Consider the following 230,686-nt stretch of genomic DNA (forward strand, 5'->3'; position numbering starts at 1 on the left):
AGCAGGGCATCCAATGCTGCCTGTACTTCTTTTTCCAGCATGCCCCCGTGGGTGCAATGCTTTACCAGTGATGTATCAAACGGAATCTGCTTTTCGGCAAGGGCGTTTTTATAACCACGCAGACGTTCCTGAGTAATGGTCATATATTCTGCCGCGCCCAGGTGGGCAATGCGGCGGTAACCATTCTCCAGCAAGTGCCGGGTAGCGGCATGGGCGCCGGCAGCGTTATCGGTAGTAACCTTATGGGTTTCTATATCGGGTACAATGCGGTCGAAAAATACAATGGGTAACCCCTGGGCATGCAGCTTCTGCAGATGCTCAAAGTTTTTGGTTTCGGCTGAAACGGATATCAGCAGCCCGTCAATGGAGCGGGAGGCCATATGGCTTACGTCCAGCACTTCCCTTTCAAAAGATTCATGACTCTGGGATATGGTTACGTTGTAGCCCTGATCGTAGGCAATGGATTCAATGCCATTGATAATCTGTGAGAAAAAGCTGTTGGCAATTTCACAAACCACCACGCCTATAGACCGGCTTCTTTTTTCTTTCAGGCTGAGGGCGATGGGGTTAGGCCGGTAGTTAATGCTGGCGGCATATTCTTTTACCAGCTTTTTAGTGTCTTCGCTGATTTCATAGCTGTCGCGCAGGGCCCTTGATACCGTGGAGGTTGATAACCCCAATGCTTTGGCTATATCTTTAATAGTTACCGCTTCAAATTTCATATAGAACAAACAGGAAACAGGTTTAGTGAGTGTCCTGACACGGCTTAAAGATAAGGGAATTTGTTATTGGGGCGTATTAGGTTGATTATCAGTAATTAACATATCATGGGTGTTTCGGGAACGTTTACGGTAACGTTTGCACAAAAAAATTGATTTGTAGCCGGTTATGTTAGGGAATATATGCCTACACTTGCCCTTCCTAAAGCGCTTGTCATGGATTATATGAATTGTGCAGAACTGGGACAAACAACAAATACGTGTTCAAGGTTTACTGGTTTTAGAATAAAGTGGTTGTTATTGGAAAGCATGGCTATACAGGTTCGCCCTGTGTAGCCTTTTATTTATGTAAAACGGTTGTAATGAAAATAGTTCGTTTTGGAATTGGTTTTTTACTGGCGGGCGCACTGGGCCATACAGCGTCGTTTGCCCAGCCCTTACCCGCAGTAAAACAGGTGTCGTTTAAAAGAGACACCATTAATATTAAGGCCTACGGCGCAGTAGCCGATGGGGTTACCCTTAATACCGTTGCTATTAACAAAGCCATTGAGGCCTGTAGTAAAAAAGGTGGTGGGGTAGTAGTGGTACCCAACGGTTTTTGGTTAACCGGCCCCGTGGTATTAAAAAGCAATGTAAACCTGCACCTGAAAACAAATGCTATTCTGCAGTTTACCCAGGATTTTAACCAGTACCCGCTGGTAAAAAGTAACTGGGAAGGGCTGGATCAGATGCGTAATCAGTCGCCCCTTTCTGCCGATGGCCAGCAAAACATTGCCGTTACCGGAACTGGTATTATAGATGGCGGTGGCGATGCCTGGCGTATGGTAAAGAGAGATAAGCTTACCGAAACCCAGTGGAAAAGGCTGGTAGCTTCCGGTGGCATAGTGGGTGAAGATGGTAAAAACTGGTACCCTACTGAAAAGAACCTGAAAGGTTCTAAAATGAAGAACCCCGGAGAAATTAAGGAAGGCAAAACGGCGGAGTTTTACGAGTCTATCAAAGACTATCTGCGCCCCAACCTGCTGGTATTTATTGGTTGCAAAAAGGTGTTGCTGGAAGGCGTAACCTTTCAGAATTCACCCGCCTGGAACCTGCACCCACTGTTGTGTGAAGACCTTACGGTACGCAATGTATATGTAAAGAACCCCTGGTATGCCCAGAATGGGGATGGTATAGACCTGGAAAGCTGCAAAAACGTAATTATTGAAAACAGTACGTTTGATGTGGGCGATGATGGTATTTGTATTAAATCGGGCCGTGACGAGGCAGGTCGCAAGCGTGGCGTGCCTACCGAAAATGTAATTGTACGCAATTGCGTGGTATACCATGCACATGGCGGCTTTGTAATAGGCAGCGAAATGAGTGGTGGTGCACGTAATATATATGTATCTGACTGCTCCTTCATTGGTACCGATATTGGCCTGCGTTTTAAAACTACCCGTGGCCGTGGTGGTGTGGTAGAAAAAATCTATTGCAACAACATTAATATGAAGGATATACCTGGTGAGGCTATCCTGTTTGATATGTATTATGCAGCGCAGGATCCTGTGCCACTGGCGGGCGAAAAAAGAGACGCTCCTAAGGTGCAATTGCTGCCGGTAACGGAGGCTACCCCGGTGTTCAGAGATTTCCATATCAGCAATGTAGTATGCGATGGCGCATCTAAAGCCATCTTTATAAGGGGGCTGCCCGAAATGAATATTAGCGATATTTACCTTTCGGATGTTACTGTAAAAGCAGAGAAGGGAATTGATATACAGGAGGCGAAGAATATACAGCTGAACAACATTCAGTTGAAAGCTGCTAAAACCAGTCCGCTCATTTACATCAGTAACGGCAACAAAGTAAACTTTACGCGTATTGGCTATGAAAAAGCCGATGTGTTGATGGAAGTAAGCGGTGCTAATTCCGGAAATATTACGGTAAACGGCACGGATGTGAACAAAGCGGCGAAAAAGCTGCTGGCAGGCGCGGAAGTGAGCGAAAAGGCCGTACAAATGCCTTAGTGAGGTTAATTTAACATACCGGATTGCTAAATAGAGGGAGAAGGCATAAGGAAACAATACAGAAATTTGGAAATTGTAAACTAATTATGAAAAAGAACATTCTGAACATTGCTTTTGCCATAGCTGCGCTGCCCCTTACACAGGTAAACGGGCAACTGCTTTCTGAAAAAATGGCGGCTACCACCATGAGCCGCTGGAAAGACTCGCTGGTAATGACTCCCGGCCGTATGGTAAAGTGGAGCTACGACCAGGGGGTTATTCTGGAGGGTATTGATGCCATCTGGCAGCGTACTGCCGACCGTAAGTACTTCGATTATATTAAAAGAAGTATGGACCATTATGTAGAGGGGGATGGCACCATCCGTACCTACAAGCAGGAAGACTTTAATATTGACAATATAAAAAATGGCCGCTCGCTGCTGACTTTATATAAGGTAACCGGCCAGCAGAAATACCTGAAAGCGTGCACTACCTTATGGCAGCAGCTGCAAAACCAGCCACGTACCAACGAAGGTGGTTTCTGGCATAAGAAAATTTACCCTTATCAGATGTGGCTGGATGGCCTGTACATGGGCGAGCCGTTTTATGCGGAGTATGCTGATCTGATTAAAGATGAAAAGGCATTTGATGATATTGCCAACCAGTTTATTTACATGGAAAACCACGCCCGCGATGCTAAAACGGGTTTGCTGTACCACGGCTGGGATGAATCTAAAGAGCAAAAATGGGCCAACAAAACCACCGGTTTATCCCCTAACTTCTGGGGCAGGGCTATGGGCTGGTATGCCATGGCGCTGGTAGATGTGCTGGATTATTTTCCGGCCAACCATCCTAAGCGTGCAGCTTTACTGGCGATACTGAACAGAACGCTTACTGCTATTCAGAAGTATCAGGAACCTTCTTCCGGCCTCTGGTATCAGGTGTTGGATAAAGCGGATGGGAAAGGCAACTACCATGAGTCTTCTGCGGCCTGTATGTTTGTATATGCAGCTGCCAAAGCGGTACGTAAAGAATATGCACCTGCTTCTTTTTTCCGTATTGCACAGAAAGGATATGCAGGTATTCAGAAAGAATTTATTGAGCCGAACGATAGTGGGTGGGTAAACCTGAAAAGTACGGTTGCGGTAGCAGGTCTGGGGGGTAACCCTTACCGCGATGGCAGTTATGAATATTACCTGCGCGAGAAAGTAATTACTAACGACGCCAAAGGTATAGGTGCGTTTTTACTGGCTTCCAGCGAAATGGATATTGCTGCAATGCCTAAGATTGGCAAGGGTAAAACGGTAACACTGGATTCTTATTTCAATAATGAGTTTTATACAGAACCGGCTACCGGTGCGCAGGCTTCTTTCCATTACAAATGGGAGGAGCGCGATAACAACGGCTTTCATTTCTGGAACAACTCTTTCACTTACCTGGGCGCCAAAACCAATACTTTATACGAAGCGCCTACCAGCAGCAATCTGAAAAAGTCTTCTGTGTATATTATAGTAGATGCAGATACAGAAAAAGAAACCAAAGCACCTAACTATGTAAAACCGGAGCATGTAGATGCTATTGCTGAGTGGGTTAAAGCAGGTGGCGTGCTGATACTGCTGGGTAACGATGTGGGTAATGCAGAGCTGAAGCAGTTTACCACCCTGTCTGACAAATTTGGCATTCACTTTAATGAAGACAGCCGTAATAAGGTAACCGGTTCTCAGTTTGAAATGGGCGCGCTGAAAATTGGTGCGGATAACCCGGTTTTCAAAACTGCCCGTAAGGTATACCTGAAAGAGATTGCTACCCTTACTTTAAGTGGTGATGCGAAAGCCAACCTGACGGAAGGAAAGGATGTGCTGATTGCTACTGCTAAGTATGGTAAAGGAACTGTGTTTGCAGTGGGCGACCCCTGGTTTTACAATGAGTATGTAGACGGACGTAAGCTGCCTGCAGACTTTGAAAACTTTAAAGCTGCTAACGATCTGGCCAAATGGGCGCTGGAACAAAGCAAGAAGAAATAACCCTATTCATAAACTAATTATTAAGACTAGCAATATGATATTATCAAAAGCAACTATTCCGGCCATTAAACCACAAGCCGGTGTAGCTATGCCCCCGGCAGGAGTATTTGAATTACCCGAAAAAGTATTACAGTTTGGAACGGGTGTATTACTGCGCGGATTGCCTGATTACTTTATTGATAAGGCAAACAGGCAGGGCCTGTTTAACGGCAGGGTGGTAATTGTAAAATCTACCAGTCAGGGTGGCGATGCCAATGCTTTTGAACAACAGGATAATTTATACACGCATTGCATAAAAGGTTTTGCCAATGGAAAGCTGGTAGAAGAAACTGTGATAAACAGTGCGGTAAGCCGTGTTTTGAGCGCACAGGACCAGTGGGATGCGGTACTGGCCTGCGCTGCTGATAAAGAAATGCAGGTAATTATTTCCAACACTACCGAAGTAGGTATTACGCTGGTAAAGGAAAGTGTGAAAGAGGGCGTACCTTCTTCCTTCCCTGGTAAACTGCTGGCATTTTTATATAAGCGCTATGCAGCATTTGGTGGCAGCGCGGAGAGTGGTATGGTAATTATACCTACAGAACTTATCAGCGATAACGGTACCAAACTGCGTGGCATTATAGAGGAACTGGCCGCGTTTAACCAACTGGAGCCTGCTTTTCTGAACTGGCTGTCTACTGCCAACGAGTTCTGCAATTCGCTGGTAGACCGTATTGTGCCAGGCAAGCTGCCCGCAGCAGAGCAGGCAGCTACTGAAGCTGCACTGGGTTACAGCGATCAGTTACTGATTATGTCTGAATGTTACAGCCTGTGGGCTATTGAAGCTAAAAGCGCCCGCAGCAAAGAAGTATTAAGCTTTGCCAAAGCCGACGAAGGTGTGGTACTGGCAGATGATATATTGGCGTTTAAAGAACTGAAACTGCGTTTACTGAACGGTACGCATACTTTCAGCTGTGGCCTGGCTGTACTGGCTGGTTTTACAACGGTAAAAGCGGCTATGCAGGATGAGCTGTTTGAAAAATATGTAAGTACTTTAATGCAGCAGGAAATTGCAGGTGCTATTACCAGCAAGGTAATTACACCGGAAGCAGCTGCCCGTTTTGCCGGCCAGGTAATTGATCGTTTTAAAAACCCGCATATTGAGCATCTGTGGCTGAGCATTACCGTGCAGTATACTTCTAAAATGGCTATGCGCAACGTACCTATTCTGAACTGGTATTATGAGAAGAACCAGTCAGTACCGGCACACATGGCACTGGGCTTTGCTGCTTATCTGTTGTTTATGAAATCGCAGAAGACAGCAGAGGGTAAATACGCTGGTAATACCAACGGTAAAGAATACATTATTAATGATGATAAAGCAGCGATACTGCACGATAAATGGCAGCAATTCAGCGGCCTTTCACTGGTACAGCAGGTGCTGGGCGATACGGCTTTATGGGGTAGCGATTTAAGCATTTTGCCAGGCTTTGCTGATGCAGTTGCGCATTATCTGGATGTACTGGGCAGCCAGCCGGTTAAAGACATTGTAGCCAATATTGAGGCAAAACAAGTGATAGGATAGTTATACATACAAACACATAACCCGAAATGAAAAAGATAGTTTTAAAAGTTCACCCTTCAGACAATGTGATAGTAGCGCTGACCGATTTGCATAAAGGGCAGCAGGTGGAACTGGATGGAGAAAAATATATACTGGCAGATGATGTAGCTGCGAAACATAAATTTTTTACCAACGATATGAGCACCGGTGATGAGGTAATCATGTACGGTGTGCTGGTTGGTAAAGCACAACATGCTATTGAAAAAGGCAGAAGAATGACCACTGATAACGTGAAGCATGCTTCTGATCCTTTTACTTACCGGCCTTTCCACTACGAGTGGCATGCGCCGGATGTATCTAAATTCCAGGGCAGAACGTTTAATGGTTACCACCGTGCCGATGGCCGTGTGGGTACTGCCAACTACTGGCTGTTTATCCCTACCGTGTTCTGCGAAAACAGAAATCTGGATGTAATTAAAGAAGCGTTGCATAACGAGCTGGGCTACGCGGTAACCCAGAAGTACAAAAGCTATGCACACGAGCTGGTAGAAGCGTATAAGAAAGGAGAAGATATTAATAACATATCTCTGGCACCTCAGTCTGCTACAGAAGCACGTAAAAAGCGTGTATTTGAGAATGTAGATGGTATTAAGTTTCTGAACCACCAGGGTGGTTGCGGTGGTATACGCCAGGATGCGGCGGTACTGAGCAAGCTGTTAGCTGCTTATGCTGACCATCCAAACGTTGCGGGTGTAACCGTATTAAGCCTGGGTTGCCAGAACCTGCAGGTGCAGGATTTTCAGAACGACCTGAAAGAGCGTAATCCTAACTTCAGTAAACCGCTGTATATATTCGAACAGCAACAATCGCAGAGCGAAGAGCAGCTGATTGCAGATGCGATACGCAAGACCTTTGAAGGCCTGGTGGAAATTAACAAAATTACCCGCCAGCCTGCTGCGTTAGATAAACTTACACTGGGTGTTAAATGCGGCGGTAGCGATGGCTTCAGCGGTATTTCTGCCAACCCTGCGGTAGGTTATACTTCTGACCTGCTGGTGGCTTTAGGCGGTAAGGTATTACTGGCGGAGTTTCCGGAACTGTGTGGTGCAGAACAGCAACTGATTGACCGCACGCGTGATGAAGCAGCTGCCAGGAAGTTTATTCACCTGATGACGGCTTATAACGATGCGGCACATAAAGTAGGTTCTGGTTTTCATATGAACCCTTCTCCGGGTAACATTAAAGACGGTTTGATTACGGATGCTATCAAAAGCACCGGTGCAGCCCGTAAAGGTGGCACCTCTGTGGTAGAAGATGTATTGGACTATACTGAGCCTGCTGTTAAGCCGGGTTTAAACCTGGTATGTACGCCAGGTAATGATGTAGAAGCTACTACGGGTAAAGCAGCATCCGGCGCTACGCTGATACTGTTTACTACCGGCCTGGGTACCCCAACCGGTAACCCTGTTTGCCCTACCATTAAAGTATCTACCAACACTGCGCTGCTGAAGCGTATGGGTGATGTAATTGATATTAATACCGGCCCGGTTATCGACGGTGAAAAGACTATTGAAGAAATGGGAGAGGAGATTCTGGAATACTGTATCCGTGCAGCCAGCGGCGAAGAAATTCCGAAGGCCGTTCAACTGAACCAGGACGATTTTATTCCATGGAAAAGAGGTGTTTCTTTATAAATAATCACCCGTCTCCATTTTGAATTTTTCATTTTGACTTTTGAATTGAACTAACATGAAGCAGTTTTTAGACGAGAATTTTCTGTTGGAAAACAAGACAGCTGAGAAGTTGTATCATGATTTTGCCAAACAGATGCCTATTATAGATTACCACTGTCATTTACCACAATCGCAGATTGCCTCTAACCACCAGTTTGAGAATCTGACGCAGATATGGCTGTATGGCGACCACTACAAATGGCGTGCTATGCGCACCAATGGTGTGGATGAAAGCTATTGCACCGGTAATAAGCCTGACTACGAAAAGTTTGAGCAGTGGGCTAAAACAGTGCCTTACACCCTGCGTAACCCTTTGTACCACTGGACGCACCTGGAGTTACAGCGCTACTTTGATGTGCATGATATACTGAATGCAGATTCGGCTAAAAAAATATATGATACCTGTTCTGAAAAGCTGCGGACGCCTGAATACAGCGTGCGTGGTTTGCTGAAAAAGATGAACGTGGTAATGGTATGTACTACGGATGATCCGGCTGATGATTTAAAAGATCACCAGTTTCTGGCAACAGAAAACTTTGGTACGCCTGTACTGCCTGCTTTTCGCCCGGATGCAGCTATGAACGTAGACAATGCGGAGAACTTTAAAAAGTATGTAGGCCGTATTGAAAAAGCTGCCAACGTAACCGTAACTGATTTCAACAGCTATCTGGATGCGCTGAAAAGCCGTCACGACTTCTTTGCTGCCAACGGTTGTGGTGTAAGTGACCACGGCCTGGAGGAGATTTATGCGGAAGACTATACCGAAGCTGAGATTAAACAAATATTTACCCAGGTAATGGCGGGTAACACCCTTACACTGGAAGAGCGCCGCAAGTTTAAGAGCGCCATGCTGGTATACTTTGCAGAGTGGGATTGGGAAAAAGGCTGGGTACAACAGTACCACCTGGGTGCGCTGCGTAACAATAACCTGCGCAGAATGCGTGAACTGGGGCCTGATACCGGCTGGGATTCTATTGGTGATTTTCAGCAGGGCCGTGCGCTGGCTAAGTTTCTGGGCAAACTGGATGATGGCAACAAACTGGCTAAAACTATTCTGTACAACCTGAACCCGGCTGATAACGAGCTGTTTGCTACCATGATTGGTAACTTTAACGATGGTTCTATTGCGGGTAAAGTTCAGTTTGGATCGGGCTGGTGGTTTCTGGATCAGAAAGATGGCATGACGCGTCAGCTGAATGCCCTGAGCAATATGGGACTGGTGAGCCGCTTTATTGGTATGTTAACCGATTCGCGCAGCTTCCTGTCGTTCCCACGCCACGAGTACTTCCGCAGATTACTGTGTAACCTGTTTGGCAAGGAAGTGGAAAATGGTGAACTGCCAAATGATATTAACTGGATTGGCCAGGTGGTACAGGATATCTGTTACAACAACGCCAAACAGTATTTTAACTGGAAGCAGTTGCCTTAACATGCGTTTAGACATGAATTCATAAATAACCCTTTATTAAAAATGGTAGAAACAAAACTGTCTTTTGAAGAGCTGCTACATGAGAAATTTGTGACGGCCGACGCAATTCCGGAGAAGTTTGCTTTGCCTGGTGAAATTAACCAGCGCGAGTACCTGAGCAACGGGGAAATGAAGCAATGGAATGGCACGGTACATCCGGTGTATTCACCTATTTGTGTAAATACGCCTGAGGGCTTACAGCGTAAGCTGATTGGCTCTTACCCCATTTGTACCGAAGCCGAAGCGGCAGAAGCGCTGGATGCAGCCGTTAAAGCTTACGACAACGGCCGTGGCGAATGGCCCACTATGAACGTGGCACAGCGTATTGCCTGTGTGGCGAAGTTTACCGCTAAAATGCTGGAGCAAAAGGATATAGTGGTAAAGCTGATTATGTGGGAAATTGGTAAGTCTTACGCGGATTCTGTAAAGGAATTTGACAGAACCGTTGAGTATATCAATGCTACTATTGATGCGCTGAAAGGTATTGACCGTGAGGCTTCCCGTTTTGAGGGCGAGCAGGGCATTGTGGCGCAGGTACGCCGTTCACCACTGGGTGTGGTGCTGTGTATGGGACCGTTCAACTATCCGTTGAACGAAACCTTTACCACGTTGATCCCCGCTATCATCATGGGTAATACCCTGTTATTTAAGCCTCCAAAACACGGTACTTTATTACACTATCCTTTGTTACAGGCATTTCAGGAATGTTTTCCCAAAGGCGTGGTAAATACCATCTACGGTCGTGGTAACACTATTGTACCAGGTTTAATGCAGAGCGGTAAAATTGATGTACTTACGCTTATCGGTAGCAGCCGGGTAGCCAACGAGCTTAAAAAGCTGCACCCTAAAGTAAACCGCCTGCGTGCAATACTGGGGCTGGATGCCAAGAACGCTGCCATCATTACGCCTAAAGCCGATCTGAAACAGGCGGTGCAGGAAACGGTGCTGGGTTCATTGTCGTTCAACGGTCAGCGTTGTACTGCATTAAAAATCATTTTCGTTCACCGCTCTATTGCCCACGCCTTCAGCAAACAGCTGAGCGAGGAAGTGAACAAACTGAAAATTGGTATGCCATGGGAGCCGGGTGTAGCCTTAACTCCGTTACCGGAGCCGGGTAAGCCTGCGTATCTGAAAGATATTATTGACGATGCGGTGGCGCATGGTGCCAAAGTGGTAAATGAAAATGGTGGTGTTACGGTGGAGTCGCTGGTATTTCCGGCAGTATTGTATCCGGTAAACGATCAGATGAAAGTATACCGCGAAGAGCAGTTTGGTCCGGTAATTCCTGTGGTGCCTTACGACGATCTGGAAACGCCTATTCAGTATCTGATTGACTCTACACACGGTCAGCAGGTGAGCATTTTCAGTTATGATAAAAATGAAGTAGCTTCCCTCATTGATCCGCTGATGAACCAGGTAAGCCGTGTGAATATCAACTGTCAGTGTCAGCGTGGACCGGATGTGTTTCCGTTCACCGGCCGTAAAGACAGTGCGGAAGGTACTTTATCAGTAGTAGATGCGCTGCGTTCGTTCTCTATACGTTCGCTGGTAGCTACCAAACTGAATGATGCCAATACGCAGTTATTCAATGATATTGTGAGTGAGAACCTTTGTAATTCTCTGAGCAGAAAATACATATTTTAAAGTCAATGAAGAAAGGCCGGTGCTTTTAGTCATTGGCCTTTCTTCAAATATTCAACAATGAGCAACACACTATTCGATCTTACAGGAAAAACGGCACTGGTAACCGGTGGTAACAAAGGCATAGGAAAAGGAATGGCAATAGGCCTGGCAGAAGCAGGTGCGGATATTATTGTAGTATCCGGGTCGATAGCGCTGGAAGGTAGTGATGTGGAAAAAGAAGTAACTGCGCTGGGGCGCAAATTCAAAGCATATCAGGCAAATCTGGGCGACCGTGAAAAGCTGTATGCGTTTATTGAAAAGTTACTGGCAGAGAATACGAATATTGATATACTGGTAAACAATGCAGGCACTATTATGCGTAAGCCTGCAGCTGAACATCCTGATGAGTGGTGGGATAGCGTGTTGTCGCTTAACCTGGATGCACCCTTTATTCTGGCCAGAGAAATTGGCAAACACATGCTGCAACGCGGCAGTGGTAAAATTATTTTCACCTGTTCGTTACTCAGTTTCCAGGGCGGTATAAACGTACCTGGTTATGCAGCCAGCAAAGGCGCGTTAAGCAGCCTGGTTAAAGCACTGGCCAATGAGTGGGCAGGTAAAGGCATTAATGTAAATGGTATTGCACCGGGTTATATTGCTACCGACAATACAGAAGCTTTACGTAACGATCCTGTACGCTCAAAATCTATCCTGGACAGAATTCCGGCAGCACGCTGGGGTGAGGCAGAAGATTTTAAAGGGCCTGCTGTATTCCTGGCATCAGATGCCGGCGCATACGTACAAGGCACCATACTTACCGTTGACGGCGGTTGGATGGGGAGATAAGGAAGTAAAAAATCAAAAGTCAAAAATCAAAAAAGAGAGATTGGGTTTTGACTTTTGATTTTTCACTTTTCACTTTTGAATTTAGATTTTTGACTTTTGAATTAATAAAGATGGAAGTAAGATTTCAGCAGAGTCCTAAAGAAACCAGCCAGATGAACACACAGGAGCTGCGTACCAATTTTCTTGTGGAAAATCTGATGCAGGATGATAAACTGAACCTGGTGTATTCGCATTATGACCGCGTAATTATTGGCGGAGCCAAACCGGTAAACCAGGTGCTGAAACTGGAAACACATGCTGAGCTGAAAGCAGACTATTTTTTAGAGCGCAGAGAGCTGGGTATTATTAACGTAGGTGGCGCAGGCAAAGTTGTTGCTGATGGCGTAACTTATGAGTTGAACAAGCTGGATTGCCTGTACCTGGGTAAAGGAACCAAAGCAGTATCTTTTGCTACTACAAACGCAAACGATGCCGCTATATTTTACCTGTTATCTGCTCCGGCACATGCTAACTATCCTACAGTTAAATATACCAAAGAGCAGGCGCAGGGCGGCGATATGGGCAGCCAGGCAACCGCTAATAAAAGAACCATTTACCGTTACATTCATGCCGATGGCATTCAGAGCTGTCAGCTGGTAATGGGGCTTACTATACTGGAAGATGGCAGTGTATGGAACACTATGCCATCGCACACGCATACCCGCCGTATGGAGGCTTACTATTATTTTGATGTAAAGCCAGACCAGCGTGTGTTCCATTTTATGGGCCAGCCTACTGAAACACGTCACCTGCTGGTAGCCAATAACGAAGCTATTATTTCCCCGCCATGGTCTATCCATTCCGGTTGCGGAACGGCTGCCTATGGTTTTATCTGGGGAATGGCTGGCGAAAACTATACTTATAGCGATATGGACCCGGCTCCGCTGGCAGATATGCGTTAAGCCCTTATAACCCTTTGGACCAATTGAACATGAAAAAAGTATTTTGTTTTGGCGAGCTGTTATTACGCATGTCCCCCGCATTGGGGCAGCAATGGTTACAAACCAACAGCATGCCTGTATTTATAGGCGGTGCAGAACTGAATGTGGCGCAGGCGCTTGCCGCTTGGCAGGTGCCGGTGCAGTATGGTACTGCACTGCCGCAGAACTACCTGGCACAGGAAGTATGCGATCTGATGACGGAGAAAAAGGTAGATATGAGCCGGGTACATTTTTCCGGTGAGCGTATTGGAACCTATTATCTGCCACAGGGTGCAGACCTGAAAAACGCAGGTGTTATTTATGACCGTGCTTACTCCTCTTTCTGGTCGCTGAAGCCCGGTATGATTAACTGGGACGAAACACTGAAAGATGCGGGTTGGTTTCATTTCAGCGCTATCAGCCCTGCATTGAATACCGATGTGGTGGCAGTATGTAAGGAAGCGCTGGAAGCAGCTACCCGTTTGGGTCTTACTATTTCAGTTGATCTTAACTACCGCGCCAAACTGTGGCAGTATGGTAAAAAGCCGGTGGAGATAATGCCGGAGCTTACAAAGTATTGCCATGTAATTATGGGCAATATATGGGCTGCCGCCAACCTGCTGGGTATGCCATTGAACGACAAGCTGATTGCCGCAGACAATAAAACCGAATACTTACAGCATGCGGTAGAAACATCGGAAGCCATAGCCAAAGCATTTCCGGTAAGCCATACCGTAGCCAATACTTTCCGTTTTGATAAAGAGGGTGGTGGTATTTACTACTATGCGGCCCTGCAATCCGGCGGGCAGCAATATGTATCACCTGAGTTTACAGCCGATAAAATTGTAGACAAGGTGGGCAGCGGCGACTGTTTTATGGGTGGTTTAATCTACAGCATTTACAACCAGCACCAGCCGCAGGATATTATTAACTACGCAGCAGCAGCAGCTTTTGGTAAACTACATGAGGTGGGTGATGCTACCCGCCAGCGTGTTGCTGATGTACAATCTACTATTCAACGTTATGAGCAAAAAAGATAGTTCGTTACAGGCCGTATTAAAACAGCGTATACTGCCTTTGTATTTTGAAGCAGACCAAACCGTGTCTGTGGAACTGATGAAGGCTTTGTATGCTGCCAATATCCGTGCTATTGAATATACCAACCGCGGTGCTGCTGCACTGGACAACTTCAAGGCTATGAAGCAACTGCGTGATGCGGAGTTGCCTGGTTTGGAAATTGGTATTGGTACCATTAAGAACGCTGCAGATGCCCGTGCTTTTGCAGAAGCGGGTGTTGACTTTCTCATCAGCCCAGGATTAGTGCCGGAAGTGCATGCCGTGGCGGAAGAATTTGGATTACTGTATGTACCAGGTTGTATGACCCCCACTGAAATTATACAGGCTGAGAACGCGGGAATTCCTTTTGTAAAACTGTTTCCTGGTAACGTACTGGGTACCGGTTTTGTAGAGGCCATCCGCACCTTGTTTCCTAAAATGTATTTTATGCCTACAGGTGGGGTGGAGCTGGAAGAAGCCAACCTGCGCGGCTGGTTTGCAGCGGGTGTAAATGCAGTAGGACTGGGCAGCAAGCTGATTAACAAGAAAGTACTGGCGCAGCCTGATTATGCTAAAGCTATAACAGAGCTTACTGCTAAAACATATACGTTTATTCAATCCATTTAAGAAAACCGCAAAACGATTCGCATGTCTTCTTCAACTAAAATAGGCAGCTACCGGTGGACGATCTGTGCACTGTTATTTGTTGCCACTACTGTAAACTATCTGGACAGGCAGGTGCTGAGCCTTTTACAGCCACACCTGGAAGAACTGTACGGATGGACCAACAGTGATTACGCCAACATTACGGCAGCTTTTCAGCTGTTTTATGCCATTGCCATGTTGTTTGCAGGCAAGTTTATTGATAAAATAGGCACTAAATGGGGCTATGCAGTGGCTATTATTGTATGGTCGCTGGGTGCGCTGGTACATGCTTATTCCGTAGATATCGGCACTGGTATAGGAGGTATATTAAAAGTGTTTGGTATTACGGTGTGGAGTGCTTCTGTACTGGGCTTTATGGCTTCGCGTATGGTACTGGCTTTAGGCGAGGCGGGTAACTTTCCGGCAGCTATAAAAGCTACGGCAGAATACTTTCCGCAGAAAGAACGTTCACTGGCTACCGGTATCTTTAACTCTGGCGCTAACATAGGAGCCATTATTGCACCTATTGCTATTCCCCGTATTGAAGCCCTGTGGGGTTGGGAAGCGGCGTTTGTAATAGTGGGGCTTTTCGGCTTTGTATGGCTGGCTTTCTGGTTGGTATTTTATGAGAAGCCTGAAAAGCAAAAAAGACTTTCTAAAGCAGAGCTGGAGTACATTACAGAAGGTGTGCCTGCTGTGCATGCTGCCCCTTCGGAAGATGTGCCTGTTGAGCAGAAGATTAAGTGGAGCACTTTGCTGGGCTTCCGCCAAACCTGGGCGTTTGTGGTGGGTAAAGCCCTTACAGATGGTGTTTGGTGGTTTTTCCTGTTCTGGCTGCCTGCTTACCTGAAATCGAATTACCAATTGGTAGGCGACGCTATTTCACTGCCGCTGGCTATACTGTACAGCTTATCTATGATAGGCAGTATTAGTGGTGGCTGGTTACCGGTATTCTTTATTAACAGAGGCTTACCGGCGTTTGATGGGCGCAGACGCGCTATGTTGCTGATTGCACTGGTGCCGTTGATTGTACTGGCTGCACAGCCGCTGGGTTACATCAGTTATTGGGTACCTGTATTGCTGATAGGTATTGGTACCGCAGCACACCAGGCATGGAGTGCCAACATTTTTACTACCGTATCGGATATGTTTCCTAAAAAAGCCATTGGTTCTATTGTAGGCATTGGTGGCATGGCTGGTGGTTTAGGGGGTGTGATCATTTCCAAAGCAGGCGGTGCTTTGTTTGACCACTACAAAGCACAGGGACATATTGAAACCGGTTACACCATCATGTTTGCCTTTTGTGCTACCGCTTACATTCTGGCATGGGTGTTAATGAAGTTGCTGGTACCTAAACACAAAATGGTGGAAATTTAAGTACATAGCTAAATAATGATAAAGCAAATGCCGCCTCTTGCGAAAGAGGCGGCATTTTTGTAATATCATTTACTGGTAAACGTTTATCCTGCGCAAACATGAGCATACAAAAACAATTTATATACCCGCTGGTGCTGTGTGGCATGTTTGCCGGTACAACGGGCTGCACGCGCGTAAAAAAGCGCAAAGAATGGCCTGTAAACCGCGATGCAGGCATTGCCAGCGTTACCCTTATACGGCATAATTTTATGGATAGTGTGGCGGCGGGGGACGAACTTACACCGGAGCAGATAAAGCGTTCTACCATTATTGACAGTATGTACCGTAAGGAAGATGTGGCGTTTAGGGGAGATACGGTGTATAAAGCTTTTGGTGACTGTAGTATTGCACTGCTTGATTATAACGACAAGAAGAATTGCACCTACAAATTTCTGCTGGTATATAAAGGCCCCAGGAGAAATACAGATTATACCATTGTGCAAACCGATTGCGATGAGGATTTGTCGGCAGATTTCAGCCGTACAGGCTTTCAGTTGCTGTCAGACTCCAGCTTTTCTACCCGGGAAGATTTTTATAAAAAGCTGCCTGAAGATAGTGTACAGGTTACTGCTACTATACGCACGTTTGTTATTAACAAAGAAGGTTTGATTGAGCCGGTAAAAACAGAAACCGAGAAAAAGCCCGTGGAGAAGCGGGAAGAATAGGGACAGAAATGCGGTTATTAAAACCGCACTTTTACCCGCGTTTTCTTTTTCTTATCGCCAATCCATACGGGGCCATTCTGGAGCGCAGAAATAGCTTTGCCGTTAAGCGAATTATCGGAGGAGTGGATGATATTGAAATCACGTGGTTTGCCTGCTTCATCAATTACAAACTCCAGTTCAATAGTACCGGTAATTTTTTGGTTGCTTCCGGTAGTATCCATTTCCTGATGAATTTTGCGGTAAGCATATTCCTGGAAGGATTGCCAGCCACCGGAAGGGTATACGCTATCTGCGGAGGCTTCTGCTGGCACGGGTGCCTTTTTGCGGGAACGCAATTCTGTAACTACCATGTCTGAGAGAGATTCCTCTTCTGTATCCAGCAGAATGGTATTGTTTTTACTGATGCTAACTGCGGCCTGTCTGGTTTCAAATCCGATAGAAGTAATTTCTACTTTAGCCATTGTATCCAGTGTACGGAGCGCGAATCTGCCTTTATCATCTGTTATAGAAACAGCATTGCCGTTCATTACCTTAACGGAGGCACCTGTAACGGGGTTGCCGGAGTCATCTGTAATAGTACCGCGTAGCAGATTGGCAGCTACTGTTCTTGCGCCTGCTTTATAAGTTTCGTTTAAAGCCAGGGCAGTTGCTTTATCTGCCTGTGTTTTATTGATTCCGTAGCCTGTTACTACTACCTGATCTGTTGCCTGTATGCTATCTGTGCGGAAAGCGGCTGCATTTTTTCTCCTTTTGGTTCCGGACACGCTTACACCTGCTGCCCGGCCCGATAAAGCAGATACTACATTGGCAGTTGCAGCTTCTTTTTTTGCCAGTGCAGCTGAAAGGTCAGGTGCAGCTTTTGCTTCCATGCGTGAGGGGGGCGGTTCGGAAGTTACCTGTGCCAGTGTGGCTTCCGGTGCTGGTTTTGCCGGAGGCGCCACAGGTGCAGGCACCGGTACTGGCTTTTGGCTGTTTGCCTGTTTTGTTGGTGGTACTGTATGCGTTGCAGCAATGGAGCCTTTTGCCGGAGCAGCCGGTTTAAGGCTGTCTGCCTGCGGTGCTATCTGTGTGGCCGGATCGGGGGCGGCAGGTGCAGGTGTTGTTTGCTTCTGCGCCAGATCGTGCTGTGGCACTGTGGTGCCATCGGGCGATTGCAGCAGCTTCCAGGTAAGTGAACCGGCACCGGCAATAATAATTACCATAGCGGCCACCTTCCACCACTGCCAGCGCACATTTATATTGCGTACGGGAGTAACCACAGCGTTGGTAGCGTCCTGCGGTTGCTGCAAAGAAGCGGCAATCTGGTTCAGATGCTGTGCTGCCTGTGGCAGGGGAGCTTCGGAATAACCTTCCAGCGCATCTGCCAGAAACGGATCCAACAGGGCAGCCTTCTCTATCTCGTGCATTTCGCCGGGAGACAGCTTGCCTGACAGGTACCTTTGTATATCTGCCAGGGTATAGTTTATATGTAAGTTTACATTACCCATTGCTTTCCATGCAGTTTTTGAGGTTTCTACGGCCGTTCTGAATCAGGCTGCGCACTTTATTCCAGTCGTTACCGGTAATACCGGTTATTTCATTGTAACATTTGTTTTGCAGGTAAAATAATTGCACCGCCTGCCGTTGGGCATCGGGCAGTGTTTCCATGCACAATTCCAGCTTCTTAAAATCCTGTTCTTTATCCAGCACACTATCCAGATGCGAAAAATCTTCCGATTGCATAACGTTTATGTCCAGCGAAACAGTAACGGCTTTCTTTTCTTTGCGTAAGTGCATGAGGCAGTGGTTTTTAGTAACCACATATAACCAGCTTTTAAAATTATCTACCTCGTGTTTTGGCAGCTTTACCAGTAATTCCTGGTAAATATTCATTACAGCATCTTTGCTGGCTTCTGCGTCTTTAAGGTATTTAAAGCAGGTACCGTAAACCAGATCGGTATAGCGGAGGTAAAGTGTAGCCAGCACCTGCTGGTCGCCATTGCGGCGAAAAGCGGCGAGTAAATTCTCATCGCTTCGGGGCGCTGTATTCTCTACGTGCATTACGGAACTCATGTGTTCTGCCAAATTAAAAAAATATCGCGTACCAGCAAGGAACAGACGTAAATCAGGCGGTTTTTTTTAACAGGTTTTTTATGTAATCCTGCTTTTTAAAGCATCTGGTTACAAATATTGCTTATGAAACAGTCCATTCAGCTACAAATACCCGAGCCCTGCCATGAAAACTGGCAACAGATGACACCGGTAGAACAGGGGCGTTTTTGTAATGCCTGCGCCAAAACTGTAATTGATTTCAGTATTATGACCGATCAGCAGATTCTGGATTATTTGTCTGCCACCTCTGCGGGTATTTGCGGACGTTTTCAGGAATCGCAGTTACACCGAACCATACAACCTATGCCTGTGCCACCCAAAAGCAAGTGGTGGATGGCCCTGCTGATGCCGTTATTATTAGGTATACAGCGTTTAAAAGCACAACAAAATGAATCACTTCAGGGCAAAGTGGCTTATCCCAGGCCGGAAGTATTGGTAAAAAAAGGAGAAGTGGCAGTGCCGCCGCAGCGTGCATTAACCGCTATGCATATTACCGGTACAGTAACAGATACAGCAGGAAAGCCAATACCCTATGCTATTATTCATCTGGAATCGCCTTCAGAATCTGTAACGGCAGATATGGAAGGGAAATTTTCGCTGCGTGCTGAAACGAATCAAACGAGCGCGGTACTTACCGTTAGCTGTTTGGGGTATACCAGCATCCGTAAGGAAATACCTGTGCAGCTACAGGCTGTATGGAATTATGTATTGGTGCAGGAAGCAGCCGAATTAAAACCTGTGGTAGTTACTGCTTCCGGAATTAAAGGAAAGCTTACAACAACGCGAGGTGCAGTAGCTATTGTAAAGAATACTGTTTTAGGAGATATACTTATTAATTGTATTAAGGATACCGCAGATTATCTGGGAAGAAAGATGATGGGCAAGCCAGATCGTTTTTCTGTTACTCCCAACCCTGTTCGCAGAAGCCAGCAGTTTATACTACAGAGTAAAGAGGCAGATAACTATACTGTTCAGATAGTATCCAACTCCGGAGCCGTGGTATATGTGCAATATTTTAAATCAGCCAGAGATGCAAGGCAATTTATTACGGTACAAAGCTCCTGGATGCCTGGTATGTACTATGTGCGTATACAGGATGAAAAGACAAAGAAACAATACAGTCAGAAAATAATTATTCTATAGTTTTTATGTAATCATCTGCACTTACTGCATCCTGTATAAAATAAGTTGTTATGAAGCACGTATCGTTATTTCTGATGTGGATAATAACAGCAATGGCTGCTTTTTCACAGGCTGTTGTAGTAAGGGGTAAAGTAAAAGATGAGAGCGGAAAGCCTGTGCAGGGTGCCAGTGTAAATGCGGATAACAGAGCAGTAGTTACTGATAGCCTGGGTAGGTTTAGTATACAGATTGCTTCTGAAGATGCTAAGCTGGTGGTAACCATGATAGGTTTTGAGGAGCAGGAAGTAAAAGCTACCGGAAAAAAGGAACTGAATATAGTATTGCATCAGGATAAAGGAGCATTGAATGAAGTTGTGGTAATAGGCTATGCAACAGCACGCAAAAAGGATGTATCTTCTATGCTGCAGGGCAGGGTAGCCGGCCTGGCTGTTACCAATAGTACTTATTACAAACAATCAAGTCCTTCGCCGGGAGCGCCAGGTGCAATATGGGGGGAGCGCTCCCGGCTTTCTACAGATGGCGAAGGGTATAATCATATTGCTGAAAATCGTTTTCAGAAAGTAACAGACCATCCCTTGTCTACTTTTTCTATTGATGTGGATGCGGCCTCTTACAGCAATGTGCGGCGTATAATAACAGACGGCAACAGGCCTCCTGCCGGTGCTGTACGCATTGAGGAAATGATTAATTATTTTTCCTATCCCTACAAAAAGCCACAGGGCAAAGATCCGGTGCATATTCAAGCAGAATTAAGTGCATGCCCATGGAATACGCAACACCAGCTGGCGTTGGTTGCTTTAAAGGCTACGGAAATACCTACAGATCGCCTGCCTGCTGCCAATCTGGTGTTTCTGATTGATGTGAGTGGTAGTATGCTGGCTGATAACAAACTGCCGTTGGTAAAATCATCCTTACACCTGTTGACAGAAAATCTGCGTCCGCAGGATAAAGTGGCTATTGTAACCTATGCGGGCAGTGCGGGCTTGTCGCTACCCGCTACCAGTGGCGCTGAAAAGCTGACTATAAGAAAGGCAATTGATCGCCTGGAGGCAGGTGGTTCTACAGCGGGAGGGGCAGGTATTCAGCTGGCTTATAAAGTAGCACAGAAACAACTGATTAAAGGAGGCAATAACCGTGTAATACTTTGTACCGATGGTGATTTTAACGTAGGGGTAAGTAGTGAGGATGGCCTGGTAAGGTTAGTGGAAGAGAAGCGCGAAAGCGGCGTTTTCTTAACCGTGCTGGGCTTTGGAGAGGGGAATTATCAGGATGCTAAAATGCAGCAGCTGGCAGATAAGGGCAATGGCAACCATGCTTATATTGATGGTATTATGGAAGCCAGAAAGGTATTGGTAAATGAGTTTGGTGGTACCTTATTTACCGTGGCCAAAGATGTAAAACTACAGATTGAGTTTAACCCTGACCGCGTAAAAGGGTACCGGTTAATTGGCTATGAAAACCGCTTACTGGCCAAAGAAGATTTTAACAACGACCAGAAAGACGCCGGAGAAATGGGCAGCGGCCATACGGTAACTGCTTTATATGAAATTATACCAGCGGGTGTGGAAGCGCCCGAACTGGACAGTGTAGATAAATTGCGTTACCAGAAAGTGCCGGAACGAAAAGCAACTGCTAAAGCGGGTGGTGCGGAAGAAGTGTTTTATGTAAAGCTGCGCTATAAAAAGCCGGATGAAAAGGAAAGCAGATTGATGGAGCAGGGAGTAAAAGAAACAGCCGCTTCTTTTGAGAATGCCTCTGAGAGCTTACGTTTTGCCGCGGCTGTGGCAGCGTTTGGTATGAAATTGCGTGATTCGGAATTTCAGGGCAAATTATCTTATAACGATATAATACGTATTGCACAAAAGGCTACGGGCGAGGATAAAGAAAAGTACCGCGCTGAATTTGTACAGCTGGTAAAAGCAGCTTCCGGAATAGGTGATAAGCAGCCAATAGCAGTAGTGGAAGATGGTGAATAATTAAGGCTTGTACGCCGGATGAAATTGTTGCAGGGTGCTCCGCAGGAAATCACGGTCCAGATGGGTATAAATCTCTGTAGTAGTAATACTCTCATGGCCCAGCATTTCCTGCACCGCCCGCAAATCGGCCCCGCCTTCTACCAGATGGGTGGCAAAGGAATGGCGGAAGGTGTGAGGGGAAATGTTTTTGGTAATGCCTGCTTTTAACGCCATGTCTTTAATAATGTAAAAGATCATTACGCGTGAGAGGCTTTTGCCAAAGCGGTTCAGGAAAAGAATATCCTCGCTGCCTTTTTGGGCCTGCTGATGTGTGCGTACCGTGTCTTTATAAATGTTAATATACTTAACGGCATCCCGGCCTATTGGCACCAGGCGTTCTTTATCGCCTTTACCAATTACACGTACAAAGCCTATATCCAGATACAGACAGCTGATTTTCAGATTTACAGTTTCGCTTACCCGCAGTCCGCAGCTGTACATAATTTCCAGAATAGCTTTGTTGCGGGTACCATCCGGAGTGCTTAGATCTATCGCGCCTATAATTTTTTCAATTTCTTCAAAGCTCAGTATATCAGGCAGGGCGCGTTTCAACTTAGGGGCTTCCAGCAGAGCGGTGGGGTCTGTTGTGGTTATATTCTCCAGCAAGCAGTATTTATAAAAGCTGCGGATACCAGACAGTATGCGTGCCTGCGAGTTGGGCGTCATGCCCAGTTCGCTAATCCATTTTACAAACTGTTGCAGGTCTTTCAGCGTAATTTCCGCCGGTGGTTTGGCCAGTTGTGCAGTTTCCAGAAAAGCGGTGAGCTTCTCTATATCATGCATATAGGCTTCTACAGAGTTATCGCTGAGCGAGCGTTCCAGCTGAAGATATGCTTTGAATCCTTTTTTATATGCCTGCCACATGTGTACTTTCCCCGTTATGGCCGGAAATATATTTCTTTTTACGGGATAGCCGGGAGGATGCGGGGCAAATCAGAAGAAAATGTCTTCGATCAGGAAATATTCGTCTGGTTTATCTGTATGCAGATTAATGGCCAGTACATCAAACTGTAGCAATACCCAGGCATGGTTCCGGGCCTGATAAGCCAGGGCTGCCTGCTTCAGGCAATTCATTTTTTGCCGGTTAATGCTTTCTTCCGGCATGCCAAAGAGGGTAGAAGTGCGGGTTTTTATTTCCACTATATGCAGGCGGTTGTTGCGGGTGGCTATAATGTCTACTTCGCAGCGTTTATGCCGCCAGTTGCGTTCCAGTATGGTATAGCCTTTTTGTTCCAACCAACCAGCTGCCAGTGTTTCGCCTTTGCTGCCGGTGATATTATTATCATACATTGTAGTATCTTTCGCGGGTTAAACCCAGAGTATTCAATATGTTACAAGATAGAATTTTTGAGCTGAAAGGCAAAGTTCAGCATTATGCCTGGGGCGGATTTGAATTTATACCCAATTGGTTACAGGTACCTAACAACCCGCCTTTACCCTGCGCAGAATATTGGATGGGTGCTCACCCATCTGCTCCTTCCTTATTAAAAAATGGTGGTGAAATTATTGATCTGAATTATCTGATTCAGCAATTACCGGATGTGGCTGTAGGAAAGGAAACCTGGCAACGGTTTGGCGAATTGCCTTATCTGTTTAAAATTCTGGATGTAAAAGAAATGCTTTCTATACAGGTACACCCTTCTAAAGCAGAGGCCGAAAAAGGCTTTGCTGCCGAAGAAGCGGCGGGTATTCCTATAAACGCTCCTAACCGTAACTACAAGGATAAAAACCATAAGCCGGAGGTAATGGTGGCGTTGAGCGAATTCTGGCTGTTGCATGGTTTTTTACAGCCAGATGTATTAAAAAGGGTGTTGCACAGCGTTCCGGCTTTTGAACCGCTGGCGGCGCTGTTTGAAAAAGAAGGCTACAGAGCGCTTTATCAACATGTAATGGAATTACCGCAACAGCAGGTAAATATTATGCTGTTACCACTGGTGCTGGCTGAGCGTCAGAAATACAAAGCTGGTCAGCTTACCAAAAGCCAGCCGGGATGGTGGGTAGCCAAACTGTACGAGGGGCAGGAGTTTGTAGGCGATATTGACAGAGGCGTGTTTTCCATTTACTTTTTCAATATTGTTCAGGTGCAGCCCGGAGGCGCCGTTTTCCAGGGCGCTGGTGTACCGCATGCTTACCTGGAAGGGCAGAATGTGGAGTTAATGGCCAACAGCGATAACGTGCTGCGTGGCGGTTTAACCCCCAAGCATGTGGATGTGCCTGAGTTGCTGAAACATACGGTATTTGAAGGCATTACCCCGGTGGTTATGCAGGGTGAGGATACCGGAAAAGGGGAGCGGCTATACCACTGTCCTGTTCCTGATTTTGGCATCAGTAAGCTGCAGCTGGCAGCGGGGCAAACCCTGCGGCATATCAGCAGCTCGCTGGAAATAATTGTGGTAATGGCAGGTACGCTGCGTGTATCGGGCAGGGGCATGGTTACCGTTGGCAAAGGAGGTACTGTAGCCATACTGGCAGCCGAAGCGTATGAGCTACAGGCAGTTGAGCCGGTGCTGGCTTATCGTGCTTTTGTACCCCGGTAATTGTAATTTGCTGTAATTTTGCTGTTTATTAATGCTTGTAGTGCAATGAAAGTCACAAAATCTGTTATAGTTGCGTTTGTGTTGCTGGTAATAGTGGCCGCGCTGTATCGTATAGTACCTAACCGCCCTATGGGCTTTGCCCCGCAATATGCCATGGCATTGTTTGGTGGTGTTATGTTCCGGAACGATAAAAAATGGGCATTTGCCTTACCGGTATTTTCTCTGTTTCTGAGCGATCTGTTGTACCAGTTATTATACAACGCAGGCATATCTGCTACCCCCGGTTTTTATGAAGGGCAGTGGCAGAATTATATTCTGTTTGGTTTACTGGCAGCGGTAGGGTTTCTGGTAAAGCGTGTGCGTGTAGTTAGCATTGCACTGGCTTCTGTAGCAGCGCCTACGGTGTTTTTTCTGATATCTAACTTTCTGGTATGGGCTGGTACGCAGGGTACCCGTGGTTTAAACCGCCCCAGAACCTTTGATGGGTTGATGCAGTCTTACGCAGATGGATTGCCGTTTTACCCCAACAGTGTATATGCAACGCTGTTTTTTTCGCTGGTATTATTCGGTGGTTATTTTTTGCTGAAGCAGAACCCGCAGCAGCAGATGCTTGCTGTTAAAAAGGCCTCTGTTTAATTTGTTTCATTTTTAGTAAAGCTTTTAGCTATGGGTATATGGCGCCAGCTGGCTGAATATTTATATATTAAGAAGAAGGATACGGACAGACCAGCCAACTTTAATACACGTTTGATGCATGGAATGAACAGGATTTCCCTCCTGATTTTTCTGATGTGTCTGCTGATTATTTTTTTTAAATATGTGCTGTTACCGTTAATACGGAAATAGAATACAATAGATTATTTAAAAAAAGGTCCGTTATAAACGGGCCTTTTTTTATGCCCTGAAACAGGACACATCAGGACAGTTGATTCATTCGTCTACGATATCTTTGGTAGTATCAGGTTCTGCCCGCCTATATCGGAACCTGAGCCATAAACGATTGCCATTTTATAACGACAAGCTAATTGCAGTGCTATATGAAAAGAATACAAACTGTTATAACCAGGTGCATTTCTTTCCGCACGTATTTCCATGAAATGAATGTTTTACGCAAACAACAGCGCTATGTGTTGCAGGAATTGATTTTTTATCCGTAAAGTATTCTGAACCAGTACACGTATTGTAATCCGTTACTGCAACCTCCGTTGCGGTACAGGATAACGCATGCCTGTATGTATATCGCCGTCAACCATCTCAACCTATATACTGGATATAACTATGAACAGAACGATTGCCAGCATATTGCTGATTACTGCTGCAGTTTGCATAACAGCAGGATGCCGTAAGAAAGAATGGGATGAGCATTATGGCCGCCCCGACTCTCTGGAACCTCCCGTTTATCAACAATTACAGAGCATGGGCAGATTTAAGAGTCTGCTTGCCTTAATTGACAAAGCGGGGTATAAAGAAACCCTTTCCAACGGTGGTTACTGGACGCTTTTTGCCCCCAATGACGAGGCAGTGGCTGCCTACTTACAACAGATGAATAAAAGCAGTGCAGAAGATGTGGCGGAAGATACCGCACGTATGCTGGTGCAGTACCTGCTGGTATATAATTCTTACACCAAAGACCGGCTGGATGATTACCAGGCAACAGCCAGCGGTAATGCCGGCTGGATACCCAATACCGCTTTCCGGCGCAGAACGGCCTTCTATTCCGGTTTTTATCAGGATACCAATGCCAACGGGCAAGCTATTGTGGCTATCTCTAACAACCGCAACACTACTGCAGCTGCCCAACAGGGCAGTTACAACCCAACAGATTATAACAACAAGTATATCAGTTACTTTACCAGTGATTATTTCTCTGCTCATCAGTTAAGTGCAACCGATTACAATTATTTCTTCCCCCAGTCTCAATACACCGGTTTTAATGTAGCCCAGGCAAAAGTGCTTAGCAGCAACGTGGTTGCTGAGAATGGCGTAATACATGAAATTGACAAAATGGTTACGCCTTCGCTCAGTATTGATGAGTATCTCAAAACACGGCCAGAGTACAGCAGCTTCCGGGCTATATTAAACCGGTTAAAACTCAACAACACCGTACAGTTTGTGTACAGCCTGGATGCCAGCAAACGCTATGCGATATTAAAGGGCAGCAGCGATCCGGTGTATGTAAAAGTGTATTCTTATCTGCTGGCTTACTCGCCCAATAACGAGAACCATCTGATGGCAGAGGTAAATGATGGGCAGAAGGATTGCTGGACCATGTTTGTGCCAAAGAATGAAGCGGTTGACAAGTATGTGAAAGAAGTGTTGTGCCAATATTATAAATCGCTGGATGAAGTACCCATACAAATAATTACAGACTTTTTAAATGCGCATATGTTTTCCACGGCGGTATGGCCTACTCAGTTTGCCAGCACCCGCAATGGTGCAGGCGAAGAAGCGCGTTTTGATGCCAATAGTGATGTTACCGATAAAAAGTTGCTGAGTAATGGTATGCTGTATGGCACCACAAAAGTGCAGGATGCCAATGTATTCCGTACCGTTTACGGAAAAATGTATCTGAACCCTGCTTATCAGATGATGACACGCCTGCTGGATTATTCAGGCCAGAAGGTGAAGCTTACACAGCCCAATACACCAGTTACCTTGTTATTGATTTCTGATACTGCTTTTCATGCGGCGGGTTATTACTATAACGCCGTAAGCGATCAGTGGAGCTATAAGTCAGGTTCTTCTACTACTACCAATGGGGTGTACGATAAACTTATCCGCATTGTAAGCTCCTGTGTATTTACCAATCCTTACCGTTTGGCGCTGGAAAATCCGGCTGGTAACGGTATTGTAAAATCCGGCGATGCAGGCATTGAGGGTGAGTATCTGAAGTATGATAACAACAACATCATCAGCGCCGGGTTGCAGGATGCTGGTAAGGTAGCGCATATAGACAGTACCAGAACTGCTGTAAATGGCAGGGTATATTACCTGAGCAATATTCCTTTATTCAGTGAAAATAATATCGGTTTTCATATTAAAGCATTGGGTACTGCCAGTGGCTCGGAGTTTAATTATTTCTGGCAGTATCTGCAAAGTTCAACGGCGTTTACAGCTGCTACCAATCAGATCATCGGGTTAACCGGTGGCTTTTATACAGTGTTTATTCCCAATAATGCCGCTATTGTAAAAGCAGTAAATCAGGGGTTATTACCTGGTACCGGTGCGGCAGGTAGTAAAACGCCCACATTCAACCCTTCCTCTGCTGCTGATAAGCAACTGGTGCAGAATTTTATTCAGTATCATATTCTGGATAACCGTACGGTGGTGCCGGATGGTGAAACTTCTGATAAATTCAACAGTGTACTCAAAAACGCCGAGGGCAGTGCGTTACAATTTAACGTTTATAATACCGCTAATGGTATGCAGGTAGTGGATAATAAAGGTGTTGCTGCAAACGTGATTTTAAATAAAAGCAACAACCTTTCTAACCGTTGCGTAATTCATTTGCTGGATAATTACCTCAACTACAAAGCCAACTAAACCAACTGCGCAACTATGAATATTCGTTTACATATTATTATCTGCTGCTGCCTGCTTATGGCGGGGCTGTGCACAGTTGCCGTGGCACAGAATGCGCAGCAGGGCATTACCGTAACCGGAAAGGTTACAGATAAAAGCAACCACGGCCTGCATGGCGTATCTGTTACAGAGGTGGATGCAGAAAAGCGTATTGTGCGGGGCGTAAGCACCGATGTGGAAGGCAACTTTGCCATTCGTATATCCAATGTTAAAAATAAACTTGCCTTTTCTATTATCGGTTATCAGGATGTGGAAGGCATGGCCATTAACAACCGCCGCGTATTTAATGTTACCCTGCAGGATGGTTCTAAAAGTATGGATGAGGTAATTGTGGTAGGGCAGAAGAAAATTGATAATGGTATGCTGCCTGTTGCAGACCGGAACCTGACGGTAGCTGCTGCCAAAATTAACGCAAAAGAAATGGAAGAGATGCAGGCGGCTTCTATAGACCAGGCACTGCAGGGCCGTATTGCGGGTGTGGATATTGCGGCCAACTCCGGCGATCCGGGGGCCGGCATGCAAATACGTATTCGGGGTACCTCTTCTATCAACTCTTCTAACGATCCGCTGATTGTGGTAGATGGTATGCCATACGAAACGCAGATACCTACTGATTTTAACTTTGGTACTGCTGACGATCAGGGCTATGCTGCACTGCTGAACATTGCACCTTCGGATATTAAAGACATTACTATTCTTAAAGATGCGGCTGCTACCGCCGTATGGGGTTCGCGGGCGGCCAACGGTGTACTGGTAATTAATACCAAAAGAGGTATGAAAGGTAAGCCGGTACTCAGTTATACTTTTAAAGGCTCGCTTTCTGCCCGTCCGCAGGCTATTCCTATGCTCAACGGCTACCAGTATGCTACACTGGTGCAGGAGGCGTATATGAACCGCAACGGTGTGCCTATGAACCCGCAGGATGTGAATGAGTTTAAGTACGATCCTAATGATCCTTACTGGTATAAAAACTACAGCAATAACACAGACTGGATTAAAGGCATAACAAGGCTGGGTACTATACATGATCATAATATATCTATGACCGGTGGTGGTGAAAGGGCTAAGTATTATGCCTCACTGGGTTACTTTTCGCAAATGGGGGTTACCAAAGGCACGGATATGAACCGTATCAGCACCCGTATTAACCTGGATTACAACGTGAGCGACCGTATCCGTTTCCGTACAGACCTTTCTTTTGCGCATACCAATAACAGCCGCAACTTTGTAAACACCAGAGATGGGCAGGATAACATAAGGGCGGTAGCTTATACCAAAATGCCTAACATGAGCATTTATGAGTATGATGAATACGGCAACCTTACCCCCAATTACTTTTCGCCTGTAAGTAATATTCAGGGTCAATACCCCACTACGTACAATCCGGTAGCCATGGCTAATGCAGCCGAAAACCGCATTGTTACCCAAAGGGTAATACCTAAGTTTAATGTGCAGTATACCATTAAGCCCGGTGTATGGCTGGCTACTATGGATGTGCAGTTTGATATCAGCAGCACCAAGAATAAAAAGTTCCTTCCCCAGATAGCTACCGGCCGCCCGTGGACAGAAACCCTGGTAAACCAGGCATATGATGGCGATAACGATGGCTTTAACGTACAAACCAAAACCTCACTGGTATACACCCCCAAATTTAAAAACGACGATCATTCGCTGGTGAGTCTGGTAAACGTAATGACGTACGACAACAAGAGCGTTACCTATCAGGCACAAACCTCTAATACGCCTTCTTCCGGCCTGCAGGATCCTGCTGTGCCCTCCCGTACCGGCGGCGCTGGTTCGGGGCTTAGCGCCGGTTCCAGCCAAACCCGTACCGCTGCTGCATTAATTAATGCACAGTATGGATATAAAGACAGGTATATGATTAATATGGGCCTTCGGGGCGATGCCAACTCGCGCCTGGCTTCAGAAAACAGATATGGATTATTCCCTTCTATGAGTGCCCGCTGGCGTGTTTCGGGCGAGCCATTTATGCAACGCTTTTCTAAAAAGCTGGATGAATTAAGCCTGAGGGCCAGTTTTGGCCAGAGTGGTAATGCACCTAAGAACGACTATTCTTTCTATAACACCTACAGCAATTTCGGGTGGACGTATCTGGATGAGTCTGGCATTTACTCAGACAATATGCGTTTAAAACAACTGAAATGGGAAACGGTTACGGGTATTAACCTGGGCGTAAACCTGGGCATGTTTAAAAACAGGGTAGTATTAGATCTGGAGTTTTACCGCAACAGAACCCGCAACCTCTTTTTCAGAGATTTGCAAACGGCAGGTATTAACGGATACAAGAGTGTGGATATGAACGTGGGTACCATGGACAACCAGGGTTGGGAGGTGCAGCTGAATACTGTGCCGTATAAAAATAAGAAGTGGATGGTGGAGTTCAATTTCAATATAGCACGTAACGAAAACATGATACGTGAAATATCAGAATACTATCCTATTGAAAAAGGGGTGATTACTGTTAACGGCCAGTATAAAACCTATATGCAGGTGAATAATCCGTTTGGTTCTTTCTACGGGTTCCGGTATAAGGGGGTATATAAAGATCTGGAAGCTACCATTGCACGTAACGATAAGGGCGGCGCTATTACTACGCCTGGTGGGCAGCCGGTATATATGCGTTTTAACTACCCGGCTACGGATTATACTTTTCAGCCTGGCGATGCTATGTATGAGGATATTAACCGCGATGGTACTATTGATTACCGGGATATTGTGTATCTGGGCAACAGTAACCCCATGTTTACCGGAGGTTTTGGTGTAAATGTATCGTATGGCGATTTCCGCCTTTCTACTTATTTCAACTACCGGTTTAAATACAACATCATCAATGCTACTGAAATGAACAGTACGGCCATGTATGTGTACGATAATCAGAGTACCGCCGTATTACGCCGCTGGCGTAAAGAGGGAGATATTACAGATGTACCGCGTGCTTTGCTGGCTACAGGTTATAACTGGCTGGGTAGCGACCGGTATGTAGAGAATGGTTCTTTTCTGCGTTTCAGAACGGTAACCTTACGGTATACCTTACCTAAAAAGATAACGGACAAAATGCATATCAGAAACCTGAGTGGTTATATGACGGTAGAAAACCTGCTTACGTGGACTAAATACACCGGTCAGGACCCGGAAGTGAGTTTACGGGGTAGTGATCCTTTCAGGGTAGCTACGGATAATTCTATGACGCCTCCGGTAAAAACTATAACGCTGGGCCTTACTGCTTCTTTTTAAGAACACTAATGAAAGATATTATGGTATTGCAGAATAAAAGATATTATGTTTTAACCCTGCTGGTGGTGCTGCTGCTTTCGGCCACCTCCTGCAAAAAGTGGTTTGATCTGAAGCCCTCTAACGGTATTATAGATGAAGACTACTGGAAAACCAAAGAAGATGTACACGCAGCAACTATCGGGTGTTATGCCTCGCTGCTGGGCGATCCGGCCAATAAGGATAAGCAACTGGCTGAGATATTGTTTCTGTGGGGCGAACTGAGGGCAGATATGCTTGCCAGTGCGGTAAACACCCGGTCTGAAGAGTTTGAGGTAATGAACATGAACACTTCACCCTCTAACATTATTACAGACTGGCGGCCTGTATACCGCTCTATTAACTACTGTAATATTCTGCTTAAAAAAGGGCCTGCGGTAATGGAGCTGGATAAAACGTTTACGCAGGATATGCTCAATAGCTATCTGGCAGAGGCGAAGGCTTTACGTGCACTGCTGTACTTTTATCTGGTAAGAAGTTTTGGCGAGGTGCCGTTGAAGCTGGAACCTACTACCAGCGATGATGAGCTGGTGGCGCTGGCTAAAAGTACACAGCAACAGGTACTGCAGCAGATAGTAGCAGACCTGCAGGATGCAGAAGCAAAGGCAGCCCTTACGTATGGTTCACAGGCATCTGATAAAGGACGTATAACCCGTTATACCATCAATGCCATACAGGCCGATGTGTATTTATGGATGGAGCGGTACACCGATGCTATTGCCGCCTGTAATAAAATTATCACATCCCGTAAGTTTGGTTTAATAGCCGGCAATGCTGCGTGGTTTAACACGCTTTATTACACCGGCAATTCCAATGAAAGCCTGTTTGAATTTCAGTTCAGCAGACAGAAAATGAACAGCTTTCACGCCATGTTTGCCACTACCAAAAGGTTTGTAGCTGCTACCGTGGTAATGGATCAGGTATATACAACCGACAATAGTTCTGCTTTAACACGCGATGTAAGGGCAGATGGCGCTGCAGTACGTGCTGCGGATAATACCATATGGAAGTATGTAGGCAAGAATGCAGAAGACTTACGCTCTTCAGACGAATCTTATGCGCATTGGTTTGTGTACCGTTATGCAGATGTGTTACTGATGAAGGCAGAGGCACTGGCGCAACTGCACACAACGGAAGCGGCTACAGAAGCGCTGGACCTGATATATACTGTACGCCAGCGGGCCAATGCATTAACCGCAACAGATAACGCACCTTCCACAACCGACTTTGATGGTGTTGCACGCTTTGTGCTGGAAGAGCAGGCACGGGAGCAGATGTATGAAGGTAAGCGCTGGTATAATCTGTTACGTTTTGCTAAACGCGATAACTACGCCCATCTGGATGTACTGCTCGATCTGGTGGCCACCACAGTGCCGCTGAATATGATGAACTCTGCCAGGGCTAAAATAAGAGATTACAACAGCCATTATTTCCCCATTTTCCAATACGAATTGCAAACCAATAAAAACCTGGTACAGAACCCATTTTATAAATAACAATAAATATTGCTTGTTATGAAAAAACATATTACCTGCGCGGCAACAGCCTTTGCCTTACTGGTGACTGTAGCTTTTCAGAGCTGTAAAAAAACAGAACTGGTAGAAACCACTACTACCGATGTAAACATATTGTCTTACCTGCAGCAGAACAGCGATCAGTTTTCCAGCCTGGTAGCAATTATTAATAAGGTGGGCTATAACGATTTTTTAAATGCTTACGGCACTTATACCTTATTTGCCCCTACCAATACGGCCATTGCCAATTACGTAAAGCAGATTGGAAAGGGCTCTATTGAGCAGCTGAGTACAGAGGAGTTAAAAGACCTGCTGAAACTGCACCTGCTGGAAGAAACGGTGAATACCAGCAATTTTACAGATGGTAAGCTGCCGGCTGCCACTATGTTTGGTCAGTTTTTAATTACCGGTGTTACCACCAGAGAGGGCAGTTCTTCCTACATTGTAAACAGGCAGGGTGTAATTATCCAGCCCAACATTGTGGCAGGCAATGGTATTATTCAGGTAATTGATGCCGTGTTAACCCCTGCCAGATATTCTCTGGCAAAACTGCTGGAACAGGATGCCAGTTACAGTGTATTTGTGCAGGCTTTACACGAAACGGGTTATTACGATACGCTGGATGCCGCTGTTACAGGCGATGCAGGTAAGTGGTTTACGCTGATTGCAGAAACCAACCAGGCTTTAAGCGATTCCGGCTTTGGTTCCTATGCCGCTTTAAAGGCACGTTATTGCAATACCGGCCATCCTGAAAATGCAGATGACAGCCTGCATTTATATGTAGCATATCATATTCTGCCCGATCTTAAATACCTGGCAGATATTGTAATGGCCGGCTCGCACGCCACACTGGCCCCGCTGGAAGTAATTACCAATAAGGTGATTAACCAGCAGGTAGTAATTAACGATGATGAGTTTAATGGTGTACATGAACCCGGTGTGTTGCTGGAGCAGGCTACCAGCGATGTATCTGCCACCAATGGCGTGTTACACAGCGCTAAGGGCCACCTGCCAATAAAACGCCGCAGCCCCTTTCCGGTATACTGGGATGTATGTCAGTTTCCTGAACTTACGCGTCTGGCAGCTATTTACCGCAAAACCAACTATGTATTTGAATATGGCAGCGGTAATACCATTGCTGATATTAAGTGGGAAAAAGGCAACCTTACCTACCAGAGCGGCAAATCCGGCTTCCTGGGCGATTATCTGCAGGTGCCTTTAGGGGTTAGCAGTAGCGGATCGTGGGTGGAGTTTACCACGCCTTTACTGGTAAAAGGTAAATACAAGCTGTGGTTCTGCTACCGCCAGGAAGCTTCCGGTGGCGATAAAAACATCTCAGCACAAGTGAGTTTTGATTCTATACCGCTTACCAGTGCGCTGGTGCAGTTTCATCAGAAAAACGCTACGGTAGATGCCGCTAAAGATGCAGAACAGGAAGCCCTGGGCTGGAAATGTTATATGGTACCCGCGGCAGGTTTTTCTGTAGGCAGAATGGTGGGCATTGTGGATGTAAAAGTTACCGGGCGCCACAAAGTGCGTGTATCAGTAGCAGCGGGCAGCAACAGCACCAACGATATAGATATGATGCATTTTATTCCGTTGGGTACCAATCAGGTGTATCCGCGCTTTAAAACCGACGGCACTGTTGTGTTCAACCCATAGCCAGCAATAAACATTTCTTACAAACCAGGTATACACATGCAATACAAAAAATATACGCTTCTGGCGCTGCTGTTAATAACGGTATGGGCCTGCAAAAAATGGGACGACCATACAGCAGTGCCGGAGCAGGCTTTGAATGAAGATTTAATGGAGCAGATCAGCAGCCGGCCAGAGTTGAGTCTTTTTAAAGACTATCTTATTAAAACCGGTCTGGATAAGGAACTTACTGCTTCAAAAAACTATACCATATGGGCACCGGTAAACGATGCGCTTAAAAGTATAGACGCAGCAGTGGTAAATAACACAGATAGCCTGCGTGCGGTATTACGTAATCATATAGCGGGGCAGCTTTACTTTACCCGCATGGCGGCAGATACCATAAGAACCTATATGCTCAATGGTAAACGCATATTCTTTTACCAGCAGCATTTTGATGCGGCAGGTATAAAAACGGCGGACGTGTATGTAAAGAATGGTGTATTGCATACCATTGATAAGGTAATAATGCCACTGCCCAGTGTATGGGGATTTATTGATGCTACCCGCAATACGTTTGAGCAGAACACTTATATATCCCGCTTAATTTATCAGAAGCAGGATACTGCCATTGCAGAGGTAGACAGTATTAACCCCGTAACCGGCGAGGTAGTGTATAAGCCGGGCACCGGCATGGTTACCGTAAATGCCTATCTGGATAGAGTGTATCATCTGGAAAATGAAGACAGTTTATATACCTTCTTTATTTTAAACAATACGGCTTATGAGGGCGAAATGGCACGTATGGCTCCTTACTTTAAAAGCACAGAAGCCCTTATTACCAGCCACAACAGCTCGTGGAATGTGGTAAAAGATCTGGCTATAAAAGGCTTGTATACCAAAGATCAGTTGCCCGATACCTTAATTTCCAGGTTTGGTGTAAGAGTGCCTGTAAACAAGGCTGCTATTACAGCTGAACATAAGGTAAGCAATGGTATTGTATACGAAATAAACACAGTGGTGCCACCGCTGAAAGATAAAATACCTGCCTGTATAGTACAGGGCGAAACACCTTATGCTTTTAAGGGAGATGTTATCAGTAAAACGTTTTACCGTTTGCGCAACAACCCGGAAACCGGAAAGCCTTTTAATGATATGTATATTCAAAACCCGGGCACATCTTTTTATGTAATGTATCTGTCCAATGAGGTATTTACCACTAAGTACAAGGTGTACTGGGTTTCGCTGAACGATTATACGGCACGTACGGATAATGATAACAGTTCTTATGGTACCACCAACCCGTTTATGCAAAGGCTGGCAATGGATTCCAGTAATAATGCTGCTACCTTCAGTTATGTATCGGTGGCACCCAATACGTATACAGAAACTTATCTGGGTGAGTATACCAAAGACAGCTATGACTTTCCGGTAGCCCTGTTAAGTGGGAGTAGCGCCAACACGCTTACGCCGGCTTCTGTGCGTATGTTTCTTACTTCGGCTACCACCAGCCCTAATTACCTGAGTCTGGATTATATCAGATTCGTTCCTGTATTAGAATAAAGAGAATTAAACTATTTGTTATGCGAATGAACCGGCCTGCACTTTTGGCTTTTTTACTGCTGCCTGCTTTATACAGCCAGGCACAGCAGGAAAAAGTAGTAAAGGGGCGAATTACAGATGCCACTACCGGTGCGGCCCTGCGTGGGGTACGCATCAGTTATAAAGAATCGGCGGCAGCTATTACTGACAGTACAGGAGCTTTCTCTATAAAAGTGCCTTCTTACAATGTATCTATCCACGTGGAAAGTGAAGGCTTTCAGGATAAGGATATAGCGCTTAAAGGAAGAAGTGCAGTAAGTGCAGCTCTTTACGAATCGGACTATACTTCTTTTTATAGCGATATTACTATTCCTTTTAACCGTGCTGCACGGTCAGAGGTGGCAGATGCCTCTACCGGTGTAAATGCCACAGATGCATTGAGTGTAAGTACGGAAACGCCAGATTCCTGGCTACAGGGTAAGGTGGCAGGCTTGCAGGCCATACGCCGGTCTGGCACCCCGGGCATGGGGGCCAATCTGTATCTGCGTGGCTTTAGCTCTTTGTATGCTACCAACCAGCCGCTTATTGTAGTTGATGGGGTAATATTTGATATTGCCAATTATGGCGAATCGCTTATTGGTGGTTATTATAATAATCCGCTGGCTAATATAGATCCGCGGGATATAGACAATATAACTGTGTTAAAAGATGGCAGTTCTGTATATGGTACCAAAGGTGCTAACGGGGTTATATTAATTACTACTGCCCGCGCCCGGCAGGAAGCTACGCGTATTGATGTATCGCTTTCCGGCGGGGTTAACCAGGCACCGGCTTCCCTGCCGGTAATGAACGCGGCAGACTACCGTATTTATCTTTCAGAAATGCTGCAGTCTAAAGGGCTAATACCTGCGCAAATGCAGGCATTGCCTTATATGAATGATGATACTGCTGCGGCAACCTATCATGCCTACCATTACCAGACCGATTGGCAAAAACAGGTAATGCATAGCAGCAGCGTGCAGAATGGATATCTTAAAATTACCGGTGGCGATAATATTGCCCGCTATGGTTTATCTCTCGGCTTTTTAAAAAACAATGGCATTATCAGGAATACAGACCTGAGAAGGTATAATATGCGCTTTAACGCAGACTTTAACCTCAGCAAGCGGCTTACCGCTACCGCTAATCTTGGTTTTACTTACTACGAGCAAAACCTGAAAAACATGGGAGTAGATGTACAAACCAATCCATTGTATACAGCGCTTACCAAAGCGCCGTTTTTACCGGTGCATGAGGTGGCTGCCAACGGCGTGGAATCTCCCAACCTGGCAGATGCAGATATTTTTCAGGTAAGTAATCCCGTGGCTTTAATCCAGAACATGCAGGCAGAGAACAAAAGCTATCGCTTCAGCGGCAGCGTTCAGTTCAAATATCTGCTTACCAGTAAACTGTCGCTGGCTTCTACCATAGGTATTACTATTGATAAAAGCAGGGAATCGTTTTTTGTGCCGCAAAAAGGTGTGATAAATGAAGATTTGCCCAATGCCGCAGTTAAAAACCGGTCTGGCGCGCAGGTGGTAAGAATGTTTGCTTTGTTTAACGATACACGTCTGGAATATGCCAATGTATTCAGCCGCAGGCATAAACTGGCCGTGCGTTTAGGGGCCAGGTATCTTACCAGCAATGCGGAGCAGGATTATGGTTTGGGTTACAATGCTGCTACAGACAAGCTTACCAACGTAAGCTATGGTGTAAACGCTTTACGTAAAATAGGAGGCAGTATGGGTGAAGCGAAGTGGGTGAATACGTACCTGGCGGCAGACTATAACTTTTCCGGCAAGTACTTTTTATCTGTAAACGTGGCGGGCGATGCGTCTTCCCGTTTTGGTGCCAACACCAGCTATCCGGTTATGCCTTCTGTGGCAGCAGGCTGGATGCTTTCTTCTGAAAACTTTATGGCCGGAGCCGGTTGGCTGGATGTATTAAAACTGCGGGCATCTGCCGGTAAATCGGGCAATGATGATATTGGCAATTTTACGGCCCGCAAATATTATGTAGCGCAAAACCTGCTGGGGGTATCCGGCCTGGTAAGAGGCAATATTGGTAATCCCGATCTGCAATGGGAATCGGTAACCCGCCTTAATGCCGGATTGGATGTTGCGGTGTGGAATGAAAGGCTGAATGTAAGTATAGACGCTTTTAGCAGCCAAACGGATAACATGATTGTATATGAGCCTGCACCTGCTGCCAGTGGTATGATGTATGCTGTAACCAACAGCGGTGGCATGAAAACCAAAGGGTGGGAGGTGGCTGTAAATACCCGGTTAATTAACCGTAAGGCGTTTAAGTGGGATATGGGTTTTACTGTAGCACACTACAAAAGCCAGGTAACCCAACTGCCTGTGGCGGCACTGGAAACCAGTTTTGCAGCGGGTACTTATATTACCCGTGTGGGTGATGCGCCTAACTTGTTTTATGGCTATAAAACGGCCGGTGTGTATCAGTCAGATGCACAGGCGGCGGCAGAAGGTGTATTGAATAATATGCCCGATGGAAGCAATAAGGCTTTTGGTGGCGGAGATGTACGTTTTGTAAATACTACCGGTGCCGATAAAGTAATTAATAGCAACGACAGGCAGGTAATTGGTAACCCCAATCCCGATTATACAGGTGGCATTACTTCCCGTGTAACCTATAAGCAATGGTCGCTCGATGCCTTATTTACTTTTAGTAAGGGTAATGATATTTATAACTATACACGCCGTCAGCTGGAGTCTATGTCGGGCTACGCCAATCAGCTTTCTTCCGTAGCCAACAGATGGCGCAATAATGGCCAGCAGGCTTCTATGCCCGGGGCCGCCTGGGGCGATCCTATGCAGAACAGCCGGTTCAGCGATCGCTGGATAGAAGATGGTTCTTATTTCCGGTTACGTACGCTGGCCGTGGCTTACAATGTGCCGCTGGCGCCGGGGTTTGTAAAGAACATGACGGTATATGCTTCCGGCACCAATCTGTTTACGCTTACCAGATATCTGGGGTACGATCCGGAGTTTAATGCTACTTCCAGTATTTACGGCCAGGGTACCGATGTAACCCTTACGCCACTGTATCGCAGTATTCAGCTGGGTATAAGAATGGGCCTATAACAATTTAAAAAGAGAATTATGCGTGTATTACAATATCTGTTTGCCCTGTTGTTACTGCCGCTGCTGCTGGGCGGTTGTAAAAAACTGGTTGAAACAGAACCTGAGAATGTGCTGGATGAAAGTGAAATGTATAAAGATGTGTTTGATGCTGATGCGGCTGTAATGGGCCTGTATGGTAAGTTTATGCACCTGGCAGAGCAGTATGTGGTACTGAACGAGCTAAGGGCCGATCTGATGAGTACCACCGTAAACGCCAGCCAGTACCTGAACCAGCTGAATGAGCATGGTACCATTGCCGCTGAAAACCCCTATACCAGCCCCCGTGCTTTTTATGAGGTGATATTAAACTGCAATGATATTCTTTACAACCTGGATATTATGCGGCGCGGTAAAAAGCTGAAAGAAGATCAGTACAGCGCGCGTTATTCTGATGTGGCGGCATTGCGTGCCTGGGTATACCTGCAGGTAGGCATTCATTTTGGAAGGGTGCCTTATATTACCAGCCCGCTTTCTACGGTAGCAGAAGTAGCTGCGATAGAAAAGATGCCCCGTATTGAGTTTCCGGTGTTGCTGGATTCGTTGATAGCTTCGGTAGACCGTTTGCCTACGCTGAATGATTACATTGCAGGCACCAGCCTTATTACTACGGTAGATGGCTATGCAACGGATAAATTTTTTATCAACAAACAGGTGTTGAAAGGGCAACTATACCTGTGGCGTGGTAAGGGCTCTGACTATACCACAGCTGCCACTGCTTTTAAAACCGTACTGGAAATTGGTGGCACGGCCGAATACGATCAGTATCGCATACGGTATGCGGATATAGTAGATCATAACGATTTATCAGTAGGATATGTGCGTTACCGCGAGTGGGATGAAACGCAGCTGATTAACAACAATACACAGGGCTGGCGCTCTATCTTTTCCCGTGGTCAGGATAAGATGTTTGGGTGGGAGTGGATCTGGTTTTTACCCTTTACCAAAGACTTTGCGCCCACCAATCCTTTCATCAACCTCTTTTCTAACAGAGGCGGCAGCTATCTGGTAAAACCCTCACAAACTGCTATAGATAACTGGAACAGTCAGGTGCAGAAGAATGAATTGCCTTATGATGCAAGAGGAAAGGTATTCACCTGGCAAAACCTGAACGGGCAGCCGGTAATTATGAAGTATCTGTACAACTATCTGGATGAAACTTCGTTTACACCGGTAAACCTGTTACAGAAAGAGGGCAAGTGGTTTCTGTACCGCGCTGCCTCACTGCATCTGGATTTTGCAGAAGCGGCCAACCGCGATAATAAACACCGGGTGGCTTATGCCTTACTGAATCAGGGGGTTAACCTCACCTTTGGGCAATCAGGAGAGGGCGCACCTTATAATTTTGATGGCCGCACTTTAAGCAATCCAACCTACCGTGCAGACTGGTATAGAAATGCAGGCATCCGTGGTCGTGCTATGCTTAAGTCTGCAGAGGTAACCGGCGATAGTACCCTTGCTATAGAAAACAGTATTGTAAATGAAGCTGCGCTGGAACTGGCATACGAAGGCCGCCGCTGGTCAGATCTGGTACGTATAGCCCTGAGAAGAAATGATGCCGCTTTTCTGGCAGATAAAGTATATGCAAAACTGTTAAAGGATAACAACCCGCAGGCAGGTGCGGTTAGGGCTAAGTTATTGAATAAAGAAAACTGGTATCTGCCTTTTATATGGAAATGAGCCGCCTGTCAGCTTCTCTGTATTACATACAAAGTTTGGTGTAAAGCAGTATTGCGCATCTGATCATCCCGGATTCAATCGGGATGATCAGATGCGTTGCTGAAGATCCAGCCTTTAACGCTATTTAGAACGCATAAATTTTACGATACTTTCTGCTGCATTGGCAGAGGCATTACCACCGGCAGATAATAAGGTGTGCAGTTGTGCATAATCCTGGTCAAGCTGTCGCTGTCGTCCGCTGTTTTGCAGCAGTTGTGTAAGTTCTGCTACCAGGTGCTGTGGCGTAAGATCGTTCTGAATCAGTTCTTTCACCACCAGCTTATCCATAATCAGGTTTACCAGCGAAATGTATTTTACTTTAATCAGTCGTTTAGCTATCTGGTAACTGATATTACTGCCTTTATAGCAAACTATTTCCGGTACTTTAAACAGCGCTGTTTCTAACGTAGCAGTACCACTGGTTACAAGGGCAGCTGCCGATTGTTTTAACAATGCATAGGTTTGGTTACGCACGGCAGATACGTTTTCGTACGGGCTCAGCAGGCTGGTGTAAAAGCTGTCTTCCTGCCCCGGCGCCATGGCTACTACAAAACGGTATTGCGGAAACTGCCGGGTTACTTCCAGCATAATGGGCAGCTTTTTCAGTATTTCCTGTTTGCGGCTGCCAGGTAGCAGTGCAATAACAGGCAGGTTTGTATCGGGTAAAGCTGCCTGCACAGTAGTATCAGCTTTAAACCGGTCAATTACATTTACCAGCGGGTGGCCAACATATTCCACCTGCCAGTTCCATTTATCCTCAAAATAAGCTTTTTCAAAGGGCAGAATCACCAGCATTTTATCAATGCACAGTTTCATCTTCTTTACCCGGTTTTCTTTCCAGGCCCATACCTGCGGGGCTATATAGTATATAACGCGTATGCCGTGTTGTTTAGCCCATTCCGCAATGCGCAGGTTAAATCCGGGATAATCCACCAGTATTAAAGTATCCGGCTTATGCTGCAGAATATCCTGCTTACAAAAAGCAAGATTGCCCAGTATGGTGCGGAGGTTCATAATCACTTCCACAAAACCCATAAAGGCCAGATCGCGGTAATGCTTTACCAGCTGCACGCCTGCTGTCTGCATCATATCGCCACCCCATCCGCGGAATTGCGCTTCCGGCTGTAGCTGCAATATTTCTTTCACCAGGTTGCTGCCATGCAAATCGCCACTGGCTTCGCCAGCAATAATGTAATACTTCATTTCAGTGTACAGAACCCTTTATACAAAGGTTTTATCTAATGCTTTGTGCCGTGGTAAAAGCCACAGCACCGGATACGTTACAGAAAAAACTTCAATATCAATGCGCCAACTGCATACACACAGGTAGATGTAAAGATGCCTTTGGCGGTTAAATCTCTGCGTGTGTTTATGTAAATAGTAAACAATACTGCATTGGCAATAAGTGATACACTTACAATACCGGAGATTAATGTTTTTTGCCTGCCCAACACATAAAAAAAGTCAGAAAGGGAGATAGGGTAAAATTTAGTAAAGTAATATAGCAGCATGCCAATGAGCGGTGCTATAAAACCCAACGTAATGCCCATGCCGAGGTGGTCTCTTCTTAGCATTTATTTGGTTATTAAGGATTGTTCCAGTTTATCTTTCAGTTTATAATACGTAAGGTCAAATTGTACAGGAACAACACTCACATAGTTATTTTTCAATGCCCATACATCAGTGTCTTTACCCTTGTCAAAATTCACAAACTCACCGGTAAGCCAATAGTAAGTTTTATTATGCGGATCTTTCCTTTCAGCAAATTCCTCTTCGTATTTGGCATACGCCTGTCTGCATACTTTTAAGCCTTTCAGCAGTTCTTTAGGCGCAAGCGGAATATTTACGTTCAGGCAAAGATGTTTATCTATTTTTTTACCAAGCACCTGTTGTACCAGCAGCCTTGCATAGTGCTGTGCACCTGTAAAATCTGCTTCCACGCTGTAATCCAATAAGCTGAAGCCAATGCTGGGTATGCTTTCAATAGCGGCTTCCAGCGCGGCAGACATGGTACCGGAATAAATAACGTTAATACTATGGTTGGCGCCGTGGTTAACACCACTAAGGCATATATCCGGCTTACGGTGCAGTATTTTATCTACTGCCAGTTTAACGCAATCTACCGGCGTGCCGCTGCAGGCCCATGCTTCCACACCCTCAAACACGCTTACCTGCTGCAAACGCAACGGGTAGCCAATGGTTATGGCATGTCCCATACCGCTCTGAGGTTTATCCGGCGCTACTACTACTATCTTGCCTAACCCTTTTACCGATTCCACCAGCGCTTTAATACCGGGGGCAGTAATACCATCGTCGTTCGTAATTAGTATAACGGGTTCTTCTTTGGTTTTAGTACCTGCTGCTTTCTTCGCTTTTGCCATAATATATTGCAATATACACACTTTTCCGGCCCCGGGGGTACCTGTGGCACTGGTAACAGGAGCTTAATAACACTACTATAACTGTATTTGCAACGTTTCAGGGTATTCATGCAGGTATTGGGAAAGGCTTACCTCTTTTCTGAAAATTTATCCCAAATAATTTTGCTAAGGCTAAATTAGTTAGTATTTTGCTCAAAAAATTATTAGCCATGAGCTACGCTGGAAAAAATCTGCGGTATTTACGCAAGCTAAGGGGCTGGACTCAAGAGGAATTTGCCAACAAACTGAATATAAAACGTTCACTGGTAGGCGCTTACGAAGAGGAGAGGGCAGAACCCCGCCTGGAAGTGCTGGAAGTGATCTGCGGTTTGTTTAAACTAAGCCTGGACGAACTGTTGCTGGAAGACCTGACTGCTTCGGGCGGAAAAGGCAACGGTGGTGGCAGCTATCTGGATAAACGCAGGCAGATGAAGATGTCTGTAGAAGTACAGCAGATTCATTTTGTACCGGTAAAAGCCGCGGCAGGTTACCTGGCAGGCTATGCTGATCCGGAGTTTGTAGATGAACTGAACACTTTTACCCTGCCCATGCTGGCACCCGGCCAATACCGTGCTTTTGAAATTATCGGAGATAGTATGTTACCCACCCCCAGCGGCAGCGTAATTGTAGGGGAGAAAGTTACAGAAATGGAAGATGTAAAAAGCAGCAACACCTATATCGTTATTTCCAAAGGCGAAGGCATTGTGTACAAGCGTATCATGCGCAACACCAAAGCAAAGAACAAGCTTACACTGGTTAGCGACAATCCTATATACGAGCCTTATAACGTAAATACAGAAGATGTGCTGGAAGTATGGAAGGCGCAGATGATTATTACCAAAGCCAACACCCAGCAGTTGTGGGATGTAAATCAGCTGGCAGGTCTGGTAAACAATCTGCAGGAGCAGGTAAGCAATCTGAAGAAGAAAATCAGCTAGTACATATCCAGTGCAGCCTTAAAGGTGTGGCAGTGTGCAGTAACGATGGTTCTTACATCGGGCGAGTATCCGCCACCCATAGCTACCGCTACAGGAATGCTGTGTTGTTTCAATAGCTGAAACACGTAATAATCTCTTTCCCGGCATCCTTCCGGCGTAACCTTTAGTTTGCCGAACTTGTCGGTATCCAGTATATCCACGCCTGAAAGAAAGAAGGCAAAATCGGGCTGTACCTGTTGTAGCAATCGGGGCAGGTGCTGGTGCAGCAATGCCAGATAAGCATTGGTATCGGTACCATCTGTTAAAGGCACATCCAGACTGGACTGTTCTTTATGAAACGGATAGTTGTGCGCCCCGTGCATGCTAAAAGTAAACACCCGTTCATCGTGGTTAAAGATGCTGGCGGTACCATTGCCCTGGTGTACGTCCAGATCAATAATCAATATGCGCGAAGCCATCTTTTTGTGCAGCAGGTAATTGGCAGCAATAGCCATATCGTTCAGCAAACAAAATCCTTCGCCACGGTTGGCAAAGGCATGGTGCGTACCGCCTGCCACATTTAATGCCACGCCCTGTTCCAGTGCGTGGTAACAGCAATCAATAGTACCCTGTGCAATTACCAGTTCGCGGTGGGTTAACGATGGCGATTGCGGAAAACCTATTTTACGCTGTTCCGAAGCTGTAAGGGTTTGCTGTACCAGCTTTTCCAGATAAGCCGCTTCATGCGTCCACAACACTACCTCTGCCGGGCATTCCACCGGTGCAAACAAATTCGCTTCTGTAATATATCCCTCATGTAATAATTGCCCGGGTATCAGCTCGTACTTGCGCATAGGAAAGCGATGCCCTTCCGGCAACGGCTGAATATAACAGGGGTCAAAAGCTATTTTAATCATGCCTGGCAAATAAGGTTACTGTATAGGAATTACAGATTGGTTTACTATAGCAAACACACTATCCTGCCGCGTAGGCTGTATACCTGCCAAACCGGTAAAGCGGCTGAAGGCGGGTAGTATAGCGTAGGTTTCGCCAAAGTAATAGCAGGGAAACTGTAAAGACTGTTTGCCCAGGCCATTTAAGCGGATGCCCGGATGAATATGGCCCGAGAACGTATACACCCCTTCACTGGTAGCAGAACAGCCTGCGGGGTCGTGCGTAAAGCAAAAACCACCGGTACTGTATTCTTCTGCATGGGTTACAATACCTGCCTGTGTATACCATTGCGCGGGCAGTATATCATGGTTGCCCTTTACCAGCGTAAAGTTCACCTGTGCAAGGCTTTCGCGCCAGCGTATAAACAACTCCATTTCTTTGTTCTCTTTGCTGTGAAACAGATCGCCTACAATAATCAGTTGCTGCGGGCGGTGGTGTTGTATCAGGTGAAACAGACGTTGCAGATCGTGCTGAAAAACAGATTGGGGTACGGCTATACCCGCTTTGCGGAAATGCCCGGTTTTGCCCAGGTGCAGATCCGATACAATAATGGCCTGCCCCTGCTCCCAGTAAATGCACCTTTCGGGTGATAGCCAGAAGGTGTTGTTGTGAATATGATGTGGTACCGGTAAAAACATTCCGCGGCAAAGATAGGTACTCTGCTTATTTTTCTTTTTCCAGTTGTTGCTGCATGCGCCTTACGCGGTCTTCCAGCTGTTCAGACGACATATCTTCCCGCAAACTGTCTACCTTAATAGGAAAGCAGAACGGCGTTAAACGCACCGGTACGGTAATAACAATATTGCTTTGCTGAATACGGTGCAGCGCTGCCCGTAAACGTGCTTCTTCCATCTGCTGGTCCAGCACTTCCTGGTGTGCCTGGCGCAGCAGAATATTGTACGGGTCGTATTCGCTGAATACTTTATATAACAGGGAGGCAGAAGATTGCAGGTGTCGTGCTTTTTTCTGTTCGCCAGGATAGCCCTGAAAAATCAGGCCCCCAATTACCGCCACATCTCTGAATTTGCGTTTGGCCATTTCGCCGGCATTGGCGCTCCGTTGTATATCGTGTATCAGGTTATCGGTGGTAAACAGTTCCGGCGCATTGCTGTCGTCCAGTGGTATGGGCTGGTCGCTCAGCAGTTCAAATCCATAGTCGTTCATGGCTATAGAAAAAGTAATAGGCAGTATGCGGCTGATGCGGTAGGCCAGCAGGGCGGCCATAGCTTCATGTACCAGCCGCCCTTCAAAGGGATATACAAACAAATGATAACCGTCTTTCGTTTCAATATGCTCAATCAGCAACTCGTTCGATTTGGGTACGTGCGATAGCTTCTCCTGCAAACGAAACAACGGGTGCAGTACTGTTAGCTCCGGCTCTTTGGCTTTACGGCTGTGCGCCAGGTTAAAGGTTTCGCGCAGTACCAACCCCAGGTTGGCAGAAAGGGGCAGGCGGCCACCATTCCATGCAGGCACAATGCTTTTAGAGGCGGTAGATTTTTTTACTATCACCGTCATGTCTTTAATGCCTACCAGCTGCAGGTTGCGGCCGGCAAGGGTAAAGCTATCTCCCGGTTCCAGGCGGCTGATAAAGTATTCTTCAATTACGCCTATATAACCGCCGCTCATAAACTTCACTTTCAGCATAGCATCGCTTACAATGGTGCCAATGTGCATGCGGTGCCGCATAGCCACCCTGCGGTTTTTAATACGGTACAGGCCGTTTTCTATCTCTACCTTTTTATAGTCGTCGTATTGCTGCAGCGCGTTACCGCCGTGTACAATATGTGCCAGCACCTGTTCCCACTCACTATCGTTAATCTCTGCATAGCAATAAGTGTTTTTTATTTCGGCATATGCCTGCGCGGCAGTAAAGCCTTCGCCTATGGCAAGGGTACACAGGTATTGCACCAGCACATCAAAGCACAATATCATGGGCTCGCGGCTTTCTACCATTTCTTCTTTAATAGCACGTTTTAAAGCGGCAGCTTCTACCAGTTCCAGCGAGTGGGTGGGTAAAAAGTAAATATGACTTACCTCACCGGGGCGGTGGCCGCTACGGCCGGCACGCTGCAGAAAGCGGGCCACACCTTTGGGCGATCCTACCTGTATTACCGTATCCACAGGCCGGAAGTCAACACCCAGGTCCAGGCTGGCCGTACACACCACTGCTTTCAGTGTTTCTGCATGTAGTGCATCTTCTACCCATATACGTAACTGGTGTTCAATACTGCCATGGTGCAGGGCTATAGCGCCTGCCAGCTGCGGTGCAATGGTTAACAGGGTTTGGTACCACCGCTCACTCATGCCTCTGGTGTTAATAAAAATGAGCGTGGTTTTACTCTGCTCTATAATCGGAATTACTTTTTCTGCCAGCTTAATACCCAGGTGGCCTGCCCACGGGTATTTTTCAATTTCATCGGGCAGTATAGATTCTATATGTATCGGCTTATCCAGCCTGGCGCGTACAATAATACCTGCCACACCCAGCGGCCGCATCAGTACTTCCTTTGCCTGTTCCAGATTGCCAATGGTAGCACTGATGCCCCAGAGGGAGAGGGGAGTGCTGTTCAGCGCTTTTTTACAGTGTACAACGCGGGATAAAGCCAACTCTACCTGCACACCTCTTTTACTGCCCAGCAGTTCATGCCACTCATCTACCGCAATTACACGCAGGCTTTTAAATACATCCGGGTAACCCTTTTGTGCCAGCAGCAGGTGCATGCTTTCCGGGGTAATAATCAGTACCTCGGGCATATTTCTTTTCTGCTTCTGGCGTTCGCTCATTTCCGTATCGCCATTGCGTACACCTACCTGCCAGGGTATCTGTAATTCGTGTAAAGCCTCTTCCATTGCCCGGCCAATATCTTTGGCCAGTGCGCGCAAGGGCGATATCCATAGCAGCTGCAACCCGTTTTTACGGGGCTTCTGATAATCGGCAGGATGTTGGTTAATGTATTGAATAACCGCACCCAGAAATACCGAAAAGGTTTTACCAAAACCGGTAGGGGCATTCACCAGTCCGCTTTCGCCTTGTGCAATATGCTGCCAGGTTTCTTCCTGAAAAGCAAAGGCTGTAAACCCTTTACGGGTAAGCCATTCGGTAATAACGGTATGTCCGGGGGGTATCAACGGTTATATAGTATAATTATGTTTATAAAGTTAGTTATTCGTTACGCAGCAGGCATTGTTTACTACACATATTCACACATTATTTTCCATACAGCTCCAGCATCTTCTTCAAATCTTCCAGCGTGTTTATATCATCCGGTGTTTTATCGGTACGCCAGCGGCTGATGCGTGGAAAACGCAGGGCCACGCCGCTTTTGTGTCTGTTGCTGGCAGCAATACCTTCAAAAGCTATTTCAAAAACCAGCTGCGGTTTTACGGTGCGTACCGGGCCGAATTTTTCTATGGAGTTGTTTTTTACAAAGGCATCTACCTGTGCAAACTCTTTATCGGTAAGGCCAGAGTAAGCTTTGGTAAAACTTACCAGTTTATCGCCATCTTTTACCGCAAACGTATAATCGGTATACAGGTTGCTGCGGCGGCCATGGCCTTTCTGCGCATAAATCATTACCGCATCTATGGTTAACGGATCTATTTTCCACTTCCACCAGTCGCCCACTTTACGGCCCACCTGGTAGGCAGATGATTTTCGTTTCAGCATCAGCCCCTCTGCTACCCGTTGCCGGGCTTCTTCCCGTATTGCTGTCAGTTGCGGCCAGCTGTTAAAAGCTATTACGGCAGATAGTTGCAGTACCGGGTGGTTAATACCCTGCACCAGTTGCTCCAGGTGTTTACGCCTGGTTTCCAGCGGTTGTTCGCGGCAGTCTTCATACTGGTATTCCAGCAGGTCGTACGCAAAAAAAGCAATAGGTGTTTCTTCCAGATTTTTCTTTGTAACATTCTTGCGGCCTATGCGTGTTTGCAGTAAAGCAAAGGGCAGTGGCATGTTTTGGGCAGCGGGAATAATTTCTCCATCCAGCACTACCCCATCAGGCAGCAGCGCCTGTAATACCTGGTATTCCGGAAACTTCTCTGTCATCAACTCCTCGCCCCGGCTCCATACAAACAGTTCGTTGTTGCGTTTAATAATCTGGCCCCGTATGCCATCCCATTTCCATTCTGCCTGCCATTCTTCCGGTGCGCCCAGTTGTTCCGGCGTTTTATCCAGCTGATGTGCCAGGTAAAAAGGATACGGTTTGGAATAATCTATCTGCGTATTATGTTCGCTTAACAACTGTTCAAAACTGGTAGTGGCGGGGTTCCAGTTACCACTGATGCGGTGGGCAATAACAGAAGCAGAAAGGTTTATTTTTTTAGCCAGTGCATTCACCATTGTTTTTTGCGATACACCAATGCGAAAGCCACCCGTAAGCAGTTTGTTAAATACGAATATTTCTTCGCGCTGCATCTGCCGCCAGCAACTGGTAATAAACTGCCGCTTAATGGTATCCGTCTGTTTTTCCAGCAATATCAGCTGTTCCAGATAACCGGCCAGTGTATGGCCTTCCTGGTTTTCCATAACGGGTGGGGGCAGTAATAAGGCAATGGTTTCGGCCAGGTCGCCTACGGTGTGGTAACTCTCTTCAAACAACCAGGCCGGCAGGCCGGTAATATCTATACACCATTGCGATAACCAGGAAGAGCTGATAATGCGTTTGGGCCGGCGGCCGCTGAACAGCGCTATTACCCATACCTTATCCCGGTCATCGGCCGTTACAAAATAGTTAGCCAGTGCATCCAGTTTTTCATTGGTGCCGGTAGAAGTGCCTAACGTATGTACCAGTGCTGCAAATGCTTTCATATATTATTCCTCCGCAGTGTTAACAGCTTTGCCGGATTCCGCATTTTCCTCCTCGCCGCCGTATTCTGTTTTTACTTCCGCACTCCATATCCCTTTTTCGTTCAGATAGCGGCTTAGCGCACTCTGAAACCCGTGTGTTACATATACGCGTTCTGCACCGGTAGCCTGTATGGTGCCAAGCAGGCCGTTCCAGTCAGCATGGTCGCTCAGTACAAAACCGGCATCTGCATTATGCCTTCTTACATTACCCCTTACCTGCATCCATCCGCTGCATACTGCTACATTGTAGGGGCTAAAGCGTCGTATCCATGGGCTGCCTTCTGCGCTGGAAGGCGCTATTACTATGCTGCCTTTCAGTTCTGCTTTGGTGGTTTCCGGTGTAACGCGGTGTACCTGTGGCAGGGCTATACCGGCAGAAAGAATGGCCTGGTGCATGTTCCATACCGCACCATGCACATATACCGGCTTTTCCAGCGGTGCTACTGCCGTAAGTATGCGCTGTGCCTTACCCAGGCTGTAACCTATAATAACACTGGTGTTAAACTGCTCTGCATTATGGGTAACCCACTGCCGTATGTCTTCATATATACCGGCCTGCTTTTTCCAGTTGTAAATGGGCAGGCCAAAGGTAGATTCGGTAATAAACGTATGGCATGGCACTACTTCAAAGGCACCGCTGATGCCATCATCTTCTGTTTTATAATCGCCGCTTACCACCCATACTTCGCCACCATGCTCCAGGCGTATCTGCGATGAGCCTATGATATGCCCGGCCGGATGCAGGGAAACTTTTACCCCATTTATGTATATGGGCTCATTCCAGCCTATGCTTTCATAATAGTTATCGCCCAGCCTTGCCTGTAACAGGGGTTTGGTGTAGTGGTGGCACAGGTAGTATTTATGGCCCCAGCGGGCATGATCGCTGTGTGCATGTGTAATCACTGCTTTGTTAACCGGCCGCCAGGGATCTATATAAAAATCTCCGGCAGCGCAATACAGTCCTTTATCGGTAAATGAAAGCAACATAGGCTAAGTAAAAAGCAAAATGCCAGCCAGAAACATCCGGCTGGCATTTTGCCATATTGTACATCAGCACGTTAATTCACACTTTTTACCGCACCATCCTGCATTTTTACAAAGTACAGTTTTTTGTTTTCCAGATAATCCGGAACAAATGAGGTGCTGGTAAGGCGTACCGCATCAAAGGAATAATCATTCGCTATTTTGTAGCTGGAATCAGACAGGTTGTTTAAAAAGTTGGGTTTGTTGTTCAGCATCAGTTTGGAAAAGTGAAACAGACTTTCAAAACCTTTAAACACCATATCGGTAGGTTTGCCCTGGTATTTATCCTTGTATTGTTTAACAATTGATTTGCCAAACGCATCTGTACGGGAATAATTGTAAGGGGTAGAATACACCACTTCAATATTCTTAACAGAAGAAGGATTAATCATATCCCAGGTAGGCATGCCCACTGCTACTGAGCGGTAACTGGTAGCGCTGCTATTAAGCGTACGCGCCAGCAAAGTGCCAAAGCTTTCATTTACGCTGCCGCAGATAACAATGTTCTGGCGGGTGCTGTCCATATAACTGGTCAATTGGTCTGCCGTAAAGTTGTCTGGCAGTTCCACCACTTTATACTTCAGCTTACTGGCCGCCGCCGCATCCATACCGGCAAAGTAGCCTTGTATTTTAGATTCCAATGCGCCCTTGCGGGTTACATACAGCATTTTGCCAATTACATAGTTTTGCTGCACATATTTATAAATGCCTTCCACATGTGTTTTTAACGTGGAGTTTACCATAATATAAAACGGGTTAGCAGTAACACCGGCATCATTAGGGTAGGTGGCAGATATAACAGGAATGTTTTTATTGAAAGAAAATTCAGAAATCACCTTCTGCTCTGCTGCGTTGTTTACCGAAGCAATAATGAGCGAAAAGTTGAGATAATCCAGTTCTTTAACAATGGAAACAATATTGGTACCTGCTTTTTTAGTATCATATACCCATACTTCCAACGGCGCTTTTTCCTTGTTCAGCGAGTCTACAGCCAGCATTACACCATTGTAAAACTCCAGCCCTGGTAACAGATACTTAGGCATTACACCTGTGCCCAGTTTATATGTGTAACCATTAAACGCAGAGTCTATATACAACGGTGCAAGTACCGCCACGCGCAGTCTTACAGGCTTCGGAATGTTATCCTGGGCATGTAAACTGCCTATCCAGCAGCAAAGCACAGCCAGGATAACCCGGGATTTGGTTATTAGGGTCATACACGATTTTATTTGCAATAACGCAACCGGCAAAATTAGTGCCTATTCCCACTCAATAGTAGCAGGGGGCTTAGAGCTGATATCGTATACCACGCGGTTAATGCCCTTTACATTATTGATAATTTCGTTGGATATTTTAGCCAGTAACTCGTAAGGCAGGTGACTCCAGTCGGCAGTCATACCATCTACCGAGCTAACAGCGCGCAGGCAGATTACGTTTTCGTATGTACGTTCGTCGCCCATTACCCCTACCGATTGTACAGGCAGGAAAATAGCGCCGGCCTGCCATACTTTATCGTACCAGCCAGATGATTTCAGGTTGTTGATATAAATAGCATCCGCTTCCTGTAGTATAGCTACTTTTTCAGGCGTAATATCGCCCAGTATACGAATAGCTAAACCAGGGCCCGGAAAGGGGTGGCGGCCCAGCAGGGCATCGTCCAAACCTAAAGCCTTACCTACGCGGCGAACCTCATCTTTAAACAAAGTATTCAGCGGTTCTACCACCTTCAGCTTCATAAAATCGGGTAAACCGCCTACGTTGTGGTGCGATTTAATGGTGGCAGACGGGCCTTTTACAGATACAGATTCAATTACATCGGGGTAAATAGTACCCTGTCCCAGCCACTTCACGTTTTGTACTTCATGCGCCGCATCATCAAACACCTCAATAAATACGCGGCCAATAGCTTTACGCTTCAGTTCCGGATCTTTTAAACCAGCCAGCTGGCTCAGAAAACGGTCGCCGGCTTTAATACCGCGAACGTTCAGGCCCATATGCTTGTATGAGTCCAGCACCTGCTCAAATTCATCTTTGCGCAGTAAGCCGTTATCTACAAATATGCAATGCAGGTTTTTGCCAATAGCCTGGTGCAGTAATACTGCGGCTACAGAAGAATCCACACCGCCGGAAAGGCCCAGTACCACCTGGTCATCGCCCAGTTTGGCGCGCAGGTCGGCAATGGTAGTGTCTATAAACGCATCAGGCGTCCAGTCCTGCTTACAGCCGCAAACAGTGGTAAGGAAGTTTTGTAACAGTTGTTTACCGTCTATGCTGTGTGTAACCTCGGGGTGAAACTGAATACAATAGGTTTGAGAATCTTTAATATGGTAGGCTGCCACCTTTACCGAATCGGTGCTGGCAATAATTTCAAAGTTTTCCGGTACGCTGGAAATGGTATCGCCATGCGACATCCAAACCTGCGATTGCAGGGGTACGTTGTGGAAAAGCGCGTTGTTGCTTTCTATAAAATGCAGATTGGCTCTTCCGTACTCTCTTATTTTAGAGGGAACCACTTCGCCACCGGAATGCTGGGCAATGTACTGGGCGCCGTAGCAAACTCCTAACAGCGGAAATTTGCCATGGAACAGACTCAGATCAATCTGAGGGGCATCTTCCTGCCTTACAGAATAAGGGCTTCCGGAAAAAATAACGCCTTTTACACTGGCATCAAACTGAGGAAGATGATTAAACGGATGGATTTCACAATAAACATTAAGCTCTCTGACTCTCCGGGCAATTAACTGTGTATATTGAGACCCGAAGTCAAGAATGATGATCTTTTCTTGCATGTGCAAAAGTAGTATTTATCTGCAATGCACCCAAAAGGTGGGTGCGGTCAAAACCCTTACCAAAAAACAAATATTGTCCGATTTGTGTAGTAAAATGACTTTTTTCATTATTTTGATATAGAATAAGCTTACAAACGTTTAGGGATGGAAAACACATACAGAATTCTTCTGGCAGAAGATGAGCCAAAGCTGAGTCAGGTAATTCAGGACGAACTAGCGCGGCAGGGATACCAGGCGGATGTGGCGTATGACGGATTGATTGCCGAAAAGTTGTTTAAACAGCATAACTACGCGTTAGTGTTGCTGGACATTAATCTGCCATACAAAAACGGTCTGGCCCTGTGCAAGGAGTTCAGAGAGCACAATAAAAATGTGCCTATTATTATGCTTACCGCTTTGGGCGAGCTTTCCGATAAAATTGATGCGTTTAACCTGGGCGCAGACGATTACATGGTAAAGCCTTTTCATTTTGATGAGCTGTTTGCACGCATCAGGGTGTTTCTGAAGCGCTCCGATACGGCAGGCGATGGCGGTGAAAAAATAGTGGTGGCCGACATGGAAATAGACATGGAGAACAAAATGGTTACCCGCGGCGGAAAAAGCATCAGCCTTACTGCCAAAGAGTTTGCCCTGCTGGTACTGCTGTCGCGTAACAAAGGCAAGGTAATTTCCAAGCATGATATTCTGGAAAAGGTATGGGAGTTGAGTTTTGATACCGGCACCAATACCATTGAGGTATATATCAGCTTCCTGCGTAACAAAATTGATAAACCCTTTGATGTTAAACTGATACACACCAAACCCGGGTTTGGTTATTATGTGAGAGAGACTGCCCTGTCATGAACCTGAAAGTAAAATTTGCCCTTCTATTCAGTTTATTAGTATCCATTATCCTCTTTTCTTCAGTACTGGTTATTTATTTTTTGTATTCTGATACCAGGAGGGAAGACTTCAATAAACGTCTGTGGGCCGAAGCCCTGCAGAATTACCGCGTGTTTTACCATGTAGATACGCTGGATAAACAGCTATTGCGCGAAATTGACCGGAACTCGCCGGCCAATCTGGTTGATTTACAAACTATTATTCTGGATGTTTCCTTCCATCAATTGTTTTGTTACCCCGATACCATGCACCACCAGTTGGATAAACAGCTGTTGCAGAAAATCCGCTGGTCGGGCGGGGATGGCTTTTACTTTAAAAAAGGCAAACGGGAATATGTAGGCGTGTATGTGGGGGAGAACAGCCGCAGCTGTTATGTAATTACTTCTGCTATAGACCGTTACGGGCTGCGTAAAATGGAGCGTTTGCGCCTGATTATCGGATTTGTAATATTCGGGGGTATACTGCTTACTGCCCTGGGTGCCTTTATTTTTGTGAGGCAGGTAATGAAACCGCTGGACAGAGTAAAAGCCCAGATGCAGCGTATTACTGCCAACAACCTGAAAGAGCGGGTACAGGTAGGGAAGGGCTATGCCGAGCTGGAGCAGATTGCAGAAAACTTTAATGCCATGCTCGACCGCCTGGAAAAAGGGTTTGAACTGCAAAAAAGCTTTGTACATCATGCCTCGCACGAGCTGCGAACCCCACTGGCCAGTATGCTGGCCCAGACCGAAGCGGCCCTGAACCGGCAGCTGAGCCCGGAAGAGGCCCGGCAGGTACTCGTTTCGCTGAAAGAAGATCAGCACGCGCTGATTGAACTGGCTAATTCTTTACTGCTGTTGTCGCAATACGATAGCATTAACTATTCTTCCAGCTGGCAATGGGTAAGGCTGGATGAAGTACTGTACGATAGCATTGCACTTACCAATCAGGTAATGCCCGACTGTAATATTTCTGTTGATTTTGCCACTATTCCGGAAACGGATATGGACCTGGCCATACGCGGCAATGAGGCGCTGCTGCGTTCAGCCCTGCGCAACCTGATTAAAAATGCTTACCTGTATTCCGCAGATAAATGCCTTACTGTAATTATAGAAGGCGGCCGGGAAGAAGTATGTATTTATGTGGATAATGGGGGGGAAGTGCTTACGTTGCCTGAACAGGAACGCCTGTTTATACCTTTTTTCCGCGGTGGCAACGCCATGCGTGCCAAAGGCTTTGGACTGGGATTATTAATTGTAAAACGTATTGTGCAACTACACAGAGGCTCCATTGAGTACAGTGTATACGAGGGTAAAAACCGTTTTACGCTCCGCTTTCCCAAAGAAGTTACAGAAGAGTAGCAAGGTTCCGATGACCAGAAGGGTTGTTCCGGTGGCCGGAAGAGCTCTTCCGATGACCGGATGAGTTGTTCCGATGACCGGATGAGTTGTTCCGATGGCCGGAAGAGTTGTTCGGATGACCGGAAGAGTTGCTCCGATGACCGGATGAGCTGTTCCGATGACCGGATGAGTTGTTCGGATGGCCGGAAGAGTTGTTCGGATGGCCGGAAGAGTTGTTCCGATGACCGGAAGAGTTGTTCGGATGACCGGAAGAGTTGTTCCGATAGCCGGAAGTGTTGTTCGGATAGCCGGAAGAGTTGTTCCGATAGCCGGAAGTGTTGTTCGGATAGCCGGAAGAGTTGTTCCGATGGCCGGAAGTGTTGTTCCCATGACCGGAAAGTTGCTCCAAATGATCGGAAGAGTTGCTCCAATGATCGGAAAAGTTGCTCCAATGAGCAGAAGTGTTGCGCCGATAACCGGAAGAGGTGCTCTATTAATCCGGGGAGTTGTTGCCTTGAGCAGAGCAACGCAAGGTATTATGGGGTATATAAGATGAAACTCCGGGGCGCTCTTTAATATAGAAGCTGCATAAGTAGAAATACGCTGTATTCCGCGAAACAAAAAAACCAACTGGTTTGTAACCAGTTGGTTGAAATGCCTTATTCTGAATAAGATAAATTAATCTGATCCGGACTATGCTGCGATTGCTTTGAAAGCCGCTTTCTTAGAAAGCTTGCTTTTCAGGTTTGCTGCCTTGTTCTTATGAATAACACCGCGTTTAGCCAGTTTGTCAATCATAGAAACTACAGAAGGCAGCTGCTCGTCATAAGCTTTTTCTTCTTTCAGAGCTTTCAAACCGCGAATAGCATTACGGGTTGTTTTGCCATAGTAACGGTTTCTGTCCCTGCGTTTAGCCGCCTGGCGCACATCTTTCTTTGTAGCTTTATGGTTTGCCATTTGTGATTTCTTTTAAAGGAGGGCAAAAGTAAGAATAAAAATTCAAAATGCAAAAGTAAAAAGGAAAAAAAAGATAAAGGCAATGTAAACCCGCTCTTTAAAAAAGCATTTCCGGACAATAAGTGTACAAAACACGCATAAATGGGAATAGCACGAAACTAACAGATTTTAGCTTAGATTAAACCTATTTTGACTTTTGAATTTTAACTTTTGAATTTTGAACTGTCTATAACTCAGAACACCGATATTTGCATCCAATTCTTTCAAAAAAGACAATATTTACAAAAACATCCGCTTGGCATGAAGGACTTTTCATATATAACAAGCTCGCATCCAGCCTATATTGAGCGTTTATACCAGGATTACGTAGAGAACCCAACGAATGTGGATCCTGATCTCAAAAAATTCTTCGAAGGTTTTGATTTCGCGGTGGCGAATGTGAACGGCAATGGCAAACCGGCAGTAAACGGTAGTGCAGCAGTAGATAGTACGCAGTTAAGCAAAGAATTCAGTGTTTATCAGTTAATTCAGGCCTATCGCAAAAAAGCGCACCTGGTAGCAAAAACGAACCCTATCCGTCCGCGGAAAGATCGTCGCGCCAACCTGGAGCTTTCTTATTTTGGTTTAGGAGAGGCTGATTTAAAAGCCACTTTTGAAGCCGGTAAGTTTATTGGTTTAGGAAAGGCTACACTTCAGAGTATTGTTGACAAACTTACCAAAGTATACGCCAGCTCAGTAGGGGTGGAATACAGCGCCCTGAACGATATTGAGCGTATTGAATGGCTGGCACAGGCGGTAGAAGAAAGAATGCTGAAACCTGTGGCTATTGACCAGAAGAAGCACATTCTGGAAAAGCTGAGCGAGGGTGTTATTTTTGAAAAATTCCTGCATACGAAATATATAGGTCAGAAACGCTTTTCACTGGAAGGTGGCGAAAACCTGATTCCTGCGCTGGATGCCATTATTAACAAGGCAGCAGCCAACGATGTAAAAGAAGTGGTAATAGGTATGGCACACCGTGGCCGCCTGAACGTACTGGCTAATACATTAGGAAAAACGTACGAGCAGATTTTTACGGAATTTGAAGGTGTTATACCTGCTGACAAAACCATGGGCAGCGGTGACGTAAAATATCACCTGGGCTTTAACGGCGACCATACCACACCTGACGGACGCAGCATTAACCTGCAATTGTGTCCTAACCCTTCTCACCTGGAAGTGGTAGACCCTGTGGTTATTGGTTTTGCACGTTCTAAAGCCAATGTGTTATACAATGCAGACTACGATAAAATTCTGCCTATATTAATACATGGCGATGCGGCACTGGCCGGCCAGGGTATTATTTATGAAGTAGCGCAAATGAGCGAACTGCCAGGCTACTATGTAGGCGGTACTATTCACATTGCCATCAACAACCAGATTGGTTTTACTACCGATTTTGATGATGCGCGGAGCTCTGACTACTGTACTTCTGTAGCAGCTATTACCCAATCTCCTGTATTACACGTAAATGGTGATGATGCAGAAGCGGTGGTAAAAGCAGTGGAAATTGCTACCGATTACCGTCAGCGTTTTAACTCAGACGTTTATATTGATATTCTTTGCTACAGAAGGCATGGCCACAACGAGGGTGATGAGCCTAAGTTTACCCAGCCCAGCCTGTACGCATTAATTGATAAGCATCCTAACCCACGCGAAGTATACGTGCAGTTTCTGTTACAAAACGGGGAGCCTGATGCACAGGAACTGGCGAAGGACATGGAGAAGAAGTTCTGGGCCGACTTACAGGAGCGCCTGGACGAAGTAAGACAAAAGCCGCTTCCTTATACGTATCAGCAGCCTGAACTGTGGTGGAGAGAACTGCGCAGAGCTACTGATGCAGACTTTGACCAAAGCCCTGATACTGCAATATCTGAAGCAGACGCTAAAAGGCTGTTTGAGGGGCTGATGAAATGGCCTGAAGGCTTTAACCCGCTGAAAAAAGTGGAGAAGCTGTTACAGGATAAAGTAAAGGTGTTTGAGGCCGAGCAGAAAATTGACTGGGCTACTGCTGAACTGCTGGCTTACTCCAGCATACTGGCAGAGAACAAAGATGTACGTATGAGTGGGGAAGACGTTAAGCGTGGTACCTTCTCACACAGACATGCAGTAATGTTTGATGCAGAAACCAACGATCAGTACAACCGTCTGAATCATTTTCAGGAGCAGCAGGGTAAATTCCGCATCTTCAACTCGCTGCTGAGTGAGTATGGGGTGTTAGGTTTTGAATATGGTTATGCTATGGCTAACCCCAATGCCCTGGTGGTATGGGAAGCGCAGTATGGCGACTTTGTAAACGGTGCGCAAATGGTAATTGACCAGTATATTGCCAGCGCCGAACAAAAATGGGGTACCATGAGCGGTGTGGTATTGTTATTGCCACACGGTTATGAAGGTGGCGGACCAGACCACTCCAGCGCCCGTCTGGAGCGTTTTCTGCAAATGAGTGCAGAACTGAACATGGTGGTAACCAATATTACCACGGCAGCTAACTTCTTCCACGCGTTAAGACGTCAGCTGGCATGGCAGTTCCGTAAGCCATTAATCAACATGTCGCCCAAAGCAAACCTGCGCCATGCGGGTAGCTACAGCCATATCAGCGAGTTTACGCAGGGTGGTTTTAAAGAGGTGATTGATGATGTTACTGTGGGTAAAGTAGAAGAGGTGAAGAAAGTGCTGCTGTGCTCCGGTAAAATTTACTTTGAACTGGCAGAAAGAAAGCAGAAAGACAACAGACAGGACGTAGCGGTAATTCGTCTGGAGCAAATATATCCGCTGCCTGTAAAACAACTGGAAGCTCTGTATCAGAAATATGGCAAGGCTGTATGGTTCTGGGTACAGGAAGAGCCGCTGAACATGGGTGCAGCCTCCTTCCTGCAAATGAACCTGAAATCTGTTAACTACGGTATCATCAGCCGTAACGCCAGTGCCAGCACTGCTACCGGTTTTGCCAAAGTGCATGCGGTAGAGCAGGCAGATATCATAGAAACAGCATTCAGTATTTAATTAACTTACCGGCAGAAGAATATACTAACATAATAGAATGTTATGATCGAAATTAAAGTACCAACAGTAGGAGAATCCATTAGTGAGGTAACGCTGTTGAAGTGGACTAAAAAGGACGGGGAATATGTGGAGCGTGATGAAGTGATTGCGGAACTGGAAAGCGAAAAAGCAACTTTTGAAGTAAACGCAGAACAGGCGGGTGTTTTAAAAACCGTTGCCAAAGAAGGCGATACTATTGAAATTGGCGGTGTACTGGCCAATATTGATGAAACTGCTGCCAAACCTGCCGGTGATGGCGCAGCAAAAGCCGCTGAACAACCAGCCGCTGCTCCTGCTGAGGCACCAGCACCCGCTGCTGCTGCCGCTGAAGCCAAAGCTGTTGGTAAAGGTATTATTGAAATGAAAGTGCCTACCGTTGGTGAATCTATCAGCGAGGTTACTATATTAAAATGGGTGAAGAAAGCCGGCGATCTGGTATCACGCGATGAAGTGATAGCAGAGCTGGAAAGCGAAAAAGCTACTTTTGAACTGAATGCAGAAGAAGCTGGTCAGCTGGAACCCGTTGGAAACGAAGGTGACGTAATTAAGATTGGCGATGTAATTGCCAAAATTAATACCGATGTGGCTGTGCCTGCTGGTGGCGCCAAAGCTGCAGAAGCAAAACCTGCTGCTGCACCCGCTGCCCAGCCTGCAAAAACAACTGCTGCTGCACCTGCCAGTGATGTAAAAGCTACTCCGGTAGCCTCTGCTATCATTGCTGATAAAAAAGTAAATCCTGCGGATATTACCCCATCTGGTTTTGGTGGTAAAATTGTGAAGCAGGATGTGCTGGAAGCGCTGAACAACCCTGGTAAAAAGGCATTTGCCGGTCAGGAACTGGGTTCACGCAATACCCGCGTTGAAAAAATGAGTAACCTGCGTAAAACCATTAGCCGCAGACTGGTGGAAAGCAAAAATACCACTGCCATGTTAACCACTTTTAATGAGGTGGACATGACCAGGATAATGGAGGTACGTAAAATTTATAAAGACAAGTTTAAAGAGCAGCATGGTGTAAACCTGGGCTTTATGAGCTTCTTCTCCAAAGCCTGTGCTATTGCCCTGAGTGAGTGGCCTGCTGTAAACGCCTACATCGATGGCGACCAGCTGGTATACCACGATTATGCAGATATCAGCATTGCTGTAAGTACCCCAAGAGGTTTAACCGTACCGGTTATACGCAACGTGGAAAGCCTGAGCATGGCTGGTATTGAGAAAAAAGTAATTGAACTGGCTGGCAAAGCACGCGACAATAAACTGACTATGGATGAGCTGCAGGGCGGCACCTTTACCATCACCAACGGTGGTGTATTTGGTAGCCTGCTGAGCACGCCTATCATTAACCTGCCTCAGAGCGCTATTCTGGGTATGCACAAAATTCAGGAAAGACCTATGGCTATTAATGGCCAGGTGGTAATTCGCCCGATGATGTACATTGCCTTAAGCTACGACCACCGTATTATCGACGGTCGCGAAAGCGTTAGCTTCCTGGTGAGAGTGAAGGAGTTACTGGAAAATCCGGAACTGCTGCTGATAGGGAAAGATCCGGTGAAGAGTCTGCTGGAACTGTAATCCGGCTAAAAATAATCAGCGTTCCCCCTTTAAATGCGGGGGGAGCGCCAACACGAAAAGTTGATATGTTTGTCATATCAACTTTTTTATTCCCCCTAATTGATACTTATGAAACGTTTGGTGCCTTGCTTTTTGGTAATGATTACACTCACCATGTACTCCTGTCAGAAAGAACTGGGACCGCTAACAGATGATACGGAAATTGTACCGCCTGTTACTCCCCCCGACGACACCGTTAAACCGGTTACCGGCAACGATCTGCTGATGAAGGTGCAGCGGGATTTTGCCTATTCTTCCGGCGACAAAGAATCAAGAGTTACCCAGTTTTCGTGGAATGCTGCCAAAAAGCTGGTAAGGTATTCTGAAACAGGAACAGACGCCAACGAAAATCCTATAAGTGTAAATTACCGCTTTGACAGAGATGCCAGCGGCAGAGTAATAAAAGCGGTTCAATCGGGCTTTCCACGCAACGCTAATCTGGATTCTATAATATATACTGCCGTATACCAGGAAGGTACCGAAAAGCTGAAATATGTAACTGACATACAATATTCTCAGGCCATTCGTTTAAGAGACAGTATTGTGTATACCTACGACGCCAAAGGCCAGATAAGCCAGAAAGAAAGCTGGTTTGCGGTTGGGTTAAATGGTGTACTGGCTAAAAATACCCGCCAGGTATTTAGTTACGATGGTAACGGCAACATAAGCAGACTGGTGCAGGCTGCTTACAACGCTACCGACAATATTTATGTGCAGTCTGGCACCTACACTTATACTTACGGTACTTTTAAAACGCCTGTACAACTGGGTACAGAAGCGTTTATTGTAAACAATCTTACTGACTGGATTTCGCCTTACTATACTTCCGGCTCTGTACAACGTACCGAAACCGGCACTTTTACTTACGACTACAAAACAGGTGCTTACACTACCAGCAATAAGCCGGTAGAAGTAGCTATTACACAATCTGGCGGTGTTAACGGCAACGGTACCCTTACCTGCACGTATAACTAATACAGAATGAGGGTATATTTGCCTGGTGCAATACGCCCATCGTTATATACAATATGCAGTTACTGCATTGGCAGGCTTTAACGGCTCACTGCCTTTACAGCATTACCTGAAACAATTTTTTGCGGCTGATAAAAAGTACGGTTCCAAAGACCGGCGTTTTATCAGCCATCTTTGTTATTGCTACTTCCGTACCGGCCATGCTTTGCAGCAGCTGCCGGCAGAAGAGCGTATAAAAGTATCGCTGTACTTATGCAGTGAGCAGCTGGAAGGCTGGAATGACTTGTTTACCCAGGCCTGGCAGCAGGCGCATACGCCGCAGCTTACCCAACGTATACAGTTTGTAGTACAGCAGGGAATACCATTTGAGGCTGCTGCCGTTTTTCCGTGGTTACAGCAGTGCAGCAGCGATATAGATACCACAGCGTTTGCCCATAGCCATTTGTTACAGCCCCATGTGTTTTTGCGTGTACGCCCGGGTATGCAAAAACGTGTGCTGCAAAAGCTGCAACAGCAGCAGGTAGTGTTTACGCAGCCACAGCCTGATTGTATTGCATTGCCACCTGCCAGCAAGGCCGATCAGTTTTTACAGCTGAACAGCGAAGCAGTGGTGCAGGATTTAAGCTCGCAACGTGTGGGTGATGTATTACTACAGGCAGATAATAAGCGTATCAGAACTGTTTGGGATTGCTGTGCCGCCAGCGGGGGAAAGTCTATACTGGTAAAAGATCTGCTTTCAGATATTCAGCTAACGGTATCAGATGTAAGGGCCTCTATCATCCACAATTTAAAACAACGTTTTGCGGAAGCGGGCATCCGCAGTTATCAATCGTTTGTTGCCGACTTAACCGATAAGGAAGCGCTGAAACGCGGGCCGGTGCCGGGAAAGGGTTTTGACCTGATTGTATGTGATGCGCCCTGCAGCGGATCTGGTACCTGGGGCAGAACGCCGGAACAACTGGCCTTTTTTACAACGGCGGAAATTGACCGCTATGCCACCCTGCAACGGAAAATAGTAACTACCGCAGTAAACGCGCTGGCACCCGGTGGCTTTCTGTTATACATTACCTGTTCGGTATTTGCAGCTGAGAACGAACAGCAGACAGCGTACATACAAAACCAGCTGCAACTGAAACCGGTAGCCGCTACCTTGCTAAAGGGCTACCACGAAAAGGCGGATACGATGTATGCCGCCCTGTTTACAAAAGCATAGCCTGGTTACCACATGGTTCTGGGCATCAGCTTCATGGTGCCCTGTTTTACCTTGTTAATAGAAAACAGCAGGTGTTTGTTCAGTATCATTACTACTACCACAGCCAGTAAGGCCCAGCCCACTGCAGTATAAATTTCCATATAAGAAAGCAGGGTGCTTTGCCGGCTTACGGCTGCATGCAGTTGCTGATAGGTCAGCTGCGTAGCAGCATCGGCAGAATAGCCTTTGGCAGTAAAAGACGCGGTAAGGCTGGCCAGCCTGCTTTGTGCTTCGGTACTTTCCGGTGTTACAAACTGCTGCAATTTGCTGTAGTGTGTACGCTGTAAAAACACTTTGGCATTCTGTACCACACAAAACCCTACGCTGGTGCCCCAGAAACGGCCCGAAACGGCCGCGAAACCGGCAGCCAGGGATAGCGGCTGTGCCACCGTAGAAGTGGTTAAAAATACCAGTGGAATAAACACCATACCCACACCTGCGCCCTGTAAAAAATAAGGAACGGCAATTTGCTGTAAAGCGGCATCCGGTACAAACAAAAACGTAAACCAGAAATGATATACCGCCAGCAGTACAAAACCACTGAGAATAATGTAGTGGCTGGCAACCGCCTGGTGTAATAACAGCCCTGCCAGTATTAACCCTGCTATAAGCCCGGCTACGTTAATGTATTGCACGTGGGCTATATATATGGGCTCCCACCGCCATATATCGCTCATGGTGGCATAACACAAATTCAGCGTGGCGCGGCAGGTATAAAAAAACACAAACAGCAGCATACCTGCTATCACCTGCTTGTTGCGGAATACATTCATGTTAAACGCGGGCCTTTTAATTCTGAGTTGCCTTAGTACAAACAAACCCATAAACACCACCGCAATAATGGCGCACACAGCAATTTTGCCCGATTGAAACCAGTATAGTTTTTCGCCATATACCAGTACGTACGACCCGCATAAAATGCCAGGCAATACCAGCAGATAACTAACCCAGTCAACCTGGTACAAAGGCAGCTTTTTAGTAAATCTTTTGGTGTTAAACACCAGCAGTATCAAACCCATACCCAGCACCTGAAACAAAGCACCACCGTAGGCCATATGCTGCCAGTCTGAGTTATCCATCAGCCATACCATTATATGAATGGTAAAGGTGGATGAGCACAGCAGTATGCCATAGAAAATGCTGTAGGCAATAATCATGGCGCTGTTGGTTTTAAAGCGCGACATCAGCAGCATACGCAGCGAAACGCCGGGCAATGCCATACAAAGCCCTTCTGCAATACGCAGCATAATAAACTGGTAATAATTGGTGGTATAGGCAGACAGGATAAGTACCAGCGCACTGATGGCGTTAATACAGAGAAAATAATTGCGGGTAGAGAAGTAGCGGAAAAAGCGCGCTTCAATTAAAACAGTGGCCAGCAGGGTACCATAGGTAAGGCTGATGATAAACTGCATATCTTCCGGTTCTATATCCAGATAGCTGGCGGTATAGGTGGTGTTGGAATTGTACAGCCCCAGCAGCATCATAGAAGGCAGCATGCAGTAAATAAGCACGCCTTTTATTAACCAGCCCGGAGCCCACGCTTTAAATATGTTATTGGCTTGTTCCATACTATTCATTCTTTGCCGTAACCACCACATTCATTCCGGCTCGTAAAAACTGCGTAATACTATCCTTATCTGTTAACTCAATACGTACGGGTATACGCTGCTCTATTTTAACAAAGTTGCCGGTAGCATTGTCTGGCGGCAGCAGCGAAAACCTGGCGCCGCTGGCGGGGGAGAGGGACTGAATTCTGCCATGTATAACCACATTGCCCGTGGCATCCGCTTTCATACTTACGGCCTGGCCAACAGCCAGTTTGTGTACCTGCGTTTCTTTAAAATTGGCGGTAATCCATTTTTCGCGGCTTACTACCGATACCAGTGTCTGCCCTTCTTTTACCAGCTGGCCGGGCTGTATGGTTTTTCTGCCGGTATAGCCATCGTACGGTGCAGTAATAATGGTGTAGGATACAAACAGCGCCGCATTGTCTACCGCTGCCTGTCTGGCTTTAACCGAGGTAGAGGCGGGTATTACGCGGGAGGCTGCTTCTTCTGTACCCAAACTGGCTGCCTCTAAACCGCTTACCAGTTCGTTATAACGTGCCTGTGCTGCCTGGTAGCCAGCCTTTACCTGCTCGTACTGCTGTTGGGTAACCGCTTCTTCCTGTAACAGGTTTTCATATCTTTTATAGTCCTGCGTGTGCTTCCACAATTCTGCACGCGCAGCTTCTATCTGTGCTTTTTTAATACTGGTATTGGTACTTATAGCCAGTGCCCCCTTGTGTAATACCTGCACAGTTTGTGCAGCCGCTTCCAGATCGGCCTGGGCCAGTTGCAGCCGCGTTGTAAATTCCCGGTTATCTATCACTACCAGCGTATCGCCTTTGTGTACCAATTGGTTTTCTTCGTAACGTACTTCCTGTATATAGCCGGTAACACGGCTCATTACCGGTGTTACGTACTGATCTACCTGGGCATCGTTGGTTTCTTGGTGGTTGTGGTAAAACACAAAAAAATAAACACCGGCTGCTATGCCGCCCAGCACAAGCAGAGTGGAAATTACGGTTAGCAGGTGATGCAATAAACTGTTATTCTTTTTCATATATTTTTACGGTTGTTCCGGTGAGTTTGTTGGTTGCGGCGCAGCAGGTGTAAGCATTCCGGTAACATACAGCAGCTGGAAGTACTTCATCTGCGCATTTATTTTTTCGGTAATGTTGGCAAAACGTGCCGAAAGCAGGGCATTGTCTGCATCTGTTATATCCGTAATCAGTGCCAGCTGGTTCAGGTATTTGGTTTTTACAATACGGTAATTTTCGGTGGCTTGTGTAATGGCAGCTTCGGTTACCGGTATTCTTTCTTTTATTTCCTGTAGCTGCACATATTCCTTATGTACCTGGTTGGTAATTTCATCCTGTATCAGGGCGGTTTCCAGCGCTTTATCAGCCACTTTTTTACTGGCCAGCGCCATGCGCTTTTTGTTCTTATACAAATCTGAAATACTAAAACTGGCATCTATACCAATCATGCCCAACCTGTATAAATAGGGTGAGGGTGGAAACAGGCGGTAGTTGGGGTAGTTATATGCCCAGGAGCCAAACAAAGCTACGGTGGGGTAGTAGCCTCCCTGTATCTGTTTACGTTGCAGCTGCGCCAGCTTTTCTTCTTTTCTGGCTATCTGCATTTCATCTTTCTGATAAGCCAGCGTAAGGCAGGCCTCATAACTTTGTTGCAGCAGCGGCATATTGCTTAGCTGTGCGGTATCCAGTGTAAGCTGCGTACGTTCATGAACGTTCAGCAGGGTTTTCAACTCCTGCATCGCTATCTCTATGTTTTTCCGGTTAGAGATCAGCGATAGCTGCATGTTGGATAGTTGAAGTTCTGCCCGCAGTATTTCGTTTCTGGTAACCGCACCATTCCTTTTCAGTGCCTGTACCTCTTTCAGCCTTTGTTCATACTCGGCAATTCTTTCGATAATTACTGCCTGTAACGATTGCAGGTGGTAAATGCCCAGATAGGTAGCAATTGTTTTTATATGAATATCGTTACCCACGGCAGCGCTTTTGAGGCGCGATACCGCTGCCTGTTCCATAGCTATATCTATACCGGTTTTTATACGCTTACCGGCATACAGTGGCATTTTCAGGTTGCCGCTCAGCTCATACATATCAGGAATAGCCTTAATGGTTTCTGTATTAGATAAACTGCCATGGTATTCCAGCAGGTTGGTAATGCGTGCGTAAGATGCGTGCAGGTCCACATCGGGCAGTTGCCTGTTTTTCTCAATACCTGTATTGTCATCAGCCATTTGCTGCTGCAGGTGGGCGCGCTGTATGTTTTTGTTACCGGCGCGTGCCATTGCTACCGAACGGCTTATGGTCAGCAGCAGTGTATCGGGGTGCTGTGTTGTTTCCTGCCCGTTGCCAGTCACCCAAAGCAATAGCAGGCCCATAAAGGGCAGTAGCCTTTTAAACGGCTTATATTTCGTTTCCATAAATCATTTGTTATGGCAGCATTCGCTGGCGGGGAAAGCGGGAGGACCAGGGGTATGTAACAGGTTTTATACGTCTTTCCGCTGCAAAGTTCCTTAACTTCGTAGAGGCGCAATTATCTTTGGAAGTCAAAAAATTATTCATTTCTGCCATGCGGTCCAGTAACTATCACGATCAGCACCTGACAGCAGTAGACTTGTTTGCAGAGAATATTTACTGTAATCACGATTATATGGGTAAGGCGGGCAGTGGCGAAAACCATGTGCCCCGGCATAACCATATAAAAGGGCAGTTTTTATATACCGAAGGGGGCATTGTGCATGTTACTACCGACGAGAAGAATTACTTTTTGCCTGCCCGCCATTATATGTGGATTCCTGCGGGCATTATGCACAGTATAAAGGCGAATGCAGAGCATGTAATGATGCGCAACCTGTATTACCCGGTAGCAGCAGAGGAACCGGAATTTTACAGCCATATAGGCATTTACCCCGCCAACGATCTGTTGCTGGAGATGTTGTTTTTTACCGGCCGGTGGAACGGGCAGGTAACCCCGCAGCAGGCCACGGCTTTTGGCTTTATGCAATCGCTGAAGAACATACTGCCCGAAGTAAGCAGTTACAGTTTACCGCTTTCTTTGCCTTACCCTAAAACAGACCGTTTACTGGAAATTGTGCGTTACCTGTATGCACATATGGAGGAGAATATATTGTTTCCTGATGTGGCCAGGCATTTTGGGTTTAGTGAGCGTACCCTTGCGCGGGTGTTTATGCAGGAACTGAATATGTCGTTTGTGCAGTTTTTTACTTTGCAGCGTATGATGAAGGCTTTGCAGCTGCTGTTAGAAGAAAGGCACACTGTTAATGAAACCGCCTATATGGTGGGTTATAACAGTGTGCCTACATTCAGTAATACCTTTTATAAAATAGTGGGCACCAGGCCCTCTGACTATGTAAAAATGAAAGGTGTATTACAGCATAAAGGGTGATTGCATGCCCCCTTGTATAATACCGCCGCCAATTACCTCATCACCATCATAAAACACAGCGCTCTGCCCCGGGGCAATGCTTTTTACATTCTCATAAAAGCGTACACGTACGCCGTTTTCTGAGGCATATAAGTTGCTTAAAGCACCTTTGTCTTTATAACGTATTTTGGTAAAGGCTTCCATACCATCTGTAATGCCATCGTATTTAATCCAGTTAATACGGGCTACGTTCATTTCGCTTTGTTCCAGATCTGCCTCATCGCCCAGTACCACGGTGTTAGATTCGGGGTTAATAGCGGTTACATACACCGGCCTGCCCATGGCAATTTCCAGCCCTTTACGCTGGCCAATGGTATAGAAGGGATAGCCTTTGTGCTGCCCTAAACGCTTTCCGTTTTTATCAACAAACCAGCCGCCGGTTACCTTTTCTTCCAGCCCGTCTACCCGGCGCCTTAAAAAGCCGCGGTAGTCGTTATCCGGTACAAAGCATATTTCGTAGCTCTCGCTTTTTTTAGCCAGTTCGGGGTAACCATAATCTTCCGCCATCTGGCGTATGGCTGTTTTGCGATACTTACCCAGCGGCATAATGGTGCGGCTCAGTAATTCCTGGTCCAGACCCCACAGTACATAGCTCTGGTCTTTTGTTTCATCCAGCCCTTTGCTGATAACGTAGCGGCCGTTTTCGTGCTGGTATACATTGGCATAATGCCCGGTAGCAATAAAATCGCAGTCCAGTGCGTTCGCCCGCTTCAGCAATGCCTTCCACTTGATATGTGTGTTACACATAACACAGGGGTTAGGGGTGCGCCCGGCCAGATATTCCTCCACAAAGTTCTCCACTACAAAATCGCCAAACTCGTCTCTGATATCTAAGATGAAATGGGGAAATCCATGATGTACGGCTGCCTGTCGTGCATCGTTAAAACTATCTACGTTGCAGCAGCCTGTTTCCTTATGGCCACCGCCGCTGGTGGCATAATCCCATGTCTTCATGGTAATGCCCACCACTTCATAACCCTCATGATGTAGCATGAGAGCCGTAACGGTACTATCTATACCGCCACTCATAGCAACTAAAACCTTTCCTTTACGGCTCATGAATAAAAATTTCGTGCAAAGATAACCAATTAGCACTGTGTTAGCCTGAATTGCGCCTTAAATGACAGTTTGGCGACAGGCGGAAACAAGGCAGGACAAAATGTGACAGGAGTAACCGCCCCGGACGGGAGCGAACTGTTTTACAATCAGGGCAATAAGATTATAGTAAGGCCGGAAGCGGTCTTTTAAAGAGAATGTTAAATGCTGATAAAGTGTTACGCTGATTGGTAAAATCAGGCAACCTGCCCGGCTATTTCATCCATGGTAATGCCCATATGACTTTCGTTATACACGCATTGGCCATCTTTGATGATTAATACCTGGGGAGATTCGTGGTGTACCTGAAAAACGTCCGCAATTTTGTTGGATATATCGCGGTGGGCGATCAGGTCAAGGAAATAAAAATCTGCATTGTCAGGTACCTTAGCCCTTTCCAGCCTTCCCAGTGCCATACTGCTGATACTGCAGCGTGTACTGTGCTTAAAAATTACCTGGGGTACCTGATGCGATTTTTCTTTAATGCTGTCTAATTGGTCCGTAGCCGTTATTTTAATCCAGTTCATGTAACAAAGTTACATAAAAGCACTATGAACGGAAATAACGAGGGTTGTGACTAGGGCAGCCCATACCTCTGCGTGAACCTGAGCAGGAGCTCATTAAAGCAGCGATAGAGCTAATTAATACTACAGCCAGAAGTACTTTTTTCATTTTATTCAACAATTGAGTAAACAATACGTTTGTGTATTACCTTCATTTCAAAGATACAGGTTTATTGCTTTTTGTAGCCTGATATTCAAAATATTTGCATCAAATAATCATCTTCAAAGTGCGCGTTCATTTTATATCCATTGGTGGCAGCGTAATGCACCAGCTAGCTATTGCATTGAAAAGGAAGGGGTACCACGTTACCGGTACAGACGACGAGATATTTGAACCGGCAAAATCTAACCTGGAACGGGAGGGACTACTCCCCCTGGAATACGGGTGGGATGAAGCCTTCATTACCCCCGATCTGGATGCCGTTATTCTGGGTATGCATGCCAAAGCAGACAATCCTGAGTTGATAAAAGCACAGCAACTGGGCTTAAAAATCTACTCCTTTCCGGAATACATTTACCAGGAGAGCCAGCATAAAAAACGGGTGATAGTAGGTGGCAGCCATGGCAAAACCACTACCACCAGTATGATTATGCATGTGTTGCAGCAACTGCACCAGCCGTTTGATTACCTGGTAGGCGCTAAGCTGGATGGCTTTGCACAAAGTGTGAATATTACCGATGCCCCTGTTATTGTTTGTGAGGGCGATGAGTACCCTGCCAGTGCGCTGGAAAAAAGGCCCAAGTTTCATTTCCTGTTTCCGCATGTAGCTATTCTTACCGGTATAGCATGGGATCATATTAATGTGTTTCCCACGTTTGATATTTATCTGGAGCAATTCCGCATATTCATTGATAAAATTGAAGCAGGTGGATTGCTGATATATAACGAAACCGATACGGTATTAAAAGAGCTGGTAACCAGCCATAACCGTACGGATATACGCTACCAGCCTTATCGTGTGCCAACGCATACTATCAGCAATGGCAAAACCCATATTGAACTGGAAAATGCAGCAGGCGATCTGCTGGTGTTTGGCGACCATAATCTGCTGAACATGCATGCTGCCTGGTATGCGTGTAAAGAACTGGGTATAAGCGCGGCAGACTTTGTAAAAGCAATAGCTGATTTTAAAGGTGCTGCCAAAAGACTGGAGCTGATGGCAGGTGGTACAGATGTAAATGTGTACCGCGATTTTGCACATGCGCCCAGCAAAGTAAAAGCTACTATGGAAGCAGTAAAGCAGCAATACCCCAACCGCTCACTGATAGCGGTGCTGGAACTGCATACTTACAGCAGCCTGAACGAGCAGTTTATGACGGAATATACCGGTGCTATGGATAAGGCAGATTATGCCGCGGTTTTTTATTCCAAGCATGCACTGGAACTGAAACGTATGCCCGATTTGCCTGCGGAAAAAGTAATAGCTGGTTTTGCCAAACCAGGGCTGCAGGTGTTTACACAGAAAGAAGATTTGTGGCAGTGGCTGCAACAACAGCAGTACCACAATGCTAACCTGCTGCTGATGAGCAGTGGTAACTATGATGGGCTGGATATGGCTGCCTTTGCAACGCAGGTAGCAGGTAAATAGTTGAAAGCAAGTTTTATGGAACAGATAAAAGGAAAGATTGCCCTGGTAACAGGTGCTGGCAAAGGAATAGGAAAAGCAGTAGCACTGGCGTTAGCAGCCGAAGGTGTACACCTGGCGCTGATAGCACGTACAGAAAGTGATTTAAAAGCAGTGGCAGCAGAAGTGGCTAAGGCGGGTGTGAAAGTGGAGTATGCAACTGCAGATGTGGCGGATATAACTTCTGTTAACAAAGCAGTGGCTGCACTTACGGCAGCACTGGGGCCTATAGATATTCTTATTAACAATGCGGGCGTAGGTAAGTTTGCAAAGTTTATGGAACTGGCTCCGGAAGAGTGGGAGTATGTGGTTAAAGTAAACCTGTTTGGTGCTTACTATATGGTGCGTGCCGTATTGCCTGCTATGCTGGAAAGGCAAACAGGTGATATTGTAAACATATCCTCTACCGCAGGCCGCAATGGTGCAGCGGTAACCAGTGCTTACAGTGCCTCTAAATTCGGGTTAATAGGAATGTCTGAATCGTTAATGCAGGAAGTGCGTAAATCTAACATACGCGTTACCACTTTAACGCCCAGCACTATTGCTACAGATATGGCTATTGACTTAAAGCTTACTGATGGCAACCCGGAAAAAGTAATGCAGGCCGAAGACTTTGCTGAGCTGATTGTAAGCCAGTTAAAGCTGAACCGCCGTGTGTTTGTAAAAGAAGCCGGCTTATGGTCTACTAACCCGTAACACACCATTGTATGCAGTATCGCAGTTTAGGTAAATCTTCTCTGGAGGTAAGTGAAGTAAGCTTTGGATGTATGTCGCTGGAAAAGGATTCCGCACAGAACAAAGCATTGATACAGCAGGCTATTGACCAGGGCGTAAACCTGTTTGATACGGCCGACCTGTATGAGAAAGGAGAGAATGAAGCCAGAATAGGCGGGCTGTTGAAACCCTGGCGCAGTAAGGTTATTATTGCCACCAAGGTGGGTAACCAATGGAAAGAGGATGGAAGCGGCTGGAACTGGAACCCTTCCAAAGCCCATATTCTCCGCTCTGCAGAGGATAGCCTGCGGCGGTTACAGACCGGTTATATCGATTTGTATCAGTTGCATGGCGGTACACCGGAAGATAATATAGACGAAACCATAGAAGCCTTTGAACTGCTGCAGCAGCAGGGGAAAATAAGGTATTACGGCATCTCTTCTATCCGGCCCAATGTAATAAGGGAATATGTACAACGCTCGCGTATTGTGAGTGTAATGATGCAATACAGTTTACTGGACAGGCGGCCTGAAGAGGCCTGCCTGCCTCTGTTACAGGAAAATAAAATAGGCGTACTTGCCCGCGGTAGCCTTGCCAAAGGCTTACTGGCTGGTAAACCCGCCGATGCCTGGCTGGACTATACAGCGCAGCAGGTACAGCAGGCTGCACAGGCAGTGGAACAGGCTTCGCAGCACCGTACTGCTGCACAAACCGCTGTGCAATACACGCTTGCGCATGCAGCAGTAAGCAGCGCCGTGGTGGGTATACGCACCCAACAGCAGTTACAGCATGTGTTGGCACCAGCCGAAGCAGGTGTTTTAACCGCTGCTGAATTAAGTACGCTGCAACAGGCCATTCCGCCAAATTATTACCAGCAACACCGTTGATAAGATTTTTGGTCTATTTTGCGCGCTCAATAACATTCGCGTTTTTTATGAATCTGCAGCTTACCCGTCCTTTGGCATTTATTGATCTCGAAACTACCGGTGTAAACATTGGTACCGACAGAATAGTTGAAATAGCGATCGTGAAAATTATGCCCGACGGCACTAAAACTGTTAAACGCAGGCTGTTGAACCCGCAATTGCCTATTCCTGCAAGTTCCAGCGATGTGCATGGCATTACTGATGATATGGTAAAAGATGCGCCTACGTTTAAAGATGTGGCGAATGAGGTAAAGCAGTTTCTGGAAAATTGCGACTTGGGTGGCTATAACAGCAACCGTTTTGATATACCTATGCTGGTGGAGGAGTTTCTGCGCATTGGGCTGGAATTTACCACCGATGGCCGTAAAATGGTAGATGTGCAGCGCGTGTTTCATATGATGGAGCAGCGTACACTGAGTGCTGCCTACAAATTCTATTGCAATAAAAACCTGGAAGGCGCCCACAGTGCAGAAGCAGATGCAGATGCTACCTGGGAAGTACTGGATGCACAGGTGGCCCGCTATGCGGCTATTGGCAATACGGTAGACAGTATTGTTAAATTTACCGGGGAAGATGATATAGTAGATTTTGCCCGTCGCCTGGTAAAAGTGAACGGGGTAGAGGTGTTTAACTTTGGTAAACACAAAGGACGCCCTGTTGCAGACGTGTTAAAGGCTGAGCCTCAGTACTATGACTGGATGATGAAGGGTGATTTTGCTATGAATACCAAGCAAAAATTAACCGAAATTTTAAACCGTACGCTGTTAAAAAAAGCCTGACGGTTTTGGGATGAAGCGGTAAAAGCCTAGTTTTACAATAATAGCAATCCCCATAGAAATTGGAAAAGCTCGTAATAATACCGACCTACAACGAAAAGGATAATATTGTAGCTATCCTGGAAGCCGTATTCCATCTGAAACAACAGTACCATGTACTGGTAATTGACGATGGCTCGCCTGATGGAACTGCCAATATTGTGAGAGAACTGTTTGCCAGTTACCCTGGCCAGCTGTTTCTGGAAGAGAGAAAAGGAAAACTGGGCTTAGGCACTGCCTATATTCACGGTTTCCGTTGGGCCATTAACAAGGGCTATAAATTCATTTTTGAAATGGATGCCGACTTTTCGCACAACCCCAACGATCTGGAAAGGCTGTATGAGGCCTGTAAGTATCAGGGCGGCGATGTGGCTGTAGGCAGCCGTTACGTGCCAGGGGGAAAGATTGAAAACTGGCCGCTGGATCGTCACCTGTATTCCCGTGGCGGTTCTATTTACACAAGATTAATTACCTGGATGCCGGTGAAAGATCCTACCGCCGGTTTCATGTGTTATAAAAAAGAAGTACTGGAAACTATCAACTTTGATGAAATACGCTTTGTTGGATACGCTTTTCAGATTGAAATGAAATTTGCCGCCTGGAAGCTGGGCTTTGCCATTAAAGAAGTGCCTATTGTGTTTAAAGACCGTAAAATAGGTGTGAGCAAAATGAGCAAAGGCATTATTAAAGAAGGCGTGCTGGGTGTACTGAAAATTCAATGGCAGAGTATGTTTAAAAACTACCGCCGCAGAGTAAACAGCACTACTGCCCCGGCTACCCCTGTTACCGTAAGGCGCAGAAAAGAAGAAATGGTAAGCCGCTGATAGTTAATCAGCGGCATATTCTCCCTCAAGTTTGTTCCATTCCATATTCTTAACGCTGTCGAATAAATACCATGCGCCCGCAGCGGCTATTACAGCCAGTATATACAGCACAGGAGCAAAGTTATACAGCATAAAATGTGCTGCTACCGGCACCAGATAAATCAGTGATAACATAATAGATCTTATGCAGCCACCCGATTTTTGTTTTGCTGTTTGCAATTGCGAAAAAGGTAGCTGTTTAGCCCCGAAGTAAGCCATTAAGCCTACTACCAGCAGTTGATTAGCAATACCCAGTAACAGGTTGGGTATAACGCCATGCCCAACCAGCAATAGCATTGTTACAGCAGTAGCTGTTATCATAGGCAGACAAAACTTACATAATACTGCTTTAATACCACCACTTATTAACGAGCCGGGATTGTTAATAGGGCTTACATAGTAAATCCATGAAGCTTTGTATTTATCTGAATAAGCAATCTGAAAGGCGGCAGTAATCACCATTAAGCTGCACATATAAATAAGCCCCAGTATCATTATCCTGGCCTTCATATTACCCTGCTGCAGGTTTTCAAGCGTAAGCCCTTTGGAGTTTACAAACATTACTGCTACCAAAACCAGCAGATTACCCATACTGGGATATACTTTTAGTTTAAAATCCCGGCTGCGGGAAGTCATTTTCCAGGTTAATAAAAAGCTGGAGCGTTCAGCAGCGCTTCCGGTAAACAATTTAGCCAGCATGCGGCTGTAGCCATCTTTGGTAGAAGCTGCTTTTGACGGCTTACCTGTAGTGGTTATGGCAGGGGCGGAATCGGTAGAAGAGCCACTTATCATAGACAGCTTCTGGTTAAAGGAAGGTGCCAGATATTTTACTACTACATACATGCTGAAAAGCGGAAACGCGAAACAAAGAAACAAGCCTGCTATTTCCTGCAGGTTGCCTGAAAACGTGAATAATACCTTCCAGCCTGCTGCAAACCAGTAAGAGGGAATGAGTAGTGACAATGAGTAATCGGAAAAACTGATTAACATGCCCGACAGTCTATCTGATATTTTGGGAAATAACTGATAGCCGCCAAAGATAATTACCGAAAAAACAATTTGAAAGTTGGCGATGATACTCTGGAACTTCTGTGGCGTGGTTATTTTCAGTATCAGAATGTATACAGCATTAATGATGAATATAGCCAGTAACGTTGCCAGAAATGCCATTAGTATAAACAGCACTGCACCATACAGATTATACATAATGCCAACGGTAATAATACCAGGCAACGTCATAGGTAATACTAACTTACATACATGCACAAAAATGTGCGCAAGCCTTGCTACCACAATAGTTTTATCGTTTACCGGCTTAGGCATTATGATATAATTGTCACGCACGTCAATCAACACCGAGGTAAAATCTGATATCAGCGACGAAGCCAGCATAAACGTATACATCAGAAAGTATACAACCATTTGCGCAATGGTATCTGATACTGTAAAGGCAAACAAAAGAAATACGCCAAGCAGTGCACTGAAGAACATGGTTGCCAGGGTTGCCCATTTTACTGGTTTGTTATTCTGCTTTTTTTTCTGGCGTATGGCATTAGGTCTTCTATCGTCCATTACCAGCTTGGTGCTTACTATTACCTCCAGCAAAAACACATCCACCCCCATTTTCCGGTACAGGGGCGCAGCCAGCATTACCAGGCGAAGCAGTAATTTATTAATAATGTTCATAATTATTCTTAATCAAACGCACGCATAAGCTCGTCCGCAGTATTGGTAAAAGAGTTTTTAGCAGTAAGGTTGGCAAATATCTGCTCCAGGCTGGTATCGCCCTGTTGTTGCTGTAATGCTTCAAAAGAGCCGTCCGCTATTACAGTACCGTTATCAATTAAAATAATACGGTCGCTCACCTTTTCTACCACATCCATCATATGGCTGCAATAGAAAATGGTTTTACCATCTTTAGCCAGTTTGCTTATCAGCTCCTTTATTATGATAACACTGTTGGCATCCAGGCCGCTTAATGGCTCATCCAGTATAATAATATCGGGGTTGTGCAGTATGCCTGAAGCCAGTAATACTTTCTGGCGCATGCCTTTGCTAAAGCTATCCATGCGCTGGTGCATGTTGTTTTGTAAACCAAACGCGGCCAGCATTTTTTCAATGCGATCGTTACCGGTTTTTGCGCCCAGGCCGTAGAGGCTGCCGCAGAACTGCAAAAACTCCACAGGCGTAAGTACATCATACAGTTCAGCCAGTTCCGGTACATAACCAATCATGCTTTTAATTTGCAATGAATTGGTTTTCAGGTCCAGCCCCTTTACGGTTACTTCGCCCTCATAGTCGCTGATGAGGCCACATAAAATTTTAACGGTAGTACTTTTTCCGGCGCCATTGGGGCCAATATAGCCCAACACCTGGCCTGGATATACATCCAGCGAAATACCTTTCAGTACTTCTTTATCGCCATAGCTTTTTCGGAGATTTCGGATTGAGATAACGGGTTCCATTCCTGTAAGATAGAGAAAATTGGTAATGTATGAAAATGCGGGGAATGGTGTAGGTTTGCGCCATGAAGGCTGCATTGATTCGATTGCACCTGGCCATATTCTTATGGGGCTTTACAGGTGTGCTGGGCCGGCTTATTTCTTTAAACGAAGGGTGGCTGGTGTGGTGGAGGTTATTGATTACCGTGGTATCGCTATGGATATATTTCTGGTGGCGGGGCGAGATTAAGCGGGTAGATGTACGCGGCTTTTTAAAAATAGGTGCCATAGGTACCATACTGGCACTGCACTGGTTATGTTTTTACGGCAGCATTAAGTACTCCAATGTTTCTATTGCCTTAACCTGCCTTTCTACTTCGGGTTTGTTATCTGCTATTATAGAACCCCTGTTTTTCCGCAAACGTATTAATCCCGGAGAACTGGCGCTGGGCTTGTTTGCACTGGCGGGTATTGGTATTATCTATTTCAGTAACCTGCATTTTTCTGCGGGTATTTATATTGGCTTACTGGCCGCAGTGCTTACCGTAACGGTTTCGGTGCTGAATAAAAAAGTAGTAACAGGCTACGAACCAGCCGCTATTACCCTATACCAGCTAACAGGCGGCTTTATAGGCTTAAGCGTGTTAATGCCGGTATACCACCTGCTGTTTCCTACAGATGCTGTTGTGCCTGTAAAATGGGATTGGCTATGGCTGCTGGTGTTGAGTTGGGTTTGTACCATTTTTACCTTTTTCCTGTACATAGCCGCCCTTAAAAAAGTAAGCGCTTTTACCATGAACCTTACCCTTACGCTGGAGCCGGTGTATGGGGTGCTACTGGCGTTTATGTTGTTTCAGGAGAATAAAACGCTGAGCATGAACTTTTATATCGGGTTTTTACTGATACTGCTGGCGGTGATATTGCAAATGTTGCGGATTATACGCTTAGCGAAAAAGAACCGTGCAATGCAGGCGCAGGCATAAGTTACTGCTCCACACGAAAAGCCATCACCTTGTTTTTCCAGAAAGTAGGTACATATAGCATTCTGGTTTTAGGGTTATAACCAATATCGGCCGTGTTGGTTTTGGTGCTGCGGTAATCTTCCAGCTGTTTTACGGTACCGTCTTTTTTAACGCTGTATATAACGCCTGCCCAGCTGGTAATTATAAACTGGTTCTCTGAAATCTGTACAAGGCCATCAGTGCTTTTTTCCATACCGGTGGCTATAACGGTTATTTTTTTGTCTTCATTTACCTCAAGCAGGCGCCCGGCAGAAAGTACATATAAAACACCGTCTGCTGCCAGCAGGCCGTTGGCATTGTTCACATCATCCAGGTACAGGCTGGCCTGTTTTCTGCGGATAACGTGTACTTTGTTCCGGCGGGAATCTGATACGTACACATTTCCCTGTTTATCAATGGTAATATCATTCAGAAAAACAGCACTGTCAATGGGAATGCGGTAGGCTATCGCGGCTTTTTTCATATCAATAACGGCTACTTCGGTAGCGTCTGCCACGTATAACAGATTACCATAGCGGCCCATGCCTTTGGGAGCGTTGAGGCCGGTTACCCAGGCAGAATCCAGTATTTTGCCATCGGGCGATAGTTTGGCTATACTGCCTTTACCGTCTTTATTCGCGTTAGGGTTGTTACCTATCTGCGATACATACAATATGTTTTCACCATGGTGGTATAATACCGATTCCGGCACATGCAATACCGTATCAGTAACCCATTGCTGCGTAAGACGGGTTTGCGCATTGCTAACAAGAGAGAACACTAATAACGGTAGGGCAATCAGACACTTCATGCTTCTGTTTTTAATAACAATGGCTATAAACATACTAAATGTTTATTATGTAAGACCGTTCTGCCGCTTTTTGTGAACTGTTTGCAGGAATGAGCGCTTTTTATTTGCGGTAGCTGTTAATTTTAAGTCCAAATTCCGATATATACATGAAAATCTTCTTACGAGTAGCGGGTGTGTTGCTTTGCGCCTGTCTGGTACAGGGGGCTTTAGCGCAGAAAAAGCCGCTTGACCACACTGTTTATGATGGCTGGCAAAGCATTGCCGAAAAGCAAATCAGCAATAATGGTAAATACGTGGTATACACGGTAGTGCCGCAGGAAGGCGATGGCAACCTGGTGGTACAGCTGGCCGATGGCGGGAAACTGCTGGAACTGCCGCGTGGCTACGCTGCAAAGTTTACAGATGACAACAGCTTTCTGATCTGTAAAATAAAGCCGTTGTTTAAAGACACCCGCGATGCACGTATTAAAAAGAAGAAGCCGGAAGAAATGCCCAAAGACAGCCTGGCTGTGTATAACCTGGAAAACAAAGCCCTGGTTAAAATAGCTGCTGTAAAATCGTTTAAAATACCCGAAGAGGGAAATGGCTGGGTGGCATACCTGCTGGAAAAAGCACCTGCCGCACCTAAGGATAAACCTGTTGCAGATTCCGCCACACGCATTGCGCAACTGGTAAGGGCCGCCGACAGTCTGGCGCGTGTTGCAGATAGCTTACGCAATAAGCTTACTGAAATTAAAACACTGGGCTTTGCGGCCATACAACCCAAAGCGCCTGCTGGTAAACCAGAAGCCAAAAAAGATGATGGCCCGGTAGAAGAGGGTACGGTACTGGTACTACGTAACCTGCTGAGTGGTGACGAAAGGAAATATGAACTGGTAAACGATTACCTGTTTAGTAAAAAAGGAGAAGCGCTGGTAATACGCACCACCCGTAAAAACGGTGATAGCAACAGCAAAGCGTTGGTGTTATGGCATCAGTTGCTGAATAACACTACGGATACGGTAATGAAGGGCCTGAACGATGCGCGGGCTTTTGTACTGGATGATAACGGTACACGCCTGGCTTTTGTGGCAGAGCGCGATAGCAGCACCAAAGCCGTACAGAAGTACTACCGTTTGTGGTATTATATGCCGGGATATGACAGTGCAAAACTGCTGGCAGACCGCACTACCAAAGGCATATTGCCCAACTGGAGCATCAGTGAAAATGCAGACCTCAGCTTCAGCAAATCCGGCAACAGATTGTTCCTGGGTACTGCACCCGTATTGCCACCTAAAGACACTACACTGCCCGAGTTTGAGCGTGCAGCAGTAGATGTATGGAATTATAAAGATGACGCCCTGCAAACGGTACAGCTGTATAACCTGAATAAAGATTTGAAAAGAAGCTATCTGGCCATGTGGGATGATGCCGGTAAGCAGGTGATTCAGCTGGCGGATACCGCTTACAGAATGGTGCAACTGACAGGTGAAGGAGATGGTGTGGCGTTTTATGCGGTAAACGATTTTGGCAAGCGTGTAGCTGCCCAGTGGCAGGGATATACCTTTAATGATATTTATGCTATTGATGCGGTAACCGGTGCTAAAAAGCTGGTGGTTAAAGATTTTAAAGGCAATGTATATGCTTCGTATACCGGTAAGTATCTGTTACTGTACAATGAAATAAAACGTACGTACAGTATTTACAATAAGGAGAAAGGGACCGTAATACCGGTAGCGGCTGATATTAAAATGCCTTTGTACGATGAGGACAATGACGTGCCGGATGACCCCAACAACTACGGTATTGTACGCTGGACAGAACATGATAAATATGTATTGATCTACGACCGTTATGATGTATGGAAAGTAGACCCTGAAGCAAAAGAAAAGTCGGTGGCTATTACCAACGGCCGCAAAAACAAATTGCAGTACCGTTATGTAAATACCAATGAGGATGAAAAATTTCTGAAACCTGGTCAGCAGATGTTATTCCGTTTGTTTGATGAGAATACCAAGTATAGCGGCCTGGCGGCTTTCTCTTTACAGGATACGGTAGCACCTGCTACATTGTGGCTGCAGCCCGTTTCGTTTGGTGCAGGCTTTTTTGCTAACATACAGAAAGCGAAAAATGCAGATGTGCTGTTGTATACCAAAGAAACCTTTAATAACTCACCTAACCTGTATACCCGCAGCGTGTACTTTGATAATGAAAAACAATTATCTAATACCAACCTGCAACAGGCTGACTACCTGTGGGGCAGCGCTTCGTTATACAAGTGGAAAGCTTATACAGGTAAGTTAACAGAGGGCGTATTGTATAAGCCGGAAAACTTTGATGCTAAAAAGAAATACCCGATGATTGTGTATTTCTACGAGCGCAACAACAACACGCTGTATAACTATGCGGCTCCGGCTCCTACACCTTCCCGTTTAAATATATCCTTTTTTGTCAGCCGCGGTTACGTGGTATTTGTACCCGATATCTGGTATACCAACGGCCATCCGGGCAAAGGTGCTTTCGACTATATTGTAAGCGGCACCCGGGCACTGATAAAAGAAGGCTTTATTGACAGTACCAAAATTGGTTTACAGGGACAAAGCTGGGGTGGATATCAAACCGTACACCTGATTGCGCAAACCAACCTGTATGCTGCTGCATGGGCGGGTGCGCCGGTGGTAAACATGTTTAGTGCTTATGGCGGTATCCGCTGGGAAAGTGGTTTAAACCGCCAGTTTCAGTACGAGCATACGCAAAGCCGTATTGGTGCTACCATTTGGGAAAAGCCCAACCTGTATACCGAGAACTCTCCGTTATTCCATTTTCCTAAAGTGAAAACGCCACTGGTGGTAATGGCTAACGATGCAGATGGCGCGGTGCCCTGGTACCAGGGCATTGAATGTTTTACGGCTTTACGCAGGCTGAACAAACCCGTTTGGATGCTCAACTACAATGGTGAAGCACACAACCTGGTAGAAAGAAGAAACCGTAAGGATATTCAGATAAGAGAGCAACAGTTTTTTGACTGGTTGCTGAAAGGGGAGAAGCCCGCACCGTGGATTACAGATGGCGTGCCAGCTATAATGAAAGGCCGCACCTGGGGCTTGTAAACACATAAGCTGTTATATATAGCAAAGCGCCTGTTACGCAACGTAGCAGGCGCTTTGTTGTTGTATGTGTATGGGCCTGTTAAGCTGAAATATAACGTACCAGGCTGCGTTTGGCTATGGGAAGCAGCGTTTCTTCCAAAGGGTATTCCAACGGTACATCTATAGCATATACAGCGGGGTTGGGCAGGGCTGTTCTGTTACGTATCAGCTCTGTTTTAATACTCTCGTACGTATTGGCCATATTACGCCGCCAGGTGGCTATAAATTCTGTTTTAATACTGCGGTACTTTTCATCGTGCCGCTCAAAAATGCTCAGCCGGTATTGGTATACCAGTGTTTCTTTCGTAGTGTTTTTAGAAAGAAACATATAGCCCTCATTTAAATCCAGTGGTATTAAACCTATGGGGGTAATGGTCATTTTGTCTTCTACAAACTCATATATCTCCGTACCGCTGCTGATGGTGTTTTGCAGCTTGCCTGCAGCATACTGAATAATCTCATCCAACTCCTGCATCAGTTCGTCATCTTCAATCATTTGCTCGTACAGCAACTGCAGCTGTTCTATCTGAATGCCGGTTAACCGTTTGGGAAACTGCTCCTGTAAAAAGCGTTTGTTTTTGCGGAAGGCGAGCAGGTTATTATGATGAAAAATAATGTCTGCAAGCTGCGGGTACAGCATATTCTGGTTAAAGTACTTGTTAATTTCCTGTAAATAGGCCAGTAGCGTGTACTTTTTCAACTCAAAATCAATGTACCCGTCAGCAAACCATGTATCAGATAAGTATTGCATGCTGGTTCAGTTTTACTTATCTGAATTTACGAAAAAAAGCCCGTAACAATCAATCCATTGTATTGGGGAAGTGCTCTTTTTCCAGCAGCTTTTTATCCAGTGTAAACAGCAGAGAGGTTTGAATAAAGTTTTTGCCGCTGCCGTCATCTGCCTTGCGGTAATCGAATTGCCTTATCCAGCCAGCCTGTGCTGTTACTACCTTAGAAAACTGATAGCCTGCACCCAGAAAAAGGCGGTTGCGCATAAAGTACGGGGCCAGGTTGGTAAAGAACAATTCATCAAAAGCGGTAAGGTATACCGTCTTAGGCTTTATTGAGGAATGATTCAGCGGCAGAATGGGGTTAAGGCGGTACCGGAAACGGTTGGCAAACTCGCCATTAAGCCAGCGCTGCTCAATACGGTAACGGTGCTCCAGCTTTACACGGCTGATGTTGTTGCTTATTACCAGCTGTTGCCACACACGCCACTCTTTAACAGCCATAGGTGTTTTAAAGTTGCCGGGAAAGCTATAGGTTTTATAATCGCCGGTGCCCAGCATTACCGTAGCCTTATCGCCCAGTTTATATTGAATGCCGCCTTTAAACTCGTGATAAAAAAAGTCGGTAGTTAGTTTTTGAGAACGCGTTTGTGCCTCCAGCCAGAGGGTAAACTTCTTGCTGAGGGTAAGAGACAGGTTGGCGATATCCCAGGAGCCCAGTTCGTTGTTCTGAGCCTGTACAGAAACAGATAATAAAGGGAAAGCCATCATAAATATGATGGCTTTAATGCAGTTTGGTTTCAATGTAATGTCATTTTATAGTAAGGGCCTGTTAGGGTCCCAGTTTTCAAATTCTTTAGCCACCTCCGTAAGGAAGGATGCGCCAATGCTACCATCAATAATACGGTGGTCGTAACTCATGCTCAGGTACATCATGTGGCGTATGCCAATGGTATCACCTTCTTTGGTTTCAATAACCACCGGACGTTTTTTAATAGCGCCCACTGCCAATATAGCTACCTGTGGCTGGTTGATGATAGGGGTACCCATCAGGCTGCCAAAAGTGCCAACGTTGGTAAGGGTAAAAGTGCCACCCTGGGTATCATCAGGTTTCAGGCGGTTGTTACGGGCATTATCGGCCATGGTATTTACTGCTTTACTCAAGCCTACCAGGTTCAGATAATCGGCATTTTTAATTACCGGAACAATCAGGTTGCCCGATGGCAGGGCAGTAGCCATACCTATATTGATGTCTTTTTTCAGAATAATTCTATCACCATCCAGCGAGCTGTTGATGATAGGGAAGCGTTTAATAACACGCACCAGACAATCTACAAACAGCGGAGTAAAGGTGATTTTTGTGTTCTCCCGCTTTTCAAAATCCTTTTTTACCCTGTCGCGCCACAGTACCATATTGGTAACATCGGCCTCAGCAAAGCTGGTTACGTGCGGGCTGGTGTGCTTGCTGTCTACCATGTGTTTGGCAATCAGCTTGCGCATGCGGTCCATTTCAATAATTTCTACGTTGCCACCTGGGTTGGTAACCGCCGCGGGCGCTGGTTCTGCTTTTACCGCAGGGGCGCTGGTGGCTTGCACAGGTTGTGCCTGTGGTTGGGCAGCAGGTTGCGCTTGTTGCGGTACAGCAGGCTGATTTTCAGTTGTTACTGGCGCTTCCGGCGCTTTTTCCTCAACGGCAGGAGCAGTTGGTGGTGCGTAAGCTTCCGCAGCAGGTTGTGCAGTTACTTCCGCAGCTTCTTCTTCAGCAGCCGGGGTAGCTGCCACAGGTGCTTCTGTTGCTTCCGCAGCAGGTGCGCCGCCTGCCTTACGCTGAGCTACGTATTGTAAAATATCTTTTTTGGTTACGCGGCCATCATTGCCGGTACCGGGTATTTTTTCCAGTTCAGCCAGGCTAACTCCTTCACTGTTAACAATATTTAATACAAGGGGCGAGTAAAAGCGGGCGCCTCCGGCAGCAGGTGCTTCAGCAGCAGGTTCTTTTACCGGTGATGGTACAAAAGGAACTTCCTCTTCCGCTACTGCTTCTGGTTCGGCAGGTGCGGTAACTGCTGCTGCAACAGGCTGTTGTGCAGGCGCGGCAGGCGCTTCTGCAGCAGAGGCAGCTGTTTCAATACGGGCTATTACGGTACCAATAGGTACAACGTCGTTTTCGTTATACAGTAATTCTGTAATAACGCCTGCAGCAGTAGAAGGCACCTCACTGTCAACCTTATCGGTAGCAATTTCCAGTACGGTTTCTTCCAGCTGAACAGTGTCGCCGGCTTTTTTATGCCACCTTAAAACAGTAGCTTCCATTATACTTTCACCCAATTTGGGCATCACCAGGTCTACTAACGCCATGCAATTATTTTTTATGATTTTCAGTAAGGGGCAATCGTTTCCGGCGTCAAATGTATAATATATGTTTCAAAAAGCCTGTAAGCATAAAAACTCAACTTCCGGTAGCCGTATTTACAGCAAATGATAAGCCTTAACATAAGGTTGGCGGTAATTTTTACCTGGCAGGCGGCAAAAAAGATATATTTGTCTGCAACCTTTCAACTTAACTCTTAACCTTAGTACGCTGTTTATGAAAAAATCCCTTACCATTACCGCTGCAAAAGCTGTATTTGCTGCCTTATTATTGCTTGTATTCACTCATTCTCATGCACAGGATTATTCGCGTATACGACTGGCCCTGAATGGCGGCTGGGGGTATCGTTTGGGTAAAACCAATCCCAATGTAAGTGAGAGTTACAAAGATCTGCTCAACGGCATGCGTTCCGGCGCCCAGTTTGGAGGCGATTTTCTGTTCTATTTATCAGAAAATCTGGGCATAGGCTTCAAATACAATCGTTTTACCACTTCTTCCCAAAAGCAGATGGATACCCTGCTTACGGCAAAAATTAATACGGGTACCGACTTTTACGGCGCTATGTTTGGCGGGCGTATTTATAATAAAAAATACACGGGGGCATTGATTATTAACCTGGCGCTGGGTTACCTGCGTTATACTGAAAATGGTGTAATACCGGAAGGGCCTTACAGAGCTACCGGAGGTACTTTGGGGGCCGCGTGGGATTTTGGATACGATTTTCAGATTACACCTATACTTGCTATAGGCGCGCAGCTTACCGGTTTTTCCGGCGCTTTGCGTAGTATGAAGGTAGAAACCAATTATGGCACAGAAACCCGCACATTACCTGATGGACAGTCGGAAAGTATGGTACGGGTGGGCGCTACCGCCGGAATAAGACTTACTTTGTAGTATGAGCCACCGAAACCACACCTATCAGCTTACCACTACCTGGACGGGAAACAAAGGACAGGGCACCAGTAATTATAAAGCTTACGACCGCAGCCATACCATACAGGCAGCAGGAAAAGTAGCCATACCCGGCTCTTCCGATCCTGCTTTTATGGGCGATGTTACGCGGTACAACCCGGAAGAAATGCTGGTGGCCTCGCTTTCGGCCTGCCATATGTTATGGTACCTGCATTTGTGTGCAGAAGCAGGCGTGGTGGTTACGGCTTACAGCGATGCCGCTACCGGCAATATGGAGGAAACAACTAATGGCGGCGGGCGCTTTACCCAGGTAACGCTGCACCCGGTGGTTACCGTGGCAGAAGAGGCAATGGTTAACAAAGCCAATGCCCTGCATACAAGGGCTAACGAATTATGTTTTATAGCCAATTCCTGCAATTTTCCGGTGCATCATGCACCGGAGTGTAAGGTGGCAGATAACTAAGATAAACTTGTAACAATATGAAAAAGACAATGGTGGGGATGGTTGCAATGGTGATTGCTTTCACCTCCTGTCAGAAAGACAAAGACGTTCAGGGAATAAGTAATTCCTATACCTCCTCTTCTACAGCTGTCTACAGCGCACCGGTAATGTATACCTCTGCCGGTACCGTTACACAAACCGATTCTATTGCAGCTGTAGTAAAGGCGTACGATCCTGATTTGTTTGTGTATAAAGCCTCGGGCGGGGCAGTAGACCCGGCTGTGCAGATAAGTTTTGAAACGGATAACAGAGGTGCTATTACATTATTTAATAAACCGCATAGTGCTGTTATTACCCGTACTGCTCATGGCCGGGTTACGTTTACTTATATGGATACTATTAAAATTCCCGTATCATCCGGAACAACGCCGCAGCCGCTGGTATTTATTTCGGCCGAAAGCTTTTTTGATAGCCTGTGGATGAATTACACTTCTATGCCCGGAACCATAGGGTTAAAAGACACGGCCTGTGCTTTTGATGTTCATTTTAAAGAAGAAGGAGGGAAGTTATATCTGCCCTTTGTAAACGCTTTTAACCTTGCCGTTAAAAAAGATGCAACGGGTACTGTAATAAGTTCTGATGCAGCATTTTTAAAAAGATATATCGCTACTTTTGACAATACAGCTATTAAACCCTTGCAACCTGGCCATACGGTAATTATTCAAACCGGTACGGTGCAGATGATGCCGCGGTAGTAGCAACTGTTTAACCCATAAACTCTTTAAAAACAAATAATGAAACAAGGTTTGATTGCGATGGCGGTATTTGCCATGTTTACAGCTTGCAGAAAGGAAGACAATAACCCGCCGGTAAAGGGAGCAGACGTATATGTGCTGGACTCAAAAGTAATGTTACAGACTGTTTATATGTATGAGGGCAGCCGTTTTATAACCAATCAGGATTCTATTAAAACTGCCGCGGTGATTAAAAGCAGTACTTTTCCTGATCCTTTTGTATATGGTTCAAATCCTGTAGATTCAGTTGCCAACTATACGGCAATCGGCATAAGCGGTGATACTGCGTATGTATACTTTAAAAATACGGTAACACGGGCAGAGTTAAGAAACGCTGCGAAAGTTGAACAAAGAGCTAATGGAGATCTTTTACTTACCTATGTTGACAGTAGCTATGTAGGTTATACCTCACCGGAAGATTTTAAACGTTCCGACTCTATCAATAAACAATGGTATAGTGTACAATTTGATTATGCACCTACCAATGTAAAAACAGCTTCTTTTTATGTTTATAATGTAGCTTATCTGAATAAGATACTTATACTAAAGGAGAATGGTGAGTTATATCTGCCATACACGACCATTATGTACAGGGTTCGTCCGGAAGGCTCTACAGAGTATCGGTCGTCGTATACTACCAAAGGAGCGCGACTTCCTTTCAATGATGCTGCGGCCAAAAAGCTTCCGGAAAACCATATGATGATAGTTCAAACGGGTAAAATAAAACTGATTAAGCAATAGATTTTTGGTGATTTAACAAAGTGAAACGCCTGCCTGTATTGAAGCAGGCGCTTGCTTTTTATAGATATAGCCTATACTGTGTAAACTGCTTTTTCAGGTGCAGTCCCGGCCAGCGTGGTATGAAAATTGCCCGCTACATGCAAATGCTATATCTATGAAAGTAAAAAGCTTTATGTTATTGCTTTTGGTTGCTGCCACTGTGCTAACCAGCTGTTCTAAAGAAGGCAATGAAGCACCTGGAGGTACTTATACTTACAAGCTAACGGGGCCGGCCGCGCCTGTTGTTGAGGTGCAGTACACGCCTACGCTAACTGACCCCAATATGACTGAAGTGCCCGATGATATTGAGTATGAAGAAGTGGTAACACCACCATGGGAAAAAACGGTAACTGTTCATCAAAACGTTTCGGGTGTGGGTTTTTCCGCCAGCGTTAGAGAAGGGGTGCCAGGCGCAAAGTATAAAATGTCAATCAACGATAAGGACGGTAACATTCTGGAAGCAGGTGATATTACGCTTGATGCTTATGGAGATGGTACGCTGCTATTGAATTATTACCGGTAACGTTTCGCAATGGGTTAACATTCCACCTTAAGGGGAATTTAAATATTAAAAAAGAGGTTCGCAATCGCGAACCTCTTTTTTAATAACCTGACCCTTTTAGGGCTACCTCCGGAAATTTATAAGGGATGCGTTTCTTCAATTACCTTCCGCAGCATATTCAAAGCATTTACCGCAGTCATTTCAATATTTCTGGCGCGGTCGTAACGGAACTGGAATTTTTTTGTTTCCAGGCGTTTTCTGCTTCCTACGGCAACCCATACTGTGCCAACAGGCTTTTCAGGTGTGCCGCCGTCGGGGCCCATAATTCCGGATACCGCTATACCATAGTCGGTTTCCATTTCACCTAAAATGCCGGCCAGCATCTGAATTACCGTTTCTTCACTCACAGCGCCGGCAGTGGTAAAGGTATCGGACAGTACATGTAATACAGTTTCCTTTATTTTATTGGAATAGCTTACCACACTGCCGGTAAACCACGAGGAGGCGCCGGGCATAGCGGTGATGAGGTGTGAGATATACCCCCCTGTACAGCTTTCTGCGGTGGCCAGGGTTTGTTTGCGTGCTTTCAGCAGTTTACCTACCAGGGCCTGCATGGTAATATCTTCATTAACCACCATTACATCTGTTACATAGGTTTGCAGCAAGGCAAACTGTTCGTTTAAGGTGGTAATAACAGAGGTGTCGTTCTGTACACCGCGGGCGGTAAGGCGCAGGCGCACCATACCATAGTGTGGCAGGTAGGCCAGTTTTATAAAGGCAGGCAAGGCGGTTTCAAAGGCTTCTATGCGATCTGCCAGGTCAGACTCTCCAATGCCCGCTGTAAGCAGATAACGGTGTTCTACAATACCGGGGTTAAAGCGTTGTTGTAATAAAGGCAGTACGTGCTTTTGCATCAGCCCCTGCATTTCGTGCGGGACACCGGGCATGGAAAAAAACAGGCGATTGTTTTTTTCAAATAACATACCCGGAGCAGTACCCCGCTCGTTCAGTAATACAGTACATACATCGGGTACTTCTGCCTGTTTGCGGTTACGGTCTGTTAATGGTCTTTTCAGTACCTGTGAGAAAAGTTGTTCCAGATGTGCCAGTGTAGGGGCATGCTGTACCAGTTTGCCGCCAAAGTATTCACACAATAAAGGCTTGGTTATATCATCGGCTGTGGGGCCCAGGCCACCGGTAATAAGTACTATATTGGCGCGTTCACTTTCCTGGTTCAGGGCCTCCCATATATCTTCCCAGGTATCGCCTACAGCTACGCGGTGGTGTACGTTAAAACCTGCCAGGTTTAGCTGTTGCGCCATCCAGGCGCTGTTGGTATCCACTACCTGCCCAATCAGTAACTCATCTCCAATAGTTATAATAGATACTTTTGCCTGTGTGGCTGCGGTATTATTTTCCATGCGAATGGCTAATTTTAATGCAAGGTAAGAAGTAGCGGGGCAGTGTAAAACCGGAAACAGAAAAACTGATGAAGAAGCTGATTATTTTAATAGGGGTGTTGCTGCCGTTTTTGCGGTATGCGGCAGCGCAGGACGTGGCGGCAAAATTACAGAAAGCGGTGCAACAGCTACAGGGCGATACGCAGATGCAGCATGCCCTGCTGGGTTTTTATGTAGTAAATACCAAAACCGGAGAGGTGGTTTGTAATTACAACGGTGGTATAGGCATGGCACCAGCCAGCTCGCAAAAAGTGGTTACGGCAGCAGCTGCTTTTGATTTGCTGGGTACGGGCTTCCGGTACGCTACTTTGCTGGCAGGTACCGGTGCTGTGCAGGAAGGGGTGTACAATGGCGATATATACCTGGTGGGCCAGGGCGACCCTACTTTTGGCAGCAGCCGTTTTGCCATTACCGGCCGTAAAGAGGTATTACAGAAAATTACCAGCGCCTTACAACGCATGGGCATTACTGCTGTAAACGGAAATATATACCTGGATAATACCGGGTTTAGTTACCAGCCCCTGCCGGGCGGCTGGATATGGGATGATATAGGCAACTACTACGGTGCAGGCAGCTGGGCGTTGAACTGGAATGAGAATGTATACAACCTGCACCTGAAACCCGGTAAAAAAGAAGGCGATAAGGTTACCATCAGCGGCACTACACCTGAGCTGGAAATAGCTGTGGTAAACAGTTTGGTTAAAACCGGCAGACCTGGCAGTGGAGATAACGGATATATATACCTGCCCCCTTATTCTGTAATGGGCTTTGCCGAAGGCACGGTGCCGCCCGGGGGAAATTTTACTATTTCCGGTGCTTTACCTAACCCGGCTTACCAACTGGGGGGCGAGCTGCAGAAGGCGCTGGAGCAGGAGAATATAACCGTAAGCGGAAGCGTGCAAACGTTAAGCGAGCTGGATAAGGATAAAAGGAAAGGCGCATTTACAACCGTATTCGACACCCTGTATTCCCCCACACTGGATAGCATGGTGTACTGGTTTTTACAAAAGAGTATTAACCTGTACGGAGAAGCTTTGCTGAAAACCTTGCCTTTTCAACAGGGGCAAACAGGCTCTACAGATAACGGCGTAAAGCTGGTAAAGGCTTTCTGGAAAGAGCGGGGTATAGATGCCGCTGCTTTAAAAATTACGGATGGCAGCGGGCTTTCGCCACAAAACCGGGTTGCCCCGCAGGCATTGGTGAGTGTATTACAATATGCCGCACAAAAGCCGTGGTTTAACAGCTTTTATGCGGCATTGCCATTGTATAATAATATGAAGATGAAAAGTGGAACCATTGGAGGCTGCAAAGCGTTTGCCGGGTACCACACCGCTAAAAACGGCACGCCCTATACATTTTCTATTATCATTAATAATTATGATGGCAGTACCAGTGCGGTAGTGCAGAAAATGTATCGCCTGCTGGATGAGCTGAAATAGTCATCAGGCTTTCTCCTCAAAATAAGGGGCCAGCCTTTGATACATCTCTTCCGGCATCTTTGTTTTTTTCCAGGTTTTCATTTCCAGAAAGTACAGGTGTACTTTACCGGCGGTAAGCATTTTACCCTGTTCGTTATATACCTCCTGGTAAAAATCAATCTTATGATCTTTTGGTAATTCCCGTATCTGGGTTTTAATGGTAATAAGATCGTCGTAAGTAGCCGGGCGCAGGTATTTAATGTTCAGTTCAATTACCGGCATCATTACGCCCGATGCCTCCATATCTTTATAAGTATACCCCAGCTGCCGTATACATTCCACGCGGCCCACCTCAAAATATTGCGCATAGTTTCCGTAATACACCACATTCATCTGGTCGGTTTCTGCATACCGTACACGCACCTGCGTAGTTGATTCGTACATATCTGAAAGTTGAAATCGAAATTACCTAGCCTCTCATCATTCCATCTACACTTACTTTACCAGGGCCGCAAAACAGCAGTACAAAAAAGGCTGAGCAATATAAAACTGCCATTTCTGCTTTGGCAAACTGGCCTGCATGGGCAACAAAAATGGCAATAAGCATAGTAATAAGTAAGGGAATAGCAGCAAAACGGGTAAAAAGGCCCAGTACAATAAACAAGCTACAGAATACCTCTGCAAAAATGGCCAGCACTAAAGAAGCGCGGCTACCCATGCCCATAAAATTGTAAAACTTGCTTTCATAAGCCGAAAAATGCATCAGTTTATCCATGCCGTGGTTCAGCAGCATCAGGCCGCCAAAAGCCAAACGAAGTAATAACATGGAAAAATTGAACATTCCGTCGCTGTACTGGATTGATAATAGTCGCTTCATCAGATTGGTTTGTCAAAAGTGTTTAAATGGTTTTTCACATTCGGGATACAAAAATAAGAGGTCTGGGTTGTTTATCCACAATCCCGGCCCCTGGCAATGTTCCTTGCTATCTTTAAACGGTTTTTGCGTTAAATTATGACGCGTTGTAAAATATTTGCTAAAAATACCCGTTCCACCAAAGTATGAATAAAAAGCTTACGACATATTTCCTTGCCTCTGTTTTTTTATCATGCATGGGGCAAGTGAAAGCGCAGGCTACCAAAGCCAACAATGATCCTGATGCCGATTTTAAACTGGCAAAGGAACTATATCAGAAAGAGCAGTTCAGTCTTGCCTTTCCGTTGTTTAAAAACCTGGGCAATGGCCGCAACGCCACTTACAGCGCTATTCCTGTAAGCATGCAGTCAGAAGCAAAGTATTATACAACGGTGTGCGGATTGCGTATGAACGATGCTTCGGCCGAGAAAGAAGCCATTGATTTTATTGCGTTGGAACATCATAAGCCGCGCATTGAAATGATGTGTTATCACCTGGGCGAGTTCTACTTCAGAAAGCAGGATTATACCAATGCCATTGCTTATTATGAAAAGGCAGGTGTAGCCAACTTAAGCAACCGCGAAATAGCGGATGTAAAGTTTCACCAGGCGTACGCTTACTTTACCATGAAGCGCTTTTCTGATGCCAAACCACTGTTTAACGCCATACGCCAGATACCTTCCGACCCTAATTATATTGATGCTACTTATTACTATGGTTTTATTGCGTTTTACGAAAAGGATTATAAAGAGGCCCTTGCTTCTTTTAAAATAGTAGAGAACAAACCGGCTTACCAGAAAATAGTGCCTTATTATGTTACCGAAATTTATTACTTCAGTGGTAATAAAGATGAGGCGGTAGCCTACGGCGAAGCAGCACTGGAGCGCGGCGGGCAGTATTACGATATGCAGTTGCGCAAGCTGGTAGGGCATGGGCTGTTTGAAAAAAGAGAATATGCCAAAGCATTGCCATATCTGGAAACCTATGTAACCAATACAGAAAAGGTACGCCGCGAAGATTTGTACGAGCTTTCTTACTGCTATTACGAAGCACAACAGTGGAACAAAGCCATCAATGGTTTTAAAGAGCTGGGTGGTAAAGGCGATTCGCTGGCGCAGAACAGTATGTACCTGCTGGCAGATGCTTACCTGAAAACCAACCAGAAAGCAGGCGCCAGAAGTGCGTTTTTGTTTTGCGCGCTCAACAGCAGCAATGCCACGCAAAAGGAAATATCTAAATTCCATTACGGAAAACTCTCTTACGAACTGGGTTATACCGATGTAGCGCTGAACGAACTGCGCGATTTTATTGTAACCTATCCCAAATCATCTTACAGCAACGAGGCTAAAGAATTACTGATAAGTGTACTGGCCAATACCAATAACTATAAAGAGGCATTGGCTTTAACAGAAAGTGTAGGCACGGGCAGTGCAACGGTGCAGAAAGTGTATCCACGCATATTATACGGCCGCGCAGTAGAGCTGGTGAACGATCAGCAACTGGTACAGGCAGATGCACTGCTGAACAAATTGATGGTGGCACCAGGTAACAGTGCGCAATTGCCTTTTGCTTATTTCTGGAAAGGAGAGATTGCTTACCGTACCAATAAAATTGATTCTGCAGTTACGTATCTGCAAAATTACCTGAGCCGCTCGCAGACCTATGGTGAGGTAACAGCTACCAACGCACATTATACACTGGGTTACGCTTACCTGCGGCAGGATAGGTACGACCAGGCACTGCAAAGCTTTGAGCAGGTGGCAACTACCGTATCGCCGGCTTCTTCTGCCATACAGCAGGATGCGTATGTAAGAGGGGCTGACTGCTACTTTATGACGAAGCGTTATGCAAAGGCACAGCAGATGTACGAGAATGTATTAAACTACAACCTGCCGGCGGCAGATTATGCGTTATATCAGAAAGGTATTATTGCAGGCGCCAACAACAAAACTTCAGAAAAAGTAAGCCTGCTGCAATCGCTGGAAAAACGCTATCCGGCTTCTTCACTTATTCCGGATGCGAATATGGAAATAGCCAATACCTATATGTCGGGCGAAGACTTCCGCAGTGCAGTAGCGCCGCTGAACAAGGTATTGAACGATAAAAAAGCAGCATCTTTAAAACCACAGGCGTATCTGAAACTGGGCGTATCGTACTTTAACCTGGATAATGATACAGAAGCACTGGGCTATTTTAAAAAGCTGGTATCAGAATATCCCAATGCAGCAGAAAGCGATGCAGCGGTGGAGTATGTACGTAACATCTTTATCAGCCAGCAAAAGGCGGGCGACTTTGTAGCATTCATGCGCCAGAACGGCAAAAACGTAAGCTATACAGAGGAAGATTCTTTAACCTACGCCGCAGCTATTATTCCCTATAATAATAACCAGCGCGATCAGGCATTGCCTGCGCTGGAATCGTACATCAGCCATTTTGCGGATGGGCGCAATGTGCTGGATGCGCATTATCTGGTAGCGCTGATTTATAACGACCGTAAAGATTATAATAAGGCATTACCACACTACGAGGCCGTAGCGGCTAAAGCGCCTAACAAATACGCAGAACTGAGCGTGTTACAGGTGGCCCGCATTTACTACTTTGAGCTGAAGGAGTACCAGAAAGCTACCCAATACTTTACCCAACTGCGTTCTATAGCTGTACAGAGTGAAAACAAACTGGAAGCTATGCGCGGATTGCTGCGTTGCCAGTTTAAACTGCAACAGTGGACAGAAGCAGTGCCGAATGCGCAGGAACTGTTACAGCAGAAGGGACTGGCTACGGATGACAAAATGATGGCGAATATGATTGTAGCTAAAAGCTACCAGTTTAACAACCAGCAGGACGAAGCGCTGGCTGCTTACAAAGCCGTGATTGCACTGGGCAAATCGGAATACGCCGCAGAAGCCCGCTACCATGTAGCGGAAATAACCCTGGCAAAGGGTAGCCTGAAAGATGCGGAAAAACTGGCTTTTGAGGTAATTAATAAAGCAGGTTCTTACGATTACTGGATTACTAAATCATACATTCTGCTGGGTGAAATTTACTTCCGGCAAAAAGACTACTTCAATGCCGAAGCTACGCTGAAGAGTGTAGTGGAAAATGCTTCTGCAGATGATCTGAAAAAAGAAGCACAGCAAAAGCTGGATGTAGTAGTGGAAGAAAAGAACAGAAACAGCAAAGTGGAACCTCAACAGTAAACTGAACAACAATGAAACGTACTATTTTATTTATAATACTGGCGTGTAGCATAGCGGGCGTGCAGGCGCAGCGAAATAAGCGCAGCACCAAAAGCAAAACCACCCAAAAGCAGGCTGCCAGAAAGCAGACAGCTAAACCTTCTACCCAATCTGCCGCAGCTGCCAAAAAAGAAGCAGCGGCTAAGCGGGAGGAGGGGGATACGCTTTCTACCAAAACGGTAGTAATTACCTCTTCTTTTAAACCGGCTTTGCGCAATGCGGCCAAAGTTAATTTCAGCGCCGCCTCTCCGCTGCCCGATTCTGTGTTGCCAAGGCTGCAATACAAAGTGCCTTCGCAAAACCTGTTTTTCAGTTATGAACCGGCTGCTTTAAAGCCTATGGCTTTATCTATTGATTCTACCATGCCATGGGAGAACAACCATTATATTAAAGCGGGGTTTGGTAATTATACCACGCCTTACCTGCAGGCGGGCTTTGCGTTTGGCGATGGTAAAAAGTCGGTGGTAAATGCGCATCTGCGCCATACCTCTTCTAAAGGCAGTTTGCCTTTTCAGCAGTTTTCTAAAACAGGGGCAGATGTAATTGGTATTTTCAGCCCTAACGACAATATTGAGTGGGATGGCAAGGTGTATTTTGACAATAATGTACAGTACCAATATGGCTTTCCGGAGGCAGATGAAACCAAATTCAGTAAAGACAGCCTGCGCCAACGCTTTACTACCATTGGCCTGAAAGCCGGTTTACGCAATAAGCGCGATAATGGTTTTGGCGTAAGCTATCACCCCACACTGGCCTTTAGCCAACTGACAGATAACAAAAAAGGCAGCGAAACCAACTTTATTGTAAACGCTCCTTTTTCTAAAACCCTGGTAGATAAATTCTGGTTTAATGTAGGTGTAACCGCAGACATTACCCGTTATAAGAGCGATAGCCTGGCCGATGGTGCTATTAATAATAACCTTTTTTATGTATCGCCTGCACTGCAATACAAAAACGAGCATTTTAAAATAAATGGCGGTTTTACCCCTTCATGGGATAACGGCCAGTTTTACATGCTGCCCGATATTACGGCTGAGCTGAAAGTAAAAGATGAGCGTTTTCTGCTGCAACTGGGCTGGACGGGTTCTTATAACAAAACCACCTACCAGTCTTTAAGCGCCTTTAACCCCTGGTTACAGCAACCCAAGTTTTTAACCAATGCCCGCATTTACGAGCAGTATGCCGGATTTAAAGGTTCTGCCGGCAGCCATTTTACGTACAATGCCCGTGCTTCTTTCATCAAATTTAAAAACCAGCCGCTGTTTGTTAACGATACGCTGAGCGGCCGTTCTTTTGAAATAGTGAATGAAAGTGATATGACCGGTATTCGCCTGCATGGCGAGCTGGGGTACACTGTGCAGGAGAAGTTTTCGCTGCTGGCTGGCGCAACCTTTACCAAATACAGCAACCTTACCGATAATGACCGGGCTTACGGACTGTTACCTTTTGAAATAAATGGAAGTTTGCGCTGGGAAATATTGAAAGATGTGATGTTAAAGAGTGATATTTACTTTTGGGATGGCGCACGCTACCGCAATAAGCAATTACAAAGCGGCAAGCTGGATGCAGCGGTGGATTTGAATACAGGAATTGAGTTTGGCGTAATGCCCCGCCTGAATGTTTGGGTACAGTTTAATAATTTATTGAATAACAAATACCGGCGTTGGAACCAGTACGAAGTATTGGGATTCAATGTTCTGGGAGGAGTTGTATATTCGTTCGGCAAAAGTTCCAGGTAAAGATGTATAATAGCTTATATAAGTATTTGATTTTCAATAAAAAAATGGTTATTCCGGGTATCGGCTCCTTTACTGTGGAGCATATTCCGGGGCGGCTGGATTTTTTAAATAAACAATTACACTCGCCCATGTCTGTAATCAGGTTCAGCATGGATAAAAATGCGATACCTGAAAAATCTGTTTACGAATTTCTGGCTGAAGACCTTGCGGTATCTGAAATTGATGCTATTAAGCAGTTTAACGACCTTAGTTTTTACCTGAAAGATGAACTGAGCAAGGGGCGTGACGGTGTTTTACCGGGTATTGGCAAGCTGAAAAAGGAGTTTGGCGAGTCTTATTCTTTTACCCCTGAACAGTCTGTAAAGCAATATTTTCCTGATACGGTTGCAGAAAGAGTGGTACGTAAAGACGCTACACATGATGTAAAAGTGGGCGAAAACGTACGTTCCAGCAGCGAAATGAAAAAACGCCTGCAGAAGGATGAAGAGCCGGCGAGGGAAGAAGTAGCTGCTGCCAGCGATAGTGCTGCCGAACCGCATCACGATAAATGGTGGTTATATGCCACTATACTGGCTATTGTGGCCTTAATAGCGCTGATATACTACTTTAAAGTACACTAGTACTTATAACTGATAATAAAAAAGCATGAGCTGGTAAACCCACTCATGCTTTTTTTATGCGCATACCCCTGCATTGGGCAAGCCGTGTTGTTCTTTTATATTTCCAGCGCGCCGCTTTTGCCAAACAGGCGCAATGCCAGCTCTTTGCCCGTATTTTCTGCTTTGGAAAAGATAAGCCGGTTATTACGTACCATGGGTTTGCCATTGCCACTGCGTACCTGTACAATAGCTTCGTAACGCGTGCCTTTTTTGGTAAACCTGATAACAGCAGTGGGAATACCCGATAAGGGCTCCTCTTCAAAGCGGATATTACAGCCTTTCAATTCTTTAATTACTGCTTTGGTAACGGCATCTTCATCGCCGCTAAAGCTTATAGACAGGGCAGGCGTAATACCACTAAAGGGTATCAGCTGCGGAAAGGTTTCGTACAGGGCGTTGCTGTACAATGCGGTATTGGCTTTGTCCTGCTTATTACCGGCTTTAATCAGCCCTTCGTATAACCGGCCCATAAACAGCTTTTCATTGGCTGTGTCCAGCATTATACTTCGTTCCAGTGTATGAAAGTCGTTAAGTGCCTCGTCTTTTTTGCCCTGCTCGTATTTAAACTTAGCTGCAAACAGCGAGAAGTAGCGTTGTATGTTTTCCCGCTTATCGGTAGCCAGATAATTCTCGTATTTTTTGAGGAAGAAAGAGGGGCTGAAATCTTTCATCAGAAACCAGGCCTCATCAAAAGTGGTAGTAGCTTCTGAACAAAACAGATCGTACACCACCCGGTTACGCTCGGGGTTAAAAGCCAGTTCGTTTACCGTTACATATTCTGTCATCAGCTTTTCGGAGGTATAAGAAGCAAGCTGATACAACGCTTTGGGGGAGTACCACCAGCCTTTATTCAGAAACTTAAGCTGGTTAATTTTACGGTCAATCAACTGTACCTTCAACAGGTTGGTGGTAAAGTTGTACTGGCTTTGCGTAAGTGTGGTGCCTATATGTATTTCCCGGAAATTGGCGGCTTTGTTAAGCGCGTGTTCGGCACTATCCAGCTGCCCATCGTACATATAACTGCGGGCCAGCGCCAGGTTATACCAGCCAAAGCCAGGTGTAGAGCCATTTTGCTGTATAATGTCCTGCGCAGTTTTTATAGCTTCCTGTGTTTTGCCGCCGTATACACTCAGGATAGGCAGAAAGTAGAAAGGCTCGTGCAGCATGTGGCTGAACGATTTAAACTGGTCGCGTTTATAATATTCTATTGCACGGCTAAAGTTGCCTATTTCGGCCTGCATGCTGCCGTAGTTGTTCCACGATACGGCGCCGCGGGCGGCAAGTACATTATAATAGTATTCGCTGCTATCATAGTTTTTGTTGTAACAATGCAGCATAGCCATGTAGTAGAAAATGGTAAGCTTATCACTTTCTGCCTGTGAAGGGCCAAACCATAAATCGTTCTGCGCCTTGTGCTGGCCAATAAACCCCAATCCTTTATAGCAGTACTCAAACGCCATTTTTTCATTTTCTGCCACGCTGTTTTTCAAAAACGGAAAGTTGGCAGAGGTAAGAAAACGGTTGCGGTGGTAAGTCCATGCCCGGTGGTAATAGGTACCAAAGTAATCTTTCTTAAAACGGTACCTGTCAATTTTATCCAGCAGGGCTATTACCTGATCCGGCATTTCCAGGTTGTCGTAGCATTCTTTCAGGGCGTTGTAAATAAAAAACATATCCTGATAGCGCGGCACGTTCTGGGCAAAGTATTCAATAGATGAATACATATTACGCATTACGTTGCCGTAGTCTTTCTCCATCAGTGCCAGTGCCTTTTGCAGGGCTGGTATGGCGTTTTTATAACCCAGATAATCAGAGCTGCGGTCGCATTTATAAATGCCTTCATACATCCAGCCTACATAGTAGGTGCTATCCAGCCTTATAAACTCGCGGCTGCGGGGCAGGGCATCTTTATCGGTGGGTTTTACGCCCATACGCTTGGCATCAATTTCATACCGCGCGGCTGCATTGCCCTGTGCCTGTGCAAAGTGAAATGTAAAAAGAAAAAGGCCTGTACACAGCACAGACAACAGCGCAGACTTTAACCTGCTTACTGTTGCTGCTTTGTGGCAGCCTGTATGGTTTATATGTATCGGTGTATCTGCTTTCACTTACAATAGCTTTAATTAATCGCTTAGCCTGCTGTTGCTTTTCCTGCCTGTATAATACTGCTATGGTGGTGCTTAATGGCTCAGCTTTAGTTTACTTAAGCGTTCCATTTCTTTATTAAGAATAGAGGCCAGTGCTTTTTGTTTGGCTTCTTTGTTACGGTAAATCAGCCTGTGGTCCAGCACAGCAGGGGTAATCAGTTGCAGATCATCTTCTGTAACAAAAGTTCTGCCCTGTACCAGTGCAAATGCTTTTAAACATTTCAGGAAGGTAATACCGCTACGGGTACTGGCGCCCAGTACAATATCCGGGTGTTTACGCGTTTCAGATACAATGTTTCTTACTGCAATAGTCAGCTCATCATGCAGGTGTACCTGCTGCGCCTGCTGTTGCAGAAGCAATATATCTTCCATGTTTAACACCTGCTGCGTATGCTCCAGGTTGTTTTGTATGCCCAGGTAATCTTTATAAATATCCAGTTCGGTAGCTTCATCTACATAACCGAAATATATTTTCAGGTAAAAGCGGTCTAACTGTGCTGCGGGAAGGGGATAAGTGCCCTCCATTTCCACCGGGTTTTGGGTGGCAATGGTAAAAAACAGCTGCTCCAGCGGGTACGTGGTTTCGCCTATGGTAATCTGGTTTTCGGCCATACACTCCAGCAGGGCAGATTGTACTTTAGGGGAGGCGCGGTTAATTTCATCAGCCAGCAGTACGTTACAAAACAGTGGCCCTTTTTTAAACACAAACTCCTTATGCACATCATCAAATATATGCGAGCCTATCAGGTCCATAGGTAACAGGTCGGGCGTAAACTGTATACGCTTAAAATTCACCTCGCTGTTGTGCTGTTTACCGGCAATGCTATGCGCCAGCGTTTTGGCCATTACCGTTTTACCGGTGCCGGGGTTATCTTCCATTAATATATGGCCCTTGGCCAGCAGTGCGGTTAATATCAGTTCAATCTGAGGTCTTTTACCACGTATTACCTTTTCAATATTGCCAATCAGTAACTGAATATTCTGTAATGCCTGTTCTATAGCTATAGATTGTTCCATTGCTTCTGTTATTTAGGTTGCGTGAAATAATGAATTGTGTTATAAATGTTGAGGAAAGCTGCGGTTCGTTTACGCAGTGGCACCTGCTTTTTAACGGATTGAATAAAGGGAGTATAAAACTGTGCTACCACAGCTTCTTCGCTGGCGGTAAGCGGTTGTTTGCTGTATTTCAGTTTCTGATACACATTACTGAATGTGTAAAAAGCTGTGCCAAAACGCGCATCGGTATCGCGTGCATAATCGCCCGGCCCTTTCTGATGGCGGCTGTAGCCCAGCTGATTCAGATAGTACAGGGCTGCGCGGTACTTATGGTAAGCCGACTGTGGCGTGGCTTTATTGCCTTTGGCACGGGCATGTATTACCTGCCATATCAGCCATGGCATAGCAAATACCAGCACAATAAGAATAGCGGCCACTATTAACACCGTAGCCAGCACTTTCAGCCAGTTTACCGGCTGAATATTTTCAAACATATTCTTGTGCGGCTGCTGCGTAGCTTCTTCTTCAATAATCTTTATTTCATCAGCCGGGGCTGGTTTGGGTACACGCTTTAATACATCGGCCATGCTTTCCTGCGGGTTGGCAGTCATATCTTTCAGCGCTTCTGCAAAAGAAGCAGCTGTAATGTGCATGCCCTTACGCAGTACACTAAAGGGTACTGCACCTGAGTCGGCAGAAACCTGAGCCACCGCACCGTCTATAGACAACGTGTCCGGACGGGTGCTTTCATAATTCTGATCGTGAAACAGCAGTTTTTCCACGCTCATCGTAAGCTTTTTGGTGGTAGTGTCTACAGAAGTAATATGCCCGTCTGCCACCAGATAAGCCTGCTGCATATTCAGCGGTGGGGTACCATCCGGCTGTTCCGATTCATGCGCTTCCAGGTCGGGTATGGTGGTGTCAAAATCTATCCAGCCATAACCGGGAAAAAATATCTGTACCCATGCGTGTGCCTGATCTTCATAAAACCAGTACCAGCCAGGGTTTTTACTGCTGCGGTCTACTGTAAGAAAGCCCGCCGCTATGCGCGAAGGAATGCCCATGGCACGCAGCATAAACAAGCTGGCGCCGGCATAGTAAGCACAATAGCCCTTGCGGTTTTCAAACAAAAAGTAGTTGAGTTTATTGGCGCTGGGCATACCTGGTACGCCGGGGTTATTGGTGTATTTAAACAGCGGTTGGTCAAACTCATCCTTACTTAAAAAGTAATCGCGTATGGCCAGCATTTTATCCAGTGGGGTAGGGGCATCTTTGGTAATTTCCTGCGCCAGGGTTTTAATGCGGTCATACTCCGGGTCTTTAGGCATAAAAGTGTAGTACTGCTTAAAGCTTTCCGGTATGCCGGTAAAATCGGTTACCTGGCGTAAGGTTTTAAAACGCTGCTCCTGAAACTGCTCCAGCATCTGGTTGCCTGCCGGGTTGTAAATAAAGTAAGCACTGTTTAAATCGCTCACCCACATTTTGGCACGGTAGGCGCTTTTATACTGGTCTTTATACGAAGCTTCTACCGGCAAAGGCTGGCAGAAGAAAGCGGTAGAAGGGGCCACGTATTCAGATGGCCCTAATAAGGTTTTATAAATATCTGCCGTTACCACTTTCCGCGCTTTGGTAGCATGCGCGTTTTTGATAACGGTAGAATCGGTTTTGGCAAAGTAGATAGGTATTTTAGACGGATCTGGTTTAAACAGATCGTTATCGGGCATTTTGGTGTCTGTTTCAAAAGTCTGGGTAAGCGTATCAAACCTGGTATAGTAGTAGGCGGTAAAGTACAGCGGGTTAGGCGTTTTACCATCTTCAAAATAATTATCCAGTTTGGCTACAAATACCAGGCGTTTGCCTTTGTTCAGCGAACCGGTAAGCTGTGTCTGATCTTTATTACCTACAGAGCCATCGCGGTTTTCTTTGGTCATGCTCTCCTGGTTGCTGCGGTTCTGATCGTACTTGCCCTGCCCCTGGCCCCATTCTTTTTCTACTGCCTGAAAGTTTTTATTAAATGTTTGTAACAGTAAAAAGAACAGCGCTGCCAGTACCAGCCCAAAGCCAGCCAGCCGTTTAAACACAAACCAGCCGAAATGCCTTTCAGAAGGGTTCATGTTACGGATAAGCTCTGCTGTATAAATAATATATACCGCATAAGCCAATGTGGGCAGAAAAGAACTGATAATGGCCGATGCAGTAATAGTATGCGTTTTGCTTGCGGTTACAATTTGCACAGCCAGTAAAAACACCGCCCAGAAAACCGTAAAGTAGCGCGAGCGGGAAAAGCCGAAGCCACATATCCAGCCTGCACTGAACAAAATGGCAAATATGAGAAACTGCACGGAGGCAAAGAAGGCATCAAACTCGCCTACCGATACATTGCCTATAGAGCGGTAAGCATAGTAATACACCACAAACAGCAGTGCTGCTGTGGTAATAAAACGGAAGCGGTAGCTATACAGAATAATAGCACCGGCAATGCCGCCTGCAAAGTACAGGGCCTGCTTTTGCCAGTCGTTCTGCAATATCTGATACGATAAATTGAGATGCCACAACAGGTAAGCCACCAGTGCTACTGTAGGTACAGCCAGCAGCAACAGCTGGGCCAGCACTTTTTTGGCATTATGTACATTTCCTATTTTCATGGGTTATCTTACAACAGGTTTTGCGTATTGTTCCAGTAATTGTTTAATCTTCTTCTCGTTGGCCGTAACCCTGCTGCGTAACCTGGATAAACGCCAGCTTGTTTTATACACCTCGTAAGAATGCTTTTCTTCTGACACAAACAGCCATTTTACCCAATGGCCTATATGGCGGCCGCGTATGCTTTTGCTTAACTGTACAAATATGAAAGTAATGTCGTTGCCATATTGTTCCATCAGCTTTGCCACCTCTTCATAATCGTTCAGAGAAGATATCAGTACTACCGCGGCTTCTTTGGGTTTAATATAAGCCTGCAGCGGTTTATCGTGCTGCCACTGGCTGGCGCTGATGGTATACTGTACCGTTTGCTGCTGATCGGGCAGGGAGGGTACAGCCATCTGCTGGTCTGAAAGGTATTCTACTTCAAAGCCCTGTTTAACCAGTTGCAGATACGTGTTCCAGATAACCGTTTTATAATGGTCCTGAAACGGGTATTGCACTACTTCATTGCCGGTAATATCAAAGCCGGTATGAAAAGAAGCATACATGCTCAGGTGCGAGGCATAGGGATCTAACACTTCCGGCGTACGCACCACCAGTTCGCGGTTACGGGCATATATCTTCCATACAATACGCCTTACATCATCATGCGCTTCAAAGCTTTTATAATGCAGGTGTTCACCCTCTACCTTTTTCAGTTCTTCAATGCGTTTATTGGTTTCCTCTGTTTTGCGGGGGCCGGTTTTCAGTTCCTTCTCCGGTGTTACAGCGGGTTTGGTAAAAAAGCGGCTGTTGCAGGGCAGGGTAACGGTAAAAGAAAAGAACTGCAGAAAATCTTCAAAGTACAGCAGCACTTTTTGTACCGCATATTCTTTTATCTGCGGCAGTGGCCATTCGTATACGCCATCCACAGCACTCAGGGCTTTCTTTTGCCCTTTTTGTGTGGTTAACGAAAATTTATCGGAATAATGCACGTTATCGTAAATCAGCCGCAGCTTTACAAAGCCCAGCAACGGTTTAAATACCGGTGATATGTGCAGATGCACCAGCTGCTGAGGACGGCCGCTTTTAACGTTACCGGTTACCGTACCCAGGCGGCAGGTAACTTTGTTGCGGCGCTTTTTAACCGTAAACAACAGAAAGGATATAACTACTGTTAAAAAGCCAATGCCTGTTAACGCAGCCAAACCTGCAAAAGCTACTACCAGCAGCAGCGAAAAAATATCGGAAAAAGAAGTGTCCGGCATACGCTGTTGTTGCAACAGCCATAGGAAAGCCAGCCAGCTGCTGATAACAAATACCAGGAAATACCCGGTTACGGGTACATACATGGCGGCTTGTTTTACAGCACGGATTGTATTTTGTAAACGCCTGTTCATGATTGATTGACAAGTTAAGGCAAAGAAGTATTTCTTGTTTTATTTTTAACTCAAACTTTACGTTAATGCGTAACAAACTCGTTTCTTTGTTGCCTCATGAGCCAGACGATTTTGTATACACAATGCCCCGGATGCAGCCACAGTAATATTCAACCTGTACTGGAGGCGAAAGACTATACGGTAAGCCACGAAACCTTTGCTATATGGGAGTGCGGCAACTGCACCCTTCGTTTTACACAAAACGTGCCTGAGGCAGCGGCAATAGGCAGATATTACCAGTCTGATGCCTATGTATCGCATTCTGATACCAAAAAGGGGGTGGTTAACCGTCTGTATCATATAGTAAGAAACATTACGCTTAAAGGAAAACTGAAAATGATTACCGGTGTTACCGGTAAAAAAACGGGCAGTTTACTGGATGTAGGTGCCGGAACAGGGGCGTTTGCGGCGGTTATGCAACAGAACGGCTGGCAGGTAACCGGCCTGGAACCCGATGAAACAGCCCGTAAAAATGCGGCCCGGAACCATGGGTTGAACCTGCAAACGCTGGAAGCTTTATACCATTTACCTGCGGCTGGTTACGATGTAATTACCATGTGGCATGTGCTGGAGCATGTGCACGAACTGCATGGGTACCTTAACCGCTTTCAAACCATTTTACGCCCCGGCGGTACGCTGGTGGTAGCGGTGCCCAATTATACCAGTGCCGATGCGCAGCGGTATGGCGCCAGCTGGGCAGCTTATGATGTACCGCGGCATCTGTATCATTTTTCTCCCGCTTCTATGCGTACCCTGGTGGCGCAGCACGGATTTAAGGTAGTGGAATGCAAGCCTATGTGGTTTGATAGCTTTTATGTAAGCATGCTGAGTGAGCAATACCTGAACGGCAAAGGCAACCTGGTAAAGGCTTTTATAAACGGATGGCGTTCAAATACAAAAGCTGCTTCTTCTCCCGAAAAAAGCAGCTCTGTAATCTATATCATCAAACAAAAGTAGCGCCCGCTTATAACAGGCGCTATTCCTGTTAATTCAGCTTTATCTCAAACAGGGCAGGCCATTGCTTGCCGGTTACGTAAAAGGTATTGGTGGCTGCATTAAAGGCTATACCATTCAATACATCCTGCTCCGGATCGGGAATAGAAGCTGCATCGTAGGTTTTTCCGCTCTTCTGAAAAATGTCCTGCAAATCTACACGGCCTTCCACCTTACCGGTTTCAGGGTTTATTTTCAGTATGTAGTTGCTCAGGTATTTATTGGCGTATACAAAGCCGTTTACCATTTCCAGCTCGTTCAGGTTCATTACCGGGCCAAAATTATCGCTTACACCTACTGTTTTAAGTATTTTAAAATCGGCCGGGTTTACAAAGTATAAATTATTGCTGCCGGTGCTTATGATAAGGTTGGTACCATCATGCGTAATACCCCAGCCATCGTAAGGCCAGTTAAACTCCTGCACTTTTTTCAGGGTTGCAGCATCATATACGTGTACCAGGTGGTTTTGCCAGGTAAGCTGGTAAATTTTGCCGTTTAATATGGTAATACCCTCGCCAAATTCATTTTGGGCAATCATTTCCTGCTGTTCGGGCTTGCCGGTTTCAATATTCAGGCGGGCCACTTTACTAAAGCCTTCGCGGCCGGTACCCTCGTACAGGGTGTTGTTGTGCCAGATAAGTCCCTGAGTATAAGAAGAAGTATCGTGCGGGTACACTTTCACCACCGTGTAAGCCAGTGCGGCAGGGGGTGGGTTGTTGCTGGCGTCTGCTCCGTTATCTGCATTATTATTATTGTCTGAATTACCACCGCAGGAAAACAGCAAAGCGCTCAGGCCTATGAAGGCGTATTTTTTCATCATAATTATTTGAGTGTAACCGGTTAAAGGTAAAAATCAAAACTAAAAAAATAGGTTAATTCGGCGGGAATATCATTTCGGGAGGGAATACACGCGGGCCGGGCGGTGTAAAACGCCTGCTGGTCTGCTTTTGACTAACCGATACTACTACGCTGTACGGCAGTTTTTAACTTGTTATTTTGCCGCAGCTTGTTATTTTTGGTCACCTTATTTCTCCAATATGAAAAGATTTGTAGTCTTATTTTCAGCAGCCATAGCTGTTTGTGGAACTTCCCATGCACAGTTAGGTAAATTTTTAAAGAAAGATACCAGCTCAACCAGCAAGTCTTCCGGTTTAGGAAGCCTGATTAAATCAGTAGCAGGTGGCAGCAAAGACACCATGAGCACCAACACGGTAGCCGCCGGTTTAAAAGAAGCCCTGAGCAAAGGCGTACAGAACGGTACCGCTAAACTGTCTGCTATGGACGGCTTTTTTAAAGATGCCGCTATTAAAATATTGTTACCTCCCGAAGCGCAGAAAGTAGAAAAAACACTGCGTAATGTAGGTATGGGCAGCCTGGTAGACAGTGCTATCCTTTCTATGAACCGCGCCGCGGAAGATGCCGCCAAAGGTGCTGCTCCTATTTTTGTGAACGCGATTAAAGATATGAGCATTCAGGATGCATGGGGTTTGCTGAAAGGGGGTGATACTTCTGCTACCAGTTACCTGCGTGTTAAAACCACATCGCCTTTAACTACTGCGTTTAAGCCGGTTATTGAAACTTCGCTGGCTAAGGTAAACGCTACCAAGCACTGGACTTCCTTAATTACAGCATATAACAAAATACCACTGGTAAGCAAGATCAATCCTGACTTAAGCGCTTTTGTAACCGAGAAGGCTTTAGGAGGTATCTTTTATCAGGTGGGTCAGGAAGAAAAATCTATCCGCCAGGATCCTTTGGCCAGAACTACCGACCTGTTAAAGAGTGTATTTGGCAGTAAATAATAGCTAAGGCAGTTTGTGCCTGCTTACCTTTGCCTATCATGAGCACAAAGCCGGAAAATGCATTGGAAAGCAGGCACATTATTTTAATGGCTGCCTGTACAGGATTAATTGTAGCGAACATTTATTATTGCCAGCCTTTAGTGGTGTTAATCAGTAAAGAGTTTGGCGTGTCCGAAGCAAGGGCAGGGGTTATTACTTTTCTTACCCAACTGGGGTATGCACTGGGACTTTTGTTTCTGGTGCCATTGGGCGATAAACTGGAGCGTAGAAAGCAGATTTTGTTTACCACACTGGGCGCTGTGTTATCGCTGATTGCAGCTGCCAAAGCTCCTTCACTATTATTGCTGCAAATTGCCAGCCTTTGTATTGGTTTTACCTCCGTAGTTCCACAACTGATATTACCGTTAGCAGCACATTTAGCGGCTCCTGAAAAAAGGGGCAAAGTGGTAGGCTCTATTATGAGTGGCCTGCTGGTGGGTATATTGTTATCCCGCACGCTGAGTGGCTGGATAGGTGCATGGATGGGCTGGCGCGGCATGTTCTGGATAGCTGCGGGTATTACTGCCAGCCTGTTACTGCTGATGCGGGTATCTTTTCCTAAAAGCAAACCGCATTTTATTGGTAGCTACGGTATACTAATGAAATCATTACTTACGCTTATTAAAGAGCAGCCACTGCTGCGTGAAGCTTCTGCCATTAACGCGCTGGCTTTTGCTGCCTTTGGTATGTTCTGGACTACCATGGTACTACACCTGTCTTTACCGCCTTTCCTTTACCATAGCGATACCATTGGTATGTTTGGGCTGGCCGCAGCAGCGGGTGCCTTACTGGCACCATTAATAGGCGGCTCGGCAGATAAACGCAACCCGCGTGTACCGGTAGGTTACGGTATTATACTGGTAATGCTTTCCTACGTAGCGTTTATGGTTTTTTCTGTATCAGTTATCGCATTAATTATTGGTATTGTGGTGCTGGATCTGGGGCTGCAATGTATTCACGTATCTAACCAGAGCCGTGTATATGCGCTGATGCCGGAGGCACGCAACCGCCTGAATACCGTATATATGACCATGAGTTTTATAGGCACTTCTATGGGCTCAGCCATTGGCCTGGGTATGTGGGCAGTGGGCGGCTGGACGGCGGTTTGTACAGCAGGCTGTATATTTATGCTGGCTGCGTTTCTTATTTATATTTTAACCTGGAAAAAGGGTACTAAACCTGTTTAACTAAACTCAATGCTTTATATGAAAAATAGATGGCTACTACTTACTGCCCCCATAGCGGGCCTGTTGCTGACACAAGGTGTACAGGCACAGCAGCCCTTGCAGGAAACGGATGCTGCTAAAGTAAAAGTAAGTGCTGCCCGCCTGCAGCGGATTGATAAAACCCTGCAACAGTATGTGGACAGCAGCTGGCTGAAAGGCGCAGTGGCGCTGATTGCCAAAGATGGTGCTATTGTATATAACAAAGCCTTTGGTACGGCTGCACCGGGTACCACTATGCAAAAGGATGCTATATTCCGCATTGCCTCCCAAACCAAAGCCATTACCAGCGTTGCGGTAATGATGCTGTTTGAAGAAGGTAAGTTGCTGCTGGATGATCCTGTTTCCAGATACATTCCCTCTTTTGCCAAACCGCAGGTGCTGGATCAGTTTAACGAGAAAGACAGCTCTTATACTACTATGCCTGCTAAAAGAGAAGTAACCATCCGCGATTTGCTTACACATACCTCTGGTATTGGTTATGCAGGCATTGGTGCTAAAAAAATGAAGGCTATTTATGCCAAAGCGCATATCCCTTCCGGTATTGGCAGCGATACTTTTCATTTGCACTACGCTATCCCCCGCCTGGGCTCATTGCCACTGGAACATAACCCCGGCGAAAAGTTTACCTATGGCTTAAATACAGATGTATTGGGCTACCTGGTAGAAGTGGTATCAGGTATACCGCTGGATCGCTTTTTTGCTACCCGCATATTTGAACCGCTGGGTATGAAGGATACGTATTTTTATCTGCCTGCTGCCAAACACACGCGCCTGGTAACCTTATATACAACAGATAAAGTAACCAGGCAGCTGGTGCCTTTTAAAGAATCTCCGGAAATGCCTGTATCAGCAGAATATGCTAAAAGAAACGGCAGCTACTTTTCCGGTGGCGCGGGGCTGGTATCTACAGTAAAGGACTATGCTATTTTTTTACAGGCATTGCTGAACGGCGGTACTTACAATGGTAAACGTATTCTGGCACCCCGCACCGTGGAGTTAATGACTATGAACCAGGTGGGCGATGTAATGGTAGGGGTAAATAAGTTTGGGCTGGGCTTTGAAATTACTACCGACAGGGGAGCTGCCAAAATAGGGGCCTCTACAGGTACTTTTGCCTGGGGCGGTTATTTTGGTACCATCTATTGGGCCGATCCTCAGAAGAAACTGGTGGGCTTGCTGTTTATAAACCAGATGCCACTTACACATGGCGAAATTCAGGATAAGTTTAAAGCGCTGGTATATCAGAGTCTGGATTAATACACCGCTGAAACATATATAAAGTAAAAATGCCGGTTGCAATAGCACCGGCATTTTACTTTATTGCGAACATTCAGTCTAGATGTCAATCGCTTCGCCATAAGCTACTGCAACGGCTTCTTTCACTGCTTCACTCATAGTTGGGTGAGGGTGAATAGCGTTCAGAATTTCATGGCCGGTTGTTTCCAGTTTACGTGCTACAGATACTTCTGCAATCATTTCAGTAACGTTGTTACCAATCATGTGTGCACCCAGGAACTCACCGTATTTAGCGTCGAAGATTACTTTTACAAAGCCATCAGTAGCACCGGCGGCAGTTGCTTTACCAGATGCGATGAAGGGGAATTTACCCACTTTAACTTCGTAACCAGCTTCTTTAGCTGCTTTCTCGGTATAACCAACGCTGGCAATTTCAGGAGTACAATAGGTACAGCCAGGAATGTTGTTATAATCGATAGGCTCAGGCTGGTGGCCATATTTCTTCTCAATAAAACCAATGGCTTCAGCAGCATTGATACCTTCTTTGGTAGCAACGTGTGCCAGCGCCTGGCCAGGAGCACAGTCACCAATAGCATAAATGCCTGGTACAGTGGTCTGGTAGTTTTTATCAACAGTTACTCTGCCTTTTTCAGTTTTAACGCCCAGCGTTTCCAGGCCAATGCCTTCAATGTTAGCGGCAATGCCTACTGCGCTTAACACCACGTCTGCTTCCAGGGTTACAGTGCTGCCGTCTTGTTTTTTAACAGTAGCCTTCACCTGTTTGCCAGAAGTGTCTACTTTTTCAACAGAAGAGTTGGTCATTACTTCAATGCCCAGTTTCTTGTATTGTTTTTCCAGTTCTTTAGAAATGTCTTCATCTTCAACCGGAACAATGCGTGGCAGAAACTCTACGATGGTTACTTTAGTACCCAGGCTGTTGTAGATGTAAGCAAACTCAACGCCTATAGCGCCGCTACCTACTACAATCATGCTTTTAGGTTGCTCAGGCAGTACCATTGCTTCGCGGTAGCCAATTACTTTTTTACCGTCAATAGGCAGGTTTGGCAGCTCGCGTGCACGTGCACCGGTTGCTATGATAATATATTTACCTTCTACTACGCTGGTTTTGCCATCAGCAGCAGTAACTTCTACCTGACCTTTTGCTTTCAGTTTACCGAAGCCCATGATTACATCAATCTTGTTCTTCTTCATCAGAAACTGAACGCCTTTATTCATTTTATCGGCAACGCCACGGCTACGCTTGATTACAGCTCCAAAATCGGCCTGTACACCTGTTGCATTAATACCATAAGCAGTGCTGTGCTTCATATACTCATACACCTGCGTACTTTTCAGCAACGCTTTTGTAGGAATACAACCCCAGTTCAGGCATATACCACCTAACACTTCTTTTTCAATGATTGCTACTTTAAATCCAAGCTGTGAGGCACGGATAGCGGCGGGATAACCTCCGGGACCACTGCCCAAAACAATTACATCGTATGCCATGGCACTAAATGATTTTATTGATAAGATGTGCGAAATTACGCGGAAGCCGTCAAATTAAAAAAATACTTACCCTGCTAACAGCTGTTGTTCACATAGGTGTGGATATTGAATATTATCCAAATTTAAGGGGGGTACAACGGGCATAGCTGATTTTGTGCTACCTTAGACCGCCGTAACAGTTTGCTGATCATACTGTTAACAATGTGTATATTATGGATAATGTTTTACAGCAATACAAGAACCTGGTAGCTATCCGGTTTCAATTGTACAACAGCCTTTTTACATCCCTGCCTTTTCACCGTATCGAGAAAACGGGGGTATTGTTATCGTTGTTCCTGATTCATTGCGAAGAAGGGTACCGGAAGCAGTTAAGTCCTGATGAAATTATTACCTCTTTTATGGAGCAGTATACGCCCTATAAAAAAGAGCAGGAAATGATGGATCTGCTGTTCCGTTTTATCCAGTACGCTGAAAGACAGGTAGTATTGTTTGATGCGCTGGAAGACGCTGCATTCTGTAATACACACGATATGAATGGGCCGGGTAGCTTAAAGCACCTTCAGTCTGAAGTAATTCAGAAAGGTAAGCAGGAAGCACTTGCGGAGAAAATGAAACGCTTTTCCATTCGCCTGGTGTTAACCGCGCACCCCACTCAGTTTTATCCGGGTGAAGTGCTGGGTATTATCAGCGATCTGGCAAAAGCCCTGGCCAATGCTGACAGTGCTTCGGTAAACGAATACCTGCAACAGCTGGGTAAAACGCCTTTCCTGAAAAGAGAAAAACCAAAGCCATACGATGAGGCGGTAAGCCTGCTGTGGTATCTGGAAAATATATTCTATCCTGCCTCCGGTAAAATACTGAGTGAGATTAAAGCACAGTTTCCTGATGCGGTAAGCGATGAAAACCCGCTGATTCACCTGGGCTTCTGGCCGGGTGGCGACCGTGATGGTAACCCGTTTGTAACGGCAGACACTACGGTAAAAGTAGCAGAATCGTTACGCCGCAGTATTATGAAGTGCTATTATCTGGAGCTGCGTAAGCTGCGCCGCCGCCTTACCTTTAAAGGTATCAGCGATGCACTGCTGGCTTTGGAAAACAGATTGTACGATAACCTGTTTGTAAAAGAGTATCCGTGTGATGTATGTGGCGGTGAAATACTGCGCGTATTGTATCAGATTAAAGAAACCCTGATTACACAGCACAACGGTTTATTCCTGTACAAGCTGGAAAGCCTGATAAGCAAAGTGCAGGTATTTGGTTTGCACTTTGCCTCACTGGACGTGCGCCAGGACAGCAGCATACACACCAAAGCCATTGAAGATATTCTGGCGCATACCAAACTACTGCCTGCCAACTATCCGCAAATGAGTGAAGACGAGAAGATTACTGCGCTGATGAACGTGCAGGAACTTACCGACATCAGTGTACTGGATGATGAGCTTACCCGCGACAGCCTGGAAACAATACGTGCCGTAAAAGGTATTCAGAAAGTGAATGGAGAAGCAGGTTGCCACCGTTACATTATCAGCCACACTACCAGTGCGCTGAACATGATGGAGGTATACGGTTTGTTTATGCTGGGCGGCTGGAAAAAGAACGAGTTATCTATAGATATTGTGCCGCTGTTTGAAACGGTAGAAGATTTACAGAATGCAGGTGCTGCTATGAAAAAGCTGTATGGTATTAAAGCCTACCGCGAACATCTGCAGGCCAGAGGTAATACACAAACCATTATGCTCGGCTTTTCAGACGGTACCAAAGATGGTGGCTACCTGATGGCTAACTGGGGCATTTACAAAGCGAAGGAAGAACTTACCCGCATTTCACGTGAATACGATGTGGATGTGGTGTTCTTTGATGGCAGGGGAGGCCCGCCGGCACGTGGTGGTGGTAAAACCCATAAGTTCTATGCCTCTATGGGACAGAATATTGCCAACAACGAAATTCAACTGACTATACAGGGCCAAACCATCAGTTCTAACTTTGGTACTATTGACTCTGCACAGTTTAACATAGAGCAGCTGATTAACGCAGGTATTTCCAACGAATTGTTTGCACAGCGTAAAACCACGCTGGAACCATCGGAAGATGCCCTGCTGAATAAGTTGGCTGAAGATAGCTTTGAAGCCTATGTGGCGCTTAAAAATCACCCTTGCTTCCTGGAGTATCTGGGCCATGCCAGTCCGCTGCGCTTCTATTCTCAAACCAACATCGGCAGCCGCCCTGCTAAAAGAGGTAACAGCAATCAGCTTAGCTTAAACGATCTGCGTGCTATTCCTTATGTAGGTTCATGGAGCCAGTTAAAGCAGAATGTTACCGGTTACTTTGGTGTAGGTACTGCTTTACAGAAAATAGAGAAAGAAGGCAGATGGGAAGATGTACAGAACCTGTACAACAAAAGCCTGCTGTTTAAAACGTTGATGGATAACTGTGAGATGTCGATGAAGAAAAGCTTCTTCCCGCTTACAGCCTTCTTATCTAAGCATCCTAAGTACGGCGAAATATGGAACCTTATTTATGGGGAGTATGAGCTGACAAAAAAATATGTACTTCGTTTATCCGGCGAATCTGATCTGATGAGCAACTACCCGGTAGATCAGTTGTCTATTCAGATGCGTGAGCGCATAGTACTGCCTTTGCTGACCATTCAGCAATATGGTATTACCAAAGTAAGAGAGTTGGATGAGCAGTTGATTGAATCGCCTGTAAAAGGTGCTTACGAGAAAATGGTAATGCGTTGCTCGTTTGGTATTATCAACGCAGGCAGAAATTCTGTGTAAGTTTTTTATAAGTATCAATAGCAAAAAGCCCGGCATTTGCCGGGCTTTTTAGTTTTGTTATGTTGATAACTGTTGGGTTAAAAATGATAGGTAGCGGCGAGTAAAAGCGTGCTGCTACTTTTGGTGAGTGTACCGTCTGATTTTTCAAATGCGTTGTTTTTAGCAGCATCTAAACGGAATTCGGGTATAATAGTAAGGTTGTCAATTTTAAAGTTGGCAGAAATGGTAGGTACCCATACATGGTTAATGCCGTGAGTAAGCGCAAAGAGATTGTCTTTGTCTTTTACATACTCAAGCCTTGCCGTTGCACCAAACCAGCTGTTGAAATCGTAGTTTGCATAACCTGCTGCACCCCACCAGGTACCGCTGGTGTAAGGATCTGCTATAGCGGGTCTTGTTTTTACATTTTGCAGGGTGCCGTTAAGCGCTAAGCTGAACTGAGAAGTGAAGGCGCCGGTTAATACCACATCTCCTTGTATTACCTTTCTCAGATCGTTTTGTTTGCCGCCTACAAAGTTCAGGTAAGCTTTGTACTTACCGTTAACGCTTCCGGTAGCAAATTGTCCCAGAAATGTTTTAGGGGCACTGTTAGCACTTCTGAGGTCAGTAGGGTTGGCTACACCTAACATTAACGAACTGGTGCCTCCCAGGCTGATGTCTGCTTTAACACCGGTATGAGAGAATGGTCCGAAAGAGAACATATAACTCATGCTGTAGTTTCTGTTCAGGTATGGGTCCAGTACCTCATAACCTACGTGTGTTGCCCAGCTACCTAAGGTAAGTTTTACAGCACTGCTGGGGGAATAAGTAACATATAATTGTTTAATGGCCAGTCGGGTATTGGCATCATTATAAGCAAACTCTTCGGCCCTGTTACCAAAGCCCAGATCGGCAACTACACCGGCTTTTCCTTTGGTGTATTCAGCCTTAAGGGACGCCATACCCAGCTCAAAAGAGTTATGCGATTTGGTAAAGCTAGTAATGCTGTTGTATTTGGGGTCGCCTCCTACAGGTGGCTTACTAAAGTTATATCTGTAATAAGCATCTGCATTACCTGATAATGTAAAGGTGCCTGCTTTAGTAGAATCCTGGGCATAAGTGCATACGGCAGTGCATGCAACAACGCCTGTTGCCAATAATTTTTGTAACATTGTGAGGATTTTTAAGTGTTAAAGAAAGGGTGTTGCATTACGGATTGCGTAGGCTTGTTCCAGAAGCGTTTCGCAGTCGTTCACGTAAAGGCAATGCCTTTTCTGCTTTCAACTATGTTAGTGTGTGTGTCTAAATGCTAAATTCCGTGTGTTATAGATGGCAGCCAACTCGGCAGTTGTTTCTCGAAGTCGTCAGTTAGTTCTTTTGGTTCGTCTGGCAGTAACAACAATCTAAGCTAATCTCATGTTTCTTCAGGCAAAAATCTACTTCTAAAACCAGAGGATGAACGGGATACGGTTGGTAGCCCGCTCACCCTTTTATGAATAAAATCCAGTGAAAAATAAGAACAGTATTAAGATTAAGATGCAACAAGTGCTATGTTCTTACCTGCATATTCTTCGTTGTGCTGTGTAGCATCTAAGCCTTCCGCTTCTTCTTCTTTACTTACACGCAACGGTAATATGAGGCCGATAAATTTAAAGATGGCAAAAGATACCACGAAGCTGAATGCAACTACAATCAACATCGCTTTCAACTGAATGAAGAAGAAAGCAGAGTTACCATAGAGCAAGCCATCAGGACCAGCAGGGTTCACTGTTTTGGTAGCGAACAAGCCAGTCATTAACATACCTACCATACCACCAATACCGTGGCAGGGGAATACGTCTAAGGCATCGTCCAGTGTTGATTTTTGTTTGTAGTATACAGCTACGTTGGAAACGATAGCAGCAAACGCGCCAATGAAAATGCTCTGTGGAATGGCTACGAAACCGGCAGCAGGGGTAATAGCTACCAGACCTACTACAGCTCCGATACAAAAACCTAAGGCAGAAGGTTTTTTACCACGAACCACATCAAAGAACATCCAGGATAAACCTGCAGCGCCTGCAGCAGTATTAGTAGTAGCAAAAGCTGAAACAGCCAGCGGACCAGCGCTTAATGCGCTACCGGCGTTAAAGCCAAACCAGCCAAACCACAGTAAACCGGTACCAATTAATACGTACGGTACGTTAGCTGGTGGAATTTCTCTGTGCTCAATGTGCGTGTGTCTGCGTTTTAATACCAGCGCACCAGCCAGTGCAGCACAACCGGCAGAAATGTGTACCACAGTACCACCGGCAAAGTCAAATACACCCATTTTAGCCAGGAAGCCGTTAGGATGCCAGCTCCAGTGTGCCAGAGGTGCGTAAACCAGCAAGCTGAACAATACTACAAACAGTACATAGGCAGTAAAACGGATACGTTCTGCAACCGCACCTACTACCAGACCGGGCGTAATAATCGCAAACATCAGCTGGAATACAGAAAACAGTAATAATGGAATAGTCAGCGGAGCACCACCCTGTAAGGCAGGAGCGCCGGAAACTACGTTTTTGAAAAACAGGAAAGTGGAAGGATTGCCAATGAAACCGCCGATAGAATCGCCGAAACAAAGGCTAAAGCCTACTACTACCCAAAGTACGCTAACGATACCCGCAGCTACCAGGCTTTTCATCATAGTGGAAATAACGTTCTTTCTGTCTACCATGCCACCGTAGAAAAATGCAAGACCCGGTGTCATCAGAAATACCAGCGCACTGGAAACTAGTATCCAGGTAATGTCTGCTGCGCTGTAAGTAGACGGATCGGTAGTGGGGGCGTCTGACTTGACAAAAATTGCGGCAATTGCAATCAACGACAAGAGTACGAAGGGTGCCACCTGCTTAATAGTGACTTTACTCATAATTGTTCTGGTTTAAATTAAAAATTAATAGATATGATCTAATTTAAATAAATGTACGACTAAATAGAGAATGTGCAAATTTTTGTACAAATATTATTTTATTTAATTTAAAGTGCTATGTAGCTATTACACAATCACTTGTAAGCTTTTACTACCTGTAAACTCCATAGTTTCTGAATTTTCAATTTTTTTAAAAAACGGGTATCTCCCTGGATTTTTTTAAATGTAAAATTTAATTAATGCATTTGTTGCTGTGAGGTAAGCTTTCATTAGCAGGGGAGGGATAAAAGCTCTGGTGTTTTGTTATAATTAAAAAGTAGCATGTGTGTTATTTTGAGTCGCATGCCGTGAATTTTAAGAAGAATGATTGGTCTAAATCATATTTTAAATGCTATATCCCTATTAAAATAATAAGTGGCTGCATCGAAAAATTATTTTTTGAAGCGACCAGGTAGTTTGCTGCTGTTGCCGGAACGTACATGTTTATGATTGCTGTAGATCTGGTGCTTAATGAGGTGTACAAGTGCATGTTTGTGGATAAACCTGGTGTTAACGGATTGTACATGCATATGATTGGTGGCCTATGTGGGGTTAATGAGGGCGCCTGCATATGGTTGCGGGTTTCCCTGGTGCTAACAGGTTGTATATTCATGTGGTTACGGGCTTACCTGGTGTCAACAGGTTAGGCATGCACATGGTTATGTACCCGCCTGGTGCCAACGAGTTGTGTATGCATATGGTTGCGGGTTCCCCTGGTGCTAAGAGGTTGTACATTCACGTGGTTGCGGGCTCGCCTGGTGCCAACGGCTTGTGTATGCATATGGTTGCCGACTCGCCTGGTGCCAAAAGATTTCACATGCACCTGGCTACGGGTGCTTCGGGTGCTGGTAGGTTATGTATTCATGTGGTTGTTGTCTTACCCGTTATAAGTGAGGTGTATATACAGGAGGTTGCGTAGTTAGCTGATGCCGGAGGTTACATATCAACGTGGTCGCGCTCTCACCTGGTATAAATAGGTTAGCTATGCATACAATGTTGGCTTTCCAAGCCCAATGGATTATCAAAGCGTACAACAGTGGCACTTACGGTAGCTAATGGGTAGTGGCAGGGCGCTTAACGGGTAGCATGAAAAGCCCACATAAAAAAAGCCATCACCTGAAAAGGTGGTGGCTTGTTGTTCAGCTATAAATCGGGAATAAAAACTAGATAACTGCCTGTAAAAGCGACTCGTCTTTTGTTTCAAGCAGCGAGCTGCCCATTAAAAACTCGTCTACTTTTCTGGCGCACTCACGGCCTTCGCTGATGGCCCATACCACCAGTGACTGGCCACGGCGCATATCGCCACAGGCAAACACTTTTGAAATATTGCTCTGGAAAGCTTTTTCACCGGCTTTTACATTACCACGGTCGTCAGTTTCCACACCCAGTTCCTTTACCATGCCTTCATGCTGTGCATGTAAAAAGCCCATGGCCAGGTAAGCTCTTTCGCAAGGGATTACTCTTTCGCTGCCAGCTATTTCAGTAAACTGGGCAGGGCGACCATCTTCTGTGATCTTCCATTCCAGGTCTACTATTTTTAAACCGGTCAGTTCGCCTTTATCGTTGCCCAGGAATTCTTTGGTAGCAATAGCCCAGTGGCGCTCACAACCTTCATCGTGCGAGGTGGAGGTTTTTAAAATCATGGGGTAGGTAGGCCATGGCATAAAAGGGGTACGGCTGGCGGCAGGCTTAGGCATTAATTCAAACTGAGTAATGCTTTTGGCGCCGTGGCGGTTGCTGGTACCTACGCAGTCGCTGCCGGTATCGCCACCACCAATTACCACTACATTTTTGCCGGTAGATTTTATTTCTTCCACAGCAATAGGTTCGTTGGCTACACGCTGGTTCTGTTGTTTCAAAAACTCCATAGCAAAGTGTACACCTTTCAGCTGACGGCCGGGAATAGGCAGGTCGCGCGGAATGGTACTGCCACCTGCCAGTACAATAGCGTGGTATTCTCTTACCAGATCGTTCACGCTAACATTCACACCTACGTTGGCATTGCAGCGGAATACTACACCTTCTTCTTCCATCAGCGCCACACGGCGGTCAATTACATTTTTTTCCAGTTTAAAGTCCGGAATACCGTAGCGCAGTAAACCACCGGGTCTGTTATCTCTTTCAAACACAGTAACGCTGTGGCCGGCATAGTTTAACTGTGCAGCAGCAGCAAGGCCTGCGGGACCGCTACCTACCACGGCAATTTTTTTACCGGTACGCACATTAGGCTTACGTGGTTTTACCAGGCCGTTTTCAAAAGCAATTTCAATAATGTGCTTTTCTATTTCTTCAATAGCTACCGGTGGCTGGTTAATGCCCAGTACACAGGCACTTTCGCACGGTGCAGGGCAAATGCGGCCGGTAAACTCAGGAAAGTTATTGGTGCTGCTGAGTATTTCGTAAGCCTCTTTCCAGCTTTTGCGGTATACGGCATCGTTAAACTCTGGAATAACGTTGCCCAAAGGGCAACCGCTGTGGCAGAAAGGCACACCGCAGTTCATACAACGGGCGCTTTGCTGATTCAGCTTTTCCGGAGAAAAACGTTCTATAAATTCATTATAGTTTTTGATACGCTCCTTAGGGGCAGTTTTGCCTGGAAGCTCTCTTGTAAATTCTAAGAATCCTGTAGGTTTACCCATCTCTAAACAGTTTTAAGAGATACCTGAAGGTGTTTGGCTGCATGCCTTCAGGTACCGCACATTTTTTACTTTTTAGTTTGCACTTTAGACTTGTCCACTGCCATTTTCTGGAGGGCTGCCTTGTAATCTCTCGGGAATACTTTTACAAAATGCTGTAACTGATTTTCGTAATCAGACAACACAAATTGTGCTACCGTACTACCGGTGTGTGCATAGTGCTGGCTGATAATTTCTTTCAGTTGCGCTGCATCTTCATGGCTAAGTGGGTCTAAGTCTACCATTTCCATGTTACAGCGTGAGGCAAAGGTGCCTGTTACATCGTAGATGTAAGCAATACCGCCGCTCATACCTGCTGCAAAGTTTCTGCCGGTAGGGCCCAGTATTACGGCTACACCACCGGTCATGTACTCACAACCATGGTCGCCTACGCCTTCTGTAACCACACGGGCACCGGAGTTACGTACGCAAAAGCGTTCGCCTGCCTTACCGCGGATATACGCCTCACCACTGGTAGCGCCATAGAAGGCTACGTTACCAATAATGATGTTGTCTTCCGGTGTATACTTCGCCTGTTTGGCCGGGTATACCACCAGTTTGGCACCGCTCAGGCCCTTGCCAAAGTAATCGTTGGCATCGCCTTCCAGCTCCAGGGTAACCCCTTTGGTATTGAAGGCGCCAAAGCTTTGGCCGGCTGTACCGGTAAAGTTGAAATGGATGGTATTATCGGGTAAACCTTCTGCTTTGTACAGCTTGGTTATTTCGTTAGATAAAATGGTACCTGCTGTTCTGTCAATGTTGCGGATGTTGAAGGAGGCGTTAACAGGCTGCTTCTTCTCCAGCGCCGGTTTGGCGGCTTCCAGCAGTTTCCAGTCAAGCACATCGCTCAGGCCATGATCCTGCTGTTCCTGGTTGTACAGGCCGGTATGGGCCGAAGCTGGCTCTCTGTACAGTACAGGAGAGAGGTTGATTTTGCTGGTTTTCCAATGCGTAATGTTCTCGCGCATTTCCAGACTTTCTACCTGGCCTACCATTTCGTTCACGGTTTTAAAGCCCAGGTCTGCCATAATCTCACGCAGTTCCTGTACCATAAAACGGAAGAAGTTGATTACATGCTCCGGATCGCCGGTAAAGCGGCTGCGCAGTTCAGGGTCCTGAGTAGCCACACCCACCGGGCAGGTATTCAGGTGACACTTACGCATCATGATGCAACCTTCTACTATCAGCGCGGCAGTAGCTACACCCCACTCTTCTGCACCTAACAGGGCAGCAATGGCAATGTCACGACCGGTTTTCATCTGACCATCGGCCTGAACTACTACGCGGCTGCGGAGTTTATTTCTTACCAGTGTCTGATGGGTTTCGGCAAGGCCTAATTCCCATGGTAAACCGGCGTGCTTGATTGAGCTGATAGGGCTGGCGCCTGTACCACCGTCATGGCCGGCAATCAGAATTACATCTGCTTTTGCTTTAGCCACACCAGCAGCAATAGTGCCTACACCTGCTTTACTAACCAGCTTTACGTTAATACGTGCAGCACGGTTGGCATTTTTAAGATCGAAGATCAGTTGTGCCAGATCTTCAATAGAATAAATATCGTGGTGCGGTGGCGGAGATATCAAACCCACGCCAGGTGTGCTGTGGCGGGTTTTACCAATCCACTCATCCACTTTATGGCCGGGCAGCTGACCACCTTCACCAGGCTTGGCACCCTGCGCCATTTTAATCTGCAGTTCGTCTGCCTCGGTAAGGTATAAGCTGGTTACACCAAAACGGGCGCTCGCTACCTGCTTAATGGAACTGCGCATACTGTCGCCATTGGCCAGCGGCTGGTAACGCACTTCATCTTCACCACCTTCGCCGGTATTGCTTTTACCGCCCAGGCGGTTCATGGCAATGGCCAGTGTGGTGTGTGCTTCCCAGGAGATAGAGCCAAAGCTCATAGCACCGGTAGCAAAGCGTTTGTATATGTTTTCTGCCGGTTCTACTTCCTCAATAGAAATAGAAGGGCGGGTACGTTTAAACTGGAACAGGCTGCGCAGGGTAGCTGCTTTCTCGCTCTGGTCGTTTACCAGTTTGGTATACTTCTTAAACGTGTTGTAATCGTTTGATCTGGTAGCGTGCTGCAGCAGGTGAATGGTTTGCGGGTTAAACAGGTGAAACTCACCTTTACGCTTCCACTGGTAAATACCCCCTACAGGCAGGCGGTCAACAGGTATGTCTTTTCTGCTGAATGCCAGTTCATGCTTGGCCAGCGATTCTCTGGCTATTTCATCCAGGCCCAGGCCTTCAATGCGTGAGGTAGCGCCGGTAAAGCATTTGTCAACTACTTCTCTGTTTAAGCCAATGATTTCGAAAATCTGTGCACCCTGATATGATTGCAGGGTAGAGATGCCCATTTTAGAAAACACTTTCAGCAGGCCATCACACACGGCTTTGATATAGTTCTTTTTCAGTGCTTCTATATCCAGTGTAGTATTCAGTTTGCCAGCCAGGTGCATATCACGTATGCTACTCAGTGCCAGGTAAGGGTTAATGGCAGTAGCGCCAAAACCTAACAAGCAGGCAAAGTGGTGTACTTCCCATACATCACCGGCTTCTACCACAATACCTACCTGGCTGCGGAGGCCTTTGCGGATAAGGTGGTGGTGTACAGAAGAAACAGCCAGCAGGGTAGGTATGGCAGCGTGGTCGCTGTCAATAGCCCGGTCGCTGAGTATAATTACTTCAAAACCATCGTTTACCGCATCTGCTGCATAGCGGCACAGGCGTTCTATACCTGCTTTCAGCGATCCTGGTTTGCCATCGGCCCTGAAATAAGTCTGCAGGGTTTTGGCCTGATAAATACCGGTATCGATACTTCTCAGTTTTTCCAGTTCGTGGTTATTGAGTACGGGATGTTTAAGTGCTACCGAGTGGCAGGTAAGCGGATCTTCTACCAGCAGGTTGCCGTTGTTGCCCACAAAGGTAGCCAGCGACATAACCATGCGCTCCCGGATAGGATCGATAGGAGGGTTGGTTACCTGGGCAAACAGCTGCTTAAAGTAATGGCTCAGGTGCTGTGGCTGATCGCTCAGTACTGCCAGCGGGGCATCGGTGCCCATAGAACCGATAGGCTCTTTGCCATCCACCGCCATAGGGGCGATAATGGTATCCAGGTCTTCGGTAGAATAACCAAAGGCTTTCTGGTATTTGAATATCTGCTCCGTTTGCAGGTGGGTGAACATTACGCGTGGCTCAGGAAGTTCTTCCAGGCGTATTTTGTATTTGTTCAGCCATTCTGCATAAGGCTTGCTGGTGCAGATGTTTTGTTTGATTTCGTCGTCGCTGATAATGCGGCCCTGCTCCATGTCCACCACAAACATTTTACCGGGCTGCAGGCGGCCTTTTTCAATAATGATAGAAGGATCTACCGGCAGGGCACCTGTTTCAGAAGCCATGATTACGCGGTCATCACTGGTAACGCAGTAACGGCTGGGGCGCAAACCGTTTCTGTCCAGCGTGGCGCCAATCATTTTACCATCGGTAAAAGAAATAGAAGCCGGACCATCCCACGGTTCCATCATAGCAGCGTGAAACTCGTAGAAGGCCTTTTTCACCGGGTCCATGTCTTCGTTGCCATCCCATGCTTCGGGTATCAGCATCATCATTACATGCGGTAAAGGGCGGCCGGTAAGCATCAGCAGCTCAATCATGTTATCCAGGCAGGCGCTATCGCTCTGGCCTTCGGTAACAATAGGCAGTACCATATCCAGCTCTTCTTTGGTAAAGTAAGGGCTGGTAAAGCTGTTTTCGCTGGTTTTAAGCCAGTTAAGGTTGCCCTGCAGCGTGTTAATTTCACCGTTGTGGGCAATGTAGCGGAATGGCTGCGCCAGTTTCCAGCTGGGGAAGGTGTTAGTGGCAAAGCGGCTGTGAACCAGACCGAATGCAGATACCACCCGTTTATTGTTTAAATCGTTAAAATAGTGCCTTACCTGGCCGCTGGTAAGCTGGCCTTTGTATACCACTGTTTTATACGATAAAGAGGCTACATAAAAGCCAATTGCGTCTTTTTTAACCGTGTTGTTAATGGTATGGCTGGCGTAGTTACGCAGTACAAACAACTTACGCTCAAATTCATCAGGATTGGTTACGTGGTCCGGACAGGCAATAAACACGTGTTCCATTTCCGGTTCTACCGAAAGGGCAGTAGCGCCAATATCGGAAGTGTTTACCGGTACCTTACGGTAAGTCAGCACCTCTAAGCCCAGCTTCTCAGCCGAACGGTTGAAAATATCGCGGCATTCTTCGCGTAAACGTATCTCTTTGGGAAAGAAAACCACACCCACGCCGTATTTGCCATACGCAGGCAGGTGTACACCCAGTTTAATACATTCATCAAAGAAGAATTCGTGCGGCATCTGAATCATAATGCCGGCACCATCACCTGTATTGTTCTCACAACCACAGGCACCACGGTGCTCCATGTTCTCAAGCACAGTTAAGGCATCAGAGATAATCTGGTGAGATTTGTTCCCTTTAATATTGGCCACAAAACCAATACCACAAGCGTCATGCTCAAAGGATGGGTCATACAACCCCTCATGTCTGTTTTGTACAGGCATATTACAATCGAATATTAAGGTGGAATAAAACAGCCGGCAATCGCTGAGCCTTAAAGTTAAGAAAAAGATTGAATAAACAATAGAAGATTTTTATTTATTCAGTGGAACAGTTGAATTTATTTCAAGGATGCTGCCTCTTATCTGAATAAAATACAAACGTGCGTTAGGATAACTGCAATTCTGTAAAAAAATAGCTGGAAGGGATAGATAGGTCTGGTACTTGTGTTTGGAAAAGTGCAAAAAGCGTACTTCCCGTGCCCGTCATGCTGGCATAAACGGCTCCCGCCTCATATAGTCTATTTTTTATATGGGCTATTTCGGGGTACAACTGCATTACCGGCGCTTCAAAATCGTTGGTAAGGGCATTGCGCCAGGTGTTTACCGGCTGCTGAATAATATCCAGGGCACTTACCGGTGGTTGCTGCGGGGTAATGAGGGAAAAGGCCTGCCCGGTGTTTACATGAATGCCGGGGTTAATAATCACCAGCGTATAGCCTTTTAAATCTACCGTTACCGGCTGCATTACTTCTCCGCGGCCGGTGGCAAAGCAGGGCTTGTTAATGATAAAAAAGGGGCAGTCGCTACCCAGTTGTAACGCGTAGGCAATCAGCTGCTGCTCTGTTAAGTTCAGGTGAAATAGCTGGTCCAGTGCTTTCAGGGCAAAAGCGCCATCTGCGCTGCCGCCGCCTAAACCGGCACCCATAGGTATGGTTTTGTGCAGGTGCATACGAACGCTGCCTATGGCGGGATAATCTTTTAACAGTAGGTGATACGCTTTTACGCAAAGATTGCTGTCCACACTACCCGCTACCGGTAATCCGGATGCTGTAAAATGAATAGCAGGGGAGGTGGTGTTTTTTTCGCCAGGTTGGGGCAGCGTTTCCAGGGCGTCACGCAGGTGTACGGGATAAAAAACGGTTTCCAGATCATGAAAACCGTCATTCCGTTTACGGATAATATTTAAACCGAGGTTGATTTTGCAGTTAGGAAAATGGACCAAGGCTATTTTCTTTTATTGATTTCGTCTCTGATGGCAATGGCACGGATATAATCCTCCTGCTCCAATACCTCTTGTAACAGCGTTTGCAGCTCTTCCAGCGATAGGGCGCTCAGGTTCTCGCGCGGGCCGGTAGTCTGGGCAGTTACCTCAGCCGGTTCTTCAATGGATACTTCGGTTTTCTTCTTCTTACCGTTGTCTTCCATCAGAATACCAGCACTTTCCAGTATATGGTCGTAGGTATAAATAGGGCAGCCAAAACGAACTGCCAGCGCCAGTGCATCACTGGTGCGGCTGTCAATTTCAACCGTGTCGTGTTCGCTTACGCAAATGAGTTTGGAGTAAAAAATACCCTCCTGCAGGTCATTTATCACAATCTCAATCAGCTCCACATTAAACGCATTCATGAAATTTTTCATCAGGTCGTGCGTCAGCGGGCGGCTGGGCTGCATATGTTCCAGCGCTACCGCAATAGCCTGTGCTTCAAAACCGCCTATTACAATAGGTAGTCTCCGTAATCCGTTTACTTCACCCAGCACAACGGCATACGAATGAGTTTGGGTAATGCTGTGCGACAGGGCTACTATTTCCAGTTCTATTTTCTTCATGGCCTTTATCCGGCAATAATTTATATATACGTTATTCAGGCAAATGTAAAGATTTAAGGGTTCAGAACCTCTTAACACTTCTTTCAATTTTCCAATCACTATCCTGTTTCACAATAATCAAACCTTAAACCATTTTTAGCATGATTACCAAACCTTTACTGCGGTTTATAGCTGTAATCAGCCTGTTTTTACCGGCTGCACCGTTAAAAATAAAAAAGAAGGGTATGAGGAAGTGGCAATTCCCGTTGAATTTAAACTAAACGGCTGGTATATTGGCAATCTGTTATCTGAAGGCATAATCCGGGTTAAACTGCCGGAACAAACCATGCCCGAAAAGCGCACCGCCATGGTAAAAATGCAGTAAGCCTGCTTACTCATTCAGCCACTGTTTAAACAGGCCGGCTTTTTCCCGGCTTACAAAAATGTCATCATCGGCACATTTGCGCAGGCGCAGTTTCAGCTTACCGTTAAAGTGCGTGATAATTTTGTCTATGCTGTCTGAACAGGCTATGTATTGCCTGTTCAAACGGAAAAAGCGGGAGGGGGATAATGTTTTTTCCAGATCGTCCAGCGTATCGTCAATAGCATATTCGCTGCCATCAATAGTATGTGCATAAGCCTGTTTGCCCTGCGCCCTGAAAAACAATACATCCTCTGTATAAATACTTTCAAAGCCCTCGTGGGTTTTTACCAGCAGCCTTTTTTTCCAGTTGCCTGTACCCGTTACCGGAATTTGTTGCAGCAGCCTGTCTATTTTCCGGTGCAACAGGTCTGCTTCGCCGGCACCGGTGGTAGTATAATGCGTGTGGTATTTGGCAAAGGCGCTTTCCAGTTCGCCACGGTCTATAGGTTTTAACAGGTAATCAATACTGTTTACCTTAAAAGCCCGCAAAGCATATTCATCATACGCCGTAGTAAATATTACCGGTGCGGTAAGGGTGGTTTGTTTAAATATATCAAAGCTTATACCGTCACTCAGCTGAATATCCATCAGCACCAGGTCGGGTGCTTCGTGGCTGTTTAACCAGGCCACGGTATCTGCCACGCTTTCCAGTATTGCGGTTATCCGGCAATCGGGCATAAGGCTTAGTACCAGTTGCTGCATCTGCCGTGCAGCGGCGGTTTCATCTTCCACTATCAGTAGTTTCATAAATAAGTAATGGAATTTTTACAATAAACTGTTGCGGGGTTTCCTGTACCAGCACCGGCTGCCCCGTAATATGCCGGTAGCGTTGCTGCATGTTAGCTAAGCCAATGCCGTTGCTGCTGTCAATAGCTCTTTTTACCTGTAATGTATTGGCTACACACAGGTATTGGTCCTCTGCATAAATACGTATATGCAATGGCCGTGCAGTAGATATTTCGTTGTGCTTAATAGCGTTTTCAGCCAGCATCAACAGGCTATGGGTAACTATCTGTGCCTTCCGGTTATGGTCCGGTAACTCCACCGTATAAAAAAGTTTATTAATAAACCGTTGCTCACATACCTGCAGAAAAGAAAGAGTTACCTGTAGTTCCGATTCCAGATCTACCGTGTTTTTATCGGCATACAGTAACGAGTAGCGGAATACCCGTGCCAGCTGATGCACAAACTCCACGGCTTTATTACTGTCTTCCTGTATCAGCGAGGTAAGCGTATTAAATGCATTGAAAAGAAAATGTGGGTTTACCTGGTTTTTCAGGGTTTCGTACCGGCTGGCCAGCACCGCCTGCTGTAACGAGGCGGTTTCGGCAATACCCTTTTTCCACTGGGCTATAAAGTAGTTAACGCATACAATCAGCGTCATAATAACCGTAATGAGTACAGACATGGTAATATCACTTGTAAGGTACTTGGGGTTTATGCGTACGTTAAACAACCAGCTTACCAGCTGGCCGTACAGCAGCATCAGCAGGGCCCCGTATATAGCAGCACAAAGCAGAAAAAGAATAAAGCTGCGGGTGGCATGGTTACGCCAGTCGAAAAACTTTTGCAGCAGGGTGTTCAGCAACCAGGTAAAGCTAAACCACCCCAGCGTGGCTATACCCAGCGAAAAGCCAATGCCTGTTTTCCAGTTACCGGTACCTGCCAGGTAAGCCCTGCCGTTAGCCATCAGGTTAACGGCAAGTACAATAACATATGCAATCAGCAGCTGTTTCAGGTATTGCCTGGAAAACGGGGAAAGGCTCATAACTGCTAATGTAAATGATTATTTATTAAGAAAAGGGGCCGCCCAGGCCGAATGTCGAATCAGCACCAGGTACTGATAATGCATGCCGGCAGGGTTGTTCAGCTTTAGCCAGGCACCTGGAGGTAAGGGCATTTGTGTATCCATAAATCCGGGAAACTGTTGCATGGCAGGGCCTGCTTGCTGCATATCAAAAATAGTAATGCTGTGGGGGCGGGTAATAGCTTTCAGCATATCGCAACCTTTAATTTTCATCAGCATACCATCCTGCGACAGTACATCCGTTTTCAGGTACTGGTGCGTGCCGGATTGGTTGGGTATGGTTGGCAATTTATCCTGTGGCAGCACACCTGGGGGAAAAGGCATTGCATTCATAGTAGCGTCTATCATAATATCGCTATCCATATACAACAGGTTAAGAGATACCATCTGATCTTTTACCGGCAGTGCGGAATTTTTCAGGCGGCCTGCAAAAGCATACCGGTCGTTCACCTGATCCTGAATGGTATGGTAAAAGCCCAGAAAGCCGTACATAGGGGCGTGTTGCAGCTGCTGGTAATAAGCCGTATAGTTATTTACAAACTGCTGCTCGCGGCTACCGTTGGTAAAATACACCAGCAGGTTATTTACCAACCGGGTAAAATCGGTAAAGTTGTTTTGCAAAGCGGTTTGGTAAGGGGCTGCATGGGTAAGCAATTGTGTTTCCAACGCCTGTAACTGCGTGCTGCACGTGGCTTTTACAATGCTATCGGCGTGCAGACTGTTATAAACACTATCTACCAGCGGCAGTTGCTGCCATTGTTTATCGGCCAGTAAACGATCAAAATAGGCAATGTTCAAAGGCAGTTGTTGTATTTTATCAATACCCCATATGGTAATCTGCTGCTTACGTGGCAGGCTGCGGTTCCAGGTATACAGTTGCTGTAGTTTATGGTAGTAGTCTGTGTTACCCCATTGCGCTCCGGTTTTTACCCAGTAGTTAAACACAGTATCCAGGTGCTGCATTTTACCCGTTTGCAGATACTGGTTAAAATGCCAGGCCTGTGCAGCATCTACTTCGGCTATGTAGTGGCGTACACCGGCTTTCTGATGCAGGTGCTGAAACAACGCCAGATCCAGATCGTGTGCTTTCTGGTAGCCGTGTATTTCGCCGGTAAGAAATAGTTGTTTGTGGTAAAAGCTATCGGGAAAAGAAAAGGGATGGGCTGCGTTCAACGCTACTTCGTGCTTATGTTGTTGCAGATATTGCTGAAGCGCCAGTGAATCCTGTGCGTAGGAAAAGGATAGAGAAAAAGCAAGGGCGATAATCAGGTAGAAGGCTTTCATGTGTTGCTGTTTTGATACAGCGAAATTGAAACATCTTCTACCTGATTACAAGGGTGGCAGCTTCAACCGTAGAAAAACGGGAGTGAACCGTAGGTTAGGCAGTAATATGGTTGGCCCACTTTTCCAGCATCACCACCATGGCCCTTAAATCAATAGGCTTACTCAGGTAATCGTTCATGCCGGCCTGCAGGCACTCTTCCCGGTCGCCGGTAAGGGTGTTGGCAGTAAGGGCTATAATTACCGGTTGCCTGCCCAGGCTGCGTATTACATGCGTGGCTTCAATGCCGCCCATCTCGGGCATCTGCACATCCATCAGTATCAGATCAAATACCTGTTTGCTTATTATATCAATTACTTCCAGTCCGTTGTTGGCTACCTCGGGTGCATAACCCAGGTTCTGCAGTGCGGCAGTAATTACATGCTGGTTCATCAGGTTGTCTTCCGCTACCAATATGCGTAACGGGTGCCGCTCTGCAAAGCCCGCCGGTAACAGTTCTTCCGGCTCCTGCAATTGCAGATCGCGCATTTCTATATGAAAAGCTTTTAACAAATGGTTGTCCAGCACATGCCCTTTTACCGGCTTGGCCAGCACAGAGCTGAACAGCGAAAGGTGGTTTTTAGCAGGTTCGTTACCTACACCACTCATTAGTATTACCGGCGTACCGGGGTACTGTTGTTTTATCTGCCGGGCCAGGTGTATAGCATCTTCGGGCGGGGTAAGAATATCGGTAAGCACCAGTTCAATATCCCGGTGGTTCTTCATCTGCTGCAAAGCCTCTTTACCCGAGGCGGCGGTAACACAGCGCAGCTTGCGGTTTTCCAGCAGGCTTATCATCAGCAAACGGCTGGCAGTGTTATCTTCCGCTACCAGTATTTTTTTACCCGATATATCGGCCATTACCGTATCCAGCGGGTTCGGTTTTGCTTTGTGTATAGCATGGGTTTGAATGGTAAAAGTGAAGGAAGAACCTTTACCAGCAGTGCTGGCAACCTGTATATGGCCGCCCATTAACCGCACCAGTTTTTCAGAGATGGCCAGGCCCAGTCCCGTGCCGCCATATTTGCGCGTAGTAGAACTATCCAGCTGCGAAAATGCTTTAAACAGCAGGCTCTGTTTGTCTTCTGCAATACCAATACCCGTATCGGTAACCGTAAAGCGCAGGGTGATATTGCCATCCGGCGCTGTTTCCTGCACCAGCACGTCTACCGAAATTTCGCCCGATGGGGTAAACTTCAATGCATTGCTTACCAGGTTGGTAAGTACCTGCCTTAAGCGCAGGCCATCGCCCGCTATCTGGTGGGGCACATCTGCATGTATCTGGTATACCAGTTCCAGCTTTTTCTGTGCCGCGCGCGAGCTGAATATATCCAGCACGTCTTCAATGCACGATTGCAAATCAAACTCTTCCTGTTCCAGCTCCAGCTTGCCCGATTCTATTTTAGAAAAATCAAGAATATCGTTCAGTAAACTCAGCAGACTTTCTCCACAATTAATAATAGTATTGGTATAATCGCGCTGCTGCTGGTTCAGTGGTGTACCGGCCAACAGGGCCGACATGCCCAGCACACCATTCATTGGCGTACGTATTTCGTGGCTCATAGTGGCCAGAAAAATACTTTTGGCCTGGTTAGCCTGGTTGGCCTGTTCCGCTTCGCGGCGGGCCTGGTCGGCATTCAGGTATGCCTGCTGCAATTCCCGGTTGCTTTGGGTAAGTTTTTTGTTGGCCCTGCTCAGGTTTTCTTCGTTCTTTTTTCTTTCCTCCGATAAACGTGCTTCTTCCTGTAAATGCTGCATGGCCAGTATCTGCTGCAGTTGTATCTCTGTGTACTTACGCATCTGGTAAGCCCACAGGCCACAGATAAAAAAGATAACAGCAGCCAATAGTATATGAATGGCAAAAGTAGACAGTTCAAAGTATTCCATCTGGCTGAAGTACACTTCCTGGTAGCCGTTGTTCTGCAAATAGCTGAACACGGCATGGTGCACCAATACTATCAGCATAATAGGTATCTGCAGCCTCCATTTCTGGTAGGTGATAAGTAAGGCGCTGCCTATAAATGCAAAAAAGTGCATTTCAAAAAGCCCGTGCATCTGGTATATGAACTGAGCCATAAATATGCCCAGCACACTACTTAATACATACTGGTATAGATTAGACTGGGGCAGCAGCAGTTTGGCAGAGTAGTAGGCAGTAAGGCATAGGCTGCCTACGCCAATAGCTATCAGCCACGTATCATAGTAAAAGGCCAGTAGCAAGCCTATTACAAAAAAGCCAGGTAAGAAATAGTTCATTAACCTGTCTGACCGTTCTTTTACATTTCTATGTAAGGCCATGGTATGAGCATGTTGTGGATTGGTATGAAGGGAATTTACTTGTGTTCCTGTCATTTTTTACAAGAGTTCGGGAGTTGACATCCATAGGCCTTTGTTGCCTCCGGCGCTACCGGTACAATGGTATTATGCAGCAGGGCATTCAGGGCTATTTCAGCGTAATTTGTTTGTATATCAGTACAATAGCGGCTTTTATTATAGTTGCCACGAAAATGCAGTTGCCGGTACCCGTTCAGTATAACCGCCTGGGGGGTAGCGTATACACCGCAGGCAGTGGCAAGAGAAGTGTCGGTTAATACCGGCACATTTACATGAAAGCGTTGCTGTATCTCTTCCTGCGTATACTTTTTGCTGGTCATTAACACAATGGCAAAGCTGGCCTGTTTACCATATTTATTGACCAGCGAAGCAAAATGGGGGATATTAAAACGGGAGCAGGGGCAGTCGGGATTGAAGAAATGCAGCAATACCGGTTTGTTGCCATTCATCGCAATAGCCGCAGGCAATACCACCGGCGTTCCGGTGGCTACAGGTTTATAACCGGCAGGTACAGGAGTAGGCAGGGCATATACCCATTCATTACGCCAGAACAGCGCTATCACTCCGCAGAGTAAAACAAGTAACCAGGCAATTACCAATTTTTTTCTCATGCCCCATGTCCGTTTTGAAAAAATAGAGGGTATGTTCTCTAGCCTGAATTTATAGTTTTTTCGGGTTCCTTGTCTGTTTTTGTATAAAAAACAGTTTTAGCATTGTTTATGAGTGCATTACGAGGTAAGGGCGTGGTAAAGCTTTTGTGCCAGCTGCATTTCGTTGAATGGTTTTGCCAGTACATCAGTAAATCCCGCCTGTTTCAGCGCAGTAATTTCCGCTTCGTCATACGTATGGGCCGAGGATAAAATTACCGGTACAAATGCCAGCCTGCTGTTGCGTATGGCGCTTACCAATGCATTGCCATCCATACCTGCCATTTCCATATCCGTAAGTACTATATCTGCATTTTCCTGTAGCAACAACTCAAAAGCTTCCTTACCATTGGTAGCCAGTAATACTTCTGCATTCCAGTTACGCGTCATTATGCTTACCAGTTTCAGGTTCAGCTCATTGTCATCTGCCACCAGTATTTTTTTGCCACTGAAGATGGAGGTGTCTGCAACAGGGGCTGCATGGCCGCTTTGCGCAGGTAGTACCGCGTTGGAATAAGGAATAGTAAACTGCATGGTAGTGCCCTTACCCGGCACGCTTTCTACCGCAATACTGCCATTTTGCAACTGCACCAGCTTGTGGCATATATACAGGCCCAGGCCCGAGCCCTTTTGGGCATCGCCTTCATTTACCTGGTAATACGGGGTAAACAGCTGTGCCTGCTGTGCTTTGGACATGCCGGCACCTGTATCTGTAACAGCAACTGTTAACACAGGTTTATCTGCCTGCTGCTCCAGCGTGGCCTGTAGGGTTACACTTCCTTTTTCTGTGTACTTAATAGCATTGGAAAGCAGGTTTATTACCAGCTGGTTAAGCCGGAACAAATCGCCGGTAATCAGCTGCGTGTTTTTGCCGGTGAAATGATATTGCAGATGCAGTTGTTTCTGTTGTGCGCTGAAACGCATAGACTCTACAGCCTGCCCTAAGGTGCGGTAGGGGTTAAAGCGTATAGACTGTAACTGAAAACGGCCGCTTTCCAGGCGCGACATATCCAGTACATGGTTTACAGTACCCAATAGCATGTCAGAAGAAAACTGAACCGAATCCAGCATTTCTGTTTGCCCTGCTGTAAGCCCGCTTTTGCGAAACGCCTGTAAAAAGCCGATGATAGCATTCAATGGGTTTCTTATTTCGTGGCTCATAGTAGCCAGTAAATCTGTTTTCTGCTGGGCCAGGTTGGTAGCCAGTTCGTATTCACGGGCCAGCTGCTGTTCGGCACGGCCTATCTTTCTAACATACGTAATAATCAGCACCGCAAACACCAGCAATAACAGCAGGTTAAACATACCCGTGCGGTTGAGCAGTTGCTGGGTGCGCTGGTATTCCTGCAGGGCAGTGGTTTTAATATTTTCAGACAACGCGTAGGAGCAGGCCTGCAAACTGGTGGTTAGCTGTTTCAGTTGCTCCATCATATGCTGGTTAATAATAATCATGTTGGCCTGGTCGGTGCTCAGCTGTTGCTGTTTGTTGCGCAGGGTATGCAGCAATTGCTGATAAAAAGCATCTGCCGTTTGTACTTTTACTACCGTGTGGTGCACGGTATCCCGGTAGGTTTTCTCCACTGTGTTATTAATTACCGTAGCGGCATTGCTGCGTATGGTATCCTGTTTACCGGAGAAGGCATCTTTCAGCTTTCTGAAAAAGCCTTTTTTACGGGTTTCCACTACAGGCGCGGGTTTTACCGTATCGGCATGTTGCTGTTGTGCAGCGGCTCTTTGCCGGGCCAGCCGGTCTATAGCATTAAACAGCGTGGTTTGGGCATTACGGGACGTAAAATTACCGGCCAGTATAATTACCGAATCAAAGCTTTTCTTCAGCTCAAATATCTGATCAGATAACATTACTTTTTGCTGATACAACTGACGCGTTGCAGCTGGCTGTATGGTTGATGCCGGTAGCGTACTATCGCCCGCCAGCAGGTTCAGCGAATCCATTTTTACAAAAGCCTGCTGTAGTTTGTTTTTATAACCCGCCAGCTTTTGCGGACTGTAAGAGAGTATAGCCAGCTGAAAATCATTTTCTGCCTGATTCAGCAACAGCAATGCTTCGCCCGCCTGTTCGCCGGGGTAACGGCTGTTTTGTACTACGGTAAGTAAATGTTGACTGCGCTGATTAATCTGATAGCGGAAGTAGAGGGCTACAAGGGTAAGGGCGGCAACAAAACACATCAGGCTTATCATAAGCCTTTGCATCAGCTTTTTCTTATGCAGCAGCGGCATACAGTATTTTTTAAGGGTACGGCCGCAAAGGTGCAACAAATGCACACAATAACAATGGTAAAATTATTCTACATTTTCTATCCCTTCTTACAGTGTGTATTACTCCCATTTCCGCTGCATGTTTTCGTACGATTCTTTGGATACGGTAGCGTCCTTTTTAGTACGCGAAATGCCTTTCTTTTTACGGGCATTGATATTATTTACCAGGGAATTGGTTACCCCCAGTTTATTTTTACCGGCGCTGCCGGCTCTTGCTTTCTTAGTCATTACTGTAACATTTAATCGTTGGAATTATCTTTTCGTGCCAGCTCGCCCTCGTCCAGGTCGTCCTCTTCACCGGCTATATCCATATCCGGGTCTTGCTCCATATCATTTTCGGCCTGTTCCAGCGCTTGTTTTGTTGCGTTTTTATCTGCATCGGGCTGTACGGCCTGTTGTGTTGCCTTATTGCCTGCATTGGTTGGCCCGGCCTGCTTTGGAGATGGTGTACTCATAGTATCTGTTTAATAATAACGGCTAAAAAGACTATGCCATAAAAAAAGTCCCGCTTCCATACCGGAGCGGGACTTTTTAACAGATACCTGTTATTACTATCCTTTTAACTGCTTAATAGCAGCAGTCAATTTAGGTACTACTTCAAACGCATCGCCTACAATACCGTAGTCTGCTGCTTTAAAGAAAGGTGCTTCCGGGTCTTTGTTAATCACTACCATTACCTTACTGCGGTTAACGCCCGCCAGGTGCTGAATAGCGCCGGAAATACCAATAGCTATGTACAGGTTAGGCGCTACCTGAAAACCGGTTTGCCCAACGTGTTCGTGGTGCGGGCGCCAGTGGCTGTCTGCCACAGGGCGGCTACAAGCCAGCGCCGCATGTAATACATGCGCCAGATCTTCTACTATACCCCAGTTTTCCGGGCCTTTTAAACCACGGCCGGCACTTACTACTATATCTGCTTCTGTTAACGGCACTTCACCGCTTACTTTGTTTACAGCAGTTACTTTAACGCGCGCAGCAACAGGGGTAACGTCCAGTGCTTTAACCTCAGCAGTACCGCCCACCGCTTCTACTTTAAAGCTGTTAGGATTAACTGAAATTACTTTTATGGCAGAGGTAACCGATACATTGGCAAATGCTTTACCGCTGAATACGGCTTTCTTTACCACAAAGCCACTGGCAGTATCGGGTAAAGCTACCGCACCTGCTACCAGGCCTGCCTTCAGCGCAGCAGATACACGTGGTGCAACCGCTTTGCCGGTTTGGTTATGGCTGAATATTACCACAGTAGCGCCGGTAGTACCAACCGCAGCAGTAATAGCTTTGGCATACACCTGCGCATCCAGTGTGTTAAAGGTTTCGTTGGCTACCTGGTATACCGTGCTGATGCCGTACTGGCCCAGGGCCGCAACATCTTCCGTAACAGTACCCAGTAATAAACCCGCAGCAGGTACACCCAGTTGTTTGGCTACCGCAGCGCCGTAGGTTAACGCTTCCAGAGAAGCTTTTTTAACGTGACCATCCGCATGGTCTATCAGTATTAAAACAGACATGGTTTTCGCTTTTGAATGTTAACTTTTGACTTTACTCAGCTTAGATCACTTTAGCCTCTTCATGTAACAGGCGTACCAGTTCATCTACATTATCTGCAGCAACCAGTTTAACACCCGCTTTGGCTGGTGGCAGTTCGTAGCTTACCACCTGGGTTAAGTTGTCGGCACCCACCGGCTCCACTACTTTCAGCGGTTTGGTTCTTGCCGCCATAATACCGCGCATGTTAGGAATACGTTGTTCAGCCACACCCTTCTGGCAGCTTACCACTACCGGCAGCGCCACTTCCGCTACTTCTTCACCGCCTTCAATTTCGCGGGTAACAACAGCAGTAGTACCGTTCAGTTCAAATTTGGTAGCCAGCGCCACATAAGGCACATCCAGCAGTTCTGCTACCATACCGCCTATAGAAGCTCCGTTAAAATCAATGGTTTCCTTACCAGCCAGTATCAGGTCGTACCCGCCCTGTTTAGCTATTTCTGCAATCTGCGATGCAATAAAAAAGCTGTCGCCACCTTCTGCGTTAACACGTATAGCTTCATCGCCACCCAGTGCCAGTGCCTTGCGTATTACCGGCTCGGTATCAGCGCCACCCACCGTTACCAGATGAATAACCGTAGCGGCATCTTTTTCTTTCAGCTCAATGGCTCTTACCAGTGAATACCATTCATCATATGGATTAATGATCCACTGCACACCTGCCTCATCAAACTTCGTGTTGCCATCTTTAAAAGCAATCTTAGACGTAGTGTCAGGTGTTTTACTTACACAGACTAATATCTTCATGTTGAAAGGAATTTTTTAGCTTTCTCGGGTAAAGATAAGGACCAGGGAGGAAACACCATTTACGAACAAGGATAATACTGCGGGTAGCGTAACAGATAGTTTGGGAAAAAGATAGTGTTAAAACTTATTGCTGGTGTAATTTGCAGCCTTTACAGGCAGCTATGAACAGAATAGAAAGGATACTTCAGTTACTGCAAACCGCGCCCAAAGACAATTTTCTGAGGCATGCGCTGGCTTTGGAGTACGGAAAACTAGGGGAGGAGGCAAAGGCCAGACAGTTGTTTGAAGACATACTTACAGAATTTCCCGATTATATAGGCAGTTATTATCACTTAGGCAAGCTTTTGGAGCGTACGGGCGAAAATGAACTGGCGCTGGAGTGGTACGCAAAAGGTATGGCTGCTGCCCGCCAGGTGGGCGACAGGCACGCTTATGGCGAATTGCAGGGCGCGCATGATGAATTAGCCTATTAATTGTTTGAAAACTATAGCATGAAACGAAGCCTTGCTGTTGCATGTATGTTACTTTGCGGCGCCCGTATGGCGGGCGCCCAGGATACAACAGCTGCAAAAAAACACTGGTTGGGTAAACTGCACCCCGATTCCATTATTAATGGCAAGCTAAGCATTATTCCGGTGCCTGTGTTAAGCAGCAGCCCGGAAACAGGGCTGCGGGCAGGCGTGGTGCTGCAATACTTTTTTAACACCGGTAACAAGGCCGATACGCTGCGCAAAACGCGTGATTCCTATTCTTACCTGGAAGCTTTATACAGCACCCGTAACCAAACAGTGTTTGAGAACTACACACAGATGTATACCCCCGGCGAAGCCTTTTTTATAAAGCACCGTATGGGGTATGCTAATTATAATGAACGGGTATGGGGCTTTGGTAACAAAACAGTTGGCGCCAATGAGTTTGAAAAGGTTACCTATACCCGCCTGTACTTACAAAGCAGCGTGGCCCGGCAACTGAAAAACCAGCTGTTTGCCGGTATTAACCTCAACATCAGTAAAACTTACGATGTATCTACCGTAGTAAAAGATACCAACCTGCTGGCAGGGCAGCCCGGCCAAACCGGCAGCCTGGTGGTAGGGGTAGGGCCCACACTTATCTGGGATAAAAGAGACCACCCTATGAATGCCAGCCGTGGCTGGTATGGCGAGCTGGCGGCTACCTGGTATACCGGCACCCTGGGCAGCGATTACCGGTACACGGAATTTCTGGGCGATGTGCGGAAGTATTATACCCTGCGCGACAGCAGTGTACTTGCCTTTCAGGGCTATGGCCTGCTAACCAGCGGCACGGTACCCTGGCGGGAAAAGGCCCGTATGGGCAACGGTACCATTATGCGGGGCTACTTCAGCGGCCGCTTTCGCGATAATCAATATCTGGCCGCACAGGCAGAATACCGTAAACCGGTACACCGCTGGGTAACCCTGGCAGCTTTTGCGGCTGTAGGGCAGGTGCAGCATACTATAGGTGCATTTACACCAAAGGATACCAAACTGGCCGGGGGGCTGGGACTGCGTGTACTGGCCAATAAAGCCAAACGTATTTACCTGCGGTTTGATTATGCGGTATCTACCGATAAAACAAGTGGATTTTACTTTAAAGTAGGGGAAGCTTTCTAAAAAACGAGACCCCTGTGAAAACAGGGGTCGTACCAATGGGGGGTTCAAATACCCTCTGGTTCGCAAAAAGTATCTTTATCACACAATACATCTATAAGAACGCTCTTACAGGGCATACTGTTGTGTCAACGGCAAGTCGAAAATGTTGGGATTGGTTGAAATAAGAGTGTGGTGGAGTAGTGAATACAAAGATACAACACTGGTTTGCTAAGAGAGTGCAAAAACTGGTTATAGCTTTATTAAAAAAAACGGCTGAATAGTTAAAAACTCCTGTAAAATATGGGCAGTTATCGGCTTTTGCCATGGTAGCAGAAAGGGCTGAAGAAACAGCCGGAATGTAAACTTTTGGTTCTCAATATAAAAGCCTTCACCACTACCGTATCAGCACCGAAGTACCTTTTTCAGAAAAGGTTTGTCCCGTTTTTTTCTCTGTGTAAGTAAGCATCCAGGCATAGGCGCCGGGTGGCTGTGCCTCCCCTTTAAACTTACCATCCCACTTGCCGAAGGTGCTGGTGGTTTGGTACACCATCTGCCCGTAGCGGTTATACACTTTAAAATCAAGCTTAGACATCATAAACGCATTCAGCGGATACAGAAAGTCGTTTCTGCCATCGCCATTGGGGGTAAAGCCGGTAGGCACTGCTATAAAACAGCTGTTGAGCACAAAAAGCCGGTAAGTAGCCGTATCAAAGCAGTTCATATTGCTTTGTACAATCAGCTGCACATGGTACAGTTGCTGCCGCGTATTGGGTACCAGATAGTTTTGCCGGGGTGGGGTGTACAGGCTGCTGGTATTGCCGTTACCAAATACCCACTGCTGCCCTACGATATTACCTATGCTTTCATTTACAAACTCTGCCGCTACACCAGGGCACAGGGTATCTGATACCGGGTGGAAAGCGGCTTCCAGCACATTGCTCAGCACCACCTGTTTTTCCATTGTATCTGTACAAACGCCATTAGACACTACCAGTGTAATAGACTTGGTGCCAAAGCGGCTGTATATTTTTACAGGGTTTTGTTGTTTGCTGGAATCTGTTTTGCCGTCGTAATACCAGGCCCAGCTGTTTACCCCATGCGCCCCATCATGAAACAAGGCTACTGTATCCAGCTCACAATGCAGAAACAGTTGATAGGTAAAATCGGCCGACACGGTGTCTTTGGTGCTGAATGGCGTGCTGTTGCCCACAGGTGTAGGCTGCCAGCAGCTGGTAAGCAGGGTATTGCCATCGCTTCCCGTACGGGCGCTTACGGTGTAGTTGCCTTCTGTTAATACCGGGCGGTTAAAAAACAAATCAATAGTATCTGTAAACTGTCCGGTGCCATTGCAGGTAAATTCAGCCCGGGTAATGGAAATGGCTTCCGGCCCGTTTATTACAAAATCGCTGCCATTAGTGGCTACAGAGTTGCATTGTACAGGCTGGCTCAGTACCACCCGTATTTTTTCGGTACGGCAGGTAATGGGCAGCACCTTGCGCAGTGTGGCCGGATATTGCTGTTCCAGTGTAAAGGATATACTATTGTTGCCGGCCAGAATGTACTGGCCACATTCGGTGGCTACAGAATTGCCATCGCTGCCGGTTACAATAGATACGGTATAAGTGCCCCCGGTTAAAATACGTTTGTCCAGGTAAAGCGTAACGGTATTATCGGCATTGTTAAAGCTGCAGTTAGCCCTTGCGCCGGTTACGGTTACAGCCGAAGGGCCGGTAACGGTAAAATCACTGCCATCGGGGGCAATGGTGGCACAGTCTATAGGCAGGGTAAACACCATCTGTATGCTGTCAGGTGCGCAGGGCAGGGGCTTCAGGCTGTCAATATATACCAGCGCAGGCGGGTCTACCGTAAAATCAATATGCTCCCCTTCCGGAATATCGCGGTCGCAGTAATCCAGCAGAGTATTGGCATCGGTACCTTTTTTAATAGTAACACGGTAATTACCGGGTGGTAGCTGCTGGTTAAGGCCCAGCACCAGCGAATCCATATCAAAACCCTGATTGCAGTTAACACCCGCAGCAGATACAATATTAATACCCGGCACGTTCAATGTAAAATCGCTGCCATTGGTAGCCAGGCTGGCGCATTTTACCTCTTTATTCAGTTTTATCCGTATGGTTTTGGTAGGGCAATAGTAGTTGCCTGCCTGCAGGTGAGGCAGGTTAGGATCGGTAATGCTGGCGGTGCCGCCGCTGAAGCTGATGGTATAACCACTCTGGTTGGTAACCGTAAAATGGCTGATCATCAGCAGGTAATGATGCCCCTCAAGCAGGGTGGGCATAGCGCTGAAGGTAGGTTTGTTATCTGCCGGTATAGAGCCGCATTCTATATGGCTTACACCCGAGGCAGAGGCGCCGGTATTGCCATAAGTACCCGCCCAGTTGCCGGTAACCACCAGTGCGGCGTTGGTATACACTTCATCTGGCGAGGTGGCATTGGTAATATCAAACAGCTGCCAGTCGTAATCATCCATGGAAGATCCTGGCTGAATCAGAAAACCAACGGTTCCGGTGCTGTAGCAGGTAAACTTGTACCAGAAAGCATTTACATCTGTATAACCAGCGCCACAGCCCGGTACCGGCATGGTTCTGCCCGCGCAGGAAGGCACGGTGGTCATCTGAAACGTATTAAAGCCACAAAGGGGAAAGGCAGTGGCGGGAGTTTGCCCGGTAACGCACTGCCCGGCTGCGCCGGAGGCGGTAAACAAAAGAAGCAGCCATAAAACCAGTAGCCGGTGACTCAATAAGCGCATAATTGGTGTGTAATCTGGTTTATAGATTCCTGAAAGCCGGGAAACGTTGCTAAAAGTATAAATTTAATCCTAATATGGCTTGTGGCCCATGTTTTTTACATTCCCCACATCCCTTACTTTTGCCAATACTGAAACCATCATTGAATGAGTGAAGAAAAAAGTCTTAATTTTTTAGAAGAGATCGTAGAAGAGGATCTGAAATCCGGTAAGTATGCATCTATTCTTACGCGTTTTCCGCCGGAGCCTAACGGTTACCTGCACATAGGACACGCTAAAAGCATCTGCCTCAACTTTGGCCTGGCCCAGAAATACGGCGGTGCTACCAACCTGCGTTTTGATGATACCAACCCGGTTACAGAAGATACCGAGTATGTGGAAAGTATAAAGGCTGACATTCAGTGGCTGGGTTTTCAATGGGCGAAGGAATTGTATGCAAGCGACTACTTTGAGCAGTTGTACGGTTTTGCCGTGGAACTGATAAAAAAGGGGCTGGCGTATGTTGATGATAGTACCAGCGAGCAGATTGCCGCACAAAAAGGAACGCCTACCCAGCCGGGTACGAAAAGCCCTTACCGCAGCCGCAGCGTAGAAGAAAACCTGCAGCTGTTTGCAGATATGCGCGCCGGTAAATACAAGGATGGTGAAAAGGTACTGCGTGTAAAAGTAGACATGAGCAGTCCTAATATGCACATGCGCGATCCTATTATTTACCGCATTAAGCATGCACACCACCACCGTACCGGTGATGCGTGGTGCATTTATCCGATGTACGATTTTGCACACGGACAAAGCGATAGCATTGAACAAATTACCCATAGCATTTGTACACTGGAGTTTATTCCGCACCGTCCGCTGTATGACTGGCTGATTCAGCAACTGGAAATTTTCCCCAGCCATCAGTACGAGTTTGCGCGTTTAAACCTCACCTATGCTATTACCAGCAAGCGCAAGCTGCTGCAGCTGGTAACGGAAAAGTTTGTGGATGGATGGGACGACCCACGTATGCCCACCATCAGCGGTATGCGCAGAAGAGGCTATACGCCCGAAGGCATCCGCGAGTTTTGCGAAAGAATAGGCGTGGCCAAACGTGATAACCTGATTGATGTGGGCCTGCTGGAATTCTGTGTGCGTGAGCACCTGAACAAAGAGGCACAGCGCCGTATGGTGGTGTTTGACCCGCTGAAAGTGGTTATTACCAACTACGAGGGTGTGGAAACGCTGAAGAGTGAAGACAATCCCGAAGATCCTAACACTACCTACCGCGATATTCCGTTCAGCAAAGAGCTGTATATAGAGCGGGAAGACTTTATGGAAGTTGCTCCGAAGAAATACTTCCGCCTGGCACCCGGCCAGATGGTGCGTTTAAAAAGCGCTTATATTATTAAGTGTGAGGAGGTGGTGAAAGATGAGGCGGGTAATATTACCGAGGTAAGATGTACTTATATTCCTGAAAGCAAAAGCGGCGCAGATACCTCTGGCATTAACGTAAAAGGTACCCTGCACTGGGTAAGCATTGCACATGCCATACATGCAGAAGTACGTTTGTACGACCGCCTGTTTAAGGTAGAGAACGTTGCTAATGAGGAAGGAGACTTTAAAGACTACGTTAACCCGGACTCTTTACAGATTGTGCAGAATGCGTATGCAGAGCCTGCACTGGCCAATGCTAAATTCAGCGATCGTTACCAGTTTTTAAGAAAGGGTTACTTCTGTATGGATAAAGATACCAGCGAAGAAAAGATGGTATTTAACCGTGCAGTAACCCTGAAAGATGCCTGGGCGAAAGAAGTAAAGAAAGGATAACTACTGTTATAAATGACCGTTTTCAAAGGCCCACTTAATAAGGTGGGCCACATTTTTTAGCCCCGTTTTCAGCAGTACATTCTTCCGGTGGCTTTCCACTGTGTTAATGCTGATGTTTAAATTATCTGCAATTTCTTTGGTATTCATGCCTTCTGCCAGCAGCTTAATAATACCTTTTTCCCGTGGGGTAAGCATTACATCGGGTTCCCGGTTACGCGTTACCATGTTCTGAAAAATACTGTCGCTTACCTGGGGCGAAAAATAAGTACTGCCCTCTGCAATACAACGAATGGCCAGCTTCAGCTCCTCATCATCCGCGCTTTTCAGAAGATACCCTTCCACACCGGCTTCAATCAGCTTTTCCAGGTACACACGCTTGGCGTGCATAGATATAATAAGAATTTTAATAGCAGGATACTGCTTTTTAACCAGTGCAGATACCTCTACACCGTCCATCTCCTTCATACCAATATCCATCAGCAGCAGATGGGGCTGTTGCTGTTCCAGTACTTTAAACAAAGCACTTCCGCTGTTGGCAAAGCCCGTTACGGTGTAGTTATTGGCTTTAAGCAAAGCGGTTAAACCTTCAATAAACAATTGATGGTCATCTACAATAAAAATCGAAAACCCTTCCATGGCGGCAATATAACAGTTTATACAAATGGAATACGGAAAAAGAACGAGGCGCCATTACCTGGTGAGCTTTCAATATCCATTTGTGCATGAATCTTGTGTGCGCGTGCTTCAATATTGGTAAGCCCAATGCCTTTGGCACGCAGGCCCGCATCAAAGCCCACGCCGTTATCTTCCACCGTAAGCAGCAGAATTTCTTCTTCTGCATAACACTGTATATAAATTTCAGTGGCTTTGGCATGCTTAACGGCATTGGTAAGCAACTCCCGTATAATATAATACACCTCTTCTGCTTTGTGTTTGGCCAGGTGGCTGGCCCCCTGCATACTTACAATTACCTGTGTGTTGCCTGCTGTTTCTACCGTTTCTTTCAAATCCTGAATGGCCTCTACCAGGCCGTATTTGTGTAAAATACCTACGCTCATGTTGTGAGAAATACCGCGCACATCTTTTAACGCATCCTGCAACAGCATATCAATCTTTTGCGAGTGCGCGTTAACAGAAGCGTCTTTCCCATACAGGCTTTGCAGCATAAACTTCAGCGAGGCCAGGGTACCGCCCAGGCGGTCGTGCAGCTCCATAGAAATACGCTGGCGTTCGGCTTCCTGCCCTTCCAGCATGGCAATATTGGCTTTTAGCGCCTGCTCGCGTACCAACTGTTCGTTCTCTTTCTGTTTAATCTCTGCCAGCTGGTTGGCAATTAATCTTTTCTTGCGGCTGTCGCGCACCATAAAAAAGCCCAGGAAAGCAATCAGTATGGCTATAAAAATAAGCAGATATATCAGCAGCCTGCTTTTCTGGTTCAGTTCAGACAGGTTTTGGGTCCGCTCTTTCTCCACTTTTAAAGCCTGCTCCTTTTTCTCCGTTTCGTACTTTTCCCTTACATCCGCAATGGCTTTTTGGGTGTTAAGCGAAAACAGACTGTCTTTAATGGTATCGTACGCATCAAAATGCTCATACGCTTTCTGATACTGATGCAGGGCTGCGTAACAGGCACCCAGGTGCTGGTGTATCCATTCCAGGTGCTCCAGCGGCGCACCTTCTTCAGTTACATCCAGACTTTGGGTAAAGTAGTTAATGGCCTGCTGGTAGTTTTTCTGTTTATAAGCTATCATACCCAGGTTAAAGCTGGCTTCGCGTATGTTATGCTGACTCCCCAATTCTTCAAAAGAAGCCAGTGCGGTGGCGTACCAGTTATGCGCCTCATTAAACTGCTCCAGCTGCCAGTATATATTACCCAGGTTGTTGGTAACCTGGGCAATATATAAAGTGTTTTTAGCCTGGCGGGCCAGTGCCAGCGATTTCTTTAAGTAAATAATAGCCGAATCAGACTGATTAAGCAACCTGAATACATTACCCATACCATTATAGGTACTGATAAGTGCCTGCTCGTTGTTCAATGTACTTTTTAACCTGTATGCCTGCCGGTAATACTGCAGCGCATCCTTATACCGGTCTGTGGTTTTATAAATAGCTGCCAGTAATTCGTACGCACGGGATAATTCCAAAGGTTTATCCCCGCTCTTTTCCCACAACTGGGCGCTGCGGTAAAAAAAGTCTGCTGCTTCTGACAGGCCGGTGTTTTTAAAATGCGCCAGACCTATATGGTACAATGCTTCCGGCACAGCAGCCTGCAATTTGTGCTTCACTGCATAGTCGTAAAACAATTTTTCATATTTCAGTAAAGTATCTGCCGGGCAATCGGGCAGCTGTGCCAGTCTGGTAAACAAATACAGTTTACCCGTATCGGGCACAGGGCTTTGTAAAAACCGCTGAATGCTATCGGTATATAAATCAGTTTGTGCATGGCAGGGTTTTACTGCAAGCAGTAGCAAGGGGCACAGAATTAAAACAAGTAGCTGCTTCATTGGCGGCAAAGTATAAGCTTAATCAGTCTGAATAATTAGTAACCGGTAGGCATAATGTTAGAGTCCATTACCACCTTACCCAGTTTCCTGTCTCCCAGGCCACCTTTTTTTGCTTTGCCTTCGCTTACAAAAATGGTAATACCAGCGGTTTCTGCACCATGTTCCGGCTCAAAAGAAAATTTAATCATAGACAATTGCTCCGTAGTGCTTGTACCTTCAATAATGGTAAGCTGGCAATAAATCATACCGTTGTCGCCACTCGCATCTGTAGTATATAAAAGGGTGCCTGGTACTACCACGCGCTCAGCGGGGTCTATCGGCAGCAGTATGGCAACGCTTACCAGCGAAGAAGAACCTTCTGTATAGGCAGCAGGCTGGTAAGTATCACCACCGGATAGTTGGGGATAGCCAACAGGTAAATCAACGTAAGTAATCTCTGCTGGTTCCTGAAGGTTTAAAGTGTACGTGCTCATTGTCGTTTTTACAATTTAGAAGTGAATAAAATGAAATGACGTTGTTGGTTGATTATCTCCCCCTTGTTCTATTGCCGCATGTAGATAACATGCTGAAACAGCAATAATGAGGATACGGAGGATGCCTGATCTAACGGTTTTCCGGTAGCTATAAAATGCCGGTTAACCGTGTTGCAGGTTTTTGGAATAAGTTTCAATTTTATCACGCAATCAGCAATGAGCAAAGGGGGTGTTCCGATACTGCTGATGCAATAACCAGAACTAGCTAAAGGTAATATGCCTGTAGGGTATAACAAAATATTTGCGGCAGTATTTGGCTTGTGTATAAATCCAATATAACTATGGTAGCAACCTTACGAAGAAGCAGGCCTGTTACACTGGACATACAGTTGCTTGCCATACAGCCTCATAACAATCTGGTAATTCAGCGGAAGGGGAAACTGCTGAACCCACACTTACCCATTTGGAACAATAAGAATGTTTGTACTACTCCGGTGGCAGTGGCTTTTGATATCGGTAACGACCGGAAGCCACAGCTGGAAGTGCAACTGGCTGTTGGCGGCAACGTAGGGCAGGGGGTGCTCGAAATATTTGCTGCCAATAGTATCTTATTGTTCCGGGGTTTGTTTAACCGCTCGCAAACCGTAATGGCTACGGCGGTTTATACACCCGAAGTACTATCGCAACTGCAGGATGATATGTTGTACCTGCAGCTTACTATGGATGATGGTACCCAGGTGCCTTTAGGTACCATACCTGTTGAAATGTATTGGATGAATATAGCTGAACTGCCGGATGCCGTTCACAGAAATGGTATTCCGGTAGAACTGCTGCAGGCCTTGTGCAGCGCTGTTACGCTGGCCAGCTATTTTCCGTCCGAAGCTGCTTATATGTATCCGGTACAGGCTATTGTACAAAGCCTGTTTAATAATCAGGGGCCGCGGTTAGATGTATATAGTGGTGCCGCCCGTTTTGTAACAGTAAATAATTTTAATAATATAACACTGCATTACCAGGCATGGCGTGCTGCACAGGCAGTTGGTGGCGCAGTAGCCAGTAGTTTTGATATAGCAGCGGTATTACAATACCTGTTATGCAGTTATGGATACCGTACTTATTACTGCCTGCTGGCGCGTACGGGGTACCTGTCGCTTACCAACCTGCTGGGCAGAGGTTTAAGCAACAACCCGTTGTATGCCGCAACAGATATGCCTGTTGTAAGCCCCGCCGCCACCGGCAGAACAGCATGGAGCAATCATAGTTTTGTATACATACCCGCCTATGGTGTAGTGGCAGATGCGGCAGTAGGCCCGCACATGGGATATGAAATGATGGGTGATTACCTTACGCAGCTGCTGGATCAGGCGTATTATAAACAGGCCGCATTGCCGGAGCCGGGTGAGCATACGGTAGAACAGTATACAGGCGTAACCAGTACAGATACCATCAGCAGTGTACACACGCTGCCTCATTTTACGCATACCGCAGCTTTTATTCAGGAAAACGATTTTTCTTTTAAAAGCTTTTGCGTACTGGCCACAAAGGCAATAGCCGGTAAATGGCCGGAGCCGGAAACCATTCCTTACCTGCGGGGTGCCTGGAATACCTTTTATACAGAACTGGTACCGGGTGCGGAGGAAGTGATGCAGCTATGGATGCTGCGGCGTGATGATGCGTTGATTACTGTAAAACTATATGTGGTAAGCGGAAATAATGAACTGGCGTATAACCGCTTTGTGGCCCAGGCAGCCCTGTCGCAAACAGAAAAGCCTGCCATGAAAGCAGATACACCGGGTATGGGGCATTTTTCTGCACACAGTGCTGTTGAAGGTGAAAACAGATATATATGGGTATACCATAATGCCGTACTGGAATTAACCAGTTCAGACACAGACCTTGACCTTAACCTGATTGCATCCTGGTATTTTGCCTGGGCCAGTAATAACCTGGCAGAAGAAGTAACGTATTGTTTGCCATCAACTGATGTTACCTGTAACGGGAACGGGGATTTTCCCGGAAAGGAGTTCGTTGTAACCTTAGATACCTCCGAAAGCACCTTGTTGCATTTTACACAAACAGGTAAAGGCGTGCGGCTCACGGGCCGCGACGCCCGACGCCTGGAGTTTGAAATAACAGCAGGTTTTCAGGCATCTCTGCAGTTACTTATTATAAATAAAGACACTTTGCTGGTAAATACCGCGCACCTGAAGCCTTCGGGCTTGTAGGGCAACTGCCGCTTTTTGTGCATATTGCAATATGAATCAGGTTGCAGCACGTTTTCAGCAGTATTGGAAAAAACATTTTAACCACCTTCCGGCAGGTAACACACATGTAATACTGGCGGTAAGTGGGGGTATAGACAGTGTGGTGCTGGCCCACCTGCTGCATACAACGGGTATCACTTTTTCGCTGGCACATGGCAACTTTGGCCTGCGTGGCGAAGAGAGTGAGCGGGATGAAGCCTTTGTGCGTAACATGGGTGTGCAGTATGGGGTAGAGGTGCATGTGCAACGTTTTGCTACTGCACAATGGACACAGCAGCAGAAAGTAAGTATACAGGAAGCTGCAAGAATATTACGTTACACATGGTTTGAACAAATATGGAGCAGGTTACCGCACGCCCCCCGTGCGGTGGCCACCGCCCACCACGCCAACGACAGCATGGAAACCCTGCTGATGAATTTTTTCAGAGGCACCGGCATCAGTGGCTTACACGGCATTCAACCGGTACAGGGGCATATCATTCGTCCTTTACTATTTGCTACCCGCCAGGAGATTAGCAGTTATGCAGTACAACACCAGCTGCAATGGGTAGAAGACTCTTCCAACGCCTCCGATAAATATACCCGTAACTATTTTCGCCTGCAACTGATTCCGGGCCTGCAACAGGTTTTTCCGGAAGTAGAAGAAAATTTATTACAGAACATAGAACGCTTTACAGAAGTGGAAATGCTGTACCGCCAGGCCGTAAGCCAGCAGCTGGAAAAACTGGTGGAACAAAAAGGGGCCGAGCAGCATATACCCATTTACAAACTGTTGAAGGCAACACCCCTGCATACCCTGTTATGGGAAATGATACGCCCGTTTCAGTTTACTGCTGCCCAAACCGAAGAAGTAAAAAAACTACTTACCACGGGCGGGCAGGGCAGCTATATTACTTCTGCCACACACCGCATTATTAAAAACAGAAACTGGCTGATTATTGCACCTGTTAAGGTAGAAGAGGCTGAGCATATTATAATAGAAGATTTTGCAGGCAACAGCCTGTTTTCGCAGGGGAGCATTCAGATGCAGTTATCTGAGCAGCCGATGGCTGAAAAAGAAATGCAGCAGCCACCACAGGTAGGTTTGTTTGATGCAGATGCTATTCAGTTTCCTTTATTACTGCGCCCCTGGAAAACGGGCGATTACTTTTACCCGCTGGGTATGCAGAAAAAGAAAAAGATCAATCGTTTTCTGATTGATCTGAAACTGTCTGCCACCGATAAAGAAAAGACATGGGTGCTGGTAATGAACGAGAAAATCATATGGGTGGTGGGCCGCCGTATTGACAACCGGTTTAAAGTAACACCCCATACCAAGCGGGTGCTGAAACTTACGTATACCGCAGCAAAGTAATGCTGCGGTATACGTAAGCTTATACCAGATGAAAATACGTACCTATCTGGTACACAAAATTGCTGAGTACATTAAAGTCCGCAACAAAGTAACCTATTACAATAAGAAAGGCCATACCGTATATAGCGCCCCATAAGTGGGCAGAATGGTCGATGCGGCTGTTTTCCTGTTTGGCCATGTACGAAGTGGCAATCAGAAACAGCGGAGCAAACAAAAAGGCAGGTATTTTAAGGAAGGGTATAAAAATGATACCCATTTTTTGTGCAGGATACAGCAGCATAAAACAGAACGAAACTGCTGAAATAGCACCAGATGCGCCCACACTGGAAAAGCCATAGTTGTCTTTATGCTTCGCATAGTTAGGCAGGTCGCAGGCCACCGCAGCCGTAAGGTACAACAGGGCATACACCAGCTTTCCGGTAACACCAAAAATGTTCATAAACGACATTTCTATCAGTTGTCCAAACATATACAAGGCATACATATTAAACGCCAGGTGCATGTAACCGCTGTGTACAAAAGCACCGGTGATAAAGCGGTACCATTGTTTGCGGTAATGAACGGCGGTAGGCACAAAAGCCAGATCGGACTTTACCTTATAATTGTTTTCTGCCGAAAGGGAAATCAATACTGTAAGAACAATAATTGCAATAGTAACAGTCATAACAACAAACCTGGTTTAGTGTAAACGTGTGTGCCGCGCAGGGCCTACATATGATGATATTTTTCGTTGCGCAAGATAGTACATGCCCGGTAAACCTGCTCTGCCAGCACCAGCCTTACCAGCATATGCGGTAATACCAGTTTAGACAGGCTCCATACAAAATTAGCACGCTTTGTAACGCTTTCATCTACCCCAAACGCACCACCAATTAAAAACACCACACGGCGGGTGCTTTCGTTGGCTTTTTGCTGTACCAGCTGCGCCAGTTCGGGCGATGACAGTTGTTTACCGCGCTCATCCAGCAGAATCAGCTGATCGTCTGGCTGCAAAGCCTGTAATATCAGCGCCGCTTCCTGCTTTTTCAGTTCCGCTTCCTGCATTACGCCTGCGTTTTTAGGCGGCGCAATAATTTGCCAGGCCACCGTAAAGTACTTGTTAATGCGGCCGGTAAAATCTTCCACGCCCTGCTTTATATATGCCTCATGGGGTTTACCCACGGAATAGAAAAAAATCTTCACCGTGGCAAGTTATACAAAAAGGCGCAACCGTCTGGTACTGTCCTGAAATGAGGATTGTTATTAAAGAATTAAAGTATATTGGCTTTTGTCATATGAAATCTATGTTTACCAAGCAATCAACCAGGCCTCTTATCAGTTGTATTTGTATGTGTATGCTGGTGCTGCAGGCCAACGCCCAGCAAAAGCCCGCCCGCCGGTTTACCCTGTTTTTTGAAAAAGTATATGTACATACCGACCGGGATTATTACACAGCCGGGGAAGATATATGGTTTAAAGCCTATTGTACCGATGCACAAACCAACCTGCCTGCACCCAACAGCGCCAATGTATATGCCGAGTTGCTATCGCCCGAAGGCGTAGTGGTAGACCGGGAAGTGCTGCACCTGCAAAACGGAGGTGCTAATGGCGATTTTAAACTGGATGAAGCCCTGCCTGCCGGCCGCTACCGTTTACGGGCCTATACCAGCTGGATGCGCAACTTTGGCAGCATGTTCTTTTTTACCAAAGACCTGTATGTAAGCAAAGGTGCAAAGGATAGCACTGCGGCTGCAAACAGCAACGTACAAACCGCGGCCACGGCAAACAACAACGCGCAAGCGGCTGCAACCTCCACTGCCGCACAATCAGATAACAGAATATTATTTTTCCCCGAAGGGGGCTCGCTGATTGCCGGTGTAAAAAGCCGCATTGCTTTTAAAGCAGAAAGTGCCGTTGGTAAAGGCATAGCGCTGAAAGGCACTGTACTTGCCGCCGATGGCAAAGCCGTAGCTGAAATACAAACCACCCATTTGGGCATGGGCAGTTTTGAACTACAGCCCCAGCCGGGTGTAGTCTATCGCTTTCAGGGCAGGCTACCTGATGGCAAACCCGTTACGGCCGATCTGCCACAGGCACTGGAGCAGGGGCTGGCCATAAAGATTACCGAAAAAGATACGCTGCTGGTAGTAGATATATTTACCAACCCCGCCACCTTACAGGCCGAAGGCCCTATGCGCGTAACCCTGGGCGGTAAACACGCCGGTAAGTTTTACCTGGAAGATACCGTTACCCTTACTCAACCCCATGCAGTAATGCAGGTAGCTAAAAGCCATTTTCCGGAAGGAGTGGCTGCGTTTACTTTATACGATGCGCGCCTGCGCCCGCAATGCGAAAGGCTGGTATATATAGAAAAAGAAGTAGCCCAGGTAACACTGCGCTTAAAAACGGATAAGCCAGAGTACAGCCCCGCAGAGCAGGCCGCCGTATACCTTACCGCCACTGCAGAAGATGGTAGCGCTGTAAAAGCACAGCTATCGCTGGCAGTAGTGGATGCTGGCATTATACCCGTAGCCACAGAAAACATAATCACCTACCTGCAACTGCAAAGTGAGCTGCGGGGCGAAATAGAACAACCGCTTGCTTATTTTAATAAAGACAATGCCCAACGGAAACAGCAGCTGGATCTGCTGCTGAGCACCCAGGGCTGGCGCGATTTTCTGTGGCGCCGTGTAAAGGATACTGCTATTGTAGTGCGCTACCTGCCCGAGCCGGGCATTACCCTCAGCGGCCATGTTAAGCAGGTATTGGGTGGTAAGCCATTGCCTAAAATGAACATTACCCTTATGGCCAATGAGGCCAGAGGCAATAAGATATACTTTACAGAAAGTGACAGCTCCGGCGCCTGGTTTCTGGATGGCCTGCCGCTGTACGGCCCGCGGCAGATAAGGCTTACCTCCCGCAACCCTTCCGGCAAGGGTGGGGGCATGCTTACTATGGATTCTGTGTTACAGGCTTCTGTACCCGTGCCGCCTTTACCGCAATACACACCCCTGTTACCAGATACCGCTGCACTGGTAAAACAGTTTACCACAGAATCACAAAAACGGCAAACGCTGCTGCGCAAACAGCAGGAAGCTGACACCCGCGAGCTGGAAGGGGTAGTGGTAAAAAACACGCCTAAAACAGCCGTGTTCAGAGATGGACATTATGTAAGCTTTGGTGGGCCCGATTCTACCTTCCGCATTACCGCAGCCGATTTTAAAGATTACGAAACACTGGAAAACTTTATACTGCACCGCATGCCGGGCGCTACGTCCAGTGCCGATACGCAGGGCGTATTTTTTATGTCGAACGGCCAGCGCATACGCCCGCGCTTTAAAGTGGATAACGTGGAAGACCTGTTTGAGCGCATTGACTTTTACAGCCTGCCTATGAACGTAATTGAACAGGTAACCATACGCCATATGCTAAGTGCACAAATGACAGATGCCTGGTTTGTATACCTTACCCTGAAACCCGAAGCCTACCAGCGCAAACAGCTGGATTTGCTGAATGTTACCATTGCCGGCTATTACGAGGCGCGGGATTTTTATGTACCCACCCCGGGGCCAAACGCTCCGCGCCAGCTGCCCCGCACCACCGTTTGGTGGCAGCCCAACGTAACTACCGGGGCGGGCAGCAAGCCGGTACGTTATCATAACCCTGGCAATAAAACCACCATACGCATTGTGGCTGAGGGTATTACAGACAAAGGAGTGCCCGTGGCCGGTGTTGTGAACTATAATATAAAATAACGCCCCGCAATACTTTTCTTTTTTGATATTTGCAGTCCTTTAAACGAAAAGTATGCGTGTAGCGATTAATGGAATGGGGCGTATTGGCCGTTTGTTGTACCGCCGCCTGGCCACCAGTAAAGAGGTGGAGCTGGTAGCGGTAAATGATATTATGGACCCGGATAACCTGGCTTATCTTATTAAGTACGATTCTATATATGGTACCTATACAGAGCCTGTTCCCGCGCCCGGCATACGTTTTCTGCAATGTGCCGATCCGCGCCAGCTGCCCTGGAAAGAGCTGGAAGTGGATATAGTACTGGAATGTACCGGCGTATTTGCCAGCGAAGCAGGCGCAGCATTGCACCGCGAGGCAGGGGCTAAAAAAGTAATGCTGTCCAGCACCGGCCCCGAAGGCGTACCGCTGCTTATTTACGGGTTTAACCAGCACCTGCTTACGGCAGATAGCACGCTGTTTTCGCCCGGTGGCTGCATGACCAACTGTTCTACCCATATTTTATATATCCTCAATGCTATCGGCATAGAATCTGTACAGATTAATATGCTGCACAGCTATACCTCCCGCCAGGAACTGGTAGACGGGCCGCACAAAAGCCTGCGCCGGGGCCGGGCCGCAGCGGAATCTATTATTCCGTTTGAGGTAGATCTGTATCAGTCGCTGGAGCGTTTATTCCCCAACCTGGAAGGTAAAATAGCCACCCTTTCTACCAGAATGCCGGTGGCCAACGGCGCCATGGGCGATTTTACCGTGCAAATGAAGGATGATGTAACCGTAGCGCAGATTAACCGGATGTTTAAAAAAGCGGCCGAAACGGAATACGATGGGGTACTGGAATACACTACCGACCCGCTGGTGTCGCTGGATATTAAAGGAAATACCCATTCCTGTATTGTGGATGGCACCCTTACTTCGGTGGTAGGCAGGCAGTTAAAGCTGATTGTGTGGTTCGACAACGAATTTGGGTACACCAGCCGCATGATTGACTGGCTGTTTCATTGGGTACAATTGGGGAAATAACCGCAGATTTTTGCTTATTTTGCTAAACAAGTTAACATTTAACAGAGATATATGATCAAATTACAAGTGATAGGAAACCTGGGTAAGGATTGCGTATTGAATAATGTGAACGGCAAAAACGTAATCAATTTCAGTGTGGCTCATACTGAAAAGTTCAGGGATGCTACCGGTAATATGAAAGATAGAACCATCTGGGTAGAGTGTGCTTACTGGACTGACAGAACCGGTATTGCGCCTTACCTGAAGAGAGGCACCTCCGTATACGTGGAAGGAAACCCCGAGGTACGTACTTACCAAACCAACGATGGCCGTCAGGGTGCCAGCCTTACAATGCGTGTAGTAAGCGTGCAGTTACTGGGCGGTAACCGTTCAGACGGCGCAGAAGGCGGTGGCGGCGGTGGTTACAGCCAGCAGGGCGGTGGCAATAACTACGGCGGTGGTAACAATTACAACTCACCAGCCAACACAGCACCAGCTGGCGGCGGCAGTGATATAACAGAACCTTTGGATGATCTTCCGTTTTAAGCATGGAAAAAATATATTCTTACAACCGGCTGTACGATTTTACAGCCGGTGTATTTACCAGAATAGGTTGTAGTGCCAGTGATGCAGCGCTTGCTGCAAAAGTTTTATTAAGCGCCGATGTGCGCGGTGTAGACAGCCACGGTGTGGCAAGACTAAGCGGATATGTACGCTTATGGGAAGCCGGCCGTATCAATGCAACTCCCAACATTCAGATAGTACACGAAACGCCTTCCACAGCAGTAGTTGATGGTGATGCGGGCCTGGGCCTGGTAGTAGCGCCCTTTGCCATGCAGGTAGCCATTGATAAGGCTAAGATTGCCGGTACCGGATGGGTGGCGGTGCGTAACAGCAACCACTACGGTATTGCAGGTTATCATGCTATGATGGCGCTGGAAAACGATATGATAGGGATGGCTATGACCAATGCCAGCGCATTGGTAGCGCCCACCTTCAGCGTAGAAAAAATGCTGGGTACCAACCCCATTGCGGTGGCTATACCTGCCAGAGAGCAACCGCCGTTTGTGGCTGACTTTGCCACTACTACTGCCGCCAACGGCAAGCTGGAAATATTGCAGCGTAAAAATGCCGATGCGCCGTTAGGCTGGGTACAGGATAAAACAGGCCATGCCAGCCACAATGCCAACGAATTAAAACAAGGCGGCTCTTTACTGCCCCTGGGTAGCGACCGCGAGCATGGCAGCCATAAAGGCTATGCCCTGGGTAGTATTGTAGATATTTTTTCTGCCGTGCTCAGCGGTGCCAGCTACGGCCCCTGGGCGCCTCCTTTTCCTGCCTATGTACCTATGCCGGAGAATATGCCCGGCCAGGGCCTGGGGCATTTCTTTGGCGCTATGCGCGTAGATGCCTTCCGCCCGGCAGACGAGTTTAAGGAACATATGGATAACTGGATTTCCCGCTTCCGTAAGGCTAAACCTTCCGAAGGGTACGAGAAAGTATTGATACCCGGCGATCCGGAAAGGGAAATGGAAGCCGCACGTATGAAAGACGGTATTCCTGTGGTAGCTGCCGTAACAGAAGATTTACAGCAATTGGCACAGAAGTTCGCAATTGCGCTTTAACTTCGGCAACCTTTACAAAAAGTCATTCAAATATCAGTAGGTCATAGAGTCAAGTGGTCTGAACTGGAATTAAATACTCCTCAGCGATGAAAATTATGAAGTTTGGCGGCACCAGTGTTGGTAAGCCGGAACGTATGCACCAGGTAGCGCAGCTGATTACGAAAGACAGCGATGCTAAAATAGTGGTGTTAAGTGCTTTAAGCGGAACTACCAATGCATTGGTAGCGATTAGTGATGCAATTGCCGGCGGCGACCGCGAAGCTGCCAAACGAAAGATTGACGAACTGGAAGCGCATTACCGCAAGTTTATTCCCGATCTGGTTATAAAGGAAGACGCAAGGGCTAAAGCCGGTGCCATTGTTACCGAGCATTTTGAATTTCTGAATATCATTCTCCGCATCTCTTTCAGCGAAGCGCTGAATAAAGACATACTGGCACAAGGTGAATTAATGAGCACCAAACTGTTTAGTGTATACCTGGAAGAGCAGGGTATTGACCACCTGCTGCTGCCTGCACTGGAGTTTATGAGCATTGATGGCAACGAAGAGCCTAACCTGCCCGCTATCTCTAATAAACTGGCACAACTGCTGAAACAGCATAGCAATAAAAAAATGTTCATTACCCAGGGTTATATCTGCCGCAACGCACGCGGTGAGGTAGATAACCTGAAAAGAGGGGGTAGTGATTATACCGCATCGCTGATTGCTGCTGCTGCCAATGCTACTGTTTGTGAAATATGGACAGACATTGACGGTATGCACAACAACGACCCGCGTATTGTAAACAAAACCCTGCCTATTGAGCAGTTGAGTTTTGATGAGGCTGCGGAGCTGGCTTACTTTGGTGCTAAAATTCTGCACCCTACCTGTATCTGGCCTGCACAACTGAACAACGTACCTGTAAAGCTGCTGAACACTATGCAGCCCGAAGCTAAGGGTACCACCATACAGGAAGAAGCCGGTACCGTAGGCGTTAAAGCCGTAGCCGCCAAAGATGGCATTATTGCTATTAAAATAAAAAGCAGCCGTATGCTGCTGGCGTATGGCTTTTTAAGAAAGGTGTTTGAGGTATTTGAAAAATACAAAACACCTATTGATATGATTACTACTTCGGAAGTAGCTGTATCGGTAACTATTGATACCGATGCACACCTGGATCATATTATAAAAGAACTGGAACCCTTTGGCCATGTAGAGGTAGAAAAAGAGCAATCTATCGTTTCTATTGTAGGTAACGAAATTGCACAAACACCCGATGTGCTGAAGCGTTTATTTGATACCCTCAGCACCATACCTGTTACCATGGTAAGCTATGGTGGCAGTGCACACAACATTTCGTTGCTGGTGCCCAGTGAGCACAGAACAAAAACCCTGCAGTTGTTAAACGCAGGCATCTTTGGATTGTAATAGTATTACATACCTTATAGTAAAGCGGCTGTATCCTGTATACAGCCGCTTTTTTTATGGCCATAAGTAGTGTGTATTAGTCATGAAGATCAATACACTTCATCGGAGTTTAGTCTATTAAAATGTGCTTATAACAGGACGGTGCAGGATAATTAGTTTTCACATCCCTTTAACTTAGTACAAGCGTAAACAACATTTGCTATATGAATCTGCTAAAAGCTTTTAAAGGCAGCAGCCGTGCTCTGCTGCTATTCAGCCTCCTCATGTTTGTCCGGGCAGCACTCCAGGCTCAGGATTCCAGCTCAGTTAAAAAGATAACCGTAACAGGTAAAGTAAATGATGAAGCAGGTAAGCCGCTGGCAGGCATATCCATCCAGATAAAGGATGGCGCCACAGTGGGTATTACGGATGCAGAAGGTAGCTTCCGTGCATCGGTACCAGGCAATGCAGTACTGGTATTTTCTTTTGTAGGCTACAACAATGTGGAGCAGCCGGTAAATGGAAGAAGCGCTATTAATGTGGTGCTTCAGTCATCCACCAAAGCCCTGAACGATGTAATTGTGGTAGGCTACGGATCGCAGAAGAAGAAAGACCTTACAGGGGCAGTGGCCACTTTTGATACCAAAGCCCTGGAAGAGAAACCCGTAGCCCGTATTGATCAGGCTATGATTGGCCAGATGGCGGGTGTACAGGTAAGGCAGCAAACGGGTATGCCCGGTGCAGGCCTGAGTATTCAGGTGCGTGGTGCCGGTTCTATTGGTGCGGGCAACGAGCCTTTGTATGTGGTAGATGGTTTTCCGCTGGATGTGGCCAGCCAGAGCAGTTCCGGTGGTTTTACCGGTAACCCGCTCAATAACCTTAACCCAAACGATATTGAAAGTATACAGGTGTTAAAAGATGCGGCAGCAGGCGCTATTTACGGCTCCCGCGCGGCAAACGGTGTGGTAATTATTACTACCAAACGTGGTAAAGTTGGTAAGGCAAGGTTTGCTATTAACGCCAACACCGGTATTAGTAAAGTAGCTAAAAAGTTAGATGTGTTAAGTGCTGAAGAGTGGATAGGGCAGGCTACCGAAGTAATTAACAACGCCTGGGTTAAATCAGGCACCGGCAGAACAGCCGGGCAAACCAACGCAGAACGCAGAGCCATACTGGGTTTGAACGCCAACCAGCGCAACATTACTTTAATGCCGGATGACAGATGGACCATGCCCGGCCACCCCGGCCTTACGTATGTTGACTGGCAGGATGAAGTATTCCGCAATGCATTGTTTCAGAACTACGAAGTATCTGCCAGCGGTGGCAGCGAGTTTGCCAGATACTTTGTATCCGGCGGTTTTCTCAATCAGGATGGTACTTTGTTAAACTCTGGTTACCGCAACTATTCTACCAGAGCCAATATAGAAGTAAACGCCAGCAAGAAACTGAAGTTTGGTTTAAACCTGGCACCTACCTACTCAGTTACCAAAAGCCCCGGTGCAGAAGGTAAAGACAACCAGCTGATGAAGATTTATAACATGACGCCTATTGTGGAAGACTCAGCAGGCCTGCTTTCCGGCGCCGGTAAAAATGCGGTATACCAGTATGCCAGCTCCAGCGTAAGCCCGGTTGCTTATCTCAACAATACCATTAATGATATTAAAACCACCCGTTTGTTATTCAGTATTTATGGCGAATATGAAATACTGAACGGGCTGGCATTCCGCTCATCGTTTAACTACGATGATAACAGCCAGAATTCAAAAAGATATATTTCTGATTATGTAGCGGGTAACATATCTAACTATCTTAACAACCCTGGCAGATCAGCTTCTGCTACTTACAGCGGTTTTAAAAAGCAGAACATTGTTAACGAAAATACATTAACCTACAACCACATCTTCAACGGCAATCACAACGTGAATGCAGTAGCCGGTATGAGTTATGGTTATGTACACTACGAAACATTTACCCTCAGTTCTTCGGGCGGTTTATCCAATTCTATTGTAACTACATTAAACAACGCAGCTACGGTTACCGGTAACACTACCGAAAGTAACAACGCCATGATGTCTTACTACGCCAGAGGCCAGTACAACTACGATGGTAAGTATCTGTTCTCTGCTACCGTGCGCCGCGATGCTTCTTCGCGCTTTGGGGTAGACAGCCGCTGGGGCACCTTCCCATCTGCTTCCGTAGGCTGGCGTATTTCTCAGGAAGATTTTATGAGAAACCTCACCTTCCTGAACGATTTAAAGCTGCGTGCAAGCTGGGGTAAATCGGGCAACAACAACATTGGCGATTATGCGGCAGTGCCTACACTGTCTGCCACCAGCTATACCTTTGGTGGTGCACTGGCACCCGGTCAGAGACCTTCCGGTATACCTAACAAACTGCTGGCATGGGAAACCTCTAACACCTACGATGTAGGTTTAGATGCGAGCCTGTTTAACAACCGCGTTAACATTACGGCCGATGCGTATATTAAAAAGAATACCAACCTGCTGCTGAACGTGCCGGTACCGGGTTCTGTAGGTTTCAACACCGTACTGCGTAACATTGGTGCGGTAGAAAACAGAGGCTTAGAGTTTACGGTAAATACCAATAACCTGAAAGGAACTGCTTTACAGTGGACTACCTCTGCCAACATTGCCTTTAACAGCAACAAGGTAAAAGCTTTAGGCCCTGATGGTGCACCGGTAAACGTTAGCACCGGCTATGGTGGTAACCCGCCGTTTTTGTTACAGCTGGGTATGCCTATGTACAGCTACTACCTGATACAGACAGATGGTATTTTAACAGCAAAAGATATTGCAGACCCTAACGTAGCTAAGTTAAGCGGACAAACCGTAGGTGACACCAAATACGTAGATGCGCATAAAGATGGTATTATTGATGCACAGGACCGCCAACTGAGTGGCAGACCCACGCCTAAGTACACCTGGGGCCTGAACAACAACTTTAAGTATAAAGACTGGGATTTAGGTATTCAGGTATACGGACAAATGGGCGGCCAAACGCTGAGCCTGCTGGCCCGTGCTATTGACAACCCTGCCAATGGTAAAAACACCACACTGGGCGTATGGCGCGACAGATGGACAGAAAGCAACCAGAACTTCAATGCCCCCAGAGGTAAGATAGGCCTGGGTTACACCATTCCTTACTTTACTACAGACTGGTTGTACTCATCTGACTTTATCCGCGTGCAGAACATTACACTGGGATACAATATGAAAAGTCTGATACATACCAGTGCCCTGTCAACCGCACGTTTATATGTATCGCTGCAAAACTTTTTCGGACATGATAAGTACAAAGGCGGTGTAAACCCCGAAGCGCAGAACACCAACCTGAGTGGCCAGAGCAGCTACCCTTTACCGGGCGATTATGGTGCTATGCCACTGAGCAAAACTGTTACGCTGGGTGTAAACGTATCTTTTTAATTATTTAGACTTATTTGTATGAAACGTAGAATATATATAGCTGCCGGGCTGGTGTTAAGCATAATGGCATCCTGCACCAAACAGCTGGATCAGGTACCTGTTTCAAATGTTACTGTAGAAAACTTCTATAATTCTGCCAACGATTTTCAGGCAGGTGTAAACTCCATATACTCCAACCTGCGCGGTTATCCTGATAACCAGCTGTGGATGGGCGAGATGCGGAGCGATAACGTGGCTGCTACCTCTGATGGTAACCGCGACTGGCAGGGTATTAACGATTTTTCGCCCAACCTTACCACCACTGCTTTTATAGTGGGTGCGTATAATAACAACTTCAACGGTATTTACAATGCCAATACCGTGTTAAGCGCGCTGGCTACCAAAGGCAGTGTAGTAACAGATGCCAACCTGCGTAACCGCTTTGCAGCAGAAGCCCGTTTTTTGCGTGCCTTCTATTATTTTGATCTGGTACGCTTTTACGGCAAGCTGCCTATCATAGATACGGTAAGAACCTATACAGAAGCGTTATCTATTGGCAGAAGCGATGTAACCGATGTATACAAACTCATCATCAGCGATCTGGAATTTGCCGCCGCCAACCTGCCGGCTACCTTTACCGGTACTGATTTAGGCAGGGCTACCTCCGGTGCTGCTAAAACGCTGCTGGGCCTGGTGTACCTTACCCGTTCCGGTCCGGTATATGCAGGTACAGATGGCCCTACACTGGCCAGTAACGAATACAGCAAAGCGTTGAGCCTGTTTAATGAAGTGCTGGGCAGCGGCAACTATACTTTTGGTACCAGCTACCCCAACATATTCTCTTATACCAACGAGAACAATAAAGAGGTGATTTTTGATGTGCAGTATGTAAGCGGCAGTTCTACCTACGGCGCTACCTTCCCCAGCATGCTGGTGCCTCCGGCTTATTTTACAGGCCTGGGCCTGGGTGGCTATGGTAACGGTTATGGTACCTGTGCTTTTAATATTCCGGGCGATTTATTTGCCTCTTATACCAGCACTACCGGTGGCGCTGTTGATACCAGAGATACCTTTAATATCCAGCGTAAATTCAGGCTGGCTACGGGTGCCGATACTACCAATGATTATACCCGCCCGTTCATCAAAAAATACATTAATACCGGCAGGGTAGGTGCCAGCTATACCGATTGGCCTATCAACTTTATAGTAATGCGCTATACCGATGTAATGATGATGAAAGCAGAATGTATTCTGCATGGCGCACCAGGTACACAAACCACGGTTGACTCTATTGTAAATGCCGTACGTAAAAGAGCAGGTGTACAAACCACTTTAACAAACGTTACCCTGGCGCAGCTGATGGAAGAAAGAAGACGCGAGTTTTTAGGCGAAGGCCTGCGCTGGAACGATCTGGTAAGGGAAGGCATGGCCGTTACCACCATGAACGCATGGCGCACTGCCAACAACCTAACTGCTGTGAAGGAAGTGGTGCCTAACTATGTAATTTATCCTATTCCACAGGCCGAAATTCTGGTTAAACCCAACCTGTATAAACAAAATGCTGGTTACTACTAGCAGTTAACATACATACACACAATCAGACAGGTTCCTCCGGCAAAGCGTAACAGCCCTACCGGGGGAACTGTCATTTTTACCGGAACCTTTCCAATGCCGTTCCTTCGGTGTGGGTTCGCCACGGGTTCGCTTCCCCTTCGCTCAGCTGGCTGGTATACAATTTACTGCGGATGACAAAGTGACGGAGATGTAAAAATAATTGGCTGAAAGCCTTACTGCTGGCTGCATGGCAGGCAGGAATGCAGTGTTTATAAGGTTTGTAGCCCTGATTATGTTGATTACCCCCGGATTATTGTCGATTACCCCTCCAATAATGTCGATTACCCCTTTTGTTACCCCGATGGCCTTTCCACAATAGTATTATTGCATTAACCCGCCGGTGTTGCTACCGATTTTGACCAGCAGGTATCCACACCACTGGCACTCAAAAGCAACCCGGCAGGGCGTAGCAGTTCTTTGACATATTCGATTGGAAAATAACAGTAAAGCGTACAGTGTTTGTATTAAAAGCGAACACCCGTAACCGCTGCGGTGTGCTGTTAGTTGTTGATTATCAATAGAAATGTATAGTGGCATTATTGTTAATAGTTTTACCGGCGGTTCGTATACGATAAATTAAACTGTATTATGCTTATTCGCAACCATCTGAAAGTAGCGTTGAGAAACCTTTGGAAAAGCCGGGGTTTTTCAGCCATTAATATTGCAGGTCTGGCCCTGGGGCTTGCCTGTAGTGTACTCATTTTTCTATGGATAAGTGATGAAAAGAGTATTGACGGTTTTCATGCCCATAGCAACCGCCTGTATCAGGTATACGAAAGGCAGTATTACGATGGAAAAATAAACGGGCAGTTTTATACGCCTGCACCAATGGCGGAGGAACTGAAAAAGAACATTCCGGAAATAGAACTGGCCTGTTCTTACGGCTGGGCTATGCCGCATAATTTTTCTGTAGGCACTAAAGTGGTAAAGCAATCCGGAACAGGAGCGGGTAGGGCTTTCTTTTCTATATTCAGTTATCCGCTGGCGGCCGGTAGTGCAAAGGATGCGTTGAGTACACCGGAGAGTATAGCTGTTTCGCGTTCTATGGCAGTAAGCCTGTTTGGCAGCCCGGAAGCAGCGATAAACCAAACCGTACGGTACGAGAATAACCGGGATTTTATAGTAAAGGCTGTATTTGAAGATATCACCGCAAAGTCATCCACGCAGTTTGATTTTTTGTTTAGCTGGGAGGCATTTATACAGATGAATCCGTGGCTGGACGATTGGGCTAATAATGCGCCCCTTACCTATGTAGTGCTGAGAGAAGACGCGGATAAGCATGCTACAGAAGCCAAAATAAAAGGGTTTATTGAAAGGTATGAAGATGACAGGGCAAGCGGCTTTCATGTAGAGCTGGGGTTAACGTTGTTTAAAGATGTGTACCTGAACTCGCATTTTGAGAATGGGGTAATTACCGGTGGCAGATCTGAGTATGTGCATCTGTTTAGTCTGGTAGCCATTTTTATTCTGGCCATAGCCTGTATTAATTTTATGAACCTTACCACTGCCCGCTCTGTAAAGCGGGCCAAAGAAGTAGGGGTACGTAAAGTAGTAGGTGCGGGGCGCAGCAGCCTTATTGCACAATTTATAGGTGAGGCGGTGCTGATTGCTTTTTTTGCTGCTTTGCTATCGCTGTTACTGGTAGCATTGGCGTTACCCTTCTTTAATCAGGTTACGGGTAAGCACATGCTGCTGCCTTTTAACAATGGCAGGTTCTGGGGTATTATGCTGTTGTTAACCGCTGTTACCGGCCTTATTTCAGGTAGCTACCCGGCGTTGTTTCTTTCCAGGTTTAACCCGGTACGTATACTTAAAGGTGGTTCTGTAAAAGCGGGGCCTGCGGCTTTATGGCTGCGGAAATCGCTGGTGGTATTTCAGTTTGTATTGTCTATCATTCTCATTATATCCACCATTCTTATTTCCCGCCAGGTAAGTTATGTGCAACAGGCTAATCTGGGGTACGACAGGGAAAACCTGGTATACATACCGCTGGATAACCTGCGCGTGGTAGATAAAATACCAGCTTTTACTACAGAGGCAACCCGCATAAGTGGTGTGGTAAAAATTACAGAAGTGAACCAGTCGCCCACCAATGTTGATAACAAAACCATGGGTGTTAAATGGCCGGGAAAAGACCCTAAGGCTAAAATAGAGTTTGCAGCCATGGCTATTGGCTACGGCTATCTGGAAACTATGAAGCTGCAACTGATAAGCGGGCGCGACTTTTCCAAAGCGTATGCAGATTCTGCCAGTTATATTGTTACAGAAGCAGCTGCCAAACGTATAGGTTATAAAGATCCGGTTGGACAGCCGCTAACCTTCTGGGGCAAGGAGGGGCGTATTGTAGGGGTAGTGAAAGACTTTCACTTTCAGTCGCTGCACGAAAATATCCGCCCGCTTATTTTCAGGTTAACGAGCCGTGACAACACCACTATGCTGGTAGTGCGTGTGGCGCCGCATCAAACACAGGCAGTAATAACACAGCTGAAAAAGGTATGGGATAACATAAACCCCATGGTACCCTTTTCTTATCAGTTTGCCAGTGAGGAATATAACCAACTGTACAAAAGTGAAGCGGTGATAAAAAGCCTTTCAGAAGTATTTGCCGGTTTAGCCATTGCCATTTCCTGCCTGGGGCTGCTGGGCCTGTCTATGTTTACCGCAGAGCAGCGGGTAAAAGAGTTTGGCGTGCGCAAGGTGCTGGGGGCTGGCTTTATTACGTTGTGCAGATTGTTATCGTTGAATTTTCTGGTGCTGGTGGGTATTGCCTTTGCCATTGCTGCGCCGGTGGCCTGGTGGGCCATGCATGTATGGCTGAAGAACTATGCTTATCATACCAATATCAGCTGGACGGTTTTTGCCCTTGCAGGCATACTGGCTATAGTGGTAGCACAAATCACCATCTTCTTTCAGGCCGTAAAGGTAGCAAGAGCCAATCCTTTACAAAGTTTGAAGGCAGAATAATACCGCAATGTTTTTCGCGTTTATATAACGAAGGGCTATTTATATGGCCCTTCACTTTTTTATTGCCGTGAACCGAATTTGTCTATATTTAGTGCATAAGAAATGTGTCTATGTTTCGAGCAGGAGTAGTGCTGTTAGTTTGTTTTTTATCCCCTTTATTCTTAAAAGCCCAGGTAGTATACCGTGGAACCGTTTCTGACAAAGAATCGGGCAGGCCTGTACAGGCAGCCAGCGTTTTCTTCAGCAATACTTCTTACGGAGCCACATCCAAAGCAGATGGCAGTTTCAGATTGAATTTACCCGCACGCGGCGTTTACGATATGGTAGTGGCCGTGGTAGGTTATGAAACTTTTACCCTGCATGTAACCCCTGCCACCCCTGATACCATACGGGTACAGCTGCAGCCGAAAGTAAAGGAACTGGAAGCCATAGTGCTGCAGTCTTTTGAAAAGGATGGCTGGAAGAAATGGGGTAAAACGTTTTCAGAGTCGTTTCTGGGCCGCACGGGCAATGCCCTGGATTGTGAAATTGTAAATTACCAGGATATCCGCTTCCGGTACGATAATGCAAAGCGCGAACTGATAGCCATTGCGTACAAGCCGCTGATTATACAAAACAGAGCCCTGGGGTATACCATACAATACCAGATGGAGCAGTTTAGCTTTAACTTCCGGCAGGGGTATCTGCTGTACACCGGTTACCCGTTGTTTGAAGAAATGCAGAGCAGCGACAGGCAGATGAAGAAATGGGCCAGAAAAAGGGAGCAGGCGTACTGGGGATCGCTGATGCACTTTATGCGCAGCCTGTATGGGAAGCGCCTGCTGGAAAACAACTTTCGCATGTACCGCATGAGCCTGGTACCCAATGAGGAAAAGCAGCGGATAAAGCCGTTATACAAACAGATTCAGTTTACACCCGATGGTAAACCGGTAACGGTAAGCTACGACTCGGTATTTTACTACAATCAGATACTGAAACAATCAGACGAGCTGGAAATGGTAGAGCAGACGGCGCTGTCTGCCGATTCTGTATCGTACCCGATAGACGGGGCTACCATAGGAATGAAGTTTGACGAGTACCTGAAAGTAGAATACACGGTGAAGAAAGGAGCTGCTTTTGCTGAGCAGATGAGTGGTACTACACAATGGAGGGCCAACCCTACCTCTAATATTAAGCTGATGAACAACGAGCCGCTGCGCGTAAACAGCAATGGGGCCTTTTACAACCCCATTAATCTGGTTACCTCCGGCTACTGGAGCCAGAGCGAAAAAATGGCTAATATGTTACCGTTCGATTATCAGTCCAGCTATAAGTAAGCCCTTATTCGGGCAATACCTTCAGTGCTTTCAGCCAGTTTTGTAAACGGTCTGTCCACACATCTCTGGTAGTCTTATTCTTCATACCAAAACCGTGGCCACCGGCAGGATATACATGCAGTTCAGCAGGTACATGATGATCGTTCAGCCCGCGGTAAAAAGAAAGGCTGTTCTCCACCGGTACCGCTTTATCATCACCCGCATGCACCAGAAAGGTGGGAGGGGTGGCGTCTGTTACCTGTAACTCGTTAGAGAAATACGTAACAGAATCGGCCAGTGCGGTTTTGCCCAGCAGGTTTTCTTTAGAGCCTTTATGCGTAAACTTATCAGAGAAGGTAATTACCGGGTAAATCAGCATCAGAAAATCGGGCCGCAGGCTAACACCGGGAATGGTTTGAATGAATGGCGTGTTAAAGTGTGTACCCGCTGTAGAAGCCAGGTGGCCGCCTGCTGAAAAGCCGATGATACCTACTTTGGCGGTATCAATTTTCCATTCTGCTGCGCGGCTTCGTACCAGTTGTATAGCGCGCTGAGCATCCTGTACAGGCCCTATGGCTTTGTTCAGCATTATGGCATCAGAAGGCAGGCGGTATTTGAGTACAAAGGCGGTAATGCCCCAGCTGGCAAACAGCTTGCCTACATCAGTACCCTCGTGCGTCATGGCCAGGCGGGAATAACCGCCACCGGGGCATACTACTATAGCCGCGCCGGTGTTTTTATCCGCAGCGGGTGTATATACCGTTAAAGTAGGAGTAACTACCTGGCTTATGCGTATCTGGCCCTGATTGTCTTCCTGCTTTTCTGCATAGGTGGCAGCCGGGCGGGAGTTAGGTACCACGCCATCGTACAGGTTAATGGTTTGCTGGGCTTGTGTAGCGTGTGTTATCATCAGTACACCAAAGGCAATGCATATCTTTTTCATAGAAGTTGGTTGACTACAGCAAGATAGCGCAAAAAAGAAAACCACCCCTGTAAAAGAGGTGGTTCGCCCATGTGTTATCGTTAAGCCTTATAAAATCAGCATCGCATCGCCATAACTGAAGAAGCGGTACTTGTCTTTAATAGCTCTTCTGTAAGCTTCCATAACCAGATCGTAACCGGCAAAAGCACAGGCCATAATCAGCAGGCTGGTCTTAGGCAGGTGAAAGTTGGTTACCAGGCTGTCAGCCACGTTAAAATCGTACGGCGGGTGAATGAAGGTGTTGGTCCATCCTTCGCTGGGCTTTAACAGTTTCTGTGCAGTAAAGCTGCTTTCCATAGCACGCATGGTAGTAGTGCCTATAGAACAGATACGGTGGTTGGTTTCTTTAGCCTTGTTTACAATTTTGCAGGCTGCTTCGTCAATACGGTAGTACTCTGCATCCATTTTGTGCTTGCTCAGGTCTTCTACCTCAATAGGGCGGAAAGTACCCAGGCCGGTATGCAGGGTTACCTCTGCAAAACGAACGCCTTTAATTTCGCAACGCTTAATCAGCTCTTTGCTAAAGTGTAAACCCGCAGTAGGTGCTGCCACAGCGCCTTCAAACTTGGCGTACACGGTTTGGTAACGCTCTTTATCTTCATCATCCGGCTTGCGCTTAATGTATTTAGGTAAAGGTGTTTCGCCCAGAAATTCCAGCATTTTTTTGAAGCTCTCCTCGTCATCCTCCCACAGAAAACGGATAGTACGCCCGCGGCTGGTAGTGTTGTCAATTACCTCTGCTACCAGTTCATCATTCTCGCCAAAGTATAATTTGTTACCTACACGTATTTTACGCGCAGGGTCTACAATAACGTCCCACAAACGGTTGGGTTTGTTTAATTCGCGCAGCAGGAAAACTTCAATTTTGGCTCCTGTCTTTTCCTTTCTGCCATACATACGCGCAGGAAACACCTTGGTGTTATTTACCACAAACGTATCCTTATCATCAAAGTAGTCAAGAATTTCGCGGAAATAACGGTTTTCGATGTTACCCGTCTTGCGGTCAACCACCATCATGCGGCTGTCTTCACGGCGCTTGGTAGGGTTTTGGGCAATAAGGTTAAGAGGAAGATCAAACTTGAATTGTGATAATTTCATGTGTCTATTGATTTTTTTTCAATGGTCACATGCAGGTCGCCCCGCCTTTCGGCAAGGTTCGTGTCATGTTACGGCATGATTTAAAAGTGGGCAAAGGTATGGTATTTAGCACGATATTTCGTATGGCTTAAGCAATTTTAAGGAATATTACCGATAACCGCTACATAAATCATATCTTTTCATCAACTTCAATGCTTACAAATTGTTGACCCGCTATATGTTTAAAATCCGAGTGTTCTGTTGTGTGTTATTGATGTTTTGCACGGTCCATGCCCAGAAAAACAAACCCGCCCGTTACCCCAGCTTGCTATGGGAAATTACCGGCAACGGCCTTAAAAAGCCCTCCTACCTCTTCGGTACCATGCACGTAAGCAGTAAAATGGTGTTTCACCTCAGCGATTCGTTTTACCATGCCATACAAAGTTGCGATATGGTAGCGCTGGAACTGAACCCTACCTATTGGCAGCGGGATATGATGAAGATGGAAGGTGCCCAACGCCGCCTGGCCGATTATGTAAGCAAAATACCCAGCAACTACCTGCGCGAATCATCCTTTCGCCTGAACCGGTACGAGGATAACCTGAAAGCAGCACTTACCGAAGATCCTACGCAGATTAACGGGTTATTATACCGTACCCAGCAATCGCAGGCAGATTATGAGGAAAGCACCTATCTGGACCTGTACATATATCAAACCGGCCGCAAGCTGGGTAAAATGCCGGGTGGCGTAGAAGATTACTACGAAACCGAGAAAATAGTGTTTGAAGGCTACCAGGATATGGCCAAAGAAAAGAACAAGAAAAGGCCGGATACCGATGGGGAGTCGATGGGGAATATTCAGAAGAAGATACAGGAAGCTTACCGCCGTGGCGACCTGGACATGCTGGACTCGCTGGAGCAACTGACCACTACCTCTGTAGCGTTTAACGAGAAGTTTTTGTACAAACGCAACGAGATACAGGCCAACTCTATGGATTCTATTTTACGCAAAAACTCTTTGTTTGTAGGTGTGGGTGCTGCGCACCTGCCCGGTACCAGAGGTGTGATAGAACTGCTGCGTAAAAAAGGATACCGTTTACGGCCCGTGATGATGCAGGACAGAGATGCCAGCCGTAAAGATGCTATTGATAAAATGAAAGTACCGGTAACCTTTAGCGCAGTGGCTACAGATGATGGAACCATATCTATGCGCTTACCCGGCCCGCTGTACAAAAGATCAGACACGTATGTAAGTATGGTCAACGGCAGCTGGCAATATGCCGATATGGATAACGGGGCTTATTACATGCTTACCCGTGTAAAAACACACGCTGCCATGAACGGCGAGAACAGTAAGGATGTGGTGAAGAAGATAGACAGCCTGCTGTACGAAAACATACCCGGCAGAATACTGAAGAAAACAGCTATTACCAGAAACGGATATACCGGTTTTGATATTACCAACCGCACCCGCCGCGGCGACTTGCAGCGCTATAACATCATCGTAACGCCGTTTGAAGTACTGGTGTTTAAAATGAGTGGTAACGATGATTATGTAGATGGGGAAGAAGCTAACACCTTCTTTTCTTCTATTCAGGTAGCCCGCCAGGAAAAGAACTGGGTGCAGTTTCAGCCGGTGTTTGGCGATTTCAGCGTACAGTTTCCACAACAACCGGTGATAAGCAAAAGCAATGGTTTAACAGACGGGCTGGTACGTTGGGAATATGAAGCAGAAGACAGTGCCACCCATACGGCTTGTATGGTATGGAAGAAAACACTGGTGAACTATAACTTTCTGGAAGAAGATACATTTGATTTGTCGCTGCTGGAAGAAAGCCTGAAGAAATCAGAATGCATCAGCAAACCGGTAAAGCGCGAACATGTATTGCAGGATGGTTATGCTGCCATGGATCTTACCTATGAACTGAAGAACGGTAACCTGTTACAGGCTCGCGCCATTCTGCGCGGCCCGCATTACTATCTGATAGCAGCTACCGGGCCTAAGAAGAGTACGGCTACGCTGGCTAAATACCTCAGTTCATTCCGCTTACAGCCTTTTCAATACGCAGCTTCTACTGCCTATACAGATACGTTATTTCACTTTACGGTAAACACACCGTTAAAGCCGGTACTGGACCCAACGTTGGTGCAGATGATGAACCAGATGAGCAACGAATCATTTCTGGAAGCGGCATACGGGCAGGCCAGCTACTGGCCGGCTGAACGTTATGCAGGCTTTAAATCAGACTCAACCGGTGAAGCAGTAATTGTAAAAATTCAGAAGTATCCCAAATACTTTTTCCGTAAGGATACGGCCAGCTTCTGGAAAGAAGAACTGAACGAGAAGTATTTTAAAGATGAAGTGATTGTTTCTAAAACAGCGCTGTCGCTACCCAACAATTGCAGCGGTTACCAACTGGTGATACAGGATACCAATACTGCCAGAAGAATCATTCGCCGCCATTTGTTAAAGGATAATTATACGTTTGTATTAACCACGCTGCTGGATACACTGGGGCCGCAAAGTTCTTTTGTAGGTGAGTTTTTCAACAGCTTCCGTCCGGACCAGCAGGTGTTAGGCCCCTCTGTATTTGCCAACAGGGTAGATACTTTTTTTGCAGACTACTACAGCAAAGACACTTCACTGCGTAAGAAAGCCGCAGCCGCCATTTCTAATGTATACTTTGGCGTAGCCGATACCGGAAAAATTATGGAGGCCATTGGTAAGCTGCAGTATGGCGATAAGAACTACTTTGATGTGAAGAACCGCTTTATTAACGAGCTGGGTTTTTTGAAAGACAGCTGCTGCGTGGATAATGTAGTAAACCTGCTGGAACGCTTATACAACCAGACCGCTGATACCAGCTACTTTCAGGATGAGGTGCTGATGGCATTGGCAAGAATGAAAACCAAATCATCGTACAGCAAGCTGAAGGAACTGCTGTTGCAGGACCCGCCGGTGTTTGATGATGATTATGATGATAACTCACTCTTCCCGCACCTGAACGATTCGCTGGCACTCAGCCGCAGCCTCTTTCCCGAACTGCTGCAACTGGCATCGCTGGAAGATTATAAAGCACCGGTGGTAAGCCTGCTGCGTGACATGGTAGACAGCGGATACATTGCGGCTAAGGACTACGAAGCCTACTACAGCAAGCTTTACTTTGATGCCAAGATAGAGCTGAAAAGACAGCAGGGCCGTGATGAGCGTACACTGGAACAACAAAGCAAAGAAGACGAGAACGATGAAAATATGCGTGGTGTAAACAACGAACTCTCTTCTTCTGAACTGGCTAATTATGCTGTATTACTGGCGCCTTTCTATAACAACAACAATGCAGTACACCGTTACTTTGACAGATTGCTGCAATCGAAAGACCCGGAAGTACAGGGGCAGGCTGCCATGATTATGCTGAAGAATGGTTATGCCGTACCCGACTCGCTATGGAAATCGCTGGCAGCAAGAGACAGCTACCGTGCCCGTTTACTGAAACTGTTGGAGAAAGCCAAAAGAACAGACAAAATGCCCGCCGCTTACAAAACACAGGAGCTGGTAGCCCGTGCCGTGTTAATGCACGAGGGTGGGTATGAAAAACTGGATTCTATTGTGTTACTGAGCGCTAAACAACTGCGTGTAAAGAACAAAGAGGGATGGGTATACTTTTTTAAATACCGTATTAAAAAAGAGGACGACTGGAAGCTGGGCATAAGCGGCTTGCAGCCACTGAACAAAAAGGAAGTAAGCAGCGGGGATGAGCTGGTGAAAATGACCAACCGCAAAATAAAGCCGAAGGATGAGTTGCAGGAGCAGTTACAAACAGAACTGAAGAAACTGATATACGATCAGCACCCTTCTGCGCGATCTTTCTTTGAAGACGAGAACAATAATGTAGGTAGTTACCAGGACTAAGGTATCAGCTACCAATAACAGGTGCGGCCTGTATCAGCTGACGTGTATATTCACTTTGAGGGTGGGTATACACCTGTTCGGCGGGGCCGCATTCTTCTATCCGCCCTTTTTGCATTACCATAATACGATCGCTGATATAACGTACCACAGAAAGATCGTGCGAGATAAACACCGAAGTAAAGCTGAACTCCTTTTTCAGATCGTTCAGCAGGTTCAGCACCTGCGCCTGTACACTCACATCCAGTGCCGATACACTTTCATCACACACTACAAAAGAAGGGCGCAAGGCTAATGCCCGTGCAATAACAATCCGCTGCCGCTGCCCGCCACTGAACTCATGCGGATAACGGTGATAATGTTCCGGCAGCAGGTTTACCTTTTGCAGCAGTTCGGTTACCAGTTGTTTACGTTGCTGTTCGCCATTGCCTATACCATGTACCTGTAGTACTTCAGCAATAGCAGGCCCTATCTTTTTCCGTGGGTTTAATGAGGAATACGGGTCCTGAAATATAATCTGCACATCGCGCCTTAACTCCGTAAGTTCGGTTTTGTTGAGGCTGAGTAATGAGCGGCCTTTATAAAGAATGTCGCCGGAGGTAGCGGGTGTAAGCCTTAACAATGCACGGCCTAAAGTAGATTTACCACAGCCAGATTCACCCACCAGGCCGAGGGTTTCGCCTTCATATACCGTAAAGCTTACATCGTTTACTGCCTGGGTGCAGGAGGTAACCTTGCCTAAGAAGTTGCGCTTGCGTGGGTACCATACGCGTAGCTGGTTTACCTGAATGAGCGGTATGGCATTGTTAGCACTGGTGCAGTTGTTGTTGCTTGTAACAGGCGCTTTTTCTGTTACCACTACCGTAGGAAATGCTGTATTGTCTGTAGCTATAGCAGGCGTTATTGTTTCAGGGGCAACCATTTCCGGAGCAACAGTTGTTTCTGTAATGTCACCAGCATTAACATTTAGAAAGTCGCTCACTACCGGCAGCCTTTGTCCTTTAGGATATAGCGCCGGCCGGCAGGCGAGTAAGGCTTTGGTGTATGGATGGGCAGGGTGCGCAAAGAGTAGCTTGGCAGGCCCTTCTTCCACAACCGCTCCTTTGTACATCACCACTATGCGGTCGGCTATTTCACTTACCACGCCCAGATCGTGCGTAATAAAAAGTACGCCCACCTGCTTTTGCAGTTGTAGTTCTTTTATCAGTTCCAGTATACTTTTCTGCACGGTTACATCCAGTGCAGTAGTAGGCTCATCGCAAATAAGCAGATCGGGGTTGCAACTCATAGCCATGGCTATCATTACCCGTTGCTTTTGTCCGCCGCTTATCTGATGCGGATAGCTGTTGTATATACGTTCCGGATCGGGCAGGCGCACCTGCTTAAACAAAGCAATGGTTTGTGCGTGGGCCTGTTTACGGGAAAGCTTCAGATGTTGTTGCAGGGCTTCGGCTACCTGATGCCCGCAGGTATATACGGGGTTCAGCGAGGTCATTGGCTCCTGAAAAATCATGGCAATACGTCTTCCGCGTAACTGCTGCATTTGCGCAGGGCTAGCCTGTAGTAAATCTTCCCTGCCCGAAGCGGAACTGTTAAACCAGATATGCCCGCTTGTATATTGTGCAGGAGGAGAGGATAGCAGGCGCATTACCGACAGGGAAGTAACAGACTTGCCCGACCCGGATTCGCCCACTACGGCTACCAGTTCGCCCTTGTTTACCGTTATAGATACTGCTTTCAATGCACGGTTAACGGTTCCGTTACCTGTAAAGTCTACCGAAAGCGCATCTACATGCAATAAGCCGGTATGTTCAGCATTATCCGCCATTAAAACCTCAGATGCCTTACGGTTGCGCCGTTATTGATGAGCTGTTTCAGCGAGTCAATGCCAATACGCAAATGCTTTTCCACAAACTGGGCGGTTACCTTGGTATCGCTGGCTTCTGTTTTTACGCCTTCTGGTATCATGGGTTGGTCGCTTACCAGCAGCAGTGCCCCGGTGGGTATGTGATTGTGGAAGCCTACGGTAAAAATGGTAGCTGTTTCCATATCAATGGCATAGGCGCGTATCTTTTTCAGGTAGTCTTTAAACTCTTCATCATGCTCCCACACGCGGCGGTTCATGGTATACACGGTGCCGGTCCAGTAATCAATCTGGTAATCGCGTATAGTGGTAGAGATGGCTTTCTGTAATGCAAACGCAGGCATAGCAGGCACCTCGGGCGGAAAATAGTCATCAGAAGTACCCTCGCCGCGTATAGCAGCAATAGGCAGTATCAGATCGCCTATTTTGTTTCTCTTTTTTAAACCACCGCATTTGCCCAGAAACAGTACTGCCTCGGGTTTTATAGCCGCCAGCAAATCCATAATAGTAGCAGCGTTGGGGCTGCCCATGCTGAAGTTAATAATGGTAATGCCTTCTGCGGTTGCGCACTGAAAAGGGCGGTCGCGGCCTATTACATCTACACCGTGCCAGTCAGCAAACATCTGTACGTAATTACTGAAATTGGTAAGCAGAATGTACTTGCTGAAATTCTCTATTTTTTCTCCTGTGTACCGGGGGAGCCAGTTGTTGATAATCTCTTCTTTTGTTTTCATGTGTATAATAGCTAAAGTATGAATAGGCAGGCTAGCTTTGTGCTATGGTGAAGATAACATTTCCTGCGCACAATTTCCGGTTCAAAGAGGAGGAGGGGAAAGAATGCATTTTTGATGAAGTGCGTTGTAAGTGGGTGAGGCTCACGCCCGAAGAATGGGTGCGGCAGAACTTTATCCAGTACCTGGTACAGGTAAAAGGCTACCCTACATCTATAATGGCAGTAGAAAAGACCATTAAGCTGGGCGAACTGAAAAAGCGCTGTGATATTGTGGTATACCGCCAGAGTAAACCCTGGATGATTATTGAATGCAAAGAAACCGATGTGCCTTTGAATGATGCGGTGGCTGCACAGATATTCCGGTATAATATTACGCTGGATGTAGACTACCTGGTAGTTACCAACGGGCACTATACTTATGCTTTAGACACCAGAGCCAGACAGGGGATAGTGGAGTTGCCTGTATTTTAGAAACCGTAAACAAAAAGAGGATGTACCACTTGTTGATGGCACACCCTCTCTTTTTATAATGTAGTTGTTAATCTACTATGGGAATATACCCAGTTCAGCATAAGAAGTACCTACCTTGTTAATAGCTACCACAAATGCAGCGGTACGCATATCAGGGATGGCAGGATTGCTCAGCCAGGTATTCATGATTTCGCGGGTAGCTTCAATCATGGTTTCTTCCAGACCGCTGTGTACCAGATCTACCTCATCAGCGCCATGTGCAATGAATTTTCTATCCTGGTCACTCACTTTTTTACCGGTCAGGTCTTCAATAGTGCTCAGGATGTGCATGTTCATATTCTCGTCAAAGCGTTTGCCCAAACGGCCGTAACGTACGTGGCTCAGGTTCTTCAGCCACTCAAAGTAAGATACGGTAACACCACCGGCGTTCAGATACATATCCGGAATTACCAGGGTACCTTTTTTAGCAAATATCTCATCCGCTTCAGGCGTTAATGGACCGTTTGCCGCTTCACCAATAATTTTGGCTTTTACGTTAGGCGCGTTGTCGCCGTTAATAACGTTTTCCAGTGCAGCAGGAATCAGAATATCGCACTCCAGTTCCAGTGCATCTGTGCTTTTAGCCAGGTTGGTAGCACCGGGGAAATTGAGGATAGAACCGGTAGCTTTTCTGTGCTGGAATACTTCTTCTTCGTTCAGGCCGGCAGCGTTGAAGATAGCGCCTTCAAACTCGGCAATGGCAACAACTTTAGCACCACCTTCGCGGAAGAATTTGGCAGAGTGGTAACCCACGTTACCCAGGCCCTGTACTACCACGGTTTTTTCTTTTACGCCAGGGGTAAGACCTAAGCGCTCCATAACCTGCGGCATGTTACATACCTCTCTTACACCAAAAAATACACCCAGGCCGGTAGCTTCTTTACGGCCACGTACACCGCCCTGCGATACAGGTTTACCGGTAACGCAGGCCATACCATCTACTTCGCCGGGGTTCATGCTCATATAAGTATCCAGTATCCAGGCCATTTCTCTTTCGCCGGTACCGTAGTCAGGCGCAGGCACGTCTGTACCGGGTCCGATGAACTTTTTCTTAATCAGTTCAGAAGTGTAACGGCGGGTAATCTTCTGCAGTTCAAACTCGCTGTAAGAACGTGGGTTGATTTTGATACCACCTTTACCACCACCAAAAGGAACGTTTACAATAGCACACTTGTAAGTCATCAGTGCCGCCAGTGCCATTACCTCATCCTGGTTAACCGCTTCGCTGAAACGGATACCACCTTTACACGGCGTTTTGTGGTGACTGTGCTGTACGCGGTAGGCTTCAATTACCTCGATATTTCCATCATCACGGCGTACAGGGAATTTCATTCTGTATACAGCGTTACAGGCTTTGATCTGCTCCAGGATACCGGCTTCCCATTTGGTAAATCCGGCAGCCTTATCAAAACTTTTATTTACACTGTCAAAAAAGCTATAGTGCTGTTCTTGTTCGGACATAAACTGGATTTAATAGGTTCTTTTATTACTGTTTTTTCAATGTGCGAAAAGGGTACTGTTGTTTTCTGCGAGGCAAAATTAGGGGGAAAGGTAATAGCAAACGCGTGTTAGTTTTGTTATTTTTTCTTTTTTCAGGAAAAACTGAAAAAAGCACGCTGGCCTGCGTAACTGCCCTACAATCAAACGCTGCGGGCAGTGCCCACTTTGGGGGCAGTACCCGGCAAGGTTACCCGGCATAACTAATTTTGGCGAAAGTTTTACAGGTGGTAACAATGCCTGCACAGGGGCTCGTATACATCGGTTTCGCCCAATAATACCTGATTGCCACCGGCTTTTTTGCGGTGACTGAGGTTAGCGATATTGCCACAGCGTACGCATATGGCATGTAGTTTGGTTATATAGTCTGCAATTGCCAGCAACTGTGGCATAGGGCCAAACGGTTTACCCGTATAATCCATATCCAGGCCCGCAACAATCACCCGAACGCCCCTCACAGCTAAAGTTTCACAAACATGAATGATTTCTTCGTCGAAAAACTGTGCCTCGTCAATACCCACAACGTCCACATCCTGGGCCAGCAACAGAATGGTCTGGGAATTATCAATAGGAGTAGAAATAATAGCATTGGAATCATGACTTACTACCTGCATTTCGTGGTAGCGTGTATCTATTGCCGGTTTAAAAATCTCCACTTTCAGGTTGGCAATCTTTACCCTTTTCAGCCTGCGTATCAGTTCTTCCGTTTTTCCACTGAACATAGAACCGCAAATCACCTCTATCCAGCCTCTTCGTTCGCCAGTAATGTTAGGTTCGATAAACATTTGTAAATAGTTGTATTTGAAGGAAAAACCTTAGTAACTTTAAGTAACCGTTTCCATTTTCTCACGCCCCCCAAAAGTACAGATACTATGGAAAGAGTAGCGACATTGATTTATAAATTGCTGGATCAGTACCAAAATCAGGTAGGGGCAGGCAAAATGATGATGACGGCCCAGATGCTGCTGAGTGAATTACAACAATACGAGCAGGCATCGGCAAACGGCTTGTCAAACAAAGTAACCGTAGTAATACCCTCGGTAGTGCAAGCAGCGCCTGAGGTAGCAGCCGCTATACCTGCGGCGGCGCCATCCGCTGTAAGTGCGCAACAGCCCATACAGCAAAAACAGCCTTATCAGCAATACCAGCAATATCAGCCGGCAGCCAGCTGGCAGGCACCGCCGCAACCCGCGCCGGTACCTAAGCAGTCGGTAGTTGTACAGCAACCTGCACAATCAGTTTCTGTGCAGCAACCAGTAAGTAACGGGCAAGGCGTTTCTCAGCCACCTGTGACGAATGGACATCAGCAACCTGTGTTAAACGGGCAATCTGCTGCTGTGCAGCAACCAGCAGCGCATACACAAACTGCCGCATTGCAACAACAGAACGCACCGGCAAACCAGCAACCAGTTTATATACAGCAGCAGCCTTCTGCAGCGCAGCCATATATTTCAGCACAACAGCAAACGCTGCCTCCGTTTGCACCGCAGCAACCCGCGGCAAACCCGCAGCAGTCCTGGCAGGCCGCGCAGCAGGCATATCAGGTTCCTCCGCAACAGACGTATCAGGCACCTGCACAGCAACAGCAGGTGCAGGACGATGTGCCCGTTGCACAACCGGCTATTCCTTCTGTTCCGCCGGCCGCAGTACAAACAGGCAAAGGCTGGCAGTACGATCCGGTGCATGATGTGCCCACACTGGTGCATCAGGGCGCTAACGGTTCTTCAGATGTTAACAGCAAGGCTGCTAACGGAGAAGCCAGCCTGAATGAAAAGCTGAAAGTGGAAAAGATAGAACTGGGAAGTGTGCTGCAGGAAAGCCCTATCCGCGACCTGAAGAAAGCCATTGCCATTAACGACCGCTATGTATTCATTGCCGAGTTATTCCGGGGCGATGAAACCATGTACGAGCGCAGCCTTAAAACCATTAATGGTTTTAATATATTACCCGAAGCGCAGTATTGGATACAGCGAGAACTGAAGGTAAAGCTGGGCTGGAACGAACAAAGCGATATTGTTGCTCACTTTGATCAGCTGGTGAGAAGGCGCTTTTCCTGAAAATACTGAAGTATGCTATTGGTAGCGCCTGCATGGGTACGCACGTAATCTCCTGCTTTTTGGGCAGTAGCAGTATAGAATGCCTGCTGCTGTAGTAGCTGATTCAGTGTGCTTTCCAGATGAAGGGCATCCGGTACGCTGATTGCGCCGCCCTGTTCCAGCATTTCCACCGCTTCAAAGTATTTATCGTATACCGGGCCAAACACTACGGGTTTGTGGTATACTGCTGCCTCCAGTATATTATGTATGCCATCGCCACCAAAGCCACCGCCTACATAACAGATAGTGGCGTAGTGGTACAGGCGGCTTAGCATACCTATATTATCTATAATAAGCACATTGGCATTGCCGGTGTAATCTCCTTTTATCCAGTTGCTATACAAAACAGCATGGCGGTACAAGCTCATGCATTCTTTAATACGATCTGGTCCTATATCATGCGGGGCAATCACAAACCGTATATCGGTATGGGTATTGGCAAAGTGGTCCAGTTCTTTATCATCCTCCGTCCAGGTGCTACCCGCTACAATAACGGCGTGCCCTTTACAAAAACGGTCTACCGCATCAATGGCAGTAAATTCCTGTGCAATCTGCAGCACACGGTCAAACCGGGTATCGCCCGCCAGTGATACATTATTATAACCAGCCTGTTGTAATAACTGCACCGAAGTGGCGTTTTGCACAAAGAAATGGGTAAAGCAGGAAAGCATGCGGCGGTGAAAGGAACCATACCATTGAAAAAAGGGCTGGTTGCTGCGGAAGATGCCCGATATCAATAATAACGGGATGTTTTGTTGCTGAGCTGCCTGCAGGTAATAGTACCAGAACTCATATTTTACAAACAGAACCAGCTGCGGCTGTACTATCTGCATAAAGCGTCTGGCATGGGTGGGAGAATCCATGGGCAGGTAAAAAACCCAGTCCGCACCCGCATAGTTTTTACGGATTTCGTAGCCGGAAGGGGAGAAGAAGGTAAGCAGTATCCGTTGCCCGGGGTATTGCGCCCGCAGTTGCTCCAGTACCGGACGTCCCTGTTCAAATTCGCCCAGCGAGGCGCAGTGCATCCAGATAACCGGTTGGGTATTGCCGGCAAAAGCCGCTTCCAGTTGTTGAAAAATACCTGTACGCCCGTCCACCCATTTGCGGGCTTTGGTATTGAATAATGCCAGCACCCGTGCCATTGGCGGGTAAAGAACTAAAAACAGGTGGTAAAAAAGCTTGCCCATAATAATAGAGACAAAGAAAATCAAAAAGCAGGAAAGGGAGGTGTGCCGGGGTAACCAGTTTTGCAGCTTAGGCTTATTTTAGCGCCTACCATAAACAAAAAGCAGGCATTTATGAAACAGTCCGTCAGCTTTGTAACCATTGGAGTAAAAGATTTGCCCCGGATGAAGCAGTTTTATACAGAAGTATTTGGCTGGAAACCGGCGAAGGATAGGGCAGAAATGGTACTGTTTGCGCTGAATGGGTGTATGCTGGCCCTGTACCCGGAAGAAAAACTGGCGGAGGAAATAGGGGTGATGTTTTCGCAAGGCGCCGGGAAAGAGCGGGGCAGGCTGATGGCTTTTGCGATTAATCTGGACTCGCGGGAACAGGTGGATGAATGGTTTGCACAATGCCCGGAAAAAGGGATAAAAGTGGTGCGTTTTCCAGAGCAGGCAGCATGGGGTGGCTACCGCGGTTTTATTGCCGATGTGGAGGAGAATTACTGGGAGATAGTGTGGAATCCGCACTGGAAATAGCCCTGGTGCTAACGGTATGGTTTTGATGGGTTTTTGCACTAGTTTTGTCCGCATTCAAAAAAAAGGAATATGAAGGCCATTCAAATGGTTGATTTGAAGACGCAGTATCAGGCTTTGAAGCAGGAGATTGACGCAGCTGTAATAGGGGTGCTGGAAAGCAGTGCCTTTATAAATGGAAAACCGGTGCAGGATTTTGCAGAGGCGTTAAGCGCTTATATAGGTGTTAAGCATGTAATACCGTGTGCAAACGGAACAGATGCCCTGCAGATTGCCCTGATGGCGTTGGATTTACAACCGGGAGATGAGGTTATTACGCCTTCTTTTACCTTTATTGCTACAACTGAGGTGGTGGCACTGCTGCATTTAAAGCCCGTTTTTGTGGAAGTACAGAAAGATACTTTTTGTATGGATACGGAGGCTTTACGTAAAGCGATTACTCCCAGAACCAAAGCCATTGTACCCGTGCATTTATACGGACAGGCGGCAAACATGGAAGAGATTATGAAAATTGCGGCAGAACATAACCTGCCCGTAATTGAAGATAACGCCCAGGCGATTGGCTGCGATTACCGCTTTTCTGATGGTACGGTAAAGAAGGCAGGCAGCATTGGGCATATCGGAACCACTTCTTTCTTCCCCTCAAAAAATTTAGGGGCGTATGGCGATGCAGGTGCTATCTTTACCAACGACGATGCTTTAGCCGCCAGGCTGAAAATGATTGCTAACCACGGGCAAAGTAAGCGCTACTATCATGATGTGGTAGGTTGCAACTCCCGGATGGATACCATTCAGGCTGCCATATTGAATATTAAGTTACGTGAGCTGGATAATTATATCCAAAAGAGAAACCGTGCGGCAGATTACTATAACAAAGCGTTTGCAGGCCATCCGAAAATAACCACACCGGCAGTAGCTGCATACAGCAACCACGTATACCATCAGTATACATTGGTGCTGGAAGGAGTAAACAGAGACGGGTTAAACCAGTATCTGGCAGAAAAGCAGATTCCTTCTATGATCTATTACCCGGTGCCAGGACATAAACAAAAGATGTTTGAAGCTTCAGGATTGCCGCAATACGATCTTGCTGTAACGGACTGGCTTACGGAACGGGTAATTTCCCTGCCCATGCATACCGAGCTGGACGAAGCGCAGCTGGAATACATTGTATCATCCTTGTTAGAATACATAAAAAACAATTAAAAACGCGTATCAATGAAACTGACTGTAGTTGGCACCGGCTATGTTGGATTAGTAACAGGAACCTGTTTTGCCGAAACAGGTAATTATGTAACCTGTGTGGATATTGATGCTAAGAAAGTTGAAAAGCTTTCAGGCGGAGAAATTACCATATTTGAACCCGGCCTGGAAAAGCTTTTTGCCCGAAACCTTAAAGACGGACGTCTGACATTTACCACTGATCTTGCAGCAGGTATTGCAGATGCGGAAGTTATTTTTCTGGCTCTGCCTACACCTCCCGGTGAAGATGGCAGCGCTGATCTGAGCTATATCCTGGGTGTTTCTGATCATATTGGTAAACTGTTGAAAGATTACAAAGTAATCATAGACAAAAGCACTGTTCCCGTAGGTACTGCTGAAAAAGTACATGCTGCTATTGCTAAAAACTTCTCCGGAGAATTTGATGTGGTGAGTAACCCTGAATTTTTACGTGAAGGCGTAGCGGTAGACGACTTTATGAAGCCTGACCGTGTGGTAATTGGTACTACTTCCGAAAGAGCGAAGAAGCTGATGAACGACCTGTACGCTCCGTTTGTACGTCAGGGTAACCCCATCATCTTCATGGATGAAAAATCTGCGGAGTTAACCAAATACGCAGCCAACTCTTTCCTGGCTACCAAAATCTCTTTTATGAACGAGATTGCGCAGCTGTGTGAAAAAATGGGTGCGGACGTGGATATGGTAAGAAAAGGTATTGGTACCGATGAGCGTATTGGTAAACGCTTCCTGTTTCCAGGTATTGGGTACGGTGGCAGCTGTTTTCCTAAAGACGTAAAGGCGCTGATTAAATCTTCCAAAGAAGTAAACTACGAGTTTAAGATACTGAATGCTGTTGAAGATGTAAACGAGCTGCAGAAACTGCACCTGGTAAGCAAAATCAAAGCATACTATAAAGAATCACTGAAAGGCAAGCATTTTGCACTGTGGGGCCTGGCGTTTAAGCCTAACACCGATGATATCCGTGAAGCACCAGCTTTATATATTATCGATGCTTTACTGGCAGCAGGTGCTACTGTAACTGCGTTTGACCCTGAGGCAATGAAAAACGTTCAGCGTTTACTGGATGATAAAATTGCTTTTGCAAACGATCAGTATTCTGCGCTGCACCATGCAGACGCGTTGATTATTGCTACAGAATGGAGCGAGTTCAGAACACCGGTGTTTGAAAAATTAACCAGCCTGTTAAAGAGCAAGGTTATTTTCGACGGTCGTAACCTGTTCGATGTAGATCACGTACGTGAACTGGGCTTCTATTACGAAAGCATTGGTCGCCCTTAAACAATAAAACTACTCCCTCCTATGAGCAGAAAAAGAGTATTAATCACCGGCGCAGCTGGTTTTCTGGGGTCACACCTGTGTGATCGCTTTATAAAAGCAGGATACCATGTTATTGGTATGGATAACCTGATTACCGGTGATTTAAAAAACATCGAACATCTGTTTCCGCTGGAACAGTTCGAGTTTTACAATCACGATGTAACCAAGTTTATTCATGTGCCTGGTGAGCTGGATTATATCCTGCACTTTGCTTCTCCCGCCAGCCCTATCGACTATCTGAAAATACCTATTCAGACCCTGAAAGTGGGTGCCATGGGTACGCACAACTGTTTAGGTTTGGCCAGAGCTAAAAAGGCAAGAATACTGGTAGCCAGTACCAGTGAAATCTATGGCGATCCGCTGGTGCACCCGCAAACGGAAGAATACTGGGGTAACGTAAACCCGGTTGGCCCACGTGGTGTGTACGACGAAGCCAAGCGTTATATGGAATCCATTACCATGGCTTACCATACGTTTCACCAGGTGGAAACCCGTATTATCCGCATCTTCAATACTTATGGTCCGCGTATGCGACTCAATGACGGCCGTGCACTGCCTGCTTTCATTGGCCAGGCGTTACGTGGTGAAGACCTGACTGTATTTGGTGATGGCAGCCAGACCCGTTCTTTCTGTTATGTGGATGATCTGGTTGAAGGTATTTACCGTTTACTGATGAGCGATTATGCACAGCCGGTAAACATTGGTAACCCTGTGGAAATAACGCTGAAAGATTTTGCTGAGGAAGTATTAAAGCTGACGGGTTCTTCTGTGAAGATTGTGTACAGGCCACTGCCTGTAGACGATCCGAAACAACGGAAACCCAATATTACCAAAGCGAAAGAAATATTAGGCTGGGAACCAAAAGTAGACCGTGCAGAAGGTTTGAAAAATACGTATGAGTATTTTAAAAGCCTGCCGCCAGACGAATGGTTTAAGCAGCCTAAAACTTTTGAATCTAAATAATAAGCATGTTTGCTTCGTTGTTAGCCAAAGAAAAAAAAATGGCCGTTATAGGCCTCGGATATGTAGGATTGCCCGTAGCGCTGGAAATGGCGAAGCACATAAACGTAATAGGTTTTGATATAAACGAACACCGTATTGATGCACTCCGCCAGGGTATAGACCCGGGCGGGGAAATCAGTAAACAGTCTTTTGAAGGCCGCAACATCGTATTTACTTCCGCTAAGGAAGTTTTACGGGAGGCGGCTTTCTATATTATAGCCGTACCCACGCCTGTTGACGACCATAATGTTCCTGATCTTACCCCCATTCTTGGGGCAGCTGAACTGGTTGGCAGCGTTATTAAAAAAGGCGATTACGTAGTCATTGAATCTACTGTTTATCCCGGTTGCACAGAAGAAGATTGCATTCCCGTAATAGAACGCGTAAGCGGACTTGCGTACGGAACGGATTTTAAGGCCGGTTATTCTCCTGAAAGAATTAACCCGGGCGATAAAGTGCATACCATTGAAAGTGTGGTAAAAGTAGTGGCTGGTTGCGATGCAGAAGCGCTGGAGGAAATTGCAGCTGTATACGGGCTGATTGTAAAAGCGGGCATACACAAGGTAACTTCTATTAAAGTGGCGGAAGCCGCCAAAGTAATTGAAAACACCCAGCGCGATCTGAATATTGCGTTGATGAACGAGCTTTCCATCATATTCGACAGAATGGGCATCAACACCTTTGAAGTGCTGGAAGCTGCCGGAACCAAATGGAACTTCCTGAAGTTTTTTCCCGGCCTGGTAGGCGGGCATTGTATAGGCGTAGACCCTTACTACTTAACCTACAAAGCCTCTGAGCTGGGATACAGCTCTAAAGTAATCTTGGCGGGCCGGTATATCAATGACCACATGGGCGCGCATATAGTACAAAAGATATTGCAGCATGTACTGTTGCATAACGGCAACGTACGCGAAGCCAAAGTGCTGATATTAGGTGCTACTTTTAAAGAAAACGTATCTGATATCCGCAACTCTAAAGTGGCCGATGTGGTAAAAGGATTACAATCTTATTATCTTACGGTAGAAGTAACCGATCCTAATGCCGAAAGTGCAGAGGTAGAAAAAGAATACGGTTTTAAACTTACTGCACAGCCTGCAGGACCGTATGATGTGGTGGTGGTGGCAGTTGCACACGAAGAGTATAGCAACTTCAGCGACAGCTGGTTTGCAAACATTACCCGCGAACATGCATTGATTGCGGACATTAAAGGTATTTACAGAAATAAAATTCACTCCAGAATGTACTGGAGTTTATAAACCATCGATTTTATGAAACCAACTATACTGGTGTCTGGCGGATACGGACAACTTGGATTTGAACTGAGCCGGCTGGCGGAAGGAATGCCACAGTTTTCGTTTGTATTTACCGACAGAGATACCCTTGATATTACCAGCCCTGAAGAAATGCAGAAAGCTTTTGACCTGCATAAACCTGCTTATTTTATCAACTGTGCCGCTTACACGGCCGTAGACAAAGCAGAAACAGAAAGGGAAGTAGCAGCGCGCATAAATGCAGAAGCGGTGGGTATTATAGCCGACTGTTGCGAAAAAGCAGGTACGCAGCTGATTCATATTTCTACTGATTATGTATTTAATGGCAAAGGCACCAGCCCTTACCAGCCCGATGCACCTGCCGACCCTATCAACTACTATGGTGAAACCAAATGGCAGGGGGAAGTAGCGGCCAGAGAAAAATGTCGCAACAGCATTATCATCCGCACCTCCTGGGTGTATAGCGAGCATGGTAACAACTTTGTAAAAACCATGCTGCGTTTAATGGCGCAACGTCCGGAATTAAGCGTGGTGGAAGATCAGGTAGGATGCCCTACCTATGCCCGCGATCTGGCTGCCGCCATTCTGCATATAGTGAACGTATTACATACCGGTGAAAAGGCAACACAGCCGGGTACCTATCACTACAGCAACTCAGGCGTAATATCCTGGTACGACTTTGCTGTAGCCATCCGTGATATTGCCGCACTGCCTTGTGAGGTAAAAGCGATACCTTCTTCTGCGTATCCTACTCCGGCTGCACGTCCTTCTTACTCAGTAATGGATATCAGCAAAATACAGCAGGTATATGGTGTGCAGGATGTTCCGTGGAGAGGTAGCCTTGCTGAGTGTATGGAAAGACTGAAAAACGCGGCTTCTTAATACCGGCATATAATATATTCAGCCGCTGTTTCTTTTATAAAACAGCGGCTTTTTTGTGCCCTTACTCCGGTGTGTGCATCAGTGGGGAGAGCGACAGTATACAAACAAAAAGAGCAGGTGATGTACCTGCTCTTTTGTTGGATTACTAGGATTCGAACCTAGACAGACAGAACCAAAATCTGTAGTGCTACCGTTACACCATAATCCAGTTCCCTGTTTGGGGGTGCAAATATAGGGAATTAGTTATTCAATTACTGAGCAAATTGTATTCTTTTATTTTTTGCTTTGGGCTATTTACATTTTCTCCCGGCGCTTCCCAGCTAATTACCAGGTGCTTCAGAAAGGTAGCAGATCAATTTAAAAAGCTGGCGAATGGCTTATTGGGTATCGGAAGAAACTTTACTGCTCCACATTATTACTAATGGGTAAATACACCAGCCATAAGGAGAAAATGCCGCTTGCTGATAAAACTGCGGAGAGGTATTCCGGTAGTTTTAAAAGTCTCGTTGAAGTATGGGTGATTATACTGCCGGAACTGATAAGACCGGCTGAACGTTCGATAAGCACTTATGGATGCTTCCGCAGACCCCCTGAGCAAATCAGTAACTTTCCTGACAGAACCGCGAAGCTTCCTGATTGAATCGGGAAGCTTCCTGACAGAACCGCGAAACTTCCGGATTCGATCGCGAGCCTTCGCGGTACAATCGCGAATATTCCTGATTGGGTCAGGAACCTTCCTGACTAAACCGCGAATCTTCCTGATTCAATCGCGAAACTTCCTGACGGAACCGCGAAACTTCCTGATTGAATCAGGAAGATTCCTGACCAAACCGCGAAGCTTCCTGACTGAGTCGCGAAACTTCCTGACTCAGTCAGGAAGTACCTGGAAAAATCCTGAAGTGCTTACCAGTGGGGGAGTGAGACAGGGCAGCTGGTAATAAGTTGAAAAAAAGATTTTACCATGCACCTCCGCACCATTGGTAAATGTTTTATCATTCCGGCGGCCAGGAACACAAGAGAAAAGAAAGGATATAAAACAAAAAGAGCAAGTAATTTACCTGCTCTTTTGTTGGATTACTAGGATTCGAACCTAGACAGACAGAACCAAAATCTGTAGTGCTACCGTTACACCATAATCCAGTTCGTTGTTGGGAGTGCAAAGATAACATTTAACTCATTTACGCCAAATATTTTGCAAACTTTTTCGAACTTTTTTACTGGCATTCAATCAGGTAGTAATTCTTTTTACCTTTTTGAACCAGCAGGTATCTGCCATGTAATAACAGTGTGTTATTCACCTGAAACTGTACATCGGCAATTTTGTTACGGTTTACGCTGATGCCACCATTCTGTAGCATTTTACGTGCATCGCCTTTGCTGGGGTTAATAGCACTGTCTGCCAGAAAGCTTACAATATCAACGCCTTCTTTCAGCTTATCCAGCGCATAGCTGATTTTTTCAACGCCTTCCATGCTTTCCAGGTCTTCTACCGATAAGGATTCGGCTGGCGCATTCTGGTTGGCGAATAATTTTTCAGTGGTTTCTACTGCTTTATTGTATTCTTCTTCGCCATGTACCAGTATGGTTACTTCTTTAGCCAGTGCTTTTTGCAGTACACGGGCAGAAGCATTTTGATCGTGCTGTTCCAGTAAACCGTTGATAGTAGCCTGATCCAGGAAGGTGAATATTTTGATCCATTTCTTAGCATCTTCATCTGCTGCCTGCAACCAGAACTGGTAAAATTTATAGGGCGATGTTTTTTCTGCATCCAGCCATACGTTACCGCCTTCGCTTTTGCCGAATTTGGTGCCATCGGCTTTGGTAAGCAGGGGACAGGTTATTACAAAAGCTTCGCCACCGGCTTTACGGCGTACCAGTTCAGTACCGGTAGTCATGTTACCCCACTGGTCGCTGCCGCCCATTTGCAGCTTACAGTTTTTCTGCTGGTATAACCAGTAAAAATCATAACCCTGCATTAACTGGTAAGCAAACTCTGTATAACTGATGCCGGTTTCACCTTCAATTCTTTTTTTCACGCTGTCTTTAGCCATCATGTAATTAACCGTGATGTGCTTACCAGCGTCGCGTAAAAAGTCGATGAACGAAATGGTTTTAAACCAGTCGTAGTTGTTGGCCATAACAGCCGGGTTTTTCAGGCTTGCATCAAAGTTCAGAAACTTCTCCAGCTGGCCTTTAATACCTGCTACGTTTTTTGCCAGCGTTTCCTCATCCAGCAGGTTTCGTTCTGCGCTTTTGCCGGATGGGTCGCCAATCATACCGGTGGCACCGCCTACCAGTGCAATAGGTTGGTGACCGGCCTTTTGCAGGTGAACCAGTAAAAGAATAGGAACCAGGCTGCCTATATGTAAACTATCGGCCGTAGGGTCAAAGCCCACATAACCGGTAGTCATTTCTTTTAAAAGTTGTTCTTCTGTTCCGGGCATTATGTCCGCAATCATGCCCCGCCAGCGTAATTCTTCTATAAGGTTCATTCCAACTTAATTTGTGGCAAAAATAGCGTGAAACAGCGTAAAGTGCTTTCTTTGCGGTATGAATAAGGTAGGTATAGGTACAAGAGTTTTGAATTTTCTCATAGATACATTCCTGTTTTTCTGGCTTGGCTTTATTGGCTACAAAATATGGTATTTCTACGCTTACTACTACCGCATACCATTTATACCTTTTTATTACTTCTTTTATATGGCCTGGTTTATTTACTATCTGGTGGGCGAAGGGCTGTTCAGAAGCACAGTTGGTAAAAGATTTACTTATTCTAAAGTAGTTACCAAAACAGGTGGCCGCCCTGCATTCTGGCAGGTGCTGGTGCGTTCTGCTATACGCCTTACCATAATTGATTGCCTGTTTATTCCTTTTCTGGATAAACCGTTGCACGACTATCTGAGTGCAACAGAGGTAGTGGAAAAATAGCCGGCGTGGCGCTTGCCTCTACGTACCTGTCAATCTACGGCAAGGCATCCGCACCAAAGGGATATAATAGCCTATATGCGGGAACATCCAACTGAGTACAGCGAACTTGTGATGTAAGCCTGCTTTTAATAAGAAGAGCGGGTTTACAGATCAACAGCTTATTGTCAGAGAGTAGCTCTTCGCTGGATGTATTTCCCAATCATATCAAACTCAATATTCACTATAGAGCCGGCTTGTACCTGCGATATGCTGGTATGATGATAGGTGTAGGGAATAATGGCAACAGTAAACTCTGTACGCGTTACATTAAATATAGTAAGGCTGGTTCCGTTCAACGAAATAGAACCTTTTTCAATAATCAGTGCAGCAAACTGCTCAGGAATGGCAAAACGAAACTCCCAGCTGCCGTCCAGATCCTGACGATCAACACATACAGCTGTGGCATCTACATGTCCCTGTACAATATGGCCATCCAGACGGCCGTTCATAATCATGCAGCGTTCCAGGTTTACAGAGCGGCCGGCAGCCCAGGAAGTCAGATTGGTTTTTTCCAGCGTTTCCTCAATGGCCGTGACCCGGTGGGCGCCATCGCGAATCTCTTCTACGGTTAAACACACGCCATCGTGACTGATGCTCTGGTCGATTTTTAACTCGTGAGAGAGGGGAGATTGTATCCAGAAGGTTTTGTTGGTGCCCTGTGTGGTAACGTTGAGAATGTGGCCGGTGGCTTCTATAATTCCTGTAAACATGAGCGCAAGTTAGTAACTTCACTTTTTATTTGGAATTTTCCACACTTATTCTATCTTTGCAGTCCAAAAAATATTTTTCACAAAAGGAGGTATCCACAATGCTTATTATCGATTCAAAAGATTGCGAAAACATTGACAAAGCTTTAAAAAAGTACAAGAAGAAGTTTGAAAAAAGCAAAGTTCTTTTACAATTAAGAGAGCGTCAAAGTTTTACTAAGCCTTCCGTTAGACGTCGCGGCGAGGTTTTGAAAGCTATCTACAAGCAGAATTTAGCTAGTGGCAAGATTGAAGCTTAATTGATTTGATCGAACATATTAAAAGGTAGCTATAAGGTTAGTAACTTTGTAGCTACCTTTTTATGTTGCCACTATACGAACCTTACTTACAGCAGTTCCTCAACTACCTCCGCTTTGAAAAGCGGTACTCACAGCATACGGTACTATCGTACCAGAACGATCTGGAGCAGTTTTTCGCTTACCTCTCCGCCGATTTTGACGGCCCCGCCATTCCTCATATTACTTCAGGCTTTATCCGCAGCTGGATGGCTTCTTTAAAAGAAGAAAACTATACCGCTAAGAGCATCAATCGCAAGTTGTCTGCTCTGCGTACCTTTTTCAAAAAGCAGCTGAAAGATGAAGTGATTCAGCAATCTCCGCTTACAACCATTGTTACGCCTAAAATATCCAAAAGGCTGCCTGTTTTTGCCCCCGAAGCCGAAATGAAAGGTTTACTGGCAGGAATGAGGCAGGACAGCGTTTTGCCGGACAGTAGTGAGCAGCAGGTTTATGCCCAGGCTGGCAGGGACAACAGCGCTACCCCGGGAGGTAGCCTGCCGGCGGAAATGCATCCGGAACTAAGCCCACTGGAAATACTTACCCACCGGTTGATTATTTCCATCTTTTACTACACCGGTATGCGTTTGAGCGAGTTGATTCATCTTAAAGAAAAACAGGTAGACGCGTACTATAGCCAGTTGAAGGTGTTGGGAAAAGGCAATAAGGAACGCATAATTCCCGTTTCGGCCGGTTTGATGAAAGAGATACAGGATTATATAGCCGCAAAGCCACAAAAGGCAGCAGAAGGGGCTTTTTTACTGGTGAATAAAAAGGGGAAGCCGTTTACGCCGTCTGCCATGCGGGCTATTGTAAAAAAGTATCTTGGCAATATTCCAACACTGGAAAAAACAAGCCCCCACGTGCTGCGCCACACATTTGCTACCCACCTCATGAACAATGGAGCAGACCTTAACGCTGTGAAGGAGTTATTGGGGCACAGTAGCCTGGCATCTACCCAGGTGTATACCCACAATACTATCGAAAAGCTGCGGGATATTTACCGTAAGGCGCATCCCAAGGCATAGTGTTGAAACGCTACTTATTACGAAGTTTTTCGGTTGTTAAAAACAGCTGAAAAACGCCGAAAAAAATTGATATTTTGATAACGTTGCGCTACCTTCAAAGTGTTCCTTTTTAAAAGTTCTTTCATTTATTATTTCACCGTTAAATGTGATTTACTATGAACGTAAACATCCAAACTGTGCACTTTGATGCAGACATGAAGCTGATTGATTATGTAAGTAAAAAACTGCAGAAGATCGGTACCTTTCACGACAAGGTTATCAAAGTGGATGTTTTTTTGAAATTAGACAACGTAGTTCACACAATTAAAGACAAAATTGCAGAGATCCGGGTGCATGTGCCCAAACAGAACTTTTTTGTAAAGGCTTCTTCCAAATCGTTCGAAGAGTCTTTCGATAGCGCACTGGATTCTCTGGTAAACCAGATAAAACGTAAAAAAGAAAAACAAACCGTGTAAACAAAGGGGCTTCGGCCCCTTTTTTGTTTATAGCGATCAAAAACAGGCAGGTGTATGAAAAGATGGATAGGAGGGGCCGCCATAGTGCTGGCCTTAGCAGGATGCCAGGGAACAAGTACGGAAATAGCCAAAGCGCACATTATTGAGCGCAAAGCTCTGGCAAATGGAAAAGTAAGGGTGAATTATGTTTTTACGGCAGGGGAGCAGAAGCAGGTAAAAGACAGTGCCGATGTAGACGGCAGGAAAGTAGTACCCCACGACTCGGTGAGCGTTCGGTTTTCGGCAAACGACCCTTTGGAAAACCAAATACAACTTCCATGATATCAAAACGATAGATATTGGGGGGCTTGAAAAAAAAAGTTGAAATTTTTCTCCTTAAAATTTTGTGAAGTCAAACTTTCTCCTACCTTTGCAATCCCGAAAAACACGGGACAGTTCTTAAAAAGCAAAAAAACAGGCCACTTTAGCTCAGCTGGTAGAGCAACTGATTTGTAATCAGTAGGTCGTTGGTTCGATTCCGACAAGTGGCTCTTCTTTTTTTCCGGGCAGGTTCCAGAGCGGCCAAATGGGGCGGACTGTAAATCCGCTGTCTTTCGACTTCAGAGGTTCGAATCCTCTCCTGCCCACACTAACTTATTAATTAGTCAGTTAAAAGATTTCCGGAAATTGGCTGGTTTTTGAGCGTAAAGTTCTTTCTGTATTAAGTTTTTATTCAATGCGGAAGTAGCTCAATTGGTAGAGCGATAGCCTTCCAAGCTATAGGTTGCGGGTTCGACCCTCGTCTTCCGCTCATAATAAAAGCCGTTGTGGCTCAGTGGTAGAGCACTTCCTTGGTAAGGAAGAGGTCGTGAGTTCAATTCTCATCAACGGCTCGGATTTTTTTCAGAATACAGGATAGTGCAGAAAGAATTTTGAAAGAAGTGAAGTAAGAAAGGCTTTGCCGTAAGGCAGGGCCAGTTACGTAAAATACAATTGTAAAACCACAACAAAAAACCGATAAGATGTCTAAAGAGACCTTCAAGAGGGAGAAACCTCACGTAAACATTGGTACCATCGGTCACGTAGACCACGGTAAAACCACTTTAACCGCAGCTATCACCGACGTTCTTGCTAAAAAAGGTTTAGCACAAAAAAAGAACTACGATGAAATCGACGGTGCTCCTGAAGAAAAAGAGAGAGGTATCACTATCAATACCGCTCACGTAGAATACCAGACTGATAATCGTCACTATGCTCACGTAGACTGTCCTGGTCACGCTGACTATGTGAAGAACATGATCACTGGTGCTGCTCAGATGGACGGTGCTATTCTTGTTGTGGCTGCTACAGATGGTCCTATGCCTCAAACGAAAGAGCACATCCTGCTGGCTCGTCAGGTAGGTGTACCTCAGATCGTTGTATTCATGAACAAGGTTGACCTTGTTGATGATGCTGAACTGCTGGATCTGGTAGAAATGGAAGTTCGCGAATTATTAAGCTCATATGGTTTTGACGGAGACAACACTCCAATCATCAAAGGTTCTGCTACCGGTGCTCTGGCGGGTGACGCTGAGTGGGTTACTAAAGTAGAAGAGCTGATGGCTGCTGTTGACTCTTACATTCCTTTACCTCCCCGTCCTATCGATCAGCCATTCCTGATGTCTGTAGAAGACGTGTTCTCTATCACTGGTCGTGGTACCGTTGCAACCGGTCGTATCGAGCGTGGTATCATCAAAGTGGGTGAAGCTGTAGAAATCGTTGGTCTGGTTGAAACTCCTCTGAACTCTACCGTAACTGGTGTTGAGATGTTCAAGAAGTTACTGGACGAAGGTCAGGCTGGTGATAACGCAGGTTTACTGTTACGCGGTATTGAGAAAACTCAGATCCGTCGTGGTATGGTAATCTGTAAGCCAAAATCTATCACTCCGCACACCGAATTCAAGTGTGAAGTATACGTACTGAGCAAAGAAGAAGGTGGTCGTCACACTCCTTTCTTCAACAAATACCGTCCTCAGTTCTACTTCCGTACTACGGATGTAACTGGTGAGTGTATGCTGCCAGAAGGTACTGAAATGGTTATGCCTGGTGATAACATTGGTTTAGTTGTTAAACTGATTGCTCCTATCGCTATGGAAAAAGGTCTGAAGTTCGCTATCCGTGAGGGTGGTCGTACAGTAGGTGCCGGTCAGGTTACTGAAGTAATCAAATAATTTCCCACTCCCTTTGAAGGTGAGTTCGGATGTTATATATTTGCAAAGTACTCGGGTTAAACCGGGTACTTTGCTTCTAAAGACAAATGTTCTTTTTTTACGGGCCTAGTTCAATGGTAGAATAGAGGTCTCCAAAACCTTTGATACGGGTTCGAATCCTGTGGCCCGTGCATATTTAGTAAAATCAAATTGTTGAATAGGTGAATAAAGTTGCCAATTATTTCAGAGACTCATACCAGGAGCTGGTTGAGAAGGTAACCTGGCCAACATGGGCACAGTTGCAGCAATCCACTGTAATTGTGTTGTCTGCTACCGTACTCATCACCGCAATGGTATGGGTAATGGACTTTGCAGGTAACCAGTTGCTCAAGTTAATCTATTCATTGTTTTAAAGGATAATAAGGAAGACACGTCATGGAAGGTACAGCACAACAAACAGAAGCCGCCGAAAGCAAATGGTACGTGCTGCGTGTAGTGAGTGGAAAGGAGAGAAAGGTTAAAGAGTACCTGGATAAAGATATAGCACGTAGTGGTTGGACTGAGATTGTGAAGCAGGTGTTTCTGCCTATGGAGAAAGTGTATAAAGTGCAGAACGGCAAAAAAGTAATGCGCGAGAAAAACTACTTCCCCGGGTATGTTATGCTGGAAGTTACCGATGGTAAATTAAATGACGATATAATACAGCACATCAGCAACATAAGCAATGTAATGCATTTCTTAACTGATGGCAAAGGTAGCAAGGGTAACATTATCTCTTTACGTAAGGCAGAAGTAAACAAAATGCTGGGTAAAGTAGATGAAATGAACGATCAGGGTGTTACACTCAGTGAGCCTTTCATTGTTGGTGAAACCATCAAGATCATCGAAGGACCGTTTAACGACTTTAATGGTGTAATTGAAGAGGTGAACGACGAGAAGAAAAAACTGAAAGTAACGGTTAAAATCTTCGGCCGCTCTACACCAGTAGAATTGAACTATGTGCAGGTTGAAAAACTGGCATAACATATAAAAAGTTAAGAAAGCGCTTCTGCAAAGAGGCGCTTTTTTTATGCCCGGCCTTTCCTTTCTTAAGCAGGTGAGGCTGCTGTAGTCTGTGTATTCAGGCCTGATAATTTCACGATTAATTATTCCTGCTTCCTTGCCCTGCAGGTGTAGTATAATTAATATTGCATCCTTCAATAGAAAAGGTATGCAGAAAAATGTAATGGTTGCCGGTATATTGGCTATGAGCCTGGTATCCGGTGTATACGCCCAGAAAAAAGCAAAAGCGCCTGAAATGAACTTTGCCTCCAATGTAATTGTGGCCCACAGGGGTGCATGGAAGAAAAACAATCTGCCACAAAACTCGATTGCCGCCTTACAACAGGCGGTTACATTGGAATGTACTGGTAGCGAGTTTGACGTGCACATGACTGCTGACGATTCGCTGGTAGTGAATCACGATCCGGAATATGCTGGTAAATCTATTGAAAAAAGTACCTATGCTGAACTAATAGCCACACCGCTTTCTAATGGCGAGCAATTGCCTACTTTGTTTCAATACCTGCAATCGGGTAAGCAACAGGTAAAAACCAGACTGGTACTAGAGATAAAGCCATCTGTGATAAGTAAAGAACGTTCCATTTTGCTGACTGAAAAGGCGATGCAACTGGTAGAGCAGTTACAGGTGAAACCATGGATTACTTATATCAGCTTCAGCTACGATGTGGTAAAGAAAATTCATGAACTGGACCCCAAAGCACCGGTGCAGTATCTGATGGGAGATAAGTCGCCCGCAGAATTGAAGCAGGACGGCATTATGGGAGTTGATTATCATTATTCCGTATTTCAGAAACATCCGGAATGGATAGAAGAAGCACATAAACTGGGCATAGTGCTGAACGCCTGGACGGTGAATGATGCGAATATAATGGACTGGTTATTAAGCAATAAGTTCGCTTTTATTACTACCAATGAGCCGGAGTTGCTGGCTGAAAGGGTAAAAGCGTTGAAATAGGCATATAACGGGGCAGTGATTTATTTGTTGTTATTGAAATAATAACTACCTTTGCTGCCCCAAAAAGTTCTTAGAAAGAAGAATGTTGATTTGTGGGAGTTCGGGTAAAATGCCCGGACGCTAATACCAAAAATTGAAGTAACATGGCTAAAGAAATCGCAACGTACGTGAAGTTGCAGGCAAAAGGCGGACAAGCCAACCCTGCTCCTCCAATCGGTCCCGCTCTGGGTTCTAAAGGCGTTAACATCATGGAGTTCTGTAAGCAGTTTAATGCCAGAACACAGGATAAAATGGGAAAATTACTTCCTGTTCTGTTAACGGTTTATACCGACAAGTCTTTTGACTTCGTAATCAAAACTCCTCCCGCTTCTATTCAGTTAATGGAAGCTGCCAAAATTCAGAAGGGTTCTAAAGAAAGCAACCGTAACAAAGTAGGTAAGGTTACCTGGGCTAATGTTGAGGCTATTGCCAAAGACAAAATGTCTGATCTGAACTGCTTTACGCTGGAAAGCGCAATGAAAATGGTTGCAGGTACTGCCCGCAGTATGGGAATTACTGTTGATGGTAATGCTCCGTGGGAAAATTAATTGTGAACCCTCCTAAACGAATTTGTAATGGCAAGTATTACTAAAAAAAGAAAAGTAGCGGAAGCGAAAGTTGATAAAAATAAGTCGTACACTCTGAAAGAGGCTACCACTTTAGTGAAAGATCTGAACTGCACTAAATTTGATAGCTCTGTGGATCTGCACGTTCGCCTGGGCGTTGACCCTAAGAAAGCAGACCAACAGGTACGTGGTACTGTAACCTTACCTCACGGTACTGGTAAAACAAAACGTGTACTGGTTCTTTGTACTCCTGATAAAGAAGCTGATGCTAAAAACGCTGGTGCTGACTTTGTTGGCCTGGACGAGTTTATTCAGAAAATTGAAGGTGGCTGGACTGATGTTGATGTGATCGTAGCTACTCCATCTGTGATGCCTAAGATTGGTAAATTAGGTAAGATATTAGGTCCACGTAACCTGATGCCAAACCCTAAAACCGGTACTGTTACCAACGATGTGGCAGCAGCGGTAAACGAGGTTAAAGGTGGTAAAATTGCTTTCAAGGTTGATAAAGCAGGTATCATTCACGCTTCTATCGGTCGTATCTCTTTTGCACCTGAGAAACTGGCTGAAAACAGCCAGGAGCTGATTAACGCTATTATTAAATTAAAGCCTTCAGCAGCAAAAGGTATCTACGTAAAAGGTGTGGCTATGGCAAGTTCTATGAGCCCCGGCATCACCATCGACACTAAATCAGTTCAGAACTAATTCATTACTCCGTATAGAGTAATGGGTGTAAAAAAGGACCGTTATGACTAAAGATCAAAAGAATGAAGTAATTGAGCTTCTGAAAGAGAAGTTCTCTCAATACAACAACTTCTACGTTACCAATACAGAATCTCTGACTGTAGCACAGATCAGCGATTTACGTCGTGCTTGCTTTGACAAGCAGGTTGAGATGAAAGTGGCTAAAAACACTTTAATCCGTAAAGCGCTGGAATCTCTCGATGCTGAGAAGTATTCTGACGTTTACGAATCTCTGAACAACGTAACTGCGTTACTGTTTTCTGAGAATCCTAAAGAACCAGCTCTGATCCTGAGCTCTTTCCGTAAGGCTGGCAACGTTCAGAAGCCTGAGCTGAAAGCTGCTTTTATTAATGGTGATGTATTCAGTGGTGATGCAAGCCTGAAAGCACTGACTCAGATCAAAACCAAAAACGAACTCATCGGAGACGTTATTGGTTTACTGCAATCTCCTGCAAAACGCGTACTGGCTGCTTTACTGCACCACCACGAGAAGCAGGCAGAAGGTACTACTGCAGCTGCAGAGTAGTAAAACATATGCTGCCTGAAGCATGTTGATAGCAGGTAACAGGCAGTTTAATTAAATAGTTCAATTATTCACTCTCCGCCGGAGCAATAGCAATGAAGGCGGTTTTAAAAATTAAGTAAAATGGCAGACATTAAAGCATTAGCCGAAACATTAGTAGGTTTAACAGTTAAAGAAGTTCAGGAATTAGCAGACGTTCTGAAAGCGGATTACGGTATTGAGCCAGCTGCTGCTGCAGTTGTAGTTTCAGGTGGTGACGCTGCTCCAGCTGCTGCTGAGAAAACTTCTTTCGACGTTATCCTGGTTAGCGGTGGCGCTAGCAAGCTGAACGTGGTTAAAATTGTTAAAGAATTAACCGGTTTAGGTCTGAAAGAAGCGAAAGACTTAGTAGACGGTGCTCCTAAGCCAGTTAAAGAAGGCGTATCTAAAGCAGAAGCTGACGAACTGTTAGGCAAACTGAAAGATGCAGGTGCTGAAGTTGAAATCAAGTAATTTCTAACTTATAGTTATAAAGAAACCCCGCCATTTGGTGGGGTTTCTTTATTTATAGCTGGATACGCTACTTGTTTATTTTTCCCGGCAGCGTGTTATTCCGCTGACTTTCCTGTACCATGTATACCAGCCGCTTTTATTGTTGCTGGGTATAATGGTATTCTATCCGTCCCACCAGCTGCTTTTGCTTATTAAAACAAAGATCTCTCACCTTCAATCCGGCTGCATTGTATACATATTTCCAGACCATGTAGTTGGGGCTACCAGCTATTTGTGTCATCTGGTTTACGTGACCTGATGCATCATATTCAAACAGGTAATCGGGCAGCAGGCGTTTGGCGCGTATGTTATACCTTACTATGTCCGTTAGTTGTTTCTGATCATTATAGTAATAATACCAGGTTTCCAGTAGTACGCCTTTACGTTTCCAGTGCTCTTCTGTTATGTTGCCCTGCGTATCATATGTAAAGCTTATTTCTGTGGTGTCTTTGCCATCTTTCAGTTTAAACATGCGCGCGGGAGTACCGTCTTCTTTGTATATCCATTGATGGGTTTCCGTCAGCTGACTTTTCATAAAGCCATCGCTGGTGGTAGTCTGCAATAACGTAAGGTGGCCTGCAGCATCGTAGGTGTAGTTTGCGCGGGTAATAACCCTGGCCGTGCTATCCTCCGTTTTAATCAATCTGGTACCATTGTAATAGTGGGTTGTAAAGGAAGGGCCGGTAGAAGGATAAGCAGCCTTTGTGGTAATTTTTTTATAGTCAGGCGTAATTATCTGATTCAGTTCAAAGCCTTCGGCCTGTTTTTCATCACTTTCATAGCTGGTAGCGCTGATTTCCTGAACACGTTGGGCTTTGTACGATTGGTATTGTGCATTGGTTTGCGAGGCGGCTATAATGTCATTATAATAATACTGCGCGCTGGCAGAAGAGGCTCCTGACAGCAGAACGGCCGCCAACAAAAAACGATTCATATAGGGGAATTTGCGTCAAAAGTGCGGTTAGTTGAGCAAACTGCAAAACATATGTACTGATAATTGCAGGCATGCAGGTGGTTTGTTATATTTAGCCGGAGTATTAAAATGCTGCAGGCTTAAAAAAGGTCACATGCCAGCATTCGACGTTAGTGTTAACTTCTGGTACGGTGCCTGGTAACCTTATCAGTTTTTTTGCCGCTTTTGCAAACCGGTATTTTTGCAGTAGTGGCAACGGCATACGGCAGAAAGTACGTGCTGAAAAGAATTAACTAATGCTGCTGGTAGCAGTGTTTTCATTATTGGTACTTTTATTTGATTAATAGAATAGTTATGAGTCAGTTAAGTGAACGTTTTTTACAGTTGGTGCAGATTATGGATGATTTGCGTGAGAAATGTCCGTGGGATCGTAAACAGACCGTTCAAACCCTGCGGCCCCTGACGATTGAAGAAACTTACGAACTGGCTGATGCCATTACTGATGGAGACTGGAAAGGTATTAAGGAGGAGCTGGGTGATGTGTTGCTGCATATTCTCTTTTACGCCAGAATTGGCGCAGAGCAGCAGCAGTTTACGCTACAGGAGGTAATTGAGGGCATATCGGAGAAGCTGATTGTAAGGCATCCGCATATTTATGGCGATGTAAAGGTGGAAAATGATGAAGATGTGAAGCGTAACTGGGAACAGATTAAACTGAAAGAGGGAAAGAAATCTCTTTTTAGCGGCGTACCGGTATCACTGCCGGCGGTGGTAAAGGGCACCCGTATACAGGAAAAAGCCGCGCAGGTGGGCTTTGAATGGGATAACCGGGAGGATGTATGGAAAAAGGTGGAAGAGGAGATGGGAGAGTTGCAGGAGGCCGTACAGAAAGACGATAAGGCGCATATAGAAGAGGAGTTTGGTGATGTAATGTTCAGCCTGATAAACTATGCACGGTTTTTGCGAATAGATGCCGAAGGCGCGTTGGAGAAAACCAACAAAAAATTTATGCGCAGGTTTATGCAGATGGAGGAAATAGCCACTGCCCAGGGGCTGGAACTGGCCAATATGACCCTTGCAGAAATGGATGCGATATGGGACGAGGTGAAACAAAAAAACAAAGAACTTGATACAAACGCTTAGACAGGCAGCGTATAAACACGGCTATCTTATTATTACAGCGGCATGGCTGTATACCATCTCTTTTATTTTCACCAACTACTGGACGTACAGCGCTTCGCCTGAAAAGGTACAGCAGACACTGGAAAACTATCTGAGTAAGCAGGAAGCCCGCTTTCAGCAGCTGGTAAACGATACTACTACTGTTAAAGCCATTTACAGCAAAGACGGCAGCAAGATTAAACAGGCGCTGCCGGGTGAGGTGTTCGGGCTATTTGCCTATACTATACATGAAACCGGATACCGGGAGGAGATATACTGGAACACCTTCAATATGTCCGTCAATAGCAGCGATCTTGACAGGGCAGATGGTATGTATCCGGTAGTGTACCAGAACGGGCTTTTTGAGTTGCTGAAACATACCATTGAAGCACCAGGTAAAAAGTATGTACTGATTGGATTGATACCCATTCACTGGGATTATTTTATAGAGAATAAGTACCTGCATAAAGAGTTTGCTAATTATCCCAATATTGAAAACCTGTATGCTGTTAGCGATGATGGAACAGGTATTCCTATTCATAACTCCGCCGGGCAGGAAATTTTTCAGCTAAAACAGAAAGATGCGGTGTCTTTCGATCAGCCGGATACCGGTTCTATAGCATTGCGGGTGCTGGCTGTGTTGTTTCTGATGGCCTTTGTAAATGGGCTGGCTTCCGATACGGTGAGGGAAGAAGGCTTTTTTGCCGGTTATCTGTTTCTGGTAACTGTGATTGTGCTAACCCGTATTTGTACGTATTACTTTCCTTTTCCGTTCGATTTTCGTAAGCTGGAGTTGTTTGACCCCTCTATTTATGCTTCCAGTTCTTTGCATCCGTCGCTGGGTGATCTGCTGATTAACGCGGTGTTGCTGTTCTGGATGGTGGTGTTTTTTAAATACCGGTATCCGCCGTTACAGAACATGAATCCTTATCACGATGCCAGTGAGAAGGTGCGTAAACAGAAATTGTATGCAGCTATCGGCTGTCTGGTTGTAATGCCCGCTATTACATTTGGAATAGGGGATGTGGTAAGTAGTCTGGTGATTGACTCGAAGATTCCGTTTGATGTAACCAATTTCTTTAGTCTGAACGCGTATACGTTTATCAGCTTTATTATGCTGAGTTTTATGATGTATGCTTTTTTTCAGCTGTCGCATATTCTCATTATTCCTTCTATTAAGGCAGGGCTTACCTTTTATAACAGGCTGGTGATTGTAGCAGCTGCGGGTTTGTTTATGCTCACTTTTCAGATAGGTACACCTTCCATTATTATAAGAGTATTTATACTGGTGTGGTTGCTGGTGTATATAGCTATATTGGAATACAGGCAGGGGGATATACAGCTGTCGCTGGTGCAGTCTGCCTTTTTCCTTTTCTGGCTCATGTTCTTTGGTTCTTCTGTAACCATACTGATTGTGGCACAGAACAACAAGGTGGAGCTGGAACAGCGCAAGAAAATTGCAGAGAAGCTGACTTATCAGACTGATCCTTCCGGGGAGAGTCTGATGAATATTGCTACCACCAATATTAACGATGGTTTTATCAATGACAATTTTGAGCGGTTTAAATCGGAGTACTCCAATAAGTATATCAAGGATAGCCTGATTAACGAAAACTTCTCCGGCTATCTGAACAAGTACGATACGCGTGTTTACACGTATGATAGTGCTTTCAGGCCTTTGTTTAATGATGATTCTACTTATTATCATGTAATCAGACATACCATTGAGTCAGAAGGAAAGCTTACAGGTATTCCGCATTTGTATTACTATGAGAATTCGCAGGATTTGTTCAGTTATCTGTATGAGAAAACGGTATTGAACAACGATAGCACGGTTGCGGGGTATTTATTTGTGATAGCTAAGCCTAAGCGTTATAAAAGTGAGTCGTTATTTCCGGAACTGTTTAAGCAGGTGAGTGATATAGCCTCGGACCTGAATACGAATTATGCGTATGCGGTGTACAGCAAGAGCAAGCTGATTAACAGTTTTAATGATTATGGCTTTTCTTCTGTTCTGGCACCGGCAGATATGCCAAGGCTGGAATATGAAGAAAGGGTAAAGGGCAACTATAGCGAGTTGTGGTATAATGCAGGACACAATAAGGTGGTGGCAGTAGTGAAGAAGAACGACCGTTTTGTGGAAACGGTTACTTTGTTTGCTTATCTGTTTTGTGTGTTTCTGGCTGTGGTGCTGCTGTTTCATATCGCCAGCTTTATGATTAGTGTGCGGTTTAAGTGGGAGAGCATCAAAGAGATTTTCCATTTCAATATCCGAACGCAGATACATATTATTATCATCTTTATCAGTCTGTTTTCTTTTGTGGTAATTGGTATTGCTACTATCTCCTTTTTTATTGTACGGTTTGACAGGAATAACGAAGAGCGGCTGACGAAAGCCATACAGGTAATGGCTTCGGAAATGATTAATATACGCGACAGGTATGTGGATGATGATATTCCTACGTTAAATACGCTGGGCTCTACCGGTGGTGATCTGGAGCGAAAGATTATAGATATTTCTGAGATACATAATGTGGATGTGAATGTGTATGATGCCAATGGTAACCTTACCGTTTCTACACAGCCTTATATTTATAATAAGCATGTATTGAGCGGCAAGATGGAGCCGCGTGCTTACTATGCACTGAACTATGAAAAGCAAACGCAGCGTATACAGACGGAAACGGTAGATAACTTTTCGTTTCTGAGCATTTATGTGCCGGTTAAGTTTAAGGATGGTTCTTTGTATGCTTACATTAATATTCCTTACCTCAACTCGCAGAGTGAACTGAATCAGGAGATTTCCAACTTCCTGCTTACGCTGATTAATCTGAATGCTTTCATATTTGTATTGGCGGGTGCTATTGCCATGTTAATTACCAACCGTATTACTTCTTCTTTTACACTGATTGGTGATAAGATGCGGGAGATTAGTCTGGGTAAGATGAACGAGGCCATTGTATGGAAGCGCAATGATGAGATTGGCGCATTGGTAGTGGAATACAACAAGATGGTGCAGAAGCTGGAGGAGAGTGCGCAGGGGCTTGCCCGTAGTGAAAGGGAAGGTGCCTGGAGAGAGATGGCCCGGCAGGTGGCGCATGAAATCAAGAACCCGCTAACGCCTATGAAGCTGAGTATACAGTATCTGCAGAAGGCTATTCATAGTGGGGCTCCGAATGTGAAGCAGTTGTCTGAACAGGTTGCGGATACGCTGATTGAACAGATAGAGCAGTTAGCCAAGATTGCCGGTGATTTCAGCCAGTTTGCCAACATAGGTAATGTGAATCCGGAGTACTTTGACATAGGTGAGGTGATCAGCACGCTAACGCGCTTGTATAACACCGATTCCGGGCTGCATATTGACTGGCAGAAGACTTCTGTAGGCAATGATTACATACTGGCAGATAAGGGGCAGACAAACCGTTTATTCACCAATCTGATTAAGAATGCTATAGAGGCTTCTGAAGCATCCGGTGAGGGGCAGGTGGATATTGTTGTACGCCAGTACCGCCAGAATAACCGGGTGATTATTGCGATAATTGACAATGGCACCGGCATTCCGAAGGATATGCAGAATAAGATATTTACACCCAATTTCACCACCAAATCTTCCGGAACAGGGCTGGGGCTGGCCATTTGTAAGGGCATTGTGGAGAAGGCTAATGGCCGTATCTGGTTTGACACGGAGGAAGGGAAGGGGACGGCGTTTTATGTGTCGTTTCCGTTGGAAGAAGGGATGGAGGGGTAGTTGGGAGTTGATAGTTGGGAGTTTGAAGTTGGGAGTTGTTTGGGAGCGAATGTTAATAGTGTGGAGTTGGGGTAGTTGTGGAAGATATGAATGAGTAGAAGAGAAGAGAAGAGAAGGTTTGAAGTAGACCAATGAATATAACAGATGGCTGTATCAAAACTGATACGGCCATCTGCGTTTTGTATATGTTGTTTGTTGTAATTATGATGGGCGCTTGCTGTGCTGGGTGATGATGAAGTTTTTAAACTCATCCAGTGAGAAGCTGCTGAGGTTATTTTGTCTGGTAACGCCCGCTTTCTGGGCTGTTAGTACGCCGTAGGCTACGTCGTGGTAGCCTTCTGTGGCGTGGGCGTCGGGGTTGATGGAAATGAGCACGTTCTTTTCCAGGGCGTAGTCGATCCAGCGCCAGTCTATGTCGAGTCTTCTGGGGTGGGCGTTTAGTTCTATTACTACGTTGTTGGCAGCGCAGGCGTCTATTATTTTGCGATGGTCTACGGGGTAGCCATTGCGGCTTAACAGCAGGCGGCCGGTCATGTGGCCGAGGATGCTGGTGTAGGGATTTTCAATTGCTTTTAGCAGGCGCATCATGGCTTTCTCTCCGGGCATTTTGAGGTTGGAGTGTACGGAGGCAATTACTACGTCGAAAGTTTGTAGTACTGCATCGCTGTAATCCAGATTGCCATCGTTGAGGATGTCTGATTCTATGCTTTTGAATATGGTGAAGGGGGCCAGCTTTTGGTTGAGTTCGTCTATTTCCTGGTGTTGGGCGTAGATTCTTTCTTCAGAGAGGCCGTTGGCGTAGAAAGCGGATTTAGAGTGATCGCTTAATACAAGGTATTGTAAGCCCATTTCTTTAGCTGCCTGGGCCATTTCTTCTATGCTGTTACCGCCATCGCTCCAGTTGCTGTGGGAGTGGATAATGCCATTGATATCTTCTTTAGTAATAAGTACGGGTAAGGTGTTAGAAGCGGCTGCGGCCAGGATGCTTTCCTTTTCACGCAGGCAGGATGGTATTACTGCCAGCGATGCCTGGGTAAAGATGGCTTCTTCTGATGTTGCATCGGCTGGTATTTCACCGTATTGCTGGCGGAAGGCGGTAAGGAAGCTTTCGCTGCTGCTGGTTTGGAATAGTGTACTATAGAAGGTTTCAGCGGTGCTGAAGTAGAATACCAATATGATATTGCCGGTGCCTTTGTAGCGTGCTGTGTGCAGGGAGGAGTGTTGAGGTGCAGCGGCATTATCAGTTGTTGTGTCAGATTCCAGTTTTTCAAACCCGTGCCGGGTGAGATAAGTATGTAATGCAGCTTCGTCTGTGGTGGTTACCCATTCCAGTTGGCTGATGACTTCCATCTGGCGCCGGAAATCGCCGGTGAGGGCGACCAGGGCTTGTGGGAAGGTGGCTTGCAGGTCTTTTGTTATCTGGTGGGCATAGGGGGCTGTTTGGGCATATAAATAGCTTCCCTGGTTGCCCATGAAGAATTCGATGGCTTCTTTGATATTTTGTTGGGTTTTGGCACCGAAGCCTTTGTACAGGAGTAGTCTGTTTTCGTTGCAGGCGTATAATAGTTCGCCGATGGCTTCTATTTCCAGCTCTTTCCAGATGGTGGCTATTTTTTTGGGGCCGAGGCCTTTGATGGCCAGCATTTCTATGATGCCGGGTGGGGTGTTGGTGATGTATTCGTTGAGTTGGGGTAGCTGGCCGGTTTGCAGCTGCACCAGTATTTTTTTGCCGATGGCTTCTCCGATGCCTTTGATGGAGAAGATTTTGTCTTCGGGTAGTTCGGACAGGGCTACGGGTAGCTTGTCTATTGTATAGGAGGCGGTGGAATACGATTTTGTTTTAAAGCTGTTCTCGCCATGTATTTCCATTATTTTGGCCAGGAGCGCGAAGTTGTCTGCTATTTGTGCATTCGTCATACGAAACCGTTTGCCGCCTTCTCTGTATGCAGTATTTTATGGATATACAGAAGGGGATACCCATATATGTGTGCCGGCAGCCGGAGAGGCGTTTTATAAAGGGCGTGAAAATAAAAAAGTCCCGGCATATGCCGGGACTTTTAATCTATTTAGCGTAAGAAATACTAAGCTTTCTTAGCAGCTTTTTTAGGCGCAGCTTTTTTCGCTACTACTTTCTTAGGAGCTACTTTTTTCGCTACTGCTTTTTTAGGAGCAGCTGCTTTTTTCGCTACTACTTTCTTAGGAGCTACTTTCTTTGCTACAGCTTTTTTAGGAGCTACTTTTTTAGCTACAGCCTTCTTAGGAGCGGCTTTCTTAGCTACAACTTTTTTTGCAGCGGCCTTTTTAGGGGCTGCTTTTTTTGCAGTTGCCATGTTTTTAAAATTTAATGGTTAGTAAATATGGAATAAAAATAAAAACTTTATGGTAACTGCCAAAATTTTTGTTGCTTAGGCGGTTGCTTCTGAAGCAACTACAGAAATGGTAGTCTTATCGTTTCTACCTTTTCTGAACTCAACGATACCGTCAGCCAGAGCGAACAGGGTGAAGTCTTTACCTACACCTACGTTCTTACCAGGATGATAAGAAGTACCACGCTGGCGAACCAGGATGTTACCAGAGATTGCAGGTTGACCACCATATATTTTAACTCCTAAGCGTTTGCTTTGGGAATCACGACCGTTTTTTACGCTACCTTCACCTTTCTTGTGAGCCATGATGAATGAATTTTACTTGTTAATAACTTAAAGTGAAAAGCTACGACTAAGCGATGCTTTCAATTTTGATTTGAGTGTAGTGAGTTCTGTGACCGTGCTTTTTGCGGAAACCTTTTCTTCTTTTCATTTTAAAAGCAATAACGGTATCACCTTTTACGAGGTCGTTAACTATTTCTGCTTTTACAGTTGCCTTTGCATCGGCACCAGCAGAAATTTTTCCGTTGTTGTCAACAAATAAAATTTCGTTGAACTCAACTTTATCACCTGTTTTTCCCTGCAGGTGAGGAACGTACAGGTTCTGACCCTCCTGTACCTTAAATTGCTGACCTGCTATTTTTACAACTGCTAACATAAATAGTCCAAAATTAGGACGGCAAAGGTAGGGGTTTTGGAATAAAAAACACAAGCACCTTTTAAAAAATTCCAAAAAGGATAGGAGGCGGTGTTACATAAAAATTAAAAATATGCCTTTTGTGCTATACCAGGCATACATCCCTATTTTTGTTGCCTCCTAAAAACAGCGTATGAACCTGAAGTCGATGTTGGCGCGTCCATTTGCCACATATATTCATAATAAGATTAAAAAGGGCATGGAAACCGCGGTAGCCGACCAGGAGGCTATCTTTAAAAGCCTGATTAAGAGCGCTTCAGGTACTGCTTTCGGGAAGGATCATGGTTTTAAGGATATTGAGAACTACGATCAGTTTAAGCGTCAGGTGCCTATCCGGGACTACGAGGGGCTGAAATCTTATATTCAGCAGGTGAAAGAAGGGAAGGACAATATATTATGGAAAGGCAAGCCGATCTATTTTGCCAAGACTTCCGGAACCACGAGCGGTATCAAGTACATCCCTATTTCTAAAGATTCTATCAGTAATCATATTGATTCTGCGCGTAATGCGTTGCTGTGTTATATAGCCGAAACCGGCAATGCGGATTTTACGGCGGGTAAGATGATTTTTTTAAGCGGTTCGCCGGTACTGGAGCGTACGGGGGGCATTCCTACCGGTCGTTTAAGCGGTATTGTAAACCACCACGTACCCAAATACCTGCGTACCAATCAGTTACCCAGTTACGAAACCAATTGTATTGAAGACTGGGAAACCAAACTGGATGCGATTGTAAAGGAGACGATTAACCAGAATATGACCCTGATCAGCGGTATTCCACCGTGGATGCAGATGTATTACGACCGCCTGACTGAACTGAGCGGCAAGAAGATAAAAGACCTTTTTCCTAATTTTCAGCTGATGGTGTATGGCGGGGTGAATTTTGAGCCTTACCGTTCGCGTTTGTTTGATAGTATTGGTGGAAAGGTGGATTCTATAGAAACATTCCCGGCATCTGAAGGGTTTCTGGCTTTCCAGGACTCGCAGCATGCGGAGGGATTACTGCTGAATACCAATTCAGGTATATTTTTTGAGTTTGTACCGGCCAACGAAATCTTCAACGACAATCCTACGCGGTTAATGCTGGGTGATGTGAAGGTGGGCGAGAACTATGCTGTGGTACTGAGTACCAATGCAGGTATGTGGGCCTATAATATAGGCGATACGGTAAAGTTTGTAAGTACCAATCCTTACCGCTTAGTGGTAACGGGCCGTACCAAACACTTTATTTCTGCATTTGGCGAGCATGTGATTGCGGAGGAGGTAGAGCATGCGTTAATGCAGGCAGCCAATGAGCAGCATGTGAAGATTACGGAGTTTACAGTGGCGCCTATGGTACAGCAGGGAGAGGGGCAGAGTTATCATGAATGGTTTGTGGAGTTTGAAACATTGCCTTTTGACATGCGTTCGTTTGCGCAGCAGGTGGATAATAACCTGAGACAGAAGAACGTTTATTATGACGATCTGATAGCAGGAAACATTCTGCAGCAGCTGAAGATTACACAGGTACGCAAAAACGGATTTATCGATTATATGAAATCTATTGGTAAATTGGGCGGCCAGAACAAACTGCCCCGTTTAAGCAATGACCGTAGAATTGCCGATCAGATGCAGGAGTTTCTTGCGCAATAACCCTTAGAAAACAGCGGTAACTAATTAACTTATCTTCAACTCTTTTAACAACGGCATTACAGATGACTAAACGTATTGCTATATTCGGTTCTACCGGTTCGATAGGCACACAGGCTTTACAGGTAATAGCGGCGAATGCCGATAAGTTTACAGCGGAGATATTAACAGCACATACGAACGAGACTTTACTGATTAAACAGGCGCTGCAGTTTAACCCGAATATTGTGGTGATTGCAGACGACAGCAAATATGCCAAAGTAAAAGAGGCGCTGGCAGGCACCCCTATTAAGGTGTTTGCAGGCGAAAAGGCTTTGGAAGAAGTAGCGGCTATGAACTGCTACGATCTGATGCTGGCGGCTATTGTTGGCTATGCAGGTTTAAAGCCCACTTTACAGGCGCTGGATAACGGCAAGCCTGTAGCGCTGGCCAACAAGGAAACGCTGGTGGTTGCGGGTGATATTGTGATGCAGAAAGCATTGGAGAAGAAGGTGCCGCTGATTCCGGTGGATAGCGAGCATTCTGCCATTTTTCAGTGTCTGGTGGGTGAGGGTAGAAACAAGATTGAGAAGATTATATTAACGGCCAGTGGTGGCCCGTTTTTAGGCAAGAAGCCCAATTTTCTGGTGAATGTAAAGCGGGATCATGCTTTACAGCATCCTAACTGGAGCATGGGTGCCAAGATAAGCGTAGACTCTGCCACGCTGATGAACAAGGGGCTGGAGATGATTGAAGCTAAATGGCTGTTTAACCTGCAACCCGATCAGATTCAGGTGCTGGTGCATCCGCAGAGCATTATTCACAGCCTGGTACAGTTTGAAGATGGCAGTATGAAAGCCCAGATGGGGCTGCCGGATATGAAACTGCCAATCCAGTACGCACTGGCATTTCCGCACCGTATTCCCAACGATTTTCCACGATACGACTTTAAAAAACCGGCCACACTTACGTTTGAAGACCCGGACATGAAAACGTTCCGTAATCTGTCGCTGGCTATCAACGCCTTGTATAAAGGCGGTAATATGCCTTGTATTCTGAATGCGGCGAACGAGATAGCGGTGTTTGCCTTTCTGCGCAATCGCATCGGGTTTCTGGACATGACAGATCTGGTGGAACGTACCATGGATAAAATACAATTTATTGCAAATCCTACGCTGGAACAGTACTACGAAAGCGATGGCGAGGCCCGCAACTTTGCAGCTTCGTTAATACAGATGTAGTGCCTTTTTTTGTATCATTGCTGTGCTTTAACCATTGTAAATTAAATTAATCATCCCTCAAGAGAGGGAAACGGAACGTATGTCATTAACATTATTAGCAATAAACTGGAGCAGTGTAGGCGTAAAAGTTCTTCAGTTTATTCTGTCTTTCTCCATACTGGTTACCCTGCACGAGCTTGGTCACTTTTTAACAGCCCGCTGGTTTAAATGTCGCGTTGATAAGTTTTACCTGTTCTTTAATCCATGGTTTAGCTTGTGGAAGAAGAAGATTGGCGAAACGGAATACGGTATTGGCTGGGTTCCGTTTGGTGGTTATGTGAAGATTGCGGGTATGATGGATGAGAGCATGGATAAGGAGGCAATGAACCAGCCTGCACAACCTCATGAGTTCAGAAGCAAGCCCGCCTGGCAGCGTTTGATTATCATGGTAGCGGGTGTGATAGTAAACGTAATACTGGCGTTGTTTTTATTTATCATGATCACCTATACCTGGGGTGAAGAATATATTCCTGCGAAGAATGTTACTTACGGTATACATGCCGATTCACTGGGCCGCTCTATAGGTTTACAGGACGGTGATAAAATACTGGCGCTGGATGGCAAAGCCCCGGAAACACTGGAACTGCTGGCGATTGATGTGGTACTGAAAGAAGGTAAAGTACTTACCATTGAGCGTGGTGGCCAGCAAATGCAGATTCATATACCTGATGGATTTGCACGTAAGCTGAATGAAGCGAAACTGATGGGCTTTATTAATTATAATGTTCCGGTGATTGTGGATACGGTTACACCCGCAGCGAAGTTTACACAGGACAAACTGATTAAAGGCGATACCATTCTTACACTGGACAATCAGCCTGCTTACTGGTATCATCAGTTTGACAGCCTGAAGCAGCCACGTAAAGACAAAGAGATTGCGCTGGGTGTTAAGCGTGGTAATGATACTGTATTGGTGAAGGCAGTGTTAGCCGGTACGCGTGTTGGTTTTGGTGAGCGTAAGCCTGATCAGCTGTTTGGTACAGAAGTGAAGAAATACACTTTTGCCCAATCTATTCCGGAAGGGGTTAACCGTTGCTTTGAAACACTGGGCCGTTATATTACCGGCATTAAGCAGATATTTACCGGTAAGGTAGCTGCGAAAGATTCACTGGGTAGCGTAATCAGCATTGGTAATGCTTTCCCGAGCATCTGGGATTGGGAGCGTTTCTGGACGCTGACTGCTATCTTCTCTATTATCCTTGCTTTTATGAACATATTGCCAATACCGGCACTGGATGGTGGTCACGCACTGTTTACCCTGGTAGAAATGATCAGCGGCCGCAAGCCCAGCGATAAGTTTATGGAGTATGCCCAGATAGTAGGTATGGTACTGTTGCTGAGCTTAATGGTTTATGCGCTGGGCCTGGACTTCTGGCGGATATTTAAGTAATATTAATTCCAATCTTTTTCATAAGAATAGAGGCGTTCATGCTTTGGCATACGCCTCTTTTTAATTTATAGTCGAAGTACAATTCTTCGCCTGCTACCTGCACATCAAAGTGATAGTTGTGTACAGCCTGTGGGTAAGGCTGTTCCAGCGCAGCCAGTTCTACATCGTGCGTGGCTACTACGGCAATCGCCTCTTCTTTAATCATCTGTTGAATCAGCGCTTTAGAGCCGGTATGTCTATCGAGCGAGTTGGTACCACGCAGAATTTCATCCAGCAACACAAATACCTGTTCGTGCTGGTTTACCCTTTCAATAATCTCTTTCAGTTTTTTCAGTTCGGCGTAGAAGGTGGAGGTGTTTTCGGCCAGGTTATCGGCAATACGCATACTGGTAACCAGATGTACGTGCGACATTACAAAGCGTTTAGCGCATACAGGTGCGCCCATCATAGCCAGAATAGTGTTTACCCCCATACTACGAAGAAAAGTGCTTTTACCGGCCATATTAGAGCCTGTGATGAGCATGATTTGCCCGGTGCCGTTGACATGGCAGCTGTTGTTTACTCTTTTGTCTGCCGGAATAAGCGGGTGGCCCAGTTCATCGGCCTGGAAGGTGAAGTGCTGCTGCGATAGCTGGGGCATCACCCATTCCGGCTGGTTAAAGTGCAGGGTGGCGAGGGTACTGTATACTTCTGTTTGTGCAATGGCTTTGTACCAGCTGGCTACTACCTGTTTGTTGCGCTGTTTCCATTGCTGCAGGGCTATGGTTTGCCGGATATCCCATAACAGGAAGGCATTGAGTAACGGGATGACCATTATGTTGAGGCGGAAATCGAGCCGGTTGAGAATGTTTTTCAGTTGCAGCAGTTCGGCGGCGGCTTTGCGTTCGCTGCTTTGAATCAGCTGTTGTATTTCCTGTAAGGCGGGTGCCTGCCAGGCTTGTTTTTCGATATGATTAATCTGTTGTTGCAGGGCGTCTATTTCCGGGTTGATGCGGGATACATAAGCATGTATAACGCTGATGGGTTTTAGCCATGCAGAGGTGATGATGATGAGCAGGAATAAGATGCTTACGAGCTGCGAGGCAGTGATGATTTCTGCAATGCAGAGGGCGGTGAAGGTAAGTGGTATAACGGGGTAAAGCCAAAGGAGCATGCGCCAGATAGCGTGTGTGAAATGCTTGTTGGGTGTGGCGAGCCATTGGTTAACGCGGTTTTCGGTATGTACGGTGATGGCAGCGCTTTGACCGTAGTTCTGGAGTGTTTGTCGCCATGCGGGTTGCTGACTCAGTTCCGTTACGGCCTGCTGGGTGCTGATGATCTGGTCGGGGCCAAGTGGATTAAGCAGGCGTTGCGCAAAGAGTGCTTTGCCCTGTTCTGACTCGCAGCGGTTGATGTATTGATAGAGCGAAGATGGGCCGAAGAGGTCCATATCGTTGGAGTAGGCATGTACAGCAGGCTGATGTGTGGCGCCAGTTTCGCGATCGGTATACCGGTTACTGAGCGCATTCAGTTCGGTATGCAGAATATGTACCCGGCGTTGCAGAAAGCTGATGAGGGTATCGTTATCCATATCCATATAAACGATGGTGAGGAAAACGGCTATGCCTGCCACGATGCTGATAACCGCGCCCAGCGGCTGTTGCGGCAGAAAAAGGTAACAGAGCAGGGCAGGAATTAACAGGCAGGCGAGGCGTACCCAGCCCAGGCGTTTTCTTTTCTGAAGCAGTTGTTGCAGGTGTGCTTCTGCCTCCTGTAACTGCGCCTGATACCAGGCAAGCGGTTGAATACTCTTGTTCATAGCGGCTAAGCTAAGGAGGATACGGGCATATTGTATACCGGCTGTGTAAAATTGCGGGGTAACATGCGGTGTAATGCGGGCTGTGCGGCACTATTAACAGAAGTATTAACAAAAATGCATCCTCCCATGGCGGGGTAAGTATAGCAAAAATTGCTATTTTCAATGCCATATGATTCAATGACCGGTGATGGCTGTATTGGTAGTGATGACGGGCAAATCTGTACGACTTTATGGAAAACTATACATTGTACTCGCATTCAGCTGAGCTGGAAGGCGTTTTATTAAAGGTGCAGCAGGCTTTTCCGAAGGCTGTTGTGGAAGTAACCAAAGAAGAGGAAATTACCACTATTACTGTTATGGTGAAGGGCGGTTTGTTTTCTAAAAAGCAAACGCTTACGCTGAAGTATCGTCAGCGGCTGTTTCCCTCGTATCATTTAAAGGATGTGCATTGTGCAGTGAGCAATCAGTTTCTGGGCATGTACCATTATGTAGCGGCATTGCCTGCGCGTGATGAGGAATTGCGGGTGGCGTTGCTGAAAAAGATAGAAACACTGAATTCTGAGATAGCGGTGAGTGCAGACCCGGTATTGTCGCCCACTTTTCAGCAGTTTCTGCTGGAACTGGCAGGCGGCTTACAGGCCATTCTGTTTGTGGGGCCGGGGCTTACTTTATCCAAATCGACCGTACAGCATTTTCTGGACAGTCAGTTTTACCTGCTGATGGATACCGAAGGGCATACGGGTACGGGCAATGTAGATCTGGTGATCTCTTCCCGGTATTTTGACGACCCTATGCCTGCGAATGAAACCCAGCTGGCACGTAAGAACCGCACGGAAGCCCTGCTGGAGCGCCGGAAGATACGTGTGAACCATCACCTTCCTGTGGTGCCTGATGTAGCAGCTATTACCCTGCGCAGTGAAGAAGAGATACTGGAGCGTATTTACTGCCTTACGGTACTGGCAGCCAAAGGTGAAGGTGTGCGCCAGGAAGTGCTGGACGATAAAATAGAAGAACTGAATATAACCGGCTTTACGCCTATAGAGGCTGCTTTACTGGATAAAGAAACGCTGACGGAACAGGAACAGGCGAATACTACCTGGCGGTATGAGTGTGTGTATGTGCTGCTATGGGCGCTGGGGCTGGAAGAAGAGCTGGGCTACCCGGATACCATTTGCGATGTACCGCATATGGTAGAGATGGTGATTAACCAGAGCCGTGTAATACTGGAAAGCAAGGCGCAACTGCGTGATGCGGAAGAGATACTGGAGCAACTGGATCAGATATACCGTATGCACTGGGCCTGCGTGGAAGCCCATTTGCACCATCAACAGCCGGAGGGTGGCATGGAGGCGGGTGTGGTGTATGAACGGCATTATGCGCTGAACTGGCTGACGGGGTATGAGGAGCAGGAGTGGGATGAGGTGCAGACGGATACGTAAGAGTGATATGAAAATTTTTATATAAACAGGGAAAGCCCTGCCGTTGAACGGTGGGGCTTTTTTGTGCCTTGCAGTACGGATATAGTACGGGGTATGTACGGAGCAGGTACCGGGGATGTATGGCTATGGGTACAAGCATCCAGCAAGGATCTACGGAGCATCTACGGAGTATCCTGCGGGGATGTATGGCTTTAAGCAGGCTTAGGGTAGACTCTGGTATAACTGATGCTGCTACATTTTGCTACACTATGCTGCTATATGCTACCTGAAGCTACACCTGTTATTGCGGGGCTTTTGAACGGGGCTAGCATTGTACTGTCAACAGCGGTAAACAGGTTGAAATGATTGCCAGGCGCCGGCAGCTATGACATCCGGACGGAAGCCGCTTATTCTATCATTTTTCATTAACTATTTGTTATGGCAAGACAGAGTAACATTTTTAAACTGAAGGGTACCATCGGCGATGCTACGTTTTACAAAACTCAGGATGGATATATGATCCGCGAAAAAGGCGGCATAGAGGGCGACAGAATTAAAACCGACCCCAGGTTTCAGCGTACCCGTGAGAATATGACTGAGTTTGGTTATTCCGGACGTATGGGCAAGATGATCAGGAATGCGTTTAAGCCTATGCTGAACCGGTCTACCGACAACCGGTTTACCGGCAGGCTGGTGCGCAACATTATGGATGTACTTAAAACGGATGAAACCAGTGTGCGTGGCAAACGCAATCTGCTGGCGGGCGATGTAACCTTGTTACAGGGGCTGGAATTTAATGCCCGTGTGCCTTTGAGTGTAGTGTTTACTATTCCGTTTTCTGTGGCAGTGGATCGCGTTACCGGCGCGGTGACAGCAGAGATTACCAACTTTATACCCGAGAATCAGGTGCTTTTTCCGCACGGTGCTACACACTGCAAGCCTGTGCTTGCGGCAGCTACTATTGATTTTGCTACGGGAGCAGTGAATATGACTTCCAATGAGGGTGCACCCTTTACTAACGGTGCAGATGAGATGCCTGCGAGTTCGCTTTCGTGTAATGTTTCTGCCAATACCACGCTTCCGGTATTTGTGGTGCTGTGCGCTTTCTTTTATCAGGAGGTGAACGGTACGCTGTATATGTTGCGTAGTGGCGGTTTTAACGCTATCTCGCTTATTAAAGTTGATGCCATTGCTTAAACCGGGAAATATGAAATTACTACTAACGAGAACGTATTACCCCAGAGGCACCAATGGTACGCTGTATGCCGGAGAGCAGGTTTTATGCCGTACGATAGAGTTGCCGTGGCGGAAAAATGAATCAGGCATTTCTTGTATACCGGAAGGTAAATATGAGGTGGTGCTGCGGCACAGTAAACAACATGGTGAGCATTTGTATTTGCCTGATGTTGAAAGCAGAAGCCTGATATTGATTCACCCGGCCAACAATGCACTAAAAGAACTGCGGGGCTGCATTGCACCTGTAACAACGCATACCGGTGAGGGAACAGGTACGGAATCCCGTAAGCCTTTTGAGCGACTGGTTGATCTGGTGGGGGCCGCATTAACAAGCGGCGAAACGGTGATTCTTGAGATTGTAAAAGCCATTTAATTTTTCACCATTTAAAAACGCATTACATGAAAACAGCAGAACAAACACTGAGCATGTTGCAGCGGATGCAGCTGCCCATGCCCAACTTTTTTAAGAAGGTGCGGCGTGTGGGGATGACACTGACGGCCATCAGCGGGGCATTGCTGGTAGCGCCTGCGGGGCTGCCTGCGATTTTAACCGATGTAGCCGGTTACCTGGCGGTGGCGGGAACGGTGATGACGGTGGTGAGCCAGGCTACCGTATCGCAGGATGTACTGGCGGTGCTGCCGGATGCACAGGCGGCACGCAAAGTTACACCGGAGGAACGGTATGAATAACCTGTGGGAGGGGAGCATCAGCATGCGCCTGGGATTTGCCGGAGGGCTGGTACTGACGGTAGTGGCCACCGCGGGGAGCCCGGACTTAGGAAGGGCGATGTTGCTGGCTGCCACGGGTGCGGTGGTAAGTTTTGTAACATCGATGCTGATGAAACTGGTGTGGAAATGGTTAACGCGGAGAGGTAAGTGAAAGGAGGGGCTTCTGGAAGGAGGCCCCTTTGTATTACCCTGCGATTATGCGGATGATATCCCGCACGGGAATGCCTTTTACCTCAGCAAACAGCTGAACAGATACCGGCGTTCTGGGAGCCAGACCGGCTTGCTGACGAACCTGCCGCAACACTCTATCTGCCGAGCGGTGGCTGATGCAAAGCACCTGTGCCACATGCTCTGCCCGCAAAAACGCGGGTGGCGGCTTTGCCTGTTTTACCGATTGCTGTGCAGGCAGTAACTGCCCTTTTTCCGGTTTGGGATGGTAGTACCATTCCTCCAAAAATCTGACTGCTTTTTTGTGTTCCATAAGAGCAGCGTCCAGGGTGGACAAAATAGCTTTCAATAGGATATTGGTGCTGTCTGGGTTGTGATTGGTTGACATAGCACCTTGGTTTATGGTGTATAAAGTTTATGCAGGAAAGTGACCCTGCCAAAAGAGAAATATGGCGAAAAGGGATGAAAAAATAACGTAGTAGTTAATTGTTATATATAAGATAAAATAACTGCCTTATATATTTATTATGGAACTGTTGCCGTTATTTATAGTATTAAACAAGCTGCCTTATGGTTCGGGCTCAATTGCCGAAGGAATCAACCCCTTCCTTAAACACCTTCAGACAGGTTTCTGACACCTATACCGGTGCCCGGCGGTTAGCGGGCGCGGATATTACCGAATATCAAGAGTGGGATAACGGCCATCTGCTGATGGAGGGACTGTATTGCGGCAAACAACTGGTGCAGCTGTTTGCCCTGCATGTTCGCCACCGGGAGCGGATATGTTTCAGGGCCGTATGTGATTTTACCGCGTTGTGGTATATGTGCACTGGTGGGAGTGGGTATGTACTGGAGGGGCTTGGCAATAACAGGTTGGAGGCCGGTAAATGCGCGTTGAGCTACCTGCCTGCCCACCTGGAACATTTTGCTACCTATGAACCGGGTACGCATGTGTTTATGTGTATAAGCCTGCTGCCATCGCACCTGGATGCGCACCATCCGCGCCTGCACCAGTTGTATCATTTAGAGCAATGGGTACGGCGCGGAGGTAAGCGTGCCTGGCAGCAGCCGGTATTGGAAGGATCGGAGCCTATACAAGCTGCTTTTGAAAGCCTGCTTACGAGTGGCAAACCGGAAGCCCTACCCGCCAGTGCCGAAACTGCGATTGCGGAATACAAAAAACTGGTGTACCAGCGTATGCAGCGGGAGAGTATAGAAGAGCGGCATATACAAAAAGCGATGGAACTGAAAATGCGCATGGACACCTGCAATAACCTATCTAAACCGTTAGCAACTATTTATCAGGAACTGGGCATAGGTGAATATGAGGCGGGAAAGGCGTTTAAATATCTGACCGGGCAAACCCCTGCTGCGTATTTGCAGGAGCAGAAGCTGTTGCTGGTGCGGGAGCTGCTGTGGTATGGCGGTAAACGGGTGAAAGAAGTGGAGCAGGTGGTTGGTTTAAGTGCCAATAACATTATGAAGCTGTTTCCGGCACGTTTTGGGATGGGGACGAAGGAGTTTGTGCAAAGGCGGCAAAAATGGTGAACGGGAGCGGAATTTTTGCTATATTTGCAGCCGGATTTATAAGCTCTTTGATCTTTTACGATCTTAAGCAACATATGGGGTTGTACTGGTTTTGACAGCATACGTTGTGGTAGGTGTAAGCATGCAGTGCGTTGGATAATTAGCACTTTAATCTGAATATTCAAATTTCAAATGGCAATACTTCGTATGCCATGGCTGCCTAATCAGTGATTAGATAGTCATTAGGGCCGCTAGAGCAGGTTGGTCTGTTACCAAGCTCCGCCGCCGACTCAAAACAAATACAGAATGCTGTAGTGGAAGGCTGTGACTACTGCAAAAGACTATACAGCTAAGTGATTGGTTGGTTTGTTCACTTCCTGCCAGTTGCCGACAATTAATAATGAACTAAGCATGTAGAAAGCTTATGACAATGATGTTTGGACAGGGGTTCGACTCCCCTCAGCTCCACCCGACGTTATTGATTTTTTTAATGGGTAATCAGTTTCTGATTACCCATTTTTGTTTCTATTATTTACTATGATGTTCTTCTATTGTAATGATTATTAATTATTTAGAAAGATGTTATCCCTCCTTTATTTGTCTTTTAAGGAAAACGGAATGCCTATTTATATATCTGCAAAAGTTTAATGTTGTCAAATTCTGCTTGAATGCTGAGGGGTATCGAACCCCTTTTTCGGGTATTCGAACTCTTTGAATCGTAGCCCAATATTAATTACTGGTTGCAATTCTGATCGAAAGTTCTGCAACCCGTCGAAAAAAGGTGACAATGTCCTTCGCCTGCTTGATAGTCTCGGTAATGTGATTAGATATAAGATCGCTTATGAACTTTTTTAGAAAAGGTTTATTATCTAAAAGTGCCAAGTCCTGGATCGGTTCCTTAGGTGTTTTACGGTGAGGCTTTTTAAACGGTAGGATTGTATTTCTATAGATAAGTTGAAGACTTTCAGCCATATTACTTAATGAGAAGCTTGCCTCGGAATAAACAATTCCATAGGGAAAGATCATGCTTATGAGCTCTTTCTTCTCGATAATTGAAAGCTCCTCAAACAATGTATCCAAATGATAGAATCTAGAGACAATGATAGTGGATGCGTTGGTTATACGGCTGGTTTCGTTAGAGACTATAGCCAGCGTCGATTGCAACAGTCCTTTCTCAGTTTCTAATTCCTTTTTCATTATTCTATAATCTTCAACATCAATGCTGCTTGACAGAAGCAGGGAGCGGGCTCTTTCAATTTTGTAATTGAGCATCTCGATCTTAATGACTAATTTATTTTGCTTAGTGGATAATCCAATTAGATTTTCATTGAGCAAATCCATAACAACTAATTGATAAATATCTTTGAAATAATTGTTGGGTATAAGTTCAGCAATAAATGAGCTGAATTGTGAATGGATGCGTTCTATGGGGATTCGGGTATGCTGACTTCTCTGGCAGTGATAATAATAGTACACTTTCTTTTTCTTGCCTGTTGAACCACTCCCTGTCAAACATTTATTGCAAACTGGGCAGCGCAGGAAGCCTCTAAAAGGAAACATTTTATCGGCACTGTTCTTTCTGGGGTGAATTTTCTTTCGCGATATGATCTGTTGGACTTTTTCAAACAATGAAGTTGAGACAATGGAACTATGCTGTCCTTGTATGTAGACAGGCGAAGTTTGGTTTTTTGATTTTAATAGAATTTTTCCGCAATATATCGGGTTTCTTATTGCTTGCCAAAAGCAATGAATGCTTTTCGAGAAACCGGACTTAGTGAGCGTTTTATAAACATGTCCAACAGGCTGTACTCCCTTTGCTAGCTCATGAAAGGCCATCCGCATAAGACCTGCGTAAGGCTCAACAGGTTCTATATATTTAATGCCATCCTCTGTTATTTTATTTACGTATCCTACTGGAGCATGGCCCATCCATTTTCCTTCTCTTAAGCCTCTATCGATACCTTGCTTGATGTTCAATCCTCTTCTTTCATTTTCTACCTCAGGAAGCGCAAGATAAAAGGCCATCATTATTTTACTTTCCGGAATTGATGTATCCAGCGGTTGGTCAATAGCTTTGACTTCAATATGAAGATTTGCTAATTGTTTAATCATGTGGTAGGCTTCGCCGGTGTTTCTACTGAAGCGATCCCATTTTGTGACTAGTAAAAGCCTTGGTGTAGATTGCTTTTGGGCTAGATAGCTGGCGAATAGTTTTTTCCATTCCGGGCGATTGAATGTTTTAGCGGAGTAGTCTTCAAATACAACCTTGTCTACTTCAATGGAGTTGAGGACGCAGTAAGATTTAAGAATCTCCTCCTGGTATCGCTGTGAAAAACCAGTTGTTTTTTGCTCCTCGGTGCTGACCCTAATATATAAATCTGCAATTTTCAAATCTACAGATTATAGGAAGTATAAAGGTATTAAATCTATAGGAATTGAGGGGGGATTTGGGATGGGAAATTAAGCATAAGAGCTTTCATATTTAGCCCTTAGCTTTTGATATAAATATGTGTGAGTTGGATTTTTTGTATATTTAATTTCTAGTAGGGTTTACCAATGTAAACCGACCCCATAAACTACGATAATTAGATTGCCAATGGATGCTCAAAGAAAAGCCCTTGCCCGTAAATTCTTCAAGTTATTAGTTTATCAGGCAGATGGTAGCCGTTTTGAAGATGTTTTCACCTCCATAATGAATTATTGTGAATCTGGTTTCCAACAGATAAAGCCATGGGGGAACATTGGCGATCGTAAGAATGATGGCTATATTAAAGAAAGCGGTACCTTTTTTCAAGTTTATGCGCCCGAAGATGTTACAAGAGATTATCCTACTGCAGTGAAAAAAGCGAAAGATGATTTTTCATTGTTGCTTTCACAATGGGAAGGTATAAAAGAATATTATTTTGTGCTCAATGATAAATTCAAGGGAGTTAACGCTGATTGTGAGCAAGCTCTATCCTTAATTGTTAAAAAATATAAACTAAGAGGCGGAGGGTTGCTTACACCCAAAGTTTTGGAAAATAAATTGTTTGAGCTAAGTGAAGATCAAATTATGTCGGTTGTCGGTTTTTTGCCAAGCGAAGAAATTATTCAACATATCGATTTTTCCATACTTTCTGAGGTAATTGGTTTTATAATGGGATTGCAGATTGACCTAGTTATTACGAAAATTGAATTTCCAAATTGGGATAGAAAAATAGCTTTTAATAAGTTGAGCCCCAAAACTAATTTTTATCTAAACTTAGGATCGCAGAATATTGGAGCACTTAACACTTTCTTAGGTAGCGATCCTTTTTTAGCTGAGGCTTTGCAGGAAAAAATATCCGGCATCTATCAAAAGGTTAAGGAAATGGAAATTGAGTCGTCTGATGAATACTCTGGGGATTATATTTTTTGGACTGTTATAGATGAATGTTGCCCAAAGAAAGAAGTTCGATATCAACACGCTGTTATGACTATCATTGCAAAATACTTTGAGTCTTGTGATGTTTTTGAGATTCATCCGACAGATTAGAATATGATATTACCAAGTAAACATATTAATTTTTCTCAGTCACTTCTGGGCTTTGGAAGTTACCTTTTGGAAAACTTGAAGAGGCCTAAATCGGTAGATGAGCTTTGGAGACAGTATAATCTGGACTATAAAAATGGGAATTACCATGCGAAACAAACATTTGATAATTTGATATTGGCCTTGATTTTTCTCTATGGAATAAATGCAATTTCTGAAACAAAAGGCCTAATATCAAAATGCAACTAATTTCATTAAGAGCCAATAAAGAAAGTTTCCGGCCAGTTGTGTTTAAAAATGGTCATGGACTGAACTTTATAGTGGCAAGGCAGGCGAAAGGCAACGAGAATCAATCGACCAATACATACAATGGCGTAGGTAAATCACTGCTAATTGCCATTATTCATTTTTGTTTAGGTTCAAACGCCAATGATTCATTCGAGGAAAACCTGCAAGGTTGGGAGTTTACTTTATCTTTTAAGATTGGTGAAGAGGAGTTTACTTCTATGAGAGCCACTTTAAATCAAAAGATAATATTACTCAATGGCGAAGAGTATAAAATAAAAAGCTTTAATGAAACTCTAGAAGCTTTGTTATTTGATATTCCGGAGGGGGTGGCTCATTTGAGCTTCAGAAATTTGTTGTCTTTTTTTATACGGCCAAGGAGGATATCTTATGAAGACTTTAAAGATCCTAATGGTCAAAACAAACCTTATGACTCTTTGCTTCAAAACTCTTTTCTCATAGGACTGAATGTGAGATTAGTTCAGGAGAAGTTTAGGCTTAGGCTCGAAAAAGAAAGGATTCGAAAATTAGTTGTTGAATTAAAAAAAGACCACCTACTAAAAGATTTTTTTACTGGAAACCGGAATGTTGCTTTAGCTGCCCAGGACTTGGAGGAACAAATTGCTGCTCTTGAGTTGGACTTGAAGAATTTTAATGTTGCTGATGACTATTACGAAATAAAAAGGCAGGCTGATTTATATAAGAGAAAGCTAGAAGACATACAAAATAATATAGTCTTGCTAGAGAACCAAATATCTAATATTGAGACGAGTTTGCAACTTTCTCCCGATATTAAGAAGGATTCAATATTGAGAATCTATAAAGAGGCTTCAGTGGTTCTTGCTGGTGAAACCATTAAGAGACTTGAAGAATTGGAGTTGTTCTATGCACATTTAACGAAAAATCGCCAAAAACGGTTATTGGATCAGAAGGAGGCGCTTGCCTCTGAATTACTAGCATTACGTAAGGATCATGAAGTTACCAGTAGGCAATTCGACGGAGCACTCAAGTATCTCGATACTCATCAGGCTTTGGATGTGTTTGTAAAATTGGCAAATAAGGTTGCCGACATGAAAAGCGAAAAGGAAAGGTTATTACGGTATGATGAACTTCTTAATAAATACAAGCAATCAAAAGTAACCTTAGAGAAAGACTTTCAGACGGCTACTGAAGAGACCTTCAAATATTTGAAAGAGGTACAAGTTATTTTGAAGGATACACGAGATTTCTTCAGAGAGTTGGCTAAAAGATTTTATCCAAAATCATCGGCAGGTATTACATTATACAATAATGATGGTGATAATCAAATTCGATTTGATTTTGATGTAAGAATTGAGGCCGATGCTTCTGATGGTATTAATAACGTGAAAATATTTTGTTATGATCTAACTCTTCTTTTGAAGGGATATGGCCATCATATGGATACTATATTTCATGATAGTCGGCTCTTGGACGCAGTTGACCCTAGGCAGTTGGCAGAGTTGTTCAGAGTTCTGCGCGATTATATCCTTTCATCTAATAAGCAATATATTTTGACTATAAATGAGAATCATCTAGCTGAAATACGGCCCTATCTGGATCAAGAAGAGTTTACTAGTATAATTGAAGACAACATCTGCCATTTATTGGAAGATAGAGCTCCCGAAAGTAAATTGCTTGGAATTCAAATTGATATGGATTATGAATGACACGTGTTGGAGAGTTGATGCTTTACAGTATATGGATTATTGATGTTTAACAATACAGAGTTAAATTATAGTAAATGAGACGACTAGAACTGAAAAATTTGGTATATAATGGAAATAGAATCGAGTTTCAAAAATTACCTAACTACATATATGGACCGAATTACAGCGGAAAAACATTCATATTTACTTTAATTCAGTTTGTATTAGGGATTAAAGGCGACTTTGAATATCGCCAAACTCCAGTCATTTTCAATGACTTTGAACTTGAAGCTTCAATAGGAGATGAACCATATGTATTTGTCAGAGGATATGGACTCAATACTGTCAAAGTCCAGAAGGGTGGCACATGGTTGACCTTTCTTGCAAATACAGATGAATATTTTGACTTTCTGATTGATACGTTTGATTTTCGACTCGAAAATGACTATCCGAAGAATGTAATCGTTAGTGTCTTGAGAGAGTCGTTTCGATCTGATCCTTCGTTCCGTGAGCGATCTCGTTATAGCAGGAAGGAAATCTACGGAGCGATGATGGGAATTAACTTTTTCTATCTCAGAGATATGAAGAAACGAATAAGATACTTAGAAGAAAATTCTAATGCATCAGAAAGGACAATTAGCGATTTGTCTCGTTATAGAGATGAAATTGTCTTCCTTATGGAAAGAGAATTGAAGGATGTGGATCTTAGGAAAATAAAAGACATAATATATGGATCGTACACCCGCTATTCGATGCAAAGAAAAGAAATGCAGGATGTATTAGTTAAGTCAGAGGAGTTATTAATTAATTTATCTGAACAGGCAGAGGACCAATTTTCTATAAAGATGAGCGAAATATCTTCTGCTTTTCTTAAGTTGTTAGCGGATGTCGGCGTTTCATCAAACATTGACGTTTCGGATGTTATTAATGGGCGAGTGAGTGGAAGGAGTTCGGGCGAGAAAGAGCTTATCAATTTCTTTATTGATTTTGTTTTGCAGTCAAGAGGCGATATTCTAAATACCGTCGGTTTATTGGTAAACGATTCTTTCGGTACATTCTTCGATTACAGTATTTTTGAAAAATTAGGTAGAATCATAGGACAAGCAGTGGAAAAAGATAAAATTCAATTTATTGGCTTTACTGTTAATCCATCGCTTGTTGATAGGAAATATTTGATCCGCCTGCCCGAAAGAGGAGGTTACATTGGCTAAGTTAACTCTTGCTCATTACTTAAGCATTGGCAGTTTACTTGTATCTATTACTGTCTTGTTTTTTGGTAATAATTTGATAGAAAAATTCAGAGGGCCTAAAGTCGTCTATTCAACTTTAAATGTTGATTTAAAATACCCGAAATCCGGTGTACAGCTTTCCAAAGAGGGAGCTTCATCGGCCCCCAATTATTACAGGGAAATTCGCATCCAGAATACTGGAAACAAATCGTCAACTAACTTAAGCCTTATAATCGAACTGGATGGAAACATTGTTGATAAGGATATAAAAAGTGACGAAGCTCTTACTAGCCACTGTGACTCATCTATAATCACGCTTGATTTCAAAAGATTTGTCCAGGGAGCTACAGCGGTTTGTAAAGTTTGGCTTACCCGTAAGGAGGCTGAGTTTAAAATTCGTCTTATTGATGATGAAGGAATAAAAACGGAGTTAGGAACGACAAAAGGGGATTCAGCAATTTCTCTATTATTGATTATTATTGGTTCTATATTTTTAATCGTTTCTGTCTCCTTATTTTGGTATGCTTGGAAAGTTAATCCACGTAACTTGAAAATTTCGGGTTTGGAAGCGACAAATATAGAATTGGAAAGTAATATCACTCGGTTAAAGTCAGAGCTAGATGATATTATCGAAAGGGATAATATGGTAAAAGAGTCCGTATCCTATAATGAAGCTTTTGAGTATTTAAATGCACTGCTGGATAAGCACGGAAAGAGAAAGTAGAGGAAGCTAATATTGCGTTATTGATTGATGATTGTTTTATGAAAAAATAAAATAGACGGATTTAATAGATCTATTTGATTTTATTCAGACTTAGATATTTTTTGCCAGCGCAAAAGAGAATATGTATTTTATTCGATCTGCCTGTCATTTATATCGAAAAAGGGACATTTCTTTTTCAGTTGGCAACAATATGAGGTATTTGAAAGTATTAAAATACGATGGGGATGATTCTTTGCAAATCAATAAAACAAAGTCCTCAAATTGCATTGAATAAATATGATCTCCACTTAAGGAGATGGTCAATTCTGATTGTCTCGACACCTGGCCAAATAAACTGAAGGCTTCCGGGAAGATCAATATGTCAAAATTTTCAGACCTACCTCTGGAACGTTTGAGTTCGTAAAATCTGAGTCATCACTAACTATAATCCAGTTCTTTTTTTTTGCGAAATAGACGTAGTAGCTATCATTGAATCCTATCTTTTGAAACAAAGTCAGTACCTCCTCCAAGTTAATACTGTTAAAATCATCTGAAGCTTTAGCGCAGACTTTAGTAATCTTGGTCATTGCAATTTTCAGATCGGAAACAGTCTGAAGGTATCTTTTTGAGCCTACATAATCTTTTTTATAGGAAGGGAATGCTTTGGTTGCAGATTGCCCGTCGTTCTTGTTAGCAAGGTCATAGTCCAATCTCAAATATCTGTTACAGAATTCCGATAAGATTAGAGAGTTAATAAATATGGGTCTATTCCTTGAAAGAACATTGTTGAAAAGACTTGAGTATACTTTTTGTCTTTTTTCTCTTTGAAAGTTGGCCAGCGGACAGAATAAATACATCCAAACATTGTTATCAAATAAGAAAACGTCGTCGGATTTAAGAGTGTAGTCCTGAATTTTTAGAATATTATTCTTCGGCATTCGGAAAATTCTTTTTGAACACGTTGTCAAAGCCGCGCTTGTCCTTAAAATATTCCTTCGCCCTATCTGTAACAAGCTTCAAAACCTGAAGGTCTTCATTTGACATATTTTCAATTGTCAAATGCTTTTGTATATAGTCAGTAGTATATTCTCCATACAACTGGCCAATTGCTGCATTAAGGAAAGTGGAAACTATTAAGTCTACATTAGTAAAGTCTACGGCTACTTGATTGTCCTGAGTGAAATAATTGCTAATTAATTTAAAAATCATTTCACCTTGCTCGGTAGATACTGCAAATGACGAATGTAGTACATCGCCAATTTTAATTTCGTTCATAGCATCATTAATAGTTGTCATTTAAAGTACATTTTTAGGGTCAATTTCCGAAGACAGTTTATAAGTCTTTTTGTCATTCAGATTAAACTCGAAACTGACTATCGTACCTAAAAACCTATTTTTGAATGTATTAGCAAATTTAACACCTTTTTTTTCTTCCCAATAACCGTTTGACGATATTATCTGAATTGAACCTTCGTTTAGCTTAAGGAAAGATCTAATCAAACTGAGCCCCAGTCCCCCTGGAATTTTTCCATTCTTTGTCGTATTTCCTTCCTGAACAGCCCATTCAATTGTCTTATCACCATCCAAGTTACTGCCACTCTCAAAATAATCGTTTACATTTTTCCTAATGGTAACTCCCATATCCGAAATAGCAAACTTTAATACGCCTTCCTCCGGGTAAAATTGTCCGCATGTGTATACAAATTCACATTTGCCATGGCTATGAGCATTGTTAAATATTTCCAATAAACTTTTAATGATTGATTTTTTCAATCGATCAGATAAAATTGGAAAATCCTTTTGAGCAAGCAACTGATCATTAATGTAATCTTGGAAACTGGCTGTATCTTCCAGAGCAAACTTCCTAAAGTCAATGATTGTTGCCTCTGTTTCAGCCTCGAAATTTTTTTCCCCTAAAACCTTATAAAAGCCAGACTTTATTAACTCATCTTCAATATGAGACGGTACATTTTTCAGCTCAACCCGATTTTTCTCAGCTTTTAGACTGGCTATTAGGGCTCCAAACGGTGACAATAGGTTAGCCTCAAAATAACTGTTGCCGGCAAAGTCAAAACTCAGCTCTTCATTTTTAGCAGAATAAAGGCTAATACTGCAATAACATAAAAATTCATACCCAAGTTGGTCGGCGATGACCTTTTCTGGTACCTGGAAATGAACTCTTTTAACTTTTGCCATACATATTGGTGAAAATCCGGCTGAAAAATCGAATTTATTTTACTAAACTGCTGTAAATCAATTTTTTTGCCCCTTTTTCTGACAGAATAAGATTTTATGGCAATGATAAGAAACATAACTGATACCCCGATGTTCTGTAAGTAAATTTCCTTTTTCGGTTGGTCGTTAATAGATTATCAGCGAGGATCCCCCGCACCTTAAAATAAGTTAAATGCCTTTGTTATTTTTTTTATTTCGTTGGATTTCAGTTATTTACAAATTTCCTATATCATTTCTTGGGTAAGCTAAAAGAAATCATGGCCCCTTTCCGTAATTTGCCAATTATCGCCGGTTGCCGAACCATATTATTTCATTGATATCCTATTTCATCGCCTCCCTGATCTTGCCATCGAGCCGGATTATGCTCTTCATACGACATTTCGCGGTACCTGCACGACTTTTTAACCAAAACTTTTATACTTCTTTCTCCTTACTGGAATTATTGGGCGGCCTGACGGCAGATACATGGAACCGACGGAAAGCCGCTTTGC

General features: G+C 45.8%; 184 protein-coding genes, 7 tRNA genes, 1 other RNA gene and 1 pseudogene (1 of these 193 running past the window's edge). 112 read left to right on the forward strand and 81 right to left on the reverse strand.

All coding sequences use genetic code 11. The features are described from left to right. Positions 1–722: the 5' portion of a LacI family DNA-binding transcriptional regulator gene (locus tag IEY13_RS01250; RefSeq protein ID WP_188949888.1), read on the reverse strand. It extends 310 nt beyond the left edge of the window; the window shows 722 of its 1,032 coding nt (coding positions 1–722); its start codon is at positions 720–722; its stop codon lies beyond the left edge, outside the window. 359 nt (positions 723–1,081) lie between these two features. Here IEY13_RS01250 and IEY13_RS01255 point away from each other — a divergent pair, with 359 nt between their 5' ends. The 12 genes from IEY13_RS01255 (at position 1,082) to IEY13_RS01310 (ending at position 16,682) form a co-directional block, all read left to right on the forward strand. Continuing rightward, complete coding sequence (locus IEY13_RS01255; protein WP_188949890.1) at positions 1,082–2,725, forward strand: glycoside hydrolase family 28 protein; 1,644 nt, start codon at positions 1,082–1,084, stop codon at positions 2,723–2,725. An 86-nt stretch (positions 2,726–2,811) separates the two neighbouring features. After that, complete coding sequence (locus tag IEY13_RS01260; protein ID WP_188949893.1) at positions 2,812–4,728, forward strand: glycoside hydrolase family 88 protein; 1,917 nt, start codon at positions 2,812–2,814, stop codon at positions 4,726–4,728. A gap of 34 nt (positions 4,729–4,762) precedes the next feature. After that, entirely contained in the window at positions 4,763–6,292 is a 1,530-nt protein-coding gene (locus IEY13_RS01265; protein WP_188949895.1) for a tagaturonate reductase, read from the forward strand. A gap of 26 nt (positions 6,293–6,318) precedes the next feature. Beyond that, positions 6,319–7,965: a UxaA family hydrolase gene (locus IEY13_RS01270; RefSeq protein WP_188949897.1), complete on the forward strand. Its 1,647-nt coding sequence runs from the start codon at positions 6,319–6,321 to the stop codon at positions 7,963–7,965. Positions 7,966–8,020: 55 nt separating this feature from the next. Further along, the gene (gene uxaC, locus IEY13_RS01275; protein WP_188949899.1) at positions 8,021–9,433 is read left to right on the forward strand and encodes a glucuronate isomerase; all 1,413 of its coding nucleotides are present in this window, start codon (positions 8,021–8,023) and stop codon (positions 9,431–9,433) included. Between the two features lie 42 nt (positions 9,434–9,475). Beyond that, positions 9,476–11,116 (forward strand): NADP-dependent glyceraldehyde-3-phosphate dehydrogenase, encoded by a 1,641-nt coding sequence (locus IEY13_RS01280; RefSeq protein ID WP_188949901.1) that lies wholly within the window; start codon positions 9,476–9,478, stop codon positions 11,114–11,116. A gap of 57 nt (positions 11,117–11,173) precedes the next feature. Continuing rightward, positions 11,174–11,941 carry an SDR family NAD(P)-dependent oxidoreductase gene (locus tag IEY13_RS01285; protein ID WP_188949903.1) on the forward strand — a complete coding sequence of 256 codons (768 nt, stop codon included), beginning with the start codon at positions 11,174–11,176 and terminating at the stop codon, positions 11,939–11,941. Positions 11,942–12,051: 110 nt separating this feature from the next. Further along, positions 12,052–12,882 carry a 5-dehydro-4-deoxy-D-glucuronate isomerase gene (kduI, locus tag IEY13_RS01290; RefSeq protein WP_188949905.1) on the forward strand — a complete coding sequence of 277 codons (831 nt, stop codon included), beginning with the start codon at positions 12,052–12,054 and terminating at the stop codon, positions 12,880–12,882. A 29-nt stretch (positions 12,883–12,911) separates the two neighbouring features. Then, positions 12,912–13,940, forward strand: a complete 1,029-nt coding sequence (locus IEY13_RS01295) for a sugar kinase (RefSeq protein ID WP_188949907.1) — start codon at positions 12,912–12,914, stop codon at positions 13,938–13,940. Then, entirely contained in the window at positions 13,924–14,583 is a 660-nt protein-coding gene (locus tag IEY13_RS01300; protein WP_188949909.1) for a bifunctional 4-hydroxy-2-oxoglutarate aldolase/2-dehydro-3-deoxy-phosphogluconate aldolase, read from the forward strand. Before IEY13_RS01295 ends, IEY13_RS01300 begins: the two co-directional genes overlap by 17 nt. Positions 14,584–14,604: 21 nt before the next feature. Then, positions 14,605–15,978 (forward strand): MFS transporter, encoded by a 1,374-nt coding sequence (locus tag IEY13_RS01305; RefSeq protein WP_188949911.1) that lies wholly within the window; start codon positions 14,605–14,607, stop codon positions 15,976–15,978. Positions 15,979–16,076: 98 nt separating this feature from the next. Beyond that, on the forward strand, positions 16,077–16,682 hold the full coding sequence (locus IEY13_RS01310; RefSeq protein ID WP_188949913.1) for a hypothetical protein: 606 nt from the start codon (positions 16,077–16,079) through the stop codon (positions 16,680–16,682). Between the two features lie 17 nt (positions 16,683–16,699). Here IEY13_RS01310 and IEY13_RS01315 read toward each other — a convergent pair whose 3' ends face one another. Together IEY13_RS01315 and IEY13_RS01320 are read right to left on the reverse strand one after the other, a co-directional pair. Then, entirely contained in the window at positions 16,700–18,169 is a 1,470-nt protein-coding gene (locus tag IEY13_RS01315; protein ID WP_188949915.1) for a carboxypeptidase-like regulatory domain-containing protein, read from the reverse strand. Then, the gene (locus tag IEY13_RS01320; RefSeq protein ID WP_188949917.1) at positions 18,162–18,734 is read right to left on the reverse strand and encodes an RNA polymerase sigma factor; all 573 of its coding nucleotides are present in this window, start codon (positions 18,732–18,734) and stop codon (positions 18,162–18,164) included. Before IEY13_RS01320 ends, IEY13_RS01315 begins: the two co-directional genes overlap by 8 nt. Positions 18,735–18,857: 123 nt before the next feature. Here IEY13_RS01320 and IEY13_RS01325 point away from each other — a divergent pair, with 123 nt between their 5' ends. Continuing rightward, positions 18,858–19,916 (forward strand): T9SS type A sorting domain-containing protein, encoded by a 1,059-nt coding sequence (locus IEY13_RS01325; protein ID WP_188949919.1) that lies wholly within the window; start codon positions 18,858–18,860, stop codon positions 19,914–19,916. 50 nt (positions 19,917–19,966) lie between these two features. Then, entirely contained in the window at positions 19,967–21,892 is a 1,926-nt protein-coding gene (locus IEY13_RS01330; protein WP_188949921.1) for a vWA domain-containing protein, read from the forward strand. On the opposite strand, the gene xerD is transcribed toward IEY13_RS01330, so the two are convergent. Next, positions 21,893–22,795 carry a site-specific tyrosine recombinase XerD gene (gene xerD / locus IEY13_RS01335; protein WP_188949923.1) on the reverse strand — a complete coding sequence of 301 codons (903 nt, stop codon included), beginning with the start codon at positions 22,793–22,795 and terminating at the stop codon, positions 21,893–21,895. A 69-nt stretch (positions 22,796–22,864) separates the two neighbouring features. Further along, a complete protein-coding gene (locus IEY13_RS01340) occupies positions 22,865–23,221 on the reverse strand; it encodes a YraN family protein (RefSeq protein ID WP_188949925.1) in 357 nt (118 codons plus the stop codon). A gap of 38 nt (positions 23,222–23,259) precedes the next feature. On the opposite strand from IEY13_RS01340, the gene manA reads away from it, so the two are divergent. From manA to IEY13_RS30340, 3 genes are read left to right on the forward strand one after another with little or no spacing between them, the layout of a single operon-like run. Further along, the gene (gene manA, locus IEY13_RS01345) at positions 23,260–24,468 is read left to right on the forward strand and encodes a mannose-6-phosphate isomerase, class I (RefSeq protein WP_188949927.1); all 1,209 of its coding nucleotides are present in this window, start codon (positions 23,260–23,262) and stop codon (positions 24,466–24,468) included. Positions 24,469–24,513: 45 nt separating this feature from the next. Continuing rightward, entirely contained in the window at positions 24,514–25,104 is a 591-nt protein-coding gene (locus IEY13_RS01350; protein WP_188949929.1) for a DUF6580 family putative transport protein, read from the forward strand. Positions 25,105–25,134: 30 nt separating this feature from the next. Further along, the gene (locus tag IEY13_RS30340; RefSeq protein ID WP_308421144.1) at positions 25,135–25,314 is read left to right on the forward strand and encodes a DUF6728 family protein; all 180 of its coding nucleotides are present in this window, start codon (positions 25,135–25,137) and stop codon (positions 25,312–25,314) included. 92 nt (positions 25,315–25,406) lie between these two features. Here the strand turns inward: IEY13_RS30340 and IEY13_RS01355 are convergent, their stop codons facing one another. Then, complete coding sequence (locus IEY13_RS01355; RefSeq protein WP_188949931.1) at positions 25,407–25,562, reverse strand: hypothetical protein; 156 nt, start codon at positions 25,560–25,562, stop codon at positions 25,407–25,409. Between the two features lie 184 nt (positions 25,563–25,746). On the opposite strand from IEY13_RS01355, the gene IEY13_RS01360 reads away from it, so the two are divergent. The 7 genes from IEY13_RS01360 to IEY13_RS01390 are packed head-to-tail and all read left to right on the forward strand — an operon-like array spanning position 25,747 to position 40,897. Further along, positions 25,747–28,011 (forward strand): fasciclin domain-containing protein, encoded by a 2,265-nt coding sequence (locus IEY13_RS01360; RefSeq protein ID WP_188949933.1) that lies wholly within the window; start codon positions 25,747–25,749, stop codon positions 28,009–28,011. Positions 28,012–28,026: 15 nt separating this feature from the next. Next, complete coding sequence (locus IEY13_RS01365) at positions 28,027–31,305, forward strand: SusC/RagA family TonB-linked outer membrane protein (protein ID WP_188949935.1); 3,279 nt, start codon at positions 28,027–28,029, stop codon at positions 31,303–31,305. A gap of 8 nt (positions 31,306–31,313) precedes the next feature. Next, positions 31,314–32,837: a RagB/SusD family nutrient uptake outer membrane protein gene (locus tag IEY13_RS01370; protein ID WP_229687669.1), complete on the forward strand. Its 1,524-nt coding sequence runs from the start codon at positions 31,314–31,316 to the stop codon at positions 32,835–32,837. Between the two features lie 18 nt (positions 32,838–32,855). Further along, on the forward strand, positions 32,856–34,517 hold the full coding sequence (locus IEY13_RS01375) for a fasciclin domain-containing protein (RefSeq protein ID WP_188949937.1): 1,662 nt from the start codon (positions 32,856–32,858) through the stop codon (positions 34,515–34,517). 36 nt (positions 34,518–34,553) lie between these two features. After that, positions 34,554–36,056, forward strand: coding sequence for a fasciclin domain-containing protein (locus tag IEY13_RS01380; RefSeq protein ID WP_188949939.1), 1,503 nt, complete (start codon positions 34,554–34,556; stop codon positions 36,054–36,056). 20 nt (positions 36,057–36,076) lie between these two features. Continuing rightward, positions 36,077–39,181 carry a SusC/RagA family TonB-linked outer membrane protein gene (locus tag IEY13_RS01385; RefSeq protein ID WP_188949942.1) on the forward strand — a complete coding sequence of 1,035 codons (3,105 nt, stop codon included), beginning with the start codon at positions 36,077–36,079 and terminating at the stop codon, positions 39,179–39,181. Between the two features lie 18 nt (positions 39,182–39,199). After that, the gene (locus IEY13_RS01390) at positions 39,200–40,897 is read left to right on the forward strand and encodes a RagB/SusD family nutrient uptake outer membrane protein (RefSeq protein WP_188949944.1); all 1,698 of its coding nucleotides are present in this window, start codon (positions 39,200–39,202) and stop codon (positions 40,895–40,897) included. Between the two features lie 120 nt (positions 40,898–41,017). Here the strand turns inward: IEY13_RS01390 and lpxB are convergent, their stop codons facing one another. The 3 genes from lpxB to surE all read right to left on the reverse strand — a co-directional run bounded on the left by lpxB (position 41,018) and on the right by surE (position 43,317). Next, complete coding sequence (gene lpxB / locus IEY13_RS01395; RefSeq protein ID WP_188949946.1) at positions 41,018–42,139, reverse strand: lipid-A-disaccharide synthase; 1,122 nt, start codon at positions 42,137–42,139, stop codon at positions 41,018–41,020. A gap of 77 nt (positions 42,140–42,216) precedes the next feature. Next, a complete protein-coding gene (locus IEY13_RS01400; protein ID WP_188949948.1) occupies positions 42,217–42,510 on the reverse strand; it encodes a hypothetical protein in 294 nt (97 codons plus the stop codon). Further along, positions 42,511–43,317, reverse strand: a complete 807-nt coding sequence (gene surE, locus IEY13_RS01405; RefSeq protein WP_188949950.1) for a 5'/3'-nucleotidase SurE — start codon at positions 43,315–43,317, stop codon at positions 42,511–42,513. Between the two features lie 209 nt (positions 43,318–43,526). On the opposite strand from surE, the gene IEY13_RS01410 reads away from it, so the two are divergent. Beyond that, a complete protein-coding gene (locus IEY13_RS01410) occupies positions 43,527–44,294 on the forward strand; it encodes an XRE family transcriptional regulator (RefSeq protein WP_188949952.1) in 768 nt (255 codons plus the stop codon). Here IEY13_RS01410 and IEY13_RS01415 read toward each other — a convergent pair. From IEY13_RS01415 to guaA, 7 genes are all read right to left on the reverse strand, one after another. Next, on the reverse strand, positions 44,291–45,190 hold the full coding sequence (locus tag IEY13_RS01415; protein WP_188949954.1) for a histone deacetylase family protein: 900 nt from the start codon (positions 45,188–45,190) through the stop codon (positions 44,291–44,293). The two genes, IEY13_RS01410 and IEY13_RS01415, sit on opposite strands and share 4 nt — an antisense overlap. A 15-nt stretch (positions 45,191–45,205) precedes the next feature. Next, entirely contained in the window at positions 45,206–45,865 is a 660-nt protein-coding gene (gene pdeM / locus IEY13_RS01420; protein WP_188949956.1) for a ligase-associated DNA damage response endonuclease PdeM, read from the reverse strand. A gap of 25 nt (positions 45,866–45,890) precedes the next feature. Further along, on the reverse strand, positions 45,891–48,359 hold the full coding sequence (locus tag IEY13_RS01425; RefSeq protein WP_188949958.1) for a ligase-associated DNA damage response DEXH box helicase: 2,469 nt from the start codon (positions 48,357–48,359) through the stop codon (positions 45,891–45,893). Positions 48,360–48,438: 79 nt separating this feature from the next. Next, positions 48,439–50,037: an ATP-dependent DNA ligase gene (locus IEY13_RS01430; protein WP_188949960.1), complete on the reverse strand. Its 1,599-nt coding sequence runs from the start codon at positions 50,035–50,037 to the stop codon at positions 48,439–48,441. A 3-nt stretch (positions 50,038–50,040) separates the two neighbouring features. After that, positions 50,041–51,063, reverse strand: a complete 1,023-nt coding sequence (locus tag IEY13_RS01435; protein ID WP_188949962.1) for a ligase-associated DNA damage response exonuclease — start codon at positions 51,061–51,063, stop codon at positions 50,041–50,043. Positions 51,064–51,134: 71 nt separating this feature from the next. Further along, positions 51,135–52,316, reverse strand: a complete 1,182-nt coding sequence (locus IEY13_RS01440) for a type 1 periplasmic-binding domain-containing protein (protein ID WP_188949964.1) — start codon at positions 52,314–52,316, stop codon at positions 51,135–51,137. A gap of 42 nt (positions 52,317–52,358) precedes the next feature. Next, on the reverse strand, positions 52,359–53,888 hold the full coding sequence (guaA, locus tag IEY13_RS01445; RefSeq protein ID WP_188949966.1) for a glutamine-hydrolyzing GMP synthase: 1,530 nt from the start codon (positions 53,886–53,888) through the stop codon (positions 52,359–52,361). Between the two features lie 144 nt (positions 53,889–54,032). Here guaA and IEY13_RS01450 point away from each other — a divergent pair, with 144 nt between their 5' ends. Both IEY13_RS01450 and IEY13_RS01455 read left to right on the forward strand, forming a co-directional pair. After that, entirely contained in the window at positions 54,033–54,731 is a 699-nt protein-coding gene (locus tag IEY13_RS01450; protein WP_146829761.1) for a response regulator transcription factor, read from the forward strand. After that, positions 54,728–56,110 carry an ATP-binding protein gene (locus IEY13_RS01455; protein ID WP_188949968.1) on the forward strand — a complete coding sequence of 461 codons (1,383 nt, stop codon included), beginning with the start codon at positions 54,728–54,730 and terminating at the stop codon, positions 56,108–56,110. The genes IEY13_RS01450 and IEY13_RS01455 overlap by 4 nt, the downstream gene beginning before the upstream one ends. Before the next feature lie 251 nt (positions 56,111–56,361). Here IEY13_RS01455 and IEY13_RS30390 read toward each other — a convergent pair. Together IEY13_RS30390 and rpsT are read right to left on the reverse strand one after the other, a co-directional pair. Next, positions 56,362–56,616, reverse strand: a pseudogene (locus tag IEY13_RS30390) (MbeD/MobD family mobilization/exclusion family protein); the annotation flags it as partial. A 166-nt stretch (positions 56,617–56,782) separates the two neighbouring features. Further along, positions 56,783–57,046 (reverse strand): 30S ribosomal protein S20, encoded by a 264-nt coding sequence (gene rpsT / locus IEY13_RS01460; protein WP_188949970.1) that lies wholly within the window; start codon positions 57,044–57,046, stop codon positions 56,783–56,785. Between the two features lie 300 nt (positions 57,047–57,346). Between rpsT and IEY13_RS01465 the strand changes: the two genes are divergently transcribed. From IEY13_RS01465 to IEY13_RS01480, 4 genes are all read left to right on the forward strand, one after another. Continuing rightward, entirely contained in the window at positions 57,347–60,091 is a 2,745-nt protein-coding gene (locus IEY13_RS01465; protein ID WP_188949972.1) for a 2-oxoglutarate dehydrogenase E1 component, read from the forward strand. Positions 60,092–60,133: 42 nt separating this feature from the next. Next, positions 60,134–61,702, forward strand: a complete 1,569-nt coding sequence (odhB, locus tag IEY13_RS01470; RefSeq protein WP_188949974.1) for a 2-oxoglutarate dehydrogenase complex dihydrolipoyllysine-residue succinyltransferase — start codon at positions 60,134–60,136, stop codon at positions 61,700–61,702. Positions 61,703–61,810: 108 nt separating this feature from the next. After that, on the forward strand, positions 61,811–62,716 hold the full coding sequence (locus tag IEY13_RS01475) for a hypothetical protein (RefSeq protein WP_188949976.1): 906 nt from the start codon (positions 61,811–61,813) through the stop codon (positions 62,714–62,716). 25 nt (positions 62,717–62,741) lie between these two features. Next, the gene (locus tag IEY13_RS01480; protein WP_188949978.1) at positions 62,742–63,926 is read left to right on the forward strand and encodes an RsmB/NOP family class I SAM-dependent RNA methyltransferase; all 1,185 of its coding nucleotides are present in this window, start codon (positions 62,742–62,744) and stop codon (positions 63,924–63,926) included. Between the two features lie 5 nt (positions 63,927–63,931). Here the strand turns inward: IEY13_RS01480 and IEY13_RS01485 are convergent, their stop codons facing one another. The 3 genes from IEY13_RS01485 to IEY13_RS01495 are packed head-to-tail and all read right to left on the reverse strand — an operon-like array spanning position 63,932 to position 67,964. After that, positions 63,932–65,536: an efflux MFS transporter permease gene (locus IEY13_RS01485; RefSeq protein ID WP_188949980.1), complete on the reverse strand. Its 1,605-nt coding sequence runs from the start codon at positions 65,534–65,536 to the stop codon at positions 63,932–63,934. Position 65,537: 1 nt separating this feature from the next. Further along, entirely contained in the window at positions 65,538–66,572 is a 1,035-nt protein-coding gene (locus IEY13_RS01490) for an HlyD family secretion protein (RefSeq protein ID WP_188949982.1), read from the reverse strand. 6 nt (positions 66,573–66,578) lie between these two features. Further along, complete coding sequence (locus IEY13_RS01495; protein ID WP_188949984.1) at positions 66,579–67,964, reverse strand: TolC family protein; 1,386 nt, start codon at positions 67,962–67,964, stop codon at positions 66,579–66,581. Positions 67,965–68,113: 149 nt separating this feature from the next. On the opposite strand from IEY13_RS01495, the gene IEY13_RS01500 reads away from it, so the two are divergent. Continuing rightward, positions 68,114–68,950 carry an AraC family transcriptional regulator gene (locus IEY13_RS01500; RefSeq protein ID WP_188949986.1) on the forward strand — a complete coding sequence of 279 codons (837 nt, stop codon included), beginning with the start codon at positions 68,114–68,116 and terminating at the stop codon, positions 68,948–68,950. Here the strand turns inward: IEY13_RS01500 and mnmA are convergent. Both mnmA and ytxJ read right to left on the reverse strand, forming a co-directional pair. Continuing rightward, complete coding sequence (gene mnmA / locus IEY13_RS01505; RefSeq protein ID WP_188949988.1) at positions 68,933–70,048, reverse strand: tRNA 2-thiouridine(34) synthase MnmA; 1,116 nt, start codon at positions 70,046–70,048, stop codon at positions 68,933–68,935. The two genes, IEY13_RS01500 and mnmA, sit on opposite strands and share 18 nt — an antisense overlap. Positions 70,049–70,281: 233 nt before the next feature. After that, positions 70,282–70,611, reverse strand: a complete 330-nt coding sequence (gene ytxJ / locus IEY13_RS01510) for a bacillithiol system redox-active protein YtxJ (RefSeq protein ID WP_188949990.1) — start codon at positions 70,609–70,611, stop codon at positions 70,282–70,284. Positions 70,612–70,874: 263 nt separating this feature from the next. On the opposite strand from ytxJ, the gene IEY13_RS01515 reads away from it, so the two are divergent. Genes IEY13_RS01515 through IEY13_RS01535 form a run of 5 tightly spaced genes read left to right on the forward strand, consistent with a single transcriptional unit; the run spans position 70,875 to position 75,551 of the window. Next, complete coding sequence (locus IEY13_RS01515) at positions 70,875–72,236, forward strand: UDP-N-acetylmuramate--L-alanine ligase (protein WP_188949992.1); 1,362 nt, start codon at positions 70,875–70,877, stop codon at positions 72,234–72,236. 15 nt (positions 72,237–72,251) lie between these two features. Then, positions 72,252–72,968 carry a 3-ketoacyl-ACP reductase gene (locus tag IEY13_RS01520; RefSeq protein ID WP_188949994.1) on the forward strand — a complete coding sequence of 239 codons (717 nt, stop codon included), beginning with the start codon at positions 72,252–72,254 and terminating at the stop codon, positions 72,966–72,968. 11 nt (positions 72,969–72,979) lie between these two features. After that, complete coding sequence (locus IEY13_RS01525; protein WP_188949996.1) at positions 72,980–73,873, forward strand: aldo/keto reductase; 894 nt, start codon at positions 72,980–72,982, stop codon at positions 73,871–73,873. A 47-nt stretch (positions 73,874–73,920) separates the two neighbouring features. Beyond that, the gene (locus IEY13_RS01530; RefSeq protein WP_188949998.1) at positions 73,921–74,691 is read left to right on the forward strand and encodes a 3'-5' exonuclease; all 771 of its coding nucleotides are present in this window, start codon (positions 73,921–73,923) and stop codon (positions 74,689–74,691) included. Positions 74,692–74,750: 59 nt separating this feature from the next. Continuing rightward, positions 74,751–75,551 carry a polyprenol monophosphomannose synthase gene (locus tag IEY13_RS01535; RefSeq protein ID WP_188950000.1) on the forward strand — a complete coding sequence of 267 codons (801 nt, stop codon included), beginning with the start codon at positions 74,751–74,753 and terminating at the stop codon, positions 75,549–75,551. A 3-nt stretch (positions 75,552–75,554) separates the two neighbouring features. Here the strand turns inward: IEY13_RS01535 and IEY13_RS01540 are convergent, their stop codons facing one another. Continuing rightward, positions 75,555–77,276 (reverse strand): hypothetical protein, encoded by a 1,722-nt coding sequence (locus tag IEY13_RS01540; RefSeq protein WP_188950002.1) that lies wholly within the window; start codon positions 77,274–77,276, stop codon positions 75,555–75,557. Between the two features lie 8 nt (positions 77,277–77,284). Then, positions 77,285–78,055 (reverse strand): ABC transporter ATP-binding protein, encoded by a 771-nt coding sequence (locus IEY13_RS01545; RefSeq protein ID WP_188950004.1) that lies wholly within the window; start codon positions 78,053–78,055, stop codon positions 77,285–77,287. Positions 78,056–78,117: 62 nt separating this feature from the next. On the opposite strand from IEY13_RS01545, the gene IEY13_RS01550 reads away from it, so the two are divergent. After that, entirely contained in the window at positions 78,118–79,014 is an 897-nt protein-coding gene (locus tag IEY13_RS01550) for a DMT family transporter (protein WP_188950006.1), read from the forward strand. Position 79,015: 1 nt separating this feature from the next. Here IEY13_RS01550 and IEY13_RS01555 read toward each other — a convergent pair whose 3' ends face one another. Continuing rightward, positions 79,016–79,876, reverse strand: coding sequence for an SMP-30/gluconolactonase/LRE family protein (locus IEY13_RS01555; protein WP_188950008.1), 861 nt, complete (start codon positions 79,874–79,876; stop codon positions 79,016–79,018). A gap of 113 nt (positions 79,877–79,989) precedes the next feature. Here IEY13_RS01555 and IEY13_RS01560 point away from each other — a divergent pair, with 113 nt between their 5' ends. Next, positions 79,990–82,932, forward strand: coding sequence for an alpha/beta hydrolase family protein (locus IEY13_RS01560; protein ID WP_188950010.1), 2,943 nt, complete (start codon positions 79,990–79,992; stop codon positions 82,930–82,932). 79 nt (positions 82,933–83,011) lie between these two features. Here the strand turns inward: IEY13_RS01560 and IEY13_RS01565 are convergent, their stop codons facing one another. From IEY13_RS01565 to IEY13_RS01575, 3 genes are read right to left on the reverse strand one after another with little or no spacing between them, the layout of a single operon-like run. Next, positions 83,012–83,722 (reverse strand): hypothetical protein, encoded by a 711-nt coding sequence (locus IEY13_RS01565; protein ID WP_188950012.1) that lies wholly within the window; start codon positions 83,720–83,722, stop codon positions 83,012–83,014. A 49-nt stretch (positions 83,723–83,771) separates the two neighbouring features. Further along, entirely contained in the window at positions 83,772–84,503 is a 732-nt protein-coding gene (locus tag IEY13_RS01570; protein ID WP_188950014.1) for a DUF2490 domain-containing protein, read from the reverse strand. A 12-nt stretch (positions 84,504–84,515) separates the two neighbouring features. Next, positions 84,516–86,057 (reverse strand): dihydrolipoamide acetyltransferase family protein, encoded by a 1,542-nt coding sequence (locus IEY13_RS01575; protein ID WP_188950017.1) that lies wholly within the window; start codon positions 86,055–86,057, stop codon positions 84,516–84,518. Between the two features lie 229 nt (positions 86,058–86,286). Here IEY13_RS01575 and IEY13_RS01580 point away from each other — a divergent pair, with 229 nt between their 5' ends. From IEY13_RS01580 to IEY13_RS01600, 5 genes are all read left to right on the forward strand, one after another. Beyond that, positions 86,287–86,964, forward strand: coding sequence for a hypothetical protein (locus tag IEY13_RS01580; RefSeq protein ID WP_188950018.1), 678 nt, complete (start codon positions 86,287–86,289; stop codon positions 86,962–86,964). Between the two features lies 1 nt (position 86,965). After that, positions 86,966–87,445 (forward strand): OsmC family protein, encoded by a 480-nt coding sequence (locus tag IEY13_RS01585; RefSeq protein ID WP_188950020.1) that lies wholly within the window; start codon positions 86,966–86,968, stop codon positions 87,443–87,445. A gap of 17 nt (positions 87,446–87,462) precedes the next feature. Then, positions 87,463–88,179, forward strand: a complete 717-nt coding sequence (locus IEY13_RS01590) for a hypothetical protein (protein ID WP_188950022.1) — start codon at positions 87,463–87,465, stop codon at positions 88,177–88,179. 39 nt (positions 88,180–88,218) lie between these two features. Then, positions 88,219–88,959: a hypothetical protein gene (locus tag IEY13_RS01595; RefSeq protein WP_188950024.1), complete on the forward strand. Its 741-nt coding sequence runs from the start codon at positions 88,219–88,221 to the stop codon at positions 88,957–88,959. A gap of 154 nt (positions 88,960–89,113) precedes the next feature. Beyond that, on the forward strand, positions 89,114–89,521 hold the full coding sequence (locus tag IEY13_RS01600; RefSeq protein WP_188950026.1) for a hypothetical protein: 408 nt from the start codon (positions 89,114–89,116) through the stop codon (positions 89,519–89,521). A gap of 116 nt (positions 89,522–89,637) precedes the next feature. Here IEY13_RS01600 and IEY13_RS01605 read toward each other — a convergent pair whose 3' ends face one another. Then, positions 89,638–90,921, reverse strand: a complete 1,284-nt coding sequence (locus IEY13_RS01605; protein ID WP_188950028.1) for a CinA family nicotinamide mononucleotide deamidase-related protein — start codon at positions 90,919–90,921, stop codon at positions 89,638–89,640. Positions 90,922–90,989: 68 nt separating this feature from the next. On the opposite strand from IEY13_RS01605, the gene dacB reads away from it, so the two are divergent. Next, on the forward strand, positions 90,990–92,399 hold the full coding sequence (gene dacB, locus IEY13_RS01610; RefSeq protein WP_188950029.1) for a D-alanyl-D-alanine carboxypeptidase/D-alanyl-D-alanine endopeptidase: 1,410 nt from the start codon (positions 90,990–90,992) through the stop codon (positions 92,397–92,399). 3 nt (positions 92,400–92,402) lie between these two features. On the opposite strand, the gene IEY13_RS01615 is transcribed toward dacB, so the two are convergent. Both IEY13_RS01615 and IEY13_RS01620 read right to left on the reverse strand, forming a co-directional pair. After that, positions 92,403–92,822, reverse strand: coding sequence for an acyl-CoA thioesterase (locus IEY13_RS01615; protein WP_188950031.1), 420 nt, complete (start codon positions 92,820–92,822; stop codon positions 92,403–92,405). A 25-nt stretch (positions 92,823–92,847) separates the two neighbouring features. After that, positions 92,848–93,255 (reverse strand): DoxX family protein, encoded by a 408-nt coding sequence (locus tag IEY13_RS01620; protein WP_229687670.1) that lies wholly within the window; start codon positions 93,253–93,255, stop codon positions 92,848–92,850. Positions 93,256–93,488: 233 nt separating this feature from the next. Here IEY13_RS01620 and IEY13_RS01625 point away from each other — a divergent pair, with 233 nt between their 5' ends. From IEY13_RS01625 to IEY13_RS01635, 3 genes are read left to right on the forward strand one after another with little or no spacing between them, the layout of a single operon-like run. Further along, positions 93,489–96,488: a tetratricopeptide repeat protein gene (locus IEY13_RS01625; RefSeq protein ID WP_229687672.1), complete on the forward strand. Its 3,000-nt coding sequence runs from the start codon at positions 93,489–93,491 to the stop codon at positions 96,486–96,488. Between the two features lie 11 nt (positions 96,489–96,499). Then, complete coding sequence (locus IEY13_RS01630; RefSeq protein ID WP_188950036.1) at positions 96,500–98,266, forward strand: TonB-dependent receptor; 1,767 nt, start codon at positions 96,500–96,502, stop codon at positions 98,264–98,266. A gap of 26 nt (positions 98,267–98,292) precedes the next feature. Continuing rightward, a complete protein-coding gene (locus tag IEY13_RS01635) occupies positions 98,293–98,886 on the forward strand; it encodes a hypothetical protein (RefSeq protein ID WP_188950038.1) in 594 nt (197 codons plus the stop codon). Positions 98,887–98,981: 95 nt separating this feature from the next. Here IEY13_RS01635 and IEY13_RS01640 read toward each other — a convergent pair whose 3' ends face one another. The 4 genes from IEY13_RS01640 to IEY13_RS01655 form a co-directional block, all read right to left on the reverse strand. Then, a complete protein-coding gene (locus IEY13_RS01640) occupies positions 98,982–101,033 on the reverse strand; it encodes a YfgM family protein (RefSeq protein WP_188950040.1) in 2,052 nt (683 codons plus the stop codon). A gap of 72 nt (positions 101,034–101,105) precedes the next feature. Further along, the gene (locus IEY13_RS01645; RefSeq protein WP_229687674.1) at positions 101,106–102,089 is read right to left on the reverse strand and encodes an AAA family ATPase; all 984 of its coding nucleotides are present in this window, start codon (positions 102,087–102,089) and stop codon (positions 101,106–101,108) included. A gap of 8 nt (positions 102,090–102,097) precedes the next feature. Beyond that, positions 102,098–104,713 (reverse strand): transglutaminase domain-containing protein, encoded by a 2,616-nt coding sequence (locus tag IEY13_RS01650; protein ID WP_188950042.1) that lies wholly within the window; start codon positions 104,711–104,713, stop codon positions 102,098–102,100. Between the two features lie 3 nt (positions 104,714–104,716). Further along, a complete protein-coding gene (locus IEY13_RS01655) occupies positions 104,717–106,042 on the reverse strand; it encodes a DUF58 domain-containing protein (RefSeq protein ID WP_188950044.1) in 1,326 nt (441 codons plus the stop codon). Positions 106,043–106,186: 144 nt separating this feature from the next. Between IEY13_RS01655 and IEY13_RS01660 the strand changes: the two genes are divergently transcribed. Further along, positions 106,187–107,086 (forward strand): class I SAM-dependent methyltransferase, encoded by a 900-nt coding sequence (locus IEY13_RS01660; RefSeq protein WP_188950046.1) that lies wholly within the window; start codon positions 106,187–106,189, stop codon positions 107,084–107,086. Positions 107,087–107,114: 28 nt separating this feature from the next. On the opposite strand, the gene IEY13_RS01665 is transcribed toward IEY13_RS01660, so the two are convergent. After that, positions 107,115–107,942 (reverse strand): glutaminyl-peptide cyclotransferase, encoded by an 828-nt coding sequence (locus IEY13_RS01665; RefSeq protein ID WP_188950048.1) that lies wholly within the window; start codon positions 107,940–107,942, stop codon positions 107,115–107,117. A gap of 217 nt (positions 107,943–108,159) precedes the next feature. On the opposite strand from IEY13_RS01665, the gene IEY13_RS01670 reads away from it, so the two are divergent. From IEY13_RS01670 to IEY13_RS01680, 3 genes are read left to right on the forward strand one after another with little or no spacing between them, the layout of a single operon-like run. Beyond that, a complete protein-coding gene (locus tag IEY13_RS01670; RefSeq protein WP_188950050.1) occupies positions 108,160–108,924 on the forward strand; it encodes a DUF4197 domain-containing protein in 765 nt (254 codons plus the stop codon). Positions 108,925–108,962: 38 nt separating this feature from the next. Further along, on the forward strand, positions 108,963–110,150 hold the full coding sequence (locus IEY13_RS01675; protein ID WP_229687676.1) for an MFS transporter: 1,188 nt from the start codon (positions 108,963–108,965) through the stop codon (positions 110,148–110,150). An 18-nt stretch (positions 110,151–110,168) separates the two neighbouring features. Further along, complete coding sequence (locus IEY13_RS01680) at positions 110,169–111,446, forward strand: serine hydrolase domain-containing protein (RefSeq protein WP_188950052.1); 1,278 nt, start codon at positions 110,169–110,171, stop codon at positions 111,444–111,446. Between the two features lie 78 nt (positions 111,447–111,524). Here the strand turns inward: IEY13_RS01680 and lpdA are convergent, their stop codons facing one another. Continuing rightward, positions 111,525–112,934 (reverse strand): dihydrolipoyl dehydrogenase, encoded by a 1,410-nt coding sequence (gene lpdA / locus IEY13_RS01685; RefSeq protein ID WP_188950055.1) that lies wholly within the window; start codon positions 112,932–112,934, stop codon positions 111,525–111,527. Between the two features lie 212 nt (positions 112,935–113,146). On the opposite strand from lpdA, the gene IEY13_RS01690 reads away from it, so the two are divergent. Then, a complete protein-coding gene (locus tag IEY13_RS01690; RefSeq protein ID WP_188950057.1) occupies positions 113,147–115,714 on the forward strand; it encodes a phosphoenolpyruvate carboxylase in 2,568 nt (855 codons plus the stop codon). A 77-nt stretch (positions 115,715–115,791) separates the two neighbouring features. Here IEY13_RS01690 and IEY13_RS01695 read toward each other — a convergent pair whose 3' ends face one another. Next, a complete protein-coding gene (locus IEY13_RS01695) occupies positions 115,792–116,865 on the reverse strand; it encodes an outer membrane beta-barrel protein (protein WP_188950059.1) in 1,074 nt (357 codons plus the stop codon). A gap of 359 nt (positions 116,866–117,224) precedes the next feature. After that, positions 117,225–118,589: an ammonium transporter gene (locus tag IEY13_RS01700; RefSeq protein ID WP_188950061.1), complete on the reverse strand. Its 1,365-nt coding sequence runs from the start codon at positions 118,587–118,589 to the stop codon at positions 117,225–117,227. A 688-nt stretch (positions 118,590–119,277) separates the two neighbouring features. Here IEY13_RS01700 and IEY13_RS01705 point away from each other — a divergent pair. Continuing rightward, positions 119,278–119,547 (forward strand): hypothetical protein, encoded by a 270-nt coding sequence (locus IEY13_RS01705; protein ID WP_188950063.1) that lies wholly within the window; start codon positions 119,278–119,280, stop codon positions 119,545–119,547. A 244-nt stretch (positions 119,548–119,791) separates the two neighbouring features. On the opposite strand, the gene IEY13_RS01710 is transcribed toward IEY13_RS01705, so the two are convergent. From IEY13_RS01710 to IEY13_RS01775, 14 genes are all read right to left on the reverse strand, one after another. After that, positions 119,792–121,267 carry a glutamate synthase subunit beta gene (locus IEY13_RS01710; protein WP_188950065.1) on the reverse strand — a complete coding sequence of 492 codons (1,476 nt, stop codon included), beginning with the start codon at positions 121,265–121,267 and terminating at the stop codon, positions 119,792–119,794. Between the two features lie 65 nt (positions 121,268–121,332). After that, positions 121,333–125,868: a glutamate synthase large subunit gene (gltB, locus tag IEY13_RS01715; protein ID WP_188950067.1), complete on the reverse strand. Its 4,536-nt coding sequence runs from the start codon at positions 125,866–125,868 to the stop codon at positions 121,333–121,335. A gap of 163 nt (positions 125,869–126,031) precedes the next feature. Next, a complete protein-coding gene (ispE, locus tag IEY13_RS01720) occupies positions 126,032–126,868 on the reverse strand; it encodes a 4-(cytidine 5'-diphospho)-2-C-methyl-D-erythritol kinase (RefSeq protein ID WP_188950069.1) in 837 nt (278 codons plus the stop codon). Positions 126,869–126,870: 2 nt separating this feature from the next. After that, positions 126,871–127,473 carry a bifunctional nuclease family protein gene (locus IEY13_RS01725; protein ID WP_188950070.1) on the reverse strand — a complete coding sequence of 201 codons (603 nt, stop codon included), beginning with the start codon at positions 127,471–127,473 and terminating at the stop codon, positions 126,871–126,873. A gap of 370 nt (positions 127,474–127,843) precedes the next feature. Further along, positions 127,844–128,623, reverse strand: coding sequence for a LytR/AlgR family response regulator transcription factor (locus IEY13_RS01730; protein WP_188950073.1), 780 nt, complete (start codon positions 128,621–128,623; stop codon positions 127,844–127,846). Further along, a complete protein-coding gene (locus IEY13_RS01735; RefSeq protein WP_188950075.1) occupies positions 128,598–129,644 on the reverse strand; it encodes a sensor histidine kinase in 1,047 nt (348 codons plus the stop codon). Before IEY13_RS01735 ends, IEY13_RS01730 begins: the two co-directional genes overlap by 26 nt. Before the next feature lie 18 nt (positions 129,645–129,662). Then, positions 129,663–130,967 carry a TraB/GumN family protein gene (locus tag IEY13_RS01740; protein WP_188950077.1) on the reverse strand — a complete coding sequence of 435 codons (1,305 nt, stop codon included), beginning with the start codon at positions 130,965–130,967 and terminating at the stop codon, positions 129,663–129,665. A gap of 94 nt (positions 130,968–131,061) precedes the next feature. After that, positions 131,062–133,302: a response regulator gene (locus IEY13_RS01745; protein ID WP_188950079.1), complete on the reverse strand. Its 2,241-nt coding sequence runs from the start codon at positions 133,300–133,302 to the stop codon at positions 131,062–131,064. 50 nt (positions 133,303–133,352) lie between these two features. Then, positions 133,353–133,949 (reverse strand): DUF6436 domain-containing protein, encoded by a 597-nt coding sequence (locus tag IEY13_RS01750; protein ID WP_188950081.1) that lies wholly within the window; start codon positions 133,947–133,949, stop codon positions 133,353–133,355. Between the two features lie 117 nt (positions 133,950–134,066). Then, positions 134,067–136,223 carry a hybrid sensor histidine kinase/response regulator gene (locus IEY13_RS01755; RefSeq protein WP_188950083.1) on the reverse strand — a complete coding sequence of 719 codons (2,157 nt, stop codon included), beginning with the start codon at positions 136,221–136,223 and terminating at the stop codon, positions 134,067–134,069. A gap of 99 nt (positions 136,224–136,322) precedes the next feature. Continuing rightward, positions 136,323–136,490, reverse strand: a complete 168-nt coding sequence (locus tag IEY13_RS01760) for a hypothetical protein (protein WP_188950085.1) — start codon at positions 136,488–136,490, stop codon at positions 136,323–136,325. An 11-nt stretch (positions 136,491–136,501) separates the two neighbouring features. Further along, positions 136,502–136,717, reverse strand: a complete 216-nt coding sequence (locus IEY13_RS01765) for a hypothetical protein (protein WP_188950087.1) — start codon at positions 136,715–136,717, stop codon at positions 136,502–136,504. A 96-nt stretch (positions 136,718–136,813) separates the two neighbouring features. Continuing rightward, positions 136,814–137,773: an electron transfer flavoprotein subunit alpha/FixB family protein gene (locus IEY13_RS01770; RefSeq protein WP_188950089.1), complete on the reverse strand. Its 960-nt coding sequence runs from the start codon at positions 137,771–137,773 to the stop codon at positions 136,814–136,816. A 40-nt stretch (positions 137,774–137,813) separates the two neighbouring features. Then, complete coding sequence (locus IEY13_RS01775) at positions 137,814–138,557, reverse strand: electron transfer flavoprotein subunit beta/FixA family protein (RefSeq protein WP_188950091.1); 744 nt, start codon at positions 138,555–138,557, stop codon at positions 137,814–137,816. A gap of 161 nt (positions 138,558–138,718) precedes the next feature. Between IEY13_RS01775 and IEY13_RS01780 the strand changes: the two genes are divergently transcribed. After that, the gene (locus IEY13_RS01780; RefSeq protein WP_188950093.1) at positions 138,719–139,030 is read left to right on the forward strand and encodes a tetratricopeptide repeat protein; all 312 of its coding nucleotides are present in this window, start codon (positions 138,719–138,721) and stop codon (positions 139,028–139,030) included. Between the two features lie 18 nt (positions 139,031–139,048). Further along, positions 139,049–140,188, forward strand: a complete 1,140-nt coding sequence (locus IEY13_RS01785; RefSeq protein WP_188950095.1) for a BamA/TamA family outer membrane protein — start codon at positions 139,049–139,051, stop codon at positions 140,186–140,188. 373 nt (positions 140,189–140,561) lie between these two features. Here the strand turns inward: IEY13_RS01785 and IEY13_RS01790 are convergent, their stop codons facing one another. After that, entirely contained in the window at positions 140,562–142,937 is a 2,376-nt protein-coding gene (locus tag IEY13_RS01790; protein ID WP_188950097.1) for a T9SS type B sorting domain-containing protein, read from the reverse strand. 144 nt (positions 142,938–143,081) lie between these two features. On the opposite strand from IEY13_RS01790, the gene IEY13_RS01795 reads away from it, so the two are divergent. Next, positions 143,082–144,740 carry a glutamine--tRNA ligase/YqeY domain fusion protein gene (locus IEY13_RS01795; protein ID WP_188950099.1) on the forward strand — a complete coding sequence of 553 codons (1,659 nt, stop codon included), beginning with the start codon at positions 143,082–143,084 and terminating at the stop codon, positions 144,738–144,740. A 6-nt stretch (positions 144,741–144,746) separates the two neighbouring features. Here the strand turns inward: IEY13_RS01795 and IEY13_RS01800 are convergent, their stop codons facing one another. From IEY13_RS01800 to IEY13_RS01810, 3 genes are read right to left on the reverse strand one after another with little or no spacing between them, the layout of a single operon-like run. Next, complete coding sequence (locus IEY13_RS01800; RefSeq protein ID WP_188950101.1) at positions 144,747–145,376, reverse strand: response regulator; 630 nt, start codon at positions 145,374–145,376, stop codon at positions 144,747–144,749. 17 nt (positions 145,377–145,393) lie between these two features. Then, the gene (locus IEY13_RS01805; protein WP_188950103.1) at positions 145,394–147,241 is read right to left on the reverse strand and encodes a tetratricopeptide repeat-containing sensor histidine kinase; all 1,848 of its coding nucleotides are present in this window, start codon (positions 147,239–147,241) and stop codon (positions 145,394–145,396) included. A gap of 35 nt (positions 147,242–147,276) precedes the next feature. After that, positions 147,277–147,714: a hypothetical protein gene (locus IEY13_RS01810; protein ID WP_188950105.1), complete on the reverse strand. Its 438-nt coding sequence runs from the start codon at positions 147,712–147,714 to the stop codon at positions 147,277–147,279. 341 nt (positions 147,715–148,055) lie between these two features. Between IEY13_RS01810 and IEY13_RS01815 the strand changes: the two genes are divergently transcribed. After that, entirely contained in the window at positions 148,056–149,939 is a 1,884-nt protein-coding gene (locus IEY13_RS01815) for a hypothetical protein (protein WP_188950107.1), read from the forward strand. A gap of 31 nt (positions 149,940–149,970) precedes the next feature. Continuing rightward, the gene (gene tilS, locus IEY13_RS01820) at positions 149,971–151,332 is read left to right on the forward strand and encodes a tRNA lysidine(34) synthetase TilS (RefSeq protein WP_188950109.1); all 1,362 of its coding nucleotides are present in this window, start codon (positions 149,971–149,973) and stop codon (positions 151,330–151,332) included. 19 nt (positions 151,333–151,351) lie between these two features. Here tilS and IEY13_RS01825 read toward each other — a convergent pair whose 3' ends face one another. Continuing rightward, complete coding sequence (locus IEY13_RS01825; protein ID WP_188950111.1) at positions 151,352–151,996, reverse strand: rhomboid family intramembrane serine protease; 645 nt, start codon at positions 151,994–151,996, stop codon at positions 151,352–151,354. A 44-nt stretch (positions 151,997–152,040) separates the two neighbouring features. After that, positions 152,041–152,514 (reverse strand): 23S rRNA (pseudouridine(1915)-N(3))-methyltransferase RlmH, encoded by a 474-nt coding sequence (locus IEY13_RS01830; protein ID WP_188950113.1) that lies wholly within the window; start codon positions 152,512–152,514, stop codon positions 152,041–152,043. A 101-nt stretch (positions 152,515–152,615) separates the two neighbouring features. Here IEY13_RS01830 and IEY13_RS01835 point away from each other — a divergent pair, with 101 nt between their 5' ends. From IEY13_RS01835 to IEY13_RS01875, 9 genes are all read left to right on the forward strand, one after another. Then, positions 152,616–155,066: an MG2 domain-containing protein gene (locus IEY13_RS01835; RefSeq protein WP_188950115.1), complete on the forward strand. Its 2,451-nt coding sequence runs from the start codon at positions 152,616–152,618 to the stop codon at positions 155,064–155,066. 52 nt (positions 155,067–155,118) lie between these two features. Further along, positions 155,119–156,084 carry a type I glyceraldehyde-3-phosphate dehydrogenase gene (locus IEY13_RS01840; RefSeq protein WP_188950117.1) on the forward strand — a complete coding sequence of 322 codons (966 nt, stop codon included), beginning with the start codon at positions 155,119–155,121 and terminating at the stop codon, positions 156,082–156,084. A 51-nt stretch (positions 156,085–156,135) separates the two neighbouring features. Further along, on the forward strand, positions 156,136–156,609 hold the full coding sequence (locus IEY13_RS01845) for a single-stranded DNA-binding protein (RefSeq protein ID WP_188950119.1): 474 nt from the start codon (positions 156,136–156,138) through the stop codon (positions 156,607–156,609). A gap of 2 nt (positions 156,610–156,611) precedes the next feature. Further along, positions 156,612–157,688, forward strand: coding sequence for an Ldh family oxidoreductase (locus IEY13_RS01850; protein ID WP_188950121.1), 1,077 nt, complete (start codon positions 156,612–156,614; stop codon positions 157,686–157,688). A gap of 86 nt (positions 157,689–157,774) precedes the next feature. Beyond that, positions 157,775–159,094 (forward strand): aspartate kinase, encoded by a 1,320-nt coding sequence (locus tag IEY13_RS01855; RefSeq protein ID WP_188950122.1) that lies wholly within the window; start codon positions 157,775–157,777, stop codon positions 159,092–159,094. Between the two features lie 203 nt (positions 159,095–159,297). Then, positions 159,298–162,516, forward strand: coding sequence for a SusC/RagA family TonB-linked outer membrane protein (locus tag IEY13_RS01860; protein WP_188950124.1), 3,219 nt, complete (start codon positions 159,298–159,300; stop codon positions 162,514–162,516). A gap of 18 nt (positions 162,517–162,534) precedes the next feature. Further along, a complete protein-coding gene (locus IEY13_RS01865) occupies positions 162,535–164,070 on the forward strand; it encodes a RagB/SusD family nutrient uptake outer membrane protein (RefSeq protein WP_188950126.1) in 1,536 nt (511 codons plus the stop codon). A 627-nt stretch (positions 164,071–164,697) separates the two neighbouring features. After that, positions 164,698–167,073, forward strand: coding sequence for an ABC transporter permease (locus tag IEY13_RS01870; protein ID WP_188950128.1), 2,376 nt, complete (start codon positions 164,698–164,700; stop codon positions 167,071–167,073). 110 nt (positions 167,074–167,183) lie between these two features. After that, positions 167,184–168,389 (forward strand): carboxypeptidase-like regulatory domain-containing protein, encoded by a 1,206-nt coding sequence (locus tag IEY13_RS01875; protein ID WP_188950130.1) that lies wholly within the window; start codon positions 167,184–167,186, stop codon positions 168,387–168,389. A 4-nt stretch (positions 168,390–168,393) separates the two neighbouring features. Here IEY13_RS01875 and IEY13_RS01880 read toward each other — a convergent pair whose 3' ends face one another. Then, the gene (locus tag IEY13_RS01880) at positions 168,394–169,311 is read right to left on the reverse strand and encodes an alpha/beta hydrolase (protein WP_188950132.1); all 918 of its coding nucleotides are present in this window, start codon (positions 169,309–169,311) and stop codon (positions 168,394–168,396) included. Between the two features lie 87 nt (positions 169,312–169,398). After that, positions 169,399–170,448, reverse strand: a complete 1,050-nt coding sequence (gene queA / locus IEY13_RS01885; RefSeq protein ID WP_188950134.1) for a tRNA preQ1(34) S-adenosylmethionine ribosyltransferase-isomerase QueA — start codon at positions 170,446–170,448, stop codon at positions 169,399–169,401. A 217-nt stretch (positions 170,449–170,665) separates the two neighbouring features. Between queA and IEY13_RS01890 the strand changes: the two genes are divergently transcribed. Then, the gene (locus IEY13_RS01890) at positions 170,666–174,337 is read left to right on the forward strand and encodes a TraB/GumN family protein (RefSeq protein ID WP_188950136.1); all 3,672 of its coding nucleotides are present in this window, start codon (positions 170,666–170,668) and stop codon (positions 174,335–174,337) included. A gap of 4 nt (positions 174,338–174,341) precedes the next feature. Here IEY13_RS01890 and IEY13_RS01895 read toward each other — a convergent pair whose 3' ends face one another. Both IEY13_RS01895 and IEY13_RS01900 read right to left on the reverse strand, forming a co-directional pair. Then, entirely contained in the window at positions 174,342–176,162 is a 1,821-nt protein-coding gene (locus IEY13_RS01895) for an ABC transporter ATP-binding protein (RefSeq protein ID WP_188950139.1), read from the reverse strand. Beyond that, positions 176,162–176,932 (reverse strand): AMP nucleosidase, encoded by a 771-nt coding sequence (locus IEY13_RS01900; RefSeq protein WP_188950141.1) that lies wholly within the window; start codon positions 176,930–176,932, stop codon positions 176,162–176,164. Before IEY13_RS01900 ends, IEY13_RS01895 begins: the two co-directional genes overlap by 1 nt. Positions 176,933–176,976: 44 nt before the next feature. On the opposite strand from IEY13_RS01900, the gene IEY13_RS01905 reads away from it, so the two are divergent. Then, the gene (locus tag IEY13_RS01905; protein ID WP_188950143.1) at positions 176,977–177,402 is read left to right on the forward strand and encodes a type I restriction enzyme HsdR N-terminal domain-containing protein; all 426 of its coding nucleotides are present in this window, start codon (positions 176,977–176,979) and stop codon (positions 177,400–177,402) included. A 75-nt stretch (positions 177,403–177,477) separates the two neighbouring features. Here the strand turns inward: IEY13_RS01905 and IEY13_RS01910 are convergent, their stop codons facing one another. Beyond that, positions 177,478–178,902 (reverse strand): Glu/Leu/Phe/Val family dehydrogenase, encoded by a 1,425-nt coding sequence (locus IEY13_RS01910; protein WP_188950145.1) that lies wholly within the window; start codon positions 178,900–178,902, stop codon positions 177,478–177,480. A 257-nt stretch (positions 178,903–179,159) separates the two neighbouring features. Next, complete coding sequence (locus IEY13_RS01915; protein ID WP_188950147.1) at positions 179,160–179,723, reverse strand: thymidine kinase; 564 nt, start codon at positions 179,721–179,723, stop codon at positions 179,160–179,162. Positions 179,724–179,810: 87 nt separating this feature from the next. On the opposite strand from IEY13_RS01915, the gene IEY13_RS01920 reads away from it, so the two are divergent. Beyond that, positions 179,811–180,995: a DUF8457 domain-containing protein gene (locus tag IEY13_RS01920; RefSeq protein WP_188950149.1), complete on the forward strand. Its 1,185-nt coding sequence runs from the start codon at positions 179,811–179,813 to the stop codon at positions 180,993–180,995. On the opposite strand, the gene IEY13_RS01925 is transcribed toward IEY13_RS01920, so the two are convergent. Further along, complete coding sequence (locus IEY13_RS01925; RefSeq protein ID WP_188950151.1) at positions 180,968–182,221, reverse strand: 3-deoxy-D-manno-octulosonic acid transferase; 1,254 nt, start codon at positions 182,219–182,221, stop codon at positions 180,968–180,970. The two genes, IEY13_RS01920 and IEY13_RS01925, sit on opposite strands and share 28 nt — an antisense overlap. Before the next feature lie 111 nt (positions 182,222–182,332). Here IEY13_RS01925 and IEY13_RS01930 point away from each other — a divergent pair, with 111 nt between their 5' ends. From IEY13_RS01930 to rfbD, 6 genes are all read left to right on the forward strand, one after another. Next, on the forward strand, positions 182,333–182,737 hold the full coding sequence (locus tag IEY13_RS01930; RefSeq protein WP_188950153.1) for a VOC family protein: 405 nt from the start codon (positions 182,333–182,335) through the stop codon (positions 182,735–182,737). Between the two features lie 69 nt (positions 182,738–182,806). Beyond that, positions 182,807–183,940 carry a DegT/DnrJ/EryC1/StrS family aminotransferase gene (locus IEY13_RS01935; RefSeq protein ID WP_188950155.1) on the forward strand — a complete coding sequence of 378 codons (1,134 nt, stop codon included), beginning with the start codon at positions 182,807–182,809 and terminating at the stop codon, positions 183,938–183,940. A 12-nt stretch (positions 183,941–183,952) separates the two neighbouring features. After that, positions 183,953–185,254: a UDP-glucose dehydrogenase family protein gene (locus tag IEY13_RS01940; RefSeq protein ID WP_188950157.1), complete on the forward strand. Its 1,302-nt coding sequence runs from the start codon at positions 183,953–183,955 to the stop codon at positions 185,252–185,254. A gap of 21 nt (positions 185,255–185,275) precedes the next feature. Continuing rightward, positions 185,276–186,256, forward strand: a complete 981-nt coding sequence (locus tag IEY13_RS01945) for a UDP-glucuronic acid decarboxylase family protein (RefSeq protein WP_188950159.1) — start codon at positions 185,276–185,278, stop codon at positions 186,254–186,256. A gap of 5 nt (positions 186,257–186,261) precedes the next feature. Further along, on the forward strand, positions 186,262–187,551 hold the full coding sequence (locus IEY13_RS01950; protein WP_188950161.1) for a nucleotide sugar dehydrogenase: 1,290 nt from the start codon (positions 186,262–186,264) through the stop codon (positions 187,549–187,551). 12 nt (positions 187,552–187,563) lie between these two features. Next, entirely contained in the window at positions 187,564–188,448 is an 885-nt protein-coding gene (gene rfbD / locus IEY13_RS01955; protein ID WP_188950164.1) for a dTDP-4-dehydrorhamnose reductase, read from the forward strand. Between the two features lie 137 nt (positions 188,449–188,585). Here rfbD and IEY13_RS01960 read toward each other — a convergent pair. From IEY13_RS01960 to tyrS, 3 genes are all read right to left on the reverse strand, one after another. Then, positions 188,586–188,656 (reverse strand) — tRNA-Gln (locus IEY13_RS01960). Between the two features lie 861 nt (positions 188,657–189,517). Continuing rightward, positions 189,518–189,588 (reverse strand) — tRNA-Gln (locus IEY13_RS01965). Positions 189,589–189,662: 74 nt separating this feature from the next. Next, on the reverse strand, positions 189,663–190,940 hold the full coding sequence (gene tyrS, locus IEY13_RS01970; RefSeq protein ID WP_188950166.1) for a tyrosine--tRNA ligase: 1,278 nt from the start codon (positions 190,938–190,940) through the stop codon (positions 189,663–189,665). Between the two features lie 58 nt (positions 190,941–190,998). Here tyrS and IEY13_RS01975 point away from each other — a divergent pair, with 58 nt between their 5' ends. Further along, on the forward strand, positions 190,999–191,376 hold the full coding sequence (locus tag IEY13_RS01975; RefSeq protein WP_188950168.1) for an RDD family protein: 378 nt from the start codon (positions 190,999–191,001) through the stop codon (positions 191,374–191,376). Between the two features lie 164 nt (positions 191,377–191,540). Here the strand turns inward: IEY13_RS01975 and IEY13_RS01980 are convergent, their stop codons facing one another. After that, positions 191,541–192,125 carry a riboflavin synthase gene (locus IEY13_RS01980; protein ID WP_188950170.1) on the reverse strand — a complete coding sequence of 195 codons (585 nt, stop codon included), beginning with the start codon at positions 192,123–192,125 and terminating at the stop codon, positions 191,541–191,543. A gap of 98 nt (positions 192,126–192,223) precedes the next feature. Here IEY13_RS01980 and rpsU point away from each other — a divergent pair, with 98 nt between their 5' ends. From rpsU to rplL, 17 genes are all read left to right on the forward strand, one after another. Further along, positions 192,224–192,421, forward strand: a complete 198-nt coding sequence (gene rpsU / locus IEY13_RS01985; RefSeq protein ID WP_076381969.1) for a 30S ribosomal protein S21 — start codon at positions 192,224–192,226, stop codon at positions 192,419–192,421. A gap of 62 nt (positions 192,422–192,483) precedes the next feature. Then, positions 192,484–193,485, forward strand: a complete 1,002-nt coding sequence (locus IEY13_RS01990; protein WP_188950172.1) for a tyrosine-type recombinase/integrase — start codon at positions 192,484–192,486, stop codon at positions 193,483–193,485. 155 nt (positions 193,486–193,640) lie between these two features. After that, on the forward strand, positions 193,641–193,940 hold the full coding sequence (hpf, locus tag IEY13_RS01995; RefSeq protein WP_146829915.1) for a ribosome hibernation-promoting factor, HPF/YfiA family: 300 nt from the start codon (positions 193,641–193,643) through the stop codon (positions 193,938–193,940). Positions 193,941–193,994: 54 nt separating this feature from the next. Next, positions 193,995–194,261: a putative periplasmic lipoprotein gene (locus tag IEY13_RS02000; protein WP_188950174.1), complete on the forward strand. Its 267-nt coding sequence runs from the start codon at positions 193,995–193,997 to the stop codon at positions 194,259–194,261. Between the two features lie 136 nt (positions 194,262–194,397). Beyond that, positions 194,398–194,470, forward strand: a tRNA-Thr gene (locus IEY13_RS02005). A 13-nt stretch (positions 194,471–194,483) separates the two neighbouring features. Next, a tRNA-Tyr gene (locus tag IEY13_RS02010) sits at positions 194,484–194,566 on the forward strand. 91 nt (positions 194,567–194,657) lie between these two features. Beyond that, a tRNA-Gly gene (locus tag IEY13_RS02015) sits at positions 194,658–194,730 on the forward strand. A gap of 10 nt (positions 194,731–194,740) precedes the next feature. Further along, positions 194,741–194,812: transfer RNA gene (locus tag IEY13_RS02020), tRNA-Thr, on the forward strand. Positions 194,813–194,941: 129 nt separating this feature from the next. After that, positions 194,942–196,129, forward strand: a complete 1,188-nt coding sequence (tuf, locus tag IEY13_RS02025) for an elongation factor Tu (protein ID WP_188950176.1) — start codon at positions 194,942–194,944, stop codon at positions 196,127–196,129. Positions 196,130–196,228: 99 nt separating this feature from the next. Continuing rightward, positions 196,229–196,299, forward strand: a tRNA-Trp gene (locus IEY13_RS02030). 30 nt (positions 196,300–196,329) lie between these two features. Further along, on the forward strand, positions 196,330–196,521 hold the full coding sequence (gene secE, locus IEY13_RS02035; RefSeq protein WP_188950178.1) for a preprotein translocase subunit SecE: 192 nt from the start codon (positions 196,330–196,332) through the stop codon (positions 196,519–196,521). A gap of 22 nt (positions 196,522–196,543) precedes the next feature. Beyond that, a complete protein-coding gene (nusG, locus tag IEY13_RS02040) occupies positions 196,544–197,131 on the forward strand; it encodes a transcription termination/antitermination protein NusG (RefSeq protein WP_188950180.1) in 588 nt (195 codons plus the stop codon). Positions 197,132–197,318: 187 nt separating this feature from the next. Next, a complete protein-coding gene (locus IEY13_RS02045) occupies positions 197,319–198,125 on the forward strand; it encodes a glycerophosphodiester phosphodiesterase family protein (RefSeq protein ID WP_188950181.1) in 807 nt (268 codons plus the stop codon). A gap of 143 nt (positions 198,126–198,268) precedes the next feature. Continuing rightward, positions 198,269–198,712 (forward strand): 50S ribosomal protein L11, encoded by a 444-nt coding sequence (gene rplK / locus IEY13_RS02050; protein WP_188950183.1) that lies wholly within the window; start codon positions 198,269–198,271, stop codon positions 198,710–198,712. 27 nt (positions 198,713–198,739) lie between these two features. Further along, a complete protein-coding gene (rplA, locus tag IEY13_RS02055; RefSeq protein WP_188950185.1) occupies positions 198,740–199,435 on the forward strand; it encodes a 50S ribosomal protein L1 in 696 nt (231 codons plus the stop codon). Positions 199,436–199,478: 43 nt separating this feature from the next. After that, positions 199,479–200,000, forward strand: a complete 522-nt coding sequence (gene rplJ / locus IEY13_RS02060) for a 50S ribosomal protein L10 (RefSeq protein WP_188950187.1) — start codon at positions 199,479–199,481, stop codon at positions 199,998–200,000. Positions 200,001–200,120: 120 nt separating this feature from the next. Continuing rightward, on the forward strand, positions 200,121–200,489 hold the full coding sequence (gene rplL / locus IEY13_RS02065) for a 50S ribosomal protein L7/L12 (RefSeq protein WP_188950189.1): 369 nt from the start codon (positions 200,121–200,123) through the stop codon (positions 200,487–200,489). A gap of 136 nt (positions 200,490–200,625) precedes the next feature. Here the strand turns inward: rplL and IEY13_RS02070 are convergent, their stop codons facing one another. Then, a complete protein-coding gene (locus IEY13_RS02070; protein ID WP_188950191.1) occupies positions 200,626–201,462 on the reverse strand; it encodes a hypothetical protein in 837 nt (278 codons plus the stop codon). A gap of 333 nt (positions 201,463–201,795) precedes the next feature. On the opposite strand from IEY13_RS02070, the gene mazG reads away from it, so the two are divergent. Beyond that, complete coding sequence (gene mazG, locus IEY13_RS02075) at positions 201,796–202,584, forward strand: nucleoside triphosphate pyrophosphohydrolase (RefSeq protein WP_188950193.1); 789 nt, start codon at positions 201,796–201,798, stop codon at positions 202,582–202,584. Beyond that, positions 202,568–206,350 carry a sensor histidine kinase gene (locus tag IEY13_RS02080; protein WP_188950195.1) on the forward strand — a complete coding sequence of 1,261 codons (3,783 nt, stop codon included), beginning with the start codon at positions 202,568–202,570 and terminating at the stop codon, positions 206,348–206,350. The genes mazG and IEY13_RS02080 overlap by 17 nt, the downstream gene beginning before the upstream one ends. 201 nt (positions 206,351–206,551) lie before the next feature. On the opposite strand, the gene IEY13_RS02085 is transcribed toward IEY13_RS02080, so the two are convergent. The 4 genes from IEY13_RS02085 to rplU form a co-directional block, all read right to left on the reverse strand. Then, positions 206,552–208,267: a DNA polymerase/3'-5' exonuclease PolX gene (locus tag IEY13_RS02085; RefSeq protein ID WP_188950197.1), complete on the reverse strand. Its 1,716-nt coding sequence runs from the start codon at positions 208,265–208,267 to the stop codon at positions 206,552–206,554. Between the two features lie 164 nt (positions 208,268–208,431). After that, positions 208,432–208,680, reverse strand: coding sequence for a hypothetical protein (locus tag IEY13_RS02090; RefSeq protein ID WP_188950199.1), 249 nt, complete (start codon positions 208,678–208,680; stop codon positions 208,432–208,434). Between the two features lie 75 nt (positions 208,681–208,755). Then, a complete protein-coding gene (gene rpmA, locus IEY13_RS02095) occupies positions 208,756–209,022 on the reverse strand; it encodes a 50S ribosomal protein L27 (protein ID WP_188950201.1) in 267 nt (88 codons plus the stop codon). 46 nt (positions 209,023–209,068) lie between these two features. Then, positions 209,069–209,374: a 50S ribosomal protein L21 gene (gene rplU, locus IEY13_RS02100; protein ID WP_146829944.1), complete on the reverse strand. Its 306-nt coding sequence runs from the start codon at positions 209,372–209,374 to the stop codon at positions 209,069–209,071. A 172-nt stretch (positions 209,375–209,546) separates the two neighbouring features. Between rplU and IEY13_RS02105 the strand changes: the two genes are divergently transcribed. The 3 genes from IEY13_RS02105 (at position 209,547) to rseP (ending at position 213,689) form a co-directional block, all read left to right on the forward strand. Then, on the forward strand, positions 209,547–211,043 hold the full coding sequence (locus tag IEY13_RS02105; RefSeq protein WP_188950203.1) for a GH3 auxin-responsive promoter family protein: 1,497 nt from the start codon (positions 209,547–209,549) through the stop codon (positions 211,041–211,043). A 62-nt stretch (positions 211,044–211,105) separates the two neighbouring features. Next, on the forward strand, positions 211,106–212,260 hold the full coding sequence (locus tag IEY13_RS02110; protein WP_188950205.1) for a 1-deoxy-D-xylulose-5-phosphate reductoisomerase: 1,155 nt from the start codon (positions 211,106–211,108) through the stop codon (positions 212,258–212,260). A 79-nt stretch (positions 212,261–212,339) separates the two neighbouring features. Then, a complete protein-coding gene (rseP, locus tag IEY13_RS02115) occupies positions 212,340–213,689 on the forward strand; it encodes an RIP metalloprotease RseP (RefSeq protein WP_188950207.1) in 1,350 nt (449 codons plus the stop codon). Here rseP and IEY13_RS02120 read toward each other — a convergent pair. After that, positions 213,682–215,487, reverse strand: coding sequence for a MutS family DNA mismatch repair protein (locus tag IEY13_RS02120; RefSeq protein ID WP_188950209.1), 1,806 nt, complete (start codon positions 215,485–215,487; stop codon positions 213,682–213,684). The two genes, rseP and IEY13_RS02120, sit on opposite strands and share 8 nt — an antisense overlap. A 230-nt stretch (positions 215,488–215,717) precedes the next feature. Here IEY13_RS02120 and IEY13_RS02125 point away from each other — a divergent pair, with 230 nt between their 5' ends. The 5 genes from IEY13_RS02125 (at position 215,718) to IEY13_RS02145 (ending at position 219,021) form a co-directional block, all read left to right on the forward strand. Next, the gene (locus IEY13_RS02125) at positions 215,718–216,926 is read left to right on the forward strand and encodes a DUF4272 domain-containing protein (protein WP_188950211.1); all 1,209 of its coding nucleotides are present in this window, start codon (positions 215,718–215,720) and stop codon (positions 216,924–216,926) included. A 417-nt stretch (positions 216,927–217,343) separates the two neighbouring features. Then, complete coding sequence (locus IEY13_RS02130) at positions 217,344–218,102, forward strand: hypothetical protein (RefSeq protein ID WP_188950213.1); 759 nt, start codon at positions 217,344–217,346, stop codon at positions 218,100–218,102. A gap of 10 nt (positions 218,103–218,112) precedes the next feature. Next, the gene (locus IEY13_RS02135) at positions 218,113–218,514 is read left to right on the forward strand and encodes a DUF5675 family protein (RefSeq protein ID WP_188950216.1); all 402 of its coding nucleotides are present in this window, start codon (positions 218,113–218,115) and stop codon (positions 218,512–218,514) included. A gap of 26 nt (positions 218,515–218,540) precedes the next feature. Continuing rightward, positions 218,541–218,831 (forward strand): hypothetical protein, encoded by a 291-nt coding sequence (locus IEY13_RS02140; RefSeq protein ID WP_229687677.1) that lies wholly within the window; start codon positions 218,541–218,543, stop codon positions 218,829–218,831. Further along, positions 218,824–219,021: a hypothetical protein gene (locus IEY13_RS02145; RefSeq protein WP_188950217.1), complete on the forward strand. Its 198-nt coding sequence runs from the start codon at positions 218,824–218,826 to the stop codon at positions 219,019–219,021. Before IEY13_RS02140 ends, IEY13_RS02145 begins: the two co-directional genes overlap by 8 nt. A gap of 33 nt (positions 219,022–219,054) precedes the next feature. Here IEY13_RS02145 and IEY13_RS02150 read toward each other — a convergent pair whose 3' ends face one another. Next, positions 219,055–219,426 (reverse strand): hypothetical protein, encoded by a 372-nt coding sequence (locus IEY13_RS02150; protein WP_188950219.1) that lies wholly within the window; start codon positions 219,424–219,426, stop codon positions 219,055–219,057. 182 nt (positions 219,427–219,608) lie between these two features. On the opposite strand from IEY13_RS02150, the gene IEY13_RS02155 reads away from it, so the two are divergent. Together IEY13_RS02155 and ssrA are read left to right on the forward strand one after the other, a co-directional pair. Next, positions 219,609–220,586, forward strand: coding sequence for a helix-turn-helix domain-containing protein (locus IEY13_RS02155; RefSeq protein WP_188950221.1), 978 nt, complete (start codon positions 219,609–219,611; stop codon positions 220,584–220,586). A 76-nt stretch (positions 220,587–220,662) separates the two neighbouring features. Further along, positions 220,663–221,036: a transfer-messenger RNA gene (ssrA, locus tag IEY13_RS02160) on the forward strand. A gap of 258 nt (positions 221,037–221,294) precedes the next feature. Here ssrA and IEY13_RS02165 read toward each other — a convergent pair. Further along, the gene (locus IEY13_RS02165; RefSeq protein ID WP_188950223.1) at positions 221,295–222,956 is read right to left on the reverse strand and encodes a recombinase family protein; all 1,662 of its coding nucleotides are present in this window, start codon (positions 222,954–222,956) and stop codon (positions 221,295–221,297) included. Between the two features lie 205 nt (positions 222,957–223,161). Between IEY13_RS02165 and IEY13_RS02170 the strand changes: the two genes are divergently transcribed. The 5 genes from IEY13_RS02170 to IEY13_RS02185 all read left to right on the forward strand — a co-directional run bounded on the left by IEY13_RS02170 (position 223,162) and on the right by IEY13_RS02185 (position 227,981). Continuing rightward, on the forward strand, positions 223,162–224,079 hold the full coding sequence (locus tag IEY13_RS02170) for an ABC-three component system protein (protein WP_188950225.1): 918 nt from the start codon (positions 223,162–223,164) through the stop codon (positions 224,077–224,079). Between the two features lie 3 nt (positions 224,080–224,082). Then, the gene (locus IEY13_RS30395) at positions 224,083–224,325 is read left to right on the forward strand and encodes an ABC-three component system middle component 6 (RefSeq protein ID WP_373286916.1); all 243 of its coding nucleotides are present in this window, start codon (positions 224,083–224,085) and stop codon (positions 224,323–224,325) included. Further along, the gene (locus IEY13_RS02175) at positions 224,316–226,049 is read left to right on the forward strand and encodes a DUF2326 domain-containing protein (RefSeq protein ID WP_188950227.1); all 1,734 of its coding nucleotides are present in this window, start codon (positions 224,316–224,318) and stop codon (positions 226,047–226,049) included. Before IEY13_RS30395 ends, IEY13_RS02175 begins: the two co-directional genes overlap by 10 nt. Positions 226,050–226,123: 74 nt before the next feature. Continuing rightward, positions 226,124–227,239, forward strand: a complete 1,116-nt coding sequence (locus tag IEY13_RS02180; RefSeq protein WP_188950229.1) for an ATP-binding protein — start codon at positions 226,124–226,126, stop codon at positions 227,237–227,239. Then, the gene (locus IEY13_RS02185) at positions 227,232–227,981 is read left to right on the forward strand and encodes a hypothetical protein (protein WP_188950232.1); all 750 of its coding nucleotides are present in this window, start codon (positions 227,232–227,234) and stop codon (positions 227,979–227,981) included. Before IEY13_RS02180 ends, IEY13_RS02185 begins: the two co-directional genes overlap by 8 nt. Before the next feature lie 903 nt (positions 227,982–228,884). Here the strand turns inward: IEY13_RS02185 and IEY13_RS02190 are convergent. Then, positions 228,885–229,256, reverse strand: a complete 372-nt coding sequence (locus IEY13_RS02190; protein WP_188950233.1) for an STAS-like domain-containing protein — start codon at positions 229,254–229,256, stop codon at positions 228,885–228,887. Next, complete coding sequence (locus tag IEY13_RS02195) at positions 229,257–230,156, reverse strand: ATP-binding protein (protein WP_188950235.1); 900 nt, start codon at positions 230,154–230,156, stop codon at positions 229,257–229,259. It lies immediately after the preceding gene. Positions 230,157–230,686: the final 530 nt, after the last annotated feature.

The sequence above is a fragment of the Filimonas zeae genome, from assembly GCF_014641615.1.
Classification (GTDB): domain Bacteria; phylum Bacteroidota; class Bacteroidia; order Chitinophagales; family Chitinophagaceae; genus Filimonas; species Filimonas zeae.

Bases quoted from the DNA above. Each gene is read 5' to 3' on its own strand.
- IEY13_RS01255 (WP_188949890.1), top strand. From the start codon at position 1,082: ATGAAAATAGTTCGTTTTGGAATTGGTTTTTTACTGGCGGGCGCACTG.
- IEY13_RS01260 (WP_188949893.1), top strand. From the start codon at position 2,812: ATGAAAAAGAACATTCTGAACATTGCTTTTGCCATAGCTGCGCTGCCC.
- IEY13_RS01265 (WP_188949895.1), top strand. From the start codon at position 4,763: ATGATATTATCAAAAGCAACTATTCCGGCCATTAAACCACAAGCCGGT.
- IEY13_RS01270 (WP_188949897.1), top strand. From the start codon at position 6,319: ATGAAAAAGATAGTTTTAAAAGTTCACCCTTCAGACAATGTGATAGTA.
- uxaC (WP_188949899.1), top strand. From the start codon at position 8,021: ATGAAGCAGTTTTTAGACGAGAATTTTCTGTTGGAAAACAAGACAGCT.
- IEY13_RS01280 (WP_188949901.1), top strand. From the start codon at position 9,476: ATGGTAGAAACAAAACTGTCTTTTGAAGAGCTGCTACATGAGAAATTT.
- IEY13_RS01285 (WP_188949903.1), top strand. From the start codon at position 11,174: ATGAGCAACACACTATTCGATCTTACAGGAAAAACGGCACTGGTAACC.
- kduI (WP_188949905.1), top strand. From the start codon at position 12,052: ATGGAAGTAAGATTTCAGCAGAGTCCTAAAGAAACCAGCCAGATGAAC.
- IEY13_RS01295 (WP_188949907.1), top strand. From the start codon at position 12,912: ATGAAAAAAGTATTTTGTTTTGGCGAGCTGTTATTACGCATGTCCCCC.
- IEY13_RS01300 (WP_188949909.1), top strand. From the start codon at position 13,924: ATGAGCAAAAAAGATAGTTCGTTACAGGCCGTATTAAAACAGCGTATA.
- IEY13_RS01305 (WP_188949911.1), top strand. From the start codon at position 14,605: ATGTCTTCTTCAACTAAAATAGGCAGCTACCGGTGGACGATCTGTGCA.
- IEY13_RS01310 (WP_188949913.1), top strand. From the start codon at position 16,077: ATGAGCATACAAAAACAATTTATATACCCGCTGGTGCTGTGTGGCATG.
- IEY13_RS01315 (WP_188949915.1), bottom strand. From the start codon at position 18,169: ATGGGTAATGTAAACTTACATATAAACTATACCCTGGCAGATATACAA.
- IEY13_RS01320 (WP_188949917.1), bottom strand. From the start codon at position 18,734: ATGAGTTCCGTAATGCACGTAGAGAATACAGCGCCCCGAAGCGATGAG.
- IEY13_RS01325 (WP_188949919.1), top strand. From the start codon at position 18,858: ATGAAACAGTCCATTCAGCTACAAATACCCGAGCCCTGCCATGAAAAC.
- IEY13_RS01330 (WP_188949921.1), top strand. From the start codon at position 19,967: ATGAAGCACGTATCGTTATTTCTGATGTGGATAATAACAGCAATGGCT.
- xerD (WP_188949923.1), bottom strand. From the start codon at position 22,795: ATGTGGCAGGCATATAAAAAAGGATTCAAAGCATATCTTCAGCTGGAA.
- IEY13_RS01340 (WP_188949925.1), bottom strand. From the start codon at position 23,221: ATGTATGATAATAATATCACCGGCAGCAAAGGCGAAACACTGGCAGCT.
- manA (WP_188949927.1), top strand. From the start codon at position 23,260: ATGTTACAAGATAGAATTTTTGAGCTGAAAGGCAAAGTTCAGCATTAT.
- IEY13_RS01350 (WP_188949929.1), top strand. From the start codon at position 24,514: ATGAAAGTCACAAAATCTGTTATAGTTGCGTTTGTGTTGCTGGTAATA.
- IEY13_RS30340 (WP_308421144.1), top strand. From the start codon at position 25,135: ATGGGTATATGGCGCCAGCTGGCTGAATATTTATATATTAAGAAGAAG.
- IEY13_RS01355 (WP_188949931.1), bottom strand. From the start codon at position 25,562: ATGGAAATACGTGCGGAAAGAAATGCACCTGGTTATAACAGTTTGTAT.
- IEY13_RS01360 (WP_188949933.1), top strand. From the start codon at position 25,747: ATGAACAGAACGATTGCCAGCATATTGCTGATTACTGCTGCAGTTTGC.
- IEY13_RS01365 (WP_188949935.1), top strand. From the start codon at position 28,027: ATGAATATTCGTTTACATATTATTATCTGCTGCTGCCTGCTTATGGCG.
- IEY13_RS01370 (WP_229687669.1), top strand. From the start codon at position 31,314: ATGAAAGATATTATGGTATTGCAGAATAAAAGATATTATGTTTTAACC.
- IEY13_RS01375 (WP_188949937.1), top strand. From the start codon at position 32,856: ATGAAAAAACATATTACCTGCGCGGCAACAGCCTTTGCCTTACTGGTG.
- IEY13_RS01380 (WP_188949939.1), top strand. From the start codon at position 34,554: ATGCAATACAAAAAATATACGCTTCTGGCGCTGCTGTTAATAACGGTA.
- IEY13_RS01385 (WP_188949942.1), top strand. From the start codon at position 36,077: ATGCGAATGAACCGGCCTGCACTTTTGGCTTTTTTACTGCTGCCTGCT.
- IEY13_RS01390 (WP_188949944.1), top strand. From the start codon at position 39,200: ATGCGTGTATTACAATATCTGTTTGCCCTGTTGTTACTGCCGCTGCTG.
- lpxB (WP_188949946.1), bottom strand. From the start codon at position 42,139: ATGAAGTATTACATTATTGCTGGCGAAGCCAGTGGCGATTTGCATGGC.
- IEY13_RS01400 (WP_188949948.1), bottom strand. From the start codon at position 42,510: ATGCTAAGAAGAGACCACCTCGGCATGGGCATTACGTTGGGTTTTATA.
- surE (WP_188949950.1), bottom strand. From the start codon at position 43,317: ATGGCAAAAGCGAAGAAAGCAGCAGGTACTAAAACCAAAGAAGAACCC.
- IEY13_RS01410 (WP_188949952.1), top strand. From the start codon at position 43,527: ATGAGCTACGCTGGAAAAAATCTGCGGTATTTACGCAAGCTAAGGGGC.
- IEY13_RS01415 (WP_188949954.1), bottom strand. From the start codon at position 45,190: ATGATTAAAATAGCTTTTGACCCCTGTTATATTCAGCCGTTGCCGGAA.
- pdeM (WP_188949956.1), bottom strand. From the start codon at position 45,865: ATGTTTTTACCGGTACCACATCATATTCACAACAACACCTTCTGGCTA.
- IEY13_RS01430 (WP_188949960.1), bottom strand. From the start codon at position 50,037: ATGAAAGCATTTGCAGCACTGGTACATACGTTAGGCACTTCTACCGGC.
- IEY13_RS01435 (WP_188949962.1), bottom strand. From the start codon at position 51,063: ATGTTGCTTTCATTTACCGATAAAGGACTGTATTGCGCTGCCGGAGAT.
- IEY13_RS01440 (WP_188949964.1), bottom strand. From the start codon at position 52,316: ATGACCCTAATAACCAAATCCCGGGTTATCCTGGCTGTGCTTTGCTGC.
- guaA (WP_188949966.1), bottom strand. From the start codon at position 53,888: ATGCAAGAAAAGATCATCATTCTTGACTTCGGGTCTCAATATACACAG.
- IEY13_RS01450 (WP_146829761.1), top strand. From the start codon at position 54,033: ATGGAAAACACATACAGAATTCTTCTGGCAGAAGATGAGCCAAAGCTG.
- IEY13_RS01455 (WP_188949968.1), top strand. From the start codon at position 54,728: ATGAACCTGAAAGTAAAATTTGCCCTTCTATTCAGTTTATTAGTATCC.
- rpsT (WP_188949970.1), bottom strand. From the start codon at position 57,046: ATGGCAAACCATAAAGCTACAAAGAAAGATGTGCGCCAGGCGGCTAAA.
- IEY13_RS01465 (WP_188949972.1), top strand. From the start codon at position 57,347: ATGAAGGACTTTTCATATATAACAAGCTCGCATCCAGCCTATATTGAG.
- odhB (WP_188949974.1), top strand. From the start codon at position 60,134: ATGATCGAAATTAAAGTACCAACAGTAGGAGAATCCATTAGTGAGGTA.
- IEY13_RS01475 (WP_188949976.1), top strand. From the start codon at position 61,811: ATGAAACGTTTGGTGCCTTGCTTTTTGGTAATGATTACACTCACCATG.
- IEY13_RS01485 (WP_188949980.1), bottom strand. From the start codon at position 65,536: ATGGAACAAGCCAATAACATATTTAAAGCGTGGGCTCCGGGCTGGTTA.
- IEY13_RS01490 (WP_188949982.1), bottom strand. From the start codon at position 66,572: ATGAAAAAGAATAACAGTTTATTGCATCACCTGCTAACCGTAATTTCC.
- IEY13_RS01495 (WP_188949984.1), bottom strand. From the start codon at position 67,964: ATGGAAACGAAATATAAGCCGTTTAAAAGGCTACTGCCCTTTATGGGC.
- IEY13_RS01500 (WP_188949986.1), top strand. From the start codon at position 68,114: ATGCGGTCCAGTAACTATCACGATCAGCACCTGACAGCAGTAGACTTG.
- mnmA (WP_188949988.1), bottom strand. From the start codon at position 70,048: ATGAGCCGTAAAGGAAAGGTTTTAGTTGCTATGAGTGGCGGTATAGAT.
- ytxJ (WP_188949990.1), bottom strand. From the start codon at position 70,611: ATGAACTGGATTAAAATAACGGCTACGGACCAATTAGACAGCATTAAA.
- IEY13_RS01520 (WP_188949994.1), top strand. From the start codon at position 72,252: ATGGAACAGATAAAAGGAAAGATTGCCCTGGTAACAGGTGCTGGCAAA.
- IEY13_RS01525 (WP_188949996.1), top strand. From the start codon at position 72,980: ATGCAGTATCGCAGTTTAGGTAAATCTTCTCTGGAGGTAAGTGAAGTA.
- IEY13_RS01530 (WP_188949998.1), top strand. From the start codon at position 73,921: ATGAATCTGCAGCTTACCCGTCCTTTGGCATTTATTGATCTCGAAACT.
- IEY13_RS01540 (WP_188950002.1), bottom strand. From the start codon at position 77,276: ATGAACATTATTAATAAATTACTGCTTCGCCTGGTAATGCTGGCTGCG.
- IEY13_RS01545 (WP_188950004.1), bottom strand. From the start codon at position 78,055: ATGGAACCCGTTATCTCAATCCGAAATCTCCGAAAAAGCTATGGCGAT.
- IEY13_RS01550 (WP_188950006.1), top strand. From the start codon at position 78,118: ATGAAGGCTGCATTGATTCGATTGCACCTGGCCATATTCTTATGGGGC.
- IEY13_RS01555 (WP_188950008.1), bottom strand. From the start codon at position 79,876: ATGTTTATAGCCATTGTTATTAAAAACAGAAGCATGAAGTGTCTGATT.
- IEY13_RS01560 (WP_188950010.1), top strand. From the start codon at position 79,990: ATGAAAATCTTCTTACGAGTAGCGGGTGTGTTGCTTTGCGCCTGTCTG.
- IEY13_RS01565 (WP_188950012.1), bottom strand. From the start codon at position 83,722: ATGCAATACTTATCTGATACATGGTTTGCTGACGGGTACATTGATTTT.
- IEY13_RS01575 (WP_188950017.1), bottom strand. From the start codon at position 86,057: ATGGCGTTAGTAGACCTGGTGATGCCCAAATTGGGTGAAAGTATAATG.
- IEY13_RS01580 (WP_188950018.1), top strand. From the start codon at position 86,287: ATGAAAAAATCCCTTACCATTACCGCTGCAAAAGCTGTATTTGCTGCC.
- IEY13_RS01585 (WP_188950020.1), top strand. From the start codon at position 86,966: ATGAGCCACCGAAACCACACCTATCAGCTTACCACTACCTGGACGGGA.
- IEY13_RS01590 (WP_188950022.1), top strand. From the start codon at position 87,463: ATGAAAAAGACAATGGTGGGGATGGTTGCAATGGTGATTGCTTTCACC.
- IEY13_RS01595 (WP_188950024.1), top strand. From the start codon at position 88,219: ATGAAACAAGGTTTGATTGCGATGGCGGTATTTGCCATGTTTACAGCT.
- IEY13_RS01600 (WP_188950026.1), top strand. From the start codon at position 89,114: ATGAAAGTAAAAAGCTTTATGTTATTGCTTTTGGTTGCTGCCACTGTG.
- IEY13_RS01605 (WP_188950028.1), bottom strand. From the start codon at position 90,921: ATGGAAAATAATACCGCAGCCACACAGGCAAAAGTATCTATTATAACT.
- dacB (WP_188950029.1), top strand. From the start codon at position 90,990: ATGAAGAAGCTGATTATTTTAATAGGGGTGTTGCTGCCGTTTTTGCGG.
- IEY13_RS01615 (WP_188950031.1), bottom strand. From the start codon at position 92,822: ATGTACGAATCAACTACGCAGGTGCGTGTACGGTATGCAGAAACCGAC.
- IEY13_RS01620 (WP_229687670.1), bottom strand. From the start codon at position 93,255: ATGAAGCGACTATTATCAATCCAGTACAGCGACGGAATGTTCAATTTT.
- IEY13_RS01625 (WP_229687672.1), top strand. From the start codon at position 93,489: ATGGGGCAAGTGAAAGCGCAGGCTACCAAAGCCAACAATGATCCTGAT.
- IEY13_RS01630 (WP_188950036.1), top strand. From the start codon at position 96,500: ATGAAACGTACTATTTTATTTATAATACTGGCGTGTAGCATAGCGGGC.
- IEY13_RS01645 (WP_229687674.1), bottom strand. From the start codon at position 102,089: ATGGAACAATCTATAGCTATAGAACAGGCATTACAGAATATTCAGTTA.
- IEY13_RS01650 (WP_188950042.1), bottom strand. From the start codon at position 104,713: ATGAAAATAGGAAATGTACATAATGCCAAAAAAGTGCTGGCCCAGCTG.
- IEY13_RS01655 (WP_188950044.1), bottom strand. From the start codon at position 106,042: ATGTATGTACCCGTAACCGGGTATTTCCTGGTATTTGTTATCAGCAGC.
- IEY13_RS01660 (WP_188950046.1), top strand. From the start codon at position 106,187: ATGAGCCAGACGATTTTGTATACACAATGCCCCGGATGCAGCCACAGT.
- IEY13_RS01665 (WP_188950048.1), bottom strand. From the start codon at position 107,942: ATGATGAAAAAATACGCCTTCATAGGCCTGAGCGCTTTGCTGTTTTCC.
- IEY13_RS01670 (WP_188950050.1), top strand. From the start codon at position 108,160: ATGAAAAGATTTGTAGTCTTATTTTCAGCAGCCATAGCTGTTTGTGGA.
- IEY13_RS01675 (WP_229687676.1), top strand. From the start codon at position 108,963: ATGAGCACAAAGCCGGAAAATGCATTGGAAAGCAGGCACATTATTTTA.
- IEY13_RS01680 (WP_188950052.1), top strand. From the start codon at position 110,169: ATGAAAAATAGATGGCTACTACTTACTGCCCCCATAGCGGGCCTGTTG.
- lpdA (WP_188950055.1), bottom strand. From the start codon at position 112,934: ATGGCATACGATGTAATTGTTTTGGGCAGTGGTCCCGGAGGTTATCCC.
- IEY13_RS01690 (WP_188950057.1), top strand. From the start codon at position 113,147: ATGGATAATGTTTTACAGCAATACAAGAACCTGGTAGCTATCCGGTTT.
- IEY13_RS01695 (WP_188950059.1), bottom strand. From the start codon at position 116,865: ATGTTACAAAAATTATTGGCAACAGGCGTTGTTGCATGCACTGCCGTA.
- IEY13_RS01700 (WP_188950061.1), bottom strand. From the start codon at position 118,589: ATGAGTAAAGTCACTATTAAGCAGGTGGCACCCTTCGTACTCTTGTCG.
- IEY13_RS01705 (WP_188950063.1), top strand. From the start codon at position 119,278: ATGCACATGGTTATGTACCCGCCTGGTGCCAACGAGTTGTGTATGCAT.
- IEY13_RS01710 (WP_188950065.1), bottom strand. From the start codon at position 121,267: ATGGGTAAACCTACAGGATTCTTAGAATTTACAAGAGAGCTTCCAGGC.
- gltB (WP_188950067.1), bottom strand. From the start codon at position 125,868: ATGCCTGTACAAAACAGACATGAGGGGTTGTATGACCCATCCTTTGAG.
- IEY13_RS01725 (WP_188950070.1), bottom strand. From the start codon at position 127,473: ATGAAGAAAATAGAACTGGAAATAGTAGCCCTGTCGCACAGCATTACC.
- IEY13_RS01730 (WP_188950073.1), bottom strand. From the start codon at position 128,623: ATGAAACTACTGATAGTGGAAGATGAAACCGCCGCTGCACGGCAGATG.
- IEY13_RS01735 (WP_188950075.1), bottom strand. From the start codon at position 129,644: ATGAGCCTTTCCCCGTTTTCCAGGCAATACCTGAAACAGCTGCTGATT.
- IEY13_RS01740 (WP_188950077.1), bottom strand. From the start codon at position 130,967: ATGAAAGCCTTCTACCTGATTATCGCCCTTGCTTTTTCTCTATCCTTT.
- IEY13_RS01745 (WP_188950079.1), bottom strand. From the start codon at position 133,302: ATGGCCTTACATAGAAATGTAAAAGAACGGTCAGACAGGTTAATGAAC.
- IEY13_RS01750 (WP_188950081.1), bottom strand. From the start codon at position 133,949: ATGAGAAAAAAATTGGTAATTGCCTGGTTACTTGTTTTACTCTGCGGA.
- IEY13_RS01755 (WP_188950083.1), bottom strand. From the start codon at position 136,223: ATGCCGCTGCTGCATAAGAAAAAGCTGATGCAAAGGCTTATGATAAGC.
- IEY13_RS01760 (WP_188950085.1), bottom strand. From the start codon at position 136,490: ATGACTAAGAAAGCAAGAGCCGGCAGCGCCGGTAAAAATAAACTGGGG.
- IEY13_RS01765 (WP_188950087.1), bottom strand. From the start codon at position 136,717: ATGAGTACACCATCTCCAAAGCAGGCCGGGCCAACCAATGCAGGCAAT.
- IEY13_RS01770 (WP_188950089.1), bottom strand. From the start codon at position 137,773: ATGTCTGTTTTAATACTGATAGACCATGCGGATGGTCACGTTAAAAAA.
- IEY13_RS01775 (WP_188950091.1), bottom strand. From the start codon at position 138,557: ATGAAGATATTAGTCTGTGTAAGTAAAACACCTGACACTACGTCTAAG.
- IEY13_RS01780 (WP_188950093.1), top strand. From the start codon at position 138,719: ATGAACAGAATAGAAAGGATACTTCAGTTACTGCAAACCGCGCCCAAA.
- IEY13_RS01785 (WP_188950095.1), top strand. From the start codon at position 139,049: ATGAAACGAAGCCTTGCTGTTGCATGTATGTTACTTTGCGGCGCCCGT.
- IEY13_RS01790 (WP_188950097.1), bottom strand. From the start codon at position 142,937: ATGCGCTTATTGAGTCACCGGCTACTGGTTTTATGGCTGCTTCTTTTG.
- IEY13_RS01795 (WP_188950099.1), top strand. From the start codon at position 143,082: ATGAGTGAAGAAAAAAGTCTTAATTTTTTAGAAGAGATCGTAGAAGAG.
- IEY13_RS01800 (WP_188950101.1), bottom strand. From the start codon at position 145,376: ATGGAAGGGTTTTCGATTTTTATTGTAGATGACCATCAATTGTTTATT.
- IEY13_RS01805 (WP_188950103.1), bottom strand. From the start codon at position 147,241: ATGAAGCAGCTACTTGTTTTAATTCTGTGCCCCTTGCTACTGCTTGCA.
- IEY13_RS01810 (WP_188950105.1), bottom strand. From the start codon at position 147,714: ATGAGCACGTACACTTTAAACCTTCAGGAACCAGCAGAGATTACTTAC.
- IEY13_RS01815 (WP_188950107.1), top strand. From the start codon at position 148,056: ATGGTAGCAACCTTACGAAGAAGCAGGCCTGTTACACTGGACATACAG.
- tilS (WP_188950109.1), top strand. From the start codon at position 149,971: ATGAATCAGGTTGCAGCACGTTTTCAGCAGTATTGGAAAAAACATTTT.
- IEY13_RS01825 (WP_188950111.1), bottom strand. From the start codon at position 151,996: ATGACTGTTACTATTGCAATTATTGTTCTTACAGTATTGATTTCCCTT.
- IEY13_RS01835 (WP_188950115.1), top strand. From the start codon at position 152,616: ATGTTTACCAAGCAATCAACCAGGCCTCTTATCAGTTGTATTTGTATG.
- IEY13_RS01840 (WP_188950117.1), top strand. From the start codon at position 155,119: ATGCGTGTAGCGATTAATGGAATGGGGCGTATTGGCCGTTTGTTGTAC.
- IEY13_RS01845 (WP_188950119.1), top strand. From the start codon at position 156,136: ATGATCAAATTACAAGTGATAGGAAACCTGGGTAAGGATTGCGTATTG.
- IEY13_RS01850 (WP_188950121.1), top strand. From the start codon at position 156,612: ATGGAAAAAATATATTCTTACAACCGGCTGTACGATTTTACAGCCGGT.
- IEY13_RS01855 (WP_188950122.1), top strand. From the start codon at position 157,775: ATGAAAATTATGAAGTTTGGCGGCACCAGTGTTGGTAAGCCGGAACGT.
- IEY13_RS01860 (WP_188950124.1), top strand. From the start codon at position 159,298: ATGAATCTGCTAAAAGCTTTTAAAGGCAGCAGCCGTGCTCTGCTGCTA.
- IEY13_RS01865 (WP_188950126.1), top strand. From the start codon at position 162,535: ATGAAACGTAGAATATATATAGCTGCCGGGCTGGTGTTAAGCATAATG.
- IEY13_RS01870 (WP_188950128.1), top strand. From the start codon at position 164,698: ATGCTTATTCGCAACCATCTGAAAGTAGCGTTGAGAAACCTTTGGAAA.
- IEY13_RS01875 (WP_188950130.1), top strand. From the start codon at position 167,184: ATGTTTCGAGCAGGAGTAGTGCTGTTAGTTTGTTTTTTATCCCCTTTA.
- IEY13_RS01880 (WP_188950132.1), bottom strand. From the start codon at position 169,311: ATGAAAAAGATATGCATTGCCTTTGGTGTACTGATGATAACACACGCT.
- queA (WP_188950134.1), bottom strand. From the start codon at position 170,448: ATGAAATTATCACAATTCAAGTTTGATCTTCCTCTTAACCTTATTGCC.
- IEY13_RS01890 (WP_188950136.1), top strand. From the start codon at position 170,666: ATGTTTAAAATCCGAGTGTTCTGTTGTGTGTTATTGATGTTTTGCACG.
- IEY13_RS01895 (WP_188950139.1), bottom strand. From the start codon at position 176,162: ATGGCGGATAATGCTGAACATACCGGCTTATTGCATGTAGATGCGCTT.
- IEY13_RS01900 (WP_188950141.1), bottom strand. From the start codon at position 176,932: ATGAAAACAAAAGAAGAGATTATCAACAACTGGCTCCCCCGGTACACA.
- IEY13_RS01905 (WP_188950143.1), top strand. From the start codon at position 176,977: ATGGTGAAGATAACATTTCCTGCGCACAATTTCCGGTTCAAAGAGGAG.
- IEY13_RS01910 (WP_188950145.1), bottom strand. From the start codon at position 178,902: ATGTCCGAACAAGAACAGCACTATAGCTTTTTTGACAGTGTAAATAAA.
- IEY13_RS01915 (WP_188950147.1), bottom strand. From the start codon at position 179,723: ATGTTTATCGAACCTAACATTACTGGCGAACGAAGAGGCTGGATAGAG.
- IEY13_RS01920 (WP_188950149.1), top strand. From the start codon at position 179,811: ATGGAAAGAGTAGCGACATTGATTTATAAATTGCTGGATCAGTACCAA.
- IEY13_RS01925 (WP_188950151.1), bottom strand. From the start codon at position 182,221: ATGGGCAAGCTTTTTTACCACCTGTTTTTAGTTCTTTACCCGCCAATG.
- IEY13_RS01930 (WP_188950153.1), top strand. From the start codon at position 182,333: ATGAAACAGTCCGTCAGCTTTGTAACCATTGGAGTAAAAGATTTGCCC.
- IEY13_RS01935 (WP_188950155.1), top strand. From the start codon at position 182,807: ATGAAGGCCATTCAAATGGTTGATTTGAAGACGCAGTATCAGGCTTTG.
- IEY13_RS01940 (WP_188950157.1), top strand. From the start codon at position 183,953: ATGAAACTGACTGTAGTTGGCACCGGCTATGTTGGATTAGTAACAGGA.
- IEY13_RS01945 (WP_188950159.1), top strand. From the start codon at position 185,276: ATGAGCAGAAAAAGAGTATTAATCACCGGCGCAGCTGGTTTTCTGGGG.
- IEY13_RS01950 (WP_188950161.1), top strand. From the start codon at position 186,262: ATGTTTGCTTCGTTGTTAGCCAAAGAAAAAAAAATGGCCGTTATAGGC.
- rfbD (WP_188950164.1), top strand. From the start codon at position 187,564: ATGAAACCAACTATACTGGTGTCTGGCGGATACGGACAACTTGGATTT.
- tyrS (WP_188950166.1), bottom strand. From the start codon at position 190,940: ATGAACCTTATAGAAGAATTACGCTGGCGGGGCATGATTGCGGACATA.
- IEY13_RS01975 (WP_188950168.1), top strand. From the start codon at position 190,999: ATGAATAAGGTAGGTATAGGTACAAGAGTTTTGAATTTTCTCATAGAT.
- IEY13_RS01980 (WP_188950170.1), bottom strand. From the start codon at position 192,125: ATGTTTACAGGAATTATAGAAGCCACCGGCCACATTCTCAACGTTACC.
- rpsU (WP_076381969.1), top strand. From the start codon at position 192,224: ATGCTTATTATCGATTCAAAAGATTGCGAAAACATTGACAAAGCTTTA.
- IEY13_RS01990 (WP_188950172.1), top strand. From the start codon at position 192,484: ATGTTGCCACTATACGAACCTTACTTACAGCAGTTCCTCAACTACCTC.
- hpf (WP_146829915.1), top strand. From the start codon at position 193,641: ATGAACGTAAACATCCAAACTGTGCACTTTGATGCAGACATGAAGCTG.
- IEY13_RS02000 (WP_188950174.1), top strand. From the start codon at position 193,995: ATGAAAAGATGGATAGGAGGGGCCGCCATAGTGCTGGCCTTAGCAGGA.
- tuf (WP_188950176.1), top strand. From the start codon at position 194,942: ATGTCTAAAGAGACCTTCAAGAGGGAGAAACCTCACGTAAACATTGGT.
- nusG (WP_188950180.1), top strand. From the start codon at position 196,544: ATGGAAGGTACAGCACAACAAACAGAAGCCGCCGAAAGCAAATGGTAC.
- IEY13_RS02045 (WP_188950181.1), top strand. From the start codon at position 197,319: ATGCAGAAAAATGTAATGGTTGCCGGTATATTGGCTATGAGCCTGGTA.
- rplK (WP_188950183.1), top strand. From the start codon at position 198,269: ATGGCTAAAGAAATCGCAACGTACGTGAAGTTGCAGGCAAAAGGCGGA.
- rplA (WP_188950185.1), top strand. From the start codon at position 198,740: ATGGCAAGTATTACTAAAAAAAGAAAAGTAGCGGAAGCGAAAGTTGAT.
- rplJ (WP_188950187.1), top strand. From the start codon at position 199,479: ATGACTAAAGATCAAAAGAATGAAGTAATTGAGCTTCTGAAAGAGAAG.
- rplL (WP_188950189.1), top strand. From the start codon at position 200,121: ATGGCAGACATTAAAGCATTAGCCGAAACATTAGTAGGTTTAACAGTT.
- IEY13_RS02070 (WP_188950191.1), bottom strand. From the start codon at position 201,462: ATGAATCGTTTTTTGTTGGCGGCCGTTCTGCTGTCAGGAGCCTCTTCT.
- mazG (WP_188950193.1), top strand. From the start codon at position 201,796: ATGAGTCAGTTAAGTGAACGTTTTTTACAGTTGGTGCAGATTATGGAT.
- IEY13_RS02085 (WP_188950197.1), bottom strand. From the start codon at position 208,267: ATGACGAATGCACAAATAGCAGACAACTTCGCGCTCCTGGCCAAAATA.
- IEY13_RS02090 (WP_188950199.1), bottom strand. From the start codon at position 208,680: ATGGCAACTGCAAAAAAAGCAGCCCCTAAAAAGGCCGCTGCAAAAAAA.
- rpmA (WP_188950201.1), bottom strand. From the start codon at position 209,022: ATGGCTCACAAGAAAGGTGAAGGTAGCGTAAAAAACGGTCGTGATTCC.
- rplU (WP_146829944.1), bottom strand. From the start codon at position 209,374: ATGTTAGCAGTTGTAAAAATAGCAGGTCAGCAATTTAAGGTACAGGAG.
- IEY13_RS02105 (WP_188950203.1), top strand. From the start codon at position 209,547: ATGAACCTGAAGTCGATGTTGGCGCGTCCATTTGCCACATATATTCAT.
- IEY13_RS02110 (WP_188950205.1), top strand. From the start codon at position 211,106: ATGACTAAACGTATTGCTATATTCGGTTCTACCGGTTCGATAGGCACA.
- rseP (WP_188950207.1), top strand. From the start codon at position 212,340: ATGTCATTAACATTATTAGCAATAAACTGGAGCAGTGTAGGCGTAAAA.
- IEY13_RS02120 (WP_188950209.1), bottom strand. From the start codon at position 215,487: ATGAACAAGAGTATTCAACCGCTTGCCTGGTATCAGGCGCAGTTACAG.
- IEY13_RS02125 (WP_188950211.1), top strand. From the start codon at position 215,718: ATGGAAAACTATACATTGTACTCGCATTCAGCTGAGCTGGAAGGCGTT.
- IEY13_RS02130 (WP_188950213.1), top strand. From the start codon at position 217,344: ATGGCAAGACAGAGTAACATTTTTAAACTGAAGGGTACCATCGGCGAT.
- IEY13_RS02135 (WP_188950216.1), top strand. From the start codon at position 218,113: ATGAAATTACTACTAACGAGAACGTATTACCCCAGAGGCACCAATGGT.
- IEY13_RS02140 (WP_229687677.1), top strand. From the start codon at position 218,541: ATGAAAACAGCAGAACAAACACTGAGCATGTTGCAGCGGATGCAGCTG.
- IEY13_RS02145 (WP_188950217.1), top strand. From the start codon at position 218,824: ATGAATAACCTGTGGGAGGGGAGCATCAGCATGCGCCTGGGATTTGCC.
- IEY13_RS02150 (WP_188950219.1), bottom strand. From the start codon at position 219,426: ATGTCAACCAATCACAACCCAGACAGCACCAATATCCTATTGAAAGCT.
- IEY13_RS02155 (WP_188950221.1), top strand. From the start codon at position 219,609: ATGGTTCGGGCTCAATTGCCGAAGGAATCAACCCCTTCCTTAAACACC.
- IEY13_RS02170 (WP_188950225.1), top strand. From the start codon at position 223,162: ATGGATGCTCAAAGAAAAGCCCTTGCCCGTAAATTCTTCAAGTTATTA.
- IEY13_RS30395 (WP_373286916.1), top strand. From the start codon at position 224,083: ATGATATTACCAAGTAAACATATTAATTTTTCTCAGTCACTTCTGGGC.
- IEY13_RS02175 (WP_188950227.1), top strand. From the start codon at position 224,316: ATGCAACTAATTTCATTAAGAGCCAATAAAGAAAGTTTCCGGCCAGTT.
- IEY13_RS02180 (WP_188950229.1), top strand. From the start codon at position 226,124: ATGAGACGACTAGAACTGAAAAATTTGGTATATAATGGAAATAGAATC.
- IEY13_RS02190 (WP_188950233.1), bottom strand. From the start codon at position 229,256: ATGACAACTATTAATGATGCTATGAACGAAATTAAAATTGGCGATGTA.
- IEY13_RS02195 (WP_188950235.1), bottom strand. From the start codon at position 230,156: ATGGCAAAAGTTAAAAGAGTTCATTTCCAGGTACCAGAAAAGGTCATC.